Annotated in this window: 188 protein-coding genes, 4 tRNA genes, 2 other RNA genes and 1 pseudogene (2 of these 195 only partly in view); 125 read left to right on the top strand and 70 right to left on the bottom strand. The window is 38.7% G+C overall.

The genetic code is table 11. The annotated features are described in order from the left end of the window. From H4J38_RS01270 to H4J38_RS01250, 5 genes are all read left to right on the top strand, one after another. Positions 1–318: the 3' portion of a DegT/DnrJ/EryC1/StrS aminotransferase family protein gene (locus H4J38_RS01270; RefSeq protein ID WP_182128705.1), read on the top strand. The gene continues 864 nt to the left of window position 1, outside the view; the window shows 318 of its 1182 coding nt (coding positions 865–1182); its start codon lies beyond the left edge, outside the window; the stop codon is at positions 316–318. Positions 319–398: 80 nt separating this feature from the next. Continuing rightward, complete coding sequence (locus H4J38_RS01265; RefSeq protein ID WP_182128703.1) at positions 399–1805, top strand: mannose-1-phosphate guanylyltransferase/mannose-6-phosphate isomerase; 1407 nt, start codon at positions 399–401, stop codon at positions 1803–1805. Between the two features lie 92 nt (positions 1806–1897). Beyond that, positions 1898–3292, top strand: a complete 1395-nt coding sequence (locus tag H4J38_RS01260; protein ID WP_182128701.1) for a phosphomannomutase CpsG — start codon at positions 1898–1900, stop codon at positions 3290–3292. After that, positions 3282–4040, top strand: coding sequence for a glycosyltransferase family 2 protein (locus H4J38_RS01255; protein ID WP_259365358.1), 759 nt, complete (start codon positions 3282–3284; stop codon positions 4038–4040). Before H4J38_RS01260 ends, H4J38_RS01255 begins: the two co-directional genes overlap by 11 nt. Before the next feature lie 14 nt (positions 4041–4054). Continuing rightward, a complete protein-coding gene (locus tag H4J38_RS01250; RefSeq protein ID WP_182128697.1) occupies positions 4055–5221 on the top strand; it encodes a nucleotide sugar dehydrogenase in 1167 nt (388 codons plus the stop codon). 525 nt (positions 5222–5746) lie between these two features. On the opposite strand, the gene H4J38_RS01245 is transcribed toward H4J38_RS01250, so the two are convergent. After that, positions 5747–7207 (bottom strand): capsule assembly Wzi family protein, encoded by a 1461-nt coding sequence (locus H4J38_RS01245; protein ID WP_182128695.1) that lies wholly within the window; start codon positions 7205–7207, stop codon positions 5747–5749. 390 nt (positions 7208–7597) lie between these two features. Between H4J38_RS01245 and H4J38_RS01240 the strand changes: the two are divergent. The 13 genes and pseudogenes from H4J38_RS01240 to galE form a co-directional block, all read left to right on the top strand. Further along, positions 7598–8121 (top strand): annotated as a pseudogene (locus H4J38_RS01240) (UTP--glucose-1-phosphate uridylyltransferase); the annotation flags it as partial. A gap of 175 nt (positions 8122–8296) precedes the next feature. After that, positions 8297–9175: a glucose-1-phosphate thymidylyltransferase RfbA gene (gene rfbA, locus H4J38_RS01235; protein WP_182128693.1), complete on the top strand. Its 879-nt coding sequence runs from the start codon at positions 8297–8299 to the stop codon at positions 9173–9175. Between the two features lie 254 nt (positions 9176–9429). Beyond that, complete coding sequence (rfbC, locus tag H4J38_RS01230; RefSeq protein ID WP_182128691.1) at positions 9430–9978, top strand: dTDP-4-dehydrorhamnose 3,5-epimerase; 549 nt, start codon at positions 9430–9432, stop codon at positions 9976–9978. 23 nt (positions 9979–10001) lie between these two features. Continuing rightward, positions 10002–10898, top strand: coding sequence for a dTDP-4-dehydrorhamnose reductase (rfbD, locus tag H4J38_RS01225; protein WP_259365357.1), 897 nt, complete (start codon positions 10002–10004; stop codon positions 10896–10898). Between the two features lie 29 nt (positions 10899–10927). After that, complete coding sequence (rfbB, locus tag H4J38_RS01220; RefSeq protein ID WP_182128689.1) at positions 10928–12028, top strand: dTDP-glucose 4,6-dehydratase; 1101 nt, start codon at positions 10928–10930, stop codon at positions 12026–12028. Positions 12029–12320: 292 nt separating this feature from the next. Then, positions 12321–13223 (top strand): UTP--glucose-1-phosphate uridylyltransferase GalU, encoded by a 903-nt coding sequence (galU, locus tag H4J38_RS01215; protein WP_182128687.1) that lies wholly within the window; start codon positions 12321–12323, stop codon positions 13221–13223. 319 nt (positions 13224–13542) lie between these two features. Beyond that, entirely contained in the window at positions 13543–15189 is a 1647-nt protein-coding gene (pgi, locus tag H4J38_RS01210) for a glucose-6-phosphate isomerase (RefSeq protein WP_182128685.1), read from the top strand. 135 nt (positions 15190–15324) lie between these two features. Beyond that, positions 15325–16224, top strand: a complete 900-nt coding sequence (cysD, locus tag H4J38_RS01205) for a sulfate adenylyltransferase subunit CysD (protein WP_182128683.1) — start codon at positions 15325–15327, stop codon at positions 16222–16224. Between the two features lie 93 nt (positions 16225–16317). Further along, complete coding sequence (gene cysN / locus H4J38_RS01200; protein WP_182128681.1) at positions 16318–17721, top strand: sulfate adenylyltransferase subunit CysN; 1404 nt, start codon at positions 16318–16320, stop codon at positions 17719–17721. Positions 17722–17771: 50 nt separating this feature from the next. Further along, on the top strand, positions 17772–19499 hold the full coding sequence (locus H4J38_RS01195) for an SLC13 family permease (RefSeq protein WP_182128679.1): 1728 nt from the start codon (positions 17772–17774) through the stop codon (positions 19497–19499). A gap of 12 nt (positions 19500–19511) precedes the next feature. After that, positions 19512–20114: an adenylyl-sulfate kinase gene (cysC, locus tag H4J38_RS01190; protein WP_182128677.1), complete on the top strand. Its 603-nt coding sequence runs from the start codon at positions 19512–19514 to the stop codon at positions 20112–20114. 89 nt (positions 20115–20203) lie between these two features. Continuing rightward, positions 20204–21160, top strand: a complete 957-nt coding sequence (locus tag H4J38_RS01185) for a DHHA1 domain-containing protein (protein WP_182128675.1) — start codon at positions 20204–20206, stop codon at positions 21158–21160. Positions 21161–21212: 52 nt separating this feature from the next. Further along, positions 21213–22223, top strand: coding sequence for a UDP-glucose 4-epimerase GalE (gene galE / locus H4J38_RS01180; RefSeq protein WP_182128673.1), 1011 nt, complete (start codon positions 21213–21215; stop codon positions 22221–22223). 104 nt (positions 22224–22327) lie between these two features. Here the strand turns inward: galE and H4J38_RS01175 are convergent, their stop codons facing one another. Continuing rightward, complete coding sequence (locus H4J38_RS01175; RefSeq protein WP_182128671.1) at positions 22328–23548, bottom strand: EAL and HDOD domain-containing protein; 1221 nt, start codon at positions 23546–23548, stop codon at positions 22328–22330. A gap of 287 nt (positions 23549–23835) precedes the next feature. On the opposite strand from H4J38_RS01175, the gene putP reads away from it, so the two are divergent. Continuing rightward, on the top strand, positions 23836–25320 hold the full coding sequence (gene putP, locus H4J38_RS01170) for a sodium/proline symporter PutP (RefSeq protein WP_182128670.1): 1485 nt from the start codon (positions 23836–23838) through the stop codon (positions 25318–25320). 218 nt (positions 25321–25538) lie between these two features. Here the strand turns inward: putP and H4J38_RS01165 are convergent, their stop codons facing one another. The 8 genes from H4J38_RS01165 to H4J38_RS01130 all read right to left on the bottom strand — a co-directional run bounded on the left by H4J38_RS01165 (position 25539) and on the right by H4J38_RS01130 (position 34115). After that, positions 25539–26252 (bottom strand): DUF3379 family protein, encoded by a 714-nt coding sequence (locus tag H4J38_RS01165; RefSeq protein WP_182128668.1) that lies wholly within the window; start codon positions 26250–26252, stop codon positions 25539–25541. After that, positions 26245–26760 carry a sigma-70 family RNA polymerase sigma factor gene (locus H4J38_RS01160; protein WP_404842585.1) on the bottom strand — a complete coding sequence of 172 codons (516 nt, stop codon included), beginning with the start codon at positions 26758–26760 and terminating at the stop codon, positions 26245–26247. Before H4J38_RS01160 ends, H4J38_RS01165 begins: the two co-directional genes overlap by 8 nt. A 235-nt stretch (positions 26761–26995) precedes the next feature. Continuing rightward, entirely contained in the window at positions 26996–28669 is a 1674-nt protein-coding gene (locus H4J38_RS01155) for a BatD family protein (protein ID WP_310733420.1), read from the bottom strand. After that, entirely contained in the window at positions 28663–30555 is a 1893-nt protein-coding gene (locus tag H4J38_RS01150) for a tetratricopeptide repeat protein (RefSeq protein WP_182128664.1), read from the bottom strand. The genes H4J38_RS01155 and H4J38_RS01150 overlap by 7 nt, the downstream gene beginning before the upstream one ends. Before the next feature lies 1 nt (position 30556). After that, positions 30557–31576, bottom strand: coding sequence for a VWA domain-containing protein (locus H4J38_RS01145; RefSeq protein WP_182128662.1), 1020 nt, complete (start codon positions 31574–31576; stop codon positions 30557–30559). Then, positions 31573–32148: a DUF4381 domain-containing protein gene (locus H4J38_RS01140; RefSeq protein WP_182128660.1), complete on the bottom strand. Its 576-nt coding sequence runs from the start codon at positions 32146–32148 to the stop codon at positions 31573–31575. The genes H4J38_RS01145 and H4J38_RS01140 overlap by 4 nt, the downstream gene beginning before the upstream one ends. Then, complete coding sequence (locus H4J38_RS01135) at positions 32136–33143, bottom strand: DUF58 domain-containing protein (protein ID WP_182128658.1); 1008 nt, start codon at positions 33141–33143, stop codon at positions 32136–32138. Before H4J38_RS01135 ends, H4J38_RS01140 begins: the two co-directional genes overlap by 13 nt. 15 nt (positions 33144–33158) lie before the next feature. After that, positions 33159–34115 (bottom strand): MoxR family ATPase, encoded by a 957-nt coding sequence (locus H4J38_RS01130; protein WP_182128656.1) that lies wholly within the window; start codon positions 34113–34115, stop codon positions 33159–33161. Between the two features lie 251 nt (positions 34116–34366). On the opposite strand from H4J38_RS01130, the gene fadI reads away from it, so the two are divergent. From fadI to H4J38_RS01115, 3 genes are all read left to right on the top strand, one after another. After that, positions 34367–35674, top strand: a complete 1308-nt coding sequence (gene fadI / locus H4J38_RS01125) for an acetyl-CoA C-acyltransferase FadI (protein ID WP_182128654.1) — start codon at positions 34367–34369, stop codon at positions 35672–35674. Beyond that, a complete protein-coding gene (gene fadJ, locus H4J38_RS01120; protein WP_182128652.1) occupies positions 35674–37827 on the top strand; it encodes a fatty acid oxidation complex subunit alpha FadJ in 2154 nt (717 codons plus the stop codon). The genes fadI and fadJ overlap by 1 nt, the downstream gene beginning before the upstream one ends. Positions 37828–38074: 247 nt before the next feature. Continuing rightward, positions 38075–38278, top strand: a complete 204-nt coding sequence (locus H4J38_RS01115; protein WP_182128650.1) for a hypothetical protein — start codon at positions 38075–38077, stop codon at positions 38276–38278. Between the two features lie 251 nt (positions 38279–38529). Here H4J38_RS01115 and H4J38_RS01110 read toward each other — a convergent pair whose 3' ends face one another. The 3 genes from H4J38_RS01110 to H4J38_RS01100 form a co-directional block, all read right to left on the bottom strand. Next, complete coding sequence (locus H4J38_RS01110; RefSeq protein WP_182128648.1) at positions 38530–38727, bottom strand: hypothetical protein; 198 nt, start codon at positions 38725–38727, stop codon at positions 38530–38532. Between the two features lie 136 nt (positions 38728–38863). After that, the gene (locus H4J38_RS01105; RefSeq protein ID WP_182128647.1) at positions 38864–43453 is read right to left on the bottom strand and encodes an EAL domain-containing protein; all 4590 of its coding nucleotides are present in this window, start codon (positions 43451–43453) and stop codon (positions 38864–38866) included. A gap of 195 nt (positions 43454–43648) precedes the next feature. Continuing rightward, entirely contained in the window at positions 43649–46444 is a 2796-nt protein-coding gene (locus tag H4J38_RS01100) for an insulinase family protein (RefSeq protein ID WP_182128645.1), read from the bottom strand. 242 nt (positions 46445–46686) lie between these two features. Between H4J38_RS01100 and sixA the strand changes: the two genes are divergently transcribed. After that, complete coding sequence (gene sixA / locus H4J38_RS01095) at positions 46687–47166, top strand: phosphohistidine phosphatase SixA (RefSeq protein WP_182128644.1); 480 nt, start codon at positions 46687–46689, stop codon at positions 47164–47166. A gap of 41 nt (positions 47167–47207) precedes the next feature. On the opposite strand, the gene smrB is transcribed toward sixA, so the two are convergent. Continuing rightward, positions 47208–47750, bottom strand: a complete 543-nt coding sequence (gene smrB / locus H4J38_RS01090; protein ID WP_182128642.1) for an endonuclease SmrB — start codon at positions 47748–47750, stop codon at positions 47208–47210. Positions 47751–47836: 86 nt separating this feature from the next. Between smrB and prmB the strand changes: the two genes are divergently transcribed. The 3 genes from prmB to H4J38_RS01075 all read left to right on the top strand — a co-directional run bounded on the left by prmB (position 47837) and on the right by H4J38_RS01075 (position 51164). After that, positions 47837–48760: a 50S ribosomal protein L3 N(5)-glutamine methyltransferase gene (gene prmB / locus H4J38_RS01085; protein ID WP_310733419.1), complete on the top strand. Its 924-nt coding sequence runs from the start codon at positions 47837–47839 to the stop codon at positions 48758–48760. Positions 48761–48863: 103 nt separating this feature from the next. Then, the gene (gene aroC / locus H4J38_RS01080) at positions 48864–49955 is read left to right on the top strand and encodes a chorismate synthase (RefSeq protein WP_182128638.1); all 1092 of its coding nucleotides are present in this window, start codon (positions 48864–48866) and stop codon (positions 49953–49955) included. Between the two features lie 39 nt (positions 49956–49994). Then, entirely contained in the window at positions 49995–51164 is a 1170-nt protein-coding gene (locus tag H4J38_RS01075) for an MFS transporter (protein WP_182128636.1), read from the top strand. A 104-nt stretch (positions 51165–51268) separates the two neighbouring features. Here H4J38_RS01075 and lipA read toward each other — a convergent pair whose 3' ends face one another. From lipA to leuS, 13 genes are all read right to left on the bottom strand, one after another. Then, positions 51269–52237 (bottom strand): lipoyl synthase, encoded by a 969-nt coding sequence (gene lipA, locus H4J38_RS01070; protein WP_182128634.1) that lies wholly within the window; start codon positions 52235–52237, stop codon positions 51269–51271. Continuing rightward, positions 52227–52886 carry a lipoyl(octanoyl) transferase LipB gene (gene lipB, locus H4J38_RS01065; protein ID WP_182128632.1) on the bottom strand — a complete coding sequence of 220 codons (660 nt, stop codon included), beginning with the start codon at positions 52884–52886 and terminating at the stop codon, positions 52227–52229. The genes lipA and lipB overlap by 11 nt, the downstream gene beginning before the upstream one ends. Positions 52887–52960: 74 nt before the next feature. Next, the gene (ybeD, locus tag H4J38_RS01060) at positions 52961–53224 is read right to left on the bottom strand and encodes a DUF493 family protein YbeD (protein WP_182128631.1); all 264 of its coding nucleotides are present in this window, start codon (positions 53222–53224) and stop codon (positions 52961–52963) included. A gap of 332 nt (positions 53225–53556) precedes the next feature. Next, the gene (locus tag H4J38_RS01055; RefSeq protein WP_182128629.1) at positions 53557–54744 is read right to left on the bottom strand and encodes a serine hydrolase; all 1188 of its coding nucleotides are present in this window, start codon (positions 54742–54744) and stop codon (positions 53557–53559) included. Positions 54745–54928: 184 nt separating this feature from the next. Beyond that, on the bottom strand, positions 54929–55840 hold the full coding sequence (locus H4J38_RS01050) for a septal ring lytic transglycosylase RlpA family protein (RefSeq protein ID WP_182128627.1): 912 nt from the start codon (positions 55838–55840) through the stop codon (positions 54929–54931). Between the two features lie 70 nt (positions 55841–55910). Beyond that, complete coding sequence (rodA, locus tag H4J38_RS01045) at positions 55911–57026, bottom strand: rod shape-determining protein RodA (protein ID WP_182128625.1); 1116 nt, start codon at positions 57024–57026, stop codon at positions 55911–55913. Then, on the bottom strand, positions 57026–59002 hold the full coding sequence (mrdA, locus tag H4J38_RS01040; protein WP_182128623.1) for a penicillin-binding protein 2: 1977 nt from the start codon (positions 59000–59002) through the stop codon (positions 57026–57028). Before mrdA ends, rodA begins: the two co-directional genes overlap by 1 nt. A 3-nt stretch (positions 59003–59005) precedes the next feature. Beyond that, the gene (rlmH, locus tag H4J38_RS01035; RefSeq protein WP_182128621.1) at positions 59006–59476 is read right to left on the bottom strand and encodes a 23S rRNA (pseudouridine(1915)-N(3))-methyltransferase RlmH; all 471 of its coding nucleotides are present in this window, start codon (positions 59474–59476) and stop codon (positions 59006–59008) included. Positions 59477–59487: 11 nt separating this feature from the next. Then, entirely contained in the window at positions 59488–59805 is a 318-nt protein-coding gene (rsfS, locus tag H4J38_RS01030; RefSeq protein ID WP_182128619.1) for a ribosome silencing factor, read from the bottom strand. 179 nt (positions 59806–59984) lie between these two features. After that, positions 59985–60644: a nicotinate-nucleotide adenylyltransferase gene (gene nadD, locus H4J38_RS01025; RefSeq protein ID WP_182128617.1), complete on the bottom strand. Its 660-nt coding sequence runs from the start codon at positions 60642–60644 to the stop codon at positions 59985–59987. After that, positions 60631–61674, bottom strand: a complete 1044-nt coding sequence (gene holA, locus H4J38_RS01020) for a DNA polymerase III subunit delta (protein ID WP_182128615.1) — start codon at positions 61672–61674, stop codon at positions 60631–60633. Before holA ends, nadD begins: the two co-directional genes overlap by 14 nt. A 9-nt stretch (positions 61675–61683) precedes the next feature. Then, positions 61684–62190, bottom strand: coding sequence for an LPS assembly lipoprotein LptE (gene lptE / locus H4J38_RS01015; RefSeq protein ID WP_182128613.1), 507 nt, complete (start codon positions 62188–62190; stop codon positions 61684–61686). Positions 62191–62323: 133 nt separating this feature from the next. Continuing rightward, positions 62324–64915 carry a leucine--tRNA ligase gene (gene leuS / locus H4J38_RS01010; RefSeq protein WP_182128611.1) on the bottom strand — a complete coding sequence of 864 codons (2592 nt, stop codon included), beginning with the start codon at positions 64913–64915 and terminating at the stop codon, positions 62324–62326. 304 nt (positions 64916–65219) lie between these two features. On the opposite strand from leuS, the gene H4J38_RS01005 reads away from it, so the two are divergent. From H4J38_RS01005 to hppD, 18 genes are all read left to right on the top strand, one after another. After that, on the top strand, positions 65220–65705 hold the full coding sequence (locus H4J38_RS01005; RefSeq protein WP_182128609.1) for a zinc ribbon-containing protein: 486 nt from the start codon (positions 65220–65222) through the stop codon (positions 65703–65705). Positions 65706–65867: 162 nt separating this feature from the next. Beyond that, a complete protein-coding gene (locus H4J38_RS01000; protein WP_182128607.1) occupies positions 65868–68258 on the top strand; it encodes an ATP-binding protein in 2391 nt (796 codons plus the stop codon). A 613-nt stretch (positions 68259–68871) separates the two neighbouring features. Further along, a complete protein-coding gene (locus tag H4J38_RS00995; protein ID WP_310733418.1) occupies positions 68872–69360 on the top strand; it encodes an NADH-quinone oxidoreductase subunit A in 489 nt (162 codons plus the stop codon). Positions 69361–69398: 38 nt separating this feature from the next. Beyond that, positions 69399–69998: an NADH-quinone oxidoreductase subunit B family protein gene (locus tag H4J38_RS00990; protein WP_310733442.1), complete on the top strand. Its 600-nt coding sequence runs from the start codon at positions 69399–69401 to the stop codon at positions 69996–69998. Between the two features lie 99 nt (positions 69999–70097). Beyond that, positions 70098–71897 carry an NADH-quinone oxidoreductase subunit C/D gene (gene nuoC / locus H4J38_RS00985; RefSeq protein ID WP_220465388.1) on the top strand — a complete coding sequence of 600 codons (1800 nt, stop codon included), beginning with the start codon at positions 70098–70100 and terminating at the stop codon, positions 71895–71897. Positions 71898–71934: 37 nt separating this feature from the next. Next, positions 71935–72459 (top strand): NADH-quinone oxidoreductase subunit NuoE, encoded by a 525-nt coding sequence (nuoE, locus tag H4J38_RS00980; protein WP_182128605.1) that lies wholly within the window; start codon positions 71935–71937, stop codon positions 72457–72459. After that, positions 72452–73828 (top strand): NADH-quinone oxidoreductase subunit NuoF, encoded by a 1377-nt coding sequence (gene nuoF / locus H4J38_RS00975; RefSeq protein WP_182128603.1) that lies wholly within the window; start codon positions 72452–72454, stop codon positions 73826–73828. Before nuoE ends, nuoF begins: the two co-directional genes overlap by 8 nt. Position 73829: 1 nt before the next feature. Continuing rightward, positions 73830–76838: an NADH-quinone oxidoreductase subunit NuoG gene (nuoG, locus tag H4J38_RS00970; protein ID WP_182128601.1), complete on the top strand. Its 3009-nt coding sequence runs from the start codon at positions 73830–73832 to the stop codon at positions 76836–76838. Next, positions 76831–77802, top strand: a complete 972-nt coding sequence (gene nuoH, locus H4J38_RS00965; protein WP_220465419.1) for an NADH-quinone oxidoreductase subunit NuoH — start codon at positions 76831–76833, stop codon at positions 77800–77802. Before nuoG ends, nuoH begins: the two co-directional genes overlap by 8 nt. A gap of 57 nt (positions 77803–77859) precedes the next feature. Beyond that, on the top strand, positions 77860–78375 hold the full coding sequence (gene nuoI / locus H4J38_RS00960; protein ID WP_081178758.1) for an NADH-quinone oxidoreductase subunit NuoI: 516 nt from the start codon (positions 77860–77862) through the stop codon (positions 78373–78375). Between the two features lie 54 nt (positions 78376–78429). Then, entirely contained in the window at positions 78430–78960 is a 531-nt protein-coding gene (gene nuoJ / locus H4J38_RS00955; protein WP_220465387.1) for an NADH-quinone oxidoreductase subunit J, read from the top strand. Continuing rightward, positions 78957–79265, top strand: a complete 309-nt coding sequence (gene nuoK / locus H4J38_RS00950; protein WP_182128599.1) for an NADH-quinone oxidoreductase subunit NuoK — start codon at positions 78957–78959, stop codon at positions 79263–79265. Before nuoJ ends, nuoK begins: the two co-directional genes overlap by 4 nt. Before the next feature lie 5 nt (positions 79266–79270). Continuing rightward, positions 79271–81160: an NADH-quinone oxidoreductase subunit L gene (nuoL, locus tag H4J38_RS00945; RefSeq protein WP_310733417.1), complete on the top strand. Its 1890-nt coding sequence runs from the start codon at positions 79271–79273 to the stop codon at positions 81158–81160. After that, on the top strand, positions 81157–82599 hold the full coding sequence (locus tag H4J38_RS00940; protein ID WP_182128597.1) for a NuoM family protein: 1443 nt from the start codon (positions 81157–81159) through the stop codon (positions 82597–82599). The genes nuoL and H4J38_RS00940 overlap by 4 nt, the downstream gene beginning before the upstream one ends. Before the next feature lie 2 nt (positions 82600–82601). Then, positions 82602–84095 carry an NADH-quinone oxidoreductase subunit N gene (locus H4J38_RS00935; protein ID WP_182128595.1) on the top strand — a complete coding sequence of 498 codons (1494 nt, stop codon included), beginning with the start codon at positions 82602–82604 and terminating at the stop codon, positions 84093–84095. 181 nt (positions 84096–84276) lie between these two features. Continuing rightward, on the top strand, positions 84277–85095 hold the full coding sequence (locus H4J38_RS00930) for a hypothetical protein (protein ID WP_182128593.1): 819 nt from the start codon (positions 84277–84279) through the stop codon (positions 85093–85095). 354 nt (positions 85096–85449) lie between these two features. Next, entirely contained in the window at positions 85450–87243 is a 1794-nt protein-coding gene (locus H4J38_RS00925; RefSeq protein ID WP_182128591.1) for a DEAD/DEAH box helicase, read from the top strand. 489 nt (positions 87244–87732) lie between these two features. After that, on the top strand, positions 87733–88776 hold the full coding sequence (hppD, locus tag H4J38_RS00920; protein ID WP_182128589.1) for a 4-hydroxyphenylpyruvate dioxygenase: 1044 nt from the start codon (positions 87733–87735) through the stop codon (positions 88774–88776). A 354-nt stretch (positions 88777–89130) separates the two neighbouring features. Here hppD and suhB read toward each other — a convergent pair whose 3' ends face one another. After that, on the bottom strand, positions 89131–89934 hold the full coding sequence (gene suhB, locus H4J38_RS00915; protein WP_081148923.1) for an inositol-1-monophosphatase: 804 nt from the start codon (positions 89932–89934) through the stop codon (positions 89131–89133). A gap of 428 nt (positions 89935–90362) precedes the next feature. Between suhB and trmJ the strand changes: the two genes are divergently transcribed. The 10 genes from trmJ (at position 90363) to H4J38_RS00865 (ending at position 100510) form a co-directional block, all read left to right on the top strand. After that, the gene (trmJ, locus tag H4J38_RS00910) at positions 90363–91112 is read left to right on the top strand and encodes a tRNA (cytosine(32)/uridine(32)-2'-O)-methyltransferase TrmJ (protein ID WP_182130042.1); all 750 of its coding nucleotides are present in this window, start codon (positions 90363–90365) and stop codon (positions 91110–91112) included. Between the two features lie 129 nt (positions 91113–91241). Beyond that, a complete protein-coding gene (cysE, locus tag H4J38_RS00905; protein WP_220465386.1) occupies positions 91242–92051 on the top strand; it encodes a serine O-acetyltransferase in 810 nt (269 codons plus the stop codon). A 241-nt stretch (positions 92052–92292) separates the two neighbouring features. Continuing rightward, a complete protein-coding gene (gene iscR / locus H4J38_RS00900) occupies positions 92293–92802 on the top strand; it encodes a Fe-S cluster assembly transcriptional regulator IscR (RefSeq protein WP_182128585.1) in 510 nt (169 codons plus the stop codon). 29 nt (positions 92803–92831) lie between these two features. After that, positions 92832–94046: an IscS subfamily cysteine desulfurase gene (locus H4J38_RS00895; RefSeq protein WP_182128583.1), complete on the top strand. Its 1215-nt coding sequence runs from the start codon at positions 92832–92834 to the stop codon at positions 94044–94046. Between the two features lie 18 nt (positions 94047–94064). Beyond that, complete coding sequence (gene iscU / locus H4J38_RS00890; protein WP_182128581.1) at positions 94065–94448, top strand: Fe-S cluster assembly scaffold IscU; 384 nt, start codon at positions 94065–94067, stop codon at positions 94446–94448. A gap of 14 nt (positions 94449–94462) precedes the next feature. After that, the gene (iscA, locus tag H4J38_RS00885) at positions 94463–94786 is read left to right on the top strand and encodes an iron-sulfur cluster assembly protein IscA (protein ID WP_182128579.1); all 324 of its coding nucleotides are present in this window, start codon (positions 94463–94465) and stop codon (positions 94784–94786) included. A 27-nt stretch (positions 94787–94813) separates the two neighbouring features. Continuing rightward, positions 94814–95341, top strand: a complete 528-nt coding sequence (hscB, locus tag H4J38_RS00880) for a co-chaperone HscB (protein ID WP_182128577.1) — start codon at positions 94814–94816, stop codon at positions 95339–95341. A 103-nt stretch (positions 95342–95444) separates the two neighbouring features. Next, complete coding sequence (hscA, locus tag H4J38_RS00875) at positions 95445–97307, top strand: Fe-S protein assembly chaperone HscA (protein WP_182128575.1); 1863 nt, start codon at positions 95445–95447, stop codon at positions 97305–97307. Between the two features lie 4 nt (positions 97308–97311). Beyond that, positions 97312–97650 (top strand): ISC system 2Fe-2S type ferredoxin, encoded by a 339-nt coding sequence (fdx, locus tag H4J38_RS00870; protein WP_182128573.1) that lies wholly within the window; start codon positions 97312–97314, stop codon positions 97648–97650. 433 nt (positions 97651–98083) lie between these two features. Beyond that, on the top strand, positions 98084–100510 hold the full coding sequence (locus H4J38_RS00865; protein ID WP_182128571.1) for an EAL domain-containing protein: 2427 nt from the start codon (positions 98084–98086) through the stop codon (positions 100508–100510). A 209-nt stretch (positions 100511–100719) separates the two neighbouring features. On the opposite strand, the gene H4J38_RS00860 is transcribed toward H4J38_RS00865, so the two are convergent. The 6 genes from H4J38_RS00860 to H4J38_RS00835 form a co-directional block, all read right to left on the bottom strand. Beyond that, complete coding sequence (locus H4J38_RS00860; protein ID WP_182128569.1) at positions 100720–102000, bottom strand: TonB family protein; 1281 nt, start codon at positions 101998–102000, stop codon at positions 100720–100722. Beyond that, positions 101993–102391, bottom strand: coding sequence for a BlaI/MecI/CopY family transcriptional regulator (locus tag H4J38_RS00855; protein WP_182128567.1), 399 nt, complete (start codon positions 102389–102391; stop codon positions 101993–101995). Before H4J38_RS00855 ends, H4J38_RS00860 begins: the two co-directional genes overlap by 8 nt. Positions 102392–102642: 251 nt before the next feature. Next, a complete protein-coding gene (locus H4J38_RS00850) occupies positions 102643–103674 on the bottom strand; it encodes a zinc-binding dehydrogenase (protein ID WP_182128565.1) in 1032 nt (343 codons plus the stop codon). 10 nt (positions 103675–103684) lie between these two features. Then, on the bottom strand, positions 103685–105097 hold the full coding sequence (locus tag H4J38_RS00845; RefSeq protein WP_182128563.1) for a TolC family protein: 1413 nt from the start codon (positions 105095–105097) through the stop codon (positions 103685–103687). Continuing rightward, complete coding sequence (locus H4J38_RS00840; RefSeq protein WP_182128562.1) at positions 105090–108242, bottom strand: efflux RND transporter permease subunit; 3153 nt, start codon at positions 108240–108242, stop codon at positions 105090–105092. Before H4J38_RS00840 ends, H4J38_RS00845 begins: the two co-directional genes overlap by 8 nt. Before the next feature lie 9 nt (positions 108243–108251). Further along, positions 108252–109433: an efflux RND transporter periplasmic adaptor subunit gene (locus H4J38_RS00835; RefSeq protein ID WP_182128560.1), complete on the bottom strand. Its 1182-nt coding sequence runs from the start codon at positions 109431–109433 to the stop codon at positions 108252–108254. 140 nt (positions 109434–109573) lie between these two features. Between H4J38_RS00835 and H4J38_RS00830 the strand changes: the two genes are divergently transcribed. Then, positions 109574–110518 (top strand): LysR family transcriptional regulator, encoded by a 945-nt coding sequence (locus tag H4J38_RS00830; RefSeq protein WP_182128557.1) that lies wholly within the window; start codon positions 109574–109576, stop codon positions 110516–110518. A gap of 42 nt (positions 110519–110560) precedes the next feature. On the opposite strand, the gene H4J38_RS00825 is transcribed toward H4J38_RS00830, so the two are convergent. Beyond that, positions 110561–111517, bottom strand: a complete 957-nt coding sequence (locus H4J38_RS00825; protein WP_182128555.1) for a sensor domain-containing diguanylate cyclase — start codon at positions 111515–111517, stop codon at positions 110561–110563. Positions 111518–111813: 296 nt separating this feature from the next. Here H4J38_RS00825 and H4J38_RS00820 point away from each other — a divergent pair, with 296 nt between their 5' ends. Beyond that, positions 111814–114345 carry an acylase gene (locus tag H4J38_RS00820; protein ID WP_182130040.1) on the top strand — a complete coding sequence of 844 codons (2532 nt, stop codon included), beginning with the start codon at positions 111814–111816 and terminating at the stop codon, positions 114343–114345. Positions 114346–114432: 87 nt separating this feature from the next. On the opposite strand, the gene H4J38_RS00815 is transcribed toward H4J38_RS00820, so the two are convergent. The 3 genes from H4J38_RS00815 to H4J38_RS00805 form a co-directional block, all read right to left on the bottom strand. Continuing rightward, entirely contained in the window at positions 114433–115047 is a 615-nt protein-coding gene (locus H4J38_RS00815; RefSeq protein WP_182128553.1) for a phospholipid-binding protein MlaC, read from the bottom strand. A 149-nt stretch (positions 115048–115196) separates the two neighbouring features. After that, complete coding sequence (locus H4J38_RS00810) at positions 115197–115781, bottom strand: TetR/AcrR family transcriptional regulator (RefSeq protein ID WP_182128551.1); 585 nt, start codon at positions 115779–115781, stop codon at positions 115197–115199. Positions 115782–115904: 123 nt separating this feature from the next. Beyond that, on the bottom strand, positions 115905–117227 hold the full coding sequence (locus tag H4J38_RS00805; RefSeq protein WP_182128549.1) for a M24 family metallopeptidase: 1323 nt from the start codon (positions 117225–117227) through the stop codon (positions 115905–115907). A 329-nt stretch (positions 117228–117556) separates the two neighbouring features. Between H4J38_RS00805 and ggt the strand changes: the two genes are divergently transcribed. From ggt to H4J38_RS00790, 3 genes are all read left to right on the top strand, one after another. Then, entirely contained in the window at positions 117557–119305 is a 1749-nt protein-coding gene (gene ggt / locus H4J38_RS00800) for a gamma-glutamyltransferase (RefSeq protein ID WP_182128547.1), read from the top strand. Positions 119306–119482: 177 nt separating this feature from the next. Beyond that, positions 119483–119734 (top strand): hypothetical protein, encoded by a 252-nt coding sequence (locus tag H4J38_RS00795; protein WP_182128545.1) that lies wholly within the window; start codon positions 119483–119485, stop codon positions 119732–119734. 506 nt (positions 119735–120240) lie between these two features. Beyond that, a complete protein-coding gene (locus H4J38_RS00790; protein WP_182128543.1) occupies positions 120241–122352 on the top strand; it encodes a GGDEF and EAL domain-containing protein in 2112 nt (703 codons plus the stop codon). Between the two features lie 376 nt (positions 122353–122728). Here H4J38_RS00790 and H4J38_RS00785 read toward each other — a convergent pair whose 3' ends face one another. The 5 genes from H4J38_RS00785 to H4J38_RS00765 form a co-directional block, all read right to left on the bottom strand. Next, on the bottom strand, positions 122729–122980 hold the full coding sequence (locus tag H4J38_RS00785) for a hypothetical protein (protein ID WP_182128541.1): 252 nt from the start codon (positions 122978–122980) through the stop codon (positions 122729–122731). Between the two features lie 26 nt (positions 122981–123006). Further along, positions 123007–123225: a hypothetical protein gene (locus H4J38_RS00780; RefSeq protein ID WP_182128539.1), complete on the bottom strand. Its 219-nt coding sequence runs from the start codon at positions 123223–123225 to the stop codon at positions 123007–123009. A gap of 488 nt (positions 123226–123713) precedes the next feature. Further along, positions 123714–124328 (bottom strand): PilZ domain-containing protein, encoded by a 615-nt coding sequence (locus H4J38_RS00775; RefSeq protein WP_182128537.1) that lies wholly within the window; start codon positions 124326–124328, stop codon positions 123714–123716. Positions 124329–124374: 46 nt separating this feature from the next. Continuing rightward, entirely contained in the window at positions 124375–124986 is a 612-nt protein-coding gene (locus H4J38_RS00770) for a TetR/AcrR family transcriptional regulator (protein WP_182128535.1), read from the bottom strand. Positions 124987–125017: 31 nt separating this feature from the next. Then, entirely contained in the window at positions 125018–126244 is a 1227-nt protein-coding gene (locus tag H4J38_RS00765) for a threonine/serine exporter ThrE family protein (protein WP_182128533.1), read from the bottom strand. Between the two features lie 226 nt (positions 126245–126470). Here H4J38_RS00765 and H4J38_RS00760 point away from each other — a divergent pair, with 226 nt between their 5' ends. Beyond that, entirely contained in the window at positions 126471–126644 is a 174-nt protein-coding gene (locus H4J38_RS00760) for a hypothetical protein (RefSeq protein WP_182128531.1), read from the top strand. Positions 126645–126648: 4 nt separating this feature from the next. Here the strand turns inward: H4J38_RS00760 and H4J38_RS00755 are convergent, their stop codons facing one another. Next, complete coding sequence (locus tag H4J38_RS00755; RefSeq protein ID WP_182128529.1) at positions 126649–127413, bottom strand: NRDE family protein; 765 nt, start codon at positions 127411–127413, stop codon at positions 126649–126651. A 152-nt stretch (positions 127414–127565) separates the two neighbouring features. Between H4J38_RS00755 and H4J38_RS00750 the strand changes: the two genes are divergently transcribed. Both H4J38_RS00750 and H4J38_RS00745 read left to right on the top strand, forming a co-directional pair. After that, entirely contained in the window at positions 127566–128336 is a 771-nt protein-coding gene (locus tag H4J38_RS00750) for a class II aldolase/adducin family protein (RefSeq protein ID WP_182130038.1), read from the top strand. A gap of 64 nt (positions 128337–128400) precedes the next feature. After that, the gene (locus H4J38_RS00745; protein WP_182128527.1) at positions 128401–129585 is read left to right on the top strand and encodes a mandelate racemase/muconate lactonizing enzyme family protein; all 1185 of its coding nucleotides are present in this window, start codon (positions 128401–128403) and stop codon (positions 129583–129585) included. Between the two features lie 100 nt (positions 129586–129685). On the opposite strand, the gene H4J38_RS00740 is transcribed toward H4J38_RS00745, so the two are convergent. The 3 genes from H4J38_RS00740 to H4J38_RS00730 all read right to left on the bottom strand — a co-directional run bounded on the left by H4J38_RS00740 (position 129686) and on the right by H4J38_RS00730 (position 131915). Continuing rightward, the gene (locus H4J38_RS00740) at positions 129686–130144 is read right to left on the bottom strand and encodes an Lrp/AsnC family transcriptional regulator (RefSeq protein ID WP_182128525.1); all 459 of its coding nucleotides are present in this window, start codon (positions 130142–130144) and stop codon (positions 129686–129688) included. A 113-nt stretch (positions 130145–130257) separates the two neighbouring features. Further along, positions 130258–131154 carry an amidohydrolase gene (locus H4J38_RS00735; RefSeq protein ID WP_182128523.1) on the bottom strand — a complete coding sequence of 299 codons (897 nt, stop codon included), beginning with the start codon at positions 131152–131154 and terminating at the stop codon, positions 130258–130260. A gap of 35 nt (positions 131155–131189) precedes the next feature. Next, positions 131190–131915, bottom strand: coding sequence for an SDR family NAD(P)-dependent oxidoreductase (locus H4J38_RS00730; protein WP_182128521.1), 726 nt, complete (start codon positions 131913–131915; stop codon positions 131190–131192). A gap of 230 nt (positions 131916–132145) precedes the next feature. Between H4J38_RS00730 and H4J38_RS00725 the strand changes: the two genes are divergently transcribed. Next, a complete protein-coding gene (locus H4J38_RS00725; protein ID WP_182128519.1) occupies positions 132146–132583 on the top strand; it encodes a hypothetical protein in 438 nt (145 codons plus the stop codon). A 75-nt stretch (positions 132584–132658) separates the two neighbouring features. On the opposite strand, the gene H4J38_RS00720 is transcribed toward H4J38_RS00725, so the two are convergent. Then, positions 132659–134137 carry a dipeptidase gene (locus H4J38_RS00720; RefSeq protein WP_182130036.1) on the bottom strand — a complete coding sequence of 493 codons (1479 nt, stop codon included), beginning with the start codon at positions 134135–134137 and terminating at the stop codon, positions 132659–132661. Positions 134138–134563: 426 nt separating this feature from the next. On the opposite strand from H4J38_RS00720, the gene H4J38_RS00715 reads away from it, so the two are divergent. The 3 genes from H4J38_RS00715 to H4J38_RS00705 all read left to right on the top strand — a co-directional run bounded on the left by H4J38_RS00715 (position 134564) and on the right by H4J38_RS00705 (position 139356). After that, positions 134564–135655, top strand: a complete 1092-nt coding sequence (locus H4J38_RS00715; RefSeq protein WP_182128517.1) for an efflux RND transporter periplasmic adaptor subunit — start codon at positions 134564–134566, stop codon at positions 135653–135655. An 8-nt stretch (positions 135656–135663) separates the two neighbouring features. Further along, positions 135664–138771 (top strand): efflux RND transporter permease subunit, encoded by a 3108-nt coding sequence (locus H4J38_RS00710; RefSeq protein WP_182128515.1) that lies wholly within the window; start codon positions 135664–135666, stop codon positions 138769–138771. Between the two features lie 204 nt (positions 138772–138975). After that, entirely contained in the window at positions 138976–139356 is a 381-nt protein-coding gene (locus H4J38_RS00705; RefSeq protein WP_182128513.1) for a VOC family protein, read from the top strand. 180 nt (positions 139357–139536) lie between these two features. Here H4J38_RS00705 and H4J38_RS00700 read toward each other — a convergent pair whose 3' ends face one another. The 4 genes from H4J38_RS00700 to H4J38_RS00685 all read right to left on the bottom strand — a co-directional run bounded on the left by H4J38_RS00700 (position 139537) and on the right by H4J38_RS00685 (position 141964). After that, a complete protein-coding gene (locus H4J38_RS00700; protein WP_182128511.1) occupies positions 139537–139818 on the bottom strand; it encodes a hypothetical protein in 282 nt (93 codons plus the stop codon). Continuing rightward, the gene (locus tag H4J38_RS00695; protein WP_182128509.1) at positions 139815–140270 is read right to left on the bottom strand and encodes a hypothetical protein; all 456 of its coding nucleotides are present in this window, start codon (positions 140268–140270) and stop codon (positions 139815–139817) included. The genes H4J38_RS00700 and H4J38_RS00695 overlap by 4 nt, the downstream gene beginning before the upstream one ends. Before the next feature lie 26 nt (positions 140271–140296). Then, positions 140297–140599 carry a DUF883 domain-containing protein gene (locus H4J38_RS00690; RefSeq protein WP_182128507.1) on the bottom strand — a complete coding sequence of 101 codons (303 nt, stop codon included), beginning with the start codon at positions 140597–140599 and terminating at the stop codon, positions 140297–140299. Between the two features lie 243 nt (positions 140600–140842). After that, a complete protein-coding gene (locus tag H4J38_RS00685) occupies positions 140843–141964 on the bottom strand; it encodes an AI-2E family transporter (protein ID WP_182128505.1) in 1122 nt (373 codons plus the stop codon). Positions 141965–142314: 350 nt separating this feature from the next. Here H4J38_RS00685 and H4J38_RS00680 point away from each other — a divergent pair, with 350 nt between their 5' ends. Next, the gene (locus tag H4J38_RS00680; RefSeq protein WP_182128503.1) at positions 142315–143442 is read left to right on the top strand and encodes an aminotransferase class V-fold PLP-dependent enzyme; all 1128 of its coding nucleotides are present in this window, start codon (positions 142315–142317) and stop codon (positions 143440–143442) included. Positions 143443–143781: 339 nt separating this feature from the next. Further along, a complete protein-coding gene (locus H4J38_RS00675) occupies positions 143782–144441 on the top strand; it encodes a spondin domain-containing protein (RefSeq protein WP_182128501.1) in 660 nt (219 codons plus the stop codon). A gap of 133 nt (positions 144442–144574) precedes the next feature. Here the strand turns inward: H4J38_RS00675 and ssrA are convergent. Both ssrA and smpB read right to left on the bottom strand, forming a co-directional pair. Continuing rightward, positions 144575–144924: a transfer-messenger RNA gene (gene ssrA, locus H4J38_RS00670) on the bottom strand. Positions 144925–145017: 93 nt separating this feature from the next. After that, the gene (gene smpB / locus H4J38_RS00665; RefSeq protein WP_182128499.1) at positions 145018–145500 is read right to left on the bottom strand and encodes an SsrA-binding protein SmpB; all 483 of its coding nucleotides are present in this window, start codon (positions 145498–145500) and stop codon (positions 145018–145020) included. Positions 145501–145651: 151 nt separating this feature from the next. Here smpB and H4J38_RS00660 point away from each other — a divergent pair, with 151 nt between their 5' ends. Together H4J38_RS00660 and H4J38_RS00655 are read left to right on the top strand one after the other, a co-directional pair. Then, on the top strand, positions 145652–146083 hold the full coding sequence (locus tag H4J38_RS00660) for an SRPBCC family protein (RefSeq protein WP_182128497.1): 432 nt from the start codon (positions 145652–145654) through the stop codon (positions 146081–146083). A gap of 30 nt (positions 146084–146113) precedes the next feature. Continuing rightward, positions 146114–146506 (top strand): RnfH family protein, encoded by a 393-nt coding sequence (locus H4J38_RS00655; protein ID WP_259365355.1) that lies wholly within the window; start codon positions 146114–146116, stop codon positions 146504–146506. A 123-nt stretch (positions 146507–146629) separates the two neighbouring features. Here the strand turns inward: H4J38_RS00655 and H4J38_RS00650 are convergent, their stop codons facing one another. The 3 genes from H4J38_RS00650 to nadK all read right to left on the bottom strand — a co-directional run bounded on the left by H4J38_RS00650 (position 146630) and on the right by nadK (position 149797). Further along, positions 146630–146977 carry an outer membrane protein assembly factor BamE gene (locus H4J38_RS00650; RefSeq protein ID WP_182128495.1) on the bottom strand — a complete coding sequence of 116 codons (348 nt, stop codon included), beginning with the start codon at positions 146975–146977 and terminating at the stop codon, positions 146630–146632. Between the two features lie 106 nt (positions 146978–147083). Continuing rightward, complete coding sequence (gene recN, locus H4J38_RS00645) at positions 147084–148748, bottom strand: DNA repair protein RecN (protein WP_182128493.1); 1665 nt, start codon at positions 148746–148748, stop codon at positions 147084–147086. Positions 148749–148915: 167 nt separating this feature from the next. Next, complete coding sequence (gene nadK, locus H4J38_RS00640) at positions 148916–149797, bottom strand: NAD(+) kinase (RefSeq protein WP_182128491.1); 882 nt, start codon at positions 149795–149797, stop codon at positions 148916–148918. 185 nt (positions 149798–149982) lie between these two features. Here nadK and grpE point away from each other — a divergent pair, with 185 nt between their 5' ends. The 4 genes from grpE to H4J38_RS00620 all read left to right on the top strand — a co-directional run bounded on the left by grpE (position 149983) and on the right by H4J38_RS00620 (position 155472). Next, on the top strand, positions 149983–150618 hold the full coding sequence (gene grpE, locus H4J38_RS00635) for a nucleotide exchange factor GrpE (RefSeq protein WP_182128488.1): 636 nt from the start codon (positions 149983–149985) through the stop codon (positions 150616–150618). 637 nt (positions 150619–151255) lie between these two features. Beyond that, a complete protein-coding gene (dnaK, locus tag H4J38_RS00630; protein ID WP_182128486.1) occupies positions 151256–153178 on the top strand; it encodes a molecular chaperone DnaK in 1923 nt (640 codons plus the stop codon). 316 nt (positions 153179–153494) lie between these two features. Next, the gene (dnaJ, locus tag H4J38_RS00625) at positions 153495–154637 is read left to right on the top strand and encodes a molecular chaperone DnaJ (RefSeq protein ID WP_182128484.1); all 1143 of its coding nucleotides are present in this window, start codon (positions 153495–153497) and stop codon (positions 154635–154637) included. Positions 154638–154800: 163 nt separating this feature from the next. Continuing rightward, positions 154801–155472 carry a hypothetical protein gene (locus H4J38_RS00620; RefSeq protein WP_182128482.1) on the top strand — a complete coding sequence of 224 codons (672 nt, stop codon included), beginning with the start codon at positions 154801–154803 and terminating at the stop codon, positions 155470–155472. Between the two features lie 69 nt (positions 155473–155541). Here H4J38_RS00620 and H4J38_RS00615 read toward each other — a convergent pair whose 3' ends face one another. Beyond that, on the bottom strand, positions 155542–156012 hold the full coding sequence (locus tag H4J38_RS00615) for an Lrp/AsnC family transcriptional regulator (protein WP_182128480.1): 471 nt from the start codon (positions 156010–156012) through the stop codon (positions 155542–155544). A 254-nt stretch (positions 156013–156266) separates the two neighbouring features. Here H4J38_RS00615 and nhaA point away from each other — a divergent pair, with 254 nt between their 5' ends. From nhaA to H4J38_RS00590, 5 genes are all read left to right on the top strand, one after another. Further along, positions 156267–157463, top strand: coding sequence for a Na+/H+ antiporter NhaA (gene nhaA / locus H4J38_RS00610; RefSeq protein ID WP_182128478.1), 1197 nt, complete (start codon positions 156267–156269; stop codon positions 157461–157463). A gap of 45 nt (positions 157464–157508) precedes the next feature. Continuing rightward, positions 157509–158378 carry a prohibitin family protein gene (locus H4J38_RS00605; RefSeq protein WP_182128476.1) on the top strand — a complete coding sequence of 290 codons (870 nt, stop codon included), beginning with the start codon at positions 157509–157511 and terminating at the stop codon, positions 158376–158378. 164 nt (positions 158379–158542) lie between these two features. Next, a complete protein-coding gene (locus H4J38_RS00600) occupies positions 158543–159124 on the top strand; it encodes an elongation factor P hydroxylase (protein WP_404842573.1) in 582 nt (193 codons plus the stop codon). A gap of 93 nt (positions 159125–159217) precedes the next feature. Continuing rightward, positions 159218–160351, top strand: a complete 1134-nt coding sequence (locus H4J38_RS00595) for an ATP-NAD kinase family protein (RefSeq protein WP_182128474.1) — start codon at positions 159218–159220, stop codon at positions 160349–160351. An 87-nt stretch (positions 160352–160438) separates the two neighbouring features. Then, complete coding sequence (locus tag H4J38_RS00590) at positions 160439–160711, top strand: YfcL family protein (RefSeq protein WP_259365354.1); 273 nt, start codon at positions 160439–160441, stop codon at positions 160709–160711. A gap of 119 nt (positions 160712–160830) precedes the next feature. Here H4J38_RS00590 and mnmC read toward each other — a convergent pair whose 3' ends face one another. Beyond that, positions 160831–162846: a bifunctional tRNA (5-methylaminomethyl-2-thiouridine)(34)-methyltransferase MnmD/FAD-dependent 5-carboxymethylaminomethyl-2-thiouridine(34) oxidoreductase MnmC gene (gene mnmC, locus H4J38_RS00585; RefSeq protein WP_310733416.1), complete on the bottom strand. Its 2016-nt coding sequence runs from the start codon at positions 162844–162846 to the stop codon at positions 160831–160833. Between the two features lie 171 nt (positions 162847–163017). Here mnmC and fabB point away from each other — a divergent pair, with 171 nt between their 5' ends. The 11 genes from fabB to purF all read left to right on the top strand — a co-directional run bounded on the left by fabB (position 163018) and on the right by purF (position 177071). Beyond that, entirely contained in the window at positions 163018–164229 is a 1212-nt protein-coding gene (gene fabB, locus H4J38_RS00580) for a beta-ketoacyl-ACP synthase I (protein ID WP_182128470.1), read from the top strand. A gap of 152 nt (positions 164230–164381) precedes the next feature. Continuing rightward, positions 164382–164732, top strand: a complete 351-nt coding sequence (locus tag H4J38_RS00575) for a 5-carboxymethyl-2-hydroxymuconate Delta-isomerase (RefSeq protein WP_182128468.1) — start codon at positions 164382–164384, stop codon at positions 164730–164732. A 47-nt stretch (positions 164733–164779) separates the two neighbouring features. After that, entirely contained in the window at positions 164780–165937 is a 1158-nt protein-coding gene (locus H4J38_RS00570) for a 4-phosphoerythronate dehydrogenase (protein WP_182128466.1), read from the top strand. Next, positions 165921–166946: an aspartate-semialdehyde dehydrogenase gene (locus tag H4J38_RS00565; protein ID WP_182128464.1), complete on the top strand. Its 1026-nt coding sequence runs from the start codon at positions 165921–165923 to the stop codon at positions 166944–166946. Before H4J38_RS00570 ends, H4J38_RS00565 begins: the two co-directional genes overlap by 17 nt. A 285-nt stretch (positions 166947–167231) precedes the next feature. Further along, positions 167232–170777 carry a FimV/HubP family polar landmark protein gene (locus H4J38_RS00560; protein WP_182128462.1) on the top strand — a complete coding sequence of 1182 codons (3546 nt, stop codon included), beginning with the start codon at positions 167232–167234 and terminating at the stop codon, positions 170775–170777. 467 nt (positions 170778–171244) lie between these two features. Then, positions 171245–172027 carry a tRNA pseudouridine(38-40) synthase TruA gene (truA, locus tag H4J38_RS00555; protein ID WP_182128460.1) on the top strand — a complete coding sequence of 261 codons (783 nt, stop codon included), beginning with the start codon at positions 171245–171247 and terminating at the stop codon, positions 172025–172027. Positions 172028–172173: 146 nt separating this feature from the next. After that, the gene (accD, locus tag H4J38_RS00550; protein ID WP_182128458.1) at positions 172174–173031 is read left to right on the top strand and encodes an acetyl-CoA carboxylase, carboxyltransferase subunit beta; all 858 of its coding nucleotides are present in this window, start codon (positions 172174–172176) and stop codon (positions 173029–173031) included. A 10-nt stretch (positions 173032–173041) separates the two neighbouring features. Further along, positions 173042–174316, top strand: coding sequence for a bifunctional tetrahydrofolate synthase/dihydrofolate synthase (gene folC / locus H4J38_RS00545; protein ID WP_182128456.1), 1275 nt, complete (start codon positions 173042–173044; stop codon positions 174314–174316). 18 nt (positions 174317–174334) lie between these two features. Further along, positions 174335–174967, top strand: coding sequence for an SPOR domain-containing protein (locus tag H4J38_RS00540; protein WP_182128454.1), 633 nt, complete (start codon positions 174335–174337; stop codon positions 174965–174967). A 71-nt stretch (positions 174968–175038) separates the two neighbouring features. After that, complete coding sequence (locus H4J38_RS00535) at positions 175039–175521, top strand: CvpA family protein (RefSeq protein WP_182128452.1); 483 nt, start codon at positions 175039–175041, stop codon at positions 175519–175521. Between the two features lie 32 nt (positions 175522–175553). Further along, positions 175554–177071: an amidophosphoribosyltransferase gene (gene purF / locus H4J38_RS00530; protein WP_182128450.1), complete on the top strand. Its 1518-nt coding sequence runs from the start codon at positions 175554–175556 to the stop codon at positions 177069–177071. Positions 177072–177160: 89 nt separating this feature from the next. On the opposite strand, the gene H4J38_RS00525 is transcribed toward purF, so the two are convergent. Both H4J38_RS00525 and H4J38_RS00520 read right to left on the bottom strand, forming a co-directional pair. Then, a complete protein-coding gene (locus H4J38_RS00525) occupies positions 177161–177760 on the bottom strand; it encodes a Yip1 family protein (protein WP_182128449.1) in 600 nt (199 codons plus the stop codon). Positions 177761–177970: 210 nt separating this feature from the next. Next, positions 177971–178252, bottom strand: coding sequence for a hypothetical protein (locus H4J38_RS00520; RefSeq protein ID WP_182128447.1), 282 nt, complete (start codon positions 178250–178252; stop codon positions 177971–177973). Positions 178253–178643: 391 nt separating this feature from the next. Between H4J38_RS00520 and H4J38_RS00515 the strand changes: the two genes are divergently transcribed. Together H4J38_RS00515 and H4J38_RS00510 are read left to right on the top strand one after the other, a co-directional pair. Continuing rightward, positions 178644–179417: a tRNA isopentenyl-2-thiomethyl-A-37 hydroxylase MiaE gene (locus H4J38_RS00515; protein WP_182128446.1), complete on the top strand. Its 774-nt coding sequence runs from the start codon at positions 178644–178646 to the stop codon at positions 179415–179417. A gap of 237 nt (positions 179418–179654) precedes the next feature. Further along, complete coding sequence (locus H4J38_RS00510; protein ID WP_182128444.1) at positions 179655–181535, top strand: DUF885 family protein; 1881 nt, start codon at positions 179655–179657, stop codon at positions 181533–181535. Between the two features lie 229 nt (positions 181536–181764). On the opposite strand, the gene H4J38_RS00505 is transcribed toward H4J38_RS00510, so the two are convergent. Together H4J38_RS00505 and H4J38_RS00500 are read right to left on the bottom strand one after the other, a co-directional pair. Further along, entirely contained in the window at positions 181765–182535 is a 771-nt protein-coding gene (locus H4J38_RS00505; protein ID WP_259365353.1) for a UDP-2,3-diacylglucosamine diphosphatase, read from the bottom strand. Between the two features lie 24 nt (positions 182536–182559). Continuing rightward, positions 182560–183051, bottom strand: a complete 492-nt coding sequence (locus H4J38_RS00500; RefSeq protein ID WP_182128442.1) for a peptidylprolyl isomerase — start codon at positions 183049–183051, stop codon at positions 182560–182562. Positions 183052–183264: 213 nt separating this feature from the next. Here H4J38_RS00500 and cysS point away from each other — a divergent pair, with 213 nt between their 5' ends. After that, positions 183265–184647: a cysteine--tRNA ligase gene (gene cysS, locus H4J38_RS00495; RefSeq protein ID WP_182128440.1), complete on the top strand. Its 1383-nt coding sequence runs from the start codon at positions 183265–183267 to the stop codon at positions 184645–184647. Positions 184648–184843: 196 nt separating this feature from the next. Here cysS and folD read toward each other — a convergent pair whose 3' ends face one another. Next, positions 184844–185701: a bifunctional methylenetetrahydrofolate dehydrogenase/methenyltetrahydrofolate cyclohydrolase FolD gene (gene folD, locus H4J38_RS00490; protein WP_182128438.1), complete on the bottom strand. Its 858-nt coding sequence runs from the start codon at positions 185699–185701 to the stop codon at positions 184844–184846. Positions 185702–185968: 267 nt separating this feature from the next. On the opposite strand from folD, the gene H4J38_RS00485 reads away from it, so the two are divergent. The 14 genes from H4J38_RS00485 to H4J38_RS00420 all read left to right on the top strand — a co-directional run bounded on the left by H4J38_RS00485 (position 185969) and on the right by H4J38_RS00420 (position 200794). Beyond that, a tRNA-Pro gene (locus H4J38_RS00485) sits at positions 185969–186045 on the top strand. Positions 186046–186227: 182 nt separating this feature from the next. Further along, a tRNA-Arg gene (locus tag H4J38_RS00480) sits at positions 186228–186304 on the top strand. 7 nt (positions 186305–186311) lie between these two features. Then, positions 186312–186387, top strand: a tRNA-His gene (locus H4J38_RS00475). A gap of 30 nt (positions 186388–186417) precedes the next feature. Further along, a tRNA-Pro gene (locus H4J38_RS00470) sits at positions 186418–186494 on the top strand. Between the two features lie 577 nt (positions 186495–187071). Beyond that, the gene (gene tig, locus H4J38_RS00465) at positions 187072–188379 is read left to right on the top strand and encodes a trigger factor (protein WP_182128436.1); all 1308 of its coding nucleotides are present in this window, start codon (positions 187072–187074) and stop codon (positions 188377–188379) included. 88 nt (positions 188380–188467) lie between these two features. Continuing rightward, positions 188468–189106, top strand: coding sequence for an ATP-dependent Clp endopeptidase proteolytic subunit ClpP (gene clpP, locus H4J38_RS00460; protein ID WP_259365352.1), 639 nt, complete (start codon positions 188468–188470; stop codon positions 189104–189106). A gap of 93 nt (positions 189107–189199) precedes the next feature. Then, positions 189200–190477, top strand: coding sequence for an ATP-dependent protease ATP-binding subunit ClpX (clpX, locus tag H4J38_RS00455; protein ID WP_310733415.1), 1278 nt, complete (start codon positions 189200–189202; stop codon positions 190475–190477). Positions 190478–190629: 152 nt separating this feature from the next. Beyond that, a complete protein-coding gene (gene lon, locus H4J38_RS00450) occupies positions 190630–192978 on the top strand; it encodes an endopeptidase La (protein WP_182128434.1) in 2349 nt (782 codons plus the stop codon). A gap of 288 nt (positions 192979–193266) precedes the next feature. Next, positions 193267–193542 (top strand): nucleoid-associated protein HU-beta, encoded by a 276-nt coding sequence (hupB, locus tag H4J38_RS00445; RefSeq protein WP_085302046.1) that lies wholly within the window; start codon positions 193267–193269, stop codon positions 193540–193542. A 562-nt stretch (positions 193543–194104) separates the two neighbouring features. After that, on the top strand, positions 194105–195367 hold the full coding sequence (gene ccmI, locus H4J38_RS00440; protein ID WP_182128432.1) for a c-type cytochrome biogenesis protein CcmI: 1263 nt from the start codon (positions 194105–194107) through the stop codon (positions 195365–195367). A gap of 154 nt (positions 195368–195521) precedes the next feature. Continuing rightward, entirely contained in the window at positions 195522–197507 is a 1986-nt protein-coding gene (locus H4J38_RS00435; RefSeq protein ID WP_182128430.1) for a heme lyase CcmF/NrfE family subunit, read from the top strand. Between the two features lie 4 nt (positions 197508–197511). Further along, positions 197512–198063, top strand: coding sequence for a DsbE family thiol:disulfide interchange protein (locus tag H4J38_RS00430; RefSeq protein ID WP_182128428.1), 552 nt, complete (start codon positions 197512–197514; stop codon positions 198061–198063). Continuing rightward, on the top strand, positions 198063–198575 hold the full coding sequence (locus tag H4J38_RS00425; protein ID WP_182128426.1) for a cytochrome c-type biogenesis protein: 513 nt from the start codon (positions 198063–198065) through the stop codon (positions 198573–198575). The genes H4J38_RS00430 and H4J38_RS00425 overlap by 1 nt, the downstream gene beginning before the upstream one ends. A gap of 311 nt (positions 198576–198886) precedes the next feature. Further along, positions 198887–200794, top strand: a complete 1908-nt coding sequence (locus tag H4J38_RS00420) for a SurA N-terminal domain-containing protein (RefSeq protein ID WP_182128424.1) — start codon at positions 198887–198889, stop codon at positions 200792–200794. A gap of 195 nt (positions 200795–200989) precedes the next feature. On the opposite strand, the gene H4J38_RS00415 is transcribed toward H4J38_RS00420, so the two are convergent. The 6 genes from H4J38_RS00415 to pspF are packed head-to-tail and all read right to left on the bottom strand — an operon-like array spanning position 200990 to position 207396. Next, positions 200990–201775 (bottom strand): ATP-binding cassette domain-containing protein, encoded by a 786-nt coding sequence (locus H4J38_RS00415; RefSeq protein WP_182128422.1) that lies wholly within the window; start codon positions 201773–201775, stop codon positions 200990–200992. Continuing rightward, positions 201772–202764 carry an oligopeptide/dipeptide ABC transporter ATP-binding protein gene (locus H4J38_RS00410; RefSeq protein WP_182128419.1) on the bottom strand — a complete coding sequence of 331 codons (993 nt, stop codon included), beginning with the start codon at positions 202762–202764 and terminating at the stop codon, positions 201772–201774. The genes H4J38_RS00415 and H4J38_RS00410 overlap by 4 nt, the downstream gene beginning before the upstream one ends. Beyond that, complete coding sequence (locus H4J38_RS00405; protein ID WP_182128417.1) at positions 202764–203657, bottom strand: ABC transporter permease subunit; 894 nt, start codon at positions 203655–203657, stop codon at positions 202764–202766. The genes H4J38_RS00410 and H4J38_RS00405 overlap by 1 nt, the downstream gene beginning before the upstream one ends. Continuing rightward, on the bottom strand, positions 203644–204675 hold the full coding sequence (locus tag H4J38_RS00400; protein ID WP_182128416.1) for an ABC transporter permease subunit: 1032 nt from the start codon (positions 204673–204675) through the stop codon (positions 203644–203646). The genes H4J38_RS00405 and H4J38_RS00400 overlap by 14 nt, the downstream gene beginning before the upstream one ends. 1 nt (position 204676) lies before the next feature. Continuing rightward, positions 204677–206293, bottom strand: coding sequence for an ABC transporter substrate-binding protein (locus H4J38_RS00395; protein ID WP_182128414.1), 1617 nt, complete (start codon positions 206291–206293; stop codon positions 204677–204679). 8 nt (positions 206294–206301) lie between these two features. Next, positions 206302–207396, bottom strand: a complete 1095-nt coding sequence (pspF, locus tag H4J38_RS00390) for a phage shock protein operon transcriptional activator (RefSeq protein WP_182128412.1) — start codon at positions 207394–207396, stop codon at positions 206302–206304. Positions 207397–207587: 191 nt separating this feature from the next. Here pspF and pspA point away from each other — a divergent pair, with 191 nt between their 5' ends. The 18 genes from pspA to H4J38_RS00300 all read left to right on the top strand — a co-directional run. Further along, a complete protein-coding gene (pspA, locus tag H4J38_RS00385; RefSeq protein WP_182128410.1) occupies positions 207588–208259 on the top strand; it encodes a phage shock protein PspA in 672 nt (223 codons plus the stop codon). Positions 208260–208311: 52 nt separating this feature from the next. Beyond that, positions 208312–208539 carry an envelope stress response membrane protein PspB gene (gene pspB / locus H4J38_RS00380; protein ID WP_081149173.1) on the top strand — a complete coding sequence of 76 codons (228 nt, stop codon included), beginning with the start codon at positions 208312–208314 and terminating at the stop codon, positions 208537–208539. Next, entirely contained in the window at positions 208536–209021 is a 486-nt protein-coding gene (pspC, locus tag H4J38_RS00375) for an envelope stress response membrane protein PspC (RefSeq protein WP_182128408.1), read from the top strand. The genes pspB and pspC overlap by 4 nt, the downstream gene beginning before the upstream one ends. A gap of 214 nt (positions 209022–209235) precedes the next feature. After that, a complete protein-coding gene (locus tag H4J38_RS00370) occupies positions 209236–210666 on the top strand; it encodes a YcjX family protein (RefSeq protein ID WP_182128407.1) in 1431 nt (476 codons plus the stop codon). After that, complete coding sequence (locus H4J38_RS00365; RefSeq protein ID WP_182128405.1) at positions 210663–211676, top strand: YcjF family protein; 1014 nt, start codon at positions 210663–210665, stop codon at positions 211674–211676. The genes H4J38_RS00370 and H4J38_RS00365 overlap by 4 nt, the downstream gene beginning before the upstream one ends. A 211-nt stretch (positions 211677–211887) precedes the next feature. Further along, complete coding sequence (gene phhA, locus H4J38_RS00360) at positions 211888–212700, top strand: phenylalanine 4-monooxygenase (RefSeq protein ID WP_182128403.1); 813 nt, start codon at positions 211888–211890, stop codon at positions 212698–212700. Between the two features lie 10 nt (positions 212701–212710). After that, a complete protein-coding gene (locus H4J38_RS00355; protein ID WP_182128401.1) occupies positions 212711–213049 on the top strand; it encodes a 4a-hydroxytetrahydrobiopterin dehydratase in 339 nt (112 codons plus the stop codon). Positions 213050–213161: 112 nt separating this feature from the next. Next, a complete protein-coding gene (tyrR, locus tag H4J38_RS00350; RefSeq protein ID WP_182128399.1) occupies positions 213162–214712 on the top strand; it encodes a transcriptional regulator TyrR in 1551 nt (516 codons plus the stop codon). 59 nt (positions 214713–214771) lie between these two features. Next, entirely contained in the window at positions 214772–215413 is a 642-nt protein-coding gene (gene maiA, locus H4J38_RS00345; RefSeq protein WP_182128397.1) for a maleylacetoacetate isomerase, read from the top strand. Positions 215414–215490: 77 nt separating this feature from the next. After that, positions 215491–216345, top strand: coding sequence for a DUF3014 domain-containing protein (locus H4J38_RS00340; RefSeq protein WP_182128395.1), 855 nt, complete (start codon positions 215491–215493; stop codon positions 216343–216345). 17 nt (positions 216346–216362) lie between these two features. Then, a complete protein-coding gene (locus H4J38_RS00335; RefSeq protein ID WP_259365351.1) occupies positions 216363–216956 on the top strand; it encodes a 1-acyl-sn-glycerol-3-phosphate acyltransferase in 594 nt (197 codons plus the stop codon). Between the two features lie 90 nt (positions 216957–217046). Further along, positions 217047–217143, top strand: an RNA gene (ffs, locus tag H4J38_RS00330) — signal recognition particle sRNA small type. Between the two features lie 68 nt (positions 217144–217211). Then, positions 217212–218279, top strand: a complete 1068-nt coding sequence (locus H4J38_RS00325) for a site-specific integrase (RefSeq protein ID WP_182128393.1) — start codon at positions 217212–217214, stop codon at positions 218277–218279. A 712-nt stretch (positions 218280–218991) separates the two neighbouring features. Beyond that, positions 218992–219162 (top strand): PEP-CTERM sorting domain-containing protein, encoded by a 171-nt coding sequence (locus H4J38_RS00320; RefSeq protein WP_182128391.1) that lies wholly within the window; start codon positions 218992–218994, stop codon positions 219160–219162. Between the two features lie 1021 nt (positions 219163–220183). Beyond that, positions 220184–221938: an alpha-amylase family glycosyl hydrolase gene (locus tag H4J38_RS00315; protein ID WP_259365350.1), complete on the top strand. Its 1755-nt coding sequence runs from the start codon at positions 220184–220186 to the stop codon at positions 221936–221938. 133 nt (positions 221939–222071) lie between these two features. Continuing rightward, the gene (locus tag H4J38_RS00310) at positions 222072–224729 is read left to right on the top strand and encodes an alpha-amylase family glycosyl hydrolase (protein ID WP_182128389.1); all 2658 of its coding nucleotides are present in this window, start codon (positions 222072–222074) and stop codon (positions 224727–224729) included. Positions 224730–225353: 624 nt separating this feature from the next. Then, positions 225354–228374 (top strand): TonB-dependent receptor, encoded by a 3021-nt coding sequence (locus tag H4J38_RS00305; protein ID WP_182128387.1) that lies wholly within the window; start codon positions 225354–225356, stop codon positions 228372–228374. 111 nt (positions 228375–228485) lie between these two features. After that, on the top strand, positions 228486–230686 hold the 5' portion of the coding sequence (locus H4J38_RS00300; RefSeq protein WP_182130019.1) for an alpha-1,6-glucosidase domain-containing protein. Its footprint extends 2074 nt past the window's final position; only the first 2201 of its 4275 coding nucleotides appear in the window; its start codon is at positions 228486–228488; its stop codon lies beyond the right edge, outside the window.

Below are 230686 nucleotides of genomic sequence, written 5' to 3'. Positions count from 1 at the left end.
CATCCCTTTATAGATATACAGCAAGAAACAGGTAAAAGTAGTTGGTTTGGATTTTCATTAATTCTAAAAGAGAATGCACCATATAATCGAGCACAGTTAGTGAAGCTGCTAACTAGTCGTGGTATTGAGTGCCGTCCAATAGTCACGGGGAATTTTTTAAAAAACAAAGAAGTTCTCGAGTATTTTGATTTTGAAATAGCGGGCTCGTTAGAGGCTGCAGAGTACCTTGATGACCATGGCTTATTTGTAGGTAATCATCAAAATGATATAGAAAAAGAGATTAAATTATTAGATGAAATCCTAAATGACGGGGTTTAGAAGGGTAACCAAACGATAATAAACTAATGAGTAAGTGTGTAGTTTGTAGTTTGTTTAAAAATAAAATTTTGGATTAAAAAATGATATTACCAATAATTATGGCGGGCGGATCTGGTTCGCGTTTGTGGCCTTTGTCACGTCAAATGTTTCCTAAACAGTTTTTAACATTGCATGGAACGTCATCCATGCTTCAAACAACAGTAGAGCGTTTATCTGGTTTGGAGCATGCGCCAGCAATTGTCATTTGCAATGAAGAGCATCGATTTTCTGTAGCAGAGCAGTTTCGCTTAAAAAACATTCCTAACAACGGGATAATTCTAGAACCAGCTGGCCGTAACACTGCACCTGCTATAGCTTTAGCTGCTTTACAAGCAATGAAAAGCGGACAAGATCCGTTGTTATTGGTGCTTGCAGCTGATCATGTGATAAAAAATGAGCAAGCATTTGCTGAGTCAGTCGAGCAGGCTAAAGTACATGCCGAAGCTGGAAAGTTAGTAACTTTTGGTATTGTGCCTACCGCTCCTGAAGTGGGTTATGGTTACATCAAACGTGGTGAAGAACTCTCAAATGCCGGGTATAGTGTTGCTGAGTTTGTAGAAAAGCCAAATCAGGCTACTGCTGAGTCTTATTTATCTACCGGTGATTATTATTGGAATAGCGGCATGTTTTTGTTTAAAGCTAGCCGCTATTTAGCCGAACTAAAAATCCACCGTCCTGATATTTTAGCCGCATGCGAAAAAGCCATGACTGATACCAAAAGTGATTTAGACTTTATTCGTGTTGATAAAGTTGCTTTTGAGTCATGTCCTGATGATTCAGTTGATTATGCCGTGATGGAAAAAACTACTGACGCGGTAGTTGTACCAATGGATTGCGGTTGGAGCGATGTGGGTAGTTGGTCTGCTCTGTGGGAAGTTAGCGATAAAGATGCTAATGGCAATGCCTTAATTGGTGATGTTATTGCGATTGATACTAAAAATACTTTAGTACACGCACAAGAAAAATTAGTGGCGACTGTTGGCCTTGAAGATATAGCCATTGTGGAAACCAAAGACGCTATTTTAGTTTCTAAGCTTTCAGAAGTGCAAAAAGTTAAGAAAATAGTAGAACACCTAAAAGCCGAAGAACGTTCTGAATTTAAGCATCATCGCGAAGTATATCGTCCATGGGGAGCCTATGACTCGATTGATACGGGTGAACGTTTTCAAGTGAAACGCATTACTGTTAAGCCCGGGGCTAAATTATCTGTACAAATGCATCATCACAGAGCTGAACATTGGATTGTAGTATCAGGTACGGCGAAAGTAACCAATGGTGATAAAGATATTTTATTAACTGAAAATCAATCAACGTATATTCCGGTTGGCGTTATTCACGCATTAGAAAATCCAGGCAAAGTGCCTTTAGAATTGATTGAAGTACAGTCAGGTTCATATTTAGGTGAAGATGATATTGTACGTTTTGAAGATAAATATGGTCGCGTTTAACTTTTAGGCGTGTATTAATAAATAAACATTTTAAAAGGTAATTTGATTTCAAATTACCTTTTTTATAATTAGATTTAACTAAAGAGATAGTAATGACTGAAAAATTAACTTGTTTTAAGGCTTATGATATTCGCGGCAAATTAGGTGAAGAGCTTAATGTAGATATCGCCTATAGAATAGGGCGAGCGATGGGCGAAATATTATCAGCAAAAACTATTGTTGTTGGTGGTGATGTACGTTTAACTTCAGAAGAATTAAAGCTAGCACTTGCCGATGGCCTGCTAGATGCGGGAGTTAATGTTATCGACCTTGGTATGACAGGCACTGAAGAGATTTATTTCGCGACATCTTACCTTAAGGTTGATGGCGGCGTTGAAGTAACGGCCAGTCATAATCCTATGGATTATAATGGCTTGAAACTTGTTAAAGCCGACTCAAAACCTATCAGTGGCGATACCGGGTTATTTGATATAAAAGCTTTGGCTGAAAGTGAAAATTTTGCTGATAAAGCAGAAATTCATGGCACTTTAACAAGGTCATCAACATTAGAAGCATATGTAGAGCATTTATTTGAGTACATTACGCCAAGTAATATAAAACCAATGAAGTTAGTTGTTAATTCTGGAAATGGTGCCTCTGGCCATATAATTGACGCTATCGAGGCCAAATTTAAAAAACTGAATGTGCCGATTGAGTTTATTAAAGTACATCATCAGCCCGATGGCAATTTTCCTCATGGCATCCCTAACCCATTATTACGAGAAAACCGTCAAGATACTATCGATGCCGTGTTAGCACATAATGCCGACATGGGCATTGCATGGGATGGTGATTTTGACCGCTGTTTTTTATTCGATGAAAAGGGACAGTTCATTGAGGGGTATTATATTGTTGGTTTATTAGCTGAGGCGTTCTTACAAAAAAATGCTGGAGCGAAAATCATTCATGATCCACGTTTAACATGGAATACCATTGATGTGGTTGAAGCGGCAGGCGGAGAACCAGTATTATGCAAAACAGGGCATGCATTTATTAAAGAACGTATGCGCAAAGAAGATGCTGTTTATGGTGGCGAAATGAGTGCACATCATTATTTTCGTGATTTTGCTTATTGTGACTCAGGTATGATCCCCTGGTTACTAGTAGCCGAGTTACTTTGTGTGAAAAACATGAAGTTATCGGAAACTGTATCAGAACGAATTGCAGCTTACCCTTCTTCAGGTGAAATTAACTCAAAATTAGCTGATCCAAAAGCAGCAATTGAGCGAGTACTTGCTGTTTATAAAACTGAGGCAGTTGTTTTTGATCAAACAGATGGTATCAGTCTTGAATTTAACGATGCTGAAGGTCAGTGGCGCTTTAACCTACGTAGTTCAAATACTGAACCTGTTGTTAGGTTGAATGTTGAGTCTAAGGCTGATTTGATCTTAATGAAAAAGAAAACACAAGAAATTCTTGATATATTAAGCGAGTATGATGAAAAGTAAAGTAAAAGTATCTATTGTCACAGCGACATATAATTCTGAATCAGAAATTTTAAAGACATATGACTCAATAAAAAAGCAAACAGTTATAGATTGGGAGTGGTTAGTAACTGATGATTGTTCAAATGATAGTACTGTAAAAATATTGAAGGAAATTTCAAAATCAGATGCTAGAGTAAAAGTGTTTGAAAATGATATTAATTCTGGTGCGGCGGTGACGAGAAATAACTCTTTAAGTCGAGTGAGTGGGGAGTATGTGGCTTTCATTGATAGTGATGATTTATGGGTACCTGTTAAGCTTGAAAAACAACTCAACTTTATGGCGACTAATATAGACTTTTCGTTCACCGCTTATGATTTAATTGACTTAAATGGGACAACATTAAATAAGACAGTTGATTTTAATCAAATAGGTGCTTTTAATTACCAGGATATGCTTAAGAAAAAAGCCACTTTAGGTTGTTCTACAGTTATGCTGCGAAGAAGCGCGTTTAATGATATTACTATGCCTTTATTACGTACCGGGCAGGATTATGCCACATGGCTAAAACTTTTGAAAACGGGTAAAAAAGCGCATTTGCTTAATGAGGTACTAACCAGTTACCGTATTATGCCTAATTCGATATCAAGAAATAAATTTAAAAAGGCTAAGAGACAATGGCAGATATATAGGGAAGTTGAAAAGTTACCATTAATAAAGTCAGCGATTTGTTTTTGCTTCTACGCTTGGCGCGCTGTATTTAGAAAATAATAAAAGAGAGTCAGATGAAAATAGCAATAGCCGGTACAGGTTACGTGGGTTTATCAAATGCAATGTTGTTAGCGCAGCACAATGAAGTCATTGCGGTTGATATAATTAAAGAAAAAGTTGATTTATTAAATCAAAAAAAATCTCCGATTGTAGATGTTGAGATTGAAGACTTTTTAGTCAATAAAGCTATCAACTTTAAAGCGACTCTTGATAAAAATCTGGCTTATTCAGATGCTGATTTTGTCATAATTGCAACACCAACAGACTATGATGTAGAAACAAATTACTTCAATACCTCTTCAGTAGAAGCGGTTATTAAAGATGTCTTAGCTGTTAACTCTAATGCTGTGATGATTATTAAATCGACAGTTCCTGTTGGTTATACTGAACGTATTAAGCAAGAATTCGGTTGTGAAAATATAATGTTTTCACCTGAATTTTTACGCGAAGGTAAGGCTTTGCATGACAATCTTTATCCGTCTCGTATAATTGTCGGCGAGCAAAGTGAGCGTGCTAAACTCTTTGCAAACTTACTTGTTAAAGGTGCAATTAAAGAAAATATAGAAACACTATTTATCAATTCAACTGAAGCTGAAGCCGTAAAATTATTTTCTAACACTTACCTTGCTATGAGGGTCTCATATTTTAACGAATTGGACTCTTATGCTGAAACCCATGATTTAGATTCCAAGCATATTATCGATGGAGTAGGATTGGACCCTAGAATAGGCACTCATTATAACAACCCTTCATTTGGTTATGGTGGCTATTGTTTACCTAAAGATACTAAACAACTTCTTGCTAACTACCAAGATGTACCTAATAACTTAATTAAAGCTATAGTTGACGCTAATGAAACACGCAAAGACTTTATAGCTAACTCTATTATTAAAAAGAACCCTAAAAGAGTTGGTTTTTATAGATTAATAATGAAAACAGGCTCAGATAATTTTAGAGCTTCAGCAATTCAAGGCGTGATAAAAAAGATAAAAGCTGAAGGAATTGAGGTGGTTATATATGAACCTGCACTTGAAGAAAACGAATTCTTTAATTCGCAAGTAATCAAGGATATAAATGACTTTAAAAAAGTATCAGATGTCATTGTTGCCAATAGAATGTGTATAGATTTAAATGACGTAATTGAGAAAGTTTATACTAGAGATCTCTTTGGATCGGATTAGTTGAATATAAATAATATTTAAGGACAAAAATGCCAAATAGAATATAGAAAGCCGTGTTCCCCTCTCAGGTCTAGGTACAAGGATGTTACCAGCAACTAAAACAGGCTATAAATCACAAGTTAGTGTTGAAACAGGCGTGGCTGAATTTGTAAGTTGGTTTAAAGAGTTTTATAAAAAGTAGGTAGTAGTCGTTAAATTTAGAACACATAAAAATGATACTCAGCGGTATCATTTTTATTATTTACTGAAACTTAATACGCGGCATCGCCTCGCTGAACAAAAATTGAATCCTTAATATTGTACATACCATGATGCTTTTCTCTATGCCATTAATATCAAGGGTTGAGTGGGCTTTCAGGCGACAAACCGCAAAAAGTACAAATCAATAACACGCTTATAACAAGCCTTTTCATCAAAAAGATAGAGTAAAATTTTGTTCTATCATTACCAAAGTGAAGGGCTCGATAATCATTAAATAGCGAATATGGGTTTTTAGATGAAATACTAACCTGAAAACCCCAGGCTCTAAAGGTTATATTCAATAGTCAGTGAAATATTCAAATCGTTACTATTAGGTAACTTATCAATGTAAGTTGATCGACTAATATCAGTGCCTAAAGTAAAGCGCCAGTTTTGCTTATCATGTTGAATACTAGCTGAAATTATCCAAACCTGTTCGGCGATACTAGACACTGTATTGCCAATTATTGAGTTATTAGGAGCTTTGTCTTGATTATCATAATTGAGATCTAAATAACGCAAACGTGCTGTCATATGAGTATTGATATCAAGTTGTGAAATGGTGCCAATTACATAGGTTTTTGCATCATTGTCGTAGCTACTGCCAAGGGCACGTCCTTCGTAACGCATGCCGGTTTCATAATTTGAATGCTCATAATAACAGTTGCCAATTTTATCCCGTTCACCACAATCTGCAAGACTATCGGCCCACTCAATGTAAACCGTACTTGGCTTACCAAAAACATTGAGATGTAAATCAAAACCTAGTTGGGGTTGAGCTTTAGTTAAATATTGTAAAGTGCCTTCTTTACCATCTTCAGCAAATTTTTGCCCATAAAAACTCAACGGAAAATCAAAAATATTCATGGTATAGCGTAAATCATATCCGGCTTGTTGGTTTGCAGGATTCAGGGTGTTACCTTCGCAAACAACTCCGTCAATACCGCAATTTGTTTTGCCAATTAGTATATCCCCAAAAGTAGATAAGCTTTGTTCCCGGCCTTCTCCTCCCCATTGGGCTAAGCGGGTGACACCTAACTCTAGATTCTTAAATGGTTTTAAATTAAGCCTGAAACCCCACAGTAAAGTGTTTTTTACTATTCGGTTATCGTCCATTTTTCCCATGAATGTTGTAACAGTCCACGGTATATCTACTTTGGTGAAAGGGATAGTAAATGGTTCGGCCGACTTTCGAGTAAGCGCAATTGCAGGTATCGGACTAGCGTTGTTGGATAAGCTTAAGCTTGTGTCCCAAGTTGGACCATACCATCTATTTTGTTTACCTAATGAAATTACCCAGTTGCCGATAAAAGCAGCAATATAACTTTCCTCGAAATTGCTACTATTTGTATCGTTTCGTGAATTACTAAAACTAGGAGAAAGCTTGGCGGCAAAGTTATCCCCAACCATACTAAATTGAACCTGTATGCTGTTTTTATCACGAAAAGTATCACCAAAGGTGACAAATCGACTGTCGTTTTTCGATGTTTGCGCTTTTATACGTATTTGGTTTTTGCTCGCTAATTGAAATTGATATTTTATATAGTGATAAGCGTTTAACTGGTTAGGGGTTAAGTTGTTAAGTTCTATATTTTTAATATCTCGTATAATATCTTGCCACATTAATGGGTAGGTTGTGACTGGTGTTATAATGTGGCCAGTATCTGCTAGTAGTTGAATATTAGCTTTTAAGTATATGTTAGAGGTATTAACCCAAGGCTCAGCTTGAGTGTTTTGATGTAACATAAAAATTGTTAGAGTGATGAATATTGAAATTAATTTTTTCATTAAATTTATGTTGCTCTGAAAGTTAAGCCATAACTAAAAATTACAAGATATTGATTTATGGCTAAAGTAGCTTGAGTTAAAAATTAATTATATCTTTTTCGCTGTTGTATGAATAGTTGCGCTACCTAAAGTGCCCCCTAACTTCTCTACAAATATAAAGTTAACTTTATCGTGGTGAACAAAGATATTAGCGACCAGCACTGTTATGCGGTGGGTTCAATACTTAAGCTGAGTTTAAATCTTGTTTTTCGTAATTTAAAGCATACATTCATATTTTTATCTATAAAGTCCATGACAACTAGATAAACAAGCCATACAATTAGTAAAGAATTGCAATTTAAGGAAAAAATGACAAATAAGATCACAAAAGCGGTAATACCTGTCGCAGGTTTGTGCACTCGGATGTTACCGGGCACTAAAGCTATTCCAAAGGAAATGCTCCCAATTGTTGATAAACCGCTTATTCAATAAATTGTTAATGAATGTATATCTGCGGGTATTAAAGAAATTGTATTAGTTACGCATTCTTCTAAAAACGCCATTGAAAATCATTTTGATAAGTCGTTTGAGCTTGAAACTACTTTAGAAAAGCGTGTTAAGCGTCAATTACTTGATGAAATTCAAGCGATTTGCCCGAAAGACGTCACCATATTGCATGTTCGCCAAGGCGAAGCAAAAGGTTTAGGCCATGCGGTATTAAAAGCGCGGCCTATTATTGGTAACGAACCTTTTGTTGTTGTGTTACCCGATGTTATTTTAGATGATGCAACGGCAAATTTAAAAACTGAAAATTTGGCAGCGATGTTAAGCCGTTATAACGAAGTAGGTGGTTACAGCCAGATTATGGTTGAACCTGCCCTGTACCTATGAAGTAAGTCAGTAGTTACGGTGTGGTTGATTGTGGTGGTGTTGAGCTTGCACCGGAGGAGTCAAAATTTAACTCCTTTAAGTAATGGAAGTAGTATGCGAGAAATTGCAGAACGTCGTTGTACTTGGAAATAGTGAAAGTTCAGTATTTTAGTTTGTTTAAATAAAAGAGGAAATTACATGCATAAAGGAATTATTTTAGCCGGTGGTAGCGGTACTCGACTTTATCCATTAACCAAAGTGGTTAGTAAGCAACTGATGCCGGTTTATGATAAACCAATGGTTTACTATCCCCTTGCTACACTAATGCAGGCTGGCATTAGAGAGATCCTAATTATTTCTACTCCAGAAGAAACTCATAGATTTGAAGATTTACTCGGCAATGGTGAAAACTTCGGTATATCAATCTCTTATAAAGAACAACCTAGCCCTGATGGTTTAGCACAAGCCTTTATTTTAGCTGAAGAGTTTCTTGCAGGTGCAGCCGCCGCATTAGTGCTTGGCGATAATATGTTTTATGGCCATGATTTAACTAAGTCTTTGCAAAATGCTAATGCTCAAACATCAGGCGGCACGGTTTTTGGTTATCATGTGTCAAACCCACGTTCTTATGGTGTAGTTGAGTTTGACGCTAGCGGTACGGCTATTTCAATTGAAGAAAAGCCACAAGTGCCTAAATCGAATTATGCAGTGCCTGGTTTGTACTTTTTTGACTCGCGTGTAGTTGAATTTGCTAAAAACGTTAAGCCTTCACCACGTGGCGAATTAGAGATAACTGATGTAATAGATCAATACCTAAAAGCGGGCGAGTTAAAAGTTGAAATTATGGGCCGTGGTACAGCTTGGCTTGATACTGGTACTCATGATGATTTATTAGCAGCGGCACAATTTATTTCTACCATTGATAAACGCCAAGGCCTAAAAGTTAATTGCCCTGAAGAAGTGGCTTATCGTAATGGCTGGTTAAGTGAAGCAAAGTTGCGTGAAATAGCCCAACCGTTACGTAAAAGTGGTTACGGCGAATATTTGATCAAACTGATTGAAGAGCGAGTGTTTTAAAGCCTAACCTTTTTTACAGGGAGGAGAGAATGAGAAAGGAAAGAGGTTTTAAGTTCAATGTTTTATAGAACTAGTATTCCTCTTTACCTCCTGCTCTCCTTGTTTACTTCCTGTGAGATATTTATATGATTTTTACAGGGAGGACTGAATGAGAAGAGAAAGAGGGTTTTATTTAATATTAAGTATTTTTACCTCTTGTTGTTATCCTTGTTTACTCCCTGTGAGTTGTTTTTTCTGTATTTTGATGGGATTTTATGAATTATATAGATACCGCTATTGCTGACGTTAAAATAATAGAACCGAATGTGTTTGGTGACGAACGTGGTTTTTTTATGGAAACCTTTCGTGTTGACGAGTTTACTAAGCACTGTGCCGAGCAAACTTTTGTGCAAGACAACCACAGTAAATCGAGCCATGGTATTTTACGTGGCTTGCATTATCAGCTGAAAAATACGCAGGGCAAATTAGTTCGCGTTACTTCAGGTGAAGTTTATGATGTTGCGGTTGATATGCGTAAATCGTCACCCACTTATGGCCAGCATGTTGGCGTGGTACTTTCTGGCGAAAATAAACGCCAATTATGGGTGCCTCAAGGCTTTGCGCATGGCTTTTATGTCATGAGTGAGTCGGCAGAATTCGTTTATAAATGTACTGATTATTATGCCCCTGAGCATGAAGTGTCGTTATTATGGAACGATCCGGCATTAAACATTCAATGGCCACTACGCGATGGCAATAAACCTTCGTTATCTGCTAAAGATGAAGTAGGGCTGTTGTTCAAAGATGCGCCAACATTTAAATAAATACTTAGCTAAATTGATAGATAATGACAGATAAAAACACAATGAAAATAATCGTTATTGGAAAATCTGGCCAACTTGCTTGGGAATTAAGTCAACTTTCAACATCTGAACAAGCAATAGTCTGTTTAGGGCGTGACGATGTTGACTTGCAAGATATTCCAGCACTGGTGAACTGTTTTAAACAGTATAACGCCGTTGGTGTTATTAATGCCTCAGCTTACACCGCAGTAGATCAAGCTGAAGGTGATGTTGAAAATGCATTTGCACTTAATGCCAAAGCTGTGGGTAATTTAGCGCAAGCGTGTAAAACCCTGTCAGTGCCATTTGTGCATATATCAACAGATTTTGTTTTTCATGGTGATAAAGGTGCGCCTTATTTACCGGGCGATGAAATAAACCCGCTAGGTGTTTATGGCGCGAGTAAAGCGCAGGGTGAACAGTTAATTGCCAATATTTACCCCGAACATAGCGCTATTATTCGCACGTCTTGGGTGTATTCAACGCACGGTAATAACTTTGTAAAAACTATGCTGAATTTAATGGCGACTAAACCTGAATTGGGTGTTATTAGTGACCAGATTGGTACGCCAACTTATGCTAAAGGTTTAGCGCAAGCTTGTATTGCAAGTTTAAATAGCCAAGTTGTTGGTGTTCATCATTATACTGATACTGGTGTGGCTAGTTGGTATGATTTTGCTGTAGCTATTCAAAATATTGGCGTAGAGCTTGGTTTATTAGATAAAAAAATAGCCATAAAACCTATTACTACTGCGCAATACCCTACGCCCGCCAAACGCCCGCATTACAGTGTGCTTGATAAAGCGAGTTTGGTTAACGCTTTGCCAGAACTTTCGTTAATGCATTGGCAAGCACAGTTAACACATATGATGACCGCGTTAAAACATGAACGCGAAGCATAGTTAAATTATATTATTAATTCGAGATTTTTATGAAAAAATTATTAGTTACAGGTGGTGCAGGTTTTATTGGCGCTAATTTTGTACATTATTGGATGGAGAAATATTCAGCCGATAAAGTTGTGGTACTTGACGCGTTAACTTACGCGGGCAATATTGCTAATTTAGACAGTGTAAAAGACCAAGCTAACTTTACTTTTGTGCACGGTAATATTTGCGACCAAGCCTTAATTGAAACATTACTGGTTGAGCATAGTATTGATACTTTAGTGCATTTTGCCGCAGAGTCTCATGTTGACCGCTCTATTACTGGTCCTGATGCCTTTATTGAAACTAATATCATGGGTACTTATAGCTTACTTAAAGCGGCTAAAAAAGTGTGGTTAGACGGCGAAAGTATTGTTGAAGGGCATAGATTTCATCATGTTTCTACTGATGAAGTTTATGGCACGCTTTCACCTACCGACCCAGCTTTTACCGAAGATACTGCTTATGCGCCTAATTCACCTTATTCGGCGAGTAAAGCGGCTAGTGATCATTTAGTGCGTGCTTATCATCATACTTATGGTTTAAATGTTACTACCAGTAATTGTTCAAATAACTATGGGCCGTTTCATTTTCCTGAAAAGCTTATTCCTTTAGTTATTACTAATATTTTGCATGATAAAGCCTTGCCAATATACGGTGATGGTCAACAAATTCGTGATTGGTTATACGTTGAAGACCACGCTTATGGTATTGATTTAGTATTACAAAATGGTCGAGTTGGTGAAAATTACAATATTGGCGGCGACAATGAGTGGGCAAATATTGATATTGTTAAAACTATTTCAAAACTTGTTGAACAAGAGTTTGTTAAAAATAAAGATTTAGCAACTCGTTTTCCGGCGGCTAAAGCGGCGATGGCGCAAAACACTGAGTCACTGATTACTTACGTGAAAGACCGACTTGGTCACGACCGTCGTTATGCCATTGATGCGACCAAAACCAACAATGAGTTGAACTATAAGCCTAAAGAGTCATTTGAAACAGGTATTGCTAAAACCGTTGCTTGGTATTTAAATAATGAAGCTTGGTGGCAAAGTGTGATGGATGGCTCTTACCAAAACTGGATCGCAGAGCAATATTCATAAATACTGCCCGTAGCTAAAAATATTTGAAATATATATAATCGTTATAATTAAAAGGTCGGATTTCCGGCCTTTTCTATAGTTAAATTATCGTATTGCTGTGATGAACTTTTTTGGTTTAAAATAGCAAGGTTCTAGCTTTAGCTGTCATTGTTTACGATGGTTTGAAGAGGATTAAACGCGGTAACGAATTTTATTACTAGGCGGTATGGCTTCAAATTTTTCATCTATAAATGTCATGACAAGTACTGAAGCAACCCATACAATATATAAAAAGTTGCAAATAAGGATAAAAATGCCAAATAAGATCACAAAAGCAGTAATACCTGTCGCAGGTTTAGGAACACGGATGTTGCCAGCAACAAAAGCAATACCTAAAGAAATGTTACCTATTGTTGATAAACCCCTTATTCAATACATTGTTAATGAATGTATTTCTGCCGGTATTAAAGAAATTGTGTTAGTTACGCATTCTTCTAAAAACGCCATTGAAAATCATTTTGATAAATCTTTTGAGCTTGAAACAACCTTAGAAAAACGTGTTAAGCGCCAATTACTTGATGAAATCCAAGCGATTTGCCCGAAAGACGTCACCATATTGCATGTTCGCCAAGGCGAAGCAAAAGGTTTGGGCCATGCGGTATTAAAAGCACGACCTATTATAGGTAATGAACCTTTTGTAGTCGTGTTACCTGATGTGATTTTAGATGATGCTACGGCAAATTTAAAAACTGAAAATTTAGCCGCGATGTTAGCGCGTTATAACGAAGTAGGTGGTTACAGCCAGATTATGGTTGAGCCTGTACCTATGGAAATGGTTAGTAGCTATGGTGTGGTTGATTGTGGTGGTGTTGATCTTGCGCCAGGCGAGTCAAAAACCATGACAGCTATTGTTGAAAAACCAGCCGTTGAAGACGCACCGTCAAACCTCGCTGTGGTTGGCCGTTATGTGCTATCTGAGAAAATTTGGGACTTGTTAAAACTAACACCTCCTGGTGCTGGTGACGAAATTCAATTAACTGATGCTATTGCGATGCTAATGGAAAAAGAAACTGTTGAAGCATTTCACATGACAGGTAAATCACACGATTGTGGTTCTAAGCTAGGTTATATGAAAGCTAATGTTGAATATGGTTTACGTCACCCAGAAATGGCTGATGAATTTAGAAGTTATTTGACTGAGTTGATGAAGATTTAAAGTAAAGGCACTGCGTATTTTCAGTGTTTTACTCACCTATTGTTCTCCTTGTGAATGATTTTTTTACAGGGAGGAAACAATGAGAAGTGAATGAGGTAGGACTTTAAATATTTAAAAGTATTTTGTATTGTTAGTGTTTAACCTCCTGTAGTCCTCCTTCTTTTCTTCATGTGAATTATTTTGTTGTTTTTTTACGTGAAGTGTCGCTTCATAGGTTATGATATTTCTTGGCTGGCTTGGGGTTGACGGGCTAAAGTCCGACCCACAGGTGCATTGGCATATTTCTTTATTAACACTCATTTATTAAAAGTATAGGTATATGGACGTAACTAATTTATCGCAGTTTACTGAACTGGCATTAACGCGCAATATATTTTCACTATTTGCCGACGGTAAGCGAAGTGAAAATTATTCGGTTTCGGCCGCGGGTTTATTTTTAGATTATGCTAAGCAAAATATTGTTGATAGCGAGTTTACTCCGTTATTTACTTTGGCTGAGCAAGTTGACCTTGCCGGTAAAATAGCGGCTCAGTTTGCTGGTGATGAATTAAATTGCACAGAACAACGTGCGGTATTACATACGGTATTACGTGCGCCAGATACGATGAAACATGATGTTTTAGGTGCAGAGGCGCAAGAGGTTATTGATACTGAAGCTAAAATGGCGAAGATTGTTGATGATGTGCAATCAGGTAATGTTCGCTCGATTACGGGTGAAAAGTTTACTGATATTCTCGCTATTGGTATTGGCGGCTCATATTACGGTGTAAAAGTGGCCTTGTCGGCACTGGTTCCTTATCATCAGCAAGGTTTGAAAGCTCATGTGCTGGCTAATGTTGATGGTGACGCTGCACAAGAAAAATTTGCTAAACTTAATGCCTCAACCACACTCGTGGTGGTTATTTCTAAAACCTTTTCTACTCAAGAAACCCTACTGAACGCCATTATCGTTAAAGCCTGGATGCTTAAAGCTTTAGCTGATAGCGATAATTCACCGGCTGAAATTATTGCTCAACACTGGTATGCGGTAAGCACTAATATTGCGGCTGCGACACAATTTGGTATAAATGCAGAAAACATTTTGCCAATGTGGGATTGGGTAGGAGGCCGATTTTCGTTATGGTCAGCGGTAGGTTTACCACTGGCATTGATTATTGGTAATACGCATTTTAATGCTTTAAAAGCTGGTGCCCATGCAATGGACGAGCATTTTAAAAATACCGCGTTCGAGCAAAATATGCCGGTTATTATGGCCTTGTTGGGTATTTGGAATCGTAATGGCTTAGGTTACCCAAGCTTAGCTATTTTACCTTATAACCATGCGCTTAGAGCTTTACCTGGTTATTTGCAGCAAACCGATATGGAAAGTAACGGTAAGTCGGTTTCTGTTGAAGGTAAAACGCTTAATTATTTAACTGCGCCGGTGGTTTTTGGTCAAGAAGGTACGAATGGCCAGCATGCTTTTATGCAGTTAATGCATCAAAGTGCTGATATTATTCCTACCGACTTTATTCTTTCGCTTGCGCCAACGAGCGAGCATTTAGCGAATCATGACGCGTTAGTGGCGAATTGTTTTGCCCAAAGTGAAGCGCTAATGCAGGGTAAAACGTTGGCACAAGCACAAGCCGAGTTACTTAATGCTGGAGCAAGTGAGGCCGAAGCGAATAGGTTAGCTGCGCATAAAACCATGAAAGGTAATACCCCAAGTAATACCATTTTGATGGAGCGGTTAGACCCGCATTCTCTTGGTGCTTTACTAGCCCTTTACGAGCATAAAATATTTGTGCAAGGCGTTATTTGGCAAGTTAATTCATACGACCAGTGGGGCGTTGAATTAGGCAAGCAACTGGGTAATGAAGTACTGAATGTGATGGCGCAGCCAATGGCTGATATTGACAGTGAAAAGCTTTCCGCTTCGTCGCTTGCGTTGATCCGTCGCTATAAAAATAATTTAACTCAAGTTTAATTATAGTCTTAGAAGTTTTACCTTTTATTTTTTTATACCTTTTTGGTATAACCAATCTTTTACTTATATGGATAATGATTTATCAATGTGGCATGATATTAATCAATAATATTATGCCACCATTAGTGAACAGCAATGCATTTAACCCATTTACAAAAGCTAGAAGCCGAATCTATTCACATTATTCGAGAAGTTGCCGCAGAATTTGATAATCCTGTGATGCTTTACTCGGTTGGAAAAGACTCAGCCGTTCTGCTCCATCTTGCCCGAAAAGCCTTTGCACCTGGAAAAATACCGTTTCCGCTATTACATGTTGATACCAATTGGAAATTCAAAGAAATGATTGAATTTCGTGATCAAATGGCGAAGGAATATGGTTTTGATCTTCGGGTACATAAAAACCCTGAAGGCATGGCGATGAATATTAGCCCTTTTGAACATGGTAGTGCTAAGCATACCGATGTGATGAAAACCCAAGGATTAAAGCAAGCGCTTGACCAATATGGTTTTGACGCTGCATTTGGTGGTGCACGCCGTGACGAAGAAAAGTCTCGTGCGAAAGAGCGTGTGTATTCATTCCGTGATAAAAACCATCGTTGGGATCCTAAAAGCCAGCGTCCTGAGCTGTGGAATATTTATAACGGCAAAGTTAATAAAGGCGAAAGTATTCGCGTATTTCCATTGTCGAATTGGACCGAGCTTGATATTTGGCAATATATCTACCTAGAAAGTATTCCAATTGTACCGCTGTACTTAGCTGAAAAACGCCCAGTAGTTGAGCGTGACGGCACGTTAATTATGGTTGATGACGACCGTATGCCAATAGGTAAAGATGAAGTGGTACAAATGAAAAGCGTACGCTTTAGAACTTTAGGTTGCTACCCGTTAACGGGCGCTGTTGAGTCAACAGCCACAACTTTACCTGAAATTATTCAAGAAATGCTATTAACCAAAACCTCTGAACGCCAAGGCCGCGTGATTGATCACGACTCGGCAGGCTCAATGGAGAAGAAAAAAATGGAAGGTTATTTTTAAAGCTGTTTTAAAAAAATAGTTTAAGTTATTTAACTGTATTAGCATTTTAATTATATCGACAATTTGTCGAGTAGAGATTTCCAAGGAAAAAACATGAGTCAGAAAGAAGACTTACTTGAAACAGATATTGAAGCTTATTTAAAGCAGCATGAAAACAAAGAAATGGTGCGCTTTTTTACTTGTGGTAGCGTTGATGACGGTAAAAGTACCCTAATTGGTCGTTTGTTACATGATTCAAAAATGATTTTTGAAGATCAATTAGCGGCAATTGAAAACGACAGTAAAAAGTCGGGTACTACCGGTGAAGCTATCGATTTAGCTTTGTTAGTTGATGGTTTGCAATCAGAGCGTGAGCAGGGCATTACCATTGATGTTGCTTATCGTTATTTTGCCACCGATAAACGTAAATTTATTATTGCCGATACTCCTGGCCATGAGCAATATACTCGCAATATGGCAACGGGTGCTTCGAACTGTGACTTAGCAATTATTTTGATTGATGCTCGCCATGGTGTGCAAGTGCAAACACGTCGTCATTCTTTTATCTGCTCATTGTTAGGTATTAAGCATGTATTAGTTGCGGTTAACAAAATGGACTTGGTTGATTATAGCCAAGAGCGTTATCAAGAAATTAAAAAAGACTACCGAAATTTTGCCGATGACTTAGCTTTTGAAGATGTGCGTTTTGTGCCAATTTCAGCCCTAAATGGCGATAATGTTGTTGAAGAAAGTAGCAATATGTCTTGGTATCCTGGCGCAACTTTAATGAAGTTATTAAATACCATTAAAGTTGATGACCAAAAACATTTCACCCAGTTTCGTTTGCAAGTGCAGTATGTTAATCGTCCAAACTTAGATTTTAGGGGCTTTGCAGGAACGGTTGCATCAGGGCATATTCGCGTTGGTGATGAAATTGTTGCTTTACCATCAGGCAAGCAAAGTAAGATAAAATCGATAGTTACTTTTGAAGGCAATATTGAGCGCGCCGACCATGGCATGGCCGTTACTTTGACCTTAGAAGATGAAATAGATATCAGTCGCGGTGAAATGATTGTTAAAAAAGACAATCTTCCTTCATCAGCCAAAGAGCTAAGTGCCACTATTGTTTGGATGCATGAAGATGAGCTAGAACCAGGCCGTGAGTATTATATTAAGCATGGTAGTAAGCTCACTACAGGGCACGCAATTAAAATTGACCACCGCATTGATGTAAATACATTAGAGAAGCTTGATGTTGACCAATTAGCGTTAAACGAAATCGGTGTTGCTCAATTCGAACTAGCTGAAGCGTTACATTTCGATGCTTATGGTGATAATAAGGCTACAGGTGCTTTTATTATTATTGACCGCTTGAGCAATGTTACAGTGGGCGCTGGTATGATCAATAGCGCACTTGACGCACAGCAAGAGCATGAATACTCAGCGTTTGAGCAAGAGCTTAATACCTTAGTTCGTAAGCACTTTCCACATTGGGGCGCGCGCGATTTATTGAAATAGTATTTATTGTCTATTTCACTTTTGCACACAGTCAGGGTTAGGTTTACATTATGTTGTTAACGCAGTGGCTATTAGTCGTAATATTTGCATTAACGCTAATCGGGCTTGTTTGTTTGCCAAATAAACCCGAGCGCGTTTTTGGTAGCACAACGTTACTGTGTTTAGCTGCGTCATTTGTTAGTACCGATGATATCCTCAGCAATGCGGTAAACCCTGGTTTAGTGACGTTATTATTACTGGTGTTATGTTCTTTTGCTTATGAACGCACCAGTATTATAAGGCGTATATCAGCGCTAATGCTGAACGGTAAAGCAGCTACTGCAAGTTTTAGAACGCTTGTTTTTACGGCGTTAAGTTCGGCATTAATTAGTAATACTGCTGTGGTAGCTACGCTAATTTCGGTAGTGAAAAAAAACACCGTCGTTAATCCCGGTAAATTATTATTACCCTTATCATTCGCCGCTATTCTTGGTGGCACCTTAACCTTAATTGGTACTTCAACTAACTTAATTGTTAACTCACTTTGGCTTGAACAAGGTCAAGAAAGCTTAGGTTTTTTTGATTTCACCCTTGTCGGTGGCGCTGCACTTGTTGCATGTTTACTGATTATATTACTGCGCCAAAATACTTTAGCTGACATGCCAAACGAGCAATTAGAGGTTAAGGAATATCTGGTTGAAGCGCAGGTAAAGCAAAACTCTAAACTTGTGGGTAAAAGCATTGAAGATAATGGCTTAAGAAATTTAGATACGCTTTTTTTAGTTGAATTAGTGCGTAATGGGCGGCTTATTTCACCGGTAACACCTGATGAAGTGATTCAGCCGCAGGATAGACTGATTTTTAGTGGTGATATCAGTAAAGTACTGGTATTACAGCAATTTGATGGCTTAACGCTATTTGCTGAGCAAAATGGTCTACTGCGTGAAAACTTGACCGAAGTCTTGATTAAACCTGATTCTGCTATCGTAGGGGAAACCTTAAAATCGGCAGGCTTTCGGGCAAGATTTGATGCTGCTGTTGTCGCTATTCGCCGTGAAGGCACTTCACTTTCAGGCAAACTAGGTGATATTACCGTTCAAGCCGGTGATTTTTTAGTATTAGCGGTTGGCTCTGATTTTTGTGCTCGCACTAATTTAACGAAAAACTTTTTTATTCTTTCCGGTCATAAACCTGACAATATACTTTCAGGCTGGCGTGACTCTTTAGCCATTTTTGGTTTTATAATTGCTATAGCCTTGACCATGGTTAGCAGTATAAGTTTACTGTCGAGCTTAATGTTTTATCTCGCCTTGTTAATTTTAACTGGGTGTTTAACAGTGAATGAAATTAAGCGCCGTTTCCCGATTGAAATATGGCTAATTGTGCTAGGTGCCTTAACCTTAGCGCAGGCGTTTGAACATAGTGGTGTTGCGGCCATTTTTGCTAATGAGATTGAACAATTATTGGCAGGGCAAAGTGCGATAATCGCTTTAGTGGTGATATTTTTCATTACTTTAGTATTGACCGAAGTTATTACAAATAGCGCCGCAGCGGCTTTAGTTTTCCCTGTTGCTTTTAATATTGCTATAGGCTTAGGTGTTAGCCCTTTACCCTTAGTGATGGCGGTTGCCTTTGGCGCTAGCGGCAGTTTTATTAGCCCTTATGGTTATCAAACTAATATTATGGTGTTTAATGCTGGCAATTATAAGGTCGCTGATTTTATTAAATTTGGTTGGCCGATAACACTGACTTATAGTTTCGTGGTGTTAATGTTGATACCACAAATATTTCCTTTTTAAAGATGGAATAATATGAAAACAGAAAATACCGTTTGGCACACACAACAAGTAAGCAAAACCCAACGTGCTGAACTAAAACAGCAAAAAGCTTGTTTATTATGGTACACCGGCCTTAGTGGTTCGGGTAAATCAACCGTCGCTAATGCTGTAGATACTTTATTATTTCAACGTAAGTGTCATAGTTATTTGCTTGATGGTGATAATGTTCGCCATGGCTTGAATGGCGATTTAGGCTTTAGCGATGAAGACAGAGTTGAAAATATTCGTCGTATTAGCGAAGTAGCCCAGCTATTTGTTGATGCCGGTTTAATTGTATCAACAGCGTTTATATCTCCCTTTGCTGCTGATCGCGCAATGGCCGCAAATAAGCTTGATGCTGGCGAATTTATTGAAGTATTTATTGATACGCCAATCGCTATTTGCGAACAACGTGATCCTAAAGGTCTTTATAAAAAAGCCCGCGCAGGTGAGATTAAAGATTTTACTGGGATAGATTCTACTTACGAAGCGCCGACAAACCCCGCTATTCATATTGATACTGCTAATAAAAGTATTGAACAATGTGCTCAACAAGTGGTTGATTACCTTATTGCGCAGGGTTTTGTTAGAGATTAAGAGAATATTAAGAGAAGTTTTAAGCTGACAGTTTAGAGCTGACAGCTGTTTTTTAGTCATAGTTAAACATTTTTATAGGAGTTATTTGCGTGCATTATGATGTTTTTAATGGTGATGCTGACGGTATTATCGCCCTGTTACAATTACGTTTAGCGGAGCCTAGGGCTTCAAAGTTGATCACGGGTGTTAAGCGCGATATTCAATTATTGCAGCAAGTGCCTGTTGGTATGGCAACGTCAGTGACCGTACTTGATATTTCTATGGAAAAAAATATTTCAGCATTGGCTGGCTTGCTTACTAACAATGTTGAGGTGTTTTATGTTGATCATCACCGTACAGGTTTAGTGCCAAGCTCGCCATATTTACACGATATTATTGATACAGACGCTAATACTTGTACCAGTTTATTGGTCAATAAATATTTAGCGGGTCAATTCGCTTTATGGGCTATTGTGGCGGCGTTTGGCGATAATATGTTAATTGCGGCTGAGCAGTTAGCGCAGCAAGCTGGTTTGTCAGATAAAGAACAAGCACAGCTGAAAGCGTTAGGGGTTTATATTAACTATAACGGCTATGGCCGAACCGTTGATGATTTACATATCGCTCCTGATGTTTTATTTACTACCTTACTTAGTTATCCAGATCCTTTTACCTTAGTTAACGAAGAAAACTCCATATTTACCGTGCTTGAGCAGGCTTACCTAAGTGACATGGCACAAGCCAAACAAGCGAGCGCATTACATGACGATGCCGCTTTGCAGGTTATAGAGCTTGAAGATGCCGCATGGTCGCGCCGAGTTAGTGGTGTTTATGGTAATGAGTTGGCCAATCAAAACCCTGATAAAGCGCATGCAGTTATCACTTTAAATTTAGACGGTAGTTACACGGTAAGCTTACGTGCTCCTATCAACAATAAAGTAGGCGCGGGCGAACTTTGTGCGCAATTTGACACCGGTGGTGGTAGAGCAGCTGCGGCAGGAATCAACCAGTTACCGAAAGAAAAACTTGGTAACTTCATTGCGTTAGTGTCAAAATATTATCAATAGATTATGTTCGCTTTTAGAAGCGTTAACTGAATAAACCTTATAAGGATTTAAAATGAGTTTGTTGATCACAGGTGGAACAGGTTTTATTGGTAGCCACACGGTTGTTGAATTACTTGCGCTAGATAAAGATATTGTTATTGTTGATAACTTATCTAATTCTTCAACATTAGTACTTGATCGTATTAAACAAATTACCGGTAAGTCAGTAACATTTATTCAAGCCGATATATGTGATCGCCAAGCATTAACGAAAATATTTCAGCAACATGACATTGAAGCTGTTGTTCATTTTGCTGGTTTAAAAGCGGTAGGTGAGTCGAGTGAAATTCCGTTAAGTTATTATCATAATAATGTTTCTGGTTCGGTAACGCTGTTGCAAGTAATGGCTGAGCAGAATGTTAAAAATTTAGTGTTTAGTTCGTCAGCCACAGTCTATGGTGAGAATAACCCTTCGCCACTTGATGAAACTATGCCAACATCTGCGACTAATCCTTACGGTCAAACCAAATTAATGATTGAAAATATTTTATTTGATTTAGCCCGCAGTGATGAGCAATGGTCTATTGCCTGTTTACGTTACTTTAATCCGATTGGCGCACACGAGTCTGGCCTTATTGGTGAAAACCCTAATGGTATTCCAAATAACTTATTACCTTACGTTTCACAAGTGGCTGTTGGTCGATTAGCTCAGTTGCAAATTTTTGGTGATGACTACCAAACACCTGATGGCACAGGGGTTCGAGATTACATTCATGTGGTTGATTTAGCTCAAGGGCATGTTAAAGCGTTAGAAAAATTAAGCGAAATTAAAGGCTGTGTACCGATTAATTTAGGCACAGGGAATGGCACCTCGGTTTTAGAAATTGTTAATACTTTTAAAAATATTTCAGGGCAAGATATCCCATATAACATTGCACCACGTCGTGCTGGGGACATTGCCACCGTTTACGCCGATGCAAGTGTCGCTAATACCTTACTTGGTTGGCATGCAAAACGTGATTTGGCCACTATGATTGCAGATACTTGGCGCTGGCAGTCACAAAATCCTAATGGTTTTGAATAGTTAAGCGATAGATCACTAAAGCCTAGCTAAAAAATAGCGACAAAAAAACCTAATATTCTAATATTAGGTTTTTTTTTGGTGTTCTGTTAATCAGTTTTTAAGGACTAATAATTGGCAATGGTTTGTTCATCAGCCCAAGCGATTGCTTCATTATAGCTTTTAAGGACGCTGGCTTTTTCTAAGCCAAGCTTTTCCATTACTGCTGTGGTTTTAGACCACTCTGCTCGTTCAATAAGTTCTAAGAGCATAATTAAAGCAGCCGTATCACCTTCGCGAGTTAATAAGGTATCTTTTATTTCTTGGGCTAGTGGTAGCTTAGTGAGAATACTTTCTAAGTCTTCGTCAACTATGGCATCAATTAACGACAATAAACCAGTTAAAAAGGCGATAGAATTATCTATAGGTGATTTAACTTGGCTTGCCATTAATTCACAAAATTTTGCTCGGGCCATGGCGCCATTAATCAGTTCAGAAGGCTTTTCGGGATTAATGTTTGCTGCAAACATTAAGCCCAAGAAGCGTTTTAACTCTGTCGAACCTAAAGTAACAAGCGCTTGTTTTATTGTTGAAATTTCACTACGGCGTTTAAAAATAGCTGAATTTGCATAACGTAGTAATTTATAAGACAAAGTCACATCACGTTCAAAGACTGCTGTGATACTGGCTAAATCTACATCTTTTTTTGATGTTTCATAGAGTAATTCTGCCATAGATACTTGTGATGGCGATAGACTTTTGGTTTTCATCATCTCGGGTTTGGCAAAAAAGAAGCCTTGAAATAATTCAAAACCTAATTCTAACGCTTGGTTATATTCTTCATAGGTTTCAACTTTTTCCGCGAGTAACTTTATATGCGGAAAGTCTGCTATCGCGATTTTTACTTCTTTGATGGTGTCTACTGTGGTGTCTTGCCAGTCAATTTTAATGATATGTATGAAAGGGTAAAAATGCTGCCAAACCGATTGATGAATATAATCATCAAGGGCGAGGGTGTAACCTTTTTGATGTAAATCTTTACATATCGATAATAGTTTTTTACCCGGCTTAACTGTCTCTAAAATTTCGACAACTAGTTCATCTGTAGTTAAAGTTTCTGGGTAGCCTTTAATCAACGTTTCTAAGGTGAAATTGATAAAGGCAGGTTTATTACCGGTAAATTCACTAATGCCCAGATTAAAGCTACTGGCTTCAATCATTTTTGTTGTGGCTTCGTCGCCATCAATATCAGGGAAAACATTAATTATGCTATCGCGAAACAATAGCTCGTAGGCAAATAGATTTTTATCTATGTCTAGAATGGGCTGCCTAGCTGCATAAAAATACATACAAATTCCTAATTAATCCGCTGTTATACGGATAATTTTATTATTATTACTTAGTATTATTGTTTGGCAAAATTTATTTGCACATTAGCTTCCTTATTTATAACACAAATAAATGTTAATACTCACGAAAAAACATGGAATCAACTATTAACTAGTCATATTATTCTTCTTTGTGTTCAATTGACTAGCAAAGTGCTATTTATTTACACAGTTTACTTACCAAACGAGTAATTATTGTTTACTCGTGATAAATTAGCTCGATTGGTATATTTTTTTTGGGAGGTTAAATGGCTTTAGGAACAATGATTTCATTGGCACTATATTTTATTGTAATGTTGGGAATAGGTTTATATGCCTATAGAAAATCAACAAGTGATGTTTCGGGTTTTATGCTCGGAGGACGTAGTTTAGGCCCTGGGGTAACTGCGCTTTCTGCTGGGGCATCTGACATGAGTGGTTGGATGTTGATGGGTGTTCCTGGGCTAATGTTCACCGTTGGTTTAAGTAGCGTTTGGATTTCTTTTGGCTTGATGCTTGGTGCGTATTTAAATTACCTGATCGTAGCTCCAAGATTAAGAACTTATACCGAGATGGCAAATGACTCAATAACTTTGCCAGACTTTTTTGAAAATCGCTTTGCCGATAATTCACGTGCATTACGCATCACTTCTTCGATTGTTATTATTTTATTTTTTACCCTTTACACTTCTTCAGGCATTGTTGCAGGTGGCAAGCTATTTGAAAGTTCATTTGGTTTAAGCTATGAAATAGGTTTGTATATTACAGCTGGTGTTGTTGTACTTTATACGCTATTTGGTGGTTTCTTAGCGGTGAGTATGACTGACTTTGTGCAAGGCTGTATTATGTTTATTGCTTTAGTGCTGGTGCCATTTGTTGCGGTATCAGATGTGGGCGGTACTGACGCTATGCTTAAAACTATTGAACAGATAAACCCTGAGTTTTTAAACTTTTTTAGTGGCGTGAGTATTGTCGCGATAATTTCTGCCATGGCATGGGGGCTAGGCTATTTTGGTCAACCGCATATCATTGTACGTTTTATGGCTATTCGTTCGGTAGACGATTTACCTGCTGCTAGAAGAATAGGTATGAGTTGGATGATCGTATCATTATTTGGTGCTATGGCTACCGGTTTTGCTGGTGTAGCTTACGTGGCTAAAACCGGCTTGGTAGTCGATGATGCAGAAACAATATTTATTTTATTGGGTCAAGTGTTGTTTCACCCCCTTATTGCTGGCTTTTTACTTGCTGCGATATTAGCGGCGATTATGAGTACTATTTCTTCACAATTATTAGTGACTTCAAGCTCATTAACCGGTGATTTTTATCAGGCATTTTTGAATAAAAACGCTAGTGAAAAGCAATTAGTGTTTGTTGGCCGATTATCAGTAGCTTTGGTTGCACTTGTCGCTATTTTTCTTGCCTACGATAGAGAAAGTTCGATATTAACCTTGGTTAGTAATGCTTGGGCCGGTTTTGGTGCTGCATTTGGACCTTTAGTTATTATGAGCCTCTACTGGAAGAAAATGAATCGACATGGTGCGTTAGCTGGCATGTTAACCGGTGCTATTACCGTTTTAGTGTGGATTTATGCCCCTATAACGATTGATGGACAGCAGCTGAGTGCCGTTATGTATGAAATAGTACCAGGCTTTATTATGGCAAGTATTGCTATTGTGGTGGTCAGTCTATTAACGACAAAAGAGCAGCCAGAAATAGAAACACTATTTGATCAGGTTGCTGCTAAACATTAGTTAATACTTTTACCCCTTGGATCAATACATATGATCCGAGGGGTATAACGATCAATTAAGAATTTAGTCATAAAAAAAGTCGTTAATGAATTCATTAACGACTTTTTTATGACCATTTTTATGGCCACTTTTTTGACAATTATTTATGTTTAACAGAGTACAGAATAAAAATTCAGTGCAGGGCTGTTATTAAATAGTGTAGCTAGTTAAACCAACCACTAAATTGACCATGTAATATTCTTTTTAACGCGTTCTTGCCATTGTTGTATAGGCTCATTTTTATCACCTACAACTATGATATTCGAATGATTAAAGTTTAATGACTTGCCTTGTAATTTATCATTGGCAAAACTAGCAATAAACTTTATGTCTTCGTCATCTGGTAAGATAAATATATTTACTGGGCTTGATTGACCTTGAAACACCAAGTGTAGGCTTTTGCTGCCGTCAAAGCGACAATAATCAGCAAAAATTAGTGTGCCAAAGGTACTATCAAAACTACCTTTAAAAGCTGCCATTTTATCGTTTAATGAGGCTAACGTGACATTTGGCTGATCATTATTAGAGAAGTACGATGCCTCATGGTTTACATGCGCAATGGCATAGTCACCTAAGTTTTTATAGGTGCTAGAAAACATCACAAAGTTAACGGTTAAACCCATCACAAATGCGACAGATGCTGCCATGGCTAATCGAGCACGTGTTTTACGTTTATGTTGCTGATGGCTAGCCAATGTTTGGCGTAAAATTAACTTATTAGCTAAATCGTCAGGCACAGGAATATTCATTGCTTGTGAAATTTTATTTTCTAATGCGTCAAGTTCGTAGGCAAACTTTTGCTTTGTTGGATCATCTTTTATGGCAGCATTGATCGCATCATCACGATTTTTTGGATCTGCTATTATGCTACGTCTAAATTGCAAATCATCCATTGTGTAGACCTCTTAATTTTGGCTCGTTGTCTACGGCCTCTTTCAATTGATTGCGAGCACGAAATAATCGTGTCATAACGGTATTTTTATTCAGTGACAACATGCTGGCAATTTCTTCACCAGTAAAACCACCAATGACCTGTAAAACTAAGGGTTCACGATACTCTTCAGGCATTTGGGCTATTTTTTCACGTAGCCAATGGTTTTCAATTTCCTGTTCACTACTGGTTGCTTTAACATCAGTAATGGTTGCTTCTTCATATTCACTCATCTCAAAACGCTTGCGTTCAAACCTACGTGCGTTTTCTCTGCGCAGAATAGTAATTAACCATGACTTTGCTGCCTTTTCGTCTTTCAACGAGTCAAGCGCGCGCCATGCACGTAAAAATGTTTCTTGCACTAAGTCTTCAGCAATATGCTTGTCGTGGCATAACCAGTAGCCATACCGATATAAATCTGCATGCAATGCTTTAACGAGTGCTTCGTATCTAACTTGTTTTGTCGCCATGTTGTAAGAGACCTGAGGCTTTGTCATTTTATTTCGCACTAATGCATTTTTTTACATAGTTTTACTATAACGTGAATAACAGCCTGATTGTTAGTGGAAATAATATTGGCAGAAAATCACAGTGATTGGGCGTAAGGCTAACGAATATTGAATATTATTGAGAAAATATAAAAGGAGCTATTGGCTATAGCTCCTTTTTAGGTAAACATTTGGTTTAAGGTTTAAGGTTTAAGGTTTAAGGATTAAGGGCTATTGCAGAATGAGCTGATTTAACATGATTTTTTTTATGTAGCGTTTGTATTGCATCGAGAAGATTGTTGCCTGACCATTGGCTAGGACTTTTGCCATAATAGCTTTGTTGAAGCTCAACTATGGCGTCAGAAAGCGCTTTGTCGCTAAAATATTCATGTAATGAATCAAGGGTTGTTAGTGCATCGCTTTGATTATTAACTGATGCTTGCGATTGCGCCCAAGGCAGTAAAGAGGCTAAGGCTAATTCGCCATTATTTTGTTTACATGCCGCCAATATAGCAAGGTGAGCATTATTGACCTTGCCATTAGTCGCACTAGACGTTTGCTTAATCTTAAAAGGACGCTTAGCGGTTATATACCAAGCTAATAATGTTAATAGCCATAAAGCTAAAAATAGCCATTGCAAGAAGTTGTCTTTTTGAATGATTACCGTTTCTACCACCCTTGGTTGTGTTGGACTTTCAAGGTTAACGCTGGGTGGTTGCTGTATCGTGCTTGGGGCTATATCAGCGTTAGGTAAAATTATGATTTTTTGCCCAGGTATTTTTGCTATTTCTGCTTTATTCGTCACAGTATTCCACCAAGGAATAGTAATTTCAGGCAATTGATACTCACCCGCTTGACTTGCAACAATGGCAAAATTTACCACTTTTTGACTGACTAAACGTTCATTGTTTAGGCCAGTGTGGAGTTCTTCTTGATCGGGGTAAACTTTAAGACCTTGGGGTACTTCCATGGTGATTTCGGGGAGTTGCTCTTTTGAAAGCCCCGCTGCGGTAAGTGTAATGGTGCGGGTGATAGGTTCACCCACTTTAAATTGGCTGGGTACGGGTTGCCATTCTTGATGTAAGGCTAGTAATTCGCTAGGTAACCATGCACCGCTGATTTGTGTTGGAATAGCTTTAACCGTTAACGCAATATCATCACCAATGATACTGACAGGTTTAGTATCCGCGAAACTTAAAAAGTTAGATCGCCTTGCTGATGGCATGATGATCTCGCCAGAAAAAATCGGAGATTTTAATACCACATCACCACTTTGTTGTGGGCTAATGGCATAAACTCGTTCGATAATACGATAACGTTTACCGTTGATAATATTTTCAGATTCTTTATCTTTGCCGATTTGTAAAATATTAGCGCCTGTTAAGCTAGGTTCGGTCAAACTGCCACGTTTTAGCTCTGCTGCGAAGTGTAATTTTACCGTCAGCGTAATTTGCTGTTGTACGTATAAATCGGTGGCTGAGACTTGCGTGGTAATAAACAATTCTTGTTGATTCGAAGCCGTTAATTTGTCTGCTGCTAGGGCTTTAATAGCGATAACTTGTGTTTTTACACCGTCGATATTAAACGCAGGAATGATAAGTTCTCCTGGCTTGCGCGGAATGAGTACTGTGGTCCAGGTAGTGGTGCGAGTGGTGTCAAAGTTCACCATGCTGGTTTGTGAACTTACCGATGTTCGGCCAACAATAAAGTCACCTAACAGTGTTGATGTATCTAAGGCGTTGCTGTCGATATCATCATCAGCAACAACGGTTAATATTAATGATTCATTAACCACCGCTGGATTTTTATCAACCGTTGCACTAACTTTTGTTAACGCGTAGCTATTAAGTGATAATAAAATAGCTAACAAAGTAATTATAACTTTTACCACTTCTTCTTAACTCCTACATTTCGGCGGTCTTGATTACGTTTTTGATACTCTAACTGCATTTTATTTCTCAGTAACATATAGGGATCATCGGTTACTTTATTCAGTAACTGTTGATGTTTTTGTTCGGTCTCTTTAGCTAATTGCTCAGCTACTTGTTGTGCTGCTGCGCTTTGTGCGTCATTTGTCTCTTCAGCGTCTTTGGCTTGTTGAGCATTTTTAGCTTGTTGCTCTTCTGACTGCTCTTGCTGCTCGCTGTCAGTTTGTTGTTGATCTTTTTGCGCTTGTTGTTCTTCAGAATTTTTTTGCTCAGAAGATTCTCCTTGTTCGGATTGGTCTTGTGGTTCTGAGTTTTGCTGACCTTGCTGCTCACTTTTTTGTTGATCGCCTTCTTTGCTTTCACCGTCTTTGCTTTCACCGTCTTGGCTTTGGCTGTCTTGACTCTCACCATTTTGATTTTGCTGGTCTTTATCTTTGTCTTGTTGTTGCTTATCGTCACCAGATTCTTGCTCTTGGTTTTCTTGCTGTTGCTTTAACTGTTCAAGAATGGCTTTATTCTTTTTGGCATCGGCTAAATTTGGATCAAGCTGTAAAGCTTTATCATAGGCAGCTATCGCTTCGTCAACTTTTTGTAGTTTAGCCAACGCATTACCTTGATTATATAAGGCGTCAGCGGTGCTCTCTTGTTGAAATGCGGCTAAGGCTTGTTCGTAATCACCGGCTTTATAGTGCGCACTGCCTTGCCATAAAGGGTTTTTAAACTGCTCAGCAGCTTGCTGATATTGTTCACTTTTAAAATGCGCTTGCCCTTGTTGATCTTTAGTTTTCCAAAGGTCTTGCCAAAGATCTGCATGAGCGTTGTTATTAGGCATTAACATTAGGGCAAACGGCAATGTTACTAGCAGTGCGCCTCGTCTGAAATAACTTAATAGCAGTGGCAAAACTAAGAGCAATAAGTAAGGACCAAACTCTTGCCATTGATCACCGGTATTTTCGCTTTCTTTGGTATTGTCTGTGTCCGTGTCACTAAGCAGTGTTTTGAAAGTGAGTCGTTCAATATCTTTATTATCATGAGTTAGCGTGGTGTAGTTTCCTCTACCGCGTTTTGCTAGTCCTCTTAATGCTTGCACTGTTAACTTAGGCACAATAATTGCGCCGTTGTCGTCTTTCATCAACTCGCCATTATTGAGTTTAATAGGGGCACCGGTCTTTGTGCCAACGCCAAGAATGTTAAGGCGATAAGGGTGATTGCGCGACCACTGAGTTATATCTTGAATATCTATGTTATCAATGCCGTCAGTAAACCAATATATATCCCCGGTGTTATGACCTGCGTTGACTAACATTTCGTTGGCCAGCGTAAGTGCTGCGAAAGGATTACTACCAAGCACCGGCATAAGCTCAGGGCTTAATGATGGTAGTAATAATTTTATATTATTGCTGTCGCCAGTTAGCGGACTAATGTTAAAAGCATCGCCAGCATAAGCGATAAGGCCTATTTCACCTTCTTTAATATTATCGAGTAGATCTATGGCTTTATAGCGCGCACGTGTCAGGCGATTAGGCGAAACGTCAGTTGAGTACATTGAGTACGACATGTCCATGATCAAGACCGAGCCTTGGGCTACTTGATATACAGGCTGCGGCAACTTTTGCCAGCTAGGGCCTGCCATAGCAATAATGGCAAGTAAGCCAATAAAAAAGGGCAAGGCCAATGAGCTAGATTTCGCTTTTGTGTTTCCTTGCACTAGTACTTTAGCTAAATGTGCGGGTAAAAGCTGTTGCCAGCCAGATTGTTTAACACGCAGTTTTTTTAACATAAACAACATGAAAATTAAGACAATAATGGCCAAAAGCCAAAGCGGGCGAATAAAATGAAAGTCAGCCATGTTAATGCTTCACTCCCGTTACTTCTTTTCTGCGGAGGAAAAAGTGTCCATTGGAAATACTCTTAATTAACAGGGTCAGCAAACTTATCAGTAAAGCTAACCCTAAAGGCCAGTGGAACAAGGCGGTTAATGGTCGCATTTGTTGCTGTTCTTGTTCTACAGGCTCTAGATCATCTAATAATGTATAAATTTTACTCATGTCTTCGCTGGCGCGGGCACGGAAATAATATCCGCCGGTTTCATCAGCAATGCGCTGTAGGGTTTCTTCGTCAAGTTCACTTGAAGGATTAACTCGGCGAGCGCCAAACAATGAATTTTGGATCATAACATCGGCGCCTATACCGATAGTGTATATGGTGATATCTTTTGCTACAGCCAATTCAAGCGCTTGCTCTGGGGTTATTTTCCCTGCGGTATTTTGGCCATCGGTGAGTAACAATAATACGCGATTCGAGTCTTTCTTTTCATCAAAACGTTTAACAGCAAGTGCGATAGCATCACCAATAGCGGTTTGTTTACCGACTAGCCCTAATACGGTTTCATCAAGCATTTGTTGCACGGTTTTACGATCAAAAGTCATGGGGGTTTGCATGTAGGCATCGTCACCGAATAAGATAAGACCTAACCTGTCACCACTGCGTCGTTCGATAAATTCACCTAGCAGTACTTTTAGCATATCAAGGCGATTGACACTACGGCCATTAAGGCTCATATCTTCTACTTGCATACTGCCGGAAAGATCGACAGCAATCATCATTTCGCGACCTTCAGTTGGCACATTGACGGCTTCTCCCAACCATTGTGGCTGAGTACTGGCAGACACAACTAACAGCCAAATAAGACTGAGTATCAGCAGTGATGTTTTTTTCTTTTCTGGCGCAAACTCTTTTGTTTGCATGCCTTTAATGATGGTTGGCATTTTCAGCGGCGCTGCTTGTACTTGTTTTTTAGCGGGTAACCAATAAACAAGTAACGGCAGAGGCAGGGCGATTAATGCCCAGAGGAAATCAAAATGGATCATGATTTTGCTCCATTACTTTCTGTAATAACTTCGACTGATTCATTTTCAACTTCTGTACTACTAACACTATTTACTGAAACGTATTCATCTTTAGTTTTAGAACTGCTTAACATAGATAAGTCTTTTTTTGGCGGCAGAGCATGGCTGAGCCATAATTTTGCCGCGGCAGAAAAATCATCAATTTTTTGGCTAGCAGAATCACTTTTATAGACAGAATTAAAATGCTCGCCACTAAGTTCAGTAAATTTATCTTGTTGCTTAGTAGGCAGTGTTGTAAGTAAAAACGCTTTAAACGCATCGCCAGTTAAGTGCGCTACTTTGTCTCGTGGAAAATACTGTAAAGTGGCCCATTTTAGTAAAGTGACGATAGTACTGATTTCAGTCGCGGTAGATAATTTTTTTAGTGCCGTTTTTTGCGCTTTACGCTTAATAAAATATTGACGTATTTTTACTACAGCATAAATAATTAACGCTAAAACAATGATGGCTAAAAGCCACCAACCTGGCGCAATAGGGTAATTGTGCACATTACCAGGCAGGTGAATATCGCTTAGTTGTGCTAACGGATCCATGACGCTACTCCGCGATGTAATTGGATTTCCAGGGTTTCACTAGCACAAAAGTGCAGTAAGCGAGCGCCTGCTTTAGTTAATTGTTGTTCAATGGTGTCGTTTAAGCTCATGGCTTGTTGATGATATTTTTCAGCAAGTGCTTTGTCACCCAGTATAAATTGTTGTCTTTCGTCGTCACCGTTAGTAATGGCAACGCTAATTTTTTGCACGCTATCGGGGAGTTGTTGTTCGAGAGGGTCGCTGATCAAGCACACCACTAATTCACAGTGCCGACTAATATTAGCTAAGTGACGTACTGCCTCTTCAGAAAGGCTAAATGCATCGGTAATTAAATACACTAAACTGCCCGGCTTTGCGAGATGACGCAGGCGCGCGCAGTTTTGTTCAAAGGCTAATTTAGCTTGTGCTCGATCTAAAGCTTCGCTAGCAATATGAATCGAGTCGGCGTGGCTTTTGACGAGTGCATGCAAATAATGCAGCACGCCTTGTTGTCGGCTACGCGGCTTTAGTTCAGTGTGATTGTGTTGATTAAACACTACACCGCCGATGCGATCGCCACGCGATTTCGCATGCCAAGCGACAAGAGAAGCCACATGTGAGGCTTGTACAGATTTAAAAAGCAAACGGCTGCCAAATAACATGCTGGTACTTAAATCAGTGGCGATAAGTACTGGGCGTTCAACTTCTTCACGAAATAATTTTGTGTGCGTTTTACCTGTACGCGCCGTAACTCGCCAATCAATAGCACGAATGTCGTCACCGTTTTGATATTGGCGCACTTCATCAAACTCCATACCTCGGCCTTTACTGCGGGCGAGGTAATTACCTGACATTTTGCCATGCGAGCTTTTCGATGCTGCTAAATTAATCAGTGAGCTTTTCGCCTGATAACGAATCAGCTCATCTATGGTTAATTCAATGCCATTACTGGACAGTTCATCAAGTAATGTTTGAGGGTTGTTTTGCTCGGTCGATTTTTTTTGATTAAACCACATAAGGGTAACTTGCGCCTAGGCAACAGCCACTAAACTAAGTAAATGGTCAAGTAGTTGATTACTACTGATACCTTCTGCTTCAGCTTGGTAGGTCATTATTATGCGGTGACGCAATACATTGTGAAAAACCGCTTGTACGTCTTCAGGGCTAACAAAGTCTCTATTATTTAGCCAAGCTCTTGCTCGTGCGCAACGATCTAAGGCAATAGTGGCACGTGGACTAGCACCATATGCAAGCCATTGCTTTAACTTATCGTCATACTTTTCTGGATTACGTGTTGCCATAATCAAGTCAACGATATAATTCTCTACCGCTGGCGCCATGTGAATTTGCATTACTTGTTTGCGAGCAGCGAAAATGTCGTCTTGAGTGATTTCTTTAACCGCTTTTTTTTCCAGTTTTAACGCTTCACCACGGTTAAGTTTTAATATTTCTAACTCGCTGGCTGCATCAGGGTAGTCAATTTCAACATGCATTAAAAAACGATCGAGCTGTGCTTCAGGTAATGGGTAAGTACCTTCTTGTTCAATCGGGTTTTGTGTTGCCATCACTAAAAATAATTCAGGTAATGGGTATGTGTTTCGGCCCACGGTAATTTGGCCTTCAGCCATCGCCTCTAATAACGCAGACTGCACTTTTGCCGGCGCACGGTTTATTTCATCGGCTAGCACTAAGTTACGAAATAATGGTCCAGGTTGAAAAACAAAGGTACCATCTTCAGGGCGGTAGATATCGGTGCCGGTTAAATCTGCCGGTAATAAATCTGGGGTAAACTGAACTCGATGAAAGTCAGCTTCTAAGCCTTGGGCTAATGCGTTAACAGCACGAGTTTTTGCTAAACCCGGAGGACCTTCTACAATAAGATGACCATTAGCTAAAAGCGCAATGAGTAAGTTTTCAACCAGCGCATGCTGTCCGATAATTTGTGAAGATAAATGTTCTTTTAATGAAGAAAAATGTTCAATAGCCATAGTTTATCGTTCTTATTTATTATAAAAATTTAAGTCAGCAAGTCTGACCCACAAGTTGATATAAGGTTCATGTTTTAAAAAACAACCACCATGACAAAATTGTAGGGTTTTTTCTTTAGCTTTTTTAATGCTTTGGTATTAGTTTGGTTAAATTTGTAGCTAATGATTGAATTATTTCTATATATCGTTAGAATTATCATAAATCCAAAGAGGTCTGACCTCTTGAGTGTTGCAACAAGATGGAATTAAAAATGACAAAATCAAAATTAGTAACAGGCAGTGGAGAGCGAATAGCTATAGTCGCTGGTTTACGCACGCCATTCGCAAAACAAGCTACCGCTTTTCATGGTATTCCTGCCGTCGACTTAGGTAAAATTGTTGTTAATGAATTACTACAAAAGCATGACGTTGACCCCAAAATTATCGATCAGTTAGTTTTCGGTCAAGTTGTACAAATGCCAGAAGCGCCAAATATTGCTCGCGAAATTGTTTTAGGCACCGGTATGAATGTTCATACTGATGCTTATAGTGTTTCACGTGCATGCGCTACTAGTTTTCAATCGGCAGTTAATGTTGCCGAGTCAATTATGGCTGGTTTTGTTGATGTTGGTGTCGCTGGTGGCGCTGACTCATCTTCTGTTGCGCCTATCGGTGTGTCGAAAAAATTCGCTCGCACCTTATTAGATTTAAGTAAAGCCCGCTCATTTGGTGCAAAAATGGCGTTGATACGTCAACTTAATTTTAAAGATATATTACCAGTTCCCCCTGCGGTTGCAGAATACTCTACTGGCTTGTCAATGGGGCATACCGCGGAACAAATGGCAAAAACTCATGGTATTACCCGTGAAGCACAAGATGCATTAGCTCATCGTTCACATACTTTAGCCACAAAAAGTTGGCAAGAAGGTAAGTTAGCGGGTGAGGTAATGACTGCGCACAGCGAACCCTATAAGTCGTTTATTGAAAAAGATAATTGTATCCGTGAAAACTCTGAATTAGCCAGTTACGCTAAATTACGTCCAGTTTTTGATCGCAAACACGGTACGGTAACTGCTGCTACCAGTACGCCACTTACCGATGGTGCTTCGGCAATTTTAATGATGCGTGAAGGTAGAGCGAAAGAGCTAGGATATAAGCCATTAGGTTATATTCGCAGTTACGGCTTTGCCGCTATTGATGTATGGGAAGATATGTTAATGGGGCCAAGCTATGCCTCGCCAATAGCTTTACAGCGAGCGGGCATGAATTTAGCTGATTTAGATTTAATTGAAATGCATGAAGCTTTTGCAGCACAAGCACTTGCCAACGTAAAAATGTTTGCTAGTAATAAGTTTGCCCAAACTCATTTAGGTCGCGATAAGGCCATTGGTGAAATAGATATGGACAAGTTTAATGTGATGGGTGGTTCGCTAGCTTATGGTCATCCGTTTGCCGCAACTGGCACGCGCTTGATTGTACAAACATTGAATGAATTAAACCGTCGTGGCGGCGGTGTTGGCTTAACTACGGCTTGTGCAGCAGGTGGTTTAGGTGCGGCTATGATTGTGGAGACAGACTAATGACTGATGCAACAAATACAGAACAACCAGAAAATAATAGTACCTTTAGTTTAGCGCGCCAAGAAAATGGCATTGCCCATTTGATCATGGACGTTAAAGGCGATTCCATGAATACATTAAAAGCGGAATTTGCTGATGAAATTGCTGAAATATTAAAAGAGATACGCGACGATAAAACAATTATCGGCTTAGTATTAACCAGTGGTAAAGCAGATTCTTTTGTCGCTGGCGCTGATGTACATATGTTAGCCAGCTGCACTTCGGCTTCTGAAGCGACTGCTTTGTCTCGCCAAGGGCAAATGATATTTGATCAACTTGAAAATCTATCTATTCCAGTTGTGGCGGCGGTTCATGGTGCTTGTTTAGGCGGTGGATTAGAGCTTGCTATGGCATGTCATGCGATAGTTTGTAGTGACAGTCCTAAAACAGCACTAGGCTTGCCTGAAGTGCAATTAGGTTTATTGCCAGGTGGCGGTGGCACACAAAGATTACCCAAACGTGTTGGTATTCAAAAAGCATTAGATATGATGCTTACCGGTAAACAGTTACGCGCTAAGGAAGCATTAAAGGCAGGCTTGGTAAGTGATGTAGTACCGAATAGTGTTTTGCTTAAAACAGCTGAACAACTTGCACTTTCTGGCAAGGTAAAACCTAAAGCTCGTCAATTATCATTAATGGATAAGCTACTTGAAGGTAATGGTTTAGGCCGCAGTATTTTATTTGGTCAAGCAACGAAAACAGTGTTAAGTAAAACTAAAGGTAATTATCCGGCACCTTTAAAAATAATAGACTGTATTCGTGCTGGTGTTGAGCAAGCGCCTTCAAAAGGTTATCAAGTGGAAGCTGACCATTTTGGTCAGTTAGTTATGTCTGATGTTTCAGCTCAGCTTAGACAACTATTTTTTGCCACAACAGATATGAAAAAAGAGCAGGGTGTTGAAGGTGTTGCCCCTGAAAAAATTAGCAAAACAGCTGTACTTGGTGGCGGCCTAATGGGTGGTGGAATTGCTTTTGTCACCGCTACAAAAGCAAAATTGCCAGTACGTATAAAAGATATTTCACAACAAGGCATTAGTTCCGCTTTGAAGTATGGTTATGATTTGCTGAACAAAAAAGTTAAACGCCGTTTTATGCGTCATAACGAAATGCAAAGTCAATTAGCCCTGATAACGGGTACGACTGAATATTCTGGTTTTTCTAATGTTGATATTGTTGTTGAAGCTGTGTTTGAAGATCTAACATTAAAACAAAATATGGTGGCCGACATTGAAAGCCATTGTAAAGAAAGTACTATTTTCGCCAGTAACACGTCGAGTTTACCAATAGGGCAAATAGCAGAAAAAGCATTACGTCCTGAGAATGTAATAGGTTTACATTACTTCTCGCCCGTTGACAAAATGCCGTTGGCGGAAATAATTGCTCATGAGAAAACCTCTGATCAAACTATCTCAACAACAGTAGCCTTTGCTAAGAAGCAAGGTAAAACACCGATTGTTGTGAAAGATAAAGCTGGCTTTTATGTTAATCGAATTTTAGCGCCATATATGAATGAAGCCGCCATACTATTGCTTGAAGGCTACTCTATTGAAGCACTTGATAAAGCCATGGTTAAATTTGGCTTCCCTGTTGGACCTATGCAGTTATTAGATGAAGTTGGTATTGATGTAGGGTCTAAAATTGGTCCTATCTTACAAGCTGAATTAGGTGATAGGTTTGCACCACCTGCGGCATTTTCAAAATTAATTGATGATGGTCGTTTAGGTAAAAAAGCGAAAAAAGGTTTTTATCAATATAATACCAAAAGTAAGAAAAAATTAGTTGATGAGAGCGTATATACCTTATTAGGACTGCAGGTTAGCAATAAAAATGTTACTGATGCGCAAGCTGAACGTTGTGTTTATATGATGCTTAATGAAGCTGCTCGTTGTTTAGATGAAGGTATTATTCGTAATGCTCGTGACGGTGATATTGGCGCTATTTTCGGCATAGGTTTTCCGCCTTTCCTTGGTGGTCCATTTCAATACATGGATAAAATTGGTGCTGAAACTATAGTGAGTAAACTAACGCAGTGGCAAGCTGAGTTTGGTGAGCGATTTTCTCCTTGTGAGGCTTTGGTGAAAATGGCAGAGCAAGGTGATAGTTTTTATAAATAGCACTATAACAAACGCCACTATTAACGGTATCTATTTGCCGTGATGGTGGCAATAATTGACGAACTAAGAGGCAATTTATTGCCTCTTTTTTTTCAGTTATTATTCAAGGATAGCGGTATGTTGATACAAATAAGTTGTGATATATCTAAGGGAAATACTTTTTGAATAATTACTCTAAACTTGATAAAATGCATCAGTTTAGTAGTTTTTGTCATTGTAAGTATAATGTTTTCGAAGTGAGTAGAGCATGATTTTGTTATTCAGTGTGGCTTTAAGTGTGGTTTTTTCGTTGTTTTTTTATTGTCAGGCCATCTGTAGTGGCTTAGGAATAAAGCGATGGGCAACTGCAGGTTTGATGTTTGGCCCTTTTGTTTGGCCAATGTTCTGTATGAAAAAACGTTTAAAAACATACCAACGCTTTGGTTTTGACTGTTTGTTATTTTCAGCATAATACAAAACTATTTCCTGTTGTTTATAACGTCAACCTTTACTTTATAAGGTACATTATAAACATTTTATAAAGACGCTAACTTCCTTGTAGCGAAGTGTCCAATACTCTTTTTTAACCCACTGCTGAGGTTATTAGAGCTTAATTCCACCAAGTGCTTGCTGGCATCTCTTTAATTTCGATGCTTGCAGCAATAGTGTTTTCAGTCTTTTCAGTAATAAATAATGCTTTAATTAAGTTAATCATAAAGCCCCCTAGATGCTAATTTCGTTACTACTAGTATCGATACGAATGTCGTTACGACGAGTTCCAATACGAATGTCGTTACGACGAGTTCCAATACGAATGTCGTTACGACGAGTTCCGACTTCTTCGATTATAAAAGCTTCATTATTAATTACTGGTGTTGGAGTTGCTGACATAGCAAAAGAAAGAATTAGAGAACTAAGCATGGTATACCCTTTTTTATTAAGTTAAATTCAATAAGGGTAAAGCGAGAATCGTGCCAATGATAAAGTCCTTGATTTACAAGGCTGTTAGCGTGTTTTTTACAGTGGAGTTACAGTGTCAGAAAGCCGACACTTTTATTTAGATTGAATTATTTCCAAACGAAGTCGATTTATTGGTGATTTGAAAGGAAAGTAAGTATTTTTGGAAGTCGCCTACAGGTAGTGGTTTGCTATAAAGGTAACCTTGTAATTGCTCACAGCGTAAGCCTGAAAGAAAACTGAGTTGTTGATTGGTTTCAACACCCTCTGCGACTACTTGCATACCTAAGTTATGCGCGATGGTGACTATAGTCGCGACCATGTTTCGGCCCTGCTCAGAGGTTTCAATATCATCAACAAAGGCTTTGTCTATTTTTAGGGTATTTAGCGGGAATTTTTTCAAGTATGCGAGTGATGAATAACCGGTACCAAAATCATCTAGCGATAAATGGATACCCATCGCACGAATTTGTAGCATGGTATCGATCGCTTTTTGTGGCGAATCCATTACAGTACCTTCAGTTATTTCTAACTCTAAATATTTTGCCGGTAAAGCACTTTCTTTTAAGGCATCGGCAATCATTGCTACTAGGTTAGGTTGTGTGAACTGAACTGCAGAAAGGTTTACCGCTACACGGCCGTCAAACAGTCCAGCATCAACCCACTTTTTGGTAGCAATACAGGCCTTGCGTAAAACGACTTCACCAATATCAATAATTTGCCCAGTCTCTTCTGAGACCGGGATAAATACTACAGGACTAATGATGCCTTTTCTGGGTGTTTCAAAGCGCACTAAGGCTTCCATTCCTGCTATTTTTCCTGTCGCGATCTCGATTTTTGGCTGATAAAAAACCGAAAATAAATCTTCTTTTAAACCGTGTCTGATTAAGCTTTCTATTTGTAGGCGCTTTACCGCGGTTTTATTCATTGAATCGCTGAAAAACTGGTATTTATTACCACCAGTGTTTTTAGCGTGATACATAGCCGTATCGGCATTTTTAAGAAGCTCTTGTGGGCTTTTACCATCTTCAGGGTAGAGTACGATGCCAATACTACTATAAAGCACAATTTCCTGGCTTTTAAGCCTCAGTGGTAGCGCAATAGACTTTAAAACTTGTTTGCCAATTGTGGTGATGGTATGAATATCATTGGTATTTTCAATAATTAAACTAAATTCATCACCGCCTAAACGATAAACGGTATCTTGATTTCTTCCTAAACTATTAATGCGTTCGGCAACTTTACAAAGCAATACATCGCCGACTTCGTGCCCTAAAGAATCATTCACTTTTTTAAAGTTATCTAAATCAAACACCAGCAAAGCATGCGGAATTTTACTGTTAACTAATTTTTGTTGATTAGCTTGAAAATAAGCCCGATTAGGCAAGCCAGTTAAGGTATCGGTATTAGCGAGCTTTCTTAATTCTGCTTCTGTTTGTTTCCGCTTAGTTATATCAGAGAAAACGCCTACAAAGTGCGAGATATTGTTATTTTCGTCACGAATGATATCAATATTTAAATCGGTTAAATAAATATCGCCATTGTCACGGGTATTTTCTATTTCGCCGTGCCAACTACCTTTGGTAATTAAATGTTTTTTAACATTTTGGTTAAAGCTATCGGGGTATTGTTCAAATTTAAGCAAAGTCCCACGCATTTGTAACTTAGTTCTGCCCGTAATGCTTTGAAATGCTTTATTAACATCAACAACAGTAAATTGACGGTCATAAATAACAATCGCGTCTGAAATGTTTTCGATACATTTAGCAAAAAGCTTTAAACGTTCATCTGCACGTTTGATTTGACTAATATCTTTTAAGGTACCTGTCATTCGGCTAGGTTTGTTTTTTTCATCTCGTTCGACAATTTTACCGCGATCGAGCACCCAAATCCATTTTTCGTCTTTATCTTTAACACGATACGTGGCTTCAAAATGTTCGTTGCTGTCGTCAAAATGTTGGTTTAAAGCCTCTCGTACCCGCGGGATATCGTGTTGATGGATGTTGGTTTCATCTTTGCCAACATTACGTCTGCCGTCTTGTGGAAATTCTAAAATTCCCCATATATTTGATCGGAATATTTTTCCACTTTTAATGTTCCAATCCCACATTTCATCACCGCTACCCCAAAGTGATAACTTAAGACGTTCTTCACTTAACTTTATTTGTAAATGATATAAACGCTTATGACGCATCTGTTGCATGATATAGGCAAATATTAACAGTGTAATCAGGCTATAAACTAATAGCGCGCTAGTTGATAACCACCATGGCGGCATTATGGTGATATTGAGCGATTTTATTTTACTTTCTTGATTGTTTTGTAAATCGTAGGCCAGTACTTCAAAAGTATAATCGCCAGAGTTTAAATTAGTGTAAGTTGCTCTTTGATTATTTTTACCAGAATCTATCCATTGATCTTCTAATCCAATTAAACGGTATCGATAGTTTAGCTGGTTCGGTAACTTTGTATTAGGGGTAATAAATTCAATGCTAAATTGGGACTGTGTGTGCTTCAGCGTAAGAGTAGTTAAATGATTAGGGGATTTGTCTAAATAAAACTCTTTATCGGTTATATTAGAGTGCAAAGTGGTCGCAACAGGAACCTCTTTGTTCGCTATGAGTATATTAGAAATAGTGGGAGTAGGTGTCAGTTGTCCAATGCGAGAAATCTCTTGAGGAATGAAGGTATGGAAACCATTTATTCCTCCAAAAAAAATTGTATCAGCAGAAGTTAGTATAGAACTATCGCTAATATACTCATTGTCACTTAATAGCATATCTTTATTGTAAGATTTTACTATTTTATTTTTAGGATCAACTGAGTTAATGCCGATATTCGTTGAAAGCCAACCTTTACCTGTAGAATCAATTACTATGTCCGCAATGAAATTATTACTAAGACCATTTTTTTCGTTGAACAACAAATTAGTATTATTGTTTTTGTTTATTAATGCTAAACCGTTGAGTTGTGAACCTAACCAAATCCATTCATTGGACAATGAAATAGTAGATATTTCCCCAAATACGTTGCTATTCGATAATAAATATAAATTATTTGAAAAATCAAGTTTTGATACATTAAAGGTTAATATTTCACCTCTGCTTGTGGAGAGCCATATTGTGTTGTTATTGTCGTATTTTAAGGTAGTAAATAGGCTACCATTCTCTTGTTCATAAATTTCAAATTGATTGGTTTTAATGTCAAAAGATGCTAATTGCATTTCGTTATCAATAAACCAAATTTTATTTTCTATCAAAAACAATTGACTGTATTTGGTATGAGATAAGTTGAGTCCCCATGCCTTATTCTCAATTAATGTTAAAGTCTTAGTATCAAAGTAATAGAGACTTCCAGGTTTATTAGGACTTTCCGGTTCAGCCTGTAACCAAAAATTATCTTGATCGTCTATCATTAAGTGAGAAATTGCTGTCTTGTTGCCAATTTTTAGATGAACTATTTTTTCATCTGAGTTTGTGTAGCTTAGTTTTCCATTATCTGTTGCAAACCAGATCCTTCCATCTTTAGATTCAGCAAACGCATATACGGCACTAGGTATTTCATCATAACTAAATAAACCATGTCTAATTTTTAACTGTAAACTGTTAAAGGTATTGATGCCACTGCCGTTAGTTCCGATCCAAATATTATCCGCACTGTCTTTAAATAATTTTAATATATAGTTATTTGAAATAGCACTTTTATGCTGCACAGTTTGATAAGCGTCTATATCTCCAGAGAGCAAGTTGATAATATTTAGCCCATTTAGCGTGCCAAGCCAAACCATCGATTCATCTAATAATGCGATAGACCTCACATTATTAGATAATAATTTATCATCTACATTTTCTGAGTCAGAGGAGTAATGCTTTTTAATTTTGTAATCTTGAGAAATAACAAACAAGCCATTATCTGTAGCTAACCAATATTGATTATCAATAGTCTTTAGGTCATAAAGGCTGGTAGCGTTAAGTGATAGATTCCACTTGTTTTCACCAGATAGCGGTACTAAAAATGACAGTGTACTGTTTGCCAAGTATATACCTTTATCATAAGTACCAAGCCAATAATTACCTTTTTCATCTTGAAAAATAGTTTTAATTTCTTTTAAGGCAGTATCAAATCCACGAATTCGTATCCTAGAGAAATTCTTATTTTCGCTGTCGAATTTATGTAGACCTTCTTTAGTTGATACCCAAATGTCATTTTGTTTGTCTTGATAGATATCCCAAATTTCATTGTCTTTCAGGGAGTTACTGTCGTTAGTTTGATTGAGGAAGTTATCAAAGTTATCTAATGATTCGTTATATCGGCTTAGCCCTTTATTTGTACCAACCCAGAGTACATTTTTGCTATCGATAAAAATTTTTCTAATAATGTTATTAGCAATTGATTTATTATCGGTACTGTCGTGACGATAATAAACAAAGTTTTTACCATCGTAACGATTTAAGCCGTCTTGTGTAGCTATCCATATAAAGCCATTGTTATCTTGAGTTATATCGTAAACATAGCTCTGTGATAAACCTTCGGCGATTGAAATACGTTTAAATTTCAATGGATTTTGATTAATGTTGTTTTCTGAAGCTAGCACTTCGCTATAAGGAAATAGCAAAATCAGCATAGCTAAAACAGCAAGCATTGCATGAAATGGGGGAATTAATTTATTTTTGAAAAAAAGCAAAAGCACTAATACAACCTTTTGGTAGTGAACCCATACCTTAATGATTTAACTTATTAGGTATGCCATATTTTTATTGTTTTTTTGGAAGCCACACCCTATTACAAATGATGTGAGGAACTAAGTCAATATTTGGTGTTATTGTGCCAGAATCACGTGGGTAAAGAGCACTAAAAACACAGTTATATGTCTGTATCGGCTAGATTAATATTTTCTTTGACATTTTTTCAATAAAGATTCGATATTGTGATTAATTATCACTTTGTCCGCCATTTTGTCTAACTGCTCGTTGTTTTCGTAACTTAGTAATGACAATCGGTCTTTTACCTTAGCGCCATGGAAGTATTGTTGGATAAACTCAGCTAAATCGTTTACTGATAAACTTTCAATAATTGAAATCAACTTTTGCTTTTCGCTAAATGATGATTCTTTATTACAAATAGCCGCCCAATAACGCTGACTTTTAATTCTTAAGTTTGAGTCTTTTTCCTGTAATTGACTAGCAAGACCAAATTGTAAATGTTGCCAATGTTCAGCAGGTAAATTCGCGATGTAATCATTTGAGCGAGCAATAAAGTCGTCCATAGCCTCTGTTAATGTGACTGAGTCGGTATGTGGCGATTGAATATAAAAAGCAATGCCAGGATAGCGATTAATGGGGATAAAGCCGACACCAACTAAATAACCATATTGTTTTTCTGTGCGCATTTCTTGAAAGAAATTTGGTGACAGTAACTGATTGGTTAACATGGTTAATGCTACTGTTCGTAGGTCTTTATCTGGCATGGGATAATAGAGTACTGCCGCGTGGTCATGCTCTGTTAACTGCATTGGGAGTGTTAACGTTCCAAGCCCTTGAATATCGATACAAGGAGTTTGCACTTGATTATTGTCAGACAACTTACCCGTAAATACTTGCTTGATATTTGAAATGATTTTGTCAGCAGATTGCTTTGACCAATTCCCATGAATTAAGGCATCTACTGAGGTGTTTTCAAATATTTTAGGTACAAAACTTTTAAACTGTTGAAATTCTACCTTTTCAAGGGCGTTAATTAAGGTTTGGCTACTTGGACTTTTCGGTTGCATTGTGGCGCTAAGGTTAGCAAATAGTTGTGATATTGATTTACTATTTTCTGCGTTATGCCAATGACTGAGCAGTTGTTGCTTAAATAATTCGAATTTATTTGGACAAAATTTTCCTTGCATAAGGCTGGCTAACAATAGGGGTAAAAGTTGTTCTTGCTTGGTGCTAATGCCTGATAATTGCAGTGTTAGCCCACTTTGATGAGAATACAAGTGATAGTGAATGCCCGCTAACTCGGCGTCGTAATGTTCTTCAATGACAGCATCGCTATACAAATCAATAAATAACCGGGTCATTGCTATCGTACTTGCACTTTCTATAACTGTTGGAGAGTCTATCGATAGATAGATATAGCCTTTGGGTGTATTAAAGCTAGTGTCATGTTTAAACCAAACATTTAGGCCATTTTGCTGACAAATATTTTCTGGTGGTGTTAGCGGGCTACTACTTTTATCTTCACTTTTTACCAGCTCAGGCCTAGCTACTATATAAGGATTTTTATTGGGTAAAGAGAGTGCTGCGAAAGAAGGTGCTTGCTGCCATTGCTCAATTTGCTGTTGCTCAATATCGTTGACAGAGTAAGGCACTTGATACCATTTACTAGTGTTACTATGGGGCTGTTCAGGCCCATTTTTATCGATAGAAATAATACGCATATTAGAAGCAACCATAAACTCAAGCAAGGTATTTAGTGTTGCTGTATTTTGCCCATCCATAACGTAATCGCCAAAAATGTAATCACGCTCTGGATAATGTTGCATGTTGATAACAAGTTGGCTGACAGAATCCAGAGGCGATAACTTTTCTTGGTAAGAAAATGATAATTCTGCCAGTGCCTTTTTCTCATGATAATACTGTTCATTAAGCGGTGCTTGTTTCAGTAAATCTAGATATGAAAACACGGTACTAACTATCGCTGTTATATTTTTTGCACCTAATTCAGAAAGCGAGATGCTAATATTGAAATCTTTAAAATTAGAACCATTGATACCTGAACCTGCTGTTAAAGCTAGCGCCCATTGTTTACTTTTTAACAATGATAAAATGCTACCAGGGCCTTCATGACCAATTAAGTAGGCCAGAATAGATTCAGGCTTTTGACGATAAAATTTGTCAATACTTGGCATGGCAAAGCTGATAATCAGTTGTTGATCATTTTTAACGGGTTTTACATATATCCATTTTTTTTGATGCTGAGGAAGATAAAGCGGTTGGCTAATTTCAGCCTTAGCAATACCATTAGACTTAACCTTGGAAAAATGGCTATTGGCTAAATTTTCTAATTCAGTGAGAGATTGTGGGCCCTCTAACACCAAGGTCATGAAATTTGCTTGATAATTTTTTTGAAAAAAGTCACATAATTCATCACGCAAATTGTAACCAGTTTTATCTGCTAAGGTTTCACTACTACCTACGGAAAACTTAGCGAAAGGGTGTGCTTGGTTGATTGTTTCTTTATGAACGTCGTATAGGCGTCGAATATCATCTTTAAGTTTGAGTTTGAATTCGGCATCAATATTTTTACGTTCTTTATTAACAAATTCTTCTGACAATAATGGCGCGGTGAAAAATTCGCCAAAGCGCTCTATTGCTGCACTGAAGTGTTGATGACCTATATCAAAGAAGAAACAAGTATGTTCTGTTGCTGTCCATGCGTTATTACTGCCACCATGTTCATTAATAAATTTTTGATATTCGCTGCCATCAGGAAAGTTTTTTGTACCAAGAAATAACATGTGCTCGAGAAAGTGGGCAAGTCCTTGTCGATGTATCGGATCATCGAAGTGACCAACGTTGACGGCTAATGCTGCGGCAGATTTATTTGATTCTGGATTGTGAACCAATAAAGCTCTTAAGCCATTACCTAGCGTAATTGTTTGATATTTTTTAGCGTCATTCGGGCTTTGTTTCACTGTCGCTCCCGCACAATTTTACCTATAGCAGGGTCTTGCTATGGTTTATTGGTTTTATTTTTTATCGTTCTAAATTACCCTAAGGAATAAGGTGAGTCCATTTTATTCTTAACAGATGTTATAAAAAGATAAACAATTCCTTTACTATAGCGATAATTCTTAAAATTTATAGTCTCATCGTTGAAAATATATGCTCTTAGCGAGCGGTGATACAATAAAAACGTGTTGAAATTAAGGTGTTTATGCAAATTTTTGTTATGCGTCACGGGCAAGCTGAAATGGTTGCTGCTAGCGATGAGCTCAGACCGTTGGCTGAAAACGGCGTTAAAGAAGCTCACGTTATTGGGCAATGGTTATTAGAAAACAGTCTGAGATTTGATTGTGTTTTTGTTAGCCCGTATTTACGCGCGCAACAAACAGCTGACGCCGTAATTAGCCAACTAGGTGGTGTAGCTAAAAGACAAAGCTTAAGTATTATTACGCCAGAGGATAACGCGAAGGACGCACATGATTACTTAGATGCAGTTTGTGCCATTGAGCAGTATCAAAATATTTTATTAGTGTCGCATATGCCACTGGTAAGCTATTTAGTCGCTGAGCTGACAAGTGATCACGCAATGCCAATATTTCAAACTGCCTCAGTAGCGCAAATTGAATATGATCTGGACAAAATGAATGGCAAGCTTATTAAGTTAATATCACCCAATGATATCGAATTGTAACGTCAATCATATTGTTTTTTCAAATTGCGATAGATACCGCATTAATCACGAATAAATTTGTCTTTTAATTCGACTAAAACTAATATCGCGCCATTACCACCCCATTCTAATGGTGCTTGATGAAAGGCCATTACATAGGGGTGTTGTACTAGCCAATGAGGTACTTTGTTTTTCAAAACACGGCCGCCTAAACCATGAACTATACAAACACATCGCGCATGTTCTTTGTCGCAAGCGGCGAGTAAAGCGGCAATTTCACGTTTTGACTCTTGTTGATCAAGACCGTGTAAATCTAAAATCAAATCAGGAGAGTAATGGCCTCGCCGTAAATTTTTAGCTTCAAAACTATCAACACCATCACGAACGTATTTTACTGGTCCGTTGCTATTTAAATCAGGTTCAAATTCATCCGAGAAGTGAAATTCAGCTAAGGCTTTTTTATCTTTTTGTTTTGCTAACAACGTTTTCTGCTTGATGGTTCTTTTTACCGGGTGTATTCTGTCCTGCACAATAGGTTTTACCTTACCTATAGCATCTTTAAATAACTTTATTTCTTCCGCATTCAGTGCGTCTTTAAATTTCATTTGCGAAGTCTAAAAACATCGACGAACAATAACAAGTGAAAGTATAATAAAAAACAACAGTTTTGATGATAAAACCAGAGGAAAGTGTGGAAACAATAAATTTTGCAGAGGTAAGTGAGCAATTGCACACCGTAAATGATTATGTGCGTTTTGGGGCTAGCCAATTTAATCAGGCTGAGTTGTATTTTGGCCATGGCACAAATAACGCTTGGCATGAAGCGCTTACTTTAGTTATGCATCAACTTGCTTTACCTCAAGAAATAGCTAATGACCTAATGCAATGTCGGTTAATACCTCAAGAGCGAGTTGCAATTTTACAGTTATTTGAGCGCCGAATTGTTGAAGGACTACCTGCAGCATATTTGACCAATCAAGCAATGTTTTGTGGTTTACCCTTTTATGTTGATGAGCGCGTTCTCGTACCACGCTCGCCAATAGGTGAATTAATCGAGCATAGTTTTGCAGGTTTAATTGATAAAACGCCAAACCGAATTTTAGATTTATGTACAGGTAGTGGTTGTATTGCCATTGCTTGCGCTGTTGCTTTTCCTGAAGCAGATGTTGATGCAATAGACCTTTCTATAGATGCACTCAATGTTGCACAAATCAATATTGATGGTCATGGTTTATCAGCACAAGTTATTCCAATTCAATCTGATGTTTTTTCTGGGGTCGTAGGGCAAAGCTATGATTTAATAGTGACAAATCCACCCTATGTCGATCAAGAAGATGTCGATTCATTACCGCAAGAGTATTTACATGAGCCAGTAATGGGCTTAGGTAGCGGTTTTGATGGCTTAGATATAGTACGACAAATATTGGCACAAGCGGCGAGCCATCTTAGCGATAATGGGGTATTGATTTGCGAAGTGGGTAATTCACAAATCCATTTAACTGCTGCTTTCCCCAACGTGCCATTTCAGTGGTTGGAGTTTGAACGAGGCGGCCATGGTGTATTTCGTTTAACGAAAGCACAATTAGAAAATCATCAACAAGATTTTGTGCAATAATAATTAATAGCCACCAGACAGGTAAACTTTTTAGGTGGGTACTCTGATACTAATATTAAACATTTAATTGGTATCTCATCATTTTTAATGGGTAATATTCATTATGTCAGGTAATACTTTTGGTAAGTTATTTACGGTTACATCATTCGGTGAAAGCCACGGTTTAGGTTTAGGCGCGATCATTGATGGATGCCCTCCAGGTCTTGAGCTCTGTGAGGCTGATCTACAGCTTGACCTTGATCGCCGTCGACCTGGCACCTCTCGATTTACAACAGCACGCCGTGAAGCTGACGAAGTTAAAATAATGTCGGGTGTTTTTGAAGGTAAAACTACCGGTACCCCTATTGGTTTATTAATTGAAAACACTGACCAACGCTCGCAAGATTATGGTGATATCGCGAAAACATTTCGCCCTGGTCATGCAGATTATACTTACTGGCAAAAATACGGCATTCGTGATTATCGTGGTGGCGGTCGTTCTTCAGCTCGTGAAACCGCGATGCGGGTTGCTGCTGGCGCGGTGGCAAAAAAATATTTAAAGCAGAAGTTTGGTATCACTATTCAAGCTTGTGTGACTCAAATCGGTGAGGTTTGTGCTGAAAACATAGATTGGAACATAGTTGAAGAAAACCCATTTTTTTTCCCTGACGCTAATAAGCTTGAACAATTAGACGAGTTATTACGTGGCATTATGCGAGAAAAAGACTCCATAGGCGCTAAATTGATGGTAGTAGCGAACAATGTGCCTGTTGGTTTAGGTGAGCCTATTTTTGACCGTTTAGATGCCGATATTGCACATGCCTTAATGGGTATTAATGCGGTAAAGGCGGTAGAAGTTGGTGATGGTTTTGGCGTGGTTAACCAAAAAGGCTCACAGCACAGAGACGAGTTAACACCAGATGGCTTTGCGTCTAATCATGCTGGTGGTGTTTTAGGGGGAATATCTTCAGGCCAACCCATTGTTGCGTCCATTGCATTAAAGCCTACTTCTAGTATTGGTGTTAGTGGTAAAACGGTTGATCTTGCCGGTAAGTCTGCAGATATAGTGACCAAAGGTCGACATGACCCTTGTGTGGGTATTCGTGCCGTACCTATTGCCGAAGCAATGTTAGCCTTAACCTTAATGGATCATTATTTAAGACATCGTGCACAGAATATGGATGTGGTTTGTCAAACGCCTGATATCGAAGGTTAAACTCTTGGTAAAATACCAAAGCGGTTGCAGAAAAAAGTAGTGGCTTCAAAGCAATTCGTTGGTTTATCGACAAATTATTTCTGGTACTTTGGTATTCTAGGTTTGGTCGTACCTTTTTTATCAGTATTTCTTGATGCCCGAGGTTTTACCTCACTCGAAATTGGTGAAATATTAGCGGTTATCACCGCAGCAAAAATAGTAGCACCTTCGTTATGGGCGCAGCTTGCTGACAAGTCAGGTAAACAACTTATTATTGTTAGAGTAGGTGCACTGCTAACACTGCTTTGCTTTAGCTTGATTATATGGACATATAGTTACTGGCCATTAATGTTTAGTTTGGCAATGTTCAGCTTATTTATGACCTCAATATTACCGCAACTTGAGGTAATGACCCTGAACTCTATTCGCAAAAGTGCGAAAATATATGGCCGTATTCGTTTGTGGGGCAGTATCGGTTTTATTATTGTTGCTATGCTCAGCGGCGAATTAATTGAGCGTTATTCTGCAGAAGCTTTTAGTTATATTGGCATTGTTATTTTAGCAGGGCTTTTTATTTCAACACTACTCAGTAAGCAGCCTCGAATAGCAAAAAAAAACACACTTGATTATGTTTCTATCAAAGCTAAAGTTTTTAATAGTAACTTTTTACTATTCTTCTTTGCAGGCTTAATGTTGCAAATGAGCTTTGGTCCTTATTATGTGTTTTTTGCCTTATACCTGCAAAACTTAACTTACACAGGCATTTTAATTGGTATTTTTATCGCTATCGGCGTGGTGGCTGAAATTGGTGTTTTTGTTTTTGCCGCACTTTTCTTTAAAAGCTTTTCACTCAAAACTTTGATCAGTATCAGTATATTATTAACGGCCTTGCGCTGGTTTCTCGTTGGCCATTACGCCGACAGTAACGTCGCACTAGTTATTTCACAATTGATCCATGCTTTAAGTTTTGGCTTATACCATAGTGCAAGTATTGCCTTTATCCAAAAGCATTTTAACGCTAACCAACAAAGTCGTGGGCAGGCAATTTATATCGGTGGAGTTTATGGTGTAGGTGGTGCGGTTGGTGCCTATGTGGCAGGATTATTATGGCAAGATGGTATTGGTGCTGGGATAACTTTTGATTTTGCGGCAATTACCGCCCTTATTGGTGGTGTTCTTGCTTTATTTTTGCGTAATAAACCGATCAAGCAAGAAGTTACAATGAGCTAGTTGCGTTTTATTGACCCAATTACTTAGTACAAAAAAAGCTAGAAGTTTACCTTCTAGCTTTTTTGATTCTGTATCGTTAATGTAAATTAACTCTGCGGAATGTATTATTTAACTTCTTCACCAGCGGCTTGTTTATCTGCATGGTAGCTCGAACGCACGAGTGGACCACAAGCAGCGTGATTAAAGCCCATTTTATCGGCTTCACGTTTGAACATGTCAAAGTCGTCTGGGTGAACATATCGTTCTACGGGTAAGTGATGCTTACTCGGCTGCAAGTATTGTCCGATAGTTAGCATGGTTACACCATGAGCTCTTAAATCGCGCATAACTTGCAAAATTTCTTCGTTAGTTTCACCTAAGCCGACCATTAAGCCAGATTTGGTTGGCACGCTTGGGTTAGCTTCACCAAATTTTTTCAACAAATCTAAAGACCACTGATAGTTAGCGCCAGGGCGAGCTTTGGTATATAAACGTGGGGCGGTTTCAAGGTTATGGTTGAAGACACCTGGAGGGTGAGTATTTAAAATCTCCAAGGCGCGATCCATACGACCACGAAAATCAGGGACTAAAATTTCTACTTTAGTATGTGGAGAATGCTCGGCAATTTCGGTAATACAATCGACAAATTGTTGTGCGCCGCCATCACGTAAATCGTCACGATCTACTGAGGTGATCACCACGTATTTTAACTTCATGTCTTTAAGTGTTAAGGCTAATTTGCGCGGCTCTTCTTTATTTACGGCAAGAGGGCGACCATGGCCAACATCACAAAACGGGCAGCGACGAGTACATATGTCGCCTAAAATCATAAAGGTTGCTGTGCCGTGGTTAAAACATTCTGATAAATTTGGGCATGAGGCTTCTTCGCAAACAGAATGTAAATTATGCTTGCGTAGTGCCGCTTTTATACTATCAATACGCTCTGAACTTTTTGGTAACTTGATACGTAACCAATTAGGTTTTCTTAGCATGGTTTCACGCTCAGAAGTAACCACCTGAATAGGAATATGTGCCATTTTTTCGGCATCGCGTAGTTTTGTGCCTGGGATAATGCGTGATGATTTAGTGGTCATGTATTATTTCCAATCCTGTTTGATAAGATAAATGCTGGGTGTCTAATAATTCACTAAGATGTTTAACCAGTGATTCACCCGCTTGATCTACTGTGGCAGGGCCTTGTAAATCGATTGTTTGTATCATTTCTAAGCCTTGATAACCGCAAGGGTTAATGCGTAAAAATGGTGATAAGTCCATATTAACGTTTATTGCTAAACCATGAAAAGAGCAGCCTTTACGTACTCGAAGACCTAAAGAGGCAATTTTTTTATCTTCAACATAAACACCGGGGGCATCGGGCTTTGCTTTGGCACTTATACCAAAGTCTGCCATTGATGCGACAATGCCATTTTCAATAAGTGTAACTAGCTGCCTAACACCCATTTTTCTGCGGCGTAGGTTGATCATAAAGTAAATAACTTGTTGTCCAGGGCCGTGATAAGTAACCTGTCCACCTCGGTCGACTTTTACTACTGGTATATCGCCAGGCATGAGCAGATGTTCATCTTTACCTGCTTGCCCTTGAGTAAACACTGGCGGATGCTCAACCAGCCAAAGTTCGTCAACAGTATTATCGTCTCGATTATCGGTGAAATTTTGCATGGCATGCCAAACGTCGACGTAGTCGAGGTTATTCAGTTGCCGAATAATCAAAGTGTTTTTCAAGGTACATCTCAAAAGATTGTGTTGCGCTTATTATATCCAAATAACTATTGGAATACACCGGATAATAAGTAGGGTCAAAGCACGTAACGTACTTGCTCAATAGCGTTTAAAGTTTTATATATGGTTTCTATATGTTCTTTACTTGTTACGGTAACGGCTACTGCAATTGAATGATAATTACCCTTCGAGCTAGCTTTGATTTTTGGCGCATAATCACCAGGCGTGTGCTTTTGTAATTCACCAACAACAAGGTCTGACAATTCGTCACACGCTATACCCATAACTTTAAAGTTAAGTACGGTTGGGAAATCTAATAATTCATCAAACTTAGTATTCATTTCTTTTCTCTTAATCTGTAAAACACCGTTTTATTAAAGGTGTTTTAATAATGGCTGGTAACTTGATAAATGTTAAATAAACCAAACCATAAAGTAGTAATTAATGTGTCTACATTTCAAATTGGCGATATTTTAACACTATTTGATACGAATGTGACCAGTAGACGCCAATTTGGTTGGCTTTATTGAGTATAAATGAGGGGATAATATCTAATATCAATGTTAGTTCTCGATTATATTTTAATTCACTGAAGTTAAAATACAAAAAAAACTCAGCCTGGGCTGAGTTTTTGCAGAGATTAATAGCGTAATTTTGAAATTATGAATGAAGGCTAGTTAGCAAACTGAAGTTTGACATAGTCCATTAATTTATTGAACATGCTGCCTTCTTTAATTTCTTGTAATGTAACTAATGGGTATTGTGCAATATCTTCACCGTCAAGTTGCAAAAATAATTTACCAACTACTTCACCTTTTTGTAGGGGTGCTGTTAACTGTTTGTCTAACTCAAAATTAGCTTGTAAGTTTTTTCGTTGACCACGAGGAATAGTAATGGGGGTGTTAACCATAATACCTAAATCAACTTCTTTGCTATCTCCCATCCAAACACGGTTACTAACAAACTTTTCGCCGGCTTTATATGGCGTGTAAGTTTCGTAAAAACGGAAACCGTAGTTAAGTAATTTTTTGCTCTCTACTTTACGTGCACGTTCGCTGTCTGTACCCATAACAACACTAACTAGACGCATATCGCCTTTAGTGGCAGAAGTTACCAAACTATAACCTGCTTGTGATGTGTGGCCGGTTTTCAAACCGTCAACATTCATACTTTTATCCCACAATAAGCTATTGCGGTTATATTGCTTAATATTGTTATAAGTAAAAGATTTTTGGCTATAGAGTTTATATTCATCTGGCACATCGCGAATAAGGGCAATGGCTAATGTCGCCATATCACGGGCTGTTGTTTTATGTTCTTTACTGTCTAAACCGTGGCTATTTTCAAAAAAGCTACTATACATACCTAATTGTTCAGCGTGGGCGTTCATTAACTGGGCAAACGCACCTTCACTACCGGCAATATGCTCAGCCATCGCAACACAGGCGTCATTTCCTGATGCAACAATAATTCCTTGATTTAATAAGTCTACCGATACTTCTGTACCCACTTCAATAAACATTTTAGATGACTCGGGGAAATTTTTCGCCCAAGCTTTTTCACTAATTGTGACAGGGTCATCGTTGGTGATATTACCACTAGCCAATTCTTTACCTATGATGTAACTAGTCATCATCTTGGTTAAGCTTGCTGGAGCCAGTAGGATGTCGGCATTACTTTCAGCGATGACCTTACCTGTGGCGTAATCTATTAAAATGTGACCTTTAGCATTTACTTCTGGGGCTGACGGGATAATGGTTTGTGCATGAGAAAGAGAGCAAACACTTAATAATACAGAGCCTAAAAAAGTTAATAATTTTATCGATTTTTTAGGTACTTGAGTAACCTTGATTTGGGGCATAATTGTCCTACAGCGCTTTTGTTTAATGGAAATTATAAATATTTATGCAGTATAGCATTATTCATTTTGAATTCTAATGGGCTAATTTGTTACCCTTGATTATTTTTCTGATCATTTGTACGTATAAAGTTGCAGTAAATTTACTATTCGCTAAAGCAATATGGATAGTTTACATCTGAAAACTTTATTTGCGGATAAAAGCTTTGGGATGACCATTTTCTTTAATCGCTAATAATAATTTTGTCAATTCCTCACTACCTTCTATCGGACCAACGAGAACGCGAAAAATTCCATTTTTTTGTTCTAATAGCGTATTTCTTTGATATTGTTCAGATAATGCTCTGGCAAGTTTAGTGGCTTGAGTATCACTTCTGCTGGCAAATACCTGAATATATTGCACTTTATCAAGGTTTATTAACGGCGATGAAGTTGCTATTTTAGCCTCAACTTTACCTACTGTTATTGTTTTGGCAGTGGTAGTAGTTTTTGGTAAAGGCGTAATTTTTGCAGGGCTATTATCTAAGGCCTGGGGGTTTTCTTTAAGTTGAGCTAAGCCATTGGCGGTAAAGTCGCTAATAACTGTAACAGTAACGTTAGCGGTACCTGTTTTTAACATATCGAGTTTATATGCTGCGCTATAAGACAAATCTATAATCCGGCTTTGATGAAATGGGCCACGGTCATTAACTCTAACAATAACTGATCGGCCGTTGCTATTATTAACCACCTTTAAATAAGAAGGTAAGGGTAAGTTCTTATGGGCTGCACTCATAGCATACATATCGTAAATTTCGCCATTAGAGGTTAAGTGACCATGAAACTTTCGACCATACCAAGAAGCAGTACCGGTTTGGCTAAAGTTTTCTGCGCTTTTTAAAACTTGGTAATGCTTGCCAAATACTTGGTAGTTTTTATTGCCGCCTCTGCTAGGCTTTTCAGCACGAGGCGTCGCATCATGCAGTTCGCTGGCGTTAGGTAAACGCGTTGGCGTACTGTCATGTTTTTGTTGGTATCGACTATTAGTAGTACTGCAAGCTGAGACCAGTATCATGAGTAAACAGAGGTAGATATGATAGGGTGTATTTAGTTTCGCCATAAAATTTCAGTAGACTCTTTTATTACGCCAGTTTTACATTATGTGAGTTTATTGCCTGAGTATTAATTTGCTAGATATTAAATTTTCTATGTGTACTTATTGCCATTAGCATGCCAAATCCTGCCATTAATGTCACCATCGACGTTCCGCCATAACTAACTAAAGGTAAGGGTACGCCAACCACGGGTAATAAACCCGAAACCATACCAATATTGACAAAAATATAAACGAAAAATGTCAGGGTTAAACTACCCGCTAAAAGCTTAGTAAAAGCATGCTGAGCATTGACTGCAATCCATAAGCCGCGCATAACAATCGCTAGATATACCGATAATAATAAGCCGACACCAATTAAACCAAATTCTTCACTAAATACCGCGAAAATAAAGTCAGTATGGCGTTCAGGCAAAAATTCTAGTTGTGATTGAGTACCTTGCAACCAGCCTTTGCCATGTATTCCGCCGGAGCCAATAGCAATTTTAGATTGAATAATATGATAGCCCGAACCCAGCGGATCTTGTTCAGGGTTTAAAAACGTTAATACGCGTTGTTTTTGATAAGGCTTCATCAAAAACATCCATAAAACGGGGGCGAATGCTGATGCTAAGCCTACACAGGTGCCAATGAGTTTCCAGCTGGCACCAGCAAGAAATATAACAAAAATACCAGAACTTGCTATGAGCAATGAGGTACCTAAGTCAGGTTGTTTAGCAATTAATAATGTCGGCATTAATACTAAAATAAAAGCGATAATTATTTTAGGTATTTTCATCGGTAAATCGTATTGACTGACATACCAGGCAATCATTATCGGCACAACAAGTTTCATAATTTCAGAGGGTTGAAATTTAGTTACACCAAGATCTAACCAACGCTGGGCACCTTTGCCAACATGACCAAATAGTAAAACGGCGATTAATAACATTAAGCCTAAAATGAATACAGGTACTGCCCACTTTCGGTATGACAATGGTGGGACTTGCGCAACAATAAACATAACAAAGAGCGCTAAACCTACGCGTTTAGCATGACGTATGAGCACCGCCGACTCTTGTCCGCCGGCACTATAAACAACAAATAACCCAAGTGTCATTAAAGCTAAAATACCGCTTAGTAATGGCAAGTCAATGTGTAACCGTTGCCATAAAGTACGTTGTCTGTGTTGATCATGTCCGGAACTACGCACTAGGGATTACCTGCTATATTTTTAATGTTTTGATAATAAATATTGTCATGATTTGGATGCTTGCGTGGGTCTTTGCTGACAATTTCACGATCACCAAAATATTGATCCATAATCTGACGTGCAACGGGTCCAGCGTTGGCGCCACCGCCGCCTTCTGCAACATTTTCAATGGCAACAGCAACCACTATTTCGGGATTTTCATACGGAGCAAAAGCAATAAACATGGCATTATCACGTCTGCTTTCTTTAACTTTACTAGCGTCGTATTCCTCATCTTGAGCAATGTTAGAGGTTTGGGCTGAGCCTGTTTTACCGGCAGCATCATATTTACTGCCCTTAAAAGCGTTATAACCGGTAGCACCTAACTTTTGTACCGTATTATGCAAGCCATCTAAAACTACATCCCAACTTTTTTGATTTTTTAAGATAATTGGCGCTTTTTCATCAACAATATATTCAGTAACAAGAGGCTGATGTGTGTTAGTTTTATTATTAACTACGATTTCACTGGTTGCTTTTAATAAGTGTGGTACTTTAATTTCACCCTTGTTGACCAAGATGGATAGGGCTTGTGATAATTGTAGTGGTGTAACTGACCAGTAACTTTGACCTATTCCTACCGATAGCGTTTCACCGGTATACCAACCTTTGTTATAACGGGCTCTTTTCCATTCAATACTGGGCATAATCGCACGACTTTCTTCATGTAGATCAATGCCCGTGTATTCACCAAATCCGAATTTCATCATCATTTGACTAATACGCGTAATACCAAGTTTATAGGCTAAGTCGTAGTAGTAAATATTACAAGATTGCTCTAACGATTTATTCAAATCGACTTTGCCATGGCCCCATTTTTTCCAATCACGTCGTTTAGTTTCTATACCGGGAAGTTGATAAAATCCAGGATCATATATTTCTGTTTCAGGAGTAATGATGCCAGCGTCTAAACCGGTAAGTGCCAATAAAGGTTTAATTGTAGAAGCAGGTGGGTAACCTTGTAATGTTCTATTAAGTAAAGGTTTATTGCTTTCTGGTGCTAGCAATTTTTTATATTTTTTACTGCTAATACCATGAACAAACAGATTGCCATCAAAGCTTGGGTTTGAATACATAGCGAGCACGCCACCGTCTCTTGGATCGATAGCGACAATAGCGCCACGCTTACCTGAAAGCGCTCGTTTGGCGATCATTTGTAGCTCAATATCCAAGGTTAAGGTCAGATCTTTGCCTGGAATTGGTGGGGTAAAATCTAAGGTACGAATGACTCGACCCTGGTTATTAATTTCAACTTCTTGGTGGCCAATGGTGCCGTGTAAAATATCTTGGTAATACCTTTCTAAACCTCTCTTACCAATATTACGCGTGGCGGCATAATTTTCTGCTAAGCCTTGCTTGTCTAATGCAAGCGAGTCCCTACCATTAATACGCGCGACATAGCCAAGCGAATGGGTTGTTAATTCAGCAAAAGGATAATAACGCTTTAAGCGTGCATCAATAAAAAAACCAGGGAATTTATGCTGATTGACCGAAAACAAAGCAACCTGTTGCTCGCTTAAACGCGAATAAAGCTCAATGGGTTTAAAGCGACGTTTACTTTTTACCGCTTTAAGTAATTTGTCTTGTTTTTCTTGGCTAATATCTAAGAGCTGGCTAACTTCAGACAAGCGCTTTTTAATATCTGTTACTTGCTCTGGGATCACTTCTAAACTGTAAACTGGCGTGTTGTCAGCCAGTAAAACACCGTTTCTATCGTAGATTAAACCTCTGTTGGGCGCGACAGGTAAAAGTTTAATACGGTTGGAGTTAGAGCGTGTTTGGTATTTTTGATATGAGTTAACTTCAAGATTATAAATATTACTAAACAACACTAAGGAAAGTATGATGACAGCAATAAAGGTGATGAAAGTACGGCGTGCAAATAAATTGGCTTCAGCGCTATGGTTTCTAATGGCAACGCGTTTTTTAGGTGCCATTATTTATTCTCGATGATAAGGATGATTATTATTGATAGACCAAGCACGATAAAGGCTTTCAGCAACGACAATACGCACCATTGGATGAGGTAAGGTCAGTGGTGATAACGACCACTTTTGTTCAGATGTTTCAATACAAGCGGGCGCTAAACCTTCAGGTCCACCAACAAGCAGGGCAACATCTCGACTGTCAACATGCCAACGGTCAAGTTGCTTAGCAAGTTCAGGTGTCGTCCAAGGCTTGCCTTCTACTTCTAACGTTACAATGCGATTACCCTTTGGAATAGCCGCTAACATTTGTTCACCTTCTTTTTCTAGAATGCGAGCAATATCGGCGTTTTTTCCGCGCTTACCAGGTGATATTTCTACTAAGTGAAAACTCATATCACGAGGAAATCTACGGCAATATTCGCTAAACCCTTGGCTAACCCAAGCTGGCATTTTATTACCAACGGCATATAAGGTAATGCGCATTGCTGTTTAGGTTATTCCCAAAGTTGTTCTAGTTGATAACGATCGCGAGTTTCATCAGTCATCACATGCACAACAACATCACCTAAGTCGACTAAAGACCATTCACCAATATCATTACCTTCAACACCTAAAGCTTCAATACCAGCAGCGCGGCATTCAATGGTAAGTGATTGGGCAATTGAAATAACGTGACGTTTTGAGTTACCAGAGCAAACTAACATGTAGTCAGTGAAACTCGATTTTTTAGATACCTCTAGTATGACGATATCGCGGCCTTTCATATCTTCGATTTTTTCGGTAACAAAAGTAATTAGGTCTGAACTTTGCAAAGTGGGATCTCTATAATTAACAATAATCGGCGATAATAACATTATTTTGTTTGTCAGTTAACCATCTAATGTTGTCAATAGCGTATTTTTTACACAACAATTGATTTATTTTACTTACTCTCTCTATAAAAGAGACAAAATGAGTAGTTTCAGTATTGGTTATTGAGAAAATAAAGGTGCTATCGGTAGAGCTTATGTTGCTCTATATAGTCATATACTGATTTAGGTAAGTATTGATTGTAGCTAAGACCCGCTTTAATTTTTTCTCTAATACGTGTAGAGGAAATATCCACGGGTGTACTTTCATGGAGGATAATCTGCCCGGCTTGCTGGCGTTGTATTTGAGTAAGGTTATAAATAAGACGAGATTTTAGTGCAGGTACAAGTGCTGTTTCCAACGTTTGGTGCGGGTAGCCTGGGCGAATATTAACCACTAAGTTACATAAGGTGAGAATTTCTTGCCAGCAATGCCATTTTGTAAATGATAACAGTGAGTCCATACCCATAATAAAATATAAATCTGCACTAGGATGCTCAGCTTTTATTTCATGCAAAGTATCAATCGTATATGAAGGACTTTTACGCTTAATTTCGCGATTATCAAGGGTAAATATTTCGCTGTTTTCACAGACTAACGACACCATGTTAGCACGCTGTTTTGCATTGGCATGAGTGCCGGTTTTATGTGGTGGAATATGAGCAGGAATTAAATGCAATTGCTCTGCGCCTAACCACAGTGCGGTTTCTTGGGCTGGTAAAATATGACCAAGATGAATAGGGTCAAAGGTACCGCCAAGTAAAGCGATAAGTTTGGGCATTTTCAGGTTAGTTGTACTCATAATCCAAACTGAAGTTTTGACTTATTTCATCGTGAAATAAACTGATAAAAACATCACTAAGCAAAATAAAAGCGTTAAAGTCACTGCTGGTTTTACTGAGTAAATCAACTTGCGCTAACCTCGCTAAAGCTTGTTCTGCATTGACCAAACTAATGTTATTTAAGGCATGTTGATATAAAGGTTTCTTCTTATCCCAGATGCGATATTGCTTAAAAATATCGTTAATATTACTGCCTTGCGCTATTTGTTCCAACATGGTGTAAAGCTGGCTAATTTCTTTATGAACCACCCAAACTAATTGGCCGAGTGCGCTACCGTCATGCTGCATTTGGTCTAGCATAGTTAGGCACTTTTTTAGATCGCCAATTAACAAAGTATCGATGAGCTGAAAAGAATTGAATTTTGCTTGTTTAATAAAAAGCTGTTCCGCCTCTTCAACACTAACTGGCTGCTGTGAAAATAATATGGAAAGTTTTTGTAATTCTTGGGATAAAGCTGGTAAATTGCCTTCAAATAACTCCACCATTAAATCAATAACATCAGCAGGTAAAGTTAATTTAAGTTGTCGGGCTTGATTGTTCAGCCATTGCTTTAATTGCTTAGTGTCCATATCGTATAAAGGTACAAAGCAACCTGCCGCTTCTAACGATTTAAACCACTTACGCTTTTGCGTTGCAGCGTCAAGTTTAGGGCCATGGAATATGAGTTGGATATCTTGATGTAATAAGGTGAGTAATTGCGCTACGCCTTTTGCACCGTTATCACCAATTTTACCCGTGGTAAATTCTATTTCTATGATACGTAATGACGAAAACAAACTCATTGACTGATATTCTTGAAACAGCTCGTCCCAATCAAATTTATCATCAATGTTAAAGCGAACTATTTCGTCAAAACCTTGTTTTTTTGCGCTATTTTTGATGGTTTCTAATGCGTCATTCTTTTGCCATAACTCATCGCCGAACACCAACCATATTGGCTTGAAGCCTTTATTTAGAGTTTTGTCGAGTTCATTGTGATAAATGCGCATGTAAAGTACCTAAAGCTGAATAGTAGCCATATCACGTAAGATTTTATTGGCGGCTTCTTTACGCATTTCTCGTAACATTAACGATAATTCACGACTTTTTGCTAGCGCAATATCAGGATCATCTTGATAATCACGATTAAGCTCAAAGCGGAAGTCTTTAATATCTTGTCCAGGAATTAAAATTTGATAGCGAACGGTATAAATAAGCTCATATTCTGCGACTTGGCCATTCGGAAAAACAGACAACGTTCTGCGGTCTAAGTTGTCTTGCAGCATTCTCATTTGCGGAATAGCTTTATCACTTTTCTGCACTAATTTAACATCATTAATGGTTAAATGCTGTTTTACTAAACGTGTGAGTTCGCCATATTGGTCAACCGAGCTAAAAGCGATAGTTTGTAACTCAGGCGCTAATAAATAGTTACCGCGAAGTTGAAAACCACAACCCGTTAATATTATTAATAATAGGCTAAATGATAGCAGTTTACTTATTCGACCAATGATCAATTGCTTCATAAAGTGTTCACTTTTAATGGATAAAATTTAATCAGTGCATAGCTCATCATTTTAGCTATACACTGTAAAGTTACTGTTCAGCCGTTAATTAATAAATGTTGACTCATCACTAACGCATAAGTAATTGCACAAATTAATTAGCAACAATGTTTAACAATTTACCCGGTACATAAATCACTTTACGTACGGTTTTTCCGTCAATAAATTTGCTAACATTTTCATCGTTAAAACCGATTTCTTCCACCGCCTCTTTGCTAGCGTCGGCTGAAACGGTAATTTTAGCGCGCAATTTACCATTAACTTGTACAATAATAAGCTTCTCATCTTCAACTAGAGCACTAGAGTCAACCAATGGCCACGCAGTATTTTCTACCGGGTTACCGTCACCAATCATGTTCCATAAATGATGACTTAAATGTGGCACGATAGGGGTTAACATTAATACTACAGCGCGAATAGCTTCGTGCATTACTACACGATCCTCAATGCTGGCAATACTCGCTTTACTTAAATGATTCATTAACTCCATAATCGCTGCAATAGCTGTGTTAAAGGTATTACGACGACCGATATCGTCACTAACTTTTGCAATGGTTTTATGTAATTCGCGGCGAAGTGATTTTTGCGCTGAGTTCAGTGTTAATCCGACAATACTTGGCGCTGCTTTTGACACATCAGCTGCTTGGGTAAAGTCATAAGTGAGTTTCCAAACACGTTTTAAGAAGCGATGTGCACCTTCTACACCGGTATCAGACCATTCTAATGTTTGCTCTGGAGGTGAGGTAAACATGATAAAAAGTCGTACAGTATCGGCGCCATAAAGCTCAATAACTTCTTGTGGATCAATGCCATTGTTTTTAGATTTTGACATTTTGCTCATGCCAGCCGAAATAACTGGCTTGCCATCTAATTTACTAATAGCAGAAATTACATGGCCCTTTTCATCGCGTTCAACATCAACATCTGTTGGTGCAATCCAATCTTGTCCGCCATTGTCTGCTTCACGATAGTAAGTGTCTGCTAATACCATGCCTTGGCACAGTAGTTTTTTGAATGGTTCGTCAGATGTTACTAAGCCAGCATCACGCAATAATTTATGGAAAAAACGTGCATAGAGTAAATGTAAAATCGCATGCTCAATACCACCAATGTATTGATCAACCGGCAACCAGTAATTGGCTTTGGCTGGATCTAACATTTGTGTGTCATCGTTTGGTGAACAGTAACGCGCGTAATACCATGATGATTCCATAAAGGTATCAAAGGTATCAGTTTCGCGGAATGCTTCTTCGCCATTGAATGTGGTTTTTGCCCATTCAGGATTATCTTTAATCGGTGAAGTTACGCCGTTCATGATGACATCTTCAGGTAGCTCAACCGGTAATTGATCTGCCGGAACTGGCACAGACTCACCATTGGCTAAATGCATCATGGGGATTGGCGTGCCCCAATAACGTTGACGCGAAACACCCCAGTCACGTAAGCGGTAATTTACCGTAACTTTACCTTTGTTTTCGCTGATCAATTTATCTGAAATAGCTTTAAAGCCATCTTCAAAACTTAAACCGTCAAATTCACCTGAATTGACTAAAACATTTTTTTCAGTAATCGCCGCTTTTGTCACATCATCGCTTTCATTACCCGCGATAACTTTTTTTATTTCTAAACCATACTTAGTGGCAAATTCCCAATCACGTTGGTCATGACCCGGTACTGACATAACCGCGCCTGAGCCATAATCCATTAAAACAAAGTTTGCAGCCCAAACGGGTACAATTTCACCGCTAATAGGGTGTATTGCTTTTAAGCCAGTATCAACGCCTTTTTTCTCCATTGTTGCCATATCGGCTTCAGTAGATTTATTAGTTTTACAGCTTAGAATAAATTCGGCGAGTTCAACATTATTTTCAGCGGCAGCTAACACCAATGGATGCTGCGCTGCTAATGCAACATAAGTTACACCCATTAAGGTGTCAGGACGGGTGGTGTATATGTCGAAACTTTCTGACGAGTCAACAACCTGAAAGGTCATATCTACGCCTTCAGAACGACCAATCCAATTACGTTGCATGGTTTTAACTTGTTCAGGCCAATCGGTTAATTGGTCTAAGTCGTTAATTAACTCTTCTGCATAATCAGTAATTTTAATAAACCATTGTGGGATTTCTTTGCGCTCAACTAGCGCGCCCGAGCGCCAACCACGGCCATCAATAACTTGCTCGTTAGCTAATACAGTTTGATCAACAGGATCCCAATTTACTGTGGCATTTTTCTTATACACTAAACCTTTTTCATAAAGCTGAGTGAAGAACCATTGTTCCCAACGGTAATAATCTTTTTTACAAGTCGCTAATTCACGACTCCAGTCATAGCCAAAGCCTAATGATTTCAATTGGTTACGCATGTAGTCAATGTTTTCATAAGTCCATTTAGCCGGCGCAGAATTGTTTTTAATCGCGGCGTTTTCAGCCGGTAAACCAAAAGCGTCCCAACCCATAGGTTGCATAACGTTTTTGCCTTGCATGCGTTGGTAACGAGAAATTACATCGCCTAAACTGTAGTTACGCACGTGGCCCATATGGAGTCTGCCACTTGGATATGGAAACATCGCCAAGCAATAAAACTTTTCTTTTCCTGGTAACTCTTCTGCTTTGAAGGTGTCGTTATCAGTCCAAAATTTCTGAACATCGGCTTCAATTGATTGGGGATTGTAGATGGATTCCATTAAAATTTCTCAAACACGCTTTAATAAGAGCTTCAACCCACTTTTTTGACAAATTTATAATGATAAAATTTGTTATTTTAAGCTTAGGTTTCAGCGATAAAAATAATCTTGATAGGATACCTTATCTCTAGGCGTTGCGACAAGTTAAAGCAGGTTAATGCTGCAGATTTTTCAACATAAAGTTGAGTTAGTAGACAAAAGCCACTTTAGTCATTGTTTTATACCCTATACTTGAAGGGTTAATGGTGGCTTTTATCGCCTTAATAATTATACTAAAAGCTAAGATTTACATTACGGAGGCGTTATGAAACAAGACCAATCTTCTATTAAAGAGGTGTATCAAAAGTTACAAGCATGGCTTGAAGATACTAAAGACAACGAAGTTCGCTCAATAGCCAGTTTACTGGAACAAGCTAAAGCAATAGTTATTGCGGCAGAGCAAATTCCAGAGCAGAAAGTTAAACAATTTATCGCCAACCTAAAATATGATCTCAGTGATTTTTATCAGCAATATCAAGCCGACATTAAGCATTCAGTTTATTTAGATATACTCAATGAAAGCCTCTGGGAAAATTTGGCCAAAATTACCGATAAATCACAAGTTGAATGGTCAGAGCTGATGGATGATTTTCAGCATCAAGATGGCTACCATGTTGGTGATTATGTGGGTTTTGGCCAGTTACAATGCCAAGCTTGCCAACATTGTGTAATTTATAGCCATGCTAATGTCGTTACTGATTGTATTGCCTGTGGTGGAAAAGACTTTAATCGCTTAAGTCTAACGCCGTAAAAACTAACTTTTTTTGCTAGTTTTTTAATATTATTTTTGCTGTTCATGGGGGTGTCGCTGTACACTGTGTTTAATGAAGTAGTATCTATATTAAACAGATCAATAAACTAGCCTGTTTAGTATTTTACCTGATATTTAAATCGCATTCCCGAGAGATTTTCTATGACAAATGTGTCAACAAATGCACGCCTTAAACCTTGCCAGTTAACCGCAGATTTAACGGTTAAACAATTTGCCAATGCCACACCCACTGCAGAAATAGAGCAAGTATTTATTGGTCATGAAAGGGCTAAAGAAGCATTAACCTTTGGATTGTCTATGGATGCACCAGGATTTAATGTTTACGCCATGGGCGAGCCTGGTACTGGGCGTCAAACCCTGATCAAACAAATGTTAGCGGCAACAGCGAGCAAAGAGCCGACGCCAAACGAATGGTGTTATATCAATAATTTTGATGACCCAAATTCGCCACATAATCTCTATGTTAGTCCAGGTGATGGTAAGCAGTTACTTACTCGCATGAACACTTTTATTGATGAGTTAATGGATTTGTTTCCAGAAATTTTTGATAACCCAGGCTATCAAAGACACAAAGCAGCTATCGATCGCGAATTTAATAAAAAATATGATCAAGCGATTACTGAAGTTGAAGAAGCAGCATTAAAAAATGACGTGGTATTGTTCGAAGAGAATGGCGAAATTGGTTTTTCACCACTAGTTGAAGGTAAGCGACTTAATGATAAAGAGTTTGCTGAATTAAAAGAACCAAAACGTGCTGATTTTTATATTTTATTGGCCAAGTTAGAAGATTTACTTTCTGAAAAATTAATTGAACTCCCGCAATGGAAACGTATTTCTTCAGATAAATTACGTAAGTTAAAACATGAAACCGCGGCACAAAGTATTCAACCATTTTTACAAGAGTTAGAGACGGAATTTACCAGTAATACTGGTGTATTAATGTATTTAGCAAAAGTTAAAACTCATGTTGTTGATGCGGTTCTAGAGTTATTGGTTGATGAAAGTAACGAAGCGCCTAATGACAAAGATATGCGTAAATTGATGGTTGAACGCTTTTTACCCAACTTATTAGTAACCCGCAAAGCTGATGAAGGTGCGCCAGTTATATACGAACAGAACCCGACCTTTCAGAACTTATTTGGTCATATTGATTTTGGTAGTTTTCAAGGCGGAAGTTACACTAGTTATCGCTTAATAAGGCCTGGCGCATTGCACAAAGCGAATGGCGGTTACATATTACTTGAAGCGGATAAACTGCTAACCCAACCTTTGGTTTGGGCACGTTTAAAGCTGGCGCTCAAGTCGCAGCAAATAACCATCGAAAATCCACATTCAGAATACGCACAACCGGGCGCATTTAGCCTGCAGCCTGAAAAAATTCCGTTAAATGTTAAAGTGATTTTGTTGGGCGATCCGGAAATTTATTACACCTTACAAGATTATGATCAAGAATTTACCGAGCTATTTCGTGTTTTGGCGGACTTTGATCGTCATCTTGAGAAAAGCCAGCGTAATTTAAATGACTACGCGAATTTAATCCGTCAACGCGCTCATCGTAATAATTATCCTGAAGTGACTGATGAAGCTGTATTAGAACTGGTTAAATATGCGCTTAGACGTGCAGAGCATCAACACAAAATATCGGCCAATATCGTGCAAGTTAACGACTTATTAGACGAAGCTTTCTATTTGTGGAAGCTATCTGATGGTAAAAATGGCTTGTGTGGTAAACATATCACGATGGCGCTAGCGGCAAAGCAACGTAGAACTGGCCGTATGAGTGAAGCCTGGTTAGAGGAAATTAAAGAACGTCAGTTATTGATTGATACTGAAGGCGGGCAAGTAGGTAAGATTAATGGTTTAACGGTATTGGAGATTGGCGATAGCGTTTTTGGCACACCCGCGCGCATAACAGCCACTGTATATGCTGGTAGCCAAGGGGTAACTGATATTGAACGAGAAGTCGATTTAGGAAAATCAATTCACTCAAAAGGGGTGTTGATTTTAACCGGTTATTTGGGCCATAAGTATGGTCAAAAATTTCCGGTCACTATTTCTGCCAATATTGCCATTGAACAGTCTTATGGTCATATCGATGGGGATAGTGCGTCTATGGCTGAGCTTTGTGCATTAATTTCTGCTATTGCTAATTTACCTATAAACCAAGGCTTAGCGATAACGGGGTCAATGAATCAACATGGTGAGGTGCAATCAATTGGTGGCGTTAATGAAAAAATTGAAGGCTTTTATCGCCTCTGTAAAGATAAAGGCTTAACGGGCGAACAAGGGGTCATTATCCCTAAGACTAATACCATTAATTTGATGTTGGCACCTGAAGTTATTCAGGCAGTTGCCGATGGTCAGTTTGCGATCTATGCTGTGGAAAACATTGATCAAGCGATAGAAATTTTAATGGCGCAACCGGCCGGAGAAATTACTCGAACGGGTCGTTATCCTAGAAAATCAATACACGGCATGGTATTGGATAAGTTGTCAGCGTTTTCGGACCTTCTTAATGGCGCTGAAGAATAATCACTGACAATTACTGAACTACAAAAAAAATACCTTATAAATAAACACGGCAAGCGCCGTGTTTATTGCTTTTCAACACTTCTTAAATTTTAAAATGTCAATATTCGCTTGAAAAACAAGCATTACTTGAATTCTTTTCTATACTCAAATTATCAACAGTATTTTTCATTGTGATCTTTTGCAAAGTAAATTCGCAGAAGTCGATTTTGCAAATATTGTTTAAATTATAAAATTATAGGTGCTATCTCAGTAGGATTTATGAAGAGAGAATGTTAGCTAAAGCGAAATAACAATAATAAGTAAATGCAGTGAGCAAATACTACCCCGTGGGTAATAATGAGCTCCCTATAAGGTCAGGAATTTAACCTACCTAGCAGACATTTTTGTCTGTCCCATCTACTTAGTGATTACTTTGCGATGAATTTTAGTAACACTGAAATCCAAGTTAACTAAAGTTTAAATTAACTTAATGCAATTGCCAAAGTTCGAACTATTATCTTAGTGTTGCATGATAAGTATGTATCGATAAGTTTGCTGTCTGTCGGTTTTAGTTTAATTAATTGCTTGCCATACATGTTTGGCAAGCAAACATTAAGTTATCAGTGGGGGCTTTGTGGAAACATCCGATCAAATAACACAAGTATGGCCAATTGCGGCTTACTTTATTATCTTGGCTGGTATGCTCATTGTTATGATGCTGCTATCACACTTCCTGGGTCCCAAAGGTAAACAACGGGCGAAAGACACGCCTTATGAATCTGGCATTATCTCCGTCTCCGACAATAAAACTCGCTTTACGAATCACTTCTTTTTATACGCCATCTTTTTTGTCATTTTTGATTTAGAAACTATTTTTCTTTTTGCTTGGGTTATTGCTTTTGACGATGTTGGTTGGCCAGGTTTTATCGAAGCCAGTATTTTTATAACGGTACTACTTGCGGCATTAATTTATTTGATTCGTATTGGCGCCTTAGAGTTAACACGACGCCATCAACCTTTTAGAGCAACGCAACTGCAGCGTTTGCAACAAAATGAAAATATGCCTATTGAGCAAAGTCTTTTTGAACAAACTCTTTTTGATAAAAGTAAGGGACAGCAATAATGGAATGGTCGCTAACAAAAGCAAAATTAGATGATGCCATGGGTGAAATGAAGGGCATTTCTGAAGCAGAGCTAAAGCGAAGTGTGCTTTTTGCTAAGCTTGATGACATGGTGAATTGGGGACGTAAAAACTCAATATGGCCGTTTAATTTTGGTTTAAGTTGCTGTTATGTCGAAATGGCAACGAGCTTTACTTCCCGACATGACATTGCCCGCTTTGGCGCTGAGGTAATACGTGCAACGCCAAGACAAGCAGATTTAATGGTGATTTCAGGTACTTGTTTTCGAAAAATGGCCCCGGTTATACAACACCTTTATGAGCAATTATTAGAACCTCGTTGGATTATCTCCATGGGTTCTTGTGCTAACTCTGGTGGTATGTACGACATTTATAGCGTTGTTCAAGGAGTAGATAAATTTATCCCAGTTGATGTTTATGTACCGGGTTGTCCGCCACGTCCAGAAGCTTTACTGGAAGCTTTATTGCTGTTGCAAACCAAAATTGAACACCAACCACGACCGCTAAGTTGGGCGGTAGGTGAACAGCAAGTGAGTGAAATTGGTAAACCGTCATTACGAGATATTAAACACGAAGAGCGCATTCAAGTAACAAATTTAGATTCGCCCGATCATATATAAGCGGGTTTTTGCCTTGGTTTTAATAAGTGCAGCTTCAATAAAGTGAAAACGTTGTAAATCAGACTAATAATAAAAATGGTTAGCGTGAAAGGGAAGTTAATGGCAACACAAGTAAATATGAAAGCGAGTAATGATTGGCAGATGCTACAAGCTGTTCCTTTGCTTGATGAAATTCTTGCTCTTTCACCTAAGCTCAAATTACAGCCGGTCAGCGCCGTCGAGAATATTGTTGATGATATACCTTCCTATTGGTTAGAAAAAAAGCAATTAATCAGACTGATGCAAGTATTAAAACAAGAGTTAGCGCAGCCGTTTGATATGTGTTTTGACATTACCGCTATCGATGAAAGCGAACGAGAACACCCATCATTATTTTCTCAAGCTTTTACGGTCAGCTACCACTTACGCTCATATCAACGTAACCAAGACATTCGTATTAAAGTTGCCCTCAACCCCACAGATAAAAGCTTAGAGAGTGTTTGTAGTTTATGGCAAAATGCCAATTGGTACGAACGAGAAGTGTGGGATATGTTTGGTATTGTCTTTGAAAATCATCCGCATTTAACCCGTATTTTAATGCCGGAGACGTGGAAAGGGCATCCGTTACTGAAAACCCATCCCGCGCGTGCGACAGAAATGGATCCTTTTACGCTGCCGCCTTATCAACAAGATAAAGAACAAGCTGCACTACAATTTAACCCCGAAGCTTGGGGTATGAAGCGGCAAAGCAAAGACAGCGATTTTATGTTCTTAAACCTTGGGCCAAATCACCCAAGTGTTCATGGTGCCTTTCGTATTGTTTTACAAATGGAAGGTGAAGAAATAGTCGATTGTGTACCTGATATAGGTTATCACCATCGCGGCGCAGAAAAAATGGGCGAGCGACAATCTTGGCATAGTTACATTCCTTACACTGACCGCATTGATTACCTTGGCGGTGTAATGAATAACTTTCCTTATGTCATGGCGGTAGAAAAACTGGCAGGTATTACCGTACCCGATCGCGCGAAAGTTATTCGTATTATGACCGCGGAAATGTTCCGTATTCTTAGCCACTTATTGTTCTACGGCACATTCGCGCAAGATCTTGGCGCACTTTCACCTATATTTTATATGTTTATCGACCGTGAAAAGCTTTTTGGCATTATTGAAGCCTTTACTGGCGCTCGCATGCACCCAAGTTGGTTCCGAATTGGTGGCGTTGCACAAGACTTACCTAAAGGTTGGGAAGGCTTAGTGCGTGAATACGTTAATTACTTGCCTAAGCGCCTTGATGAATATGAAAAAATGGTCATGCAAAACTCCATTTTAAAACAACGCACCGTGGGTATTGGCGCCTACTCTACGCAAGAAGCTATTGACTGGGGCGTAACGGGGCCAGGTTTAAGAGCGACGGGCCTTTCATGGGATCTTCGTAAACAACGCCCTTACGGCGGTTATGATCAATTTGATTTTGAAGTTCCACTGGGCCAGAACGGTGATTGTTATGATCGTTGCCGGGTTCGGATAGAAGAAATGCGGCAGAGTATTCGTATTATTGAACAGTGCCTGAACAATATGCCTGAAGGTCCTTATAAAGCGGAACATCCACAAACCACGCCACCACTAAAAGATCGAACCATGCGTGATATTGACACCTTAATACCACATTTTCTTAATGTTTCATGGGGACCTGTGATCCCTGTAGGTGAAGTGTCGATCAGTGTAGAAGCCACGAAAGGCATTATGGCTTATCACCTGATCAGTGACGGCAGCACCATGAGTTACCGCACCCGCATTCGCACACCTAGCTTTCCCCATTTACAAATGTTGCCATTAATTAGTAAGGGGCAAATGGTTGCGGATCTTATCGCGACCTTAGGCAGTGTTGACTATGTGATGGCAGATGTTGATCGATAAAAATTTAACAACGCGTTTAGCAAATAAAGAGATAGTGATGGAAACAATCGACACGACGACAATTGATTATCAACATTATTTATCGGCAACTGAAATTGCTGCAATTGAGCATGAGGCCAGTATCATGGAAACACGTGAAGCCGCTGGTATTGAAGCACTTAAAGTGGTGCAAGAACATCGTGGTTGGATCAGTGATGAAAGCCTTTTTGCAATTAGTGACCTGCTTGCAATTCCCATTGCCCAACTAGAGGGCGTAGCAACTTTCTATAATTTAATTTACCGACAACCTGTCGGCGAACATGTTATCCACTTGTGCGACAGCATTGCTTGTCATTTAACAGGCCTCGACTCTGTACTTGCTGCGATTAAGCAACATTTAAATATCGAATACGGCCAAACCACAGCAGACGGTAAGTTCACGCTACTTTCTAATGCGTGTTTAGGCAGTTGTGATAAAGCTCCCGCGATGATGATTGGCACCGAACATTATCAGTATTTAAGTCCAGAAAGCGCGGTTGATATTCTACAAAAACTTGCGGTTAAGGGAGAAGTAAATGGCTGAGTCGATATCTAACAATAACATCAAGCCGTTAACCCAATGGGTGAATCTACAGCAGCCGTTGTCATTTGATGCATATTGCCAAGCGGGTGGTTATCAAGGAGCAAAAGTAGCGCTAGAACATTCGCCAAACGACGTATTAGATATTGTCAAAAACTCAGGTTTAAAAGGGCGCGGAGGTGCAGGCTTCCCAACGGGCATGAAATGGAGTTTTGTCCCTATGTTTGAGGACGGCGATGAAAATGCGCCAGACAATAAATATTTAGTCGCCAATGCTGATGAAATGGAACCGGGCACATTTAAAGACAGATTATTACTCGAAGGCGCGCCGCATCAATTAGTTGAAGCTATGATTATTGCGGCATACACCATAGGCGCAAACAAAGGCTATATTTTTCTGCGCGGTGAATATCATTTAGCCGCAAAGCGTTTACAGCAAGCAATTGATGAAGCGTACCAAAATAATTGGCTAGGTGAAAAAATTCAAGGTAGCTCATATACAATGGATTTATATGTCCATTGCAGCGCTGGTCGCTATATTTGTGGTGAAGAAACTGCGCTGATAAATGCACTAGAAGGTAAACGTGCAACGCCTCGAGCTAAGCCACCTTTTCCACAGGTTAGTGGTTTATTTGGCAAACCTACCATAGTGAACAATGTTGAGACCTTATGTAATTTACCGCACATATTAAAAAATGGTATTGAGTGGTTTCAGGCGATTGCTCCTAACAGTGACGCGGGAAGTAAAATTTACGGCGCCTGTGGACGAGTAAAAAAACCGGGTTTGTGGGAGTTACCTATGGGGCCGACTTTGCGAGAGGTGCTATACGACTATGCAGGTGGTATGCAAGAGGGTCTACAATTTAGAGGTTTACTGCCAGGCGGTGCATCCACAGACTTTCTTGTTGAAGAACATTTAGATACGCCAATGGATTTCGACTCTATTGCTAAAGTGGGCAGTCGTTTAGGTACCGGTGGTTTGATTGTATTAGACGATAAAAACTGTCCGGTTGGTATGGTGTTAAATTTGATGCGCTTCTTTGCTCAAGAGTCTTGCGGCTGGTGCACACCTTGTCGAGATGGCACACCTTGGGCTGTCGAAGTACTCAACCGTATTGAACAAGGCCAAGGAAAAATACAAGATTTAGACACATTAGCTAAGCTGTGTGACTTTATGTGGATAGGAAAAACCCATTGTGCTTTAGCACCGGGAGCTGTCGAGCCGTTAAGAAGCGCTTTAAAATATTTTCATGACGATTTCTTACAGCATATCGAGCATGGTTGTTGCCATTATAATCTGTCAATGACGCCTAAACGTATGAAAGTATCGCAAGCATCTATTTCACCTCTATCAGTTAAGGCAGGGCAATAACATGAGTGAAAAGAAAGTAACAATTTTCATTGATGACGTGCCTTATCAGCTCAGTACTGAAGATAATTTGCTGGCAGGAGTGCTATCCAAAAAATTAAACTTGCCTTATTTCTGCTGGCACCCGTCTATGGGCTCGGTTGGGGCTTGTCGCCAGTGCGCCGTGACACAATTTCAAGATGAAGCGGATCAACGCGGCCGTATTGTTATGGCGTGTATTACCCCAGTTACTGACGGTATGCGCATTAGTATTAAAGATAAAGCAGCGAGCGAGTTTCGCGAACAAGTAATCGCGGCAATGATGACTAATCATCCTCATGACTGTCCCGTATGTGCTGAGGGTGGCGAATGCCATTTACAAGATATGACGGTAATGACTGGTCATAGCGTGCGGGAATATCAAGGTACAAAACGCACATTCAACAATCAATATTTAGGTGAATTAGTCGGCCACGAAATGAACCGTTGCATTACCTGTTATCGCTGCACACGTTTTTATAATGACTATGCGGGCGGAAAAGACTTTGGTGTTTATGGTTCAAAAAACCAAGTTTACTTTGGTCGCCAGTCTGAGGGTGATTTGGAGAGTGAATTTAGCGGTAATTTAGTTGAAGTTTGCCCCACAGGTGTCTTTACTAATAAAATATTTTCATCGCACTATACCCGCAAATGGGACCTACAGTCTGCACCGTCAGTTTGTAGCCATTGCTCAGTCGGCTGCAACTTAAGTATTGGCGAACGTTATGGTTCTGTTCGACGTGTAATGAATCGCTACAATGGCGATATTAATGGTTATTTTATCTGTGACCGAGGTCGTTTTGGTATTGGTTTTGTTAATGGCGAACAGCGTATCAGACAGGCTAAAGGCATTGCACAGCAATCACCTGTCACGTTAACTAAATTAGATGTTGCGAAAGCTTTTTCACACTTTAGAAAAAAACAATTTATTGGTATTGGCTCTGCTCGTGCCTCATTAGAAGCTAATTTTTATTTGAAAAATATGGTTGGCGCTGAGCAGTTTAGCCCCGGCTATAATGACCAAGAAATGAAAGTAGCGGCGCAACATACGCAATTACTGGAATCAATAAAAGCACCAAGTCTAGCGGATATTGAAAACAGTGATTTTATTTTTGTTATTGCAGAAGATATAAGCCAAACCGCGCCAAGAATGGCCTTGTCTGTGCGACAAGCCCTGCGCAATGCTGCTAATGATAAAGCCGCTAAGATAGGTATTCCATCATGGCAAGACAGCGCGGTGAGAACCATTGGTGGTAAATTACTCTCACCTTTATTTTCTCTACAAAGTACCACCACTAAACTCGACGATGTGTCAGAGAAAGCGTTACTTTTACCTATAGAGCAAATCACAAAATGTTTAGCCACTTTTGAAAATTTATTAAGGCTAGGTAACGTTCAAAGTATTAACAATGACAAAGCAGTAGAAGACGCGATTGCAGACTTAGTTGAGCAAGATCAGTTGAGCGTCGCGGAACAAAGTTTTATTGCCTCAATTTATAAGGGCTTGCGTAAAGCCAATAAGCCGTTATTTATTTCTGGTACCAGTTCTGTTTGTGCCGAAATTTTGAGTAATATTGCCAATATAATGTCGGCGTTTAAACCGCAAAATGAAATAGTAGCGCCAGAATTAATTATTGTACCGCCGTGCAGTAATAGTGTTGGTTTATTATCGATTTTAGATGAGCATTCGCTGTCGATAGAACAAGTTTTAATGCAGCTCAACGACCCAGATAAAAGCTATCAAGGGCTTATTTTACTTGAGCAAGAACTGGAGAAACTCTCTGCGAATCAAATTACGCAGTTAAGAAAATCAGCTAAAACCCTCATTGTGCTAGATCATTCAGCACATCGACTTTCAAGTATTGCCGATATAGTGCTGCCAGTTGCGGCGGTTACTGAGGGAGACGGGCATTATGTTAATTACCAAGGCCGAGCACAGCAATTCGTACAAGTACATGCACCTGTGGTTCCGATACAAGAAAGTTGGCGTTGGTTAGACAATATTGGCGATATTGTTGGTATAAAAGTACCGAAAACATCGACTGAAGCTAGTGGGCTTAATCCATGTCAATCTGTGCAAGTTGTCGCTAAAAACAACGACTGCGAATCACTGACTCAATTACATCAATTTTTTACTGACACATACGCGCAATGGCCTATGTTAATAGCAAAAAAGAGTATTGAACCTCAGCAAAAATCCATTGCGAGAATGAGCCATCGAGCCAGTGGACGCACAGCCCAAATGGCTAACATCACGGTACATGAAGCGAAAACCACCCAAAAACTTGATGATGACTTTACTTTTTCAATGGAAGGTAAATCTGCTGGGCAAAGTAGTGATATGCCTTTTGCTTGGGCGCCGGGGTGGAATTCAAATCAAGCTATTGCTCAATTTCAAACGGAAATTAATGGTCAACTATTAAAGCAAAAAGAAGCGGTGTTTATCCCAATATCGACAAAAATAACTAACAACCTTAGTTGGCGACTCACCGAAAATAGTAAAGAAAGTTCTGCTAATAACCTAGCGGCTAATCTTTTAACTTATGTGCATCAAAAGCATGTTTATTTCAGTGAGTGGCAAGCCTCGCTAACCCCTGAATTTCAAATGCAGCGACAAAGTAATCAAATTTTTATCAATGCTGAGGCAGCTCAGCAAGCAGGGGTGAAAAAAGGTCAGTGGTGTAAAGTTATTTTCTCAGCGACAAACGAAAAAATGCACTTGGCGAGCCAAAGTGTCATCAGTCAAGTTTTTATCGTCAATCATTTACCTTTTTCGTTAGCTTTTGGTAACTTTGCGCTTTGTCAGCCTCTGACGCAGCTAGTTGAAATGAGTGTTTCCTTAGCGTGCGACCAAGAGGTAACTGATTATTTAGCGCATTTTAATGATGGGTTAATCGCCGCGAAACAAAGCAAAAAAAACATTCTCGAGAGGCTAAAAATAATAGATCAAACTATCCCCATTAGATTGTTCTCAGGAGGATTGAATGATGGTTGAAATGCTATGGAAACTGTTTGAAATAACCATCATTATCTCATTACTTATACCCATTGCGGCTATGCTGGTCTGGGTTGAACGCAGAATGATCGGTATTTGGCAAGACCGTTGTGGGCCAAATCGAGTTGGTCCCTTTGGAATCTTACAATCATTGGCTGATTTGCTGAAAATTCTTGGTAAAGAAGATTGGATCCCACCTTTTAGTGATCGTTTAGTCTTCGTTTTAGCGCCGGTTATTGGTGCTATGTGCGTATTAATGAGTTTTGCGGTCGTACCATTTTCTCCTAGTATTGGCGTTTCTGATTTAAACATCGGCTTGTTATTTTTTCTTGCTATGGCCTCGCTCGCTGTTTATAGCGTGGTATTGGCCGGTTGGGCATCAAACTCTAAGTATGCCTTGTTAGGCGGTATGAGAGCGGCCGCACAAACGGTCAGTTATGAAGTGTTTATGGGGCTGTCGGTGATGGGCGTGGTGTTACTAACCGGCACTTTTAACCTACGTGAAATTGTTTTAGCGCAAGCCGATGGCTGGCTAATTCAATCGCAATTTGTTGGTTTCTTTATTTTTTTAGTCGCGGGTATTGCTGAAAGCCATCGACTGCCTTTTGATTTACCAGAGGCTGAAACTGAGCTAACCGCTGGTTTTCATACCGAATATTCTGGGCTGAAATTTGCTTTATTTTTTCTCGGTGAATATTTAGGCGTTACATTAATTTCAGCCATGTCAGTAGTGCTTTTCTTTGGCGGTTGGTTAATGCCAGAGCCGCTTGCGTCATGGCTGCCACCACTGCTGTGGTTCATTATTAAAATTATGTTTTTTGTGATGTTTTTTATTCTTTTAAGAACATCGCTGCCACGCCCTAGATTTGACCAACTACTAAAGTTTGGTTGGGTAGTGATGTTGCCTTTAGCGTTATTAAACCTTTTAGTTACCGCGGTATTGCGCTTAACGGGAGTGCTATAACTATGAATAAACACCATCAAATTCACGTTGATAATATCAATGCAAACGGGGGCGATAATGTTTAGTCAACTTCGAACCATGTGGTTAGTGCTGAAACACACCTTTACTAAAGCCGATACGGTGCAGTACCCAGAAGAAAAACCTTATTTAGCGCCAAGGTATCGTGGCCGAATTGTCCTGACTCGAGACCCTGATGGTGAAGAGCGTTGTGTGGCATGTAATCTTTGTGCGGTGGCTTGTCCAGTAGATTGTATCGCTTTGCAACAAGTGGTTGATGATGATGGTCGCAAGCGCGCGGACTTTTTTCGTATTAATTTTTCTCGATGTATTTTATGTGGTTTTTGTGAAGAAGCTTGTCCGACCTATGCCATTCAATTAACCCCAGATGTGGAATTAGCAGAATACGATAGACAAAACTTAGTCTATGAAAAAGAGCATTTATTAATTAATGGTCCAGGTAAATATCACGATTATAGTTTTTATCAACAGTCAGGTATTGCGATTGCAGGTAAAGGCAAGGGACAAGCAGAACAAGAAAGGCCACCTATTGATATTAAAGGATTAATGCCATGAGTCGTAACATAAGGTTGCTAGAGAATACGAAAAATAGTGTTAAGGAGAATCAACATGCTCGCTAATCTTGCAGCTATTGAAAGCCTATTTTACCTCGCTGGTTTGGTTGCCGTTATTGCTAGTTTAAAGGTGGTAACAGGCAACAATACCATACACGCTTTGTTATATTTAGTGGTGTCGTTATTGGCTGTTGCAGTGTGTTTCTATTTAATGGGAGCACCTTTTGCCGCGGGGTTAGAGGTCATTGTTTATGCCGGTGCTATTTTGGTGTTGTTTGTTTTTGCCGTACTGATGTTTGGTTTAGGTAAAGATGAAACCGTAAACGCGCCAAAAAATAAAAGTTTAGCCAATATGGTGGGGGCGATGTTGTTGGCATTTGCGTTGCTGATTGAAATTGTCGTTATTATTAATGATGCTGATATGCAACAAAGCCTTCAAGCAACGGTTATCAGTTCAAAAGCGGTCGGTATTATGTTGTATGGGCCCTATTTACTTGCTGTTGAAATTGCGTCTTTTCTGCTTTTATCCGGTTTATTAGCCGGTTATCACTATGCAAAACCTGATGTTACTGGAGGCCCGCTATGACCTCTATTCCCTTGTTTCATGTGCTTATATTATCGAGTTTATTATTTGCTATCGGCTTTATTGGCGTGGTGGCAAGAAAAAATACGCTATTTATTTTGATGAGTTTGGAAATCATGCTTAATGCCGTTGGCGTTGCTTTTATTGGTGCTGGCAGCGTTTGGCAACAGGCGGATGGCCAAGTAATGTTTATTTTAATTTTAACTCTTGCCGCTGTTGAAGCAGCGGTAGGGTTAGCGTTATTAATCCGCATGCAAAAGAAATATCGTTCTTTAGATATTGATTTATTAAACCAGATGAAGGGGTAAGGATAGTGCTATTAGCGAGTTTACCTTTTTATCCTTTAGTGAGTTTTTTGCTGTTAATTGCCTTGGGTAAAAAACTGTCATGGCAGCTTGCCGCCATTATTAGTGTCAGTAGCATGGCAGTAACGGTTTTAGTTAGCGCGATATTATTGTTTGAATTGTCGTCTTCTCAAAACCAAGTGCTGAGCGTTAACCTCTGGCATTGGTTTGATTTAACTAATCAACTCGGTACTAGCGAAGTTAATATGCGCTTTTACCTTGATGGTTTGTCCGCAGTTATGATTAGCGTGGTCTGTGGAGTGGGCTTTTTAATTCATTTATTTGCTGCCATATATATGAAAACTGATGCTAATTTCTCGCGTTTTATGGCTTACATGAATTTATTTATCGTCGCTATGCTGATATTGGTTTTAGCCGATAATTTAGTGCTGTTATACCTTGGTTGGGAAGGTGTTGGTTTATGCAGTTTCTTATTGATTGGTTTTTGGTATCAAGAAAAAAGTAATGTGTTAGCCGCACGCAAAGCGTTTATTGTTACCCGTATCGGTGATACTTCGATGGCGATAGGCTTGCTATTACTGTTTAATACCTTTGGTGAGCTTAATATTGTAGCGGTGACGACATTGGCACAACAAGCCAATAATATTGTTGCCGGGCCTAGCGCAGAACACGTAAACGATATTTATTGGATTGCCTTATTATTGCTCGGGGGGGCGGTCGGTAAATCAGCACAATTACCCCTGCAAACATGGTTGCCTGATGCTATGGCTGGGCCAACACCGGTCAGTGCGTTAATACATGCTGCGACTATGGTTACTGCTGGGGTATATTTAATTGCTCGTATGCATGGCATCTTTTTATTATCGCCTGAAGTGATGAATTATGTCGCTTGGCTAGGGGCACTTACTTTATTACTCGCTGGCGTTGCGGCACTAGCACAAAGCGATATTAAACGCGTATTAGCCTATTCAACCATGAGCCAAATCGGTTATATGATGCTGGCACTCGGAGCTGGTGCATGGTCTGCCGGCGTATTTCATTTAATGACACATGCTTTTTTTAAAGCGCTACTGTTTTTAACGGCAGGAGCGGTTATTTATGCACTACATCATCAACAAAATCTTTTTAAAATGGGCGGATTACTGAAAAAACTGCCTTTTGAAAGTAGTTTATTTATTGTTGGTTTAATTTGCTTGATGGCGTTACCAGGCACTTCAGGCTTTTTCTCTAAAGAAGCTATTATTGCTCAGCTTTGGTCGTCTAATACCGCAGGGCCGATGTTATGGTGGTGTGCGATTTTAGGGGCCTTATTAACCAGTATTTATAGTTGTCGGTTATTCTTTCTCGCTTTTCTAGGTTCTGCGCGCTTCACTGAAAATACACATACAGAAAAGAGCACCTTGTTACGAAGCGCATTAATCGTTTTGGCGCTGTTGTCGCTATTTGGTGGGTTTATTCCGCTTGATCTTACGTTAGTGTTCTCAACATTTATACAAACGCCGTTAGCACAGTTGGATGAACCTAATTGGTTGCATACGGTTGCCATTATTACGCCCTTTATCGGTATTTTGTTTTCTTGGTTTTATTTTAAAAGCTATCGTAGTATTCCTATCAAAGGTAGCAAGCATAGTATTCAGGCTAGTGAAGGCAAGTTTGTGGTGTTCTGCCGTCAAGGTTTAGGTTTTGACGTTTTATATAATGTGCTTTTCATTAAACCTTATCAGTGGCTCGCTGAGGTAAATAAACACGATATATTTGACCAAATCATTATGCTCAATGCTTGGTACGTAAGCCTATGGCACGATGCATTATTATTGGTTCAAAATGGCAGTTTACGTTGGTATTTGGCGACCTTTGGGTTAGCCATAATGCTGCTGTTAGGAGTAAATTTGTTATGACACTGACCTTTATTATGTTGGCATTATTGATAACTGGTGCCTTGGCATGGCGAGCCGAAAAACATTGGCAAGGTAGTGCTAAGTGGTTGGCATTAATTAGCTTAGCGTTATTAGCGACTGTTTTTGCGGTTTTTGTTACTAGCCATGCGAATAATCAAAATAATGACTTTGCCCAGTTACAGGTGCTGACCCAAGTTGATTGGATTAAAACTTTTAATATTCAATATAGTATCGCGATCGATCAGTTAAGCATTGTGCTAATAACACTCACTTGGCTGTTAGCCATTATATGCGTATTAGTATCTTGGCGTGAAATTCAGACCCATGTTGGTTTTTATTATTTTAATTTACTGTTAACGATTGCCGGTATTATTGGGGTATTTATCGCTGTTGATATGTTTCTTTTCTTCTTCTTTTGGGAAGTTATGTTACTACCCATGACCGCTATAATTGCTATTTGGGGACATGAAAAACGTCAATTTGCCGCGCTTAAATTCTTCATCTTTACCCAAGTGAGCAGTTTATTAATGCTAGTGGCTATTATTGCCACGGGATATTTTCATTTACTGCAAACAGGGCAGTTAAGCTTCTATTACTTAGACTGGCTGATGTTGGATATTCCACTCGAAATTAGTCAATATTTGATGTTAGGATTTTTTATTGCCTTCGCGGTTAAATTACCTTCGGTGCCCGTGCACAGTTGGTTACCTGATGCGCATACTCAAGCGCCAACAGCAGGTAGTGTATTACTGGCAGGAGTCCTGCTAAAAACTGGCGCTTACGGCTTAATTCGTTTTGTTATTTTCTTGTTCCCACAAGCCAGTGTTCAATTTACTCCGATTGCCGCGACATTGGCCGTGGTGAGTATTGTTTATGGTGCGAAAATGGCTTTTGCACAACAAGATTTTAAACGTTTAGTCGCCTACAGCAGTATTAGCCATATGGGCTTTGTGATGCTGGCATTGTTTGCATTTAATGCTACCGCTTATCAAGGCGCAATTGTGACTATGGTGGCACATGGCTTAAGCAGTGCGGCTTTATTCGCGATGGCGGGCATGATTTATCAACGGATTCACAGCAGAAATCTAGCCGATATGGGCGGTTTTTGGCAAAGTGCTCCTCGTATGGGCGGATTTGCTTTAGCTTTTGCTGGTGCTGCTTTTGGTTTGCCGGGTTTAGCTAACTTTATTGGCGAGTTTTTTAGTCTAGTAGGTGTATTTCAAGTGCTGCCTGAATTTGCCATTGTTGCTGCCTTGGGTCTTATCGGCTCCGCTATTTATGGCATGGTACTGTTTCAATCTAGCTTTCAAGGAACATCAAAGCATGCCATTGTTGATCTACAGTCTAGGGAGCTCATTATTTGTGGCTCATTATTATTGATGCTTTTAGTCATTGGTTTATACCCGACGCTATTGCTTAAATTCTCATTTGGAGTCTAGTGATGATATCTATAGCAAATAACACTCAATCATTGCTAACCACGGCTATGGCAGGTGCAATTTTACCGCAACTCATTATTGCCTTTGGCGTAACATTAGCCTTGTTATTGGTGGCTTGGAAAAGATCGCAACGCACCATTGTACTATTTACATTTTTTATACTTTTCGTTTCATTGATAGCCAATGTGAGTTTGCTATCAACTCAAGCAAGCCAAGCAACCCAAGTTACACAGCTGTTAAAAGTTGACGGTTACAGTATTTTTGCTTTTAGTTTGATACTTATTTCAGCCATGGTGGCTTTGCGCATGAGCCATAGTTTCCTAAAAGCCCATATAGAAGTGCACGACGAGTATTATTTATTATTATTGCTTATGGTACTAGGGGCGGGGATTTTGGTTACTAGCGACCATTTTGCTAGCTTATTTTTGGGATTTGAGCTGTTAAGTATTAGTTTAGTTGGATTGGTAGGATATCATCGCGAAAGTCAGTATAGCGTGGAGAGTGGCTTTAAATATTTAGTATTAAGTGCCACCGCCTCGAGTTTTATGTTGTTAGGCATCGCCTTTATTTATAGCGTTACCGGTAACTTGAGTTTTAATGGCGCGATACCAAGCGAAATATATCATCAGCAAGGCTTAGGATTGTTTTTTCAGTTAGGGCTTTTGTTATTTGTTTCTGGTATTGCCTTTAAATTATCAATAGCGCCTTTTCATTTCTGGACACCTGATGTTTATCAAGGTGCACCAACCCCAGTTACGCTATTGATGGCAACTATTTCGAAAGTCGCTATGTTCGTGGTTTTGCTTAAATGCATTATCGCTCAGCGATATTTATTATTGGAAAATTTTCAAATGTTTTTGATGTCATTCGCCGTAATTTCAATGTTACTGGGCAATGTAATGGCACTTAAACAGCAAAACTTGAAACGCTTGCTAGCTTATTCATCGATAGCCCATATGGGCTATCTACTGATTGTAATCATTGTTACTTCTGAGCAAAGCTTGGCGTTTACTTGGCAAAGTAGCTTATTTTATTTAGCGGCTTATACCGTCGCTAACCTGTCCATTTTTATCGTTATGGCCTTAATTCAACAGCAAAATACCCGTCTTTCTTATCAAGAAGATATTTCACTGAACGATTTACAAGGCTTATTTTGGCGAGCACCGAGTTATGCGGTGTTGATGATACTAGGCTTGTTGAGCTTAGCGGGTATTCCTCTAACCATGGGCTTTATTGGTAAGTTTTATATTTTAAGCCAAGCAACCATTGCCCATGCCTGGTGGTTAATTGCGATGCTTATTATTGGTAGTGGTATTGGTTTAGCTTACTATCTGCCAATGATTTTTAAAATTTTTGCCGATGCGCCTGCAGATAACGGCAAAACTAATGAAGTCAGAAATCATGCTATAGAAATGGCATTAGTCTATAGCTTCATTACGTTAGGCTTGATCTTTGGCATTTTTCCTGAGGTGATTAATCAACTTATCAGTTCTTAGTAATTAATTACGAATTCGCTAATTAATTGTTATTTTAACCAAAATATATCAACTCTGAGTATCTGTATGTGAATACTTATTCTTAAGTGACTAATAATATTGTCTTTTATTTTTTGGCGCGATTTTTGATTGTATGCTGCATACAATTAAAATAATCGATAGTTTACAAGGAAATAGACCAATGAAATTAGCTCAAATATTACTTTTTATATCCGGTGCAACCTTTTTAAGTGGTTGCATTGTTCTAGCAAGCCCTTCTCATGCTAATTACCACAGCCAACAAGAACTAATTATTGATGCCCAAATGCTCACCACATTAAATGTCGAAGCAGGTGCAGGCTCTTTGGTTATTTCGGGATCTGAACATGTGTCAGAAATTACCGTGGTTGCTGATATATATGCAGAAGATCGTGATGCAGATGACTATGAATTAACCTTAACTCAGTCAGGCAAAAGTGCGACTTTAGTCGCTAAAATTAGCACGAGTGGTATTTGGCAGGGTGATTCTCCACATATTGATATTAAAGTAACGATACCAAGCCACCTAATGTTAAAAGTTGATGATGGCTCTGGCGCCATAAACATCAGCAATATTAATGGCGCAGTTGCAGTGAAGGACGGTTCAGGTGAACTGACTATAAAAGGCATTCACAATGATCTTGATGTTAACGATGGTTCAGGTGACCTTTATATTAGTCAGGTAATGGGCAATGTAACTATTGTTGATGGCTCTGGAGAAATAGAGATTAATGACCTTGATGGCAATCTTGATATTGACGATGGCTCGGGTAGCATTTATGTAAAAGGTGTCTCAGGTAATGCTGTTTTTGAAGATGGCTCAGGTGACTTAACCCTTAGAAAAATAGATGGCGTAATAACTATTGATGATGGCTCCGGCGATATTGATGTAGAGCAAGCTGGCGGTTTAAAAATACTTGAAAGTGGCTCAGGTGGCTTACGTGTGAAAAAGGTAAAAGGTGGCTTTGAAATCGATAGTTAACTGAGAAAACTTAAGTGATCAATTTTCGTACAGAACAGTTTAAAGTGTCTATTATAGATGTTTTAAGCTGTTTTTAATGTTAAATAGCGTTAAATATACATTATAGCTTGTATAAATCAACCGTGTCTGTATAATGCGCGCCTCTGTAATAGTGAATCGAAAAAGTTTCCAAGAGAAACTTAGATAGTTACAGAAACTTAAAATGAGTGGGGTATATCCGCCCATAGACTTGCCCAGTTAACTTTTCAACGTTAACGTAATGAATGTGCCTTAAGTCTTCCTGGTGGTTTCCTCGTATATGTACGTAGGAATTTTGGCGTATTGCCAGTTTCTACCATGAGAAGACAAAATTATATGACTGATCTTAACAATGCCTCTGTAGGCTTTGACGCCCTTGGTTTGCCTGAAAACTTAGTATCTGCTGTAAAAGCACTAGGTTTTGAATCATCTACTGCAATTCAAGCGCAAACAATTCCCCCTTTATTAGCGGGTAAAGACGTACTTGGTGAAGCGCAAACAGGTACTGGTAAAACTGCTGCCTTTGGTTTGCCTGCACTAGCAAAAATTGATGTAACTTTACGTAAACCACAATTGATGGTGTTAGCACCAACACGTGAGTTAGCTATTCAAGTTGCTGAAGCAATTGAAACTTTTGCGAAAGACATGAAAGGTTTACGCGTTGCTACCTTATACGGTGGTCAATCTTACCAACCACAATTTCAGCAACTAGAACGTGGAGCACAAGTTGTTGTTGGTACACCTGGTCGTTTAATGGATCACTTACGTCGTAAAAGCCTTAAATTAGATAGCTTATCATTTTGTGTGCTTGATGAAGCTGATGAAATGTTAAACATGGGCTTTTTAGAAGACATTGAGTGGATCCTTGAGCACTTACCAAAAGAAACTCAAATGGCATTGTTCTCTGCAACCATGCCAGCGCAAATTCGCAAAGTAGCGAATCGCTTTTTGAAAAATCCTGAGCATATTAAAATTGCTGCAGTGAAAAAAGAAAAAGCCAACATTACACAATATGCTTGGAAGGTTAGCGGCATTAATAAAATGACGGCTTTAGAACGTATTGCTGAAACGGTTGAATACGATGCGATGCTAATCTTCGTTCGTACTCGTAATGATACTATTGATGTTGCTGAAAAATTAGAACGTGCAGGCTATGCTTCTGTTGCCTTAAATGGTGATATGAACCAAGCACAGCGTGAACGTACTGTCGACCAACTTAAATCAGGTGTGTCATCAATTCTTGTAGCAACTGATGTTGTTGCTCGTGGTCTTGATATTCCACGTCTTTCATTAGTTATTAACTATGATTTACCGGGTGACAACGAAGCTTATGTTCATCGCATTGGTCGTACAGGCCGTGCTGGACGAAGTGGTACGGCAATTTCATTTGTTCGTCCACGTGAAATGTATTCTTTACGTCATTATGAGCGTTTAACCTCTGGTACGATCGCTATGTACGACTTACCAAATATTCAAGAAATTGGTAAAGCCCGTATTGAGCGTACTTGTAATGAGTTGGCGTCTATTGTTGCTGATAAAGAATTAACAGCAATGCGCGAAATTATTGAAACAATGGCGAGTGAGTCAGAACTTTCGATGACAGATTTAGCGGCAGCGTTGCTTTATCAAAAACAGTTAAAGCAACCTTTACAACCGAAAGAAGATCCAAAACCTCGTCGTGATGCGCGTGAAAGAAATGACCGTGACAGCAGTGGTCGCAATGAATCTCGTGGTGGTCGTAACGATAGTCGTGGCGGTCGTAATGAATCTCGTGGTGATAGTCGTAATGAGAACCGTGCAGAGCGAGCTCCTCGTAAAGCGAAAGTTGCACGTTCAGATGTTGATTGGCAAACTTACCGCCTAGAAGTAGGTAAAGAGCATGGTGCTCGTCCTGGTGATATCGTTGGCGCAATCGCTAATGAAATATCATTAGACAGTAGCTACATCGGTGCTATTAACTTGCACGATAAGCATAGTTTTGTGCAGTTACCTAAAGGTATGCCTGAAAAGTCTTTTACACAGTTAAAACGTGTTCAAGTTCGTCGTCAAGCACTAGCTATTACGGTATCAGATGTACAGCCAGCTGCTGAGCGTCCATCTCGCCCACGTAAAGAGCAACGCACTAACTAATAATTTGTGTGACTAGAACCCTAAAAACGCCAATTCTTCATAAGAATTAGCGTTTTTTTTCGTCTGCAGAATGTTACGCTAATGCTAGTAAGATGATTTATACCATTTCCTAAAATGGATAAATGATCATCAAATAGCGGTTCAATGCAGCTTAAATGTTAATAGATGCGGTTGTTAACTCAAGAGTTCAAGATGATATTGAACGTGAAAGTTTATCTTTATTGGATTTTATCAATAGTGTAAGTAAGCTGTTTTAAGACATAAGTTGAGGGTTATCTGAGCAATTTGTATAGGCTTAAATTCACTGTAAATATATTGTTACATCTGTGAGCACTACTAGCTATAGCTTAGATCCTCTTAGTTAACAATTCATCTGCTTTTTACGTAAAAATAGATTTACGGCTCAAAAAACATCAGTTTTTTCATTCACTTCCTCTGCGTTGAATTCACGGTAATAATCGCACTATTGCTACAACGAGAGAAACAACTATGACAGATGTAACAAACCCACTGAATTTACGTGGTATCGAATTTATTGAATATGCGTCTCCAGATTCTGACTTTATGGAAGATGCCTTTTATGGTTTCGGCTTTTCAAAAACAAAAAAATTCAAAGGCCGTGATATCGATTATTTTAATCAAAACGATATTCATTTCTTTTTAAATCATGAGCAAGCGGGTTTTTCTAAAGAATTTGCTAAAAGCCATGGTCCAGCAATTTGTTCAATGGGCTGGCGTGTAGAAGATGCTGAGTTTGCCTTTGAGCAAGCTGTGGTTCGCGGTGCAAAATCAGCGCAAGACGTAGATAACAAATTGCCTTACCCAGCTATTTTTGGTATTGGCGATAGCTTAATTTACTTCATTGAAAAATTTGGCGCTAAAGGCTCAATATATGAAGATGATTGTGAAGATATTGCTGAACCGGTATTAGTGAAAGATAAAGGCTTTAAAGCCGTTGACCATTTAACTAATAACGTTTACCAAGGCACAATGGAGCATTGGGCTAATTTTTATAAAAACATATTTGGTTTTACTGATATACGCTACTTTGATATCAAAGGTGAAAAATCCGCTTTGGTTTCATACGCTTTACAATCACCTTGCGGCACTTTCTGTATTCCTATTAATGAAGGTAAAGGTACAAGCAATAACCAAATTGATGAGTATCTAGATGAATATAATGGCCCTGGTGTACAGCATTTAGCATTTATCTCAGATGATTTATTAGGCTCTTTAGATCAATTAGACAAAAACATCATTGATACCTTAAATATCGTACCTGAATATTATGATGACGTTTTTGATCGTATTCCGTGGGTTAAAGAAGACCATCAACGCATCCGTGATCATCAAGTGTTAGTAGATAGCCAAAAAGAAAACTCATACTTGTTACAGATATTCACCAAGAATATTTTTGGACCTATCTTTATTGAGATGATCCAGCGTGTTGATGACCAAGGCTTTGGCGAAGGCAACTTTACCGCTTTATTTAAGTCAATTGAACTTAACCAAATAGAACGTGGTGTGCTTTAAACGCTAGTTTGTTTGAATGAGTGACTTATGATTTGAAAGCCAGCTTATGCTGGCTTTTTTATGTTCAGGACGTTCTTAGCCGTCTCGGTAATTGCTCCTGCATTACTCCAATGCAAGAACATGCATTTCATTGTAAAAGAGTGACGATACTAAGGCCTCACAGGTAACCTATCCGAACGTCGATATGAAAGAGTGATGAGGTTTAGGTCGATGTTAAGTTCCTAGGTGTACTAGATAATGAGGGAATGCAAATTAGCTTGAGTATGAAGTGTGAGATGAGCAAGTAGTTTGTTACAGATATAAAAAAAGCGCCAGAAGGCGCTTTTCAAAATGAATGCTTAAGCTAAGTATTGATTACTTGCTTAGCGCTTCACCTAAATGAGGTCGAATATCTTTTAAGATTTCTTTTGCTAAACGTGGGCTACTAGCAACTATGTTGCCTGAGTTGCTGTGATTATGGCCACCAACAAAGTCAGTAACTAAACCACCTGCTTCAATTACCATTAGTTCACCAGCTGCGGTATCCCATGGCTTCAAACCAATTTCAAAATACCCGTCAACGCGTCCAGCAGCAACATAAGCTAAATCTAACGCGGCTGAGCCAGCGCGACGCATGTCTGATGTTTTACCGAAAAGTGTTTTAAACATTTCTAAATAAGCATTAGTGTGTTGCTTATGTTTAAACGGGAAGCCTGTCGCTAAAATTGAACCTTTAAGTTCTTTAGATTGTTTCACACGAATACGGAAGCCGTTTAATTGAGCGCCTTTACCGCGACTTGCAGTAAATAGCTCGCCACGGATAGGATCGTAGATCACTGATTGATCTAATTTTCCTTTAACTTTTAAAGCGATTGAAACGGCAAAGTGTGGAATACCTTTAACGAAGTTAGAAGTACCGTCTAATGGATCAATAATCCACTGATAGTCGCTTTCTTTACCTTCAATTACACCACATTCTTCACCAATAATGGTGTGGTGTGGGTAAGATTTTTGAATTGTTTCAACAATAGCTAGTTCAGCACTTATATCAACATTAGTAACGATATCGTTAGTACCCTTAGATTCAATTTCAATCTTATCTACTTGTTCAAAAGCGCGCAGAATTACTTTGCCCGCAGCACGCGCAGAGCGCACGGCAATATTTAGCATCGGATGCATTATCGACTACCCTATATGTTGTAAAATGTCATAAACAGCTATGTAAAAGAACGAGGTTAATCTTAAAAGTCATACTGTGATGAACCCCCAAAATTAAGCGCGCGAATTATAGCAAACTAATTATCAATTTGCGACACTCTTATTTATCATTAACAAACTGATGTTCACTTAAGCTAAATAAAGTTATAGCGCATGAAAGAAAACTTACCGTATTTTCTTTACCTTATAAGTAAAAGAGCTAGTCCATATTGATAAGCACTATAAAACTAATACAAAAGTCGTGATTTTTTCTCAGTACAAGGATAATGTTCTGTGTTAACATTATCGGCAATTTTAGCCGTCTAGATAGGTAATAATGTTATCGAATTGCAATAATGTTAACGAATTATTACCCACGAATTAAGTAAGTGTAAATAATGTCAGATTCTTTGTTAAATAAAGTACGTATAGTTCTCGTTAATACCTCAGATTGTCGCAATATTGGCTCAGCGGCTCGCGCCATGAAAACAATGGGCTTAACAGATCTTGTTTTAGTTGATCCGATTGAAATGCCTAATGGTCAGGCACAAGCATTAGCTGCGGGTGCAACCGATGTGTTAAAAAATGCCAGAGTTGTATCGACCCTTGAAGAAGCAATTGATGATTGTGGTTTAGTGGTTGGCACAAGTGCTCGTTCGCGCACACTGCCTTGGCCCATGCTAGAGCCTCGCGGTTGTGGTGAAAAACTGATCACAGAAGCGCAAGAATATCCTGTCGCGTTAGTATTTGGTCGTGAAAGTAGTGGTTTAACAAATGAAGAGCTGCAACTGTGTCACTTTCATGTGCAAATTCCAGCGAACCCAGAATATAGCTCATTAAATTTAGCGATGGCCGTACAAACGTTAAGTTATGAAGTACGTACAAGCTTTTTGATTCATCAAGAGCAAGCTTTCAAGTCAAATGATAGCGAAGAATATCCCCTTAATGATGAAACCGAACGCTTTTATCAGCATTTTGAAAACGCACTTAAAGACACAGGTTTTATTGTGCCAAGTCATCCTGGTTTGGTCATGACTAAGCTACGTCGTTTATTTAATCGTGCAAGGCCAGATGTAAAAGAATTGAAAATGATGAGAGGTATTTTAGCCTCAATTGAGCGCGTGGCTAAAAAGTCTAACGTGGAAAGAAATAAAGATTAATCATATTCATTGGTGAGTAACATTATTTAAGTTATCCGAATCAGATTAAATTATTCTCACTAAGTGAACAATTATTTGATCTGACTCGTACTTACTGCGACCAGAAAAATGAGAACTAAGGAACGCTTTATGTTTAGCCGCATGAAAGAAGATATTAATAGTGTATTTGACCGAGATCCAGCAGCACGCAATGTATTTGAGATTTTAACAAATTATCCTGGTTTACATGCGGTTTGGATTCATCGATTGAGTCACCGTTTATGGAAAAATAATTGGAAATGGTTAGCACGCACACTCTCAACTTTTTCTCGTTGGTTAACCGGTATTGAAATTCATCCGGGTGCTACTATAGGTCGCCGTTTTTTTATTGACCATGGCATGGGCGTTGTGATCGGTGGTACCGCTGAAATAGGTGATGATGTTACTTTATACCAAGGGGTTACTTTAGGTGGTACAAGTTGGAAAGAAGGTAAACGTCATCCAACATTAATGGACAATGTGGTTATTGGCGCGGGTGCTAAAATTTTAGGACCCATTACGATTGGCAAGCACGGTAAAGTTGGCTCTAATTCTGTTGTAGTAAAAGATGTCCCTGATAATGCTACAGCGGTTGGTATTCCAGCGCGTATTGTTAATACAAATAAAGATAAAGGCGATGCTGAAAATCGCGAAAAAGTAGCAAAAAAATATGGTTTCGATGCTTATGCGGTTGCTACCGACAATCCAGATCCCGTCGCTAAAGCGATAGGTCGTTTACTTGACCATATGCATTTAATGGATAATAAAGTGTCTGATTTATGTCGAGAGGTTAATCAGCTCGGTGGTGAGGTGTGTCAAGAAGCGCTACCTGAGTTAAGGGTTGGTGAATTTGACGAAGATGAAAAAGCTGCAGCCAAGCGTAGAGAAAGTGCAACAGAATCTTTTGACCCTACAATTTAGCTTTAAAATATCTTTAGCTAAACAGTAATTACTATGGCTACAGTTAGCTCAATTAGCCTTGCTAATAACACTTTTTATTTGCAAAAAAATCAAACAATAGTGCTGCGTAAGCCCTTATTTTCCCCTTTTGATTGACTAATTATTAAACCAGAGTAAAATACTTGAGTAAATCACTCGGGTATTTAGTTGACTATTTTATAGGGATATGTAAAATTGCGCAGCAAATTGATAGGGGTAGTAAATGAAATTGACGTCTAAAGGCCGATATGCAGTAACAGCGATGCTTGATGTGGCTATTCATGCCATAACAGGTCCTGTTCCATTGGCTGATATTTCTGAGCGCCAAGGCATCTCATTATCATACCTAGAACAACTTTTTTCACGCCTCAGAAAATACGGACTTGTGAAAAGTGTTCGTGGACCAGGTGGCGGCTATCGATTAGGCCAATGCTCAGCACAAATTACGGTTGCTGATGTTATCAACGCTGTTGATGAAAGTATCAATGCCACAAAATGTGGCGGTACAGGTAACTGTCAAGATGGTCAGCAATGCTTAACGCATTATTTGTGGACTGATTTAAGCGATAGAATTGAAGATTTTTTAAAAAGCATTTCACTTGCCGAGCTCGTCGAGCAACGGAATGTAAAGATAGTGTCACAACGACAAGATGAAGCGACAGCGAAAGCGCGAAAGTCACCCTCGTTGGAGACCTTAATTACCACTCGCACTATTATGAATGACTGGCATTAATTGCTAGTACAATTGGAGATTATTAATCAATGAAGCTTCCTATTTATTTTGATTATTCAGCAACCACACCAGTAGATAAGCGTGTCGCTGAAAAAATGATGCAATACATGACTACTGACGGTTTTTACGGAAACCCAGCATCACGTTCACACAAATTCGGCTGGCAAGCAGAAGAAGCGGTTGATATCGCTCGTAATCAAATTGCTGATTTGATTAACGCTGATCCGCGCGAAATTGTTATTACTTCAGGTGCTACAGAATCGAATAACCTAGCCATTAAAGGTGCAGCCAAGTTTTACAGCAAAAAAGGTAAGCACATTATTACCTGTAAAACAGAACATAAAGCTGTGCTAGATACTTGTCGCGAGCTAGAACGCCAAGGCTTCGAGGTAACTTACCTTGACCCTGAAAGTAATGGTTTAATTGATTTAAATAAATTAAATGATGCGATGCGTGAAGACACAGTACTTGTCAGTATTATGCACATTAATAATGAAATTGGTGTGATTCAAGACATCGCTGAAATTGGCGAAATGTGTCGCGCACGTAAAATTATCTTCCATGTTGATGCCGCGCAAAGTGCCGGTAAAATCAACATCGATTTACAGCATTTAAAAGTCGATTTGATGTCGTTCTCAGCCCATAAAATTTATGGTCCAAAAGGTATTGGCGCACTTTATGTGAGTCGTAAGCCTCGAGTTCGCCTTGAATCTCAAATGCATGGCGGTGGGCATGAGCGTGGTATGCGTTCGGGCACACTAGCAACCCACCAAATTGTTGGTATGGGTGAAGCATTTAGAATTGCAAAAGAAGAGCTAGTACAAGACGAAATACACGTGACAAAAATGCGTGATCGTTTATGGGCTGGCTTAAACGATATGGAACAAGTTTTTATTAATGGCGACGCTGACAAACGTTACCCAGGTAACTTAAATGTTAGCTTCAACTTTGTTGAAGGCGAATCGTTAATTATGGCGCTAAAAGATTTAGCAGTATCTTCAGGTTCTGCCTGTACTTCTGCAAGTTTAGAGCCGTCGTATGTACTTCGAGCGTTAGGGCTAAATGATGAAATGGCGCACAGCTCCATTCGTTTTAGCTTCGGTCGTTTTACTACAGAAGAAGAAATAGATTACGCCATTGACCTGATTAAAAAGGCAATTGGCCATTTACGCAACATGTCACCGCTTTGGGAAATGTTCAAAGACGGTATCGATTTAGACTCAATAGAGTGGGCTGCTCACTAGAGCACTAGGAGAAATATTATGGCTTATAGCGAAAAAGTAATTGATCATTATGAAAATCCACGCAACGTTGGTTCTTTAGATAAAAACGACCCACAAGTTGCTACTGGTATGGTTGGCGCACCCGCATGTGGTGACGTGATGAAGTTACAACTTAAAATTTCAGCTGACGGTATTATCGAAGATGCGAAATTTAAAACTTACGGTTGTGGTTCTGCGATTGCCTCAAGCTCATTAGTAACAGAATGGGTTAAAGGTAAGTCAATCGATGAAGCGGGTAAGATAAAAAACACCGCGATTGCTGAAGAACTTGCATTACCGCCAGTGAAAATTCACTGTTCGATTTTAGCAGAAGACGCAATTAAAGCGGCAATCGAAGATTACCGCAGTAAGCACAAAGGTTAAGCTGGAGACAAACTATGAGTGTAACGATGACACCTGCTGCATCTGACAGGGTAAAATCGTTTATCGAAAACCGAGGCAAGGGCCTTGGTTTACGATTAGGTATTAAAACAACTGGTTGTTCTGGTTTAGCTTATGTACTTGAATTTGTAGATGATCTAAATGAAGACGACACCCTGTTTTCGATCAATGATGTTAATATTATTATTGATGGCAAAAGCTTGGTTTATCTTGACGGTATCGAACTTGATTTTACTAAAGAAGGTTTGAACGAAGGCTTTAAATTCACCAACCCAAACGCTAAAGGCGAATGTGGCTGTGGTGAAAGTTTTAATGTTTAGTGAGTGGTTAATTCCACTGGAGTTGTTGTGAATTATTTTCAATTATTTGGTTTAGACATTCAATTTAATATTGATTTGGCTAAGCTTTCAACACTTTATCAAACATTACAAAAAAAAGTACATCCTGATCGCTTTGCTCATGGTTCAAGCCAAGAGCAAATGCTGGCCGTTAAAAAATCAACGCTGATTAACGATGCATACCAAACACTAAAAACCCCACTGAAGCGTGCGCAATATCTATTAGAATTGCGTGGCGTTAACATGCCTAATGAGCAGACATCGTTTGGTGATGTGGGTTTTTTAATGCATCAAATGGAATTGCGAGAAATGCTAGATGAAGTTAAACATGCTGATAATGTTGATGCAGCCGTGTTTGACGTTTCTCAAGTGTTTGAGACAGAATTTCAGCAGCTTTTTAATCAGTTGCAAACTCAATTGGCGGATAACACCGCAGAATCAAATAGCTTAGCTTGTGACAATTTAAGAAAGCTTAAATTTTATCAAAAGCTTCATGTTGAGCTAGACAAACTCGAAGAGTTATTACTAGACGATTAAGCTATAAAAATTAAGACGTTAATAACTGCATGTACTTATTATACAAAAACAATGCAGTTATTGATAAAAACTTCGCAAAACTATTACCTAACGAGCTTTTACAATGGCATTATTACAAATCGCTGAACCAGGGCAAAGTACAGTTCCTCACGCACATCGACTTGCCGCTGGTATTGACCTTGGTACGACAAACTCTTTAATTGCTAGCGTAAAAAGTGGTCTAGCTGAAACTATTTTTGATGATAATGGTGCTGATATTTTACCGTCAGTGGTCAGTTATCAAAATAATGGGATCCTTGTCGGTCATGACGCAAAAGCGTTAGCAGTGAGCGACCCTGAAAATACTATCGTATCGGCAAAGCGGCTAATTGGCCGCTCTAAAAGCGATATTACAACCAAATATGCATCGCTTCCTTATGCCTTTTGTGGTGATGAAAACCATCCATCCATAGCCACTCGTACCGGTGATGTTAACCCTGTACAAGTGTCGGCAGAAATTCTAAAAACCTTAGTAAAACGCGCTGAATCATCGTTAGGCGGAGAGCTTACCGGTGTGGTTATTACCGTGCCAGCTTATTTTGATGATGCCCAACGCCATAGTACAAAAGACGCGGCAAAATTAGCTGGTGTTAAAGTGCTACGTTTACTTAACGAACCAACAGCGGCTGCGGTTGCTTATGGTTTAGATAGTGGCCAAGAAGGTGTTGTGGCAGTTTATGATTTAGGCGGCGGCACTTTTGATATTTCAATATTACGCCTAAATAAAGGTGTGTTTGAAGTGTTAGCTACCGGAGGTGATTCTGCCCTAGGTGGTGACGATTTTGATGGCATACTTGTTGAGCATCTAATCGCTAAAGCGGGTTTAGTGCGCCCTTTGTCTACTTCAATGGAACGACAATTAACCCAGCAAGCATGTTTGGCTAAAGAACAATTGTCAAACAGTGAAAGTGTTGAAATTTTGCTATCACTTGCAGAAAATAACTCGTGGACCGGCAATTTTACGCGTACTGAATTTGAACAACTTATCGCGCCACTAGTAAAGAAAACACTAAGAGCATGTCGTCGTGCGGTAAAAGACGCAGAGCTAGATATTACTGATATTATTGAAGTTGTGATGGTAGGCGGCTCCACTCGCGTACCTTTAGTGCGTAATGAGGTTGAAGGCTTTTTCAAGCGACAACCATTAACCTCAATTGACCCTGATAAAGTAGTTGCTTTAGGCGCGGCTATTCAAGCTGATATTTTAGCGGGTAATAAGCCAGACAGCGACATGCTGTTGCTTGATGTTATTCCTTTATCACTAGGCCTAGAAACCATGGGCGGCTTAGTTGAGAAGGTTATTACACGCAATACCACTATTCCAGTGGCAAAAGCGCAAGAATTTACCACCTTTAAAGACGGTCAAACTGCGATGGCTGTGCATGTATTGCAAGGCGAACGGGAGCTAGTTGACGATTGTCGTTCGTTAGCACGTTTTGAACTTCGGGGTATTCCAGCCATGACTGCAGGTGCTGCACATATTCGTGTCACCTTTAAAGTAGACGCTGACGGTTTGTTAGAAGTGTCGGCGATGGAAAAATCAACCGGCGTTGAGTCGAGTATCACTGTAAAACCAAGCTTTGGTTTAGAAGCAGATGAAATCACTAATATGCTGAAAGAATCCATGGAAAATGCCGAAGAAGATATGCAAGTGCGTATGTTGAAAGAGAAGCAAGTTGAATCATTACGCGTGATTGAGTCGATTCAATCGGCACTTTTGGCCGATAGCGTTTTATTAAATGAAGCTGAAATTAGCGAAATTAATAACGCAATTTCTGCGCTGAAAAAAATAAGCCAAACAGGTAATGCCGATGAAGTTGAAGCGGCAATAGAGAAATTAAATAATAGCACCGCCACATTTGCTGAACGTAGAATGGATTCATCTATCAAAACAGCACTTTCTGGCCATTCAGTAGACGAGGTTTAGTTAAATGCCACAGATTATATTTTTACCCAATGAAGAGCTTTGCCCAGAAGGCGCAGTAGTACAAGCCGAAAAAGGTGAAAGCGTGTTAAATGTTGCGCTTAGAAGTGATATTGGTGTTGAGCACGCGTGTGAAAAAGTTTGCGCCTGTACCACTTGTCATATGATTATTCGTGAAGGTTTCGACTCGATTGAAGAGGGTGATGAACTTGAAGAAGATATGCTTGATAAAGCCTGGGGTTTAGAGCCAGAATCACGCCTTGGTTGCCAAGCTTTGGTTGGTGATGAAGATCTAGTCGTAGAGATTCCTAAATATACCGTTAATATGGTTTCTGAAACCCACTAGTTTTTTAGTGATTGAATGTTTAAAAAGGGTAATAACAGTGATGTTATTACCCTTTTTTGATCGTGCAACTGTCTTGGGCAAAAATATAAAATTGACTAAAGATTAAAGTCGTTCTGATAAAATCTGTCCATACAGTCAATAAATATTTACGTTTTAATTAGCTAGGTTGCTAAACACTCAATAATTGATATCAATTATCTATAATTACTCGTAGCGAAGTCGAGTTATCGTCATTTATTTCAACTTACTAAAGCTAGCCTTGCAGCTAAAAAATTATATTTAATGGCAATATGGTTATTGGTGTTATATTACATTGGTCAATAGACACTCGATTAAAAGTTTGCTCTAATCAAATTAAAAATTCGCACGCTGATATTCTCAAATACAACAAAGCGGATATGTATTATTTAAATAACTTTTGGGCATAATAAATTTGTCAGAACTATCTAAATCACAAACGATAAAAAGCTTAACCATCACTAATCAGTTTGCTACTGATATTTTGTTATTAAATAGCCCAAATGAAGTTTGGCAATATTTAGCTCAAAATATTGTTGAAAAACTCGGTTTTGACGACGCGGTTATTTATACTTTAGATGAAGGTGGGAAGACATTAAGTCGAATGTCGGGCTTTAAACAGAGCACATCAATTAATAATGATAAAATCAGCAATACTCAACTAAGCAATACCTCTGCTAACTCAATGGTTATTCCTTTTAATCAGGGCGTTATTGGAAAAGTTGCGGCAACAAAGAAGCCGATATTAGTAAAAGATACTCGAGAATTTGAAAGCTATATTGTTGACGGCGAAGCTACATTATCAGAGCTAGCTGTACCTATTTTATTTAAAGAGCAATTATTAGGTGTTATTGACACCGAACATTCTCAGGTTGATTTTTACACTGAATATCACCTAAGAACACTCACCGCGTTAGCCTCTATTGCTGCAATGAAACTATCTCAAATCATCAGAGTTGATGGTTTAGAAGAGATTATTGAAAATTTAGAATATGCTAATAAAATTCAAGATGCCTTATTCGAGATTGCAGAACTTACTTTTAAAACTAAAACTATGGGCGAGTTTTATCGGCATTTACACCAGTGTATTGGGCGTCTAACTTTTGCAAAAAACTTTTTTGTTGCCTTACTAAAAGATGATGGAAAAACAATCGAATTTCCTTATGCAGTGGACGAATTTGACCAAGATATGATCGATGAGTTTGATCAAGGAAAAATATTCGATAAAGTGGCGATTGATCCAGAACATTTAAGTATTACAGGTTATACCTTGTCAAAAGATAAACCTTTTTTATTATATGAAAATGATATTCAAAAAATGCTGGATAGCAAAGAACTCTATATTCTAGGGAGCATACCAAAAGCTTGGCTAGGTGTGCCGTTTGGAGCCGGGGATAATAAAGGTATTGTAGTTGTACAAAGTTATAGCACTGATTTTTTATTCCAAGACAAAGACAAACAACTCTTATCTTTTGTAGCTAAGCATATCCATAATGCGATTGAAAGAATGGAAGCTAAGCAGAAACTTCAGTTTTTAGCATTACATGACCCCTTAACAGATTTACCGAATAGATCGCTTTTTAAAGATAGAATTCAACATGCATTTTTACACTGTAAGAATAATCGCCACGACAATATAGCGATACTATTTATTGATGTAGACAGGTTTAAACAAGTTAATGATACTTATGGTCATCATGTTGGCGATAACCTACTTATTGCCATTGTAAAATCTATAAAGGCAACTTTAAGAAATACTGATACTTTAGCGCGTTTAGGGGGCGATGAATTCGCTATATTACTTGAGGGTCAAATTGTTCATCAGACCATTCGTCGGATAACCGAAAATATTATCGGGACTATGGCAGGGGCATTTCATATCGATGGCTTGAATATTTTTAGCAGTTTAAGTATCGGTATAGCGACTTATAACGAAACCAGTGAAAGTGCTGAACAATTATTGATTGATGCCGATCATGCTATGTACCAAGCTAAGTTGAAGGGGCGGAATCAGTATGTATTTTTTGAAGCGCTTGAAGCACAAAATAAATCAACGAATATTAAAGTTGAGTATGATTTTGATCATGCGGTAAAAAATCTAGAATTTATCGGCAATTACCAGCCCTTGATCGATTTTGATACGGGTGACGTTATAGGTGCTGAAATTTTAGTACGTTGGCAGCATCCTAAACTAGGACTTTTGTATCCAGATTTTTTTATCCCCATTTTAGAAAAGTCAGGACAAATAGTTCAACTTGATATTTATATGTTAAAGCTCGCAGTGAGTAAGCTAAACCTTTGGGCTGACTGGCTACCAAAAACATTTAAGCTCAGTGTTAATGTTTCTACATCCGGTTTTGCGTCAAAAGATTTTATTAACTATTTGCAAGAACAACATCAGAAATCTTCAGATATCACTACTCGTTTGTGTGTCGAAATTACTGAAGAAAGCTTAATTCTAAACGTTGATGCAGTGAAAAAACATCTCGATATTTTGAAAAATCTTAATATTCCAGTAGCATTGGATGATTTTGGTACGGGCTTTTCATCCTTGAGTTATTTACACCAATTTTCTTTAGATTATTTGAAAATAGATAAAAGCTTTGTTGATGACTTAAATGAAGTGAGTAATAAGGTTTTGATATTGGACGCTGTGGTTAATTTAGCTAAATCACTTAAGATAAAGACAACAGCAGAAGGAATTGAAACCTTAGAACAATATCAAAAGCTTAAAGAAATAGGCTGTGATTTAGGGCAAGGGTATTATATTGCTAAACCGCTACTTGATGCTGATTTTAAATCTTTCCTTTTGAATAGTACTAATAAACGCGAAATTGTTTAAGGTTTAGTACTTTGCTGTGAAAAAGTAATCAGACCCAGTTACTCGCAAAGCCTCCCATCAGGTAATAGTTGTAAATATACGATTTTCTTAACATGAACTAAGCCTAGAGTTTGTCACTTAAAATTATTATTTTTAAGTGTATCTAATATGAAAAAAGCCGATAACAGTAATATTATCAGCCTTTTGTATGACAGCTAACAGCGTTTTTACTATTTTGTCACTTTAACTTGTTCAATTAAACTTGCCCGCTTAGCTGAATTTTCACCCATAGCAAAATCTAGTTGAACGAGGTTATTTTTGTGATAAGAGTTTGATGGCTCATATTGCCATTGCTCTAGTGCAGTTGTTGCGACTTTATCGAACACGTAGGCGGGTGAGCCGTTAACTACTTCAACGTTTTTCACCATGCCAGTACGATCAATATCGAACTTTAATACTACTGAACCTTCAATACTTTCTGCCGCAGCCTTAGCTGGATATTTTGGTTCAACTCTGTAAATAGGTTTTACCGCATTTTCCGACTTTTGTGGCAGTCTTCGCATTTGTTCTTTCCCAGAAAGGTCTTCACGATATTGTTGATCTGTCGCTTGACCTTGGTTACCTGCAAAACTAAAGCCTGATAGTAAACCTACCGAAACGGCTGCAATCACCGCTAGGGACAATTTTTTTACTTGGGTGTTGGCCTTAATTTGCTTGATACGTTCAAACATCATGTGTTTATCTCCATATTTTTTGAATGAAAGATGCGCAAAGGCAATGTTGGGAGCGAATTCTGCTACCACCAATAACGCTTTGCTATACTCAATCCTGCTTGCAGTTTGTTTGCGCGCCAGAACAATTTGGTCGCAGGACAATTCTTGATCTTGACGAAACTTAAAATAAGCTAGCCAGACCAAAGGGTGGAACCAAAATAGCGCAACAAAAAATAGCGCCATTGTGTTCCAATAAATGTCATTGCGATCAAAATGACAAATTTCGTGTTCCAAAATCAACTTTTGCTGTGAGCGAGTAAATCGGTTAGAAAAGTTTGCTGGAATAATAAGTTTTTGTTTGAACAGACCTAGTAGCATAGGGCTGTAGGCTATATCACTTCTATACGCTTTAAGTTTTTTTGGTAAAGGTAAAGCAAGTTCATTGCTGCTTAGTTTAGTTATACTCAGTTGCGCACTAAAGCGAATATGGCTTACAAGCCAGTAACCAATAATTAATAAAGCACCGGATAACCATGTAATAAACAGCCAACCTGGCTGAATACTAATAAATTGTTCTGAAGGCTTAACTAGATAGTGTTGTATTGCTAAATTTGGAGCCTGCGCGACTTTGTGCCATGGCATCGGTAACATATAAATAGCTAAAGCTAAGGGAACTAAGCCCCATAAGGCATAAGTTAGCTTAGCACCGCAATGTTTTAAGATCAGCTTATGACTGATTAATAGCAATACAAGCATTAGCGTTAATGGCCACAATAGCTCGAAAACAAGATTAATCATCCTTCTTCTCCTTTTCCCAATCGGCAATAATGCTTTTAAGCGCATCGATATCGTCTTTTTTTAATCGACTTTGCTGAGCAAAACCTGTAACAAGCGGAGAAAGGTGACCCCGAAATAGTTTATCAACCAGGGTTTTACTTTGTTTTACTAGGTAGCTTTCACGCTCAATTAGCGGTGAATATAAATAGCTGCGTTGTTGCTTTTGGTAGTTAATGGCTTGTTTTTTGACTAAACGATTGAGCAAGGTTTTTACGGTTTTTTCATGCCATGGCTTGGTTTCATTTAGCTTGGCAATAATGTCATTTGCACTTGCTGGATTTTGCTGCCAAAGCACATCTAATACTGAAAATTCGGCATCACTAATTTCTGGAACTGAGTTTGACATGGCCATTCCTCTTACTCTAAAGCTAAAATAAACATATTACACATGTAATCGATATCTTTATAATTACACTTGTAATCTATGTATGCAAGGTTTTTATTTAAGCGCTTCTAGTACCTGTCGTTGAAGCTAAAAGGTGAGTATATAATTTTGAGTTTTAATTTTTATCATAAAAAAAGCTAATAACAGTAAAGTTATTAGCTTTTTTAGATTAGCTATAAATTAGCGGAAAGTACTGAGATTTTAAGGTACTAGTAAGATTAGTCTATGCTGACTTTTACCACTTGTTTGCCAGTGAAACCACCTGCTAACTGAGTTTTCAGCGCTGTAGAAATATGCTCTGCATTAAATTCGATGAGATCAATTTCCGGTACTTTTAACTCATCTTTAGCTACACTCTCAAGCAGTAAATTACTCATAAAAGTCATGCGCTGTTGTGCACATAAACTATTGGCTAGCCATGCACCGGCAAGCGATACTATGCTAATGTTAGGCGCCTTTCTAAACAGTAATTCTTGTTCAAACTCAGGTAATGGTTTTAAACAAGCAATGCGACCACAAAAACGCATGAGTTCAATATTGCGGGCGGTAACTTCACCACCAATAGAGTCGAGTACCGCATCAAAACCTTGTGGCCCCAATTCTCGGCGAATTTTCTGACAAAGGTTTTTATCTTGATAATCAAATACGGTGTCAGCCCCTAAAGACTTGACTAATTTATGATTTCGTTTGGCTGCAGTGGTAAATACATCGGCACCACGTTGTTTAGCAAATTGAATCGCAATTTGGCCTACTGCGCCAGCACCTGCTTCGATTAATAAAGTATCACCTTCCGTAATTTGTAACTTGTCGAGTGAAATCAATGCAGTCATACCAGCACAAGGTAGTGCTGCTGCCTGTTCTGGTTTGACACTTTCTGGCACAACAGATACTGCATAGTTAGGTACTTTGGCGTATTCACTGAGTACGCCTTGTTCACCCATACTCGCATGCCACATAACACGTGCGCCAATATTGGGATAAATACCTTTCGGCGCGTTAACGACTATGCCTACAGCATCTAAACCAAGCACATGTGGATATTGCCAATGACAAAACCCGGTTTTTGCGTATTGTGCATCTAGAGGATTGAGGCCAACATACTCTACTTTAATTAAGAGTTCGTTTTCACTGCACTCAGGCACACAAAGCTCAATATTATTTAACCGAATTGCTTCGTTAGCTTCGGTTAAAACAATGGCTCGCATAGTTTTTGGCACTGTGAGTGCAGGTAAAATATCTGTATTTGGCATCAATATAGCTCTATTTAGTAGTAGTACTTAACATATAGCTCCATTGCCCGTTAAACGACTGGTAGGCATTTACTTTCGCGAGCATGGATGAGATGGTTAAATCAACCGCATTTTCTTGTGCTATTAAAACATCCTGACGTGCATCTAACAACTCTAAGTAGGGGATTTGACCTTCTTGATACATGGCTTCTGCTTGTAAGAATGCATTGCTAGCAAAGTGGTAGCGCTGATCGGCAAAGCTTTTTTGCTGGGCTTGATTTAGCAACAACTGCAGAGAAAGCTCACTCTCACTAATCGCCTTTAGTACGACTTGCTGGTAATCACTATAAGCGGCCTCACTTAAAAACTGTTGGGCGTCACGTTGCGCTAAAAGCGCTGGATAACTGAGTATTGACCACTGTAGTTGCGGCGCAACTTGCCACTGTTGCTGTGTATCATTAAAGCCTGTGCTGTTAATGCTAAGAACCCCAGCAAACCCGCTCAAACTAATATCGGGCAACAATGCTTTGCTTGCAGAAACACTTAAGCTATTTGCTTGGCTAAAGTCATAAAGCGCACGGCTGATGTCTGGTCTTAAGGCAATAGCGTTATTCGGATCACTTAGTGTTACATTAAAGTTATGCGCTAAAATATTTTGTTCATTAGTTAGAGCAATATTCTGCGCTAATCGACCCGTAAGTACGGCTAGGGTAGATAAATCACGATATTTAGCATATTCAATCGCCGGTATTAATGCTTGTTGCTGTCTAAGTTGTGCCATTGTACGGTTTAAGTCGAGATCGTTTGCTACGCCTTCTTCAACACGTGCTTGTAAAACATCTATACCTTGCCTTAGTGCTTCAATTTGCATCGAAATGATGTTTTGTTTCTGAACATTACCTTGATAACTCACGAAACCTTTTACGACAGAGGAGACAATTTCTATTTGTAATAAGCGTACTTGCTGAGCTTGGCTCATGGCTGATGCATTAGCTGCATCAATCAATGCCGTTACTCGGCCAAATAAATCTAATTGCCAATTTAGTGCCAAACTTGCACTTGATTGTCGATCATATGTTGCAACGACATCACTCCGTGTTGTAGCAATATCAACACCACCTTGTGGCAGGTATTGTGCTTTTTGCTCACCTAACCGAGCCAAGGCACTTTTCAGTGTTAACTGACTTGTTTTTAAGTCGTAATTATTGGCTAAAGCGTCTGTAACTAACTGGTTTAGTTGTGTTGACTCAAGCGATTTCCACCAGTTTTTTTCATCTGCGCCAGTAAGTTCGCCGGCAATATTTACTTTAGAGATTAATTCACTCACAAGGTTTTGTTCGCTTACGGTATCAATTTTACTTGCACAGCTTGATAAAAGTGCAACGACTAATAGTGCACTTGCCGTAAAGCTTGTTTTAAACTTCTTTTGCATGAGTTTAGTCATGTGTAATCTCCTGTGCTTTTGCTTTTTTACTGGTGACCAACATGTAAAATACAGGTGTAAATAATAAGCCAAATATGGTCACACCAATCATTCCCGAAAACACAGCATTACCCATAGCGTGACGCATTTCTGCACCGGCACCTGTGGCCAATACTAAAGGTACAACACCCGCAGTAAAGGCTATTGATGTCATTAAAATAGGTCGTAGTCTCATACGACAAGCCTCGAGTATGGCGTCTAAGTGCGATAAGCCGTTGTCGTGTCTATCTTTAGCGAACTCGACCATTAATATGGCATTTTTGGAGGCTAATGCCACCAGCACTATTAAGGCTATTTGGGTGAATATGTTGTTGTCTGAGCCGACAAACCAAACACCAAGCAACGCAGAGAATATGGTCATTGGTACGATTAATATAATCGCCAATGGTAAGCGCAGGCTTTCGTACTGAGCCGCCAGTACCATAAATACTAATAAAACAACTAACGGGAAGATATACACCATGGTGTTTCCTGCCAATACTTGCTGATAGGTTACTTCTGTCCACTCATATTCAATACCTGCTGGTAATGTGTCAGCAAGTACTTTTTCAATCGCTAGTTGAGCTTGATCAGAGCTGAAACCAGGCGCAGGGCTACCATTAAGCTCTGCACTTGGGTAACCGTTATAATGCATTACTCGGTCTGGACCAATTGCCGGTGTTACAGTTAATACCGAACCCAGTGGCACCATGTTGCCTGTGCGGTTACGTACTTTTAAGTTTAAAATTTGCTCTGGATCTAAGCGAAAATCTGCATCGGCTTGCGCATTTACTTGGTAAGTACGACCAAACAAGTTGAAGTCGTTGACGTAAACTGAGCCTAAGTAAATTTGCAGCGCGTCAAATACCTCATTTAGCGGGATACCTTGAATAAGTGCTTGCTCACGGTCAATATCAATATCCATTTGTGGCACTTGAATACGAAAACTTGAGTAAAGTCCCATTAATGCGGGGTCTTTTTGCGCTTTGCCAATAACAGCTTGCAGACTATTAAATAAGGCTTCAAAACCTTTATTTGCTCTGTCTTCAATTTGTAGTTTAAAACCACCCGTTGTGCCTAAACCTTGAATTGGTGGCGGTGGAAAGACCGCAACAAATGCCTCATCAATGGCACCAAAACGCTGGTTTAACTGTGCAGCAATAGCCATAGCCGATTGACTAGGATCGGTACGTTTATCAAAGCTATCAAGTGGTGTAAATACTATGCCGCTGTTAGGGCTATTAGTAAAACCGTTAACTGACAAGCCTGGGAATGCTACAGTGTGCGCAACACCTGGAACCTCTAAAGCAATTTTCTGCATTTGTGCCAGTACAGCTTCGGTGCGATCAAGGCTTGCCGCATCAGGTAATTGTGCAATAGCCACTAAGTACTGTTTATCTTGTTGTGGAATAAAACCACCGGGTACAGTATCAAACAACTTAAGGGTGCCGCCAACTAAGGCTATGTAAGCAACCATAACAACAACAGTCATACGAATAAGCTTTTGTACTAGTTTTTCGTAACCCTTAGCACCGCGATTAAATACTCGGTTGAAAGGCTTAAATAACCAACGACCGAACAACTTATTCAACAAACGGGTAAATGCGTCTGGTTTTGCATCATGCGGCTTTAATAGCATAGCCGCTAGCGCTGGCGATAATGTCAGTGAGTTAAATGCTGAAATAATGGTTGATATAGTAATAGTCAGCGCAAATTGCTTATAAAATTGTCCAGATAAGCCAGTAATAAAAGCGGTTGGAATAAATACCGCGCACAGTACTAAAGCTATGGCAATAATAGGGCCGGTGACCTCGCTCATGGCAACACGGGTTGCTTCGAGCGGTGAAAGGCCTTTTTCGATATTACGTTCAACATTTTCTACTACCACAATGGCATCATCGACGACAATACCTATGGCGAGTACCAAGCCAAATAAAGATAAGGTATTAATCGACACTCCTAACCATTGCATTACGGCAAAGGTACCAATAAGTGAAATAGGTACGGCAATTAATGGGATAATCGAGGCACGCCATGTTTGTAAAAATACAATCACGACAATAACTACTAAAGCAATCGCTTCTAATAATGTGGTAATAACGGCGTCTATTGAGCCGCGGACAAATACGGTTGGGTCGTATACTATGTCGTATTCAACACCTGTTGGAAAAGCTTTTGATAAGCGCGCCATGGTTTCACGCACTTGGTCAGAAAGCTCTATAGCGTTTGACCCAGGGCGTTGGAAAATTGGCATTGCTAGTGCAGGTTGATTATCTAGTTCAGCCCTTAGTGAGTATGAGTCTTGACCTAATTCAACACGCGCAACATCAGATAAACGTGTTAATTGACCTTGTTCTCCCACTTTAATGATGACTTGTTCAAATTCTTCAATAGAGTTTAAACGGCCTTTTACATTTAATAATATTTGAAATTGGCTGTCGTTCGAAATAGGTTGCGCACCTAAACTACCTGCAGCAACTTGTTGGTTTTGAGCTCGTAATGCTGTTACAACATCAGTCGCTGTAAGTCCACGTGACGCAAGTACATCTGGGTTTAACCAAACTCGCATTGCATATTTACCACCGCCGAATAAACGAATGTCGCCCACGCCCGGTAAACGTGCTATTTCATCTTTAATATTTAAGTCCGCATAGTTAGATAAATAGGCCGTATCGTGGGTTTTTTCTGGCGAATATAAATGTACTACCATGGTTAAATCAGGTGATGATTTTTCAGCGACTACGCCTAATCTCTGTACTTCTTCAGGTAAACGAGGCAATGCACTGTTAACACGGTTTTGTACTTGTACTTGTGCACGGTCTAAATCGGTACCTAAAGCAAAGGTAACCGTTAAGGTCATACGACCATCGCTGGTTGCTTGTGAAAACATATAAAGCATGTTTTCAGTACCATTAATTTCTTGTTCAAGCGGTGTTGCTACTGTTTGTGCAATAACTGTTGGATTTGCACCAGGATAACTAGCCGATACAACAACCGTAGGCGGCACAACTTCAGGGTATTCACTTACCGGTAATTGAAATAATGAAATACCACCGCCGATCAAAATAATAAGCGACAATACGGCCGCAAAAATGGGGCGTTGGATAAAAAAGTGAGAAAATTTCATGTTCAGCTCTTAGTATTTAGCAACAAGGCTTACATCGTCAATTGAAGACAAAGTAAATGCGATATCGGTAGTGTCAATAGTGACTGTTGTCGGGTTAATCGGCATGCCTGGGCCGACACGAGCAGGGCCGTTAACAGCGATAATGTCGCCTTTGTTCAAGCCTGAAGTAATCGCACGTAATTTACCGTAGCGTTCACCTATTTGAACTAATTTGTATTCTAGAATGTTGTTTTCTCCAACAGTAAGAACAAAACGATTTTTCAAGTCTGTGCCTATGGCGCGTTCAGGAATAATTATTTGCTTAGTTATAGCGTTAGCAGCGAGTTTAATACGAGCAAATGATCCGGCACGTAATTGGTCGTTTACTTCATTGTGATGTTCTTCAAAAATTGCACGTACGCGTAAAGTACCTGTTGACGCATTAATACGGTTATCAATAAAGTTAATGTAACCTTCATGTGTGAAGTTTTGTTGTCCTACTTTCTGCATAACCACTTGCTGTTTACTAGCCGCTGTAACATCAGCAAATGAGCTATTCCAAGTGCGCTCATCAATATCAAAATAGGCATACATTTCATGATTAGAAACGATTGACGTTAGTATGCTTTGACCCGCAAGAACGTTATTACCACGAGTAATATTTGCCCGTGAAATAACGCCATTTATGGGTGAACGAATGGCGGTAAACTCTAAATCAAGTTGTGCTGAAGTTAGCTGGGCTTGTAAAGCAGCTAATTGAGCTTCACGTTGATGTAAAGTTGAAGTACGAGCTTGTGCTTGTTCTGTTGATATAGCATTGCGTTCTGTTAAGCGTATTGCACGTTTGGCTTCGCTTTTTGCTTGATCTAATGCTGCATTTGCACTGATGATTTGAGCTTCTAAGCTAGCAACAACAGCAGCAAAAGGTCGATCATCAAGTTGAAATAATAAGTCGCCTTGTTTTACTTTATCTCCTTCTTTAAAAGCAATACGGTCGATAACACCTGAAACACGCGGCATCAAGGCAACCTCTTCAGGCGCTTCCAAACGGCTAGTATAAACATGCCAATTTTGTACGGGTTTCACTAATACCTCAGCAACATCTATAGGTTGTAATGGTTGCGATGCTGTTTTTTGATCTGATTCTTCTGTACAGCCTGTTATAGCTAAACTTATGGTGATGATGACGGCAATAAAAATGTTTTTGCTCATAATAGTTCTCGTTGTGCTCGAAAAAGGTACTTAAGGTTAATGACGTGCATGTTACTTAATAAGCATGTGGATAAAAAGCATGGATTTTTAATTTCATTAGTGCCAAGCTGGCACCAATTAGAGTGTTAAAAGTTTGAGTTATGGATACAACAAGCCGGTTATTAATGTTGCTAGATGTCGTTGAATTAGGTTCATTCTCTCGCGCTGCTGAAAGCAGAAACATAGATCGCTCAGTGATTTCAAAACAGATCAGCCGACTTGAAGATGATTTAGGCGTAAGACTATTAAATAGAACAACGCGTTCATTTTCATTGACTGCCGCTGGCGCCGAAATGATCAAAAAATCTCGTGAGCTACGAGAGTTACTCGGACATACCATTAGGTTGGCTGAAAATTATCATCAAGAACCAAGAGGGGTATTAAAAATCACCTCGTCAACCATCATTGCAAAACGTTACTTACAACCTGTAATCAATAACTTTCAGAAACGCTTTCCACAAGTTGAAGTTGAGTTACGCTTAGATGATCGTGTTATCGATATTGTTGCCGAAGGGTTTGATTTGGCTTTTCGTGTTGGTGAGCCGAAAGATTCGACTTTAATCGCCCGCAAACTGGCCCGTAATCGTCTTGTTATTTTGGCATCACCTGAGTTTATTGAAATTTATGGCACGCCTACTACCATTCATGAGTTAGCACGACTACCTGCTGCAACATATACTAGTAACTCATTGCGAGTTACTAGCATTAACTATATTGATAAAAACGGTGAACGAAGTGAAAAAACTATAAAAAGTGTGTTTCGTGCGAATGATGGAGAGGTATTGTTAGCCAAAGCACTTTCAGGCACTACTTTTGTTGTGCTACCTGCGTTTATCATTGGCAATGAAGTTATTGACGGCGATTTAATACCTTTACTGACTGATATACAGTTGTCTGATTATAGTGCTATGTACGCAATATACCCGCATCGAGATTTACCCGTTAGAACTCGGCTATTTTTTGATGCTGTTCGAGAATATATTGGTAAAGATACACCTATTTGGGAAAGTAATATTCCAGACTTTGAAAATTTATATCGAGGGTGATTTAATTCAGATGAGTTAGAGAATATTGCCGCCTAAAATAAACTATTTGTTGCCTTTATTTTCGTACATTGCCTTATCGGCATCATTAAGCAAATGGTCAATGTCTAGATGTTTTTTCTGGTCAAAAGATACAATGCCGTGCGCAAAAGATATTTGGTAAGGTAAATCAAGATGTTTACTGACGGAAATTAAATTATAAGCAAAACGTTTTATGGCTTTCTTAGCTTTTGTTAGCTGAGTATCAGTAAGTAATACTACAAACTCATCACCGCCTATTCGGGCACAAATATCTGAAGCTCTGAAAGTACTTTTTAGTTGTTCTGCAAATATTCTTAATACTTGATCGCCTATCATATGACCATAATTGTCGTTGAGTAATTTAAAGCCATTAAGATCAAAATAAGCCAAATGACAGGCATTATTTTGTCTAACGGCCATATTAATAGAGTGCTGACTAAAACGTTTGAAACCTCTTCGATTAGTAATATTGGTTAGTTCGTCCATGGTGGCTAACTGAGATGAAATAAACTCATCAGATATTAAAGCGCTTAAATCGGCAAGTGAAGCAAGGTCATCATCACTGAACGTTCGTTTTTTTATATCTATAATGCATAAGGTGCCTATATTTTCGCCGCTTGGTGAGGTAATAGGATGGCCAGCATAAAAGCGTATATTAGGTAGACTTATTACCAGAGGATTATCGAAAAAACGTTCGTCTTCTAGGGTATCTTCAATGATAAATGTTTTATTTTGATGTATTGCATGACCGCAAAACGAAATGTCTCTTGGTGTTTCTTTAGCGTCTAATCCAATTGACGATTTAAACCATTGGCGCTCTTTATCCACTAAAGTAACCAGAGCAATAGGGACATTAAATAGCTTTTTTGCGAGACGAGTAACACGATCAAACCGCTCTTCAGGATCAGTATCTAATAATCTAAGGGAATGCAATGAGGCTAATCGACATTCTTCATTTTCTGGCAGAGCAGGAGCAAGCATTATCTATACACAAGGTGACAAATATATAGTCAGTATAGTGCTATTTAATCATTAAATAAAAATGCTTTTAGCTTTTATCTATTTAAATAATAAATTTAATTAGAAGTTCACATAAATTATTTTTTTAATTAACTACTGTTAGCAAACATGAAAAACAAATTATTCATTCAATTTATAAGTTTTTTCATGAGAAATCACTCATTAATAATTGTTTGAGGTTGGTGGTTTATTGTGCAAACATGGCAAGGTAAGGATGTTTTACGTACGATAAAGATAATAGAATTTAAAGGGAGTTTATTTTGAATTATTCAATAAAAAACACAAAAAAACCTATTTTAATCATAGGATTATTTTCAGTTTTATCTGCTTGTGGGGGCGGTGACTACACATACATAGGTACGCCTGAACCCGAAAACCCAGTACCCGTTGTACCGCCGGAAGTTTTTACACCTGTGCCTTCATTTGACGCTGACGGGGTACTATCAGCCAATATTCGTTGGACAGATTATGGTGTGCCGCATATTACTGCCGACAACTTAGAAAGCATGTCGTATGGTGTGGGTTATGCATTCGCTAATGATAATATCTGTGTGCTTGCTGACCAAATATTGAAATATAATTCACAGCGATCAAAATATTATGGCCCCGACATGGTGCCTGCCTCGGGTGATTCTACACATTTAATTAATGACTTTGGCTTTCTGACCTTAGGCATTCGAGCGCACGCAGAACAAAATATTAATGCGCTTTCAGCTAACAGCCAAGCGTTATTATCTGGTTATGCCCAAGGTTATAATAAATACTTAGCTGAAACCGGTGTTGCAAATATAGATGCTGCATGTGCGAACATGCCTTGGGTGCAGCCTATAAGCAATATTGATATGCTAACTTATTCTCTTGGTATTGCTTTGTTGCCTGGTGCGGCTAACTTTCTTGGGCCAATGTTTTTAGCAGCTCCTCCTGGAGAAAGTTTTTTACCATATCCACAAAGTGTGGGTGTAGATAGTTATGTTGTTAATTCGACTCCTGTAATTACACTCCCTGAACAAAACCCAAGCGATTTAGGATCAAACGGTTGGGGTTTAGGTAAAGATAAAACAGAAAACGGTAAAGGTATGGTATTAGCTAATCCGCACTTTCCACATACCGGTAACTTACGTTTTTGGCAATTTCATATCACTATCCCTGAACATTTGAATGTAATGGGTGGTTCGCTGACAGGTATGCCTGGTGTAGTAAATATTGGTTTTAATGAAAATGTTGCTTGGACACATACCTTTTCATCTGCCGAGCATTTCGTGGTTTATCAGTTAACCTTAAACCCAAGCGATCCTGCGAAAATGTCGCAAGTTATCGATGGAGCAAACCGTTTAATCACAGCTAAAGAAATCGCTATCGATGTTGCTGTTGGTCCTGGCCAAACGATTAAATTAGCGAAAATGACTTATTCGACACATCATGGTCCTATGGTTGTGGTGCCGGGTAATTTTGAATGGGGCCCAGGTGGTAATGCCTTTGCAATTAAAGATGCTAACTTAGGTAATGTTGATATTTTGGATCATTGGTTAGCAATGAATTTAGCCGGAAATATGACTGAATTCAAACAAGCTTTTAAAGACTACGATGGTGTTATTTTTAACAATACAATGTCTGCTGACAGCGAAGGAAATGTTTTCTACATTGATGATTCAACCGTACCCAACTTAACCGCAACGGCAATTAATGAAATGACCACCAATCCTTTACTAGTTGGTGCCAAGCAAGCTGCGGGCTTTACCATTTTACCTGGGTTTTTATCTGCATTTGATTTTGAACGAGCTGTTCCATATGAAAATGCGCCACAATATTCGGGCACTGATTATGTACAAAACTCAAATGACAGTTATTGGCTTACCAATGTTAATGCGCCAATAACCGGTGTTTCACCCTTGTATGGTGCTATCGATAATCAGCAATCTTTGCGCTCACGTATGGCACACAAGTTACTAGTGGATAGTGCAGGGAGTGATGGTTTATTTACTCCTGCAGAAGTAGAACAAGCCTTATTGAATAATCGAAACTATCTTGCTGAAAATATACTGATAGAGCTATTAACCATATGCCAAGCGCAAGGTAGTACCGCTGTTATAGTTGGCGCTGAAAGTGTCGATATTAGCGCGGGTTGTACAGCATTAGGTTTGTGGGACGGCACAATGAATAGAGGTAGCAGTTCAGCGCATTTATTTAGAGAGTTTGCTTTTCAATTCAATAAAAATCCACAATGGCTTAACAGCTTTACTACTGACAATGCCACCACAACGCCAAGTGGTTTAGTTAATAACACCACAACGCTAGAACAATTTGCACAAGCTATTATTAATGTTGAATCGGCTGGTTTAGCTTTAGATGCGACCTTAGGCTCTGTGCAGTTTGTTGAACGTAGCTTAGCCGATGGCAGTGCTACCGGCGTTAAAATACCTTGGGCTGGTGCGCATAATATAGAAGGCGGTTTTAATGTCTTTAGTACGCGCACAGGTAATGATGGCTCATTGTTACCACGTCATGTTTACCCTGCACAAAATAGCGACTCTATTTTAAGTGCACAAGGTAGCGGTTATCATATTAATTATGGCAGTAGTTGGATGACAGTAGTCAACTTTACCGATGAAGGCCCAGTAGCAAGAGGTTTATTGAGTTATTCGCAGTCGTCAGAATACGGCAGTGACCATAACTTAGATCAAACCTTGTTATATTCACAGCAACCGCAACTCAGACCTTTACGTTTTACTGAAGCGGATATTGAAGCGAATAAAGTAACGGAATTGACCATTAGTTCTGCTCAAGATTAATATTTATAAGTCGTGATTAAAAAAGCCCGCATAACTTTAATAGGTTATGCGGGCTTTTTATTAGCATAGTTCGCTAAGTATTTGGTATTAACTTGCGATTGAAGCGAGTTCTAGCGTGACTTGATCTAAGCCTAAATCAGATATTCTACGATTTAATTCAGACTGTTTGCTGCTAATTAATGATATACCTTCAACAACCATATCGTAGGCTTTCCATTCTTGCGACTGTGTGTCTTTGCGCATTTGAAAAGTAATTTTTATATCTGGCTTACCTGAATCGATAATTTTAACATCAACAGATGCTGATTTTGCATTGTCTTTTAGCTTAGCTTCTGGTTCAAATAACACTTTTTGGTTACTGTACTGTGTTAACGCATTCGCGTAAGTACGAACCAAATAAGAGCGCATAGCGGTAATAAACTTTACGCGTTGCTCTTTTGTGGTATTTCTTAAGTGTTTACCTAGAATTTTAAAAGCCGCATATTGGTAATCAACCGATGGCATTAACTCTTGTTCAACAATATCTCGCATTAGATCTGGAAACTTTTTTAAAGCATCTTGATTATTAGCAATTTTAGTAAATAGGTTATTCCCTGTTACTTCTATTACTTGATAGGGAGAAACCGATGGCGTAGCCTCAGTTGCGATACTGTTTTGTCCGAAACTTGTGAGTAATACAAACAGTACTAAGAGCTTTTTCATGATGGTCCTTGGGAAATAAAGTTAAATTAAAGTGAATCAGAATTGTGGTTATTATACATACCGACCGCGCGGTCTGTAAATAGCATTTAGGATTAAGATAGAAGATAAAGTGTTAAGAATTGTTACCTCACTTAAGAGGTAATTTATAATTAAGCTTTTAATTGTCGCATGTAACGGCAAAGTTCTTTGATAACTTTGTCGAATAACTCTTTGTTTAATGAGCTTTTACTTAAACTTGAAGAACCATGGAATGTCGAGACAATAAAATAGGCCACTTGACTAAAATCAAGATCAGGTAGTAATTGGTGGCTAACTCGCGATAAGTTTGTGGCAATTAATAAATTTAACTGTTGTTGCATCGCCAGTATTCTAATACGAAAGCCTTCATCTACCCCGGACATCTCTTGACATAGGTTGTTTAAAGGGCAGCCGCAAACCAGTTCATCGCAACTCATGTTTTTAGACATAGCACTGAAAAACTCACACAAGCCTTCTATGGGATCATCGGCTTCTACAGGGGGTTGCCAAAGCGCAATAAAAGCAGGCGCGTAAACTTCTTCAAATACCGCGTAGCCAAGTTCCATTTTATTGGCAAAATGATGATAAAGCGCGCCTTTCGATATTTCACAGCGCGCTAAAATACAAGACAAGCTAGTCGCGGTGAAACCATTTTTATGGATTTCATCGGCACTAACTTCTAATATTTTTTGACGAGTTTGCTCTGCATCTCTCATGGGCTAACCTTAAAATACCAACAACATAATAGTGTCAGTTTAACCGACCGACAGGTCGGTTGCAAAGGTAAAGTATGAAAGAAATGTATTCAATTGTTACTCGTCAAACTCAGCTATTAAAAACTAAAGCGTTTGTAGTTTGATTAATTGCCCAATAGGATCGTCTAACGATGCTGGTGGTTTAGTGAACCATTGCGGGCCATTTTTTGTCATGTAGATACAGTCTTCTAGTCGCACGCCAAACTCACCTTGAATATATATACCGGGCTCATTAGAAAAACACATGCCTGGTTTTAATACAGCCGTTTCACCATGCACAAAGTTGACGCTTTCGTGTCCTTCCATACCAATACCGTGGCCTGTCCGGTGCGATAATCCAGGTAATTTGTAGCCAGGGCCAAAACCTTTGTTTTGGTAAAATTCACGCACAGCATCATCAACTAAACCGGCTTGTGTACCAATTTTGGCTTGTTCAAAAGCAATTTCTTGGCCTTGTCTTACTGTTTGCCAAACATCACGCTGGCGCTTGGCTGGCTCACCAAAGACAAAAGTACGGCTGATATCCGATTGATAACCGTGAACATTACAACCGCAATCCATTAGTACAACCGAGCCTTCGGTTAATGTTTGCTTTTGTTTAGTGCCATGCGGATAAGCACTAGCTTGATTAAACAGTGCCATATTCCATGCACCTTTACCGCCTAATTGCCCTTGAGCTTTGTGCATTAAAGATTTTACATCGCTTTGGCTCATACCTGCTTTTAGCTTAGAAAAAACATCTGCGTAGGCAAGTAAAGTGACTTCGTTAGCTTTGTGCATTAACTCAAGCTCGTGCTGGCTTTTATACATGCGACAACCACGAGTGACAGGTTCGGCACTAACATGTTGCATGTTAGAAAGCTGTTCCATAACACCGCTTAAAACGAAATATCGTACTGAATTTTCAAAGGCAACTTTACCTTTGTCCAATCCTGCATCTTTTAATATGTGCTTAATTAATACAAACGGACTTTCATGTTCTTGCCAAACACGAATGTCATCACCAATGGCTAAACTTTCACGCACGCTTGGCTCTTCAAAAAAAGGACAAACAACAGAAACTTTACCTTCACGCGTGATAATAACGGCGGTTAAGCGTTCACTGCGCCACCATTGTATACCTGAAAAATAATCCATTGCCGCACCGGGTTCTAGGATCAAGGCCGAAATATCAAATTGAATCATTAATTTTTGGGCTTGAGCAATGCGTTCGAGTCGCTCGACTTTACTAATGCCGGAAACCGTACCTGTAATCGGCTTAAGTATTGATGTTGAATTTTTATTATCATTAACCGGAACATTTTTCGCCGCACTAAGGGCAGTTGAAGATAGTGTTTGCCCAGCAATTGCCATAGTGGCTACACTGGCGCCACTGGCTTTTAAGAAGGTTCTTTTACTGATATTCATGGATATTCCTATTTCACATGCAATGATAGCGTCTGTATTGCAGAACTCTAAAAGTCGTTACTTAGTCTACTTTAGTAGATCTACTCTTGATAACTCACGCTAGCGTTTTTTTTATTGATGAGCAAGTTGTTACTGACTAAAAGCCATTTTCATGGGATGTATCAATATAAAAATCTTGTTTGGTCGATAAAGCTTACTACTCGCAAAATACATTATTTGTTAACCAACTGCTGTTTAACTTAAAAAATGGATATATTGGCGAGTTGCTTTTGTAGATTTTTTTTACACGTGTTATCAATACCATCACGTTAAAAAAATGAGAGTTTTAGATGAACATTAAGCTAAGTAAGTTTACGGTTACATTATGTAAAATAGCGATCGTATTAACCTCAACTATAACCTTGCAGGTGCAAGCTAATGCCGACCGAGTTACCGGAAAAACTCATGCCACACGCTCAGAAGTTATCGCGGCTAACGGCATGGTGGCAACTAGTCAGCCTTTGGCTACTCAAATTGGCTTACAGGTTTTAAAAGATGGTGGTAATGCAATTGATGCAGCCATAGCAGCAAATGCGGCACTTGGCTTAATGGAACCCACAGGTAACGGTATTGGAGGTGATTTATTTGCTATTATTTGGCATGCTGAAAGTCAAAAGCTTTATGGCCTTAATGCCAGTGGACGTTCACCTCAGTCGCTTACCCTCGAAAAGCTTAAAACTGAATTGGCTTTGTTAAAACGTGACAATATACCGCCCTACGGTATGTTACCGATTTCAGTACCAGGTACCGTTGATGGCTGGTTTGAAATGCACGAAAAGTTTGGCAAAATGCCAATGAAAAATATATTAAAACCTGCCATTAACTACGCCAATAATGGTTTCCCTGTCAGTGAATTAATTGCTTATTACTGGGACCGTAGCGTACCGCGTTTATCAGTGCAGCCAGGTAGCTTTAAAGAAACTTTTACTATTGACGGCAAAGCGCCTCACAAAGGGCAAATGTTTAGAAACCCTGAGTTAGCTAATACCTTATCTTTACTTGCGGAGCAAGGCCGAGAGGCTTTTTATCAAGGTAAAATAGCTGACAAAATTGATGCGTTTATGAAAGCTAATGGTGGTTATATTACAAGTGAAGATTTAGCCAGTCATCGCTCAACTTGGGTAGAGCCAGTTTCAACTAATTATCGCGGTTATGACGTTTTTGAATTACCACCTAATGGACAAGGCGTTGCGGCATTGCAAATGTTGAATATTCTAGAACCGTATAACTTATCAGGCATGGGCTTTTTGTCAGAACAAGCACTACATGTTATGACCGAGGCGAAGAAGTTAGCTTTTGAAGACCGAGCTAAATTTTACGCTGATCCCGACTTTTTTGATGTGCCTCTATCGGGCTTAATTGATAAAAAATACGCTATGGAACGCAGAAAACTTATCGGTGAACGCGCAGCAAAACGTGTTGATGCCGGTAATCCTGCCATGTATCAAGGTGATACCATTTACTTAACCACGGCAGATAAAGATGGCAATATGGTTTCGCTTATCCAAAGTAACTATCGTGGTATGGGCTCAGGCGTTGTGGTGCCGGGTTTAGGTTTTGTTTTTCAAGACCGAGGCCAGTTATTTTCTATGGATGAAAGCCATGCTAATGCCTATAAACCGAACAAACGGCCTTTTCATACTATTATTCCTGCTTTTGTGATGAAAGATAAAAAACCATTTATTAGTTTTGGCTTAATGGGTGGGGCAATGCAGCCGCAAGGGCATGTGCAAATAGTGACCAATATTGTTGATTTTGGTATGAATCTACAAGAAGCTGGCGACGCGACACGCTGGCAGCATTATGGTTCAACTGAACCGACTGAAGGGAATGGCAAAACCTTAATTGATGGCGGCCAACTCGTTATAGAGTCTGATATTCCTTACCAAACCGTGCGCGGGTTAATGCAACGCGGACATAAAGTGGGTTTTGATGTCGGCGGATACGGTGGCTATCAAGCAATTATGTGGGACGATAAAGAAAAAGTTTACTACGGCGCCTCTGAATCGAGAAAAGACGGCCAAGCAGCAGGTTATTAAGCTTATTGCGTAATAGCGAAGTTATAACACGCGCATTTCTGTTATCGTAAAGCCGGTTTACCTTAGTTAATTGAGGTAAATCGGCTTTTTTGCAAAACAAAGAATATAGTAAAAATATAACCCCAAAAGTTAACGTAAATCATCAGTAAAAATTGAGCACATACGTAGTATTAATTTATGGCAAAACCTAATAAGAAAGGCCCAACAAAAACTGTCGATATTTTTTGTGTCGGCTGCAATTCCCTATTATTTAAATACCGTAAGGGCGGTAAAGGGGCGCTAATAAAAAGCTTTAAAGAACGGATAAGTCAGGATTACACGGTTGAGCCTTGTGTTTGTCCTAAATGTCAAAAACCGTTCGCTCGCGAGACTATTGTTCGAGGTTTGCCTGCCTATAAATTTATTGGTGGAAAGGTTTGGTTTAAATAACTCAGAAATTAGGTCAGGTTTTAGCGCGCACTTCGGTCTTTATTATTGTGTGCATCGATTGATTGCACCGCGTATTTGATACTTTATACTTTGGCTGATTGATTTTTTTAGTAAGGTATATAGTCACTCTTAAAATCATTGAACTATGGTTTTAAGAGTGAAAGAGAGATCTAGCTCGTTTTGTTTATTTTATTTGGAAAAAGCAATAATTTCAGAAGTATGTAATAAAATCAATGCTCCCTCTTACTAAAATATCACCTACGGTCATGGATAAGGTGAACGTCATTTGAAGCACTTAACAAACCTTCAGGTCGACTTTATATTTGAAAATATTTTTAAATTGTAATTATTAAGGTTGGTTGCAAAGTTCCAAGGGTAAACTAAGATAAGTTAAGTTGATGTTAAACGTTCAGAATAAGTAAATCCTCAGCATATGAAAATTTTTGCAAGTTGCAACAGCATTCCTGTACCTCATGTATGTATTATCTCTACAAGGAATTTGTAATATGACGTCGAAGCAAAATAAAGACACAACACCGCTAAGTTCGTTAGAAGACAATCCTCCAGATATAGAGATGTACCTCCATGCGATTTTTAACAATACAGGATATCCCATATTTGTAAAAGATGAAGAATTTAAACTTATCCTTGTTAATGACGCATGTTGCAGTTTTTTTGGCTTGTCTAGGAATCAAATAATCGGCTCAACTCTTGCTGAATCTTTTCCACCTAGCGAGATGGAGGGATTTTTTGCTATCGATAGACAAGTACTGGATACAGGGAAAGAGGTTATCTGCGAAGAAACACTTTCACCTAGTGGTTTACAAAGTAAAAGAGTGCTGACAAGGAAGAATCGGTTTGAAGATCCTAATGGAAACTATTTTCTAGTAGGAGTAATACACGATATTACCGAAAGTAAGCAAATCGAAGAAAAACTAAAACGCGCCGCCAGTGTCTTTACCCACGCTCATGAGGGCATAATGATCACCGATGCCAACGGCACTATTACTGAAGTCAACACTACTTTCAGCCGTATTACTGGTTACACTTCTGAAGAAATGTTAGGTAAAAATCCAAGTATTCTTCAATCTGGGCGTCACCCGTCCGAGTTTTATGCTGAAATGTGGACTACTTTACTAGCGCAAGACCATTGGGATGGTGAAATATGGAATCGCCGTAAAAATGGTGAAATATATCCTGAAACTCTCACTATTAGCGCAGTGAAGACTACTGATGGTTTAGTGCAACATTACGTTTCATTATGCACTGACATTACTGCGATTAAACAGCATCAAAATCAATTAGAACATATTGCCCATTACGACTTACTGACCAGCTTGCCAAATCGTGTCTTACTCGCTGATCGTTTATCTCAATCTATGTTGCAGTGCCGCCGTCATAAGCAATCACTTGCTGTGGTATTTCTAGATTTAGATGGTTTTAAGCACGTCAATGATGCCTATGGTCATGACGTGGGTGATGAACTGCTCATTGCACTATCTCTTCGCATGAAAGAAGCTTTACGTGAAGGTGATACTCTAGCCCGAATTGGCGGTGATGAATTTGTCGCTATATTAGCTGAATTAACCACATCTGAAAATTTTGAACCCGTATTAAAACGGTTGTTATTGGCAGCGTCAGAGCCTGTGATTGTTGGTAATGTGGTGTTAAATGTATCAGCCAGTATTGGCGTCACACTTTACCCGCAAGATAGTGTGGATGCCGACCTACTCATGCGTCATGCTGATCAAGCTATGTATGTGGCTAAAGAATCAGGCAAAAATCGTTATCATTTATTTGATACGGCTCAGGATGACGCGGTAAAAGTACAACAGGAAAGTCTTGAGGCGATTCGTATCGCATTAGATAATCATCAATTTGTGCTCCATTATCAACCAAAAGTCAATATGAAAACAGCTGCGGTAATAGGTGTTGAGGCACTTATTCGTTGGCAACATCCAAAACGCGGACTATTAAATCCAATCGATTTTTTGCCTGTAATGGAAAATAATCCCATGAGTGCCGAGATGGGGGAGTGGGTTATTAATACTGTTCTGACACAAATAAGCCAATGGCAGAAAATGGGGCTAAACCTTCCTGTAAGCACTAGCGTAAACATTGCAGCTGTGCAATTACAGCAACCAGACTTTACGCAGAGACTAGCGACACTGCTAGCAGCTCACCCCGATGTGGAACCTCGTTATTTAGAGCTTGAAGTTTTGGAAACAAGTGCCTTAGATGATATAAATAATGTCTCAAAAATCATGAATGACTGCATAGCACTGGGTGTAAACTTTGCCCTAGATGATTTTGGCACAGGCTATTCGTCGCTGACTTATCTTAGACGTTTACCAGCACACTTGATTAAGATAGACCAGAGCTTTGTGCGAGATATGTTGAATGATATGGATGATTTAGCCATTGTTGAAGGCGTGATAGCCTTAGCTAAATCATTCAAACGAGAGGTGATTGCAGAAGGTGTGGAAACGATCGAACACGGTGCGGCGCTATTAAAACTGGGCTGTGATTTAGCCCAAGGTTATGGTATTGCCAAACCTATGCCGGCCAGTGATATTCCCCAATGGGTGGCTGATTGGAAGCCTGATACAAGTTGGTAGAAGCTCAATAGCGCTAAAAAATCACTAGTGAAAGGTCTGCACTCTTATCAAGGTGACGGTTAAAGACGTTGACTTAGACGCTACAATTACGACAGCTCTGTACTGGAATTCCATTCCAGTTAATTAGCTTAATAGCTGCTGTTAGCTAGGGCCGCAAATATTGTTATTATCTATGCTACTTTAGCAATGTTTATTTAGTGAGGAGTAAGTGACTGAATTGATATTAAACGTGTATTTACGATCACTTGCTGAATCGAATAATTAGATAGATAACCAGTTTAGTAAATAAGTGAACTCAAATTAAATAACTCACTTGTATAAATGAGTTAAATAATTTGAGTGACTTAGCATTAAAAAGTATAAAAGTTAGCTCTATTTAGCCCGCTTTAGGCAAGGCTTTAATTGGCTCATAATAACTAGCTTCTAACTCGTCATTAATGCAGGTTAATAAATAACTATTTATTTCTGAAGCTTCAACTTCATCTTCTGCAGCATCACTTTTACATTGAGCTAAAAGGCCCAAAACATATTCAGGTGATGCAGCCATTAACTCAGGTTCTTCGTCTTGGGCAAATGCTATATTTGACGTTAGTGCCACTACAGCCAATGCTAAAATTAATTTTTTCATATTTAATCTCGTTAATGTAAATTTAATTACATGTCCCAATAGTCACTTAAGGAATTAAGTTGTCTATCAAGAAATTTTTTTTCATTTAATGAATCTAATCTTTGTCTTATCTGATATGTTTGTTTCGTTGTTTTTCTCATTGCTTTTTTATTGGTTGAACCATAGGCAATTTCAAAACCAGCAATACCAGTATCAAAATTTGAATCTTCATCAATATCAGTGTCTGCATATGTATCAATGTTCACTTCTTTACCTTATAAAAAATCATATTTGTATTTTCCACTAGATAATGTGCTGATAATTAAGAATTGAAAAGTGAATTATTTTGCGATTATTCATCAAAATTTTTTATCGAATTAAAATACAGACTCAAAATTTACGCTAAAAATAGCGGGATAAAAAATATAAAGTAATAAGTGAATGGCTGTTAAATAAAATAAATAACTATAAAACAATGGCTTACGTTTTTATTTTTAGCTGTTAAGTAAGGTGGAATGTGTACTTTACCATCGCTAGCTTTAGTAGCAACTTGGCTATTGCATGGTTAAAGTGAGGTTTATCTTTGAGTTTTATTTGAAATAAAAAGTTATTTTATTAAGTCTTAACGGCTATTACGAGTAAAAATAATGCTGATATCGGCAAAATATAACTTTAAAATCAAATTTAATTATTAATAGCCGAGCTTAATTATCAGTAAATTGAATGATAAAGAAGCTAACTAGCACTAATCAGTTTAAGTTTCAGATTTTTTAGCTTGATTACGCTGTTGCGCTAAGGCTTGAAGTTGTTTTGATTGTTGATGCAAACTATTGCGCACTAATGTTTCTTGATCTTCTTCACGAATATGATGAAAAATCACCTTGAGCTGGCTGTGGTCGTCGACTAATTCGCTATCTACGATTTCGCCAATACAAAAAATCGCCGTGTTTTCTTCGGCAAAAAACAACTTCAATTCAATAAAGTTACCTTTGCTAAAAGTTGTTGTGTCTTTGCTTTTAAATATAATGCCACCACCACCAAATTTAACGGCTTGAAACCTTGTGCTTGCATCGTTTTGTTGGCTAAGAATATAACCGACTAAAAGATCCATTTTTTTGGCTTGATGATTAAGGTATTCCATTAATTGACTGGCAACACCCGCAACAGCTTGAAGTGGGCGCAGGGCCTTTTGATCTAAGGTGCTTACTTCTGACGCTATTTTAAATGGAGCTGGCATGTTTTCAATAAACTGCTGATAGTTAGGCAATTTTGCTAATTCGATAACATTCGCGTTGATATTGAAGTCATAGCCTATGGAAAAAAACTCATCAAATTGGGCAAGTTTTGTTTGATTGTCAGCGGTTGTCATAAAAAATTACCTTTTTATTTTGCCTAAAGTAGGCTAATTCATTATTTCAGTGGGTATTATGTGTACTTGCGAGAAACACGTTAACCGCACATTCACACATTTCATCGATTTGGCTTTCTTGTGCGTATATGCCGTCAATCACTAAACGTGCGATACCATGTAAAGTAGCCCAAGTCACTTGAGCTAGCCTTAGAGTATTTTCGCCTTGAATAATAATACCTTGCTCTTGCCATAGCTTAGTCATTTCAACTTGATAGTTAAAACTAGTGTAGGCAATTTCCTTTAACGTTTGAGTGCTATTGTTTGCTTTCCAAATAACTCGGCCAAACATCAGCTCGTATAGCGATGGGTTTTTGGTTGCAAAACCTATATACGCGTGAACAAAGTTGCGATACTTCGCTTCATGAGACAGTTCTTCTTCAGAGAAAATTTCACTAGCGCGCTGATGCCATTGCTCAAAACCCTGCTCAGCAATAGCACATAACAAATCATTTTTATCGGTAAAATGATGATAAGCAGCCGTGCGAGACACACCAATGCGTTCGGCGAGTTTACGCAACGACAAACCTTCAATGCCAGCTTCTGTCACCATGTTTGTTGCTGTACTCACTAGCGACTTACGCAAATCGCCATGGTGGTATTTTGTTTTGGTTATCATTAGCTAAATAGCCTAGTGTGAGTGCTTGTCATTAAAGAATTTTTCTTGATGGAAAAGCAACGTTGGCAAAAATAAGCCCCGCGACTAATGACATAAAAATTAGAAATGTCTGCGAGCCGATGTCAGTGGCATTTAACATAGTTTGCCCCGACACTGCGTTGCTTAAACCAATATACACTTTACTTCCAGGCACCAAAACAACCAGTCCCATTAATTTAACAATACTTGAGGGTAGGTTCATAATGCGTGAAAAAATACTACCATATATACCTAAAGCAAAAGCGCCAACAAATGCCCCTAAGGCAACACCTAAATATTCAGCGCCAACTATGCTAGCACCAAAGGCTACATAACCTGAAATAATGCCCCAAGGTGCGTCTTTTTTACGACATTTAAATAAGATAACTAAGCTGATTGATAAGGTGGTAACAGCTGCCCATGAGGTCCAATTAGGTGTGTTGGGTGGCTGAATGAAAGCGACTTCGCCCCACATCATTTTTCCTAAGGCGATACCTAAAACACCACCAAAGTAAATTTTAAATAATATCATCAAGGCATCCATCAGCCTTGCAGTACCTGACATCAAATTTCGCGCGGCAAGTTCTGATAAAGCCAAGGTTAATGACAAGCCAGGAATAAAGGCGATGATGCTCGACAAAACCACCAACGGGATATTAATACTAGGATCGATTAAAGCAATCGCTGTGGCTAAAATTGCGGTTGTCATCGCGGCAATAGGCTCTAGCATGTCGGTTACGCGGCGTGAACGTTCTGCCCAAAAGGTAAATAAGCAAACTATCAAGCCCAATAACGAAGACCAAAAAACGTCATTCCAACTGGTGTGCATCAACATGGCGAAAGCACCACTTGAAGCGCCAAACGCAAGAAAAGTTAAAAAACGACCATAAGGATTCGGTTTGTTAGCTATTTCATCTAAGCGTTCAATCGCCTCTGATAACGTGCGTTGGCCCGAGGTAAGTTCATCAACTAATTCGTCGGCACGGGCCAATGAACCTAAGTCGAGCTCGCCCGGCGCAACTCGCAGAATATGGTTGTAGTCTTGATTTTCGTCATCTTCAGATAAAACGAATGTTAACGATGTCGGGGTAATAACAAAAGAGCCGTAAACACCCAAGCTATTCGAGACGTCAGTTAAATGTGCCTCTAATCGATAAGCAGGCGTCCCAAATTTATGTAAGGCCTTGCCTAAACGAATTATAAATCGTCGTTTATCGGTAAAACTATCAGTATTTGGCATGGCAAGCTTGTTCAAATTGAAAATAATTTCATATGGTAAATGATTAATTTTAAAATGAAAGCACAGATGTCAGATCTCAATGAATTTGTTGTTTAAAAGCGGGTTTAAGGGGGAGATACGTTTGCAGATAAAGCAGATCTCGGTATGATGAGCAAATAACCAAAGATTACTTTTTTAGAAAATTCAAAAATCGCTAATAAATGGCGATAAAAGGATTATAAACCGAATGACCTTATTGATTATTTTATTTTGTGTATTTGCCGCTGTTGCATTAATGGTGATTTTAGGTGAACGCTATGGCAAACCAATGGAAGCTGAACAGCAACAAAAATATTCTAAGATATTATGGGTAGTGGTTTTTATCGCGATTATTGCCGCCATTATTCGACAAATGGTGTAATAGACTAGGCTTTGTTTTTTGTTTCGATATCAAACTTATTTTGATTAATTACCTGACCAGCTTCATTATAATTACGTTCATAAATTTCAATATTACCTACCTTTGATTGCAAAACTATAGCGGTTGAGCGTGTACCATATTCAGGCGATACGATAAATATACTACTGAGTAAATATTCCAACTCTACGCTAATTCCGGTCATAGGTAATTGTTGCTCATGCGCAAGTTCTTGGTTCATCATGACAGAAAAAAACGCCTCTATGTTCACCTCATTAGCTGTAATTAAGGTTTCTATTGTTGTGATGCCCAAAGCCATTTTTGGCCAAATATCATCTAGTGCACCATTGCAAATACTATGAAAACCAGGTTTGAGGGAGATAAGTTTTTTATTTACACTATCAAATGCTTGTAAATTATTTAACGGACCAAAAACTAAATTAAAGTCGTTATATTGATGGGCGTCCTGCGACAAATGCTGCTGTACTTTGTTGCCATCTGCTTTCAATGCCTTCACGACTAAATCACCGCGTGAACGTTTATGCTCATCAAACCTTGCGGGTCGACGAAAGTTAGTTAACGCGGAAAAGTAACTTTCAGAGTTTAAGCCAAGCCAAGTCCCACCTGCTTGTAAATCTTTACCTGCTAATATGTTTTGTTCTGGCCACCAGTGCATGTTTTGTGTCGGACGTTGATGAAATTCATCACGATTAGCACAAATAATAATCGGGTACTCGGGGTGTTGTTCAATAGCGATAAACAAAATGCACATAATTCACCTGTTTTGTTCTATGTAAGAATATCTGGTGCTTTCACTCTATGCCATCATAGGATAAAGTTTGTCGCATAGTTATCCAAGCATCTTTAAATGTCTTGAGCATAAAGACCCTAAAGTAATTTTCAAGAAAAAGGTAGTAAATGCTGATGTTAGCACTTCCGATAATTGATTTAAAAAATAAAGTATCAGCGCAAGAGTGGCAGCTCAGAGTTGACTTAGCTGCATGTTATCGACTGATTGCGCTGCATGGTTGGGACGACTTAATTTACACTCATGTATCGGTGCGTATTCCTGATACAGAACATGTGCTTATTAATGCTTTTGGTTTGCGGTTTGATGAAATTACCGCATCTAACTTAGTTAAAATAGATATGGCGGGCAACATTGTTGATGACGATTGTCCATTTGAATTTAACCCAGCAGGTTTTACTATTCACAGTGCAATTCATGAAGTACGTCATGACGATATTTGTGCGCTGCATGTTCACAGTAATGCAGCGATAGCTGTAGCAAGTTTGCAAGACGGTTTGTTACCAATCAGTCAATATTCAATGTTTGCGTTGGCTTCATTAAGTTATCACGACTATGAAGGTTTAGCGGTTAACACTGATGAAAAACTGAGAATACAACAAGACTTAGGTGATAAAAACTTTATGTTGTTGCGTAATCATGGCGCGCTAACGATGGGCAGAACTATTGGTGATGCTTTTATGCATATGTATGACTTGATCCGCGCTTGCGAAATTCAAGTACAAGTCATGTCAACTGGGATGAAGCCCTTGTTGGTAGACCAAAGTATTGTTGATGGAATTAAAGCACAAGCAAGCATTGTGCATACCGGGCTAACAGGTGGGCAAAAAGCGTGGCCAGCCATGTTACGTCGGGTATATAAAGAAGATCCAAGTTTCGCGCTATAACCGCCAACAAGTTTTGGTGTAGCTATTGTAGAACAGCATTAAAAAATAATGTAAAGAGAGCGTAATGAAAGTAACTCATGTAGAAATTTTTGATATTGAATGTCCAAAGCGTCCAGGCTGGAATCCCGTTTTTATTCGTGTACATACTGATGAAGGCATTACTGGTGTAGGTGAAGCGGGGCTTGCATATGACTGGGGTCACAGCGCTGCTGCAGCCATGCTAAAAGAAATTACTGAAGCGGTACTAATCGGTTTTAATCCTTTTAATACTGAATTGCTGTGGTCGCGTATGTTGCGCGAAAGCTTTTGGGGATTAGGCGGCGGCCCCGTTTTGTATTCAGCAATGAGTGCAATTGACACCGCGCTGTGGGATATAAAAGGTAAAGCACTAGGTTTACCGGTTTATCAATTATTAGGCGGAAAAACTAATGGTAAATTGCGTACTTATGCCAGCCAATTGCAGTTTGATTGGGATGAAAAAATTAATAAACTTATTGAGCCGGCACAATATGCTGAAGCTGCTTTAAAAGCAGTTGCTCAAGGTTATGACGCGGTAAAAGTTGACCCTATTGTTTATAACCACGATGGCAGTTCTTCCTTTGATCGCACTAAATTATTTACTCCGAAACAAATGCGCTTATTTGGTAATCGCTTGCGCGCTATTCGTGATGCGGTTGGTGAAGACGTCGACATTATTTTTGAATCGCATTCATTAATGGGCGCAGCATCGGCAATTCAAATGGGCCGAATAGTTGAAGAAGTTGGCTGCATGTTCTATGAAGAGCCGGTTAACTATTTAAACTCTGCCGTACATAAAAAAGTTTCTGATAATGTTAATGTCCCAATTGCTGGAGGTGAACGCTTATACCATCGTTGGGACGTACGACCTTATTTTGAAGACCAAAGTATTGACGTATTACAGCCGGATATTGGCTTATGTGGCGGTTTTACCGAAGCGAAGAAAGTTTGTGATTATGCCGATGTTTACGACATTCGAATTCAGGCGCATGTGTGTGGCGGCCCAGTGGCAACAGCCGCATCTTTGCACCTTGAAACTGCTATTCCAAACTTTTTAATTCATGAGCATCATACTTATGCAATTAAAGACTGGAACCGAGAGTTATGTTTACAAGACCCACAACCCGTAAACGGATTTTTTGAAGTATCTGAAATACCAGGTATTGGGATTGAGTTAAATGATGAAGTGGTTAAACGCTCACCTAATGTTACGGTCAATGCTTTGAAATAAACGATTAACGGAAGAGTTAAAAGGTAGCAAAAGCTACCTTTTTTATTGCCTGCGGAAATAGTGCCGCTGGATATAAAGCTACTTTTTAAATTAAAATTTGCTAAATATAATCAATCGGTAGGGCGGTGGTGTATTTAATTTCTTCCATAGCGAAGCTAGAGCTAATATCAGCAAAGCTTGCCCGGGTAATCAAGCGCTGATAAAAACTATCGTAAGCCTTCATGTCGGGCACCACAACGCGCAACAAATAATCTACTTCACCGCTCATGCGATAAAATTCTAAAATTTCTGGGAAATCCATGGCTACTTTTCTAAATTCACTTAGCCAATTAGGGTTGTGCTGATTTGTTTTAATGGTAACGAATACGGTTAAACCGACATTGAGTTGTTCAGGGTCGGCCAATGCAACTCGGCCTTTAATAATACCAGACTTTTCCATGGCTTGAATACGACGCCAACATGGCGTTGTTGACAGGCCAACCTTGCTAGCAACATCACTTACCGAGGCCGTACAGTCATGTTGTAATATGTTGAGTATTTTTTTATCGAATGCATCCATAAGCGTTAAAAGAAATGGTTTTACCTAATGATTAGTTAATATGGAATTATTTTGCGATAAAGAGGGAATTAATGCGAGTTATATTTTATCTAGGAAGTTAAAAAGTGACTTTATTAAAACTTATAAAATTGTTGAGCATTACTAAAGCATAATTGCTGTAATTGTTCGGCATTATATAAAAATGTAGTGCCGGCAAGTTTGGTCTCGGCAAGTTCGTTTTTCGCAAGTGCCAAGTACGATCCCCAGGTATCTTGATAACTAGCATGCCACAAACTTAACGGAAAATTACTGGCTAGCATAACGCGCGCGACCCCAAATTTTTCGATACATTGATTAATAACTTTATGTTGCCAACTTGCTGAGTAATGCTTATCTATCATTTCGAAGCCAGAGCATTTAATAAAAACATTTTCGAAGCTAGCTAAGCGTTCAATATTTTGTAACCAATGCGCGTATTCTACGTGATTTTGCGTTGGCCAGCCGGCGTGATTAATACAAAGCATCAAATTTGGCGTTACTGATAATATGGTCATTAAACGATCGACAGCTAGGCTGTTTGCTAGTGACATTTGCAACTCAAAACTGAGCTTGCTCTCGGCCAAAGTTGCTAGGTTAGCTTGGCTATTGTTATCGTTAAGAATAGCTATTGTGTCATCATCTAAAATATAGCGAATGCCCACGACACTTTTATAGCTTGTTAACTTTTCCAGTGCTAGCAAGAACAGTGCTTTAGGTAATGTAATATCGAGTAGTGCGATACTGCGAAAGTCCATGTTGCAGGTGTTTTCTAACCAAGCTATTTCACGCCAAGGTTGCTCATTATCAAAACCCGCTTCAATATGAACAAAGCCTGCCAGGGTTAATGGCGCGGCAAGTGTTAGGTTATGCTCAGAAAAATTTTTCGCTATTAGGTGTTTATCTGGGCAAAAAGGCGGGTTATCTTCCCTTAACCATTGATAGTTACCTTTTTTAAGATCAAATAAATGTAGGTGCGGGTCGATTATTTTCATTCGAGCTTCTATTGTTAGAGCACTGTTATTTGGTGCTATTGCGCGGTATAACCACCGTCGATAACTTGCAAGCTGCCAGTGATAAATTTAGCTTTATCTGAGGCTAAAAAGTACACCAACTCAGCAACTTCTTCCGCTTGACCAAGTCTACCTAAGGGCTGCAAAGCTGCTTCTTCTGCGTGTACGTCAGCTTTATTCGCCCCTGACTTTTCACAGTAATTATCAATCGCTTGATGATAAAGTGGCGTTTCTATGGTGCCTGGGCAAACAGCATTAGCACGAATATTAAATTGCGCGTAATCAAGCGCGGTAGTTTTCGCCATCGAAGCGAGAGCAGCTTTACTCAAGTTATAAGCAAAGGAGTTATGTTTGGCAATAAGGGCTTGATCTGAAGACATCAATATTATTGCGCCGTTTTGTTGGCTTTTCATGACGGGTAAAACCGCTTTAATTGCAGAGTAAGCACCTTTAACATTGATATTGAAAACGCGTTCAAAATCCGCTTCACTGGTATTTTCAATCGAACCTGAAAAGTGAATGCCAGCATTGGAAACTAAGACGTCTATTCGGCCTTTTTTGCTGATTTCATTCATGATGTGGTTGACCGCGTTAACGTCGGTAATATCACAATGACAAAATTCGCCAATGTTTGACGGAGTAATATCGAGATTAAATACTTGATATTCTTGTGCTAAAAATAGCTCAACAATACTTAAGCCAATGCCCGAACTGCCACCGGTAACCACACAAACTTTTTTCATAGCACTAATACATAAATGATTTTGTCTAATAATATCGTTTACTTGTACTAATACCAAGTCTATTAATTCCCAATGTATTGATCACTTAGCGAGAATTAAAAAGCATACCGCATAGCTGAATTTTTTTTGATACTTTTAATGTGAAGTTGATAAGTTGGATAAAAGTGTCGATTAAGCTTAAATTTAAACAATATAAGTTATAAAGTTATAAAGTTATTAAGGTATTCAAATTGAAAAATTTGAAAAATTTGAAAGAAAAATTAAAATTTTATTACATTATGAGTGTATTTAGTGTGCTGTTTGCCTTATTGGGCTTTAGCTATAATGCTTGGCGCATGGAAGTAAGTGAAGAAAATAATAATGTGCGTACCGCTGCATTTGCAGTGCTTTCACATTTAGGTGAATTAGAGCATATAATTTTATCAGCACATTATGATAACGATATTATTCAAGGCAACCCAAGAAAAGGTTGGGTTAAAGTCGGTTTAGTAGTTGATTTGAGCGCTTTAATTGCACCAAATGTAGGAGGTAAAGCGGAAATGATTAAAGCTGTTTGGGCAGAATCTTGGCATTTAATACACACGGAAGAAGCCGTTGTTACTAAGTTAATGGGTGAAATTGACGATACTCGTATGGCTATAAAAATGGTTTTAAAAGAAATGAGTTAATGTTGACCAAAAGCACATATGTGCTTTTGGTCATATAAATAATGTTTTTAGCTTATTTCGCTTATGGGCTATAGGTTATTTAGCTAATTCAACCATTACCGCGGTATACATTTTCAAGTTTAAAACAAACTGCTCCATAGTAATAAACTCATGCTCTGAATGTCCGGTGTATTCAGTATTGGGCATCGAGGGGCCAAAACTTACGGCATTTGGGAATAAACGTGAATTTGTACCGCCACCAATCGCAATAGGCTTAGCGTCTTTAATTCCGGTAAAGTGAGTGAATACCGCTAATAAAGTATCGATGTGTGGCGCATCTTTTTGCACAAAAGGGTCACCAATATAATGTTCTAATTCTATAACGTTAGCGTCAAATTTATTATTCCAGTTCTGCACAGCTTGATGAATTTCATCGCTAAGTTGCTGTTTACTCTTGCCTTGTGGCCGACGTAAGTTAATGTTCAGCTCAATGCTTTTTTCATGCTGCTTAATTACCGTGGGGGAGAAGGTCATCGCGCCCATAAAATCGTCTTTATAAGCAATGTTACCAAACTTTTTACCTTCTAATCCTAGGCCAATATTATCATTAATAAAGTTAACTAAAGTACCAGGGCCATTATTTTCCCAACGTGTGCTAGATAACAAGTCGGCCAAATAAGGAATAGCATTTACACCCTCATCAGGTTTTGAAGAGTGTGCTGATTTTCCTAAAGCATTAACGGTTAATGTGCTGTCTTTTAATTCAAGATCAAAGCTAACACCTTGGTAACTGCGTGCTTTACGCATTAACCTTTGTAATAATACAATGTTGGCATTTTCGATGGTTGCGCTGGCATCTTCAGGGATTTGACTGCCAAAAAAACCACCACTAAATTCACTCACATAAGGCGAAATGGTTGGTTTTTCTTGCTTGTTAAAAACTAACTTAACGGTGCCATAACCTTTTTCTGCTGTTACAACAGGGTATTCAGCGTCAATAGTGATATTAGTTTGCGGTAATTTGTGGGTTTTTATATAAGCTTTTAATGGCTCCCAATCAGACTCTTCTGCCATGTAAATGTATAACTCAATACGTTTGTTGAGTGCAATTTTTTTATCTTTAATCGCTTTCATCGCATACAAAGCCGTTGAAATAGGACCTTTGTCATCTTCGGTGCCACGACCAATTAATCGCCCAGGCTCTGTAGTAGTATCAAGTTCAAAAGGTGAGTTTTTCCATTTTTTAGGGTTAACAGGCTGCACATCACCATGAGTTATAATACCCACTCGTTCTTTTTGGTCACCTAAACCAATTACGACCACATAGCCGTCATCGCTATAATCTAAACCAAGTGCGTATGCTTGCTTTTTTAACTCAGCTTTGAAGGCAATGTGGGCCGAATTGTCATTAGCAGACACACCTTCTTTTGCGACTGTATTATGCTTAATAAGTGCACGTAAACTATCAACCATGTCATTTTTATAGGTTTCTACCGCGTAGTCAGCGGTTGTTTGCGCAGTACTGCTTACTTGGGCATTTTTTGCGTTAACCGACTGGCTTAATGTTAATGACATAAGTGAAGTGGTAATGAGTGTTACAGATAAAAGCGTTAGTTTTTTAAGCAAAAGTTGCTCCAGTGATTAGCGATTCAGATATTTTCAAAATTATATTAAAACCATATTAACTTAAGTTAAATTGATTCGATAGCAAACCCCCTATAACTTAAGCGTATTGTCTTTGGCTTTTGAGGTTTGTATGACAAAATAATAGCGCTATTGTTCATTAAAATTAATACGTTTGAAATTTTTTCGCTATTAACGGTATCTTTACCTGTACTTTGAATGTCAGCAATAGTTTGTCGCTTTGAGATGAGTGCGGATGTTGTCATTTTTTTGAATGAGTAATTGGCCTCAACTGTGTTTGAGGTCGTGTCCTGTTAAATAATTTACAGGCGTGTCGTGGGCATGGAGTCGCGACGATATTTTAAATTAGGAAGTACTATGAAATTAATTCGTTGGTTTATTGTCGTTGTTATTATCGCTATTTTTGTTGGAGGGCTGTTTTATTATAAAGCGTCATTGTCTAGTGGCACACAAATGCAAGCAGACTTCGAACCAAGTGCGAAAGTACAAGCTATTCGTGCGCAACGTGTTAATTATCAAAAACAGTTATCGGTTATTGGTGAAGGGCATGCGGTAACCTATATCACCTTGAAAAATGAACTTGCTGGCAAGGTTGTTCAGCTGAATATGGCGTCAGGTGATGTGGTTAACAAAGGCCAGTTACTCGTTGAATTAGATCATAGCGAAGAGTTAGCCTTATTATCTTCTGCAAGAGCGACGATTAAGCTGAAAAAGCAAACGCTACAGCGCTATCAATTGTTAGAAAAAGCCAGCCGAATTAGTCAAGAAAGTGTCGATTTAGCGCAAGCAGAATATAGCATCGCCATGGCAGATACTGCTCGCTTAGAGGCCATTATTGCTAAAAAGGTCATTACTGCCCCTTTTAATGCGAGTGTCGGTATCCATAATATTAATGTTGGACAATTTCTTGATAAAAATACTGAAATCACCGATTTACTCGGTGTTGAAAACTACATTTGGGTAGATTTCAAAGTACCTCAAACCTATGCTCAACTATTGGTAAATAGCGAAGTTAAAGTCACGGTTAATGCCGACGCTGCTTCGTTGGGTACAAGTAGCACAGCCATTATAAGCTCAATGGAATCACTCTATAGTAAAGACTCACGCCAACTTATGTATCGAGCCAAAGTACTTAATTCAGCATTAGATATTAAGCCCAATCAATTAGTAAAAGTTGCTTTACCTATTTTACAGGCCCAATCTGTGATCACAGTGCCAAGTTTAGCCATAGTGCGTGATCAACTCGGCGATTATGTTTTTAAACTCATTAAAGATGAGCAGGGTGACTATCGCGCGAGTAGAGAGAAAGTTGTTTTAGGCGATAGTATTGACGCGCAAGTAATTGTCATTAAAGGACTAAGTGCTGATGACTTGATCGCCGCTAAAGGGGCATTTAAATTGCGCCAAGGCCTGAAAACTAATTTTGATCAAGCAAATGTGGGTGGATAGGAATACTCATGCTGAAAGAATTATCACCTTCTAAACACCTAATGGATGTTTTTGTTCGCAAGCCTGTGGTTTCAACGGTATTGTCAGTATTTATTTGTTTAGTAGGTATTTGGGCGGTTAATGCGATATCGGTATTACAATTTCCCAAAATTGAAGGTGCATCATTAGAAATAACCACTAACTATACTGGCGCGTCTGCAGATGTTGTTAAAGGTTTTGTTACCGACCCCGTCGAGCGAGTAGCGTCAACAGTACCAGGGGTCGACTTTGTTGAATCAAGCACCAGCTCTGGACAAAGTAAAGTAACGGCTTGGCTAAAGCTTAATCAAAATAGCACCGATGCCTTATCCGAACTTAATACCCGTCTTAATCAAATTAAATTTGAATTGCCCACAGGTGCTGAGGACCCTTTTGTAACGGTAACTAGAACAGATAGACCATTCGCAGTATTTTATCTCAATGTTGTTTCACAAGGCTCAACACTCGCACAAATTACCGATTATATTACCCGAGAAATCAACCCCGTTATTAACAATATTGAAGGGGTGCAAAAGGTTGGTGCAGAAGGTGCTCGAACACCCGCAATGCGTGTTTGGCTAGATGCCGATAGATTAAATATTTTCAATCTAAGTGCTGATGAAGTGTATCAAGCTTTAGCTGATAATAACCGCATTTCAACGTTAGGTTATGCTGAAAATGAACGCCAAAAAATCGATATTGTTGCCAACACACAAATGTCGTCGGTCAGTGAGTTTGAACAGTTAATTATTAAGCAAAGCGATAACACCTTAGTGTACTTAAAAGATGTCGCGCGAGTTGAATATAGCGCAGAACAAGCCACGGCTACTGCACGTTTTAATGGTAAAGACACGGTCTATATTTCTGTTTGGCCATTGCCGGGGGCAAATGAAATAGCTATTGGTGATGAACTTTATAAAGTGCTTGATGAAATCAATGCCGCCTCATCACATATTAAAATAGATATTGCTTACGACGGCACGCTTTATATGCGTGATGCACTAAAAGAAATTGTTACAACCTTGATGGAAACCATAGTGTTAGTTGGCATTGTAGTTGTGCTGTTAATGGGCTCATTTAGAGCAGCATTAGTACCTTTGGTTACTATTCCTATTTCTATATTAGGCGCAATTGCCGCTATTTGGTTAATGGGTTTTAGTTTGAACTTATTGACCGTATTAGCGATAGTTTTATCGGTTGGCTTGGTGGTTGATGATGCAATAGTTGTGGTTGAAAATGTTGCCAGGCACATGCGAGCTGGTGTGCCACGCCTGCAAGCAGCATTAATGAGCTCACGGCAACTACTTGTGCCTATTATTGCCATGACCTTAACCTTAGCGGTTGTTTATATACCCATTGGCTTTTTATCAGGCCTAACGGGGGTTTTATTTAAAGAGTTTGCCTTCACCTTAGCCATTGCAGTGCTGATCTCTGGACTTGTTGCCATTACTTTGTCACCCATAATGAGTGCTTATGTATCCAGTGAGGGCGGTAAAGAAAGTAAGTTAACGGTTAAGGTTAATCATGCCTTTGAGCATTTACAAAATTTTTATGGTCGATTATTAGTAAGAACGTTTCACTGGCAAGGGCAGTTACTTTTTCTCGCCCTAATTGTTTCGTTATTAATTGTACCTTTTTATTTAATGTCGGCAAAAGAGCTGGCGCCCACTGAAGATCAAAGTAGTGTGTTCATCATAGTGCAATCACCGCCAGATGCCTCATTACAATACAGTGAAGATAATGTCGCAGGCGTTGCCAAAGCTTTACTTGAAACCGAGGGTAGCAAAGAGGTATGGCAGATTATATTCAGTAGTGGTGGATTTAGCGGCCTTGAATTTGAAGGAAATGATAAACGTGAAAAAAGCATACAAGCGATGCTACCTGAGGTTTATGGTCGTCTGCAGAATTCTGAAGGACTAGAACTATTACCTATTTTGCCTTCGCCATTACCTACCGCTGGGCAGTTTGATGTTGAACTCGTGGTTAAGTCGACATCACCATATCGTGAAATGAAATTATACGCAGACCAACTGGTTGGTGCAGCATTTCAAAGTGGCCAATTCCTCTATGCGGATACTGATTTGAAAATAGATTTACCGCAAATTGAATTGAAATTAGACCGTGAAAAAATTGCTGATTTAGGGATGAATATCGCCAGTGTTAGTGGCCAGTTATCAACCTATCTTTCCAGTAATTACGTCAACCGATTCGATGCCAACGGCAAAGCGTACCGTGTTATTCCTATGGTGGCTGACAATATTTCTAAACAACCTGAAAAAATATTAAACCTAACAGTAAAAACACCAACGGGTGCTTTAATACCCGTGTCGGCGTTCACTGAAATTAAATACCTTACTGTGCCTAGAGTGCTAGGTTCATTTGGTCAGCAAAATTCATTTAGGATCTACGGTGGCATATTACCCGGCGTAACTAAAGAGCAGGCATTGAAAACCTTAGAGTTGGCAGCGGCTAAAATTTTACCTCAAAATTATAACTTAGATTACGCAGGTGAATCGCGCCAAATAAGGTCAGAAGGCAACAGCTTAATAAACGTGATGGGTATCTCATTAGTGATTGTATTTTTAGTATTAGCAATTCAGTTTAATAGTTATCGCGATCCTTTGGTTATTTTATTGGGTTGTGTGCCATTAGCCTTGTCAGGGGCACTGTTACTGCCATTTTTGGAGTTAACCACGATAAACATTTATTCACAAATTGGCTTAGTGACTTTAGTTGGTCTAATTGCGAAAAATGGTATTTTAATTGTTGAGTTTGCTAATCACTTACAAGCAGAGGGGAAATCTAAATTTGACGCGGTTATTGACTCAGCAACCACACGTTTACGGCCAATATTAATGACTACAGCAGCGACTATATTGGGGCATTTTCCGCTAGTATTAGTTACAGGCGCTGGCGCAGAAGCACGTAATAGTATTGGTATTATCTTAGTTGCTGGTATGGCGATAGGCACGTTTTTTACTTTGTTTGTGTTACCGGTATTTTATTTATGGATAGCTGAAAATCGCAATGCGAATGATGATGAACTTGCAACCGACCTGCATGTAACTTACAAACCAGAAAATAAAACTGAGCTGTAAGTTGCTACCTCTCAAATTCATGCGGTAAGGCTAGTTATTTATAGGGCCTATAAATCCGCTAATTTAGGTAAAATTTTGATTGTGTTAATAGCAGCTTATCGTGCATGCTAGAGCACAGACTTGAAATCCCGAAGCGATAACTTAACTACTTAATAGTTTAGGTGATGCGCTAGGTATTATTGTTCAATTAAAAAGGAAAATTAAATGTTTAGTCATATCATGATAGGTGCAAACGATGTCAAAGCATCAAAAGTATTTTACGATGCCATTTTAGGAGAACTGGGCCATAAGCCGGGTGTTATTGATGACAAAGGTCGTTGTTTTTATTTTACTGATAGCGGTATTTTCGCCCTAACTAAGCCTATTAATGGCGAAGCCGCAAGCCATGGCAATGGTAGTACTATTGGTTTTTCCGCTACTTCTCCCGAACAAGCCGATGCATGGCAAGCCGCTGGTGTTGCTAATGGTGGTGTTGCTTGTGAAGATGTTCCTGGCGTGAGAGAAGCGCCTGTTGGTAAGTTGTACCTTGCTTATTTACGTGATCCATCAGGTAACAAAGTTTGTGCTCTTCATCGCATGGGTTAAACATCGGTATTGTAGAAGTATGACTAGTTAAAAATTTAGTTATAAATATTAAATACAAAAAAAGACGCGGATAGGCGTCTTTTTTCATCTACATTGATAAGTTATTCGTAGCTCAAACATACTTAATCAAGTCGTTAAAAGACAATAATGTATATGACTGAAGCACTGCCAGCTTTTTAATTACTCAGGCGCTTGCATCTCTTCGCCTGTTAACCAACCATCTAAATTAGTTTTCCCAAATACAATCGCCATACTTTTCAACTGTCGCGCAATGCTCGGTTTAATGAAACCTTTTGCAACACCAAGGGTGAAAATTGCTGCTAACCCTTTTGGCGATGTTATAAGCGCTAAAGATTTTTCTCTTGCGCGATTACTTTGGGCTTTGTCTAGCTTTTTTAGCAGTATTAAGTCAGCTTCACATTGGTCTGCTTGATTGGCTTTTTTAAATAATGAAACTATCATGAATCACCTTTTAGCACTCGATTAGTGCGTTTAAAACCTACTTCGCGTTTAACTTTTCTCATCAAACTAAAGCAAATACCAAATAGCAGAGCGTTAACGCCTACTGCTGTTAGTAAACCTAGCCAAAGCGATGAAGAAAATTGCTTAACGCCCAAAACTATAGCCACGTTAATTAAACACCAAAGCGCAACTACGACGACGAAAGTAAGCAGTATTAATATAGCAAATACGGCTATTGCTTGAAGAGATATTTTTCCTTCTAATAGCGCGAGTTCATAGGTTTTTTGATACTTTTTCTGTTTAACTTTAAATAGGTTAGTTATAGCTGAGTAAGTGGCATGAAACGACGCCTCTGCTTGTTGCTCTTGCTCTTGATCCTGCGTGAGGCGTACGCTTTCAGCCTCAGCGTTGTCACGCTCTCGCTGAGTATCTGAGTCTGCGCTTATAGTCACTATATTCGCTTCCTATTGAGTTGCTATTACTTTCTACGTAATAAGCTAGTTAACAATACGCCTGCGGCAAATGCTATACCAGCTGTTGCTATTGGATTTTCAATCGCGTATTTTTTCACTGAAGACTGATCCCATTTTGCTTGTACTTCTTGTTGCTTAGCGGAAAAATCTTCAGTACCAGCTTGAGCAGCGTCACGCAAACGCTCTTCGGTAGATGCTGCTTTTTCAGCAAGGATATCTACAGACTCGTGCAAGGTATTTTGCACTTTATCAGATACAGGATGAGTCGATTTTGATTTTTTAGCGCTGTTTGAAGTGGTAGTAGCCATGTGATGTTTCTCCTTTTTACATAACAGTTATTGTTACTTAGTTTAAGCGTAGCAATCATTGAGTCAAGTTAAAGATTATTTTTATACTTTATATTCAATAACTTAAGTTGCGGTATGATATGCATATTATAATTAGTGAAGTATTGACATAGAAGAATGAAAATTTCACTCCTCTTCACCTTTTATCAAATACAGTTTAACCCATAATTTTATAAGGACTTAACTGTTCAACAGCGAAACTATTTACGCTTTAGCTTCAATAAAGGTTACCCAATGGTTGAGTAAATTAAGTCGCTCGAGCGTTAACTTTATACAAACTAAAATAGGCACCGCCAACAGCACACCCAGCATTCCCCAGAGCCAACCAAGAAAAAATAGCCACAAAATAGTTACTAATGGGTTGAGTTGCATTTTAGTACCCAATACTAGGGGCGTTAGAAATTGTGATTCAAGCACATTGATAATCAAAAATACACTGGCAGGTACTAAGGCGAATAGCGTTAAACCAAACTGAACTGAGCCAACTAAGGTTAAAATGGCAATGCTAATAGCTGAGCCAATATAAGGTACAAAATTAAGTAAGCCAACCAAAGCTCCCCATAAAATAGGGTCGTCTAATCCAAGCAGCATAAACGCAATGGCTGTGGCGGCGCCAAGAATAAAGTTAATAGCGCTAATGGTCGCAATATATTTAGATAATACTTTTTGCACTTCATAAACAATGGAATCGAGTTTTTTCTTATTGGCAATATGGGGGAAGCGTCTTGTGGCAATATAAACAGATGGTCCGTAGATGAGTAAAAATAAAATTAATATTAAGCAGCCGAAACATTGTGCTAAAAAAATAGGCGCACTGCTTAGCCCTTTGATTACCAGTTCTATGCCACCTTGCTTTATATGTTTTTCTACTGTGTTCTCGTCTAACTCATCTGATTTTTTAGGTACTGGTTTATCATTTGAAAAGAAACCAAAAAAACTAAAATCATCATCTTTTTTAATTTTCGCCGCAGCTTCTGCTTCAGCCATCTGCTTTTGACTCGCAAACTCATCACTAATGGTATCAATTTTTTGATTCAACTCAACGGTGATTTTAGGTAACAGCTGTGCCCACTTTTGGGCTGGTGCTACCAACTCTGAGGCTAAAAATGTAAAGGGTGCTACCAGCATAGCTAATAAAATAAATGAGGAAATCGTACGTGGTATGTAGAAAGTTTTTAACAGCTTCACAAGCGGACTTAATAAAAGCGCAATAAAACCAGAAAATAGGATCGGAATAATTAAAGACTGTGCAAGATAAAGTGTATATAAAGTGGCAAGGGCTAATAACCACTTAAGTGATTGATGATTGCTGACGGTTGAATTCACTACTAACTATCCTTGAAAAACACAGTGCATAAATAGATTGTATAACAAACTAACCTTACCAACACTACTTTAGCTTGTGTATTAACTTAAAAAAACCAAACATTTCCACAATATAGAGGATCATATATATATAAAATAACGCCCTGATATCTGAGGATAGATTTTTAGCCACTTCAGTTTTTACGTTAAAGGCATGCGAACGCAAATAAGGAAGAGAATTAAATTATGATTAAAATTATAAAATTGTTTTATCAGTTAAATAGCTAGCTTGAATTTTCTGCAAAATGCATTGCTCGTTAGTGTAATATACGGCAATATCATCCTATAAATAGTTATCAAGAGACCTTATAATGTCTGGCTTACTACCCAATATTGACCCCAACGGATTATTAGAATATTCCGTCGTTTACACTGACCGCTCTTTAAATCATATGTCTGGTTCATTCCAGCAGGTGATGCAAGATATCTCAGCTGATTTAAAATCTGTTTACCAGGCTCATAGTACTATCGTAGTGCCTGGCAGTGGAACCTTTGGTATGGAAGCCGTTGCTCGTCAATTTGCGCGTAACAAAAAAGTACTAGTAGTGCGAAATGGTTGGTTTAGCTACCGCTGGAGCCAAATTTTTGAGATGGGCGATATTCCAAGCAGCGAAACGGTATTAAAAGCGAAACAAACCAGCGATGATGCCCAAGCACCATTTGCACCGCCAGCGATAGCCGAAGTAGTCGCTACTATTTTAGCTGAATCGCCAGACGTAGTATTTGCCCCGCATGTAGAAACCTCTGCCGGTATTATTTTGCCTGATGATTATATTCAAGCAATGGCAGAAGCCGTGCATAAAGTGGGCGGCATTATGGTGCTCGATTGTATTGCGTCAGGCACTATCTGGGTAGACATGAAAGCAACCGGTGTAGACGTGTTGATTAGTGCGCCTCAAAAAGGCTGGAGTGCTTCACCTTGCTGTGGATTAGTTATGCTTAGCGAATTAGCACGCCAACGAATTGAGTCGACCACCAGTGACAGTTTTGCCTGTGATCTTAAAAAATGGTTACAGATCATGGAAGCCTATGAAAATGGTGGTCATGCCTATCACGCGACTATGCCAACTGATGGCTTGACACGTTTTAGAGATATTATGCAAGAAACCAAAGCCTATGGTTTTGACAAAGTATGCCAAGAACAATTAGAGCTTGGTAAGCGTGTTCGCGCATTACTTACCCAACATGGCATTAAAAGTGTTGCTGCTGAAGGCTTCACAGCACCAGGTGTAGTTGTGAGTTATACAACTGATGATGAATTCCAAAACGGCAAAAAATTTGCCGCGGTTGGATTACAGATTGCGGCTGGCGTACCCATGCAAGTTGGCGAGCGCGCTGACTTTAAAACCTTCCGTATTGGCTTGTTTGGTTTAGATAAACTCCACAACATTGACCGAACAGTGGCGGAATTAGAAAAAGCGCTGGCTAGTATTTTGTAATTGCACATTGGGCGCTTGCTATTTACTTATATAAAGTAAATAGCAAGCGCTTATCGATAGTGCTATTTCGCTGCAACCTAGCTCGCTGATAACTTAATGTCTGAAAAGACTCAGTCACCAAAATTCTACTTTTAATCTCTTCTTTGTACTAATAAATAATATTAACATATTAATTTTTATGGTTTTTTATCTCTGTGATAGTTTTGTTAACTTTACGTGAGTTAACTGTGAACAATTGTAAGTAAACTCATTTTTGCAATATCAAAAAATATGATGTCGATAAAATGCAATTTATTCATAACACAAAAAACTTAACTACTAGTAAAAAGGAACTATATTATGAAATTAAAACTATCAATGTTGGTGTTGGTATTTAGCTCAATTATTTCTTTGGGCGCCATCGCAGGTAAACATGACAATAAACAATATAAAGTCACGGTAACTAATCTCACCAAAGGTATATCTTTCACCCCTTTATTGGCGGCAACACATAATCGTAATGTGAGCTTTTTTACGCTCGGAGAGCCTGCTTCAGAAATGGTATCTCGCATAGCAGAAGGTGGTGATATTTCAATGCTAAAAACAGCATTAGATGATTCTGAAAATGTGCTGTCAACGACTAACTCTGAAGGTTTATTAGCACCAGGAGCAAGTGTAGAGCTTACTATGATGAGTTCTGGTAAATATAAGCAAATCAGTATTGCTGCAATGCTATTGCCAACAAACGACACTATGGTTGCGCTACTTGGTAAGGCGCTACCAAAGAAAGGTAAGAAAGTTTACTTTTTAAGCGCTTATGATGGCGGTACTGAGACTAATGACGAATATTGTAATAATATTCCAGGTTCTCATTGTGGTGGTGTACCATTTTCGCCAGATGATGCTGGCGAAGGATATATTTACCCAAGCCCAGCCATTCATGGCGAGGCTGACCTTTCTCGAGAAATTTATAATTGGGATGGTGCCGTTGCTAAAGTTGTGATTGAAGTGGTGAAATAAATCGAGCTAACAGAAAATTCAGGCATAAAAAAACCGCGATTAAGCGGTTTTTTTTATCATAGTCTGTTGCCAGACTATGGCCAAATCTAAAAGTTACTAGGTATAACTAATGGACTAAAAAAGGTCTTTATTTTGGTGGAGCGGGGGGGAATCGAACCCCCGTCCGAAAAGCCTACATCCTCGGTACTACATGCTTAGTCGATTTTTTATTTAACCACTTGGACGCCAATCGACAGGCTTCCTCATGGTGAGCTTAATACTATTTCGCGGTTCAGCCTTAAGCGTGCTTCCCTCGCTATCCTATTTGGGGTGACCATCGATCCTCTAAACAATAGGAGAATTTTTGAGGCGATGGCTAGCCTAAGCGGCTAGTGCGAACGTTTCGTCGTTAGCAATTATAGTTTTGCGGCTTTTTACCAGGCAAACCGCCCCTGGGCATGCACCTCGGGTTTCATGAATCTCGTCGAATCCTAGATCCGCCCCAAAGTTTTACTCTTTTTCTATAAGCTAAATTAGCCTATGCCTTGTATTGTACAACGCTTAGCTTAAATAGACAACGTGGTATTTTTTAACCAGTTATCTGTCTAAGTTTTTATTTTTCATTAAACGGCCTTTATCAACTGCCCATTCGCGGTCTTTAATATCAGCGCGTTTATCGTGATCTTTTTTACCTTTACCTAAATGAAACTCTAATTTAACCCAACAAGCTTTCCAATACATTGCGGTAGCAATTAAGGAATAACCATCGCGCTCTACAGCGGCAGTGATTTTCTCAAGCTCTCTGCGGTTTAATAGAAGTTTTCGGTCACGGTTAGGATCACAAACTACGTGGCTAGAAGCAGCATTAAGCGGCATTATTTCAGCACCAAGCAAATAGGCTTCACCTTCTTTAATGTGCACGTAGCAGTCAGATATATTTACCTTACCACTGCGGATACTTTTAATTTCCCAGCCCTGTAAGCTCATCCCACCTTCAAACTTATCGGTTAAAGTGTAGTTATGACGTGCTTTTTTATTTAGAGCAATGGTATTGCTGCTTGATTTCTTTTTCGTTGCCATTATATTTCCATTCTGTTTGCTAGTAAAAATAGCAATCGCCAACATTATACGGAGAATTGTTGTTATTTAAATGGCTTATTTATCATTTTTCACTTTAATGCGTTTTTAAAAGACATTTGTTATGATAGCGCCCTTGAGAATTGGAGGGTGAATGCCGAACATAAGCCGTAGTGCATTAGTGATGCACAGTGTAGAAGATATGTATTATTTAATTAATGATGTACTTGCCTACCCAAAATTTCTACCTGATTGTAGTGATAGTAAAATAATTGCCCAAGATGAACAGGGTATGACGGCCGCGTTACTAGTCTCTAAAGGTGGCCTAAAAAAATGGTTTACAACGCAAAATGTGTTAGTGAGTAACCAAGAAATTAAAATGAGTTTAGTTGATGGACCATTTAAATATCTTGTCGGTGGCTGGCAATTAAAGGCGTTATCAGATGACGCCTGTAAAATTGAGTTAATATTAGATTATGAATTTTCCAATAAAATGTTCGATTTAGCCTTTGGTCGAGTATTTAATAATTTAGCCAATAATATGGTGCAAGCTTTTACCCAGCGAGCAAAAGAAGTTTACGGCTAAATGTATTAGCCGTGTATTAATAGAGTTTACATGAATATGAGCGACCAGGTTATGAGTGAAGAAATTAGCGAGCAAGAGTCATTTGCGATTGAGGTAGTTTACGGCACACCAATACGACAGGAAATTATTAGCTGTACTGTTGAGCCCAATACCACAATAGAACAAGCTATTTTAGCTTCAGGCATAGTTGAAGAGTTTCCTGAAATTGACTTGGCAATTAATAATGTCGGTATTTGGAATCGCGCGGCTAAGTTAACCGATATAGTAAAAGACTTAGACCGTATAGAAGTTTACCGTCCATTGCTTGCTGACCCTAAAGAAGTACGCAAACGCCGAGCAAATAAAGCGAAAGAAGAAGGCCGAGCTAATAAAATTACGGGTGGTCGGGTTGACCCTCGTAAAAGTAAAGTAGGCGAAGCTTAATCTATTATTTCGCTTATATTGTTAAATATCTTATTAAAACGCTAGAAACAAAAAAGCATGCCGTAATAGACATGCTTTATATTTAACAAAAACTAATATTTAACTAAGCGTTTAGTTAATATACTAATTAACCATAGGTACGTGATAGCTTTCTGGTAATTCAAAATCACCTTCTGCATTAACAACTTTGTTGTCATCAAACGTGATGGTAAATTGTTTTTCAGCGTTAAATTCGTCGCTTCGACCTGATTTGAAACGATAAACATAGTGCCATATATCTTTATTAAACGCACCTTCAACCACCGGGCTGCCTAGCACAAACTTAACTTGTTCTTTAGTCATACCAATTTGAAGTTTGTCGATATCTTTTTGCTCTAAATAGTTTCCTTGTGGAATATCTATACGATAAACCCAGCTAGAACAGGCAGAAACAGACAAGGCGATAACAATAGCTAATACTCGAAAAAACATGGTAATTATATTTATCCTTTATAGTTTGAACGGGGATAATAGCGAAGCGGGCTAACAGATACAAAATAATTTTCAGTTTATTTTTACGTGCCGCCTCATGTTTGCTTTATCCAGCCAGTAATTCTTGCGCGTTCGCTAGGCTATTTTGGGTGATTTTATCACCAGCCAGTAAACGGGCAATTTCTTGGACGCGGCCATTGCTAGAAAGTTCCGTTACGGTAGTTTCTGTATGTTCACCATCGGTTAATTTAGCGACAAATAATTGTTGATGTCCCTTACTCGCCACTTGTGGTAAATGCGTTACACAAATAACTTGAGTGTTTTTCGCTAACTGTTTTAGCTTAGTACCTACCATTGCCGCTGTTGGGCCACTGATGCCTACATCAACTTCATCGAATATTAGGGTAGGAGTAACAATTTTATCAGCCAAAATAACTTGCATAGCTAAGCTAATACGTGAAAGCTCACCACCTGAGGCTACTTTGTTCATGGCCTCAAGTGCTTGACCAGGGTTTAAACTCGCTAGATAACTAACGGAGTCGTTACCATTAACCGATAAACTCTCATTTTTATCTTGGCAAATATCAATGAAAAATTTACCGTGCGGCATGTTGAGTTCAGCCATGCTTTTGGTGATCATCTTACTGAGCTTGGTTGCGGCTTTTTTTCTTGAGTCAGACAAGGTTAGTGCAGCGTGCTGATATTTTTGTTTTGCTGTTTCTATATCGTCATTAATTTGTTGTAAACGCGTTTCGTCAGAACTAAATAATTGTAACTCTTGTAATAACTGTTGATGAAAGTTAGCTAATGCGTTTGGTGCAATTTGATGTTTTTTAGCTAGCAGTACCGCGGTTGAATATCGCTCTTCTATTAATGTATAGGCTTGTGGGTCTAGTTCCAAGCTTTCGTAATAATGCTTAATTTCTTGGCTGGCGTCTTCAACTTGAATTAAGGCTTCGTTAAGTTGTTCCGCAATGGCTTTTAATACCGGGTCATAATTACCCAAAGCCGCAATTTGCTCGGCACTATGTTGCAAAGCTTCTACTACGTTAAATTGTTCATTTTCAGATAACTGTTGTACAGCGACTAAGGTTTCATTGAGAATATGCTGGCCATTACTTTGGCGTTGATAGTCAATTTCTAAGGTTTCGAATTCGTCAGTTTGTAATGAAAACTCGTCTAATTCATTTACTTGATACTGCAATAATTGCTGTTTGGCTTCACGTTGTAGTTTACTTTCTTGTAACATTTTGGCTTCTTGGCTGAGATCACGCCATTGATGATAATAATATTTTACCTCATCTAATAAATGTTGATGGCTGGCATAAGCGTCAAGAATATTACGTTGTTCAGTGGCTTTAACTATTAGCTGATGGTCGTGTTGACCATGAATGTTAATCAATAGTTGGCCTATTTCTTTTAGTTGCGCTAAAGGCACTTGGCTACCATTAATATAGGCTTTTGAACGACCTTCTGCAGAAATTACTCGGCGAAGAATACATTCGTTGTCGAGCAACATATCATTTTTTTTGAGCCAATTTTTGGCTTGTTTGTTGTCGCTGGTATCAAAGGTGGCGGCTAATTCTGCTTTAGCACAATTAGGCCTAACAACGTTAGTTACGGCTCGATCGCCTAAGCAAAGGCCTAAGGCGTCAATTGCAATAGATTTACCCGCTCCGGTTTCACCGGTAATGGTGGTCATGCCTTGCTGCCAATCAATATCGAGTGAACGCACAATGGCAAAATTTTGAATGTTGAGTTGCAATAACATAGTAGCCTCACTATCTTTATCGCAAATTATGCTGCGATTAAAGTGTCGTATTAATAACCAAAAAAACCAGATACTGTTAATTTATACAGTATCTGGTTCTTATTCAAGCTATGATTACAATTTTATTTATATTTAGTCGTTTTTAGGACCTTGGTATTATATATATATCAGTAGAGTTTATTACCCCAACCTAATTTATTTCTCAGTACATTAAAGTAGTTATGATCAAGAGGGTGTATTAAGCGTAAGGTAAATTCACTTTTTTTGATGATAACTTCATCACCGGGCATAACCGCTAAAATTACATGACCGTCGCAACTAACTTGCAAGTTTTCGTAGTTTTCATTCGCCAGTTTTAGTTTTATTTCGCTGTTACCGTCAACTACAATTGGTCGACTAGATAAGGTATGAGGGAACATAGGCACCAGTGAAAGCGCGTTTAAATTAGGTGTTAATATAGGGCCGCCCGCTGACATCGAATAAGCTGTTGAGCCGGTAGGGGTCGACACTATAAGCCCGTCAGAACGTTGGCTAAACATAAAACTGCCATCAATATAAACTTCAAACTCTATCATGTTGGCGACTTTACCTGCATGCAGAACAGCTTCGTTCACCGCACTGTTTGAGCTTTTAAGTTTACCGTGGCGATAAACTTCAGCTTCAATAATAAAGCGCTGTTCAGAACGCGACTCACCTTTTAAAATAGCCTCAAGCGGGGGGATTAAATCGTCAGGAGATAAGTCGGTAAGAAAACCTAAGTTACCGCGGTTAACACCAATTACACCTATGTTGTAACAAGACAACACGCGAGCTGCACCCAGCATATAGCCGTCACCGCCAATAACGATAGCCAGATCAGCATGCTCGCCAATACTGGTGAGTGACGCCATAGCTACATTTTCAATATTAATTGTTTGTGCCACGGAGTTTTCGACCAGCACTTTATAGCCTTGCTGAGACAAATATTGATGCAAAGATTCTATGGTAGAACTGGCACCATCATGGTGAGGTTTACCGATTAAGCCAATGGTATTGTATAAATTACTCATACGGTGCTTATAAATATGTAATATAATTGATGACTATCAGCAGTTTCGCGCTATTTTACTCGCTTGTAAAGTTGACTTTTTTTTAATTGATTTACTTTTGTGCTTGAATCATAAAAACAAGCCCCCATAATTAGCGTTATTGGTTTTACCTATTTTGAATTTTTAGATCTACTTTGGAGTTTTTCATGGCCAACGAGTCAACAGAGAATAAAAGTGCTGAAGAAATTGCAGCAGACGCACTAGCAGCTGAAATTATTGAGCACGCAGAAGAGCAAGTTGAAGTACAACTTGACGCTGCAGCTGAAAATATCAGCGTAGAGCAAGAAAAAATAAACGAGCTTGAATTAGCATTAGCTACTGCTAAGTCGACAGTTGCTGATCAAAAAGATTCAGTTATCCGTGCAAAAGCAGAAGTTGATAACGTACGTCGCCGTGCAGCGCAAGATGTTGAAAAAGCTCGTAAGTTTGCTTTAGAAAAGTTTGCTGCTGAAATGTTAACTACGGTTGATAACTTAGAGCGCGCGTTACAAAGTATCGATAAAGATGATGAGCGCAATACCGCTATTATCGAAGGTATTGAGTTAACTTATCAAGGTTTACTTGCCTCGTTAGAGAAATTTGCGATTAAATCGATAGATCCACAAGATCAACCATTCAACCCTGAATTACATCAAGCAATGTCAATGCAAGAAGTTGAAGGTGTTGCGCCTAATACCGTTATTGCGGTAATGCAAAAAGGTTATGAGTTAAACGGTCGTTTAATTCGCCCAGCTATGGTGATGGTGTCAAAAGCTAAACCAAGTGTAGATACCACTGCATAATTTTTATTATCCGGTCATTTTTAACCCATAAGATAAACCAGACAATTGTCTGGTTTTTTTATGTTCAGAGATAACGGTATATCGCGTTCACATGGCCTTTCTTAGCTATCTCGGTAATTGCTCCTGCATTACTCTAATGACTTACATCCATTTAAGAGTAAGCTTCACGGCATTAGTACTTTCATCTACGTCGATGTGAAAGAGCGACGATGTTCTTTTATTTGGCAAATTGTATTAATTACAAGCCGACTTATTATTCAAAATAATTATGCTAATTAACCATTCTACATCAGCATTTCTAATCATTGCATCCACCTTTGCTGGAGGAAATTAACTTTTAATTGACTGCTTTAAATCATCATCGCTGGATTTTATCCAATCATGCAGCTTAACTATTGCGAGTTTGCTTAGTTGAAATTAAACACCGCTTTATTCTAATTTCTAAAAATGATTAGTGACAATGCTATAAATGACAAATGCTTAATTGGTATTAATAAAAAGTAGAGCAAATAAAAATTAATATTTTTTAATTTATTTCGATAAAAATAGTTGAAAAGACTTTTTCCTGCCCCCACTAACTGTTCATCAAAAGATTTAATCTTTATTTTTACTAAATATGTATTCGGAGATCCTCAAGATGGGCAAAATTATTGGTATTGATCTAGGGACAACAAACTCTTGTGTTGCTGTTCTAGATGGTGGTAAAGCACGTGTAATTGAAAATGCAGAAGGCGATCGTACAACTCCTTCAATCATTGCTTACACAGAAGAAGGCGAGACCTTAGTTGGACAACCTGCTAAACGTCAGTCTGTAACTAACCCTAAAAATACATTGTTCGCTATTAAGCGTTTAATTGGTCGTCGTTTTGAAGATGAAGAAGTTCAACGCGATATTAAAATTATGCCATTTGGCATTGTTAAAGCTGACAACGGTGATGCGTGGGTTACGGCGCGTGGTAAAAATATCGCACCACCACAAGTTTCTGCTGAAGTTTTAGCAAAAATGAAAAAAACAGCCGAAGATTACTTAGGCGAAAAAGTAACTGAAGCGGTAATTACTGTTCCTGCTTACTTTAACGATGCACAACGCCAAGCAACTAAAGATGCGGGTCGTATTGCTGGTCTTGATGTTAAACGTATCATCAACGAGCCAACTGCTGCTGCACTTGCTTACGGTATGGACAAGCAAGAAGGCGACAAAGTTGTTGCGGTATACGATTTAGGTGGTGGTACATTTGATATTTCTATCATCGAAATTGATGAAGTTGAAGGCGAGCACACGTTTGAAGTACTTGCGACAAACGGCGATACTCACTTAGGTGGTGAAGATTTTGATAACCGTTTAATCAACTATCTAGTAGCTGAATTCAAGAAAGATCAAGGCATGGACTTAACGCAAGATCCATTAGCCATGCAACGTTTGAAAGAAGCAGCTGAAAAAGCGAAATGTGAACTTTCTTCAGCACAACAAACAGACGTTAACTTGCCGTACATTACTGCTGATGGTTCAGGCCCTAAGCACATGAACATCAAAGTAACGCGTGCAAAATTAGAATCTTTAGTTGAAGACATGGTTAAAGCTACTTTAGGTCCGCTTAAACAAGCGCTTAAAGATGCTGACCTTTCAATTAGCGACATTAACGACGTAATCATGGTTGGTGGTCAAACACGTATGCCAATGGTTCAAAAAATTGTTACTGAATTTTTTGGTAAAGAACCACGTAAAGATGTTAACCCTGATGAAGCTGTAGCTGCAGGTGCTGCGATTCAAGCGGGTGTACTTTCTGGTGATGTAACTGACGTACTATTATTAGACGTTACACCGTTATCATTAGGTATTGAAACTATGGGCGGCGTGATGACGAAAGTTATCGATAAAAACACCACTATCCCAACTAAACAGTCTCAAACATTCTCAACAGCTGATGATAACCAAGCGGCCGTAACGGTACATGTTGTGCAAGGTGAGCGTAAGCAAGCTTCTGCAAACAAATCTCTTGGTCAGTTTAACCTTGAAGGTATTGCCCCAGCACAACGTGGTACGCCACAAATCGAAGTAACTTTTGATTTAGATGCTGATGGTATTTTACATGTAACGGCTAAAGATAAGAACACGGGTAAAGAGCAAAAAATTACCATTAAAGCCTCTTCTGGTTTATCAGATGAAGAAGTAGAGCAAATGGTACGTGACGCTGAAGCAAATGCTGACGAAGATGCGAAATTTGAAGAGCTTGTACAAGCTCGCAACCAAGCTGATGGCATGGTTCACGCAACACGTAAGCAAATTGAAGAAGCTGGCGACGATTTACCAAGCGAAGACAAAGAGAAAATTGAAGCTGCATTAGCTGAACTTGAAGTTGCACTTAAAGGCGAAAGCAAAGAAGAAATCGATGCTAAGTCTCAAGCGGTTATCGAAGCTTCAGCTAAGTTAATGGAAATTGCACAAGCCAAAGCGCAAGCACAAAGTGGCGCACCTGAAGGAGAAGCTCCTGAAGCTGATTCATCAGGCGGTGATGATGTAGTTGACGCTGAGTTTGAAGAGGTTAAAGACGACAAATAATTAGTTGTTAGGTTGTACTGTAACGCTCAATAGCCGTGTTGGACATGCTCACATACACTTGTATGCTCCGCTTGTCCGCCTTGCTCTAGAACGATACAGTGACAACAAAAAACAATTAAACTTTGTGGTTTAGTTAACATAAATTAAAGCGTCGATAATTATCGGCGCTTTACTATGTAAAGCAGCAACGAAAACTTAATTATTACATGATGGTAATTTGCTTAGATTTTTAAGGTGTAAATTGAACTCATACCACGTCTAAGAAAGAAGTTAAACAAATTAGTATCCATAAATTTGAAGTAAAGAAATAAAACCTATGTCAAAACGCGATTATTATGAAGTGCTAGGTGTATCAAAAGATGCAGCTGAGCGCGATATCAAAAAAGCTTACAAACGTTTAGCAATGAAATATCACCCAGATAGAACTCAAGGTGATAAATCTAAAGAAGAACAGTTTAAAGAAGTTAAAGAAGCTTATGAAATATTAAACAATGATCAAAAACGCGCGGCGTATGATCAATACGGCCATGCGGCGTTTGAACAAGGTGGTCATGGCGGAGGCGGTGGCTTTGGCGGTGGACAAGACTTCGGCGATGCCTTCGGTGATATTTTTGGCGACATTTTTGGTGGCGGTGGTCGCGGACGTGGTGGTCAATCGCGTCAACGTCGTGGTTCAGATTTACGCTATAACCTTGACCTGAGTCTTGAAGAAGCGGTTAAAGGTAAAACCTTAGAAATTAAAGTACCAACTTTTGTTAGTTGTGATCCTTGTGATGGAAGTGGTGCTAAAAAAGGCACCAGCGCTAAAACGTGTTCAACGTGTCACGGACATGGCCAAGTACAAATGCGTCAAGGCTTGTTCGCTGTGCAGCAAACGTGTCCAACGTGTTCTGGTCAAGGTAAGGTTATTAGCGACCCTTGTACTTCATGTCGCGGTAAAGGGCGTGTAGAGAAAAATAAAACACTTTCAGTCAAAATTCCACCGGGTGTTGATACGGGCGATAGAATTCGTTTGTCAGGTGAAGGTGAAGCCGGTGAGCATGGAGCACCAGCTGGTGATTTATATGTTCAGGCTAATGTTCGTGACCATAAAATATTTGTTCGTGATGAAAATCACTTGTTTTGTGAAGTCCCAATCAGCTTCACAACGGCTGCTTTAGGTGGCGACATTGAAGTACCTACACTTGAAGGCAAGGTTAAACTGAAAATACCGAAAGAAACTCAAACAGGCAAAATGTTCCGTTTACGTGGTAAGGGTGTTAAGTCAGTACGTAGTCATTCAGTTGGCGACTTAATGTGTAAGGTTGTGATCGAAACGCCGGTAAGTTTATCGGGTGATCAAGCTGACTTGTTACGCCAGTTAGAAGAAAAAATGGGTAAAAGTACCAGCAAGCATAGTCCAAAAGAAACTGGTTTCTTTGACGGCGTGAAAAAATTCTTCGATGATCTTAAAAGCTAAAATTATTCAAGCATAAAACCGACACTAAAATCCCGCACTATGTTGCGGGATTTTTATGTTCAGAATGAACGGTATGTCACTCTTTTATTTAATCCATTTGATTTTGATTATTCTGATATAGTTAACTTGCCTTGATAAATTATCGTGAAGAGAGTGACATTGCATGAGAGCTTTATTTGTTTACCTGCTAATTACCTTAGTTAGTTTTAATAGTTTTTCTGAGTCTGCCCCTGAGGAATTACCACCACTTGATCCTGCTTATGTCGGTGAGCACGGAATGGTATTACTGAATAAATCTTCTGCTGTTTTTGCTTATCATTTACCAGGTTATCAAAAACCTCACGATGTTCAATTATTGTATAGACTCGAGGTTAAAAATGTCGCATTTTTACATTTAGTTCGTGATAATGAAATGGTGACAATTAAGCCTAAGCCTTTTAATTTACAGCGTTTAATGCGAGGTGAGAAAGTCGCAATTGAAGCTGATGTTTTTTTGGGGCATTTTGAGCGCGATGGCATGTTGGTTTACGAGAATATGACAATAAACTTTGCAGAACAATTGTATTTGCGCAAGCTTGATGATGTTCAACCATCAAGCAATCAACAGGAATATGATGTTGTGTCTTATCGCAACACTAATAAAATTTATATTCATCGTATACAACAACCGCCAAGTTATGATCACGTAATTCATATCGACGTAAATGCCGGTTGTTTGACAAAATTCAATACCTCATCACCCGTGCCTAAGCGCAGTGAGTTGCAGTATAAATTTTTTAATTGCGGCACAATGAAACCGTTATATTACGAAACTCAAGATTTTGAAATAAAGTAGTGTTGTTGAATGGTTAATGAAGTAAAAGGAGCTGAAAGTCAGCTCCTTTTTTAGTTTTACATACTAGAGCTACTCATCTTCAAAAATGGGTAATACGCCGCTGCGGCTATGTTCAAAAATAAGTGAAGTTTCAACCGTGGTGACTTCTTCACGAGAAGTAATAGCATTGAAGACGAATTGACGTAGGTGTTCACTATCTTTTACCGACATATGAATAAAGTAATCATAACTACCACCCATATGATATAAGCTGACAATTTCAGGCAGCTTAAGTAGATCATCTCTTAGCTTATTTACAATTAACTCTGAATACGGCTGTAATTTAATTGCTGCTATTGCCTCAATGTTGCCACCAATACTTTTGAAGTTAATATCTATAAAAGCATTATTTATTACTCCATTGTTTTTCATGCGTTTAACGCGTTCTAAACAGGTTGAAGGCGCTATGCCTATCTGCAATGCTAACTCTTTGTTAGTGATATCAGCATCTTTATAGAGCAAGGTGAGAATACGTAAATCTATATCATCAAGTTTTTTCATTAGTACTTTAGCCTTTGAGAAACATTAACTTAGTTTTCTTTTTAACTGCCAAATTTTACACTTATTAAATCCAACATTACCAGTAAAAACACAATAAATATGAATTATTTTCGGTATATGAATATCTTTCCGAATTTTTATCAATATAGTGTTATTTTATAAATTAAAGCTTTTACTTCTTAATACTTACATAAATTTGTAAAAGCTCTTGATGTGACATATTATGTCGTATCGTGAGTTAATATTGAGAACTAATGATTATTAAAAGTGTTAATGATTTTTTAAAACTGGAAGCTGCAAGTGGCATTATTTTAATGTTCGCTGCGGTGGCTGCGATGATTATTGCCAATTCGCCGTTTATGATTTACTACGACATGTTGTTGAATGTTCCTGTTCAAATATCTGTGGGTGCTTTCGAAATAGCTAAGCCGTTATTATTGTGGATAAATGACGGCCTAATGGCCTTGTTCTTCTTTTTAGTTGGTTTAGAGTTAAAACGAGAGTTTTTAGAGGGTGACTTATCTCAACCGGGACAAGTTACATTACCAGCCATTGGCGCTGTGGGTGGCATGTTGGTGCCGGCTTTATGCTATGTTGCCTTTAATTATAATGACCCCGATGCCATTAATGGTTGGGCGATTCCAACCGCAACCGATATTGCTTTCGCGCTAGGAATATTGTCTATCATTGGTAGCAAAGTGCCGTTGCAGTTGAAGGTATTTTTAACCTCCTTAGCTATATTTGACGACTTAGGGGCAATCATTGTTATTGCGTTATTTTATACCGACCAACTTTCGTTATTATCCTTAGTTTTCGCCGCAAGTATTTTAGCTATTTTATTTACCATGAATAGAAAAGGCGTAACCAATACCGCACCTTATATTTTCTTAGGCATCGTGCTTTGGATAGCCGTACTTAAGTCTGGCGTTCATGCTACATTAGCTGGCGTTGTATTAGCGTTCTTTATTCCAATCAAAGGAAAAGAGGGCGAGGCTTCACCGTTAAAGTCTTTAGAGCATAATTTACATTCGTTAGTTGCCTTTATTATTTTACCTGTATTTGCTTTTGCTAATGCCGGTATCAGCTTTACTGGTATTGGCATTGAACAAGTAATGGCACCGGTTCCACTTGGCATTATTGTTGGTTTAGTTGTTGGTAAACAACTTGGGGTGTTTGGGTTTTGTTTTATTGCTATAAAGTTAGGTTGGGCGCAGTTGCCGACTAACGTAAATTGGCGTTTACTTTATGGCGCGGCAATATTATGTGGTGTTGGCTTCACCATGAGCTTATTTATAGGTTCTTTAGCTTTCGAACAAGGCAATGGCGCTAATCTTATTTTTCAAGATAGGTTAGGCATTGTTATAGGTTCATTAATTTCAGGCGTTTTTGGTTACTTCATTATTAAAGGTGGTGTAAATAGTATTGAAAAAAAAGATGGTATAGAAGAATAGATACCTTACAGATAATAAATACGATACAAATAATAAGGAATAATCATGAAAATAGACAAATTTAATATCCCAGTAAAGTCGATTGTTGTTGTTGCAGCTGTGGTAATTGCTGGCATTGGCTCTGTTTATACTGTCAACGAAGGCCATATCGGCATTGTAAAACGCTTTAGCGAAGCAAAAGAGCAGGTTAATCCAGGTTTACATTTTAAAGTACCCTTTATTGATAGCGTTGAAGAAATTGAAGTACGAACTCGTAAAAATGAAGAAAAAATGGCTTCAAGCACAAAAGAGCAAATGCCCGTAACCATCAGTGTCAGCGTAAACTGGACTGTAGATAAAACGGCGGCACTAGATTTATTTCGACAGTATGGTGGCTTGTCACAGTTTGAGAGTAGAATATTAGACCCGCGTTTTAGAGCAGCGACTAAAGACGTTATACCTCAGTATGACGCGGAAAAGCTAATTCAAGACAGAGCGAGCGCAATTCAAGCAATTGAAGCTAACTTTATTGAAGAAATGAAAGGCTTTCCCGTTACAGTTGATAATATACAGATTGAGAACATTAGTTTACCGGCAAAATATTTAACTTCCATTGAAACTAAGCAAACTGAGAAAAATCTTGCTGATGCGGAAAAGCATAGGTTAGCAAGACAAAACCTTGAAGCACAGCGTGATGTAAATACTGCGAAAGCCAAAGCGGATGGTATTAAATTAGTCGCGATTGCCGAAGCGGAGTCTATTCGAATCAAAGGTTTGGCTGAGGCTGAGGCGATTACAGCTAAAGCCAAAGCATTAGGCAATAACCCACTTATTGTTAAACTTACTGAAGCACAAAACTGGGATGGTAAATTACCTGCAACCGTTTTAGGTAGCAGTAATATGCCAATTCTAGATATGAGAACTACTAAAAATTAAGTGATCGGTGCTCACTGATTGCAAGATTTTTAGGCATAAATATTTTTTTAAAACGGCGATGTAATAATCGTCGTTTTTCGTTAGAATAGCGTTAATTTTAAAACGTCATAGCGGATAGAATACGCTAGGTGCTTTAGCAAACTTACCTAAAAAAGTTTATTTTCATGTCTATGCTTGAGTCCATTACATCTGCTAACGAAACTGCTGTTAATAATAGGTTTCATCACAACCGTGATTTGATCCAGTTATTCGATACAGCTTTTTACGCTTTGTATAATACCCGATTAGTTAAAGGCGACTATGAGCCTATATATTTGCCTAGCAACGAATTTTATGATTTTAATCAAATAGTATTTGCTCATGGTTATTTTGCTAGTGCGTTACATGAAATTTCTCATTGGTGCTTAGCAGGAGCTTCACGGCGACTAATAGAAGACTATGGTTATTGGTATATTCCCGATGGCAGAGATCACCAGCAACAAGCAAAATTTGAAAGTGTAGAAATAAAGCCACAAGCTATAGAGTGGGCATTTTGTGTTGCCACGGGAAAAGACTTTGATGTTTCTACCGATAATCTTTTGGGGGTAGGTGAAAGTGACCGAGCAGCGTTTAAAGCAAAGGTATACCAGCAAGTGCTATTTTATCTAGAACAGGGTTTTCCTAAAGATGCAGAAAAATTTATTGAAGTTTTAGCAAAGTATTATCAAACTCCTTGGCCTTTAGCCCCTGAATATTTTCAAATTTAGTGCAGTTAATGTGCTTTAAATTAGCACTCTTGGAATCGTACTTTTGAAATTAGTAACTTGAAATAAATATGCTGAAATTTATGAGATTAATGAATGAAACAATTTAAATTAGGCTTAGTCATTAATCCCATCGCAGGTATTGGTGGTAGCGTGGCATTAAAGGGTAGCGATGGTGTTGGCATTGCTGAACAAGCCATTGCACTCGGTGCTACGGCAAAGTCTAATGCGCGCACATCACTCGCGTTGGAAATATTGCTACCTTATAAAGAGAATATCGTTATTTATACCGCTTCTGGCGATATGGGCGAGCATACAGCGAAAGCATTAGGTTTTAGCACACAAGTAGTGCATCAACTTGAAAAAAAAATTACCACAGCGCTTGATACCGAGCAGACAGTACAGACTTTAATAAACTTGGATATTGATCTACTGCTATTTGCTGGCGGAGATGGCACTGCGCGTAATGTTTGTCATATTGTTGAAGATAGGTTTCCTGTATTAGGTATTCCTGCCGGTTGTAAAATTCATTCGGGCGTTTATGCTATTACGCCCAAAGCGGCTGGGCGAGTGGTTGAGTTGATGATAACTAATCAACTGGTCAGTTTAACTGATGCTGATGTCATGGATATTGATGAAAACTTATTTCGCCAAGGCATAGTTAAAGCTAAACGGTTTGGTGAAATGCAAGTGCCGTGTGAGTTACGTTATATTCAAGCGGTTAAATCGGGTGGTAAAGAGTCTGACGAATTAGTTTTACAAGACATTGCCGCCGACGTTATTTCAAAAATGGATGACGAACTTTTTATTATTGGTTCAGGCTCCACCACAGCTTTTGTTATGGAAGAGTTGGCGCTTGAAAATACCCTACTTGGCGTTGATGCGGTATATGAGCAAGCGTTAATTGCTAGTGATTTGACAGAGCCAAAACTATGGCAGTTAATTCAGCCTTATGCTGAAGGTAAAGTGAAACTTGTCATCACTTTAATTGGTGGACAAGGGCATATATTTGGTCGCGGCAATCAACAATTGAGCCCACGGGTCATTCGCGCTATAGGAAAAGAAAATATTCTTATTATAGCGACCAAAGCAAAACTGAATGCGCTGCAGGCACGACCATTAATTGCCGATACAGGCGATAGTGCACTCGACATGGAATTGTCAGGCTATTTAGCTGTTACTACCGGTTATAATGATCAAGTATTATACCCAGTTGCCAGTCCGCAATAGTTAGCATGAAAATCATGATAGAACTTTTTATAAATTATAGTAAACAGGCAATGTTGAACACTCGCCTAAATGAACTTGGAATTAAGTATGCAATTTGAAAACCTTACCGCGTTATATCACTTTTTAGATGAACAAGTAGAACAAGATGTTAGTGCCGACGAGCTGTTCGCAGGTAGTTATTTAAGAGGCTTCATTAGTTTGGCGGGTAGTGAATATGGCGATGAGTCACAACCATTAACGCAAGCGCTAGCAACAAATATTAGCGAGAAACTACAAGCTGCTCGTACTGAGCTTACCCCGCAAGATCGTCAAATTGTGCAAGATTATTGGCTACAACTACAAATAGCATTTACTGCATAAAATTGCTTTACACATTTTGAAAGCAGCCGTTCATTTTGAATTGGCTGCTTTTTTCATGTTAGAGCACTGCAAATAAACGATTACTTGTTTCAATTGTAATTAGATTTAAGCACACAAACTCAATCGAATTTACGACGAATAATATCTCGAATCACAAAGCGATTTGGCGCTAGGTTAAATAACTGCTCGTTATTTAAGGGATAGGGTGTACCACAAATATCTGCGGTTAATATATCGGCCAATAATGGCGCAGTACAAAGCCCACGCGCGCCCAATCCGGTCAACATATATAGATTTTCAATTACGGGTGCTGGTTCGTTGTAACGCCAACGTTTATCTTTGCTTAAATGAGGGTACTCTTGCTTATGGGCTTCAATATCAGGCATAGCACCTACCATGGGTAAGTGATCTGGCGTCATACAACGTAAGCGCGCTTTGCTACTAGCTATATCGGTGGTTTGCCATTGTGTTAAACCCGGCAAGCATTTATCTAGCATAGCAAGGTTAAATTGGTCTTCTTCGGTTTTGCTCTCGATATCGAAACTATGCTTTTGAAACGTTGCCCCGATGCAATGTAGATTTTTATTTGCCGGTGTTAAATAGCCTTTATGGCAAATAACGGTTGATAGTTTTGCCACTTGCTCATTACTCACCATATTACTGACTTGACCACGAACTGAGGTTAGCGGTAATTGCTCTATCAGATTCAGCGGTATGCCTTGGGCGCCACCACAATATATTAGAACATTAGCTTGGTAATTTTCTTTATCGCTGTGCAATAGCCATTTTCCGTCAGATTTTTGGCTTACGCTATCGATTTTACAGCCAGTTTCGATACGCAGGCGATTAGTTAATTCCGCTGCCTTAAAAATTTGTTTTACGAGTTGTGCAGGGGCTATCCAACCGGCTTTTGGGAAAAATAAGCCACCATGATTAAGTGCTATACCCGCTAATTCGCTAGCGGTTGCTTTATCAACACTTTGTATTAGGTTTTTCGGCCAAACATCAGAATTGGCAATATGTTGTTGGCGAAGCGCTAAAGCTGGCTTATATGATATCTCTAAAAGGCCGCACCAGTCGTGATCAAAATGAAAACCTTGCTCGTTAATACTTTTATAATAGCTTACGGCTTGCTCAAAAGCGTGTTGATAAAACAAGCTAATATCGTCAGCCTGTTGATGAATCAGTGGATACAGAGCGGCAATATTATTACTTGATGCGCCTTGAGCTACGCTAAAGTCTTGGCAATACACGGTAACTTTAACACCCACTTTTGTTAAGGCATAAGCAGCACAAGCTGAGGCGATGCCACCACCAATGATACTGACCTGTTGCGGTTTAGTGATAATAGGTCGTTGCTGATAAGCTTTTCCTGAATTAGGGTTTTGCTGAAATGCTGCGATTAGCATTTCATCTTTCTTGCCCTTAGTAGGGCGCTTTTCAACCCGAAAACCTGCTGAAATTAATTGACGTTTAACTTTACCTGAAACCGTGAATGTTGATAAAGTTGCTTGCTCTTTCGATAAACGTGTTATTTGTTGGAAAAGCCCTTCTTGCCACATCTCAGGGTTTTTAGCCGGTGAAAAACCATCCAAATACCAAGCGTCAACTATGGCTGAAACGCGAGAGTTTCTATCGCTCGCTAATTGCGCTAAGCCTAATGTAGCATCGTTGAAGATCAACTGAAGTGTGACTGCGCCATTAAGAAAACTCAGGGTGATATCTTGCTCAGGATGTTCAGGGTACTGGGCGATTAACTGCTGACTGTATTGATCAATATCCGGCAATATTTTCAACGATTGTGTTAGTTGCGCCTTTGATAATGGATATTTTTCGACACTGATAAAGTGTAAAGCGCTTACAACTGCTGGTTTTGTGTTTTGTAGGTTTTGGCTTCGTTGTAATTGGTCAAATGCCGCAAGCGTGAGTAAAAAATTTAATCCTGTGCCGAAGCCGGTTTCTGCGATTACAAACTTTTCAGGGTATTTGGCTAATCTTGCTTTAATATTATTGCCGTCAATAAATACGCACTCACTTTGGCTTGTGCCGTGGTTTGTATCAAAATAGATATCTTCAAATTGGCTTGAATAAGGTGAACCGTCACTTTGAAAGGTAATCTTTGTTTGATCAATCACTATATTAACGTCTTCCGTTGTAGGTAAAAAAAGGTTATTTTACATATTATTACAAAGGACTGTCATAAAAATGAAAAAATTCAGTGTACAAGTGTACGCTGGACAGACCAGTATAGGGGGCAAAAGTATGTATGATACGCCCAGATTTTTTAATTGAATATGGTTATTTATATGAAACGTGTAGTTATCACCGGATTAGGTATTGTATCAAGTATTGGTAATGATGCAGAAGAAGTATTAGCGTCATTAAAAGAAGGACGTTCAGGTATTACCCGTGCTGAAAGTTTTGCTGAAATGGGTTTACGCAGTCAAGTTTGGGGTAAACCTGAAATTGAAGTAAAAGACCATATTGACCGTAAAGCCTTACGTTTTATGGGCGAAGCTTCAGCTTTTGCTTATATAGCCATGGATCAAGCAATTAAAGATTCAAAATTAACCCCTGAGCAAGTTTCAAATTTCCGTACCGGTATTGTTGCCGGCTCTGGTGGTGCTTCTTCAGAAAACGTGGTTAATTCAGCAGATATTCTGCGCGAAAAAGGCGTTAAACGTGTTGGTCCTTACGCAGTACCAAAAACAATGTCGAGCACTATCTCAGCATGTTTAGCCACACCATTTAAAATTTTGGGTGTTAACTATTCAATTAGTTCTGCCTGTGCCACTAGTGCACATTGCATTGGCCACGCAGCTGAACTTATTCAACTAGGTAAGCAAGACGTAGTATTTGCGGGTGGCGGTGAAGAAGTTCATTGGTCGTTAGCCATGATGTTTGACGGCATGGGTGCATTATCTTCTAAATATAATGACACCCCTGAACAGGCTTCTCGCACTTATGATGCAGACCGTGACGGTTTCGTTATTTCAGGCGGTGGCGGTATGGTTGTTGTGGAAGAACTTGAACACGCTTTAGCGCGTGGTGCACATATTTACGCTGAGATTGTTGGCTACGGCGCAACGTCAGACGGTTACGATATGGTGGCTCCGAGTGGTGAAGGCGCTATACGTTGTATGCAACAAGCCATGGAGGGGGTTGACGCGAAAGTCGATTACCTAAATACTCACGGTACCTCTACGCCAGTTGGCGATGTTAAAGAGCTTGGTGCTATTCAAGCGGTATTTGGTGATAACTCTCCAGCAATTAGTGCGACAAAAGCAATGACCGGCCATGCATTGGGTGCCGCTGGTGTTCATGAAGCTATTTTCTCATTATTGATGATGGAACATAGTTTTGTTGCACCGTCTATTAATATTAATACCTTAGATGAAAAAGCAGAAGGCTTAGACATAGTTACCGAAAAACGTGATATGGAGCTTAACTTAGTCATGTCTAACAGCTTTGGTTTTGGTGGTACTAACGCAACACTTGTGATGCAAAAGTACAAATAATGTCTTGATATAGTGTTATTAATGGCTTTAATCGTCATTAATTTGGACTAAATTAAAAACCGTTAAAAATTTAACGGTTTTTTTGTGTCTTTTCCCTTATAAATTTAGCTACAATGAGCACCTTATTTGTTATTAATTATGACTGCCTAATCATGCCTCATTGTATTGTTGAGTATTCTACAAAAATTACCGAAAATTTACCGGTAGAACAGCTAATGCATGCTGTTTATAAAGGTGTAAACCAAAGCGAACTTTTTACTGCCGCAGATATTAAAGTGCGCGCATGCGCTTACGATGATTTTTATTTACCCGGCGCTGAGCAGGTGTTTGTGCACGTAAATTTAAAAATATTATCTGGGCGTGATTTATCTCAACGTAAAAACCTTACTGAGGGTGTCAGTAATCAACTCGAACGCTTGGGTATTGAAGGCTCGGTAATTACGGTTGAAGTAACAAAAATAGAAAAAGAAAGCTATGTTAAGAAAATAACCTTAACGACATAATGTAATATCGACTTTTTATTTACTTGTTTGTGGTTTGGAAACTTTAAATGAATATTTTTTATGACGAAAATATGCCGTTTGCAGCGGAATTTTTTGCTGATTTAGGCATGTTAACGGCGTTTTCTGGCCGCTCTTTATCGTCAACTGATATTCGTGATGCTGACGTTTTATTGGTGCGCTCGATCACTAAAGTGAATGAAGCGCTGTTAAAGCAAAATAAAACCTTACGTTTTGTCGGTACCGCAACGATTGGTGTTGATCACATTGATCAACACTATTTAGCTAATCGAGAAGTGAGCTTTCATTCTGCCCCAGGTTGTAATGCCGTTTCTGTCGCCGAATACGTACTGAGTGCTTTAGTCGTGTTAGCAGAGCGTTATTTATTAACATTATCAGCATTAACTGTAGGCATAGTGGGTGCGGGTAACACGGGTTCAAGGTTAAGTGAAAAATTAACCGCTTTAAATATTAAGCATGTTTTATGTGATCCCATACAGGCTGAAGACCCAGCGGATAAACGTGAATTCGTTTCGCTTGAGCAAGCGTTAAGTTGCAACGTAGTTTCGCTGCACGTACCATTAACGCGTACTGGCAAACATGCAACGTATCATTTATTGAACGGTGAACGACTAGCTCGATTTAAAGACAATCAAATTCTGATCAATGCTTGTCGCGGTGAAGTAATCGACAATAGCGCTTTATTGAAAATGAAGCAGCAAGGACATGCAGTAAAGTTGGTTTTAGATGTTTGGGAAAACGAACCCAATATCTTAACTGCGTTGATCGCGCATTGTGAAATTACCACAGCGCACATCGCCGGTTATAGCTTAGAAGGAAAAGCTCGTGGCACAGAAATTCTGTATCGGGCATTATGCCAACAGCTAGGTGTTTTGCCAAATAAGCAGCTTGCTGACTTTTTACCGACACCGGCAATTAGTGCGGTTGAAATTAAGCAAAAGTTTGATGAAATACTGCTAAACCAGCTAGTAAAAATGGTATACGATGTTAGACGTGACGATGCAATTTTTCGTCAACAAATCAATATTCAAGGATTTGACCATATTCGTAAAACGTACCCGACTCGCCGGGAATTTTCGTCTATAACTGTCAACTTGAATAACGCGTTGAGCCTAGATGTTCCACATCAGCTTGGCTTTAATAAAAAACTGGATAAAAAGAGAGAGGATCATGGCACAGAAATTTGATGTTTGCGTACTAGGTGCAACAGGTTTAGTCGGTAAAACCATTATTGAAATACTAGAACAGCGTGATTTTCCAATTAATAAATTATACCCACTGGCAAGCGCTCGTTCGGCGGGTGAATTTATTGATTTTAAGGGTGAAAGTATTGAAGTTTTAGATGCTGACAATTTTGATTGGAGCCAAGCACAAATCGGTTTCTTTTCGGCAGGTGGCGAAATATCGGCAAAGTATGCGCCAATTGCTGCTGACGATGGTTGTATTGTTATCGATAATACCTCTGAGTTTCGCTATGACGCTGATATTCCATTAGTTGTACCAGAAGTAAACCCGCAAGCGTTAGCTGAATATCGTAATCGTAATATTATCGCAAATCCGAATTGTTCAACCATTCAAATGATGGTGGCATTAAAACCTATCTATGATGCCGTAGGTATTTCTCGCGTAAATGTTTGTACTTATCAGTCAGTTTCAGGTGGTGGTAAAGCCGCTATGGACGAGTTAGCAAAGCAAACTGCGGACTTACTGTGTGGCAAACCGGTCGAGCCGAAAAACTTTTCTCGCCAAATTGCTTTTAATGTTATTCCACAAATTGATGTATTTCTTGAAAATGGTTATACCAAAGAAGAAATGAAAATGGTTTGGGAAACACAGAAGATATTGGGCGACGATAGTGTAATGGTTAACCCAACAGCTGTGCGTGTACCGGTATTTTTTGGTCATGGTGAATCACTGCATATTGAAACCAACTCACCCATTTCAGCTGAAGAAGTCAAAGAGTTACTGAGCAAAGCGCCAGGTATAGTGGTTTGTCACAAAGATGAAGATTTTCCAACGCAAATTACTGATGCTAGCGGTAAAGATGAAACTTTTGTTGGTCGTATTCGTGAAGACATTAGCCACAATAGTGGTATTAATATGTGGATAGTTGCCGATAACGTACGTAAAGGTGCAGCAACAAACAGCGTTCAAATTGCTGAGTTATTAATTAAAGAGCACCTTAGCGAGTATTAAATACAAATAAATGAATCTAAGTTATAGATTTATTAAAGAAAAATGAAAACCCGTCGTTATAATAAGCGACGGGTTTTTTGTTTTTATAGCAATTAATTTAACTTTTATTAAATTAACGATAAGATAAGTATTACAGCGTTAATTTGATAACATAGTGAAAGTTAGAAAGCATTTATACATATAGGTAGAAGCAATTATTCATAACTGGAATAATCTTTGCTTTACATTCTCCTGACTCGGCGCGTCATTGTATTGGCGAATAATTATTATAAATAGGAAATTTTAATGCAAAAATTGTTACGCCTGTGCCTATGGCAGGTACTTATTATTAGCATTAGCTGTTTTAGTCTACCTATTTCTGCTGAAGACGGCGGTATACGTATTCGTGGCCCGAAATCGACAGATGCTTTTCCTTATGACCGTTATGGCCCTATTACCAGCAAAGATACATTATGGAATATCGCACTAAAAGTGCGCCCAGATCCTCGTTTGTCTGTTTACCAAGTCATGCAAGCGCTATATGAAAACAATCCAGATTCTTTTAAAGATCAAAACTTAAATCACATGATCAGTGGTCAGTATTTAAAACTCCCATCTATCGACATAATGCGGGCTATTAATCCTGACAACGCGCAACAAAAATCACGCAGTGATGACAAAGCTTGGCAAAAGAAAATTGTCAAAGTCGTTAAAGTGGCGCCTAAAAAAGTACTCTTACCTGAAGAAGCCTCAGTAAATAAAAAAGATTTAGATGCCGCTAAATCAGAAATTAATGTTCAGTTACAAGCCATAGACAGCAGTCAGCAACAAAGATTTGCTAACATTCAAAACGATGTTTTAGATTCTATCGATGGACTACAAAGTCTATTAAAAGAAAATGAAGCGTTACGTGAACGCCTTACCAGCTTCAACGACCAACTTGGTGTCATGCAAAGTGAAGTAGCCAAAAGTAAAGAAATTAAAGTGCAGATGGATGATATGATCTCGCTGCAACAAGCCTTATTGTCAAAAGCAGAAGCTAGAGAACAAGCATTATTACTAGAAAAACAAAAAGCCGAACTCGAAGATGGTAGCTTTATGTCGAGCTCATGGTTTGTTGCGTTAATGGCAACGTTACCCGCGATATTAGTGCTGTCATTATTAGCAATTTTATTTCGACGCAGAGCCAACAAAGAAGATGATGAAAATATTATACCTGCGAAAACAGACCAAATAGTTGAACCCGAAGCTAAAGCGAAGAATGAGCAAGGCTCTGACAGTTTAGACAGTGAATTAACCTTAGACGATGAGTTAGCGCTTGATGAACTTTCACTCGATGATGAATTGTCTATAGATTTATCAGAGACTGATGAAGATCATGACGATTTGTTTACCGATGACTTAGATTCACTTGATGATGAAGTAATTCAACTGGACGATGATTTAGATGATTTAGATGAACTTGAAGATATTTCTTTAGATAATGATTCAGAAACAATTTCTTTAGATGATGATCTTATTGAAGGCGAAGCCTTAGAAGGTGGTCAATTAGATCAAGGCGACTTAGATTCGTTATTTGCCGGTTTAGAAGACGAATTAGACTCGGACGATGACACAGCGCCTGAATTAGATGACGTTGATTCAAGCGAGTTAGATAACCTACTGGCTGAGAGTTCTGAAATTGAACCGATAGCAACTGATGACACTGAAGTGCTGAGCGAACCAGAAGATATTGACGCTTTACTTGATGCGGCTGAAGAATCAGATGAGCTAACCGATAACAACACGGCTACAGCTAACATTAATGAAGTGGAAGAACCTTACGATATTGATGCCTTGTTGGATGAAGTCAGTGAAATTAAAGATGCCTCAACTGCAGAAAGTGTATCAGATCCAGATGATATCGATGCACTGTTAGATTCTATAAATGACACAAGTGATACACCAGCTGTAATTGATACTGCTGAAGAAGCCAGTGAAGTCTCAGACCCAGACGATATCGATGCGCTGTTAGATTCTATAAATGAAGCAAGTGATACACCAGCTGCAATTGAGACTGCTGAAGAAGCCAGTGAAGTCTCAGACCCAGATGATATCGATGCGCTATTAGATTCTATAAATGACACAAGCGATACACCAGCTGCAATTGATACTGCTGAAGAATCCAGTGAAGTCTCAGACCCAAATGATATCGATGCACTGTTAGATTCTATAAATGACACAAGTGATACACCAGCTGCAATTGATACTGCTGAAGAAGCCAGTGAAGTATCAGACCCAGATGATATCGATGCGCTGTTAGATTCTATAAATGAAACAAGTGATACATCAGCTGCAATTGATACTGCTGAAGAAGCTAGTGAAGTCTCAGACCCAAATGATATCGATGCACTGTTAGATTCTGTAAATGACACAAGTGATACACCAGCTGCAATTGATACTGCTGAAGAAACTAGCGCTGAGCAAAACAGTGAAGTTTCAGACCCAGATGATATCGATGCATTGTTAGATTCTATAAATGACACAAGTGATACACCAGCTGTAATTGATACTGCTGAAGAAACTAGCGCTGAGCAAAACAGTGAAGTCTCAGACCCAGATGATATAGATGCACTGTTAGATTCTATAAATGACACAAGTGATACATCAGCTGCAATTGATACTGCTGAAGAAACTAGCGCTGAGCAAAGCAATGAAGTCTCAGAGCCAGACGATATAGGCGCGCCCATTAGTGAAGATATCAGCGATGACGAAATCGACACTTCAGAAAACTCAGAAAATGAAAATACAGAACTCATTAATAATTTTACTGATGAATACGTACAATCATTTATCGATACAGATTTTAGTAAGTTGTCGAATGAAAGTGCGGATGATAACTTAGATGAAATAGCGGTTAGTGAGCCAGAAAAAAATGCTACCACAGATGAACAGGCTGAAATTCCAAGCGACACTAGCGAAGAAATTTCAGATGATTTTGATATCGATGCATTAATTGACGAAGTAAACCACACTCCAGAAACCAAAGATGATTCACCATTAGATATTGGTGATGATGTGCTAGATACTGAATTACTTGATAGTGACTTACTGAGTGAAGAAACTGACAACGAATCGACAGAGCAAACGTCTGAAGAAATTGATGAAGAAACTTTAGCAGCATTGTCGAGTGATTTTGACGAATCAACATTGGCAAAGTTGTTGAACGATGAAAAAGAGTCTGATGATATAGTTGAATTATCACCAGACTTTACTGATAGCAATGTCTTAGCTGATTTACTTTCTGATAACGACAACCATGAACAAAATGATGTCGAAAACCGTAACGCAAGTAATGCTGAAGAAGTTGATGGTATTAAAGAGCTTGATAATTTAGATTTTGATGACCTTTTAGCGAACATTGAAGAAGAGAGTAGCCAATCTGCTAGTGATGATTTTGAATTCGACGAAAACTTTGAAATTGGTGATGACTTCGAACTGGAGACAGTTGAAGAAGGTATCGATATAGAAGAAGAGACTGGGTCAGAAGATAATAAAAATGCAGAAAAAGACTTTATTTCGGTAGATTCATTATTATCAGACAGTCTACTAGACGGCAAGCCAACTGAACCTTATGAAAAAATGAACATTGATGTTGGACTGAGTGAATTCCCTGAATTCTCAGGTAATATCACCGAAGAAGATGTTGATGACGACGACAATGGTATTGCAGCAAAATTAGATTTGGCTAAAGTGTATATTGAGATTGGTGATCATGACAACGCTGAAGTGATTTTACTCGATGTTATTAAACAGGGTGATGCACAACAACAATTTGATTCCCAACAATTATTAGATAACCTGAAAGACTAACTCAGCTTTATTATTTTAATTTCAGGATTTAAAGGCTGCAATTTGCAGTCTTTTTTAATACTTTTATCTACAGCGCACTTTACTTAACTACGTAGAATAATGTAAACGTTAAAAGACAAAAGAGCATCACTCCAGATTGAGCTTAAGTATTTACACTTATCAATAAACCTTATTTGAAACAATCTTGCTGATTATAAGTATTTAAATCGCCCCTTCGAAGTGCTTTACTCTTCTGATATACCTTAGCCAGATAAATAAGCCATACGTCCACATAAATATAAGTGTTAATGCGTCTCAGGGGATAATGTAGATAACCACTATGCTTGAATTATTTCACTTATTATAAAGAAGCCAATACAGCGTTTAGTTGGTTAATTCATTATTTTAATTGGTATTACTGAATAGTCACTTGGCAAAAATGCGTAAAATAATGGATAATGTCCCCCACCTTAGCAGTGGAGGATAAAATGCGTTACGCTTTAGGTATAGAATACGATGGTAGTAACTACTACGGTTGGCAAAGACAAAAAAACGTTATTAGCGTTCAAGAGACGGTAGAAAAGGCGCTATCTAAAATCGCCAACGAACCCATTCAAGTCGTCTGCGCAGGCAGAACCGATACAGGGGTTAGTGCGACCAATCAGGTCATTCATTTTGAGACCGACAAAATTCGTAAAGATGTCGCTTGGACATTAGGTGTTAATACTAACTTGCCTAAAGACATCGCGGTATCTTGGGTGAAAGAAGTTAATGACGATTTTCATGCGCGCTTTAGTGCAACGGCGAGGCGGTATCGTTATATTATTAATAATAATCGTTTGCGGTCGGCAATTTTAAGCTCAGGCATTAGTTTTTGCCATTATCCACTTAATGAAAATTTAATGCACCAAGCGGCACAATACTTGGTAGGACGACACGATTTTACGTCGTTTAGAACTGTACATTGTCAATCAAACTCTCCGACACGTACCTTGCATTATTGTAATGTTTCTCGCCAAGGTGAGTTTGTTATTATTGATGTTAAAGGTAATGCATTTTTACACCATATGGTGAGAAATATTGCGGGTAGTTTGATGAAAGTGGGCCAGGAACTAAAACCTGTTAGCTGGCTCAAAGAAGTATTAGAGGCAAAAAATCGTTGTGTTGCTGGTATTACAGCACCATCTGCGGGGCTATACTTTGTTGATGTTGAATACCCTGAAGAGTTTGGTATTCCAAAGCGTAGCCCAGGGCCATTGTTTCTACTATAATCAACAATAAGAAGAAAACAGACCAGTTTTTCCTATAATTATGTAGGCGTTCTATGGTCTAATTCAAACAATTAGCAAAAATTTTATATTTAGTGGTTGTATTTTAAACAATTATTAGATCTTTCGTGCATAGGCAAAAATATATTATGAGCTGGATTGAAAAGATTCTCCCAAAAGCAAAGTCAACACAAAAAAGAAATATTCCGGAAGGTGTCTGGAGTAAGTGTACTAGCTGTAACGCGGTTCTATATAAAGTTGAGTTAGATCGACAGATGTCGGTTTGCCCAAAGTGTGATCATCATATGCGTATTTCTGCGCGTAAACGCATTGATGGATTTCTTGACCAAGGCGAGCGAGTAGAGCTAGGTGAAGAATTTGAAGCTCAAGACATTCTCAAGTTTAAAGACTCAAAACGATACAAAGATAGAATTTCAGCCGCGCAAAAAAGCACGGGTGAAAAAGATGCATTAGTTGTTATGAGAGGTGAATTGTGCGGACAACCTATCGTTGTTGCAGCATTTGAATTTGGCTTCTTAGGTGGCTCAATGGCGTCTGTTGTCGGTGCGCGCTTTGTTAAAGGTGTTGAATATTGTTTAGAGCATAATGTACCTTTTGTGTGTTTTTCTGCCAGTGGTGGTGCGCGCATGCAAGAAGCATTATTTTCATTAATGCAAATGGCTAAAACCAGTGCAGCCTTAGCAAAAATGAGTGAAAAAGGCCTACCTTATGTATCGGTATTAACTGATCCAACGATGGGTGGCGTTTCTGCAAGTTTAGCGATGTTAGGCGATATTAATGTTGCAGAGCCTAAAGCCTTAATTGGTTTTGCTGGTCCACGCGTTATCGAACAAACCGTACGTGAAAAATTACCTGAAGGTTTTCAGCGCAGCGAATTCTTAAAAGAAAAAGGTGCGATTGATATTATTGTTGATCGTCGTGAAATGCGCAGTACTTTAGCAAGAATGCTTGCTAAGTTTATGGGACAAGATAGCCCCGCAGCATAACGGAAAATTCATGTCAAAAATGATTAAAGGCCATTCAGCAAGAAGCAATCTTACTGAGTGGCTTTCTTATTTAGAAAGTATTCATGCTGTCGAAATAGATCTTGGCTTAACACGCATTGCCGCTGTTGCGAATAAACTCAAGATTGCTTTTCCTAGTTCAACAGTTATTACGGTTGCTGGCACGAATGGCAAAGGCACTACCTGTGCTTTTTTGGAAAATGCATTTTTAGCACAAGACTTAACTTGCTCCGTTTACTCTTCACCTCATATTGAGCGTTTTAATGAACGTTTACGCCTTAATAAGCGTGAAGTCGCTGACAGTGCCTTAGTCAATGCGTTTGAAACCATAGAGACCATGCGAGGTGATATTAGCTTAACGTACTATGAATACACCACTTTAGCCGCCTTGCTTATATTAATGGCTGAACAGCCTGATGTTATTATACTGGAAGTTGGTTTAGGCGGGCGTTTAGACGCCACCAATATTATCGATACTGATGTTGCCGTAATTACCACTATCGATCTTGATCATCAAGCATTCTTGGGTAACACGCGAGAAGCCATTGGTTTTGAAAAAGCCGGTATAATGCGGGCCAATAAAGTGGTGGTGATAGGCGATACTAATCCACCTAGCTCATTAGCTACACACGCAGGCGATATTGGCGCTAAATCTTATTTTCGCGAGCAAAATTTTACTGTTGAACAGGCCAATAATAACACTTGGCATTGGCGCGGTAGTGAAGCTGAATTTTTAGCACTTAATTGCTGTGAAATACCACAAGATAACGTCGCTTCGGCTATTATGGTGCTGCATCTTTTAGCAGATAAACTCAGACTCTCGTTAGATAGCAGATTTATCAATCAGATTATTGACCAAACAAAAGTAGCAGGCAGAATGGAGAAGTTCACCCTCGATTGTGATGTTATTTTAGATGTAGGGCACAACCCACAAGCAGCGCGATATTTAGCAACGCAATTACAGAAGTTAAATTATGCTAAGGTGCATGCCGTACTTGGCATGCTCGCAGATAAAGATGCTACCAATACCATAGCGCCACTGTTGCCAGAAGTTGAGCATTGGTATATTGGTACGCTTAATGCTCCTAGAGGCTGCAAAGCAATAAACATACTAGAATCTACACAAATAGACGCGGCTAAGGTGAATTGTTTTGACAATGTCTCTCAGGCATTTAAAATGGCAAAACAGAATGCAAAAGCAACTGATCTTATTTTGGTTTTCGGATCTTTTTATACCGTTGCTGAAATAAGACGTTTATTAGTTTAGCAATACTTGGAGTCTACTTTGTCTACACCATTTCAAAATCGTTTAGTTGGTACCATTATTGTTGCCGCGGTCGCTATTATATTTTTGCCTGATGTACTTGATGGCGATAAAAAAACTTACCAAGATAACTTTGAGATGATCCCAGTCACACCTCAGATAGACTTTCCTCAAGCCAATAAAAATTTCCCCGAAGACAAACTGGCTAATTTGCCGGTAGAGCATATTTCTGAGGCGATTGCGCTGGACGATGATAGTGTTATAGATTCAGCCAAAGCGCTCAAGGAAAAAGGTATTACGGTAACCACTTTATCAAAAGAGTCGTCTTTTACCGCTCCGCCAGAACCAAAAACAACAAATAAATCAACTGCTAAAACGGTTAAAACTGCGCCTAGTAAAGCGATTCCTGAACAGGCATGGGTAATTCAATTAGGCAGTTTTCGCCATCAAAATAATGTTGATGATTTGGTCAATAAATTAAAAAAAGAAGGCTATACGGCCTTTACTAAACCAATTAAGACCAAGTCTGGTAAGTTGACCAAGGTTTTTATTGGACCTGAATTAATAAAAGCATCGTTGGAAGAAAAGCTACCAGCTTTGAAAGTGCTGACCAATGTTCAAGGGAAAGTTGCCCGATTTTATCCAGCTAAATAATAAAATTATTAGCAAATCCTAGCCGCCTTCTGGTAGAATGCGCGCCTCTAATCAATGAGAATATTCGATTTATGGTTTGGATAGATTATGCCATTTTGGCTGTCATTGGCATTTCAGCTTTAATTAGCTTAGTGCGGGGCTTTGTTAAAGAAGCCGTTTCCTTAATAGTTTGGATCAGTGCCTTTTTTGTCGCGAGCAGCTTCTATTTAAACTTGTCGACTCTACTTACCAATATTTCCGACCAACTTCTGCGTAACGCCGCCTCAATTGCTATTTTATTTATTTCCACCTTAATCTTAGGTGCGCTCGTTAACTACATCATTGGACAACTTGTCAGTAAAACCGGTTTGTCTGGTACCGACAGAGTACTAGGTGTCGTATTTGGTGCGTTAAGAGGTGTTTTGATCATAGCCGCAGTATTATTTTTTATGGATGCATTTACCCCCGCGTCCTCTAGTATATGGTGGCAGAACTCTCAGTTGGTGCCAGAATTTACATTAATAGTTGAATGGTTTTTTGAGTATCTCAAACAATCATCAAGTTTTTTAGCTTAGTATTTAAACTTAGTTCGTCGGAGAATAAGTTCATGTGTGGTATTGTTGGTATTGTTGGTAAAACACCCGTAGGTCAAGCTTTATATGATGGTTTAACGGTATTACAACATCGTGGCCAAGACGCCGCAGGTATTGTGACTATTCACAATAATACCTTTAGATTGCGTAAAGGTAACGGCTTAGTAAAAGATGTTTTTCATACTCGCCATATGTTGCGCTTACAGGGGAACATGGGTATTGGCCATATTCGTTACCCGACGGCAGGCACATCAAGTTCTTCAGAAGCGCAGCCATTCTACGCAAACTCACCGTTTGGAATATCGCTGGCGCATAATGGCAATTTAACCAACGCTGAAGAATTAAAGTTATGGCTTAATACTCAAGCACGTCGTCATGTTAATACGACTTCTGACTCTGAATTATTATTAAATATTTTAGGCCATGAATTACAAAACGCAGAACAACATACCTTAGATCCAAGTGATATTTTCAAAGCAATAAGTAATGTTCATAAACGTGTACGTGGCGCTTATGCGACTGTTGCCTTGATTATCGGTTACGGTATGGTGGCATTTCGTGATCCTAATGGTATTCGTCCGCTGGTATTTGGTAAGCGTGAAACCGAATCAGGTGTTGAATATATGGTGGCGTCTGAATCGGTAGCACTTGATGCTAACGAATTCGATTTTGTTCGTGATGTTGCGCCAGGTGAAGCTATTTTCTTTACTGAGTCAGGGCAAATTCATAGCCAACAATGTGCTGAGAACCCATCATTTCACCCGTGTATTTTTGAATACGTTTATTTTGCTCGTCCAGATTCATCTATCGATAAGATTTCTGTTTATGGCTCGCGCGTTGATATGGGTAAAAAGCTTGGTGATAAAATTGCCAAAGAGTGGGATGACATAGATATTGATGTGGTTATTCCAATTCCAGAAACATCTTGTGATACTGCATTAGAAATTGCTCGTCATCTTAATATTCCATATCGCCAAGGCTTCGTTAAAAACCGCTATATTGGCCGAACGTTTATTATGCCAGGGCAAGAGCAGCGTAAAAAGTCAGTACGCCGTAAACTTAATGCTATTGGTGCTGAGTTTGTTGGTAAAAATGTATTATTAGTAGATGACTCTATTGTTCGCGGCACAACTTCAGGTCAAATTATTGAAATGGCCCGTGCTGCAGGTGCTAAGAAAGTTTATTTTGCCTCTGCTGCACCAGAAATTCGTTTCCCTAACGTTTATGGTATTGATATGCCAAGTGCCAATGAGTTAATTGCACATGGCCGTGAACTAGAAGATATTTGTCAACTTATTGGTGCGGACAAATTAATCTTTCAAACCCTAGAAGATTTAGTCGCAGCAGTATCAACGGCAAATCCAGATATTACTGAGTTTGAAACATCAGTCTTTAACGGTGAATACGTCACAAAAGATATTGATCAAAGTTATTTAGATAGACTAGATGCTATGCGCAATAATGAAACAAAAGAAACTTCGGATAAAAATGCTGATTCAATTATTGATATGTATAACGAAGGCGCTGAATAATTAATCCATTTAATATGACGATTAATTATTAAATTTTCACTATAAAAAAACCGCTTATCGAGCGGTTTTTTTATAGATTTTTTCTTGTACTAACTAATGTATTCAACACCTAAACCAGAGTTAAAAACGATCGCACTAGCTGCCATAAGTGCCACAATAAGTACTAAGCCACAAGTTACCACTGAACTCGAATAAATAAAGCCTTTTTCTTCAGGAATATTCATCATAATTGGTACACCTGAATATAACAGGTACACCGAATAACATAGTGCAGCTAATCCAGCCAATACCACAAACCAAAGTACTGGAAACAGCGCGGTTAAACCAGCCATTAATAAAGGTGTTGATGCGTATGCTGCTAACTCTAATGATTGGGTGAAATCTGGTGTTGAGTCAAATGTTTTTGCCATCCATTGGATCAACACAGCTAGGCCAAATACACCTATAATCAAACCAGCATACATGGCAACTGACATAAACAACGCGTTTGATTCCGTTAATTTAATGGGATCCCCTGCGCCTATTGTCCAACCTATATGCGCTGCAGCATAGTAACCACAAATTGCTGGAATGAGCGCAATAGTGAGAATATGCACCATAGAATACATTAGACTCTCGTGACGTTTCTCAATGGTTTGCCATTCTTTTTTAGGTGCAGTATAAAGCCCCCAGATATGATTTAAGATCATGTTATATACCTCTCTGTCCCCAAAAATAATGCAGATATAAGTCAAACTCTGCAGCCTTGCCGTTAAATCAACGTTATTTTTATTATAGTTGATATGCTATTTATGTAAGATGGCGAGGGATTCGTCAAGGGTTGATTGATCTTTCGTCGAAAAAAAGCTATTTTTTAGCCGTCTATCAGTCTGAATACGAGGTTTTTATGCTAAAAAGTGTTAACAGACTTTGATACGTACAATTTTCATCACTTCAAGTTCAAAGCCGGCAACCAATTCATTGGTCGGATAATAGGTAATATTGACCTGTTGATTTTGCAATGATTTATAAAGTTTTTTTCTACGATATTTAAAAGGAACATCAATACCCTTTAACATAATGGTATTTATGTACCATTCATCAACTTCACGCTGTACATGCGAAAGCACGGTTTGTTGTTCACTATGGGTAAGTTCTTTGTGTTTATCTGTTAGTGATTTAGCAGCCGTCTTTTTCATCATTATTTTCGCTATATTTTATTAAGAATAATTTTATTGAGTTAATTCAATGGGTCTCATTTATTAATATCATAACAAATAGCAGAGCTTTTTTCATTTAAATGCAGTCCTTTAAATCCAGCATTCATTTTGTTGCTTTTTTAGCTGTTAATATAAATACGCTAGTCACCATTGTTCAGTATTATCTAACACTTTTAACACCAGATTAAAATCATTTACTTTAATGGTCTTTAGCGATAAAAGTCAGAGTAAATACCTATGGTTGCTTACTTTCGCTAATTTCAGTTAATGTAATATTCATTTAGCTAATTTATCAGCGATAAATGAATAGTTTTACTAGTAACTCAAGCGTCGGGCTTTTAATATAGCTAAAATTTATTAATAGCGTTTGTTTATGCCTTATTCCCAACTGCTTGAACCCATCAATAATTTCTTGAAAGTCTCGACACCACAATCTTGGCTTGCACAGGCTAAAGCGGAGGAAAACTTACCCATACTCCTTATTGATCATTTAATTTGTGAGCTTAAAGCCGCACAATCTGCGATGTTTATGATCCGAAAATATGCGGTTGATAAAGCGGGCAGTGACGCACTATTAGCATGGCTGCAGCCCTTTGAAACCCTAATATATAAACGTGAAGGCGATTGGCGTTTATTAGCCGCTAAAAACAAACTGACAAAATCAGTTATCCCAAAAGCTGACTCACCTTATGGGCAAAGTTTGATTGATAAGATGGTGTTATTGATAAAAGAAGAGCTCCATCATTTTTATCAAGTATTAGAAATTATGGATGAGTACGGTGTCGAATATCGCAGTATTACGCCATGTCGTTATGCCAAGGGAATGTTAAAGCATGTTAAAACCTTCGAACCTGATGCCCTTATCGATAAATTAATTATTGGTGCCTATATTGAAGCAAGATCATGCGAGCGCTTTGCGATGTTAGCACCTCACGTTGATAAAAGATTAGGCGACTTTTACATATCTCTACTTCGTTCAGAAGCCCGACATTATCAAGACTATCTCACACTCGCAAAAGAAATTGCGGGCCCAGAGCATTGCGATAAGGTAGATAGTCGTATCGCCTACTTTGCTGAAGTGGAAACGGTATTAATTACCAGCCCAGACAGTGATTTTAAATTTCATAGTGGTGTTCCGTCGCTTTAATTTTTAAATCATGTTGATTGTAAAACTTATCTGATAGTTAACGAAAATATTCTTATCTGCAGAGTAAATTAGTTATTAGCGCCATAACTAAGACTAAGTAACGTTAAATGTAGAATTAATACGTAACAAATTATGAATGTGGCTGGATAATAATTTTAATTATCATCAGAACTCGATAGTATAAAGTAGGCGTTTTAAATGCGCTTGCTGTTAATACAATAATAAGGAAAATAATTGATGCGCACTATCATTGCATTGGTTGGAGCTGTGGTGTGTTTATCTGCCTGCCAACCAAATAGTTCAACACAAAAGCCTACTCAAGAGCCAACTGCAGTTACTGCAACTAAAAGCTTAGGACAAAATAAACTTAGTGAGTCGAAAAGATTAAACGAATGGTTTGCCACTAAGTATGAAGAGCAGTTACAAAGCAATCCAATAATGCTTACGTTTTTAGGACGTAAAGAAAAATACGATCAAATAAATGATATGTCAGCAGCGTTTGAGAAAAAGCAGTTAGCTTGGCAAGCGGCAACGGTTGCTGAATTGACCTCAAGTTTTGACTACAACCAATTAACAGCCGAAGCTAAAATTTCATACGACATTTGGCTTTATCAATATGAACAAGCAAAAGCTGGACAAGAGTTTAATAAAAATGGCTATATCTTCACTCAATTTAATGGCATTCAAGCATTTGCTGCCCAGTTTTTAATAAACTTTCATCGGGTTGATGAGTTAAGTGACATGCAGGCCTATATCAAACGTATTGGCGGTGTTAGCACCGCGATTGATCAATTATTGGTTCGCGCAAAAGAAAATGCTGCTGCTGGTACTAGGCCACCAAAATTTGCTTATGAAGGTGTTATCGAGCAATCGGGTAACTTGATTACGGGTACACCATTTTCAAAGGCAGAAGGCGCAACCGACTCGCCACTTTGGATGGACATTAATAGAAAGATAAATGGCCTAGTTGACGCGGATAAAATTACTTCAGACCAAGCGCTGTCATTAAAATTAGCGGCTAAAACACAACTGCTCGAAACCTTTCTACCAAGTTATCAATCACTTATTACTTGGTTTGAAAGTGATATTGCCAACACCGAGAGTAACCCTACAGGTGTTTCTACACAAAACAATGGCCAAGCGTTTTATAATTACATGATAGGCGTATCAACAACTACCGAATTAACCGCTGCCGAAATTCATGCTATTGGTATTAAAGAAGTTGCACGTATCACCAATGAAATGATCGAGATTAAAAATCGTGTTGGTTTTGAAGGCGATTTACCCGCGTTTTTTAATTTTATCAAAACCGATGAACAATTCTTTTACCCTAATACGGATGAAGGTCGACAAGGTTATATTACCGACACTGAAACGTATTTAGACTTTATTAATAAGCAGCTACCACAATACTTTAGTATTTTGCCAAAGGCTGATTTAGCGGTTAAACGTGTAGAAGCCTTTAGAGAGCAAGACGGTGCCGCACAACATTATAATCCTGGTACGCCAGATGGAAGTCGCTCAGGGGTTTATTATGCACATTTATCTGACATGTCTGCCATGCCTAAAAATGAAATGGAAGGCGTTGCTTACCATGAAGGTAATCCTGGCCATCATATGCAAATTTCTATTGCTCAAGAGCTAACATCAGTCCCCCAATTTCGCACGCAAGCAAGTTTTACCGCTTATAGCGAAGGTTGGGGCTTATATGCTGAATTATTAGCAAAAGAGATGGGCGCTTATCAAGATGACTTTTCTGATTTTGGTCGACTGGTCAATGAAATGTGGCGTGCAGTGCGTTTGGTGGTTGATACTGGTTTACACACAAAAGGTTGGACCGAAGAGCAAGCTATTGCTTACTTTAAAGCAAAAACCCCGATTGCAGAAGAAGCTATTGTTTCAGAAGTTCGTCGTTATCTAGTATTACCAGGCCAAGCAACCGCATACAAAATTGGTATGTTGAAAATTCTGGACCTACGTGAAAATGCGAAACAAGCACTTGGAGATCGTTTTGATATTCGCGGTTTCCACGATACTGTGCTGGGTGGTGGAGCTATGCCATTAGCAATATTAGAGCGAAGAGTGAATGATTGGGTAAGTAGTCAAACGCCTAAGTAGTTAATAAATCTAGTTTATTAGCTTTAAAAATATAAGTGTTTGAATGAGAGTTCAGGCACTTATATGCTCAGCATGAACGGTCAGTTTTTTTGTTCCAGACAAAAAACTAAATACCGACATTCACGTCGGCAATATCGCGATTACATGGCCGTTCATAGCCATCCAAGGCTCCACGACATTAGTATATCCATTTACGTCGATGTGAAAGAGTGGCGATGCTCAGGTTTAATTACTTTTCTATTAACTCAAATGGGCTATCCATTAAGTCCATTGATTCAGGCGTTACTTTCAGCCATGCACCTTGTTCATACCAATCACCTAGTACGATTCGCTGTGCTTGTTGGTTGTTTGCTTTTACGTCATGTACCGCTGGTCTGTGAGTGTGTCCGTGGATCAATATCTGGCTTTGATATTGTTCTAAACAGCGAACAACCTCAATGGGCGTAACATCCATAATCTCTTGAGATTTCATGGCTGTGGCTGTGGCACTTTGGTCACGGTAATTATTGGCAATTTTTCGTCTAATAAACAAGGGTAAGCTTTTTATGATGGCTTGCCACCACCAACTGCGTGATTTTTTACGAAAAGCTTGGTAGCCAACATCTAGCGTGCAAAGGGTATCGCCATGCATAATGACCACGGGTGTGCCATATAAATCTATTAAGGTGATTTCAGGTAAGAGCTCCATGCCTGATTGTTTAGCAAAACGTTTACCCAGCAAAAAGTCGCGGTTACCGTGTATAAAATAAATTTTACAACCTATCGACGATAATGCTTTTATTGCCTGAGATATTTCTAAAATAAAAGGGCTATCGTCGTCGTCGCCAATCCAGTACTCGAATAAATCGCCCAAAATATACAATGTTTGTGCTTTGGGCGCTTCATCTTTCAAGAAAGCTAAAAAACAGGCCGTTATGTCGGGCCTGTTTTGCGCGAGATGTAAATCAGCAATAAAATAAGTTAATGCTGATTTATCTGTCATTTGAGAGGTATCGCTCATAGCGTTAAGATTCGTAGTGATAAATTACGCTACGATTGTTTCTTCAATGATTATTTCTTCTTTTGGAACATCGTCGTGATAGCCTATACGGCCAGTATCAACTAAGGTCATTTTGTCAACAATGTCCATACCTTCAACCACTTTAGCAAATACACAGTAACCCCAACCTTGTGTATCTTCACTTTTAAAGTTAAGAAAGTCGTTATCAGCTAAATTAATGAAAAACTGTGCTGATGCTGAATGTGGTTCTTGTGTTCGCGCCATAGCTAAAGTGCCACGAGCGTTAACTAAGCCATTATTAGCTTCGTTTTTGATTGATTCACGGCTGTCTTTTTCGTCCATGCCTGATGCGAAACCACCGCCTTGTGCCATAAAGCCTTTAATTACACGGTGAAAAATCGTGCCGTTGTAAAAGCCGTCTTCAGCGTATTGTTGGAAATTTTTTGCAGTAGCAGGTGCGTTGTCAAAATCTAATTCAATTTTAATTTCGCCTAAGGTCGTTTTAAATGTGATCATTGTTTTTACTCATAAATCTAAAGGAAATGTAATTACGCAAATTGTAACTCAATAATAGAAACATTTCTCTGCAAAATTTATTCGCATATTTCTCAGCAAATGAAGCCAAGCTAATGATTAGTACCAATAGTTGGGGTACAATTGCGTAAATCTCCGTGTGGAGGATAGTCGAATTTAATCAAGTATTGATATTACATAGGAAAAAGCGTCGTTATGTTGCAGATTTATAATACCTTAAGCAGGAAAAAAGAAGTTTTTAAACCGATCACTTCCAACAAGGTAGGTTTATATGTTTGCGGTATTACTATATATGATCGCTGCCATATTGGTCACGCTAGAACCTATGTTGCCTTTGATATTATCGCTCGTTACTTAAAGTATTTAAATTATGATTTAACACATGTACGCAATATTACTGACGTTGACGATAAAATTATAAAACGAGCTAATGAAAACGGTGAGAGTTGTGAAGCGCTAACTTTACGCATGACCGAGCAAATGTATCAAGATTTTGACGACCTTAATATTATGCGCCCAGATATTGCGCCTACTGTTACCGGGCATATGGATGAGATTATTGCTTTAGTTGAACGTCTTATTGAACGTAAACACGCTTATGTTGCCAGTAATGGCGATGTTATGTTTGAAGTCAGCACATATAGCGATTACGGCAAGTTGAGTTTACAAAATCTAGATATGCTGCAGTCGGGCTCTCGGGTTGACGTTGATGAAGCGAAACGCAGTCCATTAGATTTTGTGCTGTGGAAAATGGCAAAACCTGATGAACCAAGCTGGGATTCACCTTGGGGTAAAGGTCGCCCTGGTTGGCACATTGAATGTTCAGCAATGAACAGTAAACATTTAGGTGAACACTTCGATATTCATGGTGGTGGGTCTGATTTACAGTTTCCTCATCATGAAAATGAAATTGCGCAATCATGTTGTGCCTTTGATACGCCATACGTAAATTATTGGATGCATGGCGGCATGGTACAAATTAACAAAGAAAAGATGTCAAAATCTTTAAATAACTTTTTTACTTTGCGCAGTGTATTAGATGAATATGATGCAGAGAGTGTGCGCTTCTTTTTAACTTCTAGTCATTATCGTAGCCAGTTAAATTACTCACAAGACAATTTAACGCAAGCAAGAGCAAGTTTAGAGCGTATCTATACCGCGTTGCGTGAACTGACACCGATAAAAGTAGAATTAAAAGGTAATGAATATGTTCAGCGTTTTGAAAAAGCGATGAATGATGACTTTAATTGCCCTGAAGCAATGCCGGTATTATTTGAGTTAGCAAAAGAAATTAATCGCATAAAAGTATCGGATGTTGAAGCCGCTTCAAAACTCGCTTTTATTTTAGTATCACTTGGCGAAGTTTTAGGTGTAGCGCAAAATTCACCAGAAGAATTCCTTCAAGGTAGCAATGCTAACGATGATGAAGTTGCAGAAATTGAAGCTTTGATCAAACAGCGTAACGATGCCCGCGCTAATAAAGATTGGGCATTGGCTGATGATGCACGTGATAAATTGGTGGCACTCAATATTATTCTAGAAGATAGCGCGGGTGGAACAACGTGGCGTAAAGCTTAAACTTTCTTATATAAAGTGTTAATTAAAAAGCCTGCATCGCAGGCTTTTTTTGTTTTAGCTAACTAAGAAAATTATAATGAAATTAAAGCACTGTAATATGCGAACTATGCCTTACCTGACGACTTAATATTTAGAGCAATATCGATGTGATTATACTTTTAATAAAGTAATCCAAAGTAATTCAAAGTATTTGAAATTATTTATTATGAAACTCTTCGCATGCAATAAGGGTGTTTTCTATCAAACTAGCTACTGTCATAGGGCCCACACCACCGGGCACAGGAGTAATATAACCCGCGCTCTCTTTTGCTTTAGCAAAGCCAACATCGCCAACTAGTTTGCCGTTATCTAAACGGTTAATACCTACATCGATAACAATTGCGCCAGCTTTAATCCATTCGCCTGGAATAAACTCAGGTTTGCCAACAGCAACAACTAACAGATCAGCATTTCTTATTTTTGCTTCTAAATTTTTGGTAAATCTATGGGTTGTGGTCACTGTGCAGCCTGCAAGCAATAGCTCTAGTGTCATAGGGCGACCAACAATATTTGATGCACCAACAACTACAGCTTCTAGGCCATGAGGGTCAACACCCGTTGAAGCAATTAAGGTCATAATACCTTTAGGTGTGCATGGGCGAAGACCCGGTTGACGTAACGCTAATTTGCCAACATTATTAGGGTGAAACCCGTCAACATCTTTTAATGGATTAATATGCTCAATAATTAAATTAGCATCTAAACCAGCAGGTAAGGGTAACTGAACAAGAATACCATCAATTTCAATATCGTTATTTAATTCATCGATTAAATTAAAAAGTTCGTCTTGTGTCGTGGTTGGAGGCAAGTCATAAGAGCGAGATACAAAGCCAACTTCTTCACAGGCTTTTCTTTTACTACCAACATAAACTTGAGATGCGGGATCTGAACCAACTAAAATTACGGCTAATCCTGGAGCACGCAGGCCATTTTCAATGCGTTGTTGTACTTTATCTTTAACAGAATGGCGTAGTTGTTGGGCGATCAACTTACCGTCAATAAGCGCTGCAGTCATAATTATTCACAAAAGGCTAAAAAACGTGGTTATTTTCGCATAATAGAAAAGCTATTTGTAGGAAATAAATGCATTGGTCGTCGAAAGAATGATTTATTGATGAATAATGACGTTATTTTTATTTTATAGGTCATTATGAGTGGTATTTTAACCAAGATGCTTTAAAAGTGAGCGAACGCACATTTATTTAAAAAAAGTGTTTGACGCGCAACGGCCAACTAGGTAATATCCGCACCCGTTGAGAACGCAAGCGTTTTTAACAAATGTCGGTGATTAGCGCAGCTTGGTAGCGCACTTGGTTTGGGTCCAAGGGGTCGCAAGTTCGAATCTTGCATCACCGACCACTTTTTCTTTTTAGTTATTTTAAAGTTACTTTATGTAGATTTAAAGATTAAGTAATAGGTTTAGGTGTCATTAAGTTCAGTCGTAAGTTTGAATTTTGCATCACAACCAATTTTTTACTTTTTTAGTAAAAAAAGGATAAACTTTACAAGTGTAAAGTTTGTTCAGCATCTGTAGGCAATGTGCGCCCTTAGCTCAGCTGGATAGAGCAACGCCCTTCTAAGGCGTGGGTCGTAGGTTCAAATCCTACAGGGCGCGCCATACAATGGTGGCTATAGCTCAGTTGGTAGAGCCCCGGATTGTGATTCCGGTTGTCGAGGGTTCAAGTCCCTTTAGCCACCCCATTTTTTGTATGGTTTGTTGTAAAAGTATATCGGTGATTAGCGCAGCTTGGTAGCGCACTTGGTTTGGGTCCAAGGGGTCGCAAGTTCGAATCTTGCATCACCGACCACTTCTTCTTTTTATTACTTACGTATATTGTAAGACTAAGTACTGGTTTGGGTGTCATTAAGTTCAGTCGAAGTTCGACTCTTGCATCACCGACCACTTCTTCTTTTTATTACTTGCGTATATTGTAAGACTAAGTACTGGTTTGGGTGTCATTAAGTTCAGTCGAAGTTCGACTCTTGCATAACCGACCACTTCTTCTTTTTATTACTTACATATATTGAAAGAGTAAGTGCTGGTTTGAGTGTCATTAAGTTCAGTCGAAGTTCAAATTTTGCATCACAAAGCATTTTATTAACATTCCATCTGTAATTTCTTTTCTAAATATCCGTTTTATCTTCTTTTATTACCTTATTAAATTAAATTTTTCAATTTAATTGCGTTCTATGCTCGACTCTTGTTTAAAGCACCGCTATAATTTCGCGTCATTATTTTAATCTGAACATCTTTATTCGGATTTTCCGGGCTCTGTTAGTAATGCTAGCAAGCTGAATACATTGCTTTGTTATATAAAGTACTGTTGACTATATTTAGATGCGTTATAGAAAGCGTGCATACGCTAAGTTTTTTGAGGTAATTAAATGCAAGTTTCAGTTGAGACTACACAAGGTTTGGAACGTCGTTTAACGATTTCAGTTCCTGCCGAAACAGTAGATGTTGAAGTTAAAAATCGTCTTCGCCACATCGGTAAAACCCAACGTATCAATGGTTTTCGCCCAGGTAAAGTGCCACCATCAGTTATTCAAAAACGCTATGGTCAATCTGTTCGTCAAGAAGTTGCCGGTGAATTAATGCAACGTAACTTTGTCGATGCGATTGTTGCTGAAAAATTAAACCCAGCAGGTCGTCCATCATTTGTTGCCAAAAGCAACGAAGATGGTAAAGCGTTAGAGTTCGAAGCAACATTTGAGATTTACCCTGAAGTTGTTTTAAAAGATTTAAACAAAATAGCAGTAGAACGTCCTGCTGTTGACGTTACTGATGCTGACCTTGATGAAATGTTTGAAACATTACAAAACCAGCATAAAACGTGGAAAGAAAACAAACGTAAAACGAAGAAAGGCGATAAGCTAACTATCGACTTCAATGGCCGTGTTGACGGTGAAGAATTTGAAGGCGGTAAAGCTGAAGCTTTTGAACTTGAATTAGGTTCAGGTCGCATGATCCCTGGTTTCGAAAAAGAAATCATCGGTATGAAAGCTGGCGACGAAAAAACTATCACAGTAACCTTCCCTGATGATTACCATGCTGAGAAGCTTAAAGGTAAAGATGCAGAGTTTGATATCGTTGTTCACAAAACTGAAGGTCCAATTTTACCTGAAGTAGATGACGAATTTGCAAAACTATTCGGTGTTGAAGAAGGTGGCGTTGCTGCACTTCGTGAAGAAGTTGGTAAAAACATGGCTCGCGAACTTAACCAAGCTGTTAAAGCTAAAGTTAAAGAGCAAGTGATTGAAGGCCTACTTGAAGTTAACGAATTAGATATTCCAGCGGCACTTGTTGCTCAAGAAGTTGAAGTATTGCGCAAGCAAGCTATGCAACGTTTTGCTGGTCAAATGGATCCGAATAACTTACCTGAACTTCCTGCAGAAATGTTTGAAGAGCAAGCTAAACGTCGTGTTAAAACGGGTTTGCTTTTAGGTGAAGTGATCAAAGTTAACGAATTAAAAGTTGACGAAGCTAAAGTGACTGAATTAATTGAATCTGCAGCATCAGCTTACGAAGATCCATCTGAAGTTATTGAGTACTACAAAACTAACAAAGAACTTGCCCAACAAATGCAGAATGTTGCATTGGAAGAGCAAGCGGTTGAGTTGTTACTTAAAAGCGCAAAAGTAAAAGATAAGAAAGCCAGCTTTAAAGATATTATGAATCCTGAAGGTAAATAGACCTTTTAGATTGACATTTTGCTGAGCAATCGCTTAAATGGCTTGTATGGGGACATATGAGCCATTTTTTTATAAAAAGGAAAGTTAGTTGTTTACTTCTCACAATAATTCTCACGATTTAACGAATACGACCGAAAGTGCTTTAGTGCCTATGGTTGTTGAGCAAACCGCCAAAGGTGAACGCTCTTACGATATTTATTCAAGACTGCTAAAAGAGCGCGTTATTTTCCTTTGTGGTCAAGTTGAAGACCATATGGCAAATTTGATCGTTGCCCAATTACTATTCTTAGAGTCAGAAAGCCCAGATAAAGATATTTATTTATATATAAATTCTCCTGGTGGTTCTGTTACTGCAGGTATGGCTATTTACGATACCATGAAGTTTATTAAGCCAAATATTAGCACGGTTTGTATTGGTCAAGCGGCTAGTATGGGCGCATTTTTGCTTTCTGGCGGAGAAAAAGGCAAACGTTACTGTTTACCTAATGCTCGTGTGATGATTCATCAGCCGCTGGGTGGTTTTCAAGGTCAAGCGTCAGATATTGAAATACATGCAAAAGAAATTTTGTATATTAAAGAAAAGCTTAATCGCTTAATGTCAGAGCACACTGGCCAACCATTAGAAAAAGTATCTGGTGATACAGACCGTGATAACTTCTTAAGCGCTGAAAGTGCGGTTGAATATGGTTTAGTTGATGCCATATTAGAACAAAGAATCGATAAATAACGGTCTACTTTGTTATTCGCGTTGTTATTTGCGCGATTTATGAAATACTGGTCAGTATTAGTTTGTAAAAATTTAAAATATTAGAGGTACCGTATGACCGATATGAAAACAGGTGACGGTGATGACGGTAAGTTACTGTATTGCTCGTTTTGTGGTAAAAGTCAGCATGAAGTGCGTAAGTTAATTGCAGGTCCTTCTGTCTTTGTTTGCGACGAATGTGTTGAATTATGTAATGACATTATCCGCGAAGAAATTAAAGAAATTTCGCCTAAGCAAGACAAAGAAAGCTTACCAACGCCAATCGAAATTCGTGAAAGCTTAGATGATTATGTTATCGGGCAAGAGCACGCTAAAAAAGTGCTGGCTGTAGCGGTTTATAACCATTATAAGCGTTTACGTAATGGCGACTCACACAATGGTGTGGAGCTAAGCAAAAGCAATATTTTGCTTATTGGCCCTACGGGTAGTGGTAAAACATTATTAGCGCAAACATTAGCGCGCTTATTAGATGTGCCATTTACCATGGCTGATGCCACGACACTGACCGAAGCCGGTTATGTGGGTGAAGATGTTGAAAACATCATTCAGAAGCTATTACAAAAATGTGATTATGACGTTGAAAAAGCCCAACGTGGTATTGTTTATATTGATGAAATTGATAAAATTTCACGTAAATCAGACAATCCATCTATCACTCGTGATGTGTCAGGCGAAGGTGTACAACAAGCATTATTGAAACTTATTGAAGGCACTATTGCTTCTGTTCCGCCGCAGGGTGGTCGTAAGCATCCACAACAAGAGTTTTTACAGGTCGATACCTCTAAGATTCTATTTATTTGTGGTGGTGCATTTGCCGGTCTTGATAAAGTTGTTGAGCAACGTTGTCATACAGGTACAGGTATTGGTTTTGGTGCTACGGTTCGTGGTAAAGAAGACGAGAAAACCTTAACGCAACGTTTTCAAGATGTTGAACCTCAAGATTTAGTTAAATATGGTTTGATCCCTGAATTTATTGGGCGTCTTCCCGTTGTAGCGACTTTAACAGAGCTTGATGAAGATGCGCTTATTCAAATATTACAAGAGCCTAAAAACGCGTTAACTAAACAATTTACGGCACTTTTCGATATGGAAAATGTTGAACTTGAATTTAGAGAAGATGCATTAGCTGCTATTGCTCATAAAGCGATGGAACGTAAAACCGGTGCTCGTGGCTTACGCTCTATTGTTGAAGGTGTATTGCTCGAAACAATGTATGAATTACCTTCAATGGACAACGCTGTTAAAGTCGTTGTTGACGAAGCTGTGATTAAAGGTGAATCTAAGCCGATTATTATTTATGAAACGCAGCAAAATAAAGCGTCTTCAGAATAAGTATTACGGTAAAATATAGTTAAAAAGTGATGTTAGCCAACTTGGTTAACATCACTTTTTTTTATTCATCTGTTGAAAGTATTTACAAACACCCCATATACAAATACATATCTGTAAAAATTACATCATACTATTCACCGAGAGAGTAACCAATGACTAAAGAGTTATCTGGCGTAGTTGAAATTCCCGTATTAGCCTTACGTGATGTCGTTGTCTATCCGCAAATGGTTATCCCATTATTTGTTGGTCGCGAAAAATCAATCCGTTGTCTTGATATTGCCAACGAAAATGATAAGCAAATCTTCCTTGTTGCACAAAAAGATGCTGCGGTTGATGATCCCGCGCAAAACGATTTGTATCAAACCGGTACCATTGCCACTATTTTACAAATGTTAAAATTACCCGATGGTACCGTTAAGGTGCTGGTTGAAGGTGTGCGTCGTGCTCAAATTACTGAGTTTGTCGAAACAGATGAATACTTTACTGCCAATGCAGAATTTCTCAATGTGGAAGGTGTGCCTGATGATAGTACTGAAGTACTTATTCGCTCTGCTATTTCTCAGTTTGAAGGTTACGTTAAATTAAATAAAAAAATACCACCAGAGGTTTTAACCTCGGTTTCAGGTATTGATGATGCTGAGCAGTTAGCTGACACCATGGCAGCACATATGCCACTTAAGTTAGTTGATAAGCAGAAAGTATTAGAAATAACCCATGTTTCAGAACGCCTAGAGTTTTTAATGGCGTTAATGGAAGGGGAAATCGATTTACTGCAAGTTGAGAAGAAAATTCGAACACGTGTTAAAAAGCAAATGGAAAAAAGTCAACGCGAGTATTATTTGAATGAGCAAATGAAAGCTATTCAAAAAGAGTTAGGCGATGACGAAGAGGGCACAAACGAAGTTGAGCAAATAGAAAAACAGATTGAAGCTGCTCAAATGCCTAAAGAAGCAAAAGATAAAACTTTAACAGAACTGAAAAAATTAAAAATGATGTCGCCAATGTCAGCTGAAGCAACTGTTGTGCGAAGCTATATTGATTGGATGATCAGCGTACCGTGGAAAAAGCGCAGTAAATTAAAACGCGATCTTAAGTTAGCACAAGAAGTGTTAGACAAAGACCATTATGGACTCGATAAAGTTAAAGAGCGCATCGTAGAGTATTTGGCCGTTCAACAGCGTGTTAGCCAGTTAAAAGGGCCTATTTTGTGTTTAGTTGGACCTCCAGGTGTAGGTAAAACCTCGTTAGGACAATCTATTGCGAGATCTACCGGTCGTAAGTATGTGCGTATGGCATTAGGCGGCGTGCGCGATGAAGCTGAAATACGTGGTCATAGAAGAACCTATATCGGCTCATTACCGGGCAAACTTATACAGAAAATAGCAAAAGTAGGCGTGAAAAATCCGTTATTTTTGTTGGATGAAATAGATAAAATGGCCTCTGATATGCGTGGTGATCCCGCATCAGCATTGTTAGAAGTTTTAGATCCAGAGCAAAACAGCAGCTTTAACGATCACTATTTAGAAGTTGACTATGATTTGTCAGATGTGATGTTTGTTGCTACTTCAAATAGTATGAATATTCCTGGACCCTTGCTAGATCGCATGGAAGTTATTCATTTATCGGGTTATACCGAAGATGAAAAGCTTAATATTGCGAAAAATCATTTACTTGATAAGCAAATTGAACGCAATGGTTTAAAAAGTAAAGAAATTGAAATAGAAGATAGCGCCATTGTCGGTATTATTCGCTATTACACACGCGAGGCAGGTGTTCGTGCGCTAGAACGTGATATTTCTAAGTTATGTCGCAAAGCGGTTAAGTCAATTTTATTGGACAAAAACGTAAAAAAAGTGACCATAAATCAAGACAATTTATCAGAGTTTTTGGGTGTGCAGCGCTTTGACTATGGTAAAGCAGACGATGAAAATCGTGTTGGTTTAGTAACAGGTCTAGCTTGGACTCAAGTCGGCGGAGAGCTACTAACCATTGAAACCGCTTCTGTGCCAGGCAAAGGTAAGTTGAGTTATACTGGCTCGCTTGGTGATGTGATGCAGGAGTCGATACAAGCGGCAATGATGGTTGTGCGAAGTCGCACAGAAAAGCTACGTATTAATAGTGATTTTCATGAAAAACGCGATATTCACGTGCATGTACCCGAAGGCGCAACACCGAAAGACGGCCCAAGTGCCGGTGTTGGTATGTGTACAGCCTTAGTATCAAGTTTAACGGGTAATCCTGTAAGAGCTGATGTGGCAATGACGGGTGAAATTACTTTACGTGGTGAAGTGTTAGCTATCGGTGGTTTAAAAGAAAAATTACTAGCAGCGCATCGTGGTGGTATAAAAACGGTCATTATTCCGAAGGATAATGAGCGAGATTTGAAAGAAATACCTGACAATGTTAAAGCGGATTTAGCCATTCATCCGGTAAAATGGATAGATGAAGTGTTAAAAATTGCTTTAGAACATCCAGTTGAAAAGTGGCAGTCAGATAAATAAATGGCTATAAAACAGCTGTTTTTGCTAAAAAATTGAAAAAAACAGTAAAAAATTAGAAAAAAATGCAATTAACGCTTTTCAAACGCTGAAACTATGTTAAGTTAATGACGCTGATAACGCTAGAGCCCCTATCTATAAGGGGCCTGGTAGAGATAAAAATAATTATCAATATTTTTAGTTTTCTTTAACTCGGCGCTTGATGTTCATAAAGAGACAAAATATAAGGTTTCTGCAGGACGCTAAAACAGAAGATAGCGCTGAATAATAACACTTGAAGGGGAATACACTGTGAATAAATCTCAACTTATCGAGAAAATTGCTGCTGGTGCTGACATTTCTAAAGCTGCGGCTGGTCGTGCCTTAGATTCATTTATCGAAGCAGTTACAGAAGAATTAAAGGGTGGCGATCAAGTTGCTCTTGTTGGTTTTGGTACTTTTTCAGTACGTGACCGTGCAGCGCGCACAGGTCGTAACCCACAAACTGGTGCGACTATTGAAATCGCAGCAGCTAAAATCCCATCTTTTAAGGCTGGTAAAGCACTTAAAGATGCATGCAACGGCTAATTAATAGTTTTTGCTAAAGAATGCTTATTAAGCCGCTTTTATAAGCGGCTTAATTGTATCTAGAGCACTACTAATATTGAAATGCTAGTCGTTATAATAAATCTCCCTTACATTAAGCCTTCTTTGATTAAGTCATAAAGCTTAAATTCACCGCTCAGCCTTTTCTTTAATTTCTATGTAACATTTATCAATTTATCTTATTTTGAGCATATATAGAATTATTCTAATACCAACATCCGCAATATAAAACCAGCAGGCCTATGAAAACCCTAACTAGGATGAATGTTTCGTAGTATATGATCCACTAATAACCCTCATTATGTTAAGCGCTTAGTGCCACCATAACTTTTGAATAACGGGTTAAGCTTAATATGCGATGAATATGCTTTTTTCTTCGTCGGTATCGCTAGGAAAAACAGCTTATAATTGTTAATCTACAATCCTTGCGAACAACAGTATTAAACATTAGTGCTTTATTGTAATAAAGTTGATTAAATTTTCTTACATGACTAATGCCAACTGGATTAAATAATTGCTTTAACATAGGTATAAATTAAATAATATGACTTCATTCTGGCTGGCAATTTTATTATTAATAGTGATTGCATTACTTATTGTCTGGCGTATTTTTGCCACACCTAAAAATACCATAGGTGCTGAAAATCTAAATATTCGTCAAGAAACTAATGTCACGCTTTATCATGAGCACTTATCTCAACTCGAAAGCGACATGGCAGAAGGTAGTATTGAGCAAGAGAGCTTTGTACAATTAAAAGCAGAATTAGATAAAACACTTTTACAAGATGTTCAATCAAGTCAAACGCGAACCATTGAAAATCAGGAAAGATCATGGTTATGGCCGCTAGGTATTGCACTTTCAATCGTTAGTCTGAGCTTATACACCTACATGACCTTAGGTGCCTATTCAAAATTGAATTCACCTGTAGCAATAAATGAAAATGATGCTCATAGCGAATTAAGCCCAGAGCAAATGTTAGCTTTTCGCTTGCAGCAACTGCAGCGTGAAGTTAAAGATGATCCAACTAATTCTCAAGCCTGGTTTAGCTTAGGCCAAGCTTATATTTCTGTTGGAGAGTTTGATAATTCGATAGCGGCATTTGACCGTGTAATGAAGCAAGTAGGTGAACATGCTGAATTATTAGGGCCAAAAGCTCAAGCTATGTATTATAAAAATAATCAGCAAATCAACGCCGACATTCAAGCCGTAATTGATAAGGCTTTAGCGTTAGACTCGCTAGACGCATCGACCAATATTCTTTTAGGTATGGACAGTTTTAGCAACCAAGACTTTGCCAAAGCAGTGCAGTACTGGGAAGTGGTTTTAAATAGTGACCGACCAGGAATAAGTACACAAGCTCTTGCGGGAGCGGTAGAAGAGGCTAAAAATCGTTTACGCTTGAGTAGTAATATGGCTTCTTCTGGAGAGGTTAGTGCTGAAGTTGATCCAAACTTGCCACATCTTATTATTGAAGTATCTTTAGCCAAAAGTGTTCAAGAACAATTAATGAGCAGCGAAGATAAAACTGTATTTATATATGCTATTGCCGCCGAGGGACCTCGAATGCCTCTAGCTGCGGTAAAAATTAAAGCCAGTGACTTACCTATCACTATAATTTTAGATGATGAAAAAGCAATGACGCCACAAATGCGTTTAAGTAGCGTTGATAAAGTCCATATATACGCAGTTGTCTCTATGCAAGGTAGTGTCGGTATTAAGTCCGGTGACTATAAAGCTGAAGCTCTTAATGTAGATGCTATGGTTAAAAGCCCAATACCGATGCAAATATCAGTACAAGTACCCTAAAAGTAATTGGTTAAATGTGGTGATAAATTTACCTCTAGCAACCATTTACTACAGAAATTACTGATAGAATATTTGATTTGACGCTAGTCTTGGCTAGTTAAAATCAGCTAAACTTAGTCCCATAATGTTTTAACATCGATTTACAGGAATTATCATGATCCCAGAGCTCGGCCATTTCGCACTCATTATCGGATTAGCTTTCGCTTTATGTTTAAGCATAGTGCCGCTTATTGGCGTAGCGCAGAACAACCAACAATTAATTAATAGTGCCAAACCATTAAGTTTTGGTTTGTTTTTATTTGTCGCAATCAGTATTTTTTTATTAGGCTATAGCTTTACGATTGATGACTTTTCAGTCAAATATATTGCTGGCCACTCTAATAGTTTATTACCATATTATTACAAAATTAGCGCTGTTTGGGGCGGACACGAAGGCTCTATGCTACTTTGGGTTTTTGCCTTAACGTGTTGGACCTTCGCGGTTAGTGTTTTTAGTAAGCAATTAGAAAAAGAGTTTGTTGCCCGTGTTTTAGCTATCATGGGCATGATTGCTGTTGGCTTTATTTTATTTACGGTATTAACCTCTAACCCGTTTGAGCGTTTATTACCAAATTTCCCGCTTGAAGGTCGTGATTTAAATCCATTATTACAAGATTTTGGCTTAATTATTCATCCACCAATGTTATATATGGGTTATGTCGGCTTTTCAGTTGCTTTTGCTTTTGCTATTGCCGCCTTGATGGCAGGTAAAATGGATGCCGCATGGGCACGTTGGTCTCGCCCATGGACGGTTGCCGCTTGGTCATTTTTATCCGTAGGTATCGCGTTAGGTAGTTGGTGGGCATATTATGAACTTGGTTGGGGCGGTTGGTGGTTTTGGGATCCTGTTGAAAATGCTTCATTTCTGCCGTGGCTTGCTGGTACTGCGCTGATTCATGCGTTAGCAGTAACAGAACAACGTAACACTTTTAAGCATTGGACATTATTACTGGCTATTTTTACTTTTTCTTTGGTTTTATTAGGAGCGTTTTTAGTACGTTCAGGTGTTATTACTTCAGTACATTCATTTGCAGTAGATCCAGAGCGCGGCATTTACTTACTCGTATTTTTAGCCATAGCTGTTGGGGGGGCACTAACCCTTTATGCTTTGAGAGCGACCAATGTCAGTAGCCCTAGCCGTTTTACTTTGTATTCACGTGAAAGTGCTATTTTAGTTGCCATGTCAATATTGGTAACGGCGACAGTCACTATTTTGTTGGGAACGCTTTACCCGTTGATTATCGATGCTATGGGCATGGGAAAAATATCAGTTGGTGCACCATACTTTAACGCTGTATTCGTGCCTATGATGATAGCTTTGTTTCTATTTATGGGGGTTGGACCACTTACTCGCTGGAAAAAAGCCCGTAAAGGTGAGTTATCTAAGCACTTAAATGGTACTTCAATTTTTAGTGTGTTATTTGGTGCCGCTTGGCCATTTATATTCGCGGGCGAATTTAGCCTCAGCGCATTTATTGGCATGACTTTGGGTTGTTGGATAGTGTTAGCGGTACTAAAAGATGTGTTTAACAATGCCAAGCAGGCCGATGGTAGCTTGAAGTTTTCGGCCGTACCGCTTAATCACATAGGTATGGCGGTTGCACACGCAGGTATAGCGATTACTGTTATAGGTGTAACTATGGTGTCGACCTATGAAAATGAAATCAATGTGAAAATGGCGCCAGGTGAAAGTGTCAACTTATCAGGTTATACCATAGAGTTTGACGGCACTAAAAATATTTTAGGGCCTAATTATAGCGCGATTCAAGGTCAGCTAAAGGTCTCAATAGATGGTGAGTTTGTTACCTTATTAAAGCCTGAGCTACGTACTTACAAAGTGCAACGCATGGGCATGACCGAAGCCGCTATTCATACTAACGTATGGCGTGATATATATGTTGCCTTAGGTGATCCGCTAGAGACAAACTCTTGGTCAATGCGTTTATATTACAAGCCGTTTATTGTTTGGATATGGTCGGGTGGCTTTTTTATGGCATTAGGTGGTTTCCTAGCCATATTAAGTAAACGCTATCGAAAACGCGTATTGGTAACAGAACAAAAACTTAAGCAATCTACTTCAGCAGTTTTAAAAGAGGCGTAAATTAGTGAAAAGTATTATTCGTTTTATTCCATTAATTTTATTTATTTTATTAGGCGTATTATTATATCGGGGGTTATTTCTTAATCCTCAGGCAATGCCGTCAGCAATGATAGGTAAGCCGCTGCCAAACTTTCAACTCCCGACATTAAAAGCGACTGATCAACTCTTTGGGCGAGATGACTTAAAAGGTAATATTGTACTACTTAATGTTTGGGCAACTTGGTGTATACAGTGTAAATATGAACATCCATATTTGCTAGAGATTGCTCTAGACCCACGTATTAAACTTTATGGGCTTAATTTTACCGACGATCTTAATGCCGCGTTGAGTTGGTTAAAGCAATATAAAGACCCTTATGTATTTTCGCTCTTCGACGAGCAGGGTGCTTTAGGTTTAGATATTGGTGTATTTGGTGCTCCTGAAACCTTTGTTATTGATCACACAGGTATTATTCGTAAGCGTTTCGCGGGTCCTATTAATAATGTGGTTTGGAAAGAAGAGTTTTTGCCATTAATTAAAACGCTCGAAATTGAAATGGCAAACGGAGCGTCTTAATGAAACAAGCGCTGATTTATAGAGATTCTGTGAAACTGCAACAGTTAATACGCGTTGTGATGAGTTCTTTGCTACTTGGTATTTTTTGGTTAAGTAGCGCCAATGCTAGCCCAGTAGACACTTTTCAGTTTAAAGATGAAGCAACACAGATGCGCTTTCAAATATTATCGAAAGAGTTACGCTGTCCTAAGTGCCAAAATCAAAACTTAGCAGATTCGAACTCTAAAATTGCCGTAGATTTAAGAAAAAGCCTTTATAACTTGTTGCAAGAAGGGAAGAGCGATCAGGAGATTATTGATTTTATGGTCTATCGCTATGGTGATTTCGTTTTATATCGACCGCCGTTGAAAGAACAAACTTATATCCTATGGTTTGGTCCTTTAATCATTTTGTTTGGTTTTATAATTGGTGCGATATTTGTTTTACGAAAACGTAATCAAGTTAAAGCCAATGAGCTTGATTTATCAGTGCAAGAGCAAGCAAACTTGGATGATATTCTCAACAAGAAATAAGTGCGGTAAATCACATGATAAATATTCATCCCTGAAATCGATGAAATAGCGTTTTTTGATGGTTATTTGACCGTTAATTCACCGCAAAAGTAAAAGAGTTTCATTTTGATTATTATTGGGCTAACATGCCCGTTCATATTGCGATTTTAAAGCGTATAAGTTAGTAAAGTAGCTTGGTTAGTTTGCTATATAAGTGAGTTTTCACTTTTTAAATTTAACGACTACTGAATAATTACAACGTATAAAGCGGTGATTAATACCGCAGTTAAATTCGCCCGAAAAGTACAATACCCTCGTGTAAAGAGATAAAGATGTTAGAAAATATTCGAGAAAGCTCTCAAGGATTAACCGCTAAGATTATTCTTGGTTTTATTATTTTAACCTTCGCTGTTGCCGGCATTGGTAGTTACAATAACTCAGTTGATAATTCAGTAGCTGAAGTTAATGGTGAAAAAATATCACAAGATGAGTTTAATAAAGCTTATCAATCACAGCGTAACCGTATGGCGCAGCAGTTTGGTGAAATGTTTGAAACATTATCAGCTGACCCAAGTTACATGAGTAATTTTCGCAATGGTGTGGTTGATAATTTAATTAACCAAAAACTTGTCGATCAAAACTCAGAGGCGCTTGCCATTCGGGTAGCAGATCAGCGTATTAAAAGTACCATTCGTAATATGCCAGAATTTCAAGTCGACGGTGTTTTTGACAACAATCGTTACTTAGCCATGATTAATCAAGCGGGTTTTTACCAGTCATCTGATTTTCGTGATTATTTACGCACTGAAATGACACGTCGTCAGTTAACACAAGCATTGGTCACTAGTGAGTTTAGCTTGCCATATCAAGAAGATATGTATACTGCATTGCAAAACCAACAACGTGATATTCGTTTTGCAACGATTAATGCTGAACAATTTAAAGCCAGTATTGAGCTGAGCGATGAAGAAGTTAATGACTATTATCTTGCCAACAAATCGCGCTTCGAAAATCAAGAACAGGTAAAAGTTAATTACATCACCCTTGATGTAAACACAATTGCTAGCACAGTTGTGTTAACTGATGCAGATGTTGAAGCCTATTACAAAAACAACATCAGTCAATACAGTGAAGAAGAACAACGTCGTGTTGCTCATATTCTAATAGAATTTGGTGATGACGAAGCAGTAGCTAAAGCTAAAACTGAAGCGTTACTTACTAAAATAACTGCCGGTGAAGATTTTGCTACACTAGCAAAAGAAAATTCTGCAGATACTTTTAGTGGCGAAAATGGTGGCGATTTAGATTGGATTGAAGCTGGCGTTATGGACAGTGCATTTGATGATGCAGCGTTTGCATTAACTGGCATCGGCAGCGTAAGTGACGTAGTTAAAACTGATTTTGGTTTTCACATCATTAAATTAACTGATTATAAGGCTAAAAAAGTACAAAGCTTAGCTGAAGTGCGTGATGTTATAGTAGCAGAAGCTAAAAACGAAAGAGCACAAGACAAGTATTTTGAGCTTCAACAAGAAGTTGCACGTTTAAGCTTTGAGTTTCCTGATAGTTTAGATGATGCTGCAAAGGCAATTAATGCCACCGTGGAAACATCTGATTGGTTAACTCGTAATGTTAACACAGCCCCTTTTAATGTTAGCGGAGTTGTTGATGCCGCTTTTTCTGATATTGTTGTTAATGAACAACTAAACTCTGACATCGTTGAAGTTAGTGATAGTTTAGCCATCGTTATGCGTTTAAATGAATACCAAGCAGCGAGTGTTAAACCACTTGCTGAGGTGAGTGCGCAAATTAAAAATACACTTATTGCGAAAAAAGCCTCTGAAAAAGCACAAACTGTTGCAGATGAGTTACTCGTAGCATTTAAACTGGGTACGGATATTACTGAGCAACTAGCAGCAATTGGCGCTACTATGGAAGTTAAAGCAGCCGTTGCACGTGTAGGTAGTGGCTTAGATGCTAGTTTAGCGCGTGAAGCCTTTAAATTACCGCGTCCAAGTGAAAGCGCAGTATCAGCAACGACAGTTAATCTTAGCAATGGCAACTTAGCCTTACTTGAAGTGCAAGCAGTCAATGTAGGTACAGCAAAAGATTCACCTAACTTGTCACAGCAGTTAACTCAGCAATTAGCTCAAGCAGCTTACTTAAGTTATGTAGAATCACTAAAAGTAGATGCAGAGATTGTTCGTCGCAAAATTCAGGCGCCTACAACGCAATACTAAGTTAGACCTAATTCGATTTGGGCTCACTCTACTTTTGACATAGTGCTAAGTTTTAGTTAGTTCAGATTTGATTAGACAAAGCTTAAAATAAAAACCAGCCAATAGGCTGGTTTTTTGTTTTGGTAAGTTTAGGCTTTATTTGCCAATTTACCTCTGAATAAGCAAAGCTACTCAATAAATTATTTATAGCTAAAACTAACGATATAGGAGTTGGAAACGCTGGCTCATTATTAGCTTTTTAGTGTACTTGTGTTTAGGCTTTTGCAGAATATCAGCAGTTTTACCGAACTCTAAAACTTTACCTTTACTCAGTACCATCATTTCATCACTGAAGTGCCTGACAATCCCTAGATTGTGCGAAATCAATATAAAGGCTAAACCCATTTGCTGCTGTAAATCGAGCAGTAAATTTATCATCTGAGAGCGTAAAGATGGATCGAGTGATGCTAGAGCCTCGTCGAGAATGATCACTTGTGGCTTTAATATTATTGCACGTGCTAATGAAATACGTTGTTTTTGACCACCAGAAAACATGTGAGGATAAAAGCTCATATGGTCAGCTAATAAACCAACTTTATGTAAGGTTTCGCGGATCAGTTGGTGGCGTTCAATTTCATCTAGGCCGGTATTGAGGCGTAAAGGTTCATCTAATAATTGTTCAATAGTTAAACTCGGGTTTAAGGTTGTACCTGAGTCTTGAAAAATCATTCGCACGTGTTGGCAGCGTTGCTTAAAATTTCCAGGCTCTAAGGTTTGGCCATTTAAACGTATATGGCCGGTGGTTGGCAATTCAGCACCAACTAATAGTTTTGCAACGGTAGATTTACCAGAGCCTGTTTCGCCTACTATCGCCAAAGTTTTATGAGCCATAATATCAAAAGATAGTGGCTCTAGAGCCGTGACACATTTTTGGTTAAACCAGTAATTTTTATCTTTATAAACTTTACTTAGGTCAACGACTTGTAATAAAACATCACTCACGAGTAGCTATCCTTAAGTGGAAAGTGGCAACTAACTTGGTGGCTATGAAAGTTTTTTATTTTCGGCGCGTGTACACATTTTTGTTGTGCTCGCGGACATCTTGGGCCTAAGCGACAGCCAATCGGTAAATGTTGCAAAATAGGGATACTACCCGGTAAAGTCATCAAACGAGACTTATTAGGGATCATTCTATTCGCTTTCGGGCTACTGTCGACAAGTGCGCGAGTGTAGGGATGATAGGGTTGGTTGAATATTTGCTCTGTAGTGCCTGCTTCAACAAATTGGCCGCTATACATCACGGTGATATTATTCGTCCAGTGAGTAACATTCTCTAGGTCATGACTTATCAATAATATCGACATATTCTTGAGTTGATTTAAACTTGCCAACAAGCGAAATATTTGTCCTTGATTTGTGCTTTCCATTGCCGCTGTCGGTTCATCAGCAATCAGTAGCATAGGTCGTCGTGCCAAAGCCATTGCGATCATCACGCGTTGACATAATGCATCTGTTAATTGATGAGGAAAGCTTTTAACGCATACTTCATGCTTTTTGATGCCAACTTTATGCAACAAATTAATAGCTGCTTGTTTGCGTTGTTGTCGCTTTTGCCAAAAAAAGCCAGTTAATTGCTCAACATCCACTGCCTCTTCTAACTGTTCACCTATGGTTGTGGTTGGATCTAAACACGCCATTGGTTCTTGAAAAATCATTGCAACGTCTTTAGATATAATCGCCTTACGCTCCGCAGGTGATAGTCGCATGAGGTCATTACCTCGCCAATGAAAACGGTCAGCATCAACCCGCCATTTCTCATCGAGTACACCAACAATTGCTTGTGCCAGTAAAGATTTGCCTGAGCCAGACTCACCCACTAAGCCACGAACCTCTCCTTCTTTCATGGTAAGGTTAACGCGATCAACAGCAAATATTGGTTTTGTACCGGTTTTCAATTCAATAGACATGTTACGAATATCAATTAAGTTCATTAGTTTTCCTTACGCACTTTTAGCGCATGTCGCATGCCCTCACCAACCAAATTAGTAGCGACAACTGAAAATAAAATAGCTAAACCGGGTAGGTAAACGGTCCAAGGAGCGATATAGAATAAATCAACTCCATTGGCTAACATAGCGCCCCATTCAGGCATAGGAATCGGTGCGCCTAGGCCAAGAAAACCAAGTGCGGCAATATCCAAAATCGCAGCTGACTGCGCAAGTGTTGCTTGGCTGATCAGTTTCTCAATAATATTAGGGAAAATCGAATAACGTAAAATTCTAATAGAGCTAGCACCATCAAGGCGCGACGCCAAAACATAATCTTTAGCAAACTCTTCTCTAACAGCGTTACGGGTAATATGCACAAACTGCGGTATTAACACCATAATAATCGCCCATAGGGTGTTTTCTAACCCAGGGCCGAGTATCGCAACAATGATAATTGCTAAAAGTAAGGAAGGAATTGACAGAATTACATCGAGAAAATGGTTAAGAAAACTCGATTTAATGCCGGTTGTTAACGCCGAGAGTGACCCAATAACAACACCAATAGCTAAAGAAGCGATTACCACAATAATACTCAAACCAAAGGTCAAAGAAGTCCCTTGAATTAAACGCGATAGCATGTCTCGGCCTAGGTTATCTGTGCCAAGTAAAAAACTAACATCGCCGTCATCACTCCAAGCGGGTGGCAACAGTAAGTGGTCTAAATGATTTTCTACTGAGGAATAAGGCGTAATAACATTGGCTAATACCGCTAGAACAATAAGAAATAAGAAACAGCCAAACCCTATTAAAACCACTGGAGGTTGTTTAAAGTTATGCCACAATTGCATAAGTGGCGTCGGAAACTCTTCTTCTTGGTATATTTTATCTCTTGCCATTACGAGGCTCCCGAGCTAAAGGGTTAAGCGCTGCATAAACAAAATCTATAATAATATGAACGATGAATATAAAGGTAGATAGCACAATAAGCCCGCCTTGAATTGCGGTATAGTCGCGTTGATAAATACTTTCGATTAACCAGCGACCAATACCAGGCCAACTAAAAATAACCTCTGTCACCATAGCAATAGTCACGAGATTGGCAAATTGTAAACCTACATCTCGGATTACTTTAATAACAGCATTACGCATAGCATGACGATAAATTATTTGGCTAAAAGTTAAACCTTTTGCGTTCGCTGCTTTAATGTAATGAGTGTCTAAAACCTCTAACATAGCAGAACGAGCTAGGCGCATAAAAATGGTGGCTGGTGCTAACGCCACAACAATTACCGGTAAGATAAGGTGTCGAGTAGCATCTTGAAAAGCTTGCCATTTATACGGACTATCGCTGAGTAAAATATCAATTAACTGTAAACCTGTAACATGTTCAATTTCGAACAGTAAACTTATTTGTCCAGCAGAAGGTAACCAACCTAATTGAATAGAAAACACTAATATAGCCAGTAGTCCTAACCAGAAAACAGGAATAGAGTAGCCAACCATAGCAATGGTTAATATTAAATTGTCAGGCAATTTTCGGTGGTAAATGGCGGCACAAAAGCCGACAGGTAGGCCAAAGAACATTGCTACTAATAGGGCTACACAGGTTAATTCAATGGTAGCAGGCAAACGATTAAGTACTTCTGTAGCTATGGGTAAATTGCTGGTCATTGAATAACCCATTTCGCCATGGAACAGGTGGTTTAAATAACTAAAATATTGGCTTAATAACCCAGATTGCTGTTGATACTCGTCAGCTAAAATAGCTAATTGCTCTGGCGAAGCATCTATTTGACCGGTTAAGTTGATTAGTTGTTCGCCAGGAAATAAAAAACTCAAACTAAATGACAATATTGTTAATAACAACATTGTAAAAATAAATAAATTAAAACGACGCAGGGTAAAAATCAGCATATTAGTTTTTGGTCACCCCGTTAAAATCAATACCACCGATTGCGCGTAACAGAGTTCCGTTTATATTATTCGCCCGTGCTTGATATCTTTTTGAGTGTGCAATGGGAATTAAAGGTACTTCTTCATTAATGAGTTTTAAAGCTTTTGAATAGTATACTTTTCGTTTATTAATGTTGTTTGTTTGCAAAGCTTTTTGGATAAGCTGATCAAACTCTTTATTACACCAAAAAGTCCTATTGCTACCTGTAATTGCAGAAGAGCAGCTGAGTAATGTCGAAAAAAAGTTATCAGGATCTGGGTGATCGGCTGACCAACCTAATAACACACTTTGATGCTCACCATCAGAGATTTTTCGTAAAAAAGTTGACCACTCATAACCTGAAACTACATTAACCTCTATGCCTATTTTTAATAAATCTGCCTGAATGAGTTTTGCCATAGTAACAGCGTCTGGGTTATAGGCTCGCTGAACTGGCATCGCCCATAAATCCATAACAAAACCATTACTATACCCCGCTTGTGCTAATAACTCTTGCGCTTTAGCAATGGAATATTCTTGGCTTGTTATCGTTGAATCGTAAGCCCAAGACGAAGTAGGAATTAGACCATTAGCAATTTCGGCTTGTCCGGTATAAACGGTTTCTAGAATAGCTTGTTTGTTAATGGCGTAAGACAAAGCTTTACGAACTAAAGGATTGTTAAATGGCGGCTTACTGGTATTAAAACCAAAGTAACCGACATTGAAAGAAGTTACTGACTCTAACGTGAGATTAGGGTGTTGTTCTATTTTTTTATGGGCGATAGGGTAGGCTATAACATCACATTCGCCTGCCAATAACTTAGTTAAACGTCCCGTGTCACGAGGGGTTATATCAAAAACGAGTTGTTTAAGCTCTGACTTTCCTCGCCAGTAATCTGAATGAGGCTCATAACGAATAAAAGCACCAGAACTATATTGTTTAAACTTAAAAGGCCCTGTGCCAATGGGGAGCATATCTATTTCTTGCATGGCGTTAAGTTCAATTAATTCGTCGGCATATTCTTTAGATAAAATAACCGCTGAATCGCCGCCTATGTTTGCAAGAAATGAACTGTCAGAATGAGTGAGTTGAAACCTAACCGTGTGTTCATTAATTTTTTCAATACTTTCAATTAAATTAACTAACTGAGCATTCTGAAAAAATGGATATTTACCGCCCGAGATAAGATGATAATCATGCGATGAGTCAAACATACGGTTGAAACTAAAAAGCACATCATCGGCATTAAGTGCCCTTGTTGGATTGAAATAACTAGTTTGATGGAACTGAATATCTTTGCGGAGATAAAACGTTATCATTTTACCATCACGTGTCACATGCCAAGACTTCGCAATAGCTGGAATAATAGAATTATCGGTCGGGTCGAATTCGATTAAACGGTTATATAACTGATTTGATGTCGCGTCTATTGTGGTACCAGACGACTCAGTTTGCGGGTTAAAGCTTTCAGGCGCACCTTCACTGCAATAGATAATGCTTTTTTTACTTAGCGAAAGCGCTTCGTTTGAATCACAACCTGATAACACTAATATTAACAGCGTAAGTAATTTATAGTTTGTAAGTGTAGAGTAAGCCATAGCTATCTTTATTCTTCGTCTGCGCTACTTGATTCCAATAGATTATATTTTTTCAAGTAGCCTCTTAATTGATGATAGGTTAATTCTAAGGCGTCAGCAGTTTTCTTTTGATTATATTGGCAATTAGCCAAGGCCGACTTGATCAAATCGACCTCATAGTTTTGTGATAAATCTTTTAATGACAATGGAAATTGCAAGGTTTTAGTGATTGGCTGCAGTTTTTGTTCTACGCCAAGCTTAGTTTCAGCTTTGCTTTCACTCACTTCTACCTTAGGTGTTGTTATGATCCTATCTTGAGTTTTAATGCGTTTTGATGGGCGATAAGGAGATTCAAAGGGATCGATGACCAATTCATGCACAGGTAAATGTGGGTTATTACAACGATAAACACTACGTTCAACAACATTTTTTAATTCACGAATATTACCAGGCCAATGATATTCAAGCAGGGCGCGTTTTGCCTTTTCGGTAAAACCACTAAAAAGCTCAAACTCAAGCTCACGTGCCATATTAATGGCAAAGTGCTCGGCTAACACGAGTATATCGTCTAAACGTTCGCGTAAAGGTGGCAGGGTAATTACGTCGAATGCCAATCTATCGAGCAAGTCAGCACGAAACTCACCTGCAGCTGCCATTGACGGTAAGTCTTCGTTAGTAGCCGCGACTAATCGTGCATTGGTTTTAATGGTTCTTGAGCCACCAACGCGTTCAAATTCGCCATATTCTACAACACGCAATAATTTTTCTTGGATTAAACCGGTAGTGTTGGCAATTTCGTCTAAAAACAATGTCCCGTTATCGGCGCGTTCAAAACGGCCTTCATGACGCTTAGTTGCTCCAGTAAAGGCTCCACTGTCGTAACCAAACAATTCAGTTTCTAATAAGTTTTCATTTAAGGCTGCACAATTAAGCTTAAGATAATTTTGATCCCATCGTTTTGATAAATAATGCAAACGTGCGGCAACAAGCTCTTTCCCTGTACCTCGTTCACCTATGATGAGAACTGGTTTGCTTAAAGGAGCAATCTGAGAAATTTGCTCAAGCACCTCTAAAAAGTTGTTAGATTGACCAATGAGATTATCTTGTTGTTTGAAACGCGTCATTTACTGACCTAATAATTGGTTTTTTTCACTAACAAATAGTGTATTTTATTAACAGCTTAGATAGAAGTCTTTTTTTAAATAATAATAAAGTACTATTAATCAATGTGTTATTGTATTTTAAAAACTTGGCGCAGAACGTGAATAGTAAAACCTAAGACAATTGAAGCAATTTTTTGAATGAGGAAGTAATTATGGGTGTTTTTTCAAGGTTCACAGATATCATTAATTCTAATATTAACAACTTATTAGACAAAGCAGAAGATCCTGCAAAAATGGTGCGCTTAATCATACAAGAAATGGAAGACACGCTAGTTGAAGTGCGTTCTTCATCAGCTAAAACATTAGCAGATAAAAAAGAATTAGCACGTCAAGCGAACCGGTTTGAATCCGATGCCACACAATGGCAAGAAAAAGCCGAGCTAGCGTTAAGTAAAGATCGTGAAGACTTAGCGCGTGCAGCATTAATGGAAAAGAAAAAATGTGTTGAAAGTGCAAGTGCTTTGCGTGAAGAGTTAACTCACGTAGATGGTCATATTGCTAAACTTCAAAGTGAAATATCACAGCTACAAGACAAGCTAGCAGATGCGAAGTCGCGTCAAAAAGCAATAATTATGCGTGAGAAAACAGCGAACTCACGATTAAAAGTGAAAAAGAACATTGACAGTGATCGTGTTGATGACGCGCTAAGTCGTTTTGATCGCTACGAACGTAAAATTGATGATATAGAAGCACAAGTCGAATCTTACGATATGGGCAGTAAGTCATTGGCCGATGAAATTGAAGATTTAGCATCAGATGAGAAAGTTGATGATGAATTAGCAAAATTAAAAGCTAAAATGAAGTCAGAAACTAAAACAAAATAAGCCTACGACAATAGTGCATGCCTTTAATTAGGCTTAATAAAGGAGAGAAGTTGTGGATGAGATTATCGTCGCCCCAGTAATTATATTTATGGTCGTAGTGGCACCTATTTGGTTAATATTACATTATCGTAGTAAACGCCAAATTAGCCAAGGCTTTAGTGAAGAAGAATATATTCAACTTACTGAGCTATCTGAATTAGCCGACAAAATGGCAGATAGAATAAAAACATTAGAAGCTATTCTAGACGCTGAAACACCGGAGTGGAGAAATAAATTATGACCAGCAAATCCCGAGGTGAGTTATACAGAAATACGAACCAAGGAAAATTAGCTGGTGTCTGTGCAGGCATTGCAGACTACTTTGGCTGGGAGTCTTGGTTAGTTCGCATACTAGTGGTTTCTGGTGTGTTGTTAGGAATGGGTTGGTTTATTGTTATTTATATCGCTGCTTGGTTTATATTAGATAAAAAACCAGCCAATGTTGGTCATGTTAACCGCAATGCCCAAAAGGGAAGTTTTGCTCAGGGCAGCCAATATCAATCTAAAAATACGGCGGGCTCGCAACAACATGATGCCGATGAAGACATTACCAATGAATCGATTAAAGTGAAATCGCGAATTTGGCAAGCAGGAGAGCCCCCTAAACAAGCATTTCAAGATATTAGGCGTAAATTTAAAATCTTAGAGTTAGAGCTACAAGTTATTGAACGCTACGTTACTTCGCCAGAATATACCGTTTCTCGAGAAATTAATAAGCTATAAAATTAAAGCGGCCTAGCCGCTTTTTTATTGCCATAACATTAATGATAAAACCAGATAAAGTACTGTAACCATAACTTAAAAACCGCTAGTATCAAGGTCAAAGATAGTTGTGTTGGACTCATTAATGACCTGATTAGAACCTTTGTGCTAAACAGGGAGCTACGAATCATTATTATCTTCAACGTATTGAAAATTAAAAAGATAGCATTCAAGCATGGCATTTATTAATAAAGCAAAGTTAGAAAAGTTAAAACAAAAAGCCAGTGACATTGTTAATCGCTCTATCGATCAACATGTAACACTTGCCGTGACAGGGCTTAGCCGCAGTGGTAAAACTGCATTTATCACCTCACTCGTTAATCAGTTACTTAATGAAGGTAGTAATTCGCAGCTCAGTTTTTTTAATGTTGTTCATCAAGGGCGTTACATTGCTGCTAAACGTGTGCCGCAAAAGCACCTTCATATTCCTAGATTTGAATATGACGGCGCGTTATCCGCACTTTGTCAGTCGCCGCCTAAATGGCCTAAACCGACAAATGGCATTAGCGAGTTACGCCTAGCGGTTCGTTATCAGCCAAAAGACTCTTTACTTAAATATGCCACAGAGTCAGCAACACTCTATATTGATATAACAGATTACCCTGGCGAGTGGTTGCTCGATTTACCTATGTTGTCGCTGACGTTTGAAGAATGGTCACAACAGACCACAATGCTACTTAAGCAGGCACCAAGAAGTGAGCATTCAAAGGCATTTTTGGATAAATTAGCAAAATTTGATCCCTTCGCCAGTGTTGATGAAGCGGTGTTAGCGCAATTATCACAAGAATATACTGATTTATTGTTACTTTTTCGTCATCAACTTGGCTTATCAGTAATTCAGCCTGGACGCTTTATACTTCCCGGTGAGTTAGAAGATGCGCCAATATTGCAGTTTTTTCCTTACAGCGAATTTGATGGCATAGACAGTAATGACTATCAAAATGCGAAAGATGACTGTTATATCGGTATGTTACGCGCACGATTTATTGAATATAAAGAGCGCGTAGTTCGCCGGTTTTATAAAGAACATTTTATTAATTTTGATCGGCAAATCGTGCTTGCTGATTGTTTAACGCCATTAAATAAAGGCCCTGAAAGCTTTGCAGACTTGCAAAATGCCATGGCGATGATCATGGAAAGCTTTCAATATGGACAATCGAGTCTATTGTCACGGTTATTCTCTCCAAAAATTGATCGATTACTTTTTGCCGCAACTAAGGCCGACCATGTCACACCTGAACAACACAGCAACTTAGTTTCATTGTTAAATAAGCTTGTTTTTCAAACCAAGCAACAGCTAAGTTTTGATGCCATTAAAATGAAAACCATCGCTATTGCTTCGGTTAAAGCAACTAAAGTGGGCAAAAGCCAATATCAAGGTCAAAATATTCCGGTTATTAAAGGGCGTCAGTTAAGTAATGAACAAATGATCACGTTATTTCCTGGTGCTGTGCCTTCGAGTATTCCAACGCTTGATTATTGGCAAAAACAGCCATTTAATTATATTGCTTTTTCTCCTATTGAATCGGCCAATATTGATGAATGTCTACCACATCTTCGTATGGATCAAATGTTGCAATTTTTGCTTGGGGATAAATTAAAATGATAGAAAAAAAAGAAAAATATCAACAACAAATATTATTTGACGCCGTAGATATTGCTGACAGTCCAATAAAAGAAAATACACCGCAAATTATTGTTAGCGAGCATGACTGGGTTTGTGATGAGCAAACAGAAAGCGTTGACGACAATATAGTTATTGAATCCAAAAGCCCAAGCTGGCTTTGGCGTACACTAGGATTAGTGTTTATAACCTTAGTCGGTGTTGAGGCGGTACAGTTTTTTATTAACGGTTTTAGTCAATCGCCAATCATTGCCAGTTTATATGCTATTTTACTGGCCGGTTTATCACTTATTTGTGGGCGAACGGTTTGGCGTGAGTTTTCCGGACTTAGACAATTTAAGTATCAGCAAAATATTAAACAACAAGCACAAGATATTATCAATGGAGAAGGTCAAGTTGATGCCGCAAGCCTTTGCGATAAAATCTCCAAGCGATTACCAAGTGACTTGGCTGAATTTGATCACGGCTCATGGCAAAAATTAAATCTTGAAGAATACAACGATGTTGAAATAATGCAGCTTTATGCTCGCAATGTTTTGTCTCAGGTAGATCAAAAAGCATTAAAAGAAATCGCAAAGTTTTCCTCTGAATCTGTTGTTTTAATTGCACTCAGTCCAATCGCCATTATTGATATGCTGCTGATGCTATGGCGAAATTTACGTATGGTTAATAAAATAGCGTCTTTATATGGCTTAAAACTGAGTTACTGGAGCCGAGTAAAATTAATTAAACAAGTTATTGTTAACATGGCATATGCAGGAGCAAGTGAATTAGTGACTGATTTGGGCGCTGACCTGTTAGGTGTTGAGTTATTAGGGAAATTATCAGCACGCATGGCACAGGGCTTAGGTGCAGGTATGTTAACGGCACGACTAGGGCTAAAGGCAATGCATTTATGTCGACCTATTCCCTTTACCGATGATGCTCCTAAACTTGGCCATATACGTCAAACAATCATCAGCCAAGTACAATCGCTAGTGAAAAAAAGTTAAATAACTTACTGAAATTTAATGTTAATTTATTTACTGTATATTTATATGTAACATAAGTGTTACACCTTCATTGTTCTGGTGGAAAAATAGCCACTTTGAAAGTCGTGCTTTTTCTACTGATGTTGCCTTACTATTGTGACAACTAAAGTAGTTTTAAATATCAATATAAAATTAATAATAAATTTGATATTCACTCAGTAAGGTTACACGAATGGCAAAGGCGACTAAGTACGTTTCAAAGGTTGCAGATGAACATGGCAACATTGCATGGACAGCGGCAGAAAACAAAATTTGGCAAGCGTTAATTACGCGACAGCTATCAACAGTACATGATAGCGCATGTGATGAATTCATCGAAGGCTTGAGCAAGTTAAATCTTCCACAAGACCGTATTCCACAATTAGAAGAAGTTAGTGCGGTATTGAGAGCTGAAACAGGATGGAGTTGTGAGCCAGTGCCAGCACTGATTGGCTTTGGTGAGTTTTTTCGCCTACTTTCTGAAAGAAAATTCCCCGTTGCGACATTTATTCGCTCCGAAGAAGAGTTTGACTATTTACAAGAGCCCGATATATTTCATGAAATATACGGTCACTGTGCTTTACTCACCAACGAGTCGTTTGCTAACTATACTCAAGCTTATGGCATGATGGGTTTAAACGCATCGAAGGAGGACCGTGTGTTTTTAGCGCGACTTTATTGGTTTACTGTTGAGTTTGGTTTGCTTGATACCCCTAAAGGTTTGCGTGTATACGGTGGCGGTATTTTGTCTTCTCCAACGGAAACAGAATATGCATTAAATGATAAAAATGTAGAAAGAAAACCACTCGATGTTTTAGATGTTTTAAGAACACAATACCGCATTGATATTCTACAACCGGTTTATTTTATGCTGACGAAAGTTAGTGATCTTGATGAGATAAGAAAATTAGAAGTTGAAGATATTATGGCGTTAGTAGAGCAAGCGAAAGTTATTGGTCTACACCCAGCAAAATTTGAATTAAAAACAACCGCAAAAGCAAGTTAAAGGAAATTTTATGAGTGGCGAATTATCAAATCAACAATGTGAAGCATGCCAAGTAGATGCACCAAAAGTTAGCGATGACGAATTAGCAAGTTTATTGGCGCAAATACCTGATTGGGTGCCTGAAGTGAATAACGGCGTTATGATGCTAGAACGTGTTTATAAATTTAAAAACTATAAGCAAGCATGGGCTTTTGCAAATAAAGTTTCTGAATTAGCAGAAAATGAATTTCATCATCCGGCGATTTTATTAGAGTGGGGCAAAGTAAAAGTTACATGGTGGACTCACGCTATTAAAGGGCTACATAAGAATGACTTTATTTGTGCTGCCAAAACCGATCAACTTCTGTAACGTTTACTTACAACAATAATATCTAGCCTCCTATCAAAGGGGGCTTTTTTTTGTTGTAAAAAATAGTTTACAATGGCGCTATCAGATTATGTTGTTTGCTTGAGGTTATTAAATGCGTTTAGAGATTGGCTGCCAAGACCGAGTTGGTATTGCACAAAGTGTATTGGCAATATTTGTTGAGCGCGGAATTGACCTGCGTGGTATCGAGTTAAAACAACCGGGAAAAATTTTTATTAACATCCCAGACTTAGAGTTTTCTGAGCTGCAGAGTTTTATGCCGCAATTGCGTTTAATTGATGGTGTTGTCGATGTTAAAACAACCCCTTACATGCCGTCTGAGCGCGAGAGAAATGAATTTGAAACCTTAGTTAAAACATTTCCTGACCCTTTTATTTCGATTGATAACAAGGGCCAAATTCGAGTAGTAAATAATATTGCTGCGCAAATAATATGTGAATCTTTAGAACACATTATCGGTGAGCATGTTGGACAATGGCTAAAAGGCTTTAATTTCTCGCGCTGGCTAGATGGCGAAGAAGTTCTCGCCCAAACCCGACGTGTAAAATTTCAAGAAGACGATTTTGTTGCTGATATTATTCCTATTCATATCGCTGAGGGTAATGAAAGGCAAGTACTTGCTGGTGCCGTATTAATATTAAAATCAGAAGCAAGATTAGGTCAGCAAATTAGTGCCTTTAAAAAGGCCAACGAAAATGATTTTAATGGTATTCAATCAAACAGTAGTTCAATGCGTAAGCTGATCCGCGAAGCAAAGCGTATGGCTTTGCTCGACTCGTCAATGTTAATTGTTGGGGAAACAGGCACAGGCAAAGAGTTATTGGCTCGCGCTTGTCACGCGGCCAGTGATCGTACTGACAAGCCTTTTATGACCTTAAGTTGTGCAGCATTACCCGATGATGCCGCAGAAACTGAATTATTTGGTTCAGGCGCTGCAGGACAAGCAAACAGTAAAAGAGGTATTTTCGAATCAGCAGACGGGGGCACAATATTTTTCGATGAAGTAGGCGAAATGTCAGCCAAGTTACAAACTAAGGTGTTGCGCGTCATTCAAGATGGCACTTTTAGACGTATTGATGACGAAAAAGAAATCAAAGTTAATGTCCGTATTATCGGTTCAACCAATAGAGACTTGCTCAACATGGTTTCTCTTGGTGAGTTCAGAGAAGACTTATATTATCGTTTAAATGTTTTAGGGCTTAATATTCCATCGTTACGTGAACGACGTTCAGATATTGTGCCTTTAGCGGAACTTTTTGTCGCTAAATTCGGTCAACGTGTAGGTAAAACACATGTTACTTTTGATAAAGAGTGTCTGGAATTTATTGAGCACTACCCATGGCCAGGTAATGTTAGGCAACTTGAGAATGTGCTAATCCGAGCTGTATCGTTAATTGAGGGTAATATCATCATGACTTCACACTTGCAGTTACCCGCGTATACACGTGAGCATGGATACCTTGAGCAAGATTTTGAAGGCACTTTAGATGCGGCAGTGAAAAATTTTGAAGCGGATTTATTGAGAAAACTCTACCCAGCTTATCCAAGTACGCGACAATTAGCCAAAAAATTGGGGCTTAGTCACACGGCCATTGCCAACAAATTACGTGATTATGATATAAATAAGAAAACCGTTAAAATTTAACGCTAACGGGCCAGTATCGCGATGTTAGTTTATTTGTAAAAGTTATTTGAGTATTAAATATGAAATTATATGGTTATTGGCGTTCATCTGCAGCGTATAGAGTACGAATTGCTATGCACTTAAAAGGTTTGGCATTTGAATCAATTCCAGTTCACTTAGTTAAAGAGGGGGGCGAGCAGCATAAAAATGAATACGCTGAGTTAAATCCGACGCATTTAGTGCCTACCTTGATTGATGAAGATGTTACCCTACATCAGTCGATTGCGATTATTGAGTACCTAGATGAAAAATATCCCTCAGTTGCTATTTACCCTAAAAATATTGTTGCCAAAGCAAAAGTAAAGGCACTGGCGCTTGATGTTGCTTGTGAAATACATCCGGTAAATAATTTGCGTGTACAGCAATACCTAGTTAAAAATTATTCACTGCAAGAAAGTGATAAACTTAACTGGAGCCATCATTGGATGAATTTAGGTTTTACCGCGGTTGAGCAGCAGTTAAAAGTAAACTCGGGCACATATTGTTTTGGCGATAATATTACTATGGCTGATATTTGTTTAGTGCCACAAGTTTATAATGCTTATCGATTTAATCTTGATATGAGTAAATTTCCAAATATTTGTCGCGTTGCTCAAAATTGCAATAAACATCCGGCATTCATTGCGGCTTTGCCAGAGAATCAGGCAGATGCACAGATCTAAAGTAAGCTATCGTGTGATATTTAAATACAAAAATTTATCATTTGCTATTCCACTTCTTACAAAGAACAAGGGTTATTATGTCAATTGAAAATACTGAACAAAAACAAACGCCTTGGGTTGTTATTACCATAATTATTGCCGCTATAATCGCTTTTGTTATTTATTTCTATGTGACTGCTCCAGATGATAATAAAACTTCTGATACAGTTTCAACCACTGTTATTGCACCAGTTCAAGAGCCAGAACTTGAAATAGTACCTGAGTTAAACGAAGCAGATTCCACGGAAGTGCCGGTTGAAGAAGACACTACTGAGATTGTACCTGAAATTGTATTACCGACATTAAATGAGAGTGATACTTGGTTCAGTACTAAATTGCCGACGTTAACTTGGCGTAAAGAGTTACTGAAACTGGTGGTAACTGAAGATATGATCCGCCGTTTTGTGGTATTTACTGATAATTTTAGCCAAGGTACCTTGGCCTATGAACACACCCCTTTAATTACCCCTAATGCGAAATTTACTGCACTAGCAGAGCAAACAGAAAATGGTATTAAATGGCAGTGGGATGAAAGTAGTGCGGATAGATTCAGTAATTATGTCGACCTATTACGCTCAATGGATAGTGAAATGCTTGTGCAATGGTATGTTGAATTGAAACCGTTAATTGATCAGGCATATGGAGAGTTAGGTTACCCAGAACAAGATTTCACTGAAGTATTACATAATGCAATAACCAAGGTTTTAGACATGGAAATACCTAAAACTCAACCCGAATTAGAACGTCCTAGCGTTATGTATAAATATAAAGATGAATCCTTAGAGTCTTTAGATGATTCTGAAAAGTTATTGTTAAGACTAGGTAAAGAAAACTTACTTGTTATCAAGTCAGTACTGCTAGAAATTAACGAAAAATTAGCAAGAGCGCGTTAAGTCTTGGTGAAAATTAAATGAATAAATTGCAAGCGCCGACTGTACCTAAGTGTATAGCAACTCGCGATTATGGCATTTTAAGACGATTTGCAAGTCAAACCATGGTGCGCTTTGGCTGGAAAATTACCGGAGAGTTGCCTCAGCAGCCAAAGTTTATACTTGCTGTGGCACCTCATACCTCAAATTGGGACTTTTTCGTTGGTATTGCGGTTATGTTTTCATTAAACCTTAAAGTATCATTTCTGGCTAAGGGCAGCATTTTTTGTTGGCCAATAAAATCGTTATTGACCGCTATTGGCGGTATTGGTGTTGATCGTAGTCATAGTCATGGCGTTGTAGGTCAAATTGTTGAAGAGTTTAAAGCGCATGAGCAATTTATTTTAGGACTCGCCCCAGAAGGAACTCGCAGTAAAACCATTGAGTGGAGAACCGGATTTTTACATATCGCCAAACAAGCTAATGTTCCTGTGGTACCGGTAAGTTTTGATTTTGTTAAAAAGGAAGTACGATTTCATCCTGCGGTTTTTATAAAGGGAGATATAAATCAAGAGTTAGTCGAATTTAAGCAAGTATTTGCTGATGTTTGTGCAAAAAACCCACAAGCAGTCTGAATTTAGTAACTAGCGCTTGCAACCAAGCAATTGATTAGCGATAATTCGCGCCGCGCTAAAGAGATTCTTTCAGCGCTTCTATGGTGACCCTTTTGGTCCCTCCGCAATGATACTCTGTGAACTCGGCCAGGTCCGGAAGGAAGCAACCGCAGCAGACGACTCATGTGCCGGAGTGTGGCTATTAGGGTTGCCACCCAATCTTTTATATTCAATGACTTACACGCCTTTTAGCAATTTTGCTACATGGAGTGCTACATGCTTACGACTAAAATTCCTTATCTTCATTGCCGTAATGGTATTTATTACTATCGAAATCAGTCCGTTTGGAAGTCCTTGAGAACGCGTTGTAAGAAAGAAGCTTTTAGAAAAGTTAGTCATATCCTATTTGGTTCATCGTCAGCAGTAAACGACACTGCTCTGACAGAGCCACCCGCTAAACCTAAACAAATCACATCAACTACAAATCTTATCAAAGCCTATTTAGCGGAAAACGGTAATCGATGGTGCGCTAGGGAATATACTCGTATTGAAAGCTCTCTAGCTTTTCTACCTAAATGCGTAATTACCCGACAAATAGCTATAGACTTGAAAGCCTCTATCTTGGTGATTAAAACTGCTACCACCTTCAATCGTTACCTGAAATATTTCAATGCTCTATATCGCTGGATACTCGCCAATAATGCTTTGATAACTGAGAACCCCTTTGAAGGCTTAAAAGTTATTGAGAAAAAGAAAAATATATCAGAAGGTCGTAGAGCTTACACACCAGAGCAATTGAGGGTGTTGCTTAAGTTTGCTGATAGTTATGGAAAAGGTGATAGGCGCTATTGGCTTATTATGATTGGGCGTTTTACGGGCGCAAGAATGAATGAAATATGCCAGTTAAAGCCTCAAGATATAACTAAAGATGTTATTCATATTCGAGGTGATGTTCTCAAAACTAGTAATGCAAAACGGTCTATTCCTACTCACCCTAAACTTATTGAGTTGGGCTTGTTAGAATGGGTAAGTCAATGCGTTGGAAATAGGTTGTTTCATCAATGGACTGTTGTTAAAGGAAGTTACAGTCATGCTGCTAGCCGTTGGTTCAGTAGAAATAATCCTTCTAAATCAAATGTGACAGGTGAAAAGGCAGACGTGGATTTTCATTCTTTGAGACATACCGTTGCTACAGAGCTAAAATATGCTGGCGTTGCTAGCCAATATACTGCTCAAATACTAGGGCATAGTAATGGGAATATTACTTATGATAGATATGGTAAAACAGTAACTTTTGAAAGACTTAAAGAGTCAATTGAAATAATCGGAATTACAACAGCTTAATGGAAGTCTAGAGTCACTGTCGCTAAGGCTCTCTTCAAGTCCAAGTTGCGGTTGGTGTTTCGCCACTTAACGCTAATTAATGCCACTTTGAAGCTTTAGCTTTTGTGTTCCTAACGTCAACTGTGAGCCCTAGATTTAAAGATCACTTTGTGCGCAAAGCGGAACTAATATTTTGAAATTTCGAGTATTTATCGAAGTCAACTGAACACCAGTTAGTTGACTTAAGCAGCTAGGCAGCTAATTGATCATCATTTGTATAGCAGACGTTCCAAAAATCACTTTTGATACTCATTTCATGATCAAAAAAGTAAAATATGGTTATAAAACGGTAACAATCGATATGACGGCTGCAAGCTCACTCCTGCCGTTGGTGTATCATCTTGTAATGCTGACTTTTTCCTCAGAGCATTCTCTTATATTAAGCCAAATTAATCTCATGTAACGTTAACTTTGATACAAGAGTGGGCATTTCAATAATTATTTTCATGACTTGTCTATACTAAATTAAGTACTAGTCAGAGCTAATGTTAGAAGATGATTTCAAGTAGTAGAAAATTATTATTATCCAATAAGTGTCGTAATTATTTACACTTTAATATTGTTCAATTATGATTTTATTTTAACTCACTGATATTATTTGAAGTTTTTTTTTGGTGTGATTTTTGCTTAGTTAAAGACTGGTTAATAATAAACAACTAAAAGGACATTCTTAATGAACAAGATTTTAGCCGGATTGACAGTTATTCTTTTATTGACTCCGAGTTTGGCGTTAGCTATATCGTTTGAGGGACCTGAACCGACTCAAGTACCTGAACCTACTTCGTTGGCTTTATTTGGTTTAGCTATTGCAGGTATTATCGCCAGCAGATTACGAAAAAAATAAGTGTAATATATCAGAGTTCTGCGATTCAGATGGTTTCGTAGGATTCTGCTCTTTAATAACCTTCAAATTTCATTAAGAATTTTCAAATTAATTAATCAACTATCTTCATATTCACTTTACTTCGTGACTGGTGGCTTTGTTCACATTCAGACATAACGGATTATTGGCATTAAGTAATCTTCAAAAGACTCATGTTTTTATCTATGAGGAACGTCCGCTAATAGGAAACGGCTAGCGTAATTTGTTTGTTCAGACATGTCCGCTGTAGATCAAAGCATACAAAGATTTTCAATATAAATTTTCTAATGCTAACTTCAGCAATGTGGCAAATAGAGAAGTTAATTGTTGTTTATGCGGTAAATTTTATCATGTTAAACACAATTGATTTTGCTACATGAACTGCTACAATTTAACTCTTAATTCACATAGTGTATTTCGTTGAAAGGCAAGCTGGAAGCAACCGCAGCAGACGACTCATGTGCCGGAGTGTGGCTATTAGGGTTGCCACCCAATCTTTAAAGTACCTCTTAAGTCAGTAAAAGCAATACTTCATCTTCAACGAAATCTAGAAAATATTCTATTAGATATCACAAGTAAGCTTGTCCTAGAAAAATCACCTTATTTATCTAAGTAACTTTTTTCAACAGGCTCTAGACTAGCATGTGAAAACAACGTATTTTTCTTAATATTTTCGAGAAATGAACATTGAAGTCCATTGTACTCAATCTTTTAAGTTCAATTATTTACCCAATCTAAAAATCAGAGATTATAATCATCTAAGTTATAAACCGCTATATCGTTTTCACTCCTATCGCGCAATAAATACATCTAATCAAATGACCAAGTTAATTATACCCCACAGGTCGGTAATATATGAATACGTATGTAGATGCTTGTAATAGATCTGGCTAAGTAATTAGGATACAGCATTACAAATAATAACTTATAAAATATCAGCTGAACCTTTCTTTACTAGTGATTAGTGCCAACAATGGCTATTAGAAAAAAGGATAGTAATGATATGAAAAAGGATAATTCCACTATGAATTTTAGCCGAGCATTGACCTTAACATCTGTCAGTACTATTTTATCTTTATCTATTTTTGGCTGCACATTTTCAGTAAAGCAGCCCTCAAATTCATCCATAATATCAAATCAACAAAACCCTGTATTTTACGGAACTTTGAATCCTTATGCTTCTGAATCAGTGTATTTCTTATTAACTGACAGATTCGTTGATGGTGATAAAACTAACAATCATGAAGCGCAAGGCGGAAAATACCCAAGTTTCGATATTCCACTTAACGGCCCTGATGGACAACACGCTAATGTTGGCTATTTAGGTGGTGATTTCAAAGGTGTATTAAGTAACGCCGAGTACATTAAAAATATGGGCTTCACTTCGGTTTGGCTAACACCGATATATGACAATCCAGACCAAGCTTTTAATGGCGGCGAGAAAGTCGCTTTTGGTGAGTATTACAAAGATGGCGGAAAAACTGGTTATCACGGCTATTGGGCCAATAATTTTTACCAAGTTGATGAACATCTACCGTCAAAAGATTTAAGCTTTGCTGGCTTAACTAAGCAACTTAAAGATAAGCATGATTTAAATTTAGTGCTCGATATTGTCGCTAACCATGGCTCACCTTCATACAGCATGGTAGAAGATCAACCTAAATTTGGCGAAATATATGATCAAGGCGGTAAGTTAGTTGCCGATCATCAAAATATCTATCCTGAAAATCTCGACCCTAGTAACCCGATGCATGCCTTTTTCAATACCCATACTGGCCTGGCACAACTATCAGATTTAAATGAAAACAATGAAGCTGTGCTAGATTATTTTGAAGGAGCTTATCTTAAGTGGATAGCACAAGGCGCCCATGCGCTTCGTGTTGATACCATTAAAGAAATGCCACATCACTTCTGGAAAAAACTCTTTGGCCGCATTCGTCAGCATCATCCTGATATTTTTATTTTCGGCGAAAGCTACTCTTATGACGCAGAATTTATTGCTGAACATACTCGTTCTGAAAATGGTGGAGTTAGTGTTTTAGATTTCCCTGGCAGAAAAGCGATCACCGAAGTATTTGAAAATACTGATAGCGATTTTAGCGATATATTGTCGTATCTACATCTAGATGACGGTGTTTATCAAAACCCGTATGAGCTAATGACTTTCTACGATAATCACGACATGGAACGCATGAATGCCACTGATGAAGGCTTCATCGATGCCAATAACTGGTTATTTACCGCTCGAGGAATTCCTGTAGTTTACTATGGCTCTGAAATCAATTTTATGACTGGCAAACCTGAGCATAAAGGTAATCGAAACTACCTAGGTCAGCAAAGAATTGAACAAGCTAAAAATCACATTATACATAATGAGTTAACCAGTATAGCCCATGTTAGAAAAAGCTCAGTTGCCTTACAGCGGGGCTTACAAGTTAATGTCGACTTTAAAGATGATATGGCGAGTTTCTATCGTGTTTACCAAAACAATGGTGATAACCAAACCGCATTAGTGCTGCTGAATAAAGGTAATAGTGAAGCCGAGTTCACTCTGGACAAAATGCTGAGTACAGGATTATGGACCAATGCAATGACTGGTCAAGAGTATCTTGTTGATAACAATGATTTAGCCTTGAATATCACAGTAAAATCACATGGCGTAGCAGTGCTACTACTTAATAGCGCTATCAATAATTCTGAACTACAAACACAGCTCCTTAGGCAACAAAGCAAACTCCACGAAGCAGTTTCACAATAAGCTCAACTGTGATTGGAAATATGACGAACATATAGAAAAATTTTTAAAGATAACCAATTGATATTTCTAATAATCAGTTTTGTTTTGTATTCAAATTAATGGCGGCTGTTCAGGAACTTAATCGGGAGAAATTATGTATATTAGTATTCACAAACGTCCTATTGATCTTTTAACAGCGCTGTTTTTAATTATGCTCGCTGGCAATGGCTGTAGTGATAATGTTCATAGCGAAAAAGCAAACCTAACTAATGCCTGCGATGCATCAATCGCAGGCTGCGTAGATGGCCGGTTAATACATGTTCCTTCACCAGAATGGCAAGATCAGATTATTTACTTCCTCATGATTGATCGCTTCAACGACGGTGAACCCGCTCGAAATGATCAAGGTTATAACCTCTATGATCCTACAAAAGAAAGCCACTATAGCGGTGGTGATCTGCAGGGGGTTATCAACAAATTAGATTATATTCAAAATATTGGTGCTACCACCTTATGGACCACACCACCTGTTACCAATCAATGGTGGAATGCAGCACAAAATTATGGCGGCTTTCATGGTTATTGGCCAATAGATCACAGAAAAATTGACCAGCATTTTGGGGATTTAGATACTTACAAAAATCTATCTCACGAGCTCCATATCCGGGGCATGTATTTGATCAAAGATATAGTTATCAACCATACGGGAAATTATTTTGATTATGACCATGAATACGACCCAAATGACCCCACCGTAGGCTTCGAATTTGTTGGCAATAATATCCCCACTTCAGCGCCAACTATGCCACCGCTAGATATGAATAATGCCAATAACCCAGAACATGTTAAGGCCGACATTTACCACTGGACACCACTTGTGGTTGACCTCGATGACCCGGTGCAGGAATGGACATACCAAATGGGGCGATTAGACGATATCAACACCTCTAATGAATTAGTTCGTAAAGCATTTAAAGATGTTTATAACTATTGGATAAGAGAAGCTGGTGTTGATGCTTACCGTATCGACACAGTGAAATATGTTGAACATGATTATTGGTACGACTTTTTGCACGCGCAAGACGGCATTCTTAATACCGCAGCCGAAACAGGCAGAGACAATTTTCTTACTTTTGGCGAAGTTAAAGATGTTTCTAAACCTTTGTCAGATTCTGCAGAGCGCAAACTGTTAACTTATTTGGGCACGGAAGAAAAACCAGAATTATCCTCAATAATTGGCTTTCCCTTGCACGAAGAACTGGGCCGGATTTTTTCCGCAGGTCGCCCAACCAGTTGGCTTACCTTTCGCGTTAAAGCACACTTAGAAGTTTATCCTGACCCTTATATCGTTCCCAACTTCATTGATAACCATGATACCCCTAGGTTCCCTGGCAGTGAGGCAGGCATGAGGCAAGCGCTAGCGTTAATTTTTACCATCCCAGGTATTCCGGTGATTTATCAGGGGAACGAGCAAAATCATTTTGATTCGCGCCAAGCCATGTTTGCCGGTGGTTACCTAACGGATACCGACCAATTTAATCAAGATTCCGAACTATTTAAGTTCACTCAAACCCTAGCCAAACTTCGTCAAGGTGACAAATTATTTAGCCGTGGTTCAATGGAATTACTGGCTGATAACCCTACTAGTGCTGGCGTATTTGCTTACAAACGCAGCTACAAAGGCGAGCACGCCTTTATCATTATGAACACTGCTGAGCACACCACCTTACTGAATAATATGCCAACAGGCTTGCCTGACGGGCAGGTGCTACAGCCTATTTTCTCAGACAAACTTGGCAACAATACAACCACCTTGGTTGTTGGGCAAGATGGTACTCTGACCACGGAAGTACCTGCTAGGGGGCTGCTAATATTCAAAGCTGAAAATAAATCTAATGCTGAAGCAGTTGCAGCTCACAGTATTAGTGTTGATCAGGATTATCGCAAGAAAACGCTAAAGGAGAGCGTCACAATCAGTGGCTCAATCAGTAAACCAAATAGCACATTAGCGCTAGTCGTTGACGGCAATCTTGATAACGTAACAAGTATCACCGCAGATGCTAATGGTCGTTGGGAGACCACATTACCAGTTGTTGACTTAGGCACTCATAAACGGTTCTTCGAAATGTATTCTACTGAGCTTAATGCCGCGAGCGAACGCCAGCAATATAACGAAACCGTAGTTAAAGCCAATTGGGATGTAGCGTTTAAAGATGGACTTAATGATGACAATGGTCTTTCGGGGAACATTTTTCCTCCAAGTGAATCTACCTTTGGCAAGCAAATGGATATTGAGGCCGTTCGTGCCCGTAGTGCTGGAGATACATTACTGTTAGATATTACTATGCATGAGCTCACTGATATGTGGGTAGCTTCCAATCATTTGGATCATGTCGCTTTTACACTCTTTTTTGATTTTCCAGGCCTAGAGGGTATAAAGCCCTTATCTACATTACAGGCAGAGGCACCAGATGGTTTCCTATGGGATTTTTCTCATGTGCTTTATGGCTGGGGCAATTTCTTATTTGACAGTAATGGAGCCACTGCTGATAAACCCGGACAAAAGCTTGGCACTGCCCCTAGTGTCGAAGTAGATAAAGATGCGCGTACTATTACGTTAGCTTACAGCGCTTCGGCGCTTGGCCAAGACGGTTGGGCAGGAGCCAAAATCTATCTTACAACTTGGGATAGAGCGGGCGAGGGCGGTATCCGAACCTTGACTCCTGCAGGAGCTGACTGGGAATTTGGTGGTGGTGAACGCAGTGACCCTTTGATTTTGGATGATTTACTGATTGAGCTTCCTACCCCATGACAACCACCAAAAACAAAAGCCTGCTATTTGTCATTTTAACCTTTTTAGCGCTTTCGATTATTAATAAAGCTCACACTATGCATCAAGTAAAACTAGTGCAAAAATTCAGGCGAAAAGTCGACTTTACTCGATAAGAAAAGCCATTATAGGTGACAACACTAAGTGAATATAATGCCTATGGTGTTAAGTGCCCTTTGCAGATAAGACAATTAAATTTTTATTTTCATCGTGTGAGCCTATTTTAATGAGTTATTTAATCTGCTTTTGATGTTAGCGATTTATGAAGATAGAGCACAATTGTATGCATACGTATTCATACATGTATCGATTCTTTGTATGTAGAAGCTAAAATCGCTAGTGATTTTTTGTAAATCAGTTCTTCTTATATTTAATGTTTACTTAGTTGTTTTCAGTTCCTGCAGTGCTTGCCGGCATCTAGGCCTATTTTTCAAACAACAATATTACTGAGCTACCAAGGCAATTATTGTTGGGTTGTGCCGAATAGGAATACGTATGCAGTCTATATCTATTATGTTTTATGTTTTCTATATTGGTTTTAATCAATAAATCAGTGGTGAGGCTGATCTACAAATAGAATATTCAGGGATGAATCAAGGGGGAACAATGTCTAAAATTAAGCCAAGCTTTAAACTCAGTAATGTTACTTTAGCTATGATGACTAGTGGTTTGATTGCTTATTCTGGAGCTTTGTATGCTCAAGAAGACAATCAAAAAGAAGTAGCAGAACAAGTTGAAAACATAGAAGTACCAGAAAAAATGGAAGTAATCGAAGTGACAGGCTTTCGTCGCTCACTGATACAATCCATTAACCAAAAACGTTTTGCCGATACAGTAACCGAACAACTCAGCGCAGATGATTTAGGTAGTTTACCTGACGTTTCTATGGCGGATGCATTAACACGCTTACCTGGTATTTCTGCAGTCAGAACTGGTGGGCAGGCGGCTGAAATTAACATTCGTGGTATGTCAGGTGGTTTTGTTTCTACAACCTTAAATGGTCGCGAACAAGTCTCTACTGGCGGTAAACGTAGTGTTGAATTTGATCAATATCCGTCAGAGTTAATTTCAAAAGCGGCAGTTTATAAATCACCTAAAGTTTCATTAATTGAAGGTGGTGTTGCTGGTACGGTGGAGTTAACCACTGCTAGCCCCTTGTCTAACGAAAAAGATCACAGCTTTAGTATTAATGCCCGTGGCATGTATAACGATTTAGCCGCAGATGTGCCAGATGCAACATCTACAGGTCATCGCTTTAGTGTTTCATATCAAGGTAAATTTGCCGATGAAACGCTAGGTGTTGCTTTAGGCTATGCTCGTTTATTTCAACCAAGCGCTACTGCGCAATTTGTCGGTTTAAATTACAGTAAACTACGCGACGTTGATAATCTTGATAATGACACTAACGGTCCGACTAAAGATAACGGCGTTAATATTAATAAAGAATACATCAGCGAAGGTTTTGAGATACAGCACAAAGGCGGTGAAGAGACCCGCGATGGTTTCATGGCAACGCTTGAATGGCAACCTACTGATAACTTCAAACTTAAAACAGATGGTTTTTATTCAAAGTTTACCTCAGAAGAGTTTGCTCGTGGTTTTCGAGTGAAATTTGAAGGAGATCAAGCCGCGATTAGTAACCCTGTGCTTCATGAAAACTCTGTTATTGGTGGCAACATTAGCCGTACAACGAACAGCGCAACTCGCATTGAAATTGTTAACGATGATAATTCTGATGTTGATGAAGTGCAAAGTTTTGGTATTAATGCCGATTGGCAAATAACAGAACGGCTAAATATGAATATGGATTTATCGTATTCATCGGCAAATAGTGAATTTCAAAATGGTTTAATTTGGGCACTAGTGGCACAAGATGCTAACGCGGATGTTCCTAAACTTGATAGCAACGTATCTATTAACTACTTATTGAATGGTTTAGACCTACCTGATATTGGCTTAAACCAAGCTGGCGCTTTTACTGATTTAAACAAAGTAATGGTAAGTAAATACGGGATCTATCCGTATGTTAATTCAGATGAAGTAAGCGCTGTTCGAGTTGATTTTACGTATGAACTAGACAACGATTACATTACTTCAATTGAAGTAGGCGCGCGTTATTCAGAACGTGAATACAGTAACGATCGTTCGGTATTTGAATACGGTAGCGATAGCTCGTTAAGTTCATTAGAGGCGCCACTTCGCATTACTGAGGATATGGCGACAATTGTTAACTGGAGTGGCAATTTTTCAAACTTCCCAAGCTACCTAGCGTTAGATCAAGATAAAATTTTGAAGGCTTGGTTCCCTGATGGACGTCCAAATCCAGTACAAACTTGGGGTGATAAAGCCAGCGGTGTTATTAACGGCGCTGCGATTGGTAAAACCTCTGACTGGACGATGAAAGAAAGTGGTCAAGTATATGAAGATGTTCTGTCAATTTATGTGATGGCGAACATTAATACAGAAATTGCGGGCATTCCAGTCACTGGTAATTTTGGCGTGCGCATGGTGGAAACTACGCAAGCGTCAACATCATTGCAAGATGTTGGTTTAAGTACTAAGAAAGATCAATACGGGCAAGATATTAAAGATGCACAAGGTAACCCAATAGAATTTGCTAACGCTGAATTGGGTGCTCAGTTTATTACTGATGAAGTGGGTTTAATTAACCAACGTTATTTTTCTACTGTGATCAGCAATACTTACAGAGACTATTTACCACAGATCAATTTAAATTTTCAGTTAAGTGAAAGCGATCAAATTCGTTTTGCTGCAGCTAAAGTCATGAGTCGCCCGAACATTGAACGTTTAGCATCAAACTCTAGTTATAATATCAATGTGGTTAATACTGATGGTGGCAGTTATGCCAAAATTAGTGGCCAAGCGAAAAATAGCCCTCATTTAAAGCCGTTTTACGCCAATCAATATGATATTTCTTATGAAAAGTATTTTACTGAAACCGATGGTAAATTTGTTGCGGCTGTTTTTTATAAAGACATAGAATCAGCAGGTATTATTACCCAAACCATTACAGAGTATGACTTTGCTGGTAATGGCTTTGCTGTACCCGAAGTCTATACCGATCCATTGAGTGGTATACCCTTAGAAGTCAGAAATGGTGATTTTGAAACGGCATTCAACGACGAAGCGGGCGGTTATATTCGCGGTATTGAGTTAGGTTATACGCAAATATTTTCATTCCTGCCTGAGTTATGGTCTGGTTTAGGCTTTGATGCGAGTTATTCACACACCGAAAGTGAAATACAACAAATATCACAACTCGGCCAACAAAATTTAGCTATTTCACTACCGGGCTTATCTGAAAACGTACTGCAAACTACGCTATTTTGGGAATACCAAGGCTTTGAAACCCGCTTAAGTGTGCGTTATCGCGATGAATTTGTTTCCGAACAAGTTGCTGTGGAAGCACAAACGGTCAACTACGATGGCGAAACTGTCCTTGATTACCAAGCATCTTATCAAGTAAATGATAATTTAGGTTTAGTTTTCCAAGTGAACAATTTAACCGACGAACCTACCAAAAGTTACTTTGGCGAAACCGCTCAAACTGGCACGTTACAATATTTTGGCCGCCAGTTCTTTTTAGGTCTCACTTATTCATTGTAAGCATAGTTAAAGAGAGTAATGAAAATGAAAATAAAAATATTCAAACAACTTAATGCTAACAATAGATTAGCGTCATATAGTGCTCGAAACTCGGGCCAACGGAGTTCTGTTATGTTTACTTACAATGCATTTATTAGGCTAGCGACAGTAGCGTTATTTAGCTTAGTGTTATCAGCTTGTGGTGGTAGTGATGCAACTGAGCCCGGAAAAGTATTATTAAGCTGTGATGTGCCCTTGGTGCCAGATGAAACCGGCTCAACTTGTGTTGCACCCAAACCTATTCAATGTGCTGCACCAACAGTCCCCGATGCCTTAAATGAAAGTTGTGTTGTTGGCGTAGATCCTAACGCGGCTATTCCGGTATTTTTTCCTGCTGAGAATCAAGCCGTACTTTATTACAACCGCACCGACGAAAACTATGCGGAATATAAAGTGCATAATTGGAACGACACCACTTGTGATGCCTATGCCGACGATTCACTTGCCCCAAGCTGGGACAATGGTTTATCTCTAACTGGTATCGACCCAGTATATGGAGCTTATTGGGTATTTAACCTAAAAGAAGGCTATAACGAATGTGGTAACTTTATTGTTCATAAAGGTACCGATGATGCTGGCAAAGAATTTGGTGGCGGAAATTTTAAAATGCCACTTATGCAAGAAGATGAAACTTATCAGCGCATGAATTTCACCATTTCTGGTGAAGGTTCGGTGTTTGAGTTTCCTATTGAATCTTTAGGTGAGCAAGCGTTAAAAATAGCCGATTTTGCGGGGCATTGGATTGATGTAAATACCTTGGTTTGGAACGCTGCGAATGTGAATGTTGCTAAACTGCATCATTCAGCAACAGCTGGCATTGCCGCTGATCCTGAAAACAATGGTCAAGTTAATGGTACCGCGTTGGAATTAACGCCAATTAACTTAACTGATGAACAAAAATCAGCAGCACCATTAGTGGCTGATTGGCCAGCTTATAGTATTGATTTAAGTATTGATGAAGCTAAAGCTGTTGCCAAAAATCAGTTAGTACTAGTAGGTTATGATGTGGACGACATTCCGATTGCCGCCACTTATGTGCAAGCAGATCTGATTTTAGATGACTTATATACTAAAGGCGATAACGATGCTGATGAAGCCACGTTAGGTCTAGTTTATGAAAATGGTACTGTATTAGTTTCTGTATGGTCACCGACAGCTCAAAACGTAAATTTAAACGTTTATGATAGTGCAAAAAACCTGACAGCAACTCATCAAATGAGTGAAGACTCAGCTACGGGTGTTTGGTCATATCAAGGAGACGCGAGTTTAGACCGCCAATACTATCGTTTTGAGTTAAGTATTTATCACCCTCAAAATAAAGCGCTTGAATTGATTGAAAGTACCGACCCTTATTCTGTGAGTTTATCAACTAACGGTGAATACTCACAGTTTGTTAATTTAAATGACCAAGACTTACAGCCTGAGGGATGGGAAGGTCATGCTGTAGCGAGTATTGAAAATTATGAAGATGCGGTAATTTATGAAGGTCACATTCGAGATTTCAGTATTAATGATCAAAGTACCAGTGCTGAAAATCGTGGTAAATTCTTAGCATTTACCGAACTTGACTCAGTGCCAATGAAGCATTTGAAAACCTTAGCTGACAACGGTTTAACTCATTTTCATATGTTGCCTGCCAATGATATTGCCACCATCAACGAAGACGCGGCTAATATTATTGACTTAAATAGCACTGTTCTTGATTTATGTAAAAAAGACTTCCAAGCACCGCCTTGTTATCAAGGTATTGACGATCAAACGTTACGTTCAGTGCTCGAAAACTATGACAGTGCTACTGATGATGCCGCTAAATTGATGGAATTTGTGCGTAATTTTGACAGTTTCAATTGGGGTTACGATCCTAAACACTTTAATGTGCCAGATGGTATTTATGCTTCAAGCCCTGAAGGGGTAACACGTATTAAAGAAATGCGAGCAATGATCAAAGGCTTGCATGACACTGGACTGCGCGTAGTTTTAGATGTGGTTTATAACCATACTAATTCATCAGGTTTATGGGATAACTCAGTACTCGATAAAATCGTCCCAGGTTATTATCACAGCCGTGATGTAATCACGGGTAGCGTACAAAACAGTACTTGTTGTAGTGATACTGCGCTTGAGCATAAAATGATGGATAAATTGATGGTGGATTCATTAAAGCAATGGACTACACAATATCAATTTGACGGTTTCCGTTTTGACATCATGAGCCAAGGTTCGAAAAATCAAATGTTAGCGGCGCGTGATGCAATACAAGCTCTTGACCCTGA

This window comes from Colwellia sp. BRX10-3 (genome assembly GCF_014077505.1).
Lineage (GTDB): Bacteria > Pseudomonadota > Gammaproteobacteria > Enterobacterales > Alteromonadaceae > Cognaticolwellia.
This window is presented reverse-complemented; position numbering and strand designations above follow the sequence as displayed.

Excerpts from the sequence above, each read along its gene's own strand:
- H4J38_RS00600 (WP_404842573.1), top strand. The coding sequence starts at position 158,543 with ATGTCTATGCTTGAGTCCATTACATCTGCTAACGAAACTGCTGTTAAT.
- H4J38_RS00745 (WP_182128527.1), top strand. The coding sequence starts at position 128,401 with ATGAAAGTAACTCATGTAGAAATTTTTGATATTGAATGTCCAAAGCGT.
- H4J38_RS00730 (WP_182128521.1), bottom strand. The coding sequence starts at position 131,915 with ATGAAAAAAGTTTGTGTGGTTACCGGTGGCAGTTCGGGCATTGGCTTA.
- H4J38_RS00305 (WP_182128387.1), top strand. The coding sequence starts at position 225,354 with ATGTCTAAAATTAAGCCAAGCTTTAAACTCAGTAATGTTACTTTAGCT.
- holA (WP_182128615.1), bottom strand. The coding sequence starts at position 61,674 with ATGCGCATTTATCACAATGAACTCGACAAAACTCTAAATAAAGGCTTC.
- H4J38_RS01150 (WP_182128664.1), bottom strand. The coding sequence starts at position 30,555 with ATGGCTGACTTTCATTTTATTCGCCCGCTTTGGCTTTTGGCCATTATT.
- nuoH (WP_220465419.1), top strand. The coding sequence starts at position 76,831 with ATGGTTGAAATGCTATGGAAACTGTTTGAAATAACCATCATTATCTCA.
- H4J38_RS00830 (WP_182128557.1), top strand. The coding sequence starts at position 109,574 with ATGGATACAACAAGCCGGTTATTAATGTTGCTAGATGTCGTTGAATTA.
- H4J38_RS01265 (WP_182128703.1), top strand. The coding sequence starts at position 399 with ATGATATTACCAATAATTATGGCGGGCGGATCTGGTTCGCGTTTGTGG.
- H4J38_RS00770 (WP_182128535.1), bottom strand. The coding sequence starts at position 124,986 with ATGATAACCAAAACAAAATACCACCATGGCGATTTGCGTAAGTCGCTA.
- H4J38_RS00320 (WP_182128391.1), top strand. The coding sequence starts at position 218,992 with ATGAACAAGATTTTAGCCGGATTGACAGTTATTCTTTTATTGACTCCG.
- H4J38_RS00680 (WP_182128503.1), top strand. The coding sequence starts at position 142,315 with ATGTCTGGCTTACTACCCAATATTGACCCCAACGGATTATTAGAATAT.
- H4J38_RS00410 (WP_182128419.1), bottom strand. The coding sequence starts at position 202,764 with ATGAACTTAATTGATATTCGTAACATGTCTATTGAATTGAAAACCGGT.
- H4J38_RS00405 (WP_182128417.1), bottom strand. The coding sequence starts at position 203,657 with ATGGCAAGAGATAAAATATACCAAGAAGAAGAGTTTCCGACGCCACTT.
- H4J38_RS00810 (WP_182128551.1), bottom strand. The coding sequence starts at position 115,781 with ATGAGAGATGCAGAGCAAACTCGTCAAAAAATATTAGAAGTTAGTGCC.
- H4J38_RS00720 (WP_182130036.1), bottom strand. The coding sequence starts at position 134,137 with ATGTCATTAACATTAAGCCAGTCGGTTAACGCAAAAAATGCCCAAGTA.
- nhaA (WP_182128478.1), top strand. The coding sequence starts at position 156,267 with ATGATTATTAAAAGTGTTAATGATTTTTTAAAACTGGAAGCTGCAAGT.
- recN (WP_182128493.1), bottom strand. The coding sequence starts at position 148,748 with ATGTTATTGCAACTCAACATTCAAAATTTTGCCATTGTGCGTTCACTC.
- H4J38_RS01140 (WP_182128660.1), bottom strand. The coding sequence starts at position 32,148 with ATGGATCCGTTAGCACAACTAAGCGATATTCACCTGCCTGGTAATGTG.
- H4J38_RS00565 (WP_182128464.1), top strand. The coding sequence starts at position 165,921 with ATGGCACAGAAATTTGATGTTTGCGTACTAGGTGCAACAGGTTTAGTC.
- lon (WP_182128434.1), top strand. The coding sequence starts at position 190,630 with ATGACTAAAGAGTTATCTGGCGTAGTTGAAATTCCCGTATTAGCCTTA.
- H4J38_RS00655 (WP_259365355.1), top strand. The coding sequence starts at position 146,114 with ATGAATATGAGCGACCAGGTTATGAGTGAAGAAATTAGCGAGCAAGAG.
- iscR (WP_182128585.1), top strand. The coding sequence starts at position 92,293 with ATGAAATTGACGTCTAAAGGCCGATATGCAGTAACAGCGATGCTTGAT.
- H4J38_RS00605 (WP_182128476.1), top strand. The coding sequence starts at position 157,509 with ATGAAAATAGACAAATTTAATATCCCAGTAAAGTCGATTGTTGTTGTT.
- H4J38_RS00735 (WP_182128523.1), bottom strand. The coding sequence starts at position 131,154 with ATGAAAATAATCGACCCGCACCTACATTTATTTGATCTTAAAAAAGGT.
- H4J38_RS00795 (WP_182128545.1), top strand. The coding sequence starts at position 119,483 with ATGGCAAAACCTAATAAGAAAGGCCCAACAAAAACTGTCGATATTTTT.
- mrdA (WP_182128623.1), bottom strand. The coding sequence starts at position 59,002 with ATGGCACCTAAAAAACGCGTTGCCATTAGAAACCATAGCGCTGAAGCC.
- lipA (WP_182128634.1), bottom strand. The coding sequence starts at position 52,237 with ATGACCACTAAATCATCACGCATTATCCCAGGCACAAAACTACGCGAT.
- nadK (WP_182128491.1), bottom strand. The coding sequence starts at position 149,797 with ATGAGTAATTTATACAATACCATTGGCTTAATCGGTAAACCTCACCAT.
- nuoE (WP_182128605.1), top strand. The coding sequence starts at position 71,935 with ATGGAAACAATCGACACGACGACAATTGATTATCAACATTATTTATCG.
- H4J38_RS00805 (WP_182128549.1), bottom strand. The coding sequence starts at position 117,227 with ATGAATATCAGTAAAAGAACCTTCTTAAAAGCCAGTGGCGCCAGTGTA.
- H4J38_RS00860 (WP_182128569.1), bottom strand. The coding sequence starts at position 102,000 with ATGATTAATCTTGTTTTCGAGCTATTGTGGCCATTAACGCTAATGCTT.
- H4J38_RS00760 (WP_182128531.1), top strand. The coding sequence starts at position 126,471 with ATGACCTTATTGATTATTTTATTTTGTGTATTTGCCGCTGTTGCATTA.
- dnaK (WP_182128486.1), top strand. The coding sequence starts at position 151,256 with ATGGGCAAAATTATTGGTATTGATCTAGGGACAACAAACTCTTGTGTT.
- H4J38_RS01255 (WP_259365358.1), top strand. The coding sequence starts at position 3,282 with ATGAAAAGTAAAGTAAAAGTATCTATTGTCACAGCGACATATAATTCT.
- grpE (WP_182128488.1), top strand. The coding sequence starts at position 149,983 with ATGGCCAACGAGTCAACAGAGAATAAAAGTGCTGAAGAAATTGCAGCA.
- folC (WP_182128456.1), top strand. The coding sequence starts at position 173,042 with ATGTCAAAAATGATTAAAGGCCATTCAGCAAGAAGCAATCTTACTGAG.
- accD (WP_182128458.1), top strand. The coding sequence starts at position 172,174 with ATGAGCTGGATTGAAAAGATTCTCCCAAAAGCAAAGTCAACACAAAAA.
- H4J38_RS00925 (WP_182128591.1), top strand. The coding sequence starts at position 85,450 with ATGACTGATCTTAACAATGCCTCTGTAGGCTTTGACGCCCTTGGTTTG.
- H4J38_RS00855 (WP_182128567.1), bottom strand. The coding sequence starts at position 102,391 with ATGGCCATGTCAAACTCAGTTCCAGAAATTAGTGATGCCGAATTTTCA.
- H4J38_RS00815 (WP_182128553.1), bottom strand. The coding sequence starts at position 115,047 with ATGAAAAAGCTCTTAGTACTGTTTGTATTACTCACAAGTTTCGGACAA.
- rlmH (WP_182128621.1), bottom strand. The coding sequence starts at position 59,476 with ATGCGCATTACCTTATATGCCGTTGGTAATAAAATGCCAGCTTGGGTT.
- H4J38_RS00940 (WP_182128597.1), top strand. The coding sequence starts at position 81,157 with ATGACACTGACCTTTATTATGTTGGCATTATTGATAACTGGTGCCTTG.
- aroC (WP_182128638.1), top strand. The coding sequence starts at position 48,864 with ATGTCAGGTAATACTTTTGGTAAGTTATTTACGGTTACATCATTCGGT.
- ccmI (WP_182128432.1), top strand. The coding sequence starts at position 194,105 with ATGACTTCATTCTGGCTGGCAATTTTATTATTAATAGTGATTGCATTA.
- H4J38_RS01245 (WP_182128695.1), bottom strand. The coding sequence starts at position 7,207 with ATGTTACATCAAAACACTCAAGCTGAGCCTTGGGTTAATACCTCTAAC.
- iscA (WP_182128579.1), top strand. The coding sequence starts at position 94,463 with ATGAGTGTAACGATGACACCTGCTGCATCTGACAGGGTAAAATCGTTT.
- nadD (WP_182128617.1), bottom strand. The coding sequence starts at position 60,644 with ATGAGTACAACTAACCTGAAAATGCCCAAACTTATCGCTTTACTTGGC.
- H4J38_RS00535 (WP_182128452.1), top strand. The coding sequence starts at position 175,039 with ATGGTTTGGATAGATTATGCCATTTTGGCTGTCATTGGCATTTCAGCT.
- H4J38_RS00340 (WP_182128395.1), top strand. The coding sequence starts at position 215,491 with ATGTCAATTGAAAATACTGAACAAAAACAAACGCCTTGGGTTGTTATT.
- H4J38_RS01145 (WP_182128662.1), bottom strand. The coding sequence starts at position 31,576 with ATGATCCATTTTGATTTCCTCTGGGCATTAATCGCCCTGCCTCTGCCG.
- rfbB (WP_182128689.1), top strand. The coding sequence starts at position 10,928 with ATGAAAAAATTATTAGTTACAGGTGGTGCAGGTTTTATTGGCGCTAAT.
- H4J38_RS00615 (WP_182128480.1), bottom strand. The coding sequence starts at position 156,012 with ATGAAAAAACTTGATGATATAGATTTACGTATTCTCACCTTGCTCTAT.
- sixA (WP_182128644.1), top strand. The coding sequence starts at position 46,687 with ATGCAAATTTTTGTTATGCGTCACGGGCAAGCTGAAATGGTTGCTGCT.
- H4J38_RS00825 (WP_182128555.1), bottom strand. The coding sequence starts at position 111,517 with ATGCTTGCTCCTGCTCTGCCAGAAAATGAAGAATGTCGATTAGCCTCA.
- H4J38_RS00510 (WP_182128444.1), top strand. The coding sequence starts at position 179,655 with ATGCGCACTATCATTGCATTGGTTGGAGCTGTGGTGTGTTTATCTGCC.
- H4J38_RS00755 (WP_182128529.1), bottom strand. The coding sequence starts at position 127,413 with ATGTGCATTTTGTTTATCGCTATTGAACAACACCCCGAGTACCCGATT.
- H4J38_RS01055 (WP_182128629.1), bottom strand. The coding sequence starts at position 54,744 with ATGCCCCAAATCAAGGTTACTCAAGTACCTAAAAAATCGATAAAATTA.
- nuoJ (WP_220465387.1), top strand. The coding sequence starts at position 78,430 with ATGCTCGCTAATCTTGCAGCTATTGAAAGCCTATTTTACCTCGCTGGT.
- nuoI (WP_081178758.1), top strand. The coding sequence starts at position 77,860 with ATGTTTAGTCAACTTCGAACCATGTGGTTAGTGCTGAAACACACCTTT.
- H4J38_RS01000 (WP_182128607.1), top strand. The coding sequence starts at position 65,868 with ATGACAAATGTGTCAACAAATGCACGCCTTAAACCTTGCCAGTTAACC.
- H4J38_RS01135 (WP_182128658.1), bottom strand. The coding sequence starts at position 33,143 with ATGTGGTTTAATCAAAAAAAATCGACCGAGCAAAACAACCCTCAAACA.
- H4J38_RS01130 (WP_182128656.1), bottom strand. The coding sequence starts at position 34,115 with ATGGCTATTGAACATTTTTCTTCATTAAAAGAACATTTATCTTCACAA.
- H4J38_RS00660 (WP_182128497.1), top strand. The coding sequence starts at position 145,652 with ATGCCGAACATAAGCCGTAGTGCATTAGTGATGCACAGTGTAGAAGAT.
- H4J38_RS00675 (WP_182128501.1), top strand. The coding sequence starts at position 143,782 with ATGAAATTAAAACTATCAATGTTGGTGTTGGTATTTAGCTCAATTATT.
- H4J38_RS00355 (WP_182128401.1), top strand. The coding sequence starts at position 212,711 with ATGAGTGGCGAATTATCAAATCAACAATGTGAAGCATGCCAAGTAGAT.
- H4J38_RS00935 (WP_182128595.1), top strand. The coding sequence starts at position 82,602 with ATGATATCTATAGCAAATAACACTCAATCATTGCTAACCACGGCTATG.
- hppD (WP_182128589.1), top strand. The coding sequence starts at position 87,733 with ATGACAGATGTAACAAACCCACTGAATTTACGTGGTATCGAATTTATT.
- galU (WP_182128687.1), top strand. The coding sequence starts at position 12,321 with ATGCCAAATAAGATCACAAAAGCAGTAATACCTGTCGCAGGTTTAGGA.
- H4J38_RS00525 (WP_182128449.1), bottom strand. The coding sequence starts at position 177,760 with ATGATCTTAAATCATATCTGGGGGCTTTATACTGCACCTAAAAAAGAA.
- cysN (WP_182128681.1), top strand. The coding sequence starts at position 16,318 with ATGAGTCAGAAAGAAGACTTACTTGAAACAGATATTGAAGCTTATTTA.
- clpX (WP_310733415.1), top strand. The coding sequence starts at position 189,200 with ATGACCGATATGAAAACAGGTGACGGTGATGACGGTAAGTTACTGTAT.
- nuoF (WP_182128603.1), top strand. The coding sequence starts at position 72,452 with ATGGCTGAGTCGATATCTAACAATAACATCAAGCCGTTAACCCAATGG.
- H4J38_RS01005 (WP_182128609.1), top strand. The coding sequence starts at position 65,220 with ATGAAACAAGACCAATCTTCTATTAAAGAGGTGTATCAAAAGTTACAA.
- H4J38_RS01050 (WP_182128627.1), bottom strand. The coding sequence starts at position 55,840 with ATGGCGAAACTAAATACACCCTATCATATCTACCTCTGTTTACTCATG.
- tyrR (WP_182128399.1), top strand. The coding sequence starts at position 213,162 with ATGCGTTTAGAGATTGGCTGCCAAGACCGAGTTGGTATTGCACAAAGT.
- pspF (WP_182128412.1), bottom strand. The coding sequence starts at position 207,396 with ATGACGCGTTTCAAACAACAAGATAATCTCATTGGTCAATCTAACAAC.
- smpB (WP_182128499.1), bottom strand. The coding sequence starts at position 145,500 with ATGGCAACGAAAAAGAAATCAAGCAGCAATACCATTGCTCTAAATAAA.
- rfbC (WP_182128691.1), top strand. The coding sequence starts at position 9,430 with ATGAATTATATAGATACCGCTATTGCTGACGTTAAAATAATAGAACCG.
- fdx (WP_182128573.1), top strand. The coding sequence starts at position 97,312 with ATGCCACAGATTATATTTTTACCCAATGAAGAGCTTTGCCCAGAAGGC.
- H4J38_RS00310 (WP_182128389.1), top strand. The coding sequence starts at position 222,072 with ATGTATATTAGTATTCACAAACGTCCTATTGATCTTTTAACAGCGCTG.
- H4J38_RS00520 (WP_182128447.1), bottom strand. The coding sequence starts at position 178,252 with ATGATGAAAAAGACGGCTGCTAAATCACTAACAGATAAACACAAAGAA.
- H4J38_RS00775 (WP_182128537.1), bottom strand. The coding sequence starts at position 124,328 with ATGACAACCGCTGACAATCAAACAAAACTTGCCCAATTTGATGAGTTT.
- purF (WP_182128450.1), top strand. The coding sequence starts at position 175,554 with ATGTGTGGTATTGTTGGTATTGTTGGTAAAACACCCGTAGGTCAAGCT.
- rfbA (WP_182128693.1), top strand. The coding sequence starts at position 8,297 with ATGCATAAAGGAATTATTTTAGCCGGTGGTAGCGGTACTCGACTTTAT.
- H4J38_RS00515 (WP_182128446.1), top strand. The coding sequence starts at position 178,644 with ATGCCTTATTCCCAACTGCTTGAACCCATCAATAATTTCTTGAAAGTC.
- H4J38_RS01250 (WP_182128697.1), top strand. The coding sequence starts at position 4,055 with ATGAAAATAGCAATAGCCGGTACAGGTTACGTGGGTTTATCAAATGCA.
- H4J38_RS01165 (WP_182128668.1), bottom strand. The coding sequence starts at position 26,252 with ATGGATGATTTGCAATTTAGACGTAGCATAATAGCAGATCCAAAAAAT.
- phhA (WP_182128403.1), top strand. The coding sequence starts at position 211,888 with ATGGCAAAGGCGACTAAGTACGTTTCAAAGGTTGCAGATGAACATGGC.
- H4J38_RS01260 (WP_182128701.1), top strand. The coding sequence starts at position 1,898 with ATGACTGAAAAATTAACTTGTTTTAAGGCTTATGATATTCGCGGCAAA.
- hscA (WP_182128575.1), top strand. The coding sequence starts at position 95,445 with ATGGCATTATTACAAATCGCTGAACCAGGGCAAAGTACAGTTCCTCAC.
- H4J38_RS00690 (WP_182128507.1), bottom strand. The coding sequence starts at position 140,599 with ATGGCTACTACCACTTCAAACAGCGCTAAAAAATCAAAATCGACTCAT.
- folD (WP_182128438.1), bottom strand. The coding sequence starts at position 185,701 with ATGACTGCAGCGCTTATTGACGGTAAGTTGATCGCCCAACAACTACGC.
- H4J38_RS00750 (WP_182130038.1), top strand. The coding sequence starts at position 127,566 with ATGTTAGCACTTCCGATAATTGATTTAAAAAATAAAGTATCAGCGCAA.
- nuoG (WP_182128601.1), top strand. The coding sequence starts at position 73,830 with ATGAGTGAAAAGAAAGTAACAATTTTCATTGATGACGTGCCTTATCAG.
- lptE (WP_182128613.1), bottom strand. The coding sequence starts at position 62,190 with ATGAAGCAATTGATCATTGGTCGAATAAGTAAACTGCTATCATTTAGC.
- H4J38_RS00705 (WP_182128513.1), top strand. The coding sequence starts at position 138,976 with ATGTTTAGTCATATCATGATAGGTGCAAACGATGTCAAAGCATCAAAA.
- cysS (WP_182128440.1), top strand. The coding sequence starts at position 183,265 with ATGTTGCAGATTTATAATACCTTAAGCAGGAAAAAAGAAGTTTTTAAA.
- ggt (WP_182128547.1), top strand. The coding sequence starts at position 117,557 with ATGAACATTAAGCTAAGTAAGTTTACGGTTACATTATGTAAAATAGCG.
- pgi (WP_182128685.1), top strand. The coding sequence starts at position 13,543 with ATGGACGTAACTAATTTATCGCAGTTTACTGAACTGGCATTAACGCGC.
- pspC (WP_182128408.1), top strand. The coding sequence starts at position 208,536 with ATGACCAGCAAATCCCGAGGTGAGTTATACAGAAATACGAACCAAGGA.
- H4J38_RS01110 (WP_182128648.1), bottom strand. The coding sequence starts at position 38,727 with ATGCTTAGTTCTCTAATTCTTTCTTTTGCTATGTCAGCAACTCCAACA.
- leuS (WP_182128611.1), bottom strand. The coding sequence starts at position 64,915 with ATGGAATCCATCTACAATCCCCAATCAATTGAAGCCGATGTTCAGAAA.
- rfbD (WP_259365357.1), top strand. The coding sequence starts at position 10,002 with ATGACAGATAAAAACACAATGAAAATAATCGTTATTGGAAAATCTGGC.
- H4J38_RS00895 (WP_182128583.1), top strand. The coding sequence starts at position 92,832 with ATGAAGCTTCCTATTTATTTTGATTATTCAGCAACCACACCAGTAGAT.
- H4J38_RS00835 (WP_182128560.1), bottom strand. The coding sequence starts at position 109,433 with ATGAGCAAAAACATTTTTATTGCCGTCATCATCACCATAAGTTTAGCT.
- H4J38_RS00425 (WP_182128426.1), top strand. The coding sequence starts at position 198,063 with ATGAAACAAGCGCTGATTTATAGAGATTCTGTGAAACTGCAACAGTTA.
- truA (WP_182128460.1), top strand. The coding sequence starts at position 171,245 with ATGCGTTACGCTTTAGGTATAGAATACGATGGTAGTAACTACTACGGT.
- H4J38_RS00845 (WP_182128563.1), bottom strand. The coding sequence starts at position 105,097 with ATGACTAAACTCATGCAAAAGAAGTTTAAAACAAGCTTTACGGCAAGT.
- dnaJ (WP_182128484.1), top strand. The coding sequence starts at position 153,495 with ATGTCAAAACGCGATTATTATGAAGTGCTAGGTGTATCAAAAGATGCA.
- cysE (WP_220465386.1), top strand. The coding sequence starts at position 91,242 with ATGTTTAGCCGCATGAAAGAAGATATTAATAGTGTATTTGACCGAGAT.
- H4J38_RS00990 (WP_310733442.1), top strand. The coding sequence starts at position 69,399 with ATGGGTGAAATGAAGGGCATTTCTGAAGCAGAGCTAAAGCGAAGTGTG.
- H4J38_RS00650 (WP_182128495.1), bottom strand. The coding sequence starts at position 146,977 with ATGTTTTTTCGAGTATTAGCTATTGTTATCGCCTTGTCTGTTTCTGCC.
- pspA (WP_182128410.1), top strand. The coding sequence starts at position 207,588 with ATGGGTGTTTTTTCAAGGTTCACAGATATCATTAATTCTAATATTAAC.
- H4J38_RS00420 (WP_182128424.1), top strand. The coding sequence starts at position 198,887 with ATGTTAGAAAATATTCGAGAAAGCTCTCAAGGATTAACCGCTAAGATT.
- H4J38_RS00505 (WP_259365353.1), bottom strand. The coding sequence starts at position 182,535 with ATGAGCGATACCTCTCAAATGACAGATAAATCAGCATTAACTTATTTT.
- fabB (WP_182128470.1), top strand. The coding sequence starts at position 163,018 with ATGAAACGTGTAGTTATCACCGGATTAGGTATTGTATCAAGTATTGGT.
- smrB (WP_182128642.1), bottom strand. The coding sequence starts at position 47,750 with ATGAAATTTAAAGACGCACTGAATGCGGAAGAAATAAAGTTATTTAAA.
- H4J38_RS01175 (WP_182128671.1), bottom strand. The coding sequence starts at position 23,548 with ATGTATTTTTATGCAGCTAGGCAGCCCATTCTAGACATAGATAAAAAT.
- H4J38_RS00560 (WP_182128462.1), top strand. The coding sequence starts at position 167,232 with ATGCAAAAATTGTTACGCCTGTGCCTATGGCAGGTACTTATTATTAGC.
- H4J38_RS00715 (WP_182128517.1), top strand. The coding sequence starts at position 134,564 with ATGAAATTAATTCGTTGGTTTATTGTCGTTGTTATTATCGCTATTTTT.
- H4J38_RS00365 (WP_182128405.1), top strand. The coding sequence starts at position 210,663 with ATGATAGAAAAAAAAGAAAAATATCAACAACAAATATTATTTGACGCC.
- H4J38_RS00595 (WP_182128474.1), top strand. The coding sequence starts at position 159,218 with ATGAAACAATTTAAATTAGGCTTAGTCATTAATCCCATCGCAGGTATT.
- H4J38_RS00790 (WP_182128543.1), top strand. The coding sequence starts at position 120,241 with ATGACGTCGAAGCAAAATAAAGACACAACACCGCTAAGTTCGTTAGAA.
- tig (WP_182128436.1), top strand. The coding sequence starts at position 187,072 with ATGCAAGTTTCAGTTGAGACTACACAAGGTTTGGAACGTCGTTTAACG.
- H4J38_RS00315 (WP_259365350.1), top strand. The coding sequence starts at position 220,184 with ATGAAAAAGGATAATTCCACTATGAATTTTAGCCGAGCATTGACCTTA.
- H4J38_RS00370 (WP_182128407.1), top strand. The coding sequence starts at position 209,236 with ATGGCATTTATTAATAAAGCAAAGTTAGAAAAGTTAAAACAAAAAGCC.
- H4J38_RS00840 (WP_182128562.1), bottom strand. The coding sequence starts at position 108,242 with ATGAAATTTTCTCACTTTTTTATCCAACGCCCCATTTTTGCGGCCGTA.
- suhB (WP_081148923.1), bottom strand. The coding sequence starts at position 89,934 with ATGCATCCGATGCTAAATATTGCCGTGCGCTCTGCGCGTGCTGCGGGC.
- H4J38_RS00435 (WP_182128430.1), top strand. The coding sequence starts at position 195,522 with ATGATCCCAGAGCTCGGCCATTTCGCACTCATTATCGGATTAGCTTTC.
- H4J38_RS00850 (WP_182128565.1), bottom strand. The coding sequence starts at position 103,674 with ATGCCAAATACAGATATTTTACCTGCACTCACAGTGCCAAAAACTATG.
- H4J38_RS00570 (WP_182128466.1), top strand. The coding sequence starts at position 164,780 with ATGAATATTTTTTATGACGAAAATATGCCGTTTGCAGCGGAATTTTTT.
- H4J38_RS00395 (WP_182128414.1), bottom strand. The coding sequence starts at position 206,293 with ATGGCTTACTCTACACTTACAAACTATAAATTACTTACGCTGTTAATA.
- nuoK (WP_182128599.1), top strand. The coding sequence starts at position 78,957 with ATGACCTCTATTCCCTTGTTTCATGTGCTTATATTATCGAGTTTATTA.
- ybeD (WP_182128631.1), bottom strand. The coding sequence starts at position 53,224 with ATGAATACTAAGTTTGATGAATTATTAGATTTCCCAACCGTACTTAAC.
- iscU (WP_182128581.1), top strand. The coding sequence starts at position 94,065 with ATGGCTTATAGCGAAAAAGTAATTGATCATTATGAAAATCCACGCAAC.
- H4J38_RS00500 (WP_182128442.1), bottom strand. The coding sequence starts at position 183,051 with ATGATCACATTTAAAACGACCTTAGGCGAAATTAAAATTGAATTAGAT.
- putP (WP_182128670.1), top strand. The coding sequence starts at position 23,836 with ATGGCTTTAGGAACAATGATTTCATTGGCACTATATTTTATTGTAATG.
- H4J38_RS00325 (WP_182128393.1), top strand. The coding sequence starts at position 217,212 with ATGCTTACGACTAAAATTCCTTATCTTCATTGCCGTAATGGTATTTAT.
- nuoC (WP_220465388.1), top strand. The coding sequence starts at position 70,098 with ATGGCAACACAAGTAAATATGAAAGCGAGTAATGATTGGCAGATGCTA.
- H4J38_RS00765 (WP_182128533.1), bottom strand. The coding sequence starts at position 126,244 with ATGCCAAATACTGATAGTTTTACCGATAAACGACGATTTATAATTCGT.
- H4J38_RS00400 (WP_182128416.1), bottom strand. The coding sequence starts at position 204,675 with ATGCTGATTTTTACCCTGCGTCGTTTTAATTTATTTATTTTTACAATG.
- cysD (WP_182128683.1), top strand. The coding sequence starts at position 15,325 with ATGCATTTAACCCATTTACAAAAGCTAGAAGCCGAATCTATTCACATT.
- maiA (WP_182128397.1), top strand. The coding sequence starts at position 214,772 with ATGAAATTATATGGTTATTGGCGTTCATCTGCAGCGTATAGAGTACGA.
- fadJ (WP_182128652.1), top strand. The coding sequence starts at position 35,674 with ATGACTGATGCAACAAATACAGAACAACCAGAAAATAATAGTACCTTT.
- galE (WP_182128673.1), top strand. The coding sequence starts at position 21,213 with ATGAGTTTGTTGATCACAGGTGGAACAGGTTTTATTGGTAGCCACACG.
- H4J38_RS00590 (WP_259365354.1), top strand. The coding sequence starts at position 160,439 with ATGCAATTTGAAAACCTTACCGCGTTATATCACTTTTTAGATGAACAA.
- H4J38_RS00575 (WP_182128468.1), top strand. The coding sequence starts at position 164,382 with ATGCCTCATTGTATTGTTGAGTATTCTACAAAAATTACCGAAAATTTA.
- H4J38_RS00620 (WP_182128482.1), top strand. The coding sequence starts at position 154,801 with ATGAGAGCTTTATTTGTTTACCTGCTAATTACCTTAGTTAGTTTTAAT.
- H4J38_RS00930 (WP_182128593.1), top strand. The coding sequence starts at position 84,277 with ATGAAATTAGCTCAAATATTACTTTTTATATCCGGTGCAACCTTTTTA.
- H4J38_RS00335 (WP_259365351.1), top strand. The coding sequence starts at position 216,363 with ATGAATAAATTGCAAGCGCCGACTGTACCTAAGTGTATAGCAACTCGC.
- H4J38_RS01160 (WP_404842585.1), bottom strand. The coding sequence starts at position 26,760 with ATGGCGACAAAACAAGTTAGATACGAAGCACTCGTTAAAGCATTGCAT.
- H4J38_RS01195 (WP_182128679.1), top strand. The coding sequence starts at position 17,772 with ATGTTGTTAACGCAGTGGCTATTAGTCGTAATATTTGCATTAACGCTA.
- cysC (WP_182128677.1), top strand. The coding sequence starts at position 19,512 with ATGAAAACAGAAAATACCGTTTGGCACACACAACAAGTAAGCAAAACC.
- H4J38_RS01115 (WP_182128650.1), top strand. The coding sequence starts at position 38,075 with ATGATTTTGTTATTCAGTGTGGCTTTAAGTGTGGTTTTTTCGTTGTTT.
- fadI (WP_182128654.1), top strand. The coding sequence starts at position 34,367 with ATGACAAAATCAAAATTAGTAACAGGCAGTGGAGAGCGAATAGCTATA.
- H4J38_RS00700 (WP_182128511.1), bottom strand. The coding sequence starts at position 139,818 with ATGATAGTTTCATTATTTAAAAAAGCCAATCAAGCAGACCAATGTGAA.
- H4J38_RS00710 (WP_182128515.1), top strand. The coding sequence starts at position 135,664 with ATGCTGAAAGAATTATCACCTTCTAAACACCTAATGGATGTTTTTGTT.
- H4J38_RS00785 (WP_182128541.1), bottom strand. The coding sequence starts at position 122,980 with ATGAAAAAATTAATTTTAGCATTGGCTGTAGTGGCACTAACGTCAAAT.
- H4J38_RS00740 (WP_182128525.1), bottom strand. The coding sequence starts at position 130,144 with ATGGATGCATTCGATAAAAAAATACTCAACATATTACAACATGACTGT.